The organism is Cupriavidus sp., from assembly GCF_057315035.1.
Genome location: NZ_DBHKYV010000008.1, coordinates 1 through 193910, shown reverse-complemented (window position 1 = coordinate 193910; position 193910 = coordinate 1). Strand labels below are relative to the sequence as shown.

Genomic DNA, 193910 nt, shown 5'->3' with positions numbered 1-193910 from the left:
CGCTGGTTATGCGCTCCCCTCTCCCGCGAAGTGGGAGAGGGGTGGGGGTGAGGGCCAGCGATTCAATCAGAGACAAGCCGCAATTTGAACCTCATTGCCCTCACCCCCGGCCCCTCTCCCGCGTGCGGGAGAGGGGAGCAAAACGAATCAGCGCAACTGAATTTCTACAACACCACCCCCGGAAACGCCTCCTCGAACGTCAGCACCGTTCCCGTCAGTTCGCCGTCATAGCCTGGTAGTGCGTTGACGCGTTCGCGGAAGGTGCTGCTTTTCAATGCGCTCACCGCACCGGCTAGCGCGGGGCTTTGCAGTGCGTGTTTTTCCAATGCGAAGAAATAGCGCTCCTTGAGTATCGGCACGAATTCCAGGCCGAAGCGCCGTGCAGCGGTTTCCACACCGAAACCCACGTCGGCCATGCCGCTGCCGATGTAGGCGGCTACTGCGGCGTGCGTGAACTCGCCATTGGTGAAGCCTTCGATGCGGTTGCTGTCGATGCCGAGCCGCGCCAGCATCAGGTCCAGCAGCAGGCGCGTGCCGGAGCCAAGCTGCCGGTTCACGAAACGCACGTCGGAGCGTGTCAGGTCGTCGAGCGACTTCACGCCCAGCGGATTGCCGGGCCGCACGAACAGGCCCTGCTGGCGCGTGGCAAGGTGGATCAGGCAGTGCTTGTGAGGATCAAGCCAGCGCGAGAAGCCGCGCAGCGTTTCTTCCTCGAAGTCACCAATCGGCACATGAAAGCCCGCCACATCGCAGGCGCCCTCGGACAGCGCGGCCGCGGCTTCGAGGCTGCCGCAGTACTTGAGGTCGTGCCGTACCTTCTGTTCATCGAGGAAATCGCGCAGCGCGGCCACGGCAAAACCGTGGCTGGCATGGATGCGTACCGCCGGGTCGGTGGCGGCCATCAGCTTCTTGAGCTCGATCTCCAGTTCCGACGCCAGGCTGTCCAGCGTGGGCGACAGGCGCGCGGCAATGCGCTTGCTGGCCCACACCAGTTGCTGCGCCAGCGGCGTCAGCGTGGAGCCGCGGCCACGCGTCTTGGCGATCAGCGCACCGCCGAACAGCGTTTCCGCATCGCGCAAGATTCCCCAGGCGTAGCGATAAGACAACGCCATCGCTTCCGCCGACTGGGCAATGTTGCCGGTGGATTCGATCAGGCCCAGCAAGGCCACCAGACGCGACACATCCAGCGCCGGCGCGGGTCCCGGGGCGGTGTCGTCGCGGATTTGGAGGTGTGGAAGGATTGAGATGCGTAGCATATGCGGAAAATAGCATATTGAACGGTGCAAAACACGGTTCTATAGTCGCATAAAGAGGCCGAAAAGCCCGTTGTGGTGTTCCCGAATATGCAGAAAAAAGCCGATATCGGGACCCAACCATAAAAAGCTCGGAGACAAGCAGATGCCAGAGATCGCCATCCCCACGGCGGCGCCAGCCGGCAGTGGCGGGACCGAACCAGCAGGTGACATCGCACGCATCGTCGCGGCAAGACGCGACATGCCCGGTGCACTGCTGCCGATCCTGCACGATATCCAGGACAGCCAGGGCTTTATACCCGCCGATGCGGTGCCGGTCATTGCCAGGGCGCTGAACCTGTCGCGTGCCGAAGTGCATGGCGTGATCACGTTTTATCACCATTTCCGCGAACAGCCTGCCGGACGCCATGTCGTGCAGGTATGCCGTGCCGAGGCGTGCCAGTCCGTGGGCGCCGATGCATTGGCCGCGCATGCATGCCGGTCGCTTGGCTGCGATTTCCATGAGACTACCGCGGACGGCCAGTTCACGCTGGAGCCGGTCTATTGCCTGGGGCAATGTGCGACCGGGCCTGCGATGATGATTGGCGAGCGACTCCATGCACGCGTCGACGCCAGGCGCTTCGACAAGCTGATCGATGCGGTACGCGAGGACGAGGAGGTGCGCGCATGACCACCACCATCTTCGTACCCCGCGATTCCACGGCACTGGCACTCGGTGCCGACGAAGTGGCGCAGGCCATTGCACGCGAGGCCGCGCAGCGCGGTGTCGACGTGCGCATCGTGCGCAATGGTTCGCGCGGCATGTTCTGGCTCGAACCACTCGTCGAAGTGCAGACCGATGCCGGACGTCTGGCCTATGGTCCGGTGACGGAAGACGATGTCGCCGCGTTGTTCGATGCCGGTTTCGCGAGCGGCGGCCAGCACGCACTCGCGCATGGCCTGACCGACGAGATCCCGTTCCTGAAGAACCAGGAGCGTTTGACGTTTGCGCGCGTGGGCATCACCGATCCGCTGTCACTGGACGACTACATCGCGCATGAAGGTTTCGCTGGCCTGACGCGCGCGCTGTCGATGGCGCCCGAGCAGATCGTGCAGGAAGTGCTGGACTCGGGCCTGCGAGGCCGGGGTGGTGCGGCATTTCCTACCGGCATCAAGTGGAAGACCGTGCTGGCCGCGCAGGCCGACGTCAAGTACATCGTCTGCAATGCCGACGAAGGCGACTCGGGCACGTTCTCGGACCGCATGGTCATGGAGGACGATCCGTTCGTGCTGATCGAGGGCATGACGATTGCGGCCCTCGCGGTCGGCGCCGAAGCGGGCTACATCTACACGCGTTCCGAATACCCGCATGCGATCGCGGCCACCGAAGCAGCCATCGCGACGGCCACCGAGGCCGGCTGGCTCGGCGACAACATCCGTGGCAGCGGCAAGCGCTTCCGGCTGGAAGTGCGCAAGGGCGCCGGGGCCTATGTGTGCGGCGAGGAAACCGCGCTGCTCGAAAGCCTGGAAGGCAAGCGCGGCGTGGTGCGTGCCAAGCCGCCGCTTCCGGCATTGCAAGGGTTGTTTGGCAAGCCGACGGTGATCAACAATGTGATTTCACTGGCCACGGTGCCAGTGATCCTGGCGCGCGGTGCGAAGTATTACCAGGACTTCGGCATGGGCCGTTCACGCGGCACGCTGCCGTTCCAGCTGGCCGGCAACATCCGGCAAGGTGGGCTGGTTGAAAAAGCGTTCGGTATCACGCTGCGCCAACTGATGTTCGATTTCGGCGGTGGCACGCGCAGTGGCCGGGCCATCCGCGCGGTTCAGGTCGGTGGGCCGCTCGGTGCCTATCTGCCAGAGTCGCGCTTCGATGCGCCGATGGACTATGAAGCCTATGCCGCGTTTGGCGCGGTGGTGGGTCATGGCGGCATCGTGGTGTTCGACGAAACGGTGGACATGGCGAAGATGGCGCGCTATGCCATGGAGTTCTGCGCCATCGAATCGTGTGGCAAGTGCACGCCATGCCGGATCGGATCGACGCGCGGTGTCGAGGTGATCGACCGCATCATCGCGGGTGACCAGCCGGTCAAGCATGTGGCGCTGGTGCGCGACCTGTGCGACACGATGCTTGCGGGTTCGCTATGCGCGATGGGTGGCATGACGCCGTACCCGGTGCTGTCCGCGCTGAACGAATTCCCGGAAGACTTCGGGCTATCGGCCAAACCGGCAAAAGCTGCCTGAAGCGGCGGCATCTTTACAAGACGACGCATCCCTAAGGGATGCGCAACCTCACTAGCAGTGCATTACGGGAGACGTCCCTTGAACGCTCGCGACGATTTCGACTACGGAACTCCGGCCATCGACACTGACACGATGGTCACGCTGGAGATCGACGGTGTATCCGTCACCGTGCCCGCCGGTACCTCGGTCATGCGCGCCTCTGCCGAAGCCGGCATCGGTGTGCCCAAGCTCTGCGCCACCGATTCGCTGGAACCGTTCGGCTCGTGCCGCCTGTGCCTGGTGGAGATCGAAGGCCGCCGTGGCTACCCGGCGTCGTGCACCACCCCCGTGGAAGCGGGCATGAAGGTGCGCACGCAGAGCGGCAAGCTGGGCGAACTGCGTCGTGGCGTGATGGAGCTCTATATCTCCGATCACCCGCTGGACTGCCTGACCTGCCCGACCAACGGCAACTGCGAACTGCAGGACATGGCCGGAGTGGTGGGTCTGCGCGAAGTGCGCTATGCCGATGGCGCGGGCGGTGCCGCCCCCATCGCCACGCACACCAAGATGAAGAAGGACGAGTCGAACCCGTACTTCACGTACGACCCGTCCAAGTGCATCGTCTGCAACCGCTGCGTGCGCGCCTGCGAGGAAACGCAGGGCACGTTCGCGCTGACGATCAGCGGCCGGGGCTTCGACTCGCGCGTGGCGGCCGGCACCAGCCAGCCGTTCATGGAATCGGACTGCGTGTCGTGCGGCGCCTGCGTGGCGGCCTGCCCGACCGCAACGCTGACCGAGACCTCGGTGATCCAGCTGGGCCAGCCATCGCACAACGTGGTGACGACGTGCGCGTACTGCGGCGTGGGCTGCTCGTTCAAGGCCGAGATGAAGGGCAACGAGGTGGTGCGCATGGTGCCGCACAAGGACGGCGCCGCCAACGAAGGCCATGCCTGTGTGAAGGGCCGCTTCGCCTGGGGCTACGCCACGCACAAGGACCGCATCCTCAAGCCGATGATCCGCGCGAAGATCACCGATCCGTGGCGCGAAGTGTCGTGGGAAGAGGCCATCGGCTACGCGGCATCGCAGTTCAAGCGTATCCAGGCCGAGCACGGCCGCGATTCGATTGGCGGCATCGTGTCGTCGCGCTGCACCAATGAAGAAGGCTACCTGGTGCAGAAGCTCGTGCGTGCCGCGTTCGGCAACAACAACGTCGACACCTGCGCACGGGTTTGCCACTCGCCAACTGGCTACGGCCTCAAGACCACGCTGGGTGAATCGGCGGGTACGCAGACGTTCCGCTCGGTGGCCAAGTCCGACGTGATCATGGTGATCGGCGCCAATCCGACCGATGGCCACCCGGTGTTCGGCTCGCGCATGAAGCGCCGCATCCGCGAAGGTGCCAAGCTGATCGTGGTGGATCCGCGCCAGATCGACCTGGTCGATTCGCCGCACGTGCGCGCCGACTATCACCTGCAGCTGCGGCCGGGTACCAACGTGGCGCTGGTGACGTCGATGGCCCATGTGATCGTGACCGAAGGCCTGCTGGCTGACGAGTTCATTGCCGAGCGTTGCGAGGACCGCGCGTTCCAGCAATGGCGCGATTTTGTGGCACTGCCGGAGAATTCACCCGAAGCGCTCGAAGTGAACACCGGCGTGCCGGCCGATCTGCTGCGCGGCGCCGCACGGCTCTACGCCACCGGTGGCAACGCTGCGATCTACTACGGCCTGGGCGTGACCGAACACGCACAGGGCTCCACGACCGTGATGGGCATCGCCAACCTGGCCATGGCCACCGGCAACGTGGGTCGCGAAGGCGTGGGCGTGAATCCGCTGCGCGGCCAGAACAACGTGCAGGGTTCGTGCGATATCGGCTCGTTCCCGCACGAACTGCCTGGCTATCGCCATGTGTCGGATTCGACCGTGCGCACGCAGTTCGAATCGGCATGGAACGTGGAGATCAACCCCGAGCCGGGCCTGCGCATCCCGAACATGTTCGAGGCGGCGCTGACCGGCACGTTCAAGGGCCTGTACTGCCAGGGCGAGGACATCGTCCAGTCCGACCCGAACACGCAACACGTGTCCGAGGCGCTGTCGTCGATGGAATGCATCGTCGTGCAGGACATCTTCCTGAACGAGACCGCCAAGTACGCGCACGTGTTCCTGCCCGGTTCGTCGTTCCTGGAAAAGGACGGCACGTTCACCAACGCGGAACGCCGCATCTCGCGCGTGCGCAAGGTGATGCCGGCGGCCGGCGGCTATGCGGATTGGGAGGCCACCATCCTGCTGTCGAACGCGCTGGGCTATCCGATGGACTACAAGCATCCGTCGGAGATCATGGACGAGATCGCGCGTCTGACGCCGACGTTCTCGGGCGTGAGCTACAAGAAGCTGGACGAGCTGGGCAGCATCCAGTGGCCTTGCAACGACGAGGCGCCGAACGGTACGCCGACCATGCACGTGGATGGCTTTGTCCGCGGCAAGGGCAAGTTCATCATCACCAAGTATGTGCCGACCGACGAGCGCGTGACGAAGAAGTATCCGCTGATCCTGACCACGGGCCGCATCCTGTCGCAGTACAACGTCGGGGCGCAGACGCGCCGCACGCCTAACGTGAACTGGCACGACGAAGACCGCCTGGAAATCCATCCGCACGACGCCGAGGAACGTGGCATCAAGGACGGCGACTGGGTGGGCGTGCAGAGCCGCGCGGGCGAGACCGTGCTGCGTGCGATCGTCAGCCAGCGCATGCAGCCGGGCGTGGTCTACACGACGTTCCACTTCCCGGAGTCGGGCGCCAACGTGATCACCACCGACAACTCGGACTGGGCCACCAACTGCCCCGAGTACAAGGTGACGGCGGTGCAGGTGATGCCGGTGGCGCAGCCGTCCACGTGGCAGCGCAACTACCAGGCGTTCAACGAAGAGCAACTCGCGCACTTGCGCGCCGCTGGCGAAACGGCGCAGGCAGGCTGAGCGGGATGAGCAGGGAGGTGCAATGAAACGGGACGTACCCAGCCCGGACAGCGCCGCCGGTACCGAAGAGGTACCGGCGCAGCGCACGTTCCCGGTCAGCCGCTGGCGTCATGGCGTGCTGACCGCGGAGGTCGACCATCTGGCCGAAGAAGTACCGGTCGCGCTGGAATACAACGGCATCTCGCACGCGGTGATGCTGGCCACGCCGGCCGACCTGGAAGACTTTGCCGTGGGTTTCAGTTTGAGCGAAGGCATCGTCGACGCGGCCAGCGACATCTACGGCATCGACGTGGAGTCGGGCGCGCAGGGCATCACAGTGAAGGTAGAGATTGCCACCGGTGCGTTCGTCGAGCTCAAGGGCCGGCGTCGTACGCTGGCGGGCCGCACCGGCTGTGGGCTCTGCGGCACCGAATCGCTCGACGAGGTCATGCGCATCGCGCCGCCGGTGCACAGCGAGGCGAGCTTCGATCCGCGCGCGTTCGAGCACGCGTTTGCCGCGTTGCACAGGCGGCAGGCGCTGCTGCGCGACACCGGTGCCACGCACGCGGCTGCCTGGATGCGGGCCGATGGCGAGATTGCGCTGGTGCGCGAGGACGTGGGCCGGCACAACGCGCTGGACAAGCTGGCCGGCGCACTGGCGCGCAGCGGGCAAGAAGATATCGCGCACGGCGCCGTGATCGTCACGAGCCGTGCCAGCTACGAGATGGTGCAGAAGACCGCGGCCATCGGCGCCGGCGTGCTGGCCGCCGTGTCCGGTCCCACCGCCATGGCCGTACGCCTGGCCGACACGGCCGGCATCACGCTGGCCGGCTTTGTGCGCGGCGGCACGATGGTGGTCTACAGCCATCCCCAACGATTCCATACCGAATAAGGTCAGGCATGCATATCGAGAACCTGGTCAAGATGGCCAACCAGATCGGCAGCTTCTTCGAGGCCATGCCCGATCACGACGAAGCGCTGGGCGATATCGCCGGGCATGTGAAGAAGTTCTGGGAGCCGCGCATGAAGCGGGCGTTCCTGGCGCACATGGACAGCACCGGCGGCGAGGGCGTGGAGCCGATCGTCAAGGAAGCCGTGGCGCGTCACCGCGAGAAGTTCGAGGTGACGCTGCGGGAAGCAGCCTGAAGCCTTCCCAAGGCTCCTGAAGCTACTTCTTGATGCGATAGAGGATCTGCAGGATCGTGAGCCCGAACAGCGTGGCGACGACCGCAGTGGATTCCCGGCCCAGCCCGCAGGCCACGCCGATGGCTGCAACGGTCCAGATGCTGGCGGCCGTGGTCAACCCGCGCACATCCTCTTCGCTATTGAGCTTGATGATCGCACCGGCGCCGAGAAAGCCGATGCCGGACGTCAGCCCTTGCAGCACGCGGCTCATGTCCGTTAGTGGCACGCCGGCCTGCAACGGCACCAGCACGAACAGCGCCGACCCCATCGCCACCAGCATGTGCGTGCGCAGGCCGGCCGGCTTGCCGGCCGCCTCGCGCTCGTAGCCGATCAGGCCACCCAGAAACACGGCCAGCGTCAGCCGCAACAGGATGCGCGTCAGTTCCTTTACATCGGGCACGTCCGCGAACTCCGCGCGCAGCGTGCCGTAGATATCGCCCCAGAGTCCTTCCATGGCTGCCTCCGCCTAGCACCGGTGTGGTCCGGTCGTGGCAGGCTAGCATGCACGGGCAGGGCGCCACAGTCGGGCGCCCGCTGACACCACAGGCCTAACGCAGCCGCAGCGGTTCAAGCAGCGCTGCGTCGTACTGTGCACGCGTGATGCGGCCCAGTTCCATCATGCGCAGCAGGATATACGTCTGTCGTTGGCGCGCGCGGCGCGGGTTGACCACGGGGTTGTTGGCCGAAGGCGCCTTGGGCAGGCCGGCCAGCATTGCGCATTCGGCCAGCGTGAGTTGATCGACCGGCTTGCCGAAGTACGTATCGGCGGCTTCCGCAAAGCCATAGGCACCCTGGCCCAGGTAGATCTTGTTCAGGTAGAGCTCGAGGATCTCGTCCTTGCCCAGCGCGTTTTCGATGCGGTAGGCGAGCAGGATTTCGTAGAGCTTGCGCGTATAGGTCTTCTGGCGCGACAGGAAGAAGTTGCGCGCCACCTGCATCGTGATGGTCGACGCGCCTTGCGACAGTTCATCCGACAGGTTGGCAATGCCGGCGCGCATCACGCCCACATAGTCGACGCCATCGTGCAGATAGAAGCGGTCATCCTCGATGGCGACCACGGCCTCGGGTAGCGTATGTGGGAAGTCTCCCAGCTTCACATAGCCGGACGAATGCCGGAACGCCATCAGCGCATCGAGCGATGGCAGTTGCCGGTTGGCCATCAGGACGGCAAAAGACAGAAGCAGGATGCCACCAACGATGGCAAGCAGCACGAACTTGACGAAAGCGGACCAGAGACGTTGCATGGCGCGTATTGTGCCATTTGTCTCGGAAAGGTCCGAGGAGTGAAGGGCCAATTGTGTTCTCCCCTCGCCCGCATGGCGGGAGAGGGGAGCGCATGTTCGCCTACCCGGCCGGTACCTCGACCTTCAGTTCCTGCGCCAGCGTTTCCAGGTTCCGCCAGATATTCGGGTTGATATCGAGATGCGTCGCCGCCAATGCGCGATTGGCGGCCTCGTATTCGCCGGGGTACTGCACCTGGTCGAACCCGGGCGCGGTGGGTGTGTCGTGCAGGTATTCGATGAACGCTTCCACCTCGCCACGTTCCCAGTTCAGCCCGAGGTCGAACTCGGGGTTCAGCAGCACCGCGAACAGGTTGTTGGTGGCCACGCCGCCGCGCGGGTTGTCGGGCTGGATGGTGCCGCCACCCGACAGCACGCCCGCCAGCAGTTCCGCAACCACGCCGAGCGCATAGCCCTTGTGCTGGCCGAACGGCAGCAGCGATCCGGGCCGCTCGCCAAACATCACCGACGCATCCGTGGTTGGATTGCCGTCGGCATCGATGATGCTGTGCTCGGGAGCCGGCTCGCCTTTCTCCGCCAGCACGCGCGCCTTGTTGATGGCAATGGCGCTGGTGGCGATATCCACGACCAGCGGTGGCCGGCCATTGGGCATCGGGCCCGCAAAGCACAGCGGGTTGGTGGTCAGGCGCGGCACGCGGCCGCCGAACGGAGCCACCACCGGCGTGCGGTTGATTACATTGGTAAAGCTCAGCAGCACGAAGCCGGCCGCCGCTACCATTTCGCCGTAATGGCCCATGCGGCCCAGATGGTGCGAGCGGCGCAGCGTGACGATGCAGTGCCCGTGTTGGCGCACACGCTCGATGGCCTGCTGCATCACGCTCTTGCCGACGTGCTGGCCAAAGCCACCATGACCGTCGAACACCATCAGCATGTCGCGGTCGAGCACGCATTCCGCGCGGCCTGCGATATCGACGCTGCCGCCATCTATGGCGCGACGGTAGTTGGGCAGGATCGACAGGCCGTGGCTGACATAGCCGCAGCGGTCTGCTTCGACCAGATGTTCGGCTACATCGTCAGCAATGTCGTGCGGCACATTCTGTGCGATCAGTATGTTGCGCGCAAAGGTGCGCGCGGTGTCCAGTGTCAGCTTCATGGCAGGGGCTTTGATAGGTTCGGGAAAAATTCAGCCGTGCGTCATACCCAGCCGAGCCAGCGCCAGTACGTGGCGGCGAACAGCAGCATCAGCAGGTAGCCGATGATCGTGACCGGTATGCCGATCTTGGCGAACTGCTTGCCGTTGAACGTGTCGGTGCCAAGGCAGACCATGTTCTGCGGCGCGTTGATCGGCAGGATGAAGCCGAAGCTCACGGTGTAGCCCAGCAGCATCGTCATGCCCACCTTGTTGATGTCGCCGGGCAAGGTTTGCAACACCGAGATCAGGATCGGCAGCAATGCCGCGGTCAGCGCGGTGGCACTGGCAAAGCCCAGGTGGATCAGGATCAGGAAGGCGGCCAGGATGGCGAAGATCAGTAGCGTGCCGTGGTCGGCCAGGCCCGAATGGGTGACCACGAACTTGCCAAGCCATTGGCCGGCTTGCGTGGTCAGCAGTGCAGTGCCCAGGCTGATACCGACACCGAACACGATCAGCGTGCCCCACGGCGTACGCTGCTGCATCGTCTTCCAGTCCATCACGCCGATGCGCGGCATCATCAGGATCACCAGGCCCACGAACGTGATGGTGGCGGTATCGAATGAATGGAGCTTGCCTTCGGTGGCCCAGAACAGCAGCAGGCCAATGGCGACGGCGGCCAGGCGCTTCTGCGGCCCGGTCATCGGCCCCAGCGCGGCCAGTTCCTTCTGCACGGCTTCCTTACCGCCGGCGATGGCTTCGGTTTCAGGCGGCAGCAACCAGCGCACCAGGAAGTACAGCACGACTGACATCACAATGGCCCAAGGTGCGCCGGCCACCAGCCATTGCAGCCAGGTTACGCGTTCGCCAAGCAGCTTGTCCATGAACCCCGCGGTCAGCAGGTTCTGCGCGGCGGCGGTCTGGATACCGACGTTCCACACGCTGGTAGCCTGCGCCACCATGATCATGATGCCGGCGGCGATATTCGACTTCTTGTCGACGCCGAACGCGGCAATCACGCCCATCATGATTGGCACGGTACAGGCGCTGCGAGCCGTAGCGCTGGGCACTACCAGGCTCAGGATGATCGTGACCGCAATCGTGCCGATCAGGATACGCCGCGTACTGGTGCCGATGGCCGAGAGCGTGACCAGTGCGATACGCCGGTCGAGCCCGGTGACGGTCATCGCCGCCGAGATAAACAGCGCCGCGGCTACCAGTGCCAGTGCGGTGTTCGAGAAACCGGCCAGCGCCATGCCCAGCGCGCGCGATGTGCCGTACATCGTGTTCGGATCGTTGACCATCGGCGCGAAGCCGACCAGTGCCGCCATCAATGACGTGATCATGATGGCGCTGGTTTCGTAGGTCACTGCTTCGGTGATCCACACGACCACCGCGAAGGCCAGGATCGCCAGCATGCGCTGGCCGGCAACCGGCAGGTCGGGCGGCATTGGAATCAGCAGTACCGCGATCAGAACGAGGACAGCGGCGTAGAGACCCCAGTGAATACGAAGCTTCGGTGCGGCCGGTGCGGCAACGGCCGCGGTGGGGGCACCGGGGGCGGCAGGAGAGGTGTGCGGATCAGGCATGGTGACATCCCTTGTGTGGAGCAGCCTGTCGGACGCGTCGCGACGCAGGATCGCCGCGTTCGACATGTGGTCATTATGTGAACTGCACGTGGGTGTGCCAAGACTGCCGGGCTCGCGAGTTTGCGTTGGATCAAATCGTTGTCAGATCAGAATTTGTCAAGAGAAACGCCTTATTGCAGGTGTAGCAATGGTTGGCGGGTTATCTTGGCAAGCAGGCTGTCTTCGAAGCTGGCGATCTGAAATAATTGACGCCGATGCTGAACATTTTCGAATGCGTGTGATGTGATACGCCAGAAAGATGTCAACTACCCCGCCCTAAAGGGCGGAGCTTGAAAGAGCTCGGGGTTGACCAGGGCAAGCGGTAACTAATCCGCTACGTTGTGTAGAAGTTCGCAGACCCACCCCGGAATGCTTCCTCAGTTCCGGGCTCTGGAAGCGATGGTTGCAGACAAGGCACGGGTAGCTACGAAACGGGCCATCGCCGGGCGCAAGCCCAAGCTGCTGCACAACATGCCCGAGGGGAGACCTCCCGAAAGGGAGGCGTTACAAGGCCCGTAAGGGCAGCTATTCAATAGGAGCCGATCATGTCGGTGTTTGTGCTGGACCGCAATGGCAAGCCGTTGATGCCGTGCTCGCTGGCGAACGCCTTGCAGGCCATGGGGCTGCCCCTTGAACTCGCATCGGGAGGCCAAACCAAGTTCAACCGAGCCATTCACACCATTCCCAAGACCCATGCACTGGATGCGGCATGTGTCGGCAATCTTGAGGCCATCACCGGTTGGGAGTGTCCCACACTTGAAGTCAAGGCGACGGGGCGCGGTAGCTATCAGCGCACGCGGCTGACGGCTACCGGGTTCCCGCGCGGCTACCTCATGCGCCAGAAGCAGGTAAAGGGATTCCAGACGGGCGACCGTGTGCGCGCCATCGTGCCAAGCGGAAAGAAGCGGGGAACCTATGCGGGCCGCGTTGCCGTTCGCGCGTCAGGCTCGTTCAACATCCAGACGCCGAATGGCGTCGTGCAGGGAATCAGCCATAGCCGTTGTTCGCTGGTGCAGCGGGCAGACGGATATGGCTACCACTTCCGTCCCAAAGATAGCCCCTACAGAGGAAAAGCGGGAGAAGGGCGTGCTGCGCACGCCGCGCTATCCATCCCCGGTCTGAAGTCCGAGGTTTCCCGCGCAGCCTGATGAAAACCGATATCGCAGGAACAAGCCAGGCCGGCATGCGACCGTGCCTGGATCTGGAGACCATTGCCAACGCGCGTGACCTGGGTGGACTGACTGGGCGGGAGGGTAGACGTATCAAGCCGGCGAAGCTGTACCGCAGTGCCAATCCCGCACTCGGTTGTGCCGCCGACCTCGACAAGCTCCACGCATTGGAACTCGACATCGTGGTCGACTTCCGCTCGCCGGGCGAGAAGTCACCGGCCGAAGCAGTCTTCGGCGAACGCTTCCAATGGCTGGCCGTACCCGTGCTGGACGGCTCGATGTCCATGGATGCACTGATGCCACGCCTGCGCACCAGCAGCGCGACCCAGATGCATGGCTTCATGCTCGATGTCTATCGCGATTTTCCGGTGCGTTATCGCGACGCGTTTGGCGCGTTCCTGCGCCATGCCGAGGCAGGCAGCACACTGCTGTACCACTGCACTGCAGGCAAGGACCGTACTGGTTTTGCGTCACTGCTGCTGCTGAGCGTACTGGGTGTCGCGCAGGACGATATCGTGGCCAACTATCTTGAGTCGAACCACTGGAATCGTGGCTTCAACGAGAGGATTCTGGCTGGTGTAAGCCAGATCGGGGTATCGCCCGATGTCATGATGCCGCTGCTCGATGTGCGGCCCGAATATCTGGAGGCATCGATGGATGCGATCGGGCAAGCGTATGGGAGTGTCGAGCGATTCGTTGAAGGACTCGATATCGATGTGGATCGATTGCGCGCGCACTATCTCGAGGACTAACACAAACCAATGGTTTGCTCCCCTCTCCCATGAAATGGGAGAAGGGCGGGGGAGAGGGCCGGCACATCAAGACGCGACGATCGAAATTTGAACCGCTGGCCCTCTCCCCCAACCCCTCTCCCGCAAGCGGGAGAGGGGAGCTTAAACTCACTTACAACCCGCCGTTTTCGCGCAGTATCCTTGCCGTCGACAGCGCGATCATGCCTTCCTCGTCGGTTGGCAACACCAGCACCGGTACGCGGCTCGTATCGCGGCTGACGCGTTGGCAGTTCTCGCCATTGGCTGCGGCATCGATGGCCACACCAAACAGGTCGGTCAGGTGCGCGCAGATCCGTGCGCGCACATCGGGGGAGTTGGCGCCGATGCCGGCCGTGAACACCAGCGCATCAAGGCCACCCAACGTGACCGCCAGCTTGCCGATCTCCTGCGCGGCGCGATATGCGTAGAAATCGACTGCCAGCTTTGCGCGCGGACTGTCGCTGTCCAGCAGCGCACGCATGTCGCTGCTGATGCCGGAGATGCCCTTGAGCCCGGACTGTCCATAGAGCATCGACTGGATCGCGTCGGCGTCCATGCCTTGCGCGGCCAGGTACAGCACCGCGCCGGGATCGATCGATCCGCAGCGGGTGCCCATCGGCATGCCATCGAGCGCGGTCAGACCCATGGTCGATTCCACGCTCCGGCCGCCGCGCATTGCGCACAGGCTGGCGCCATTGCCGAGATGGGCCACGATGACGCGGCCTTCCGCCAGGTCGGGCGCCACCTGCTTGAGCCGCCGCGCGATATATGCATACGACAGGCCATGAAAACCATAGCGACGCACGCCTTGCTCGTAGTACTCGTAGGGCAGCGCCATCAACTGCGCCAGCGGATCATGACCCGCATGAAACGCGGTGTCGAAGCAGGCCACCTGCAGCAGGTCGGGTGCGGCGCTACGTACTGCGCGGATCGCCGTCAGGTTGTGCGGCTGGTGCAGCGGTGCCAAAGGCACCAGCGCCTCGAGTTTCGCGATTACGCCGTCGTCGATGCGCACGGCATCGGAGAATTCACTGCCGCCGTGTACCACGCGGTGCCCGATCGCCACGGGCGGCGTGTCGCGCAATCCGATGCTCAGGGTCAGGCGAATCAGGCGGAATGCGGCGTCGTGATCGGCGATCTGCTCCAACGGGAAGCGCTCGTCGGCAACGGTGCGCCCGTCGGCCATGCGTGCGACGAGGCGCGGTGCCACGCCAATGCCTTCGATCTGGCCATGCGCGGCCAGCGTGGGCTGGATATCGACGTTTTCATGCGCGGACTCGGGCACCACATAGACCGATACCTTGACGCTCGATGAGCCGGCATTGACAACCAGGATGACGGGATGCGTTGTGCTCACGCTGTGGGTACTCCTTGCAGGATCAGACGTTGACCGCGGCTTCGGCGGTGCGCCGTGCATGCGCCAGCAGTACCGCGATGGCGCAACTGCCGATGCGCGCGCGCACGCTGTCGGCGCGGCTGGTCAGGATCACCGGCACGCGCGCTCCGAGCACGATGCCCGCGGCTTCCGCGCCTGCCAGGAAGGTCAACTGCTTGGCCAGCATGTTGCCGGCTTCCAGGTCTGGCACGAGCAGGATGTCGGGGTCGCCCGCCACGTCGGACTTGATGCCCTTGGTCTCCGCCGCTGCCTTGCTGATTGCGTTATCGAATGCGAGCGGGCCGTCGAGGATGCCGCCTTCGATCTGGCCGCGCAGGCTCATCATGCAGAGCGCGGCGGCTTCGATGGTCGACGGAATCTTGTCGGTAACGGTTTCCACGGCCGACAGGATGGCAACCTTGGGCCGTTCGATACCAAGTACGCGCACAAGGTCGATGGCGTTGCGCACGATATCGGCCTTTTCATTGAGCGTGGGAAAGATATTGACGGCTGCGTCCGTGATGAACAGTGGCTTGTGATAGTTCGGCACATCCATCGCAAACACATGCGAAAGGCGCCGTTCGGTGCGCAGGCCGCTGGCGCCGCGTGCCACGGCATGCAGCAATTCGTCGCTGTGCAGGCTACCCTTCATCAGCAGTTCGGCCTTGCCGGTGCGCACCACATCCACGGCGCCTTCGGCGGAAGCATGGCTGTGCGGCGCATCGATGATCTCGGTGTCGCCGAGGGCCAGGCCATGTTCGGCCGCCACGGCACGGATTCGCGCCGCGGGCCCGACCAGTATCGGCACGATCAGGCCAAGCCGCGCTGCTTCCAGCGCGCCATCCAGCGACGAGTAGTCGCAGGGATGCGCCACGGCGGTGGGAATCGGCGGCAGGCCCTCGCAGCGGGCGAGCAGCAAGGCGTACTTGTCGGTGGACGAGGGTGTCGGCATGGGCGGTTACCGGTGATTCCGTCAGGCAGCATCCAACGGCAATCACGGATGCTGCATTGCGCAAACGTCTTGCGGCAGTATAGGCGAATGTCCGGCGCCCCGGAATGACTTGCAAGTGTCATATACGGAGCGGTCAGCCAGTAGGTCTTTGGTGCCGGTTGTCATGCGGCGCAGACACTGGTAGATTTTTGCTGTTGCATCGCAGCAAGCGATTTGCTTGCTCGCCCTCTCGCTGCACCTTCCAAGTCCGCCAATCCCCAAGGAGAAACGGAAATGAATGCACGCCAACCTGTTGCGGGACAGAAGCCCGGGCAGGACGCCCCTGTCACCGAATCGCCGAAATCTTCGGCATCCCCGGTTTCCCCGTTCGCCACGTTTCCCCCGGTCCCGATGACCCCGCTGGCACACGCCGCATGGGAGTACGGTATCGATGCGTGGCAACGCTCGATCCTGTTCCTCGATATCCTGCGAACCCGCGGCAATGAAACCGCCGAGCACGAACGCGGCGGCATGCCGCCGGTGCTGGTGTTTGAGCACGAAGTGCTGATCGACGGGCGCGGCCTGCCGCGGCCCGTCAACTACGCATTGCTGCGTATCGTGCCGCCGGCCGAAACGCCTACCGACATGACCCGGCGGCCGTTCGTGGTGATGGATCCCCGTGCGGGTCATGGTCCTGGCATCGGCGGCTTCAAGGCCGACAGCGAGATCGGCAATGCGATTCGCACCGGGCATCCGTGCTACTTCATCACGTTCTTCCGCGACCCCTGTCCGGGGCAGACCATCGAGGACGTGGCGCGTACCGAAGGCAAGTTCCTGCAAGCGGTGGCCGAGCGTCATCCCGAGTCGCCGGGCAAGCCGTTCGTGGTAGGCAACTGCCAGGCGGGGTGGGCGCTGTTGATGCTGGCGGCGGCCGCGCCCGACGTTACCGGCCCAATCCTGCTGGCCGGTGCACCGGTGGCCTACTGGTCGGGCGTGCGCGGCAAGAACCCGATGCGCTATGCGGGCGGGTTGCTGGGTGGCACATGGCTGTCGTCGCTGGCGGCGGACATGGGCAACGGGCGCTTCGATGGCGCCTGGCTGGTGCAGAACTTCGAGAAGCTCAATCCTTCGAACACGCTCTGGGAAAAGCTCTACAACGTCTACGCCAAGGCCGATACCGAAGGCCCGCGTTTCCTGGAGTTCGAGCGCTGGTGGGGCGGCCATTTCCTGATGAACCGCGCCGAGATCGACTGGATCGTGCAGAACCTGTTCGTCGGCAATCACCTGACTGCCGGCGAGGTGCGCAGCAAGGACGGCCAGACCGTGATCGACCTGCGCAATGTACGCTCGCCGGTGATCGTGTTTGCCTCCTGGGGGGACAACATCACGCCGCCGCAGCAGGCGCTGAACTGGATTCCCGATCTTTACGCGAACGTGGACGAGCTCGTGGCCAACGAGCAGACCATTGTCTATTGCCTGCATCCGTCGATCGGGCATCTGGGCATCTTCGTGTCGGGCAGCGTAGCCAACAAGGAACACTCCGAACTGTTCTGCGCGCTGGACCTGATCGATGTGCTGCCGCCGGGCCTGTATGAGGCCAAGATCGAGGATGTCGCGCCTGAGGCACCGCATAGCGACCTGATCGAAGGGCGCTACCTGGTGCGTTTTGAACGGCGTACCATCGACGATATCCTCGCGCTCGACGATGGTCGCGACGACGAGCAACCGTTCGAGGTGGTGCGCCGCGTGGCCGAGATCAACCAGCATCTGTACGACACGTTTGCCTCGCCATTCGTGCGTGCGATGTCCAACGAGACCACGGCGGAGGCCATCCGCGCAGTTCACCCGTCTCGGCTCGAACGCTCGCTGGCCAGCGACACCAATCCGTGGATGCAGTGGATTGCCACCATGGCGCCGGCTGTCCGCGACGCGCGGCAGCCCGTGTCGCCGGACAACCCGTTCCTGCTCATGCAGCAAGCGATGTCCGACCAGATCGTGCGCTCGCTGGACCAGTACCGCGATGCACGCGATGCGTGGCAGGAGCGGATGTTCGAATCGATCTACGGTGGGCCGTGGCTGCCAGCGCTGCTGGGCATGACGGCCACGCCCAAACGCGCCGAGTCGCCGGCCATTACGGCGTTGCGCAAGGAGGTGGCCGACCTGCGGCGGCGCGAGGCCGAGCGCGAGATCGGCACGGGCACTTCGCTCGATGCATTCCTGCGCATCCTGTCGTACGTTACGCAAGGCCGCTCGGCAATCGAGGAGCGACCGTTCAACCTGCTGCGCAAGCTGGCGCGCGAGAATCCACCGGAGAAGCGCATCACGCTGGCCCAGTTCAAGGATGCAGTGCGCCGGCAGAGCTATATCGTCAGTCTCGATCCACAAGGCGCGATCGAGGCTTTGCCGAAGCTGGTGCCCGACATGAAGGAGCGCCGCCGCATCATGGTGCTGGCGCATCGTGTGCTGACCGTTGGCGGTCCACTGGATGAGGAGTGGCTCGCACGCTATCGCGAGGTCGCCGAGCTGTTCGGTACCGACCACGGCAAGGCGACACAGGAAGAAGAGACCTGACCTCGGGTTTTCTCCCCTCTCCCGCGCGCGGGAGAGGGGCGGGGGTGAGGGCAACGCGTTTCAATCGGGAAAGCAGATCGCGACTCCGCAGGAGACTTCACATGGTGCAAGTACCCAACCCGCCGTTGTCTGGCGCCCGCGTTCTGGTGGTGGGCGTGGCCAATGAGGATTCGATTGCGTGGGGCTGCGCGCGCGCGTTCCATGAACTTGGTGCCGAGGTGGCCCTGACCTATCTGAACGACAAGGCGTATCCGCATGTGGCGCCACTGGCCGAACAGATCGGCGCGTCGATCCTGATGCCGCTGAACGTCGAGGACGAGACGCAGATGGATGCGCTGTTCGCGCGTATTGCAGCCGACTGGGGACGGCTCGATTCGGTGGTGCATTCGGTTGCGTTCGCGCCGAAGGCCGACTTGCAGGGTGGCCTGATCAATTCGTCGGCGGAAGGTTTCGCGCGTGCGATGGATGTCTCGTGCCATTCGTTCATCCGCATGGCCCGTCGCGCGGTGCCCTTGATGGGGCAGGGCGGCACGCTGTTCGCAATGAGCTACGACGGCGCCAATCGCGTGGTACCGAACTACGACCTGATGGGCCCGGTCAAGGCGGCACTCGAAGCCTCTTGCCGCTACCTTGCCTATGAGCTCGGACCGCAAGGTATCCGCGTGCATGCGATTTCGCCGGGGCCGCTCAAGACCCGTGCCGCGTCGGGACTCAAGGATTTCGATCTGCTGCTGGCGGAAGCCGCCGGCCGCGCGCCGTTGGGCGAACTGGTCGACATCATGGACGTGGGGTTCACCACGGCCTACCTGGCCACGCCATATGCGCGACGGGTGTCGGGCAATACCGTGTACGTGGATGGTGGCGTGCACATCATGGCATGAAACGTGCGATAGCCGCATCGACCAACTGCCACAATGCGATGCGCGGCCTACAATACACGCATCACCACTTCCTACCGGGAGAGGATGCAATGCAGGTACTGATTCGCGGGCTACATCGTGATGTCACAGAAGAGATGCTGCGCGACAAGCTCAAGGTGTACGCGCCGGTCAACTCCATCGAGATCGTACGCGATGGCGATCCGAATCACCCGTGGGCCTGGGTGGATCTGGCGGTGGACGCCTTCACCGCATGGCGCCTGCTGCGGCAACTCGACAAACAGTACTTTGCCGGCAGTGTGATGCGCTGGTATATCCCTGCGCACCAGAGCTGATTGGCTGATTGCGCCAGTCCGGCGGACTGGCGTTACCATACGGCATCTTCACTTCGCATATATCCACGCATGCTTGAACTCCAGGGTGCCATCTGGTTCCGCGCCGGCAAGCAGGACTGGGGCGGCAAGGAGCGTATCGCGCTGCTGGCCGCCATCGGGGAACACGGTTCGATCACGGCCGCCGCACGCGCAGTGGGCATCAGCTACAAAGGCGCGTGGGATGCCATCGATGCGATGAACAACAGTGCTGGTGAAGCACTGGTGGTGCGCGCGGCGGGGGGCAAGGGCGGGGGCGGCACGCGACTGACCGAACGTGCCGAGCGCCTGATCGCAACCTATCGCGCGATGGAGGCCGAGCATGCGCGCTTCATCGCCCATCTGGAAAAGGCGGGCGCGATGTCCGATGCGAATCCTGATGACCTTCACCTGATCCAACGCATGATGATCCAGACCAGTGCGCGCAACAAGCTGTTCGGCCGCGTCGAAGCCGTGAAAACCGGCGCGGTCAACGATGAGGTCACGCTGGCGTTGCCCGGCGGTCAGCAGATCGTTTCCACCATTACGCACGAAAGCGTCGAGACACTGGGCCTCGCGCCTGGTGCCGAGGCATTTGCACTGGTCAAGGCATCGTCGGTAATGATCGGCCTGCCAGACCCGGCGCTCAGGCTATCGGCCCGCAACCAGTTGCCGGGCGTGGTGGCGCGTGTGGTGCCTGGCGCGGTCAATGCCGAGGTCGTGCTCGATCTCGATGGGGGCGGTACGGTCGCGGCCATCATCACCAATACGGCGCTGCACGAGCTGGCGCTGCAGGAAGGCACGCGCGCGCTGGCCATCTTCAAGGCATCGAGCGTGATCCTGGGCACCATGATCTGACGTAGCGACTACGCATTGCAGCACTGATAAAATGCCGGTTTCCGGGCGCCCTCGCAGGGCGCCCGTTTCCATTTCCGATCCTGTCATGCATGCTGCCATCGCCGGCTTCAGCCTTGGGCTGTCGCTGATTCTCGCCATCGGTTCCCAGAATGCGTTCGTGCTGCGCCAGGGCTTGCGCCGCGAACACGTGTTCTGGGTCTGCCTGGTTTGCGCCGCGTCTGACGCCGCGCTGATCTTCATGGGCGTGTCGGGCTTCTCGGTGATGATCCGCAAGCTGCCGTGGCTTGGCGATGCCATGCGCTATGGCGGCGCGGCTTTCCTGGTCTGGTATGGCGGGCGCAGCCTGTGGACGGCGTGGCGCTCGCACGATGCCCTGGTGCCCAGCGATGCCGAAGCGCGTCCGCTATCGGCCACGCTGATGGTTTGCCTGGCATTCACGTGGCTCAACCCCCATGTCTGGCTCGATACCGTGGTGCTGATCGGGTCGGTGTCGACACAGTTCGCAGGTCACGAACCCGCGTTTGCCACGGGTGCCATGACGGCATCGTTCCTGTTCTTCTTCTCGCTAGGCTATGGCGCGGCTTTGCTGCGGCCGATCTTTGCCAGGCCGCGTGCCTGGCAGGTACTCGAAGTAGTGGTGGGCCTGACCATGTGGGCGATCGCCGCGAAACTGCTGCTCGGCGATCGGTAGGCGATCTGTCGGCAAGCCGGAAAAGCTAGGCGATACGCGCGCTTTCCTGCGCATAGACCGGCGGGTGCCGGTGCGCGCGCCCGCTGGCATGGATATGGCCATCGCGGATCTCGAGCACGTGGTCGCCCAGCACTTCCACATCTTCGGGGTCGTGCGAGATCATCAGCATCGGCACGTCCAGGCTTTCCTGCAACGCGCGCAGTTCCTCGCGCATGCGTACGCGTAGCGCGGGGTCCAGCGCCGAGAACGGTTCGTCGAGCAACAGGATGTCCGGCCGGGCCACCAGTGCACGGGCCAGCGCCACGCGCTGTTTCTGGCCGCCCGAGATCTGGGCGGGATATTGATTGACGATTTCGCGCAGGCCAAATGCGTCGACCCAGCGTGCGGCTTCGGGCGGCAATGCCCGGCGTGCCGGATTGCGCCAGCCTTGCCGGAGTCCGAAGGCAATATTTTGTGCCACCGTCAGGTGCGGAAACAACGCGTAGTCCTGGAACAGGTAAGCCACGCGGCGTTCCTGCGGGCGGACGTCGATGCCGGTCGCGCTGTCGAACAGCGTGCGGCCATTGAGTACGATGCGGCCGCTGTCGGGCGCCATCAGTCCTGCAATGGCGCGCAGCGTCAGGCTCTTGCCGGCGCCGGATGGTCCGAACAAGGCAATGCGGCGGCTATCCGATTCGAAGGCGATATCGAGCGCGAACTGACGATCCTGCGACGCCATGCGTTTGCGGACGGTGATCTGCATGCTCATGGCAATTTCACCTGGTGGCGGCTTCGTGCCGGAATCTGCGTCGTTCGTAGACATCGCCGGTACCGCGTTGCGCGGGCGGTACCAGCCGTGCGGCCACCACCAGCAACACGACGCAGGTCACGGACGTGACCAGCACCAGCAGGTTGGCGGTGTCGTCATTGCCTGCCTGCACTGCCTCGTAGATCGCCACGGAGAGCGTCTGGGTGCGTCCCGGCAGATTGCCGGCCACCATCAGCGTGGCGCCGAACTCGCCCAGCGCACGGGCAAATGCCAGCAGCACGCCCGCGACAATGCCGGGCAAGGCCATCGGCAGCGTCACGCGGAAGAAGATGCCGACCTCGGAAATGCCCAGTACACGGGCGGCATTCTCAAGCTGGTGATCGACACCTTCGAATGCGGCGCGCGCGGACTTCAGCACCAGTGGGAAGGCGACTATCGTGGAGGCCAGCACGGCCCCTTGCCAGGTGAAGACCAGCTCGATGCCGAGCTTTTCGAGCCATGCGCCAAACACACCGCGACGACCCACCAGCACCAGCAGGTAGTAACCCAGTACCGTGGGCGGTAGCACCAGCGGCAAGGTCAGGATCGCATCGACCACGTCGCGCGCCGACGAGCGCCAGCGCGCGATGGCATAGGCAGCCGCCACCCCAAGGATCGTATTGAGCAGCGTGGCCCATCCCGCCACCTTCAGCGACAGCAGTAGCGGAACCCAGACAGCATCCATGGCAGTGACTTCAGACAGTTATTGCAGCGTTGCGGTGTGGCAGGGCATCACGGCTTCTGGAAGCCGTACTTGGCCAGCGTAGCCTGGCCCTCGGCCGACAACACGTACTGCACGAACGCGTTGGCCTGCTGCGCCTGTTTCGTTTGCGCGGTCACCGCGATCGGGTAGGTGACCGGCGTGGTGGTCGGCACACGCGTAGCCACCGTGACCTTGTCGGGCATCACGGTTGCGTCGGTGGCAAACACGAAGCCCGCATCGACTTCACCGCGCGCCACATAGTCCAGCGCCTGCCGTACGTTCTGGGCCGGCACACCCTTGGCGGCCACGGCGTCCCACAGACCCTGCGCTTCGAGCGCGCCCTTGGTGTAGCGGCCGACCGGCACCGACGACGGATTGCCATAGGCGATGCGCTTGACGTCGGCGCGGGTCAGGTCCTTGGGCGAGGCAATGCCGAGCTTGCTGTCATGGGGCACGATCAGCACGATGGCGTTGGCCGCGAAATCCTTGCGCGTGGCCGCCTGCACCACCTTTTCGGTCTCTGCCTTGTTCATTGCATCCTGATCGGCCGAGGCGAACACATCGGCCGGCGCGCCCTTGACGATCTGCTGCATCAGCACGTCGGACGCGCCGAAGTTCAGCACCACCTTGGTATCGGGATGCGCACGCTCGAACTGTTCGCCCAGCTGCTTGAACGCGTTGGTCAGGCTCGCGGCGGCGGATACCACCAGGTCGGCGGCGAAGGCCGACGGTGCGGCCAGGGTCAGGGCGACCAGCGCGGCGCCGGATGCGGCGCGACGCAGAAAGGGCGAAGTACGGAGGTTCATGGCGGATGCGTTGGTAAGGGTTGCTGTGCGGCGTACGGCGTGTGGAGTGCACGATTGTCACCATTCGCAATATAAGCGCCTATATAACGCAGCGTCAATTGCGCGGATGGATAAGGCACTTCACCGGATCGGAATAATGGTCCTGCCCGCACTGCATTTTCATATATGACTTTTTTGTCATATTTTGAACGATTGTCATCGGAATGACGTCGTTTCGCCACTTTCCTGCCATGCCGGATTCCGACAATTGCCGGGTTAGGCCAAAAAAATCAAAAGACAACAGGGAATCCGAGACCATGCAATTCCATCGCATCCGGGCTGCCATGCTGGCGGCCGCGGTAGCCACGGCGCTGGCCGCCTGTGGCTCCGACGACAACAACGCCGGCAACGGCAACAACGGTAATAACGGCGGCACCGTCGCGTCGATCCCGGCGGGAACCAAGACCACGCTGGCCCTGCTGGAAACCACCGACCTGCACACCAACGTGCTCAGCTATGACTACTTCAAGCTGGCCGAAGACAAGTCAATCGGTTTCGAACGGGTTGCCACGCTGATCAAGACTGCGCGCGCGGAATTCCCGAACAGCATGCTGCTGGACAATGGCGACACCATCCAGGGCACCGCGCTGTCCGACTACCAGGCGCTGGTCAAGCCGGTCTCATGCACCGAGGCGCTGGCCATGTACAAGGTCATGAACGCCGCCGGTTTCGACGGCGGCGGCATTGGCAACCACGAGTTCAACTATGGCCTGCAGTACCTGAGCCAGGTCACCGGCAACCGCTTCAATGTCGACGGACTGCCTGACCCGGCTGCGCAAACGGCATGCGCGGGTCCGAAGTTCCCGCAGGTGCTTGCCAACGTGTATAGCGTCAAGACGCGCCAACCGCTGTTCCAGCCGTACGCGATCCTGACGAAGACACTCAGCGCCACCGGCCCCGATGGCAAGACGATCCCGGTACCGGTCAAGGTTGGCATCATCGGCTTTGCACCGCCCGCGATCCTGAGCTGGGACAAGCGCTGGCTCGATGGCAAGGTCTACACCGAAGGTGTGGTTGAAACCGCGCAGAAGTACATCCCCGAAATGCGCGCGAAGGGTGCCGACCTGATCGTCGTGATCTCGCACGGTGGCCTCGACAATTCCACGTATTCGCCGACCATGGAGAACGGCAGCTACCACCTGTCGAAGGTGGCGGGCGTCGACGCGATGCTGATCGGTCACTCGCACCAGGTGTTCCCCGATGCAGCGAGCACGGTGGGCCAGTTCAACCTGCCTGGCGTCGACAAGGTCAAGGGTACCGTCAACGGCGTGCCGACCGTAATGGCCAACTACTGGGGCAAGCATCTCGGTGTGGTGAACCTGGCGCTAACGCATGACGGCAAGGCGTGGAGCGTCGATCGCACCAATACCAAGGTCGAAGCGCGTTCGACCCAGAATGCCGACAAGACCTATGTGGCCGCTGACGCGAGCGTGGCGTCGGCTATCGATACCGAACACCAGGCCACGATCCAGTACGTCAAGACGCCGATTGGCACCACCGACTACCGCATGACCAGCTACTTCGCCGACGTGGGTGATCCGGGTGCGATCGAGATCGTCAACCAGGCCCAGGCCGCATATGTGAAGGACTACATCGCCGCCAATCTGCCGGCACTTGCATCGCTGCCGGTGCTGTCCGTCTCGGCACCGTTCAAGAGCGGCTTCGGCGGAGGCAACGACTACACCGACGTCGCGGCAGGCAATCTTGCCATCAACAACGCAGCCGACCTCTACCTGTATCCGAACACGGTCTATGCCGTGAAGGTCAACGGCGACGAGGTCAAGGCGTGGCTGGAAACGGCGGCAAAGCGCTTCAATCAGATCGACCCGTCGAAGACCACCGAACAGCAGTTGATCAGCACGTTCCCGGGCTACAACTTCGACATGTTCACCGATCCGGACATGCAGTACGAGATCGACGTTACGCAGCCGGTTGGCAGCCGTATCAAGAACCTGACCTACAAGGGTGCAACGGTGACCGCCGCGATGAATTTCATCGTGGCCACCAACAACTATCGCGCCAGCGGTGGCGGAAATTTTCCGGGCCTCGATGGTACGAAGACGGTCTACGCGTCGCCCGACGCCAACCGTGACGTGCTGATCAGCCACGTCAAGACGCTTGGCGCCGTGACGCGTACCGCGAACGGCAACGCGCGCAGCTGGCATTTCACCAAGGTGGTCACCTCGGGCGACGTGGTGTTCAGCTCGGGTGTGGGCATGCTCGCGCAGGCAGCAGCCGGTGGCGTTGCGGGCGTGACGCTGGTCGCCGCCGACGATGGCTCTGGCAAGAACCTGTCGAAGTACAAGATCGATCTCAACCAGTAATCCGATGCAAGCTACCGCTACGACCGTACATGTTGCGCCACGGCGCCTGCCGCGTATTCACCCATCGTTCCTGGCTGCCGTACTGGCCGTGACGGTGGCCACTGCCGGCGTGGCCGGCGCCGCGGTCTGGCGCCATCAGTCCGATACGCGCCAGGCGGAAATTGCGCAATGGCAATTGATGGCCACATCCGCCGGAGACACGGCGGCCCTGCGCCGGCTTCAACGGGCCGCAGCTGCTGGCGAAACGCAGGCCCGCGCAGCGCTGGGTGAAGCGCTGCTGGCACGCCCCGACGCCGAAGCTCGCGCCGACGGTGAGCGCTGGCTTCGACTCGCGGCCGATAGTGGCCATGTGCGCGCCCAGTTCCTGTTAGGCAAGGCGGCAATGCTCGGAGGTCTGGCATCGGGTAACGTCGATCTGCCGTTGGCATGGCAGCAGCTCGAGGCCGCTGCGCGCGCGGGCGATATCGGGGCAGCCCTCTATCTGGGCCTGCTATTGCGCGGTGGCTATGGCCGCACCGCCGATCCGGCACAAGCAGTACGCTGGTTCAAGGTGGCGGCCGATGGTGGCGTGGCACAGGCGATGTTCATGCTGGCCAACGCGTACCGCGAAGGAGAAGGCGTGGCACGCGACGATGCACGCGCGGTGGCCTGGTATGAAGCGGCCGCCGAACGCGAGCATCCGGCGTCGATTCAGGCGCTGGCGATGGCGTACCGCGATGGCGAGCTGGGGTTGTCTCCCGACGAGCGCAACTATCGCCAACACATGGCCGAGGCCGCGCACGCGCTAAAGCACCCGGCCATCAATCCGTAATCGGCCCGCTTGCCAATGGTTTGCTCCCCTCTCCCGCACGCGGGAGAGGGGCGGGGGAGAGGGTCGGCGGTTCAAGCCGAGACTAGTCGCAATTTGAACCTCAATGCCCTCACCCCCAACCCCTCTCCCACTATCGTGGGAGAGGGGAGCTTCCTGTCGCCAACACTGAGGTATCCTTCATCCGTCCCTCTCCTTCAAGGTGACGCCATGAAGACCATCTACCTCGCCGGATTCGACGTATTTCGCAAGGATGCACTGGCCTGGGGCCAGCAGCTGAAATCGCTTTGCGCGCAATTCGGTTTCGAAGGGTTGTATCCGCTCGACAAGGCTGCGCCGCAAGGGTTGCCAGGTCCCGACACCGCGCAATGGATCTACGAGGCCAATATTGCATTGATCCGTCGAGCCGATATCGTGATGGCCAATCTCGATGATTTCCGCGGTCCCGGTGAACCCGATAGTGGTACGGCGTTCGAAGTCGGATTCGCAGTAGCGCTGCAGAAGACCGTGTGGGGCTACGCGGCCGATACCGGCCCGTTGCTCGAACGGGTGCGCGTTACCACCGATGACGATGGCGATGCGCGCGACGCACGCGGCTACGTGGTCGAGAACTTCGGTTTGCCGATCAACCTGATGCTGGCCTGCAGCGTGCGGCTGGTGAATGGCGATGCCGCGGCCTGTCTGGCCGCGATGGCCGAGGCCGAGCGCCGCCGCGCCACACGTCGCGCGCAGGCGCTGGCCGAAGGCGGCCCCGAGGACTAGCGGGCCGGCGTAGTGCCAGGCTGGACCCGCAGCGACTGCACGCCTGCGGCAATATCGGATGCGGTGGCCGCAACGATCTGGCGACACGCATTGACCACGCCATCAACCTGCCCCGGCGCCGGCAAATCGGCTTCCGTACGGCCGCTCTGCACCTTGCCATCGGGCAGGCGGCGCACGGTCCATGCAATCGTCGCGCCGGCCCGTTGGCCGACCTCGGCATCGAGCCGAACCACTTCCGTCGTCACGCGAAACACGGGCTCCACTTCCGAGAGGCCCTGCTGATAGATGTCCACGGCGCCCAGGCCGCCTTGCAACTGTTGCGACAGCGCGTCGCGCAGTTCGTCGGGCAACGGTGCCGACCAGCGCGACTGGTCGAGCACCTTCACGCCGCCGGTGGTGCCATCCGCCACCACCAGTTGCGCGCGGTTGAGGCGCTCGGGCACGCGCACCGGAGCCACTTCAATCCAGAGCGGTTTCGCGCCCTGACTGGCAGGCGTGGTTGCCGCGCCGCCGGACAATGTGTAGTAACGCGGCTCGGGCGATGCACAGCCATGCAGCAGGGCGGCCGCCAGCGCGATTCCAGCCAGCTTCGTCGTGGTTGTCATCATTTGTCCTCCGTCTTGCCGCGCAGCAGCGCCTCGGGATGGCGTTCGAGGTAATCGGTCAGTGCGCGCAGCGAGACCGCCGTGCGCGTGAGTTCCTGCATCATGCGCCGCGTGTCTTGTTGCAATGGCGCGTCCGATGCCAGCGTGCCATTGGCTGATGCCAGCGTGCGGCGTGCGTCCTGCAACGCGGACGTTACCTGCGGCGCCACGTCGCCATTGAGCTGGACCACGAGCTTGTCCGCGGTTTCGAGCATCTTGTTCATCGATACCATCGCCGTGCGTGCCTCTTGCCCGATCTGGTCGAATGGCACCTTGTCGATCTTGTTGACGATTTCGCCAAGCTTGGCCTGCAGTTCGTCGAAGGCACCCGGCGTGGTCGGGAACTCAGGCATCGGCGCGTCGAGGTTCAGGTCCTTCGGCGTGGGGGCCTTCGGGAAGAAGTCGAGTGCCACGTACAGCTGTCCTGTCAGCAGGTTGCCCGTACGCAATTGCGCGCGCATGCCGCGCTTGATCAGTCCCTGCACGATCGCGTGCTTGCGTGTCTCGTCGGCAACGTCGCGCTCGCGGAATCCCATGCGCGACGGATAGAGTTCAACCACCACCGGCATGCGGAATGCCTTCTTGTCGCGCTGGTATTCGATGCCGATCGAACGTACCTGTCCCACGATCACGCCGCGGAAGTCCACTGGCGCGCCGGGTGCCAGGCCGCGCACCGACTGGTCGAAGTTCAGCACCGCCAGCGTTGGTGCCAGTTCCTCGGGTTCCTTCATGGCCTCGGTCTGGTCGGAGGCGAGCAGGAACTGCGTGTTCTCGGTGGCTGCGGTCTGCGTGCCACTGTTGTCCGGCGCCTGGAAGGCCACCCCGCCCAGCAGCACCGTGACCAGCGACTGCGTGGACAGCTTCAGACCGCCGGCATCGAGCTTCAGGTCGACGCCGCTGGCGTGCCAGAAGCGCGTGTCGGCCGTGACGAGCTTGTCGTAGGGTTTGTTGACGAAGACGCGCAGCGTGATGTCGCGTCCGTTCGGTTCCAACTGGTAGGCCACGACCTGGCCCACCGGCACCCGACGGTAGTAGACCGGCGAGCCGATGTCGAGCGAGCCCAGGTCCTGCGCGCGCAGGACGAACTGCTTGCCCGATGCGTCGGTGGTTACCACGGGCGGCACTTCCAGGCCCGTGAAGCTGCGGGTCGATTCGCCGGACTTGCCGGCATCCACGCCGATATAGGCGCCCGAGAGCAGCGTTTCGAGTCCCGAGACACCGCTCGTGGCAAAGCGAGGCCGCACTACCCAGAAGCGCGTGTCCTTGACCGCGAAGCTCTCGGCGTCCTTGGTCAGCTCGATCGAGGCCAGCACATGCGAGCGGTCCGACGCCAGACGTACCGACTTGACCAGCCCGATATCGACGTCCTTGTAACGGACCGCGGTCTTGCCCGGCGTCAGGCCCTCCGCAGTACGGAACGTGATCGTGATCTCCGGACCGCGCGAGGCCAGCGTGTTGACCAGCAGCGAGATGCCCACGATGGCGGCCACGATCGGAATCAGCCAGACCAGTGACGGCAGCCAGCGCGCACGGCGTTTGCGTGCCGGTTGCGGCAAGCCGGATGAGGAGTTTGGAGTATCAGGATCGGTCATTGTCGGATTCCGGCAATTTCGGTGGGGCATTCGCATCGAGCGAATCCCATAGCAGGCGCGGGTCGAAGCTTAGCGACGCCAGCATGGTCAAGACGACGACCGAGGCAAAGGCCAGTGCCCCGGCCCCGGGAATGATGGTGGCCAGCGCACCGGCCCGCACCAGCGAGGCCAGCAACGCCACCACGAAGATATCGAGCATCGACCATCGGCCAATCACTTCGACCAGTCCATAGAGCCGGGTCTGCTGGCGAATGCGCCAGGTGGACCTGAACTGCACCGACACCAGCAGCAGTGTCAGGATGACCATCTTCAGCAGCGGCACCACGATACTGGCAATCAGTACCACGCCTGCCAGCAGATGCGAGCCGGACAGCCACAGGTAGATGACGCCCGACATGATCGTATCGCGCTGCGTGCCCAGGATGGACTGGGTGATCATGACCGGCAGCAGGTTGGCCGGAATATAGAGGATGAACGCCGCCAGCAGGAAGGCCCAGGTGCGGGCCAGGCTGGCGGGTTTGCGCCGGTGCAGCGTGGCGCCGCAGCGCGGACACGGCTCGCCATCGAGCGTGATCGGGCTTACCAGGTCGCACGCGTGGCACGACAGCAGTCCGCGTGAACTGGCCGTGGGCACCTGGGCCAGCGGCGTGCGTTCGTCGTCGTCGGTCAGGCCGGCCACCACGTCGGCCGCTACGCGGCGCGAGCGCGCCAACTGCTCGCGCGCCTGGGCCGTGCGTGACGCGCGCGGCGGATTGGGCGACGGATTGGGCGGTGACGGATTCGGCGGGGTCATGCTGAGGAATCCCGTGGCGGCACCTCGTCGGCACCTGCCGGTTCCAGGTAATGCCAGAGTTCGCGCGGATCGAAGGCCAGCATCGCGGCCAGTACCACCACCAGCGCGCCGAACGACCACAGTGCCACGCCTGGAATGACCTGGGCCATGGTCGACAGCTTGACCACGGTGACGAGCACGCCAATCATGAAGACCTCGATCATGCCCCATGGCCGGGTCTGGCGAATGCCACGCACGATGCGGTCGAAGCCGGGCGGCATGCGATGGCGCGCCATCGGCACCAGCAGGTAGCACATCATCAGCATCTCGGACAACGGGAACAGGATCGTGGTGCCAAACACCAGAATGGCCACCAGCGTCATGTGATCGGAATGCAGTGCCTGCACCGCGCCCCACAGCGTGGTTTCGGTGCGCACGCCCTTGAGATCCATCTCGACAATCGGGTAGGTGTTCGATACCAGGAACAGGATCAGCGCGGTAATCACCAGTGGCAACAAGCGCCGGTAAGCGCGCGTGCTCTCGCGATACAGCGCGCCGCCGCAGCGCAGGCAGGTGGCGCGCTCGCCCGGTTCCAGCGCGGTACGTTCATAGAGCGCGTCGCAGTATTCGCATGCCACGAGCCGGTGCAGGTCCTGCTCCGGGGGGTGTGGCGCCGCGGGTGTAAGTGGCGGCATGCGGCTCAGGCGTCGGGCGTCAGTTGCGACGGTGGGGCCGGCGTGACCGCCGTCACGGCAGGGCGTTCCTGCGTACCGATGGTCCAGTCTCGCAGCAGTGCATAGGCAACGGCCAGCACCGTCGGGCCCAGGAACACGCCGAGGAAGCCAAATGCCAGCGCACCGCCAAGCACGCCCATCATGATCCAGATCAGCGGCAGACCCGTGCCCTTGCTGATCAGCAAGGGCTTGATCACGTTGTCGGCCATGCCTACCACGACCGCACCCCAGACCACCATGAAGATGGCCCAGCCGGTTTCGCCGCCGTGGTAGAGCCACAGCGCCGCAGGAATCCAGACCAGCGGCGGGCCCATCGGTACCACCGACAGGAAGAACGTGATGAAGCCAAGGATGGCCGCGCCGGGCACGCCGGCGATCCAGAAACCGATGGCGGCCAGCACCGCCTGCACGAACGCCGTGCCCAGCACCCCGTAGACCACGCCCTTGATGGTGCCGCCGGCCAGTGCCATCAGGTGGTCGGCCCGTTCGCCGGCCACGCGCCGCATGCCGCCACGCAGCCAGTCCACCGCCAGTTCACCGCCGGTATAGAAGAAGAATGCCAGGATGATCGACAGGGCCAGCTGGCCCAGGCCGCCGCCGATCGACAGCCCCGCGCCCAGCAACGCATGGCCCACCGGCGCAATCAGCTTGCGCAGGTTGGCGACCATCTCGGAATCGGCGTGAATGATCTTGTCGTAGCTCGATTGCAACTGCGGGCCCACGTAGGGCAGGCTGCTGAGCCACTCGGGCAGTTGCGGGAAGCCGCGTTCGGCGTAGCTGTTGACCAGGCCGGTCAGTTCGTCGAGGTGGGCGGAAAAGCTCGCACCGGCATAGACAAACGGGCCCAGCACGATGATCGCGGCGATCAGCACGCACACCAGCGCGGCCAGGCCACGCCGGTTGCCGAGCCAGCGCGACAGTACCGAGTAGGGATACCAGGAGCTATAGGCCAGGATCGCGCCCCAGACCAGCGCCGTGGCAAACGGCGCGAGCACCAGCAGCGAGCCGCCAATCAGCACGATCAGTGCAAAGACCGCGGCAAGCTTTTCTATCAGTTGTCCGGAACTCATTGTCGCGCGCCGCCTGGCGTCCATGTTGCGAGAACGCCGTAAGCATAGCGGAAATCAATGAATGGTCCGGGTTTTCCCTTGCCGGATCAACGATTGCACCTGAGCACCGCCGCGCTCAGTGCATCACAATCAGGGCGTCACGCTGCGGCACGGCGTTCAGGCCGTCGGACTGGTGTTGCGCAGCAGCGCGGCCACGAGGTCCGATTGCGTGACCAGGCCCACCACGCGTTTGTGTGCGTCGAGCACTGGCACGTGATGCAGGCCGCCATCGGAAAACGCCTGGGCCAGGTCGACGATGGGCTGGTCGCTGCGCGCCGTGACCACCGTACGCGTCATCAGGTCGCGCACCGCACCATTGACGCGCCGCGAGTTCACGCGATACGCACGAAAGAAGTCGCTCTGCGTGACGATTCCCAGCAAACGACGCTGGCGGTCTATCACCGGTAGCGCCTTGATGTGGTGGCGCGTCATCAGCGCGGCCGCGTCTGCGGCCAACTGGCCGGGGCGCACGGCCACCACGTCGCGCGACATGATGTCTTCGCAACGCACATCCCCAAAACGCCGCGAATAGGCACGCAGTTCGGCTGCCACGAGGATGGCTTCGAGATCGTCTTCCTCGATATCGAGGAATTCATTGCGTGCTGCCAGCACCGCATCGAGGTCAGCCCGGGTAAAGCCCACGCGCTTGCTGGGCGGGACGTCCCTGGTGTGATGCTGCGAGGCCGGCTCGGGTGGACGGTGTGGGTAGCGGCGCCGAGTAAGGTTGTTGAACGCCAGCGCACTGAGCAACAGCAGCATCGAATTGATTGCCGCCGGCATCACGATAAAGCCGAAGCCCAGCGCCTGCACCGCCGGGCCGCCGAACACGGCCGTCACGGCCACCGCGCCGCTGGGCGGGTGCACGCAACGCAGCATGAACATCAGCGCGATGGCGCCGGCCACCGCCATGCCGGCAGCCAGGCCCGGGTCGGGAATCCAGCGCGCGCAGGCTACGCCGACCGTGGCCGCCACCAGATTGCCGCCAATGATCGACCATGGCTGCGCCAGCGGACTGGCCGGTACGCCGAACAGCAGCACGGCCGAAGCGCCCATGGGGGCGATAAACCACGGATTGAAGCCTTGCAGGAACTGGCGGCTGATCCATTCGGTCAGCGCCAGGCCGAGCAGGGCGCCCAGGCAACTCTTGAAGCGCTCGCGACGGTTCGCGGCGATCGGCAGGGGCACGAATGTGCGGAGCCAGGCGCGTGCTTCGGCAACAGGGTTTGAACGGTCGAATGCGGGCGGCATCGAGAACGGGGGCTGGGGGCGTTAGAGGGAGCCACGATGAGGTGGCGGGGGGCCAGCGGAATATATCATGGCGTGATATATTCCGCTGGCTGTGCCCTCCGCATTATCCAAGCCGCCCCCGGCTTCCGTCCATGAACATTGATTCCGCATTGCACCATTCCGAGAAACGGGACTACGCCGCGAACGGCCGCCTGCCCATGCTGGCCGGCATCGCGCTGCTGATCGGCGCCATCAGCACCGGCGCGGCCTTCGTGCTGGTCAACCTGATCCGTTTCTTCACCAACCTGTTCTTTTTCCAGACCCTGTCGTTTGCCGAGCGTTCGCCGGCCCATCATGCGCTGGGCGCGTGGGTGATCGTCGTGCCGGCGCTCGGCGGGCTGATCGTCGGCCTGATGGCGCGCTACGGCAGCGACAAGATCCGCGGCCATGGCATCCCCGAGGCCATCGAGGCCGTGCTGTTCGGCAAAAGCCGGATGTCGCCGAAAGTGGCGGTACTCAAACCGCTGTCGTCGGGCATCGTGATCGGCAGCGGCGGCCCGTTTGGCGCGGAAGGGCCGATCATCATGACGGGCGGTTCGATTGCTTCGTTGCTGGCCCAGTACCTGCACCTGACCGCCGCCGAACGCAAGACGCTGCTGGTGGCCGGTGCCTGCGCGGGCATGACGGCAATCTTCGGCACGCCCGTGGCGGCGGTGCTGCTGGCCGTTGAACTGCTGTTGTTCGAACTGCGCCCGCGCAGCCTGCTGCCGGTGGCACTGGCATGCGCCGTGGCCGGTTTCCTGCGGCCGTTCGTGTTCGAGGCGGGGCCGCTGTTTCCGCTGCAGACCGCACCTGCCAGTACCGTGGCCCTGGGCTCCTGCGTGTTCGCGGGGTTGCTGTGCGGCGTGCTCGGTGCCGCGCTAACGCTGGCGCTGTATCGCACCGAAGACTGGTTCGGCAAGCTACGCATGCACTGGATGTGGTGGCCGGCTATCGGCGGCCTGGTGGTGGGCATTGGTGGCTACCTCGAGCCGCGCGCGCTGGGCGTCGGCTACGACGTGATCGGCGACCTGCTCAACAACCGGCTGGCGCTCGAAGTGGCCGTGGCACTGCTGGCGGTCAAGGCCGTGATCTGGATTGCCGCGCTGGGCTCGGGTACGTCAGGCGGTGTGCTGGCCCCGCTGCTGATGCTGGGAGCCGGACTTGGGGTAGTGCTGGGACCGATGCTGCCGGGCGGATCGCCGGCGTTGTGGGCGCTGGTCTGCATGGCCGGGGTGCTGGGCAGTGTGCTCGGCGCACCGCTGACGGCCATTGTCTTTGCGTTCGGACTGACCCATGACAGCGAGGCCCTGCTGCCGTTGTTGCTGACCACGGCAGTGGCCTATGGATTCTCCGTGCTGACGATGAAGCGCGGCATCATGACCGAGAAGATCGCGCGCCGCGGCCTGCATATCTATCGGGAATATGGCGTGGACCCGCTGGAGCGCTCACACGTCGACGAGTTGATGACGCGCGAGGTAGTGTCGATCGACGCAGACCTGTCGGTGGCCGATGCGTTGGCGCGCCATTTCGGCGATCACGCCGCGCATCGCGCGTATCCGGTGGTGCGCGACGGGCGCGTGCTGGGCATGCTGCATCGCACGGCCATTGCCGCGGCGCATGCCGGTGACGATGCGGGCTTGTGCTGCGGCGATCTGGTGAGCGTGCAGGGCGATGGCAGCGGGACGCCCACGGTACTGCTGGCATCGCAGACCGGCCGGGCCGCGGCCGGACAGATGGCGGCGCTGAGCGTGGCACGCATGCCGGTGGTCGACAGCCTGGCATCGATGCAACTGATCGGCATTGTGTCGTTGCGCGACCTGCTGGCGCCGAGCGGGCATCTGCTGCACGAGGAAACCCGCCGCGAAAAGCTGCGCGGTACCCAGGCGCCACTGGCAGGCAGGGCCTCCTAGAGTTTGTAGCTCGACAGCAGGATGCTGGTTTCGGTGGCGGAGATGCCATCGACCAGCCTGATCCGGTCGAGTGTGCGGTCGAACTGCTCCAGCGTATCGGCGCGCAGTTCGGCAATGATGTCCCAACGGCCGTTGGTCGTATGCAGCGTCTGCACGTTGGGGTCTCCGCGCAGCGCCTGCAACACCTGGCGCGCCTTGTTGCCTTCCACGGCCACCGTCATCCAGGCGCGGATGCGGTGCGGCTCGGCTTCCGGCTTGAGACGCACCGTATAGCCGACGATCTGGCCTTCCTTTTCCAGCTTGGCGATCCGGTTCTGCACCGTGGCGCGCGACACGCGAAGCGCAGTGGCCAGCGCCGTCACCGGCATGCGCGCGTTGTCGCGCAGCAGGCCCAGCAGTTGTCGATCCGTGGCATCCATCGCGCTCTCCCATCATGTTCCGGTACGGATCTGGCGAATTGCCAGCAAGCTCTGGCAAATTGTCAAACGTACTTAGCAATTTGTCCAGTTTGCTAACTATTCGTTGACGCGCAGGGGCACCAGAATTCACTCATGGCAAAACATTCCGATTCAACGAGGAGAGCTCCGTGACTGACCGCCCGACCATCCTGCTAGTCGCCCCGACTTACTACGACGTGTCCTACAGTATCAATCCGTGGATGGACCCGGCGGCATGGGCGCGCGATCCCGGAGGCATGCATCGCCATGCGACGGCATCGTTCGATGCGCTGCGCACCGCGCTGGGCGAGGCTGGCTTTACGGTGGAAGTGGCCGAAGGTGCGCCGGGACAGCCCGACATGGTATTTCCGGCCAACGCGGCTGTGGTGCTCGATGGCAAGGCGGTGCTGGCGCGCTTTCGTTATCCGCAGCGCCGTGGTGAAGAGCAGCCGTTCGCGGGCATCTTCGAGAGCCTGCGTGCACGCGGGCTGATCAACGAGGTTGCCCTGCTGCCCGAAGGTTGCTACCAGGAAGGTGCCGGCGACTGTATCTGGGATGCACGGCTCGGGCACTTCTGGGCCGGTTTTGGCCCACGCTCGTCGCACGAGGCTGCCGACGCCATGGCTGCACACTTCGGCCAGGAGGTCGTGGCGCTGGAACTGGCGACGGAACAGAGCTATCACCTCGATGTTTGCTTCTGTCCGCTGGCAGGTGGCGAGGTGCTTTACTACCCGCCCGCATTCACCGAGGCTGCATTGAAGGTGCTTCGTGCGCGCGTGCCGGCGGCTCTGCGCATCGAGGCCAGCGCGGACGACCTGCGCCATTTCAGCGTCAATGCCGTCAACCTCGACGATCAGGTGGTGATGACGCGCACCACGCCGCATCTGCGCCAGGAACTCGGCCGGCGCGGTTACCAGTTGCATGAGGTGGACCTCGCACCGTACATGATGTCGGGCGGCGGCGCGTATTGCATGACGCTAAGACTCGATCGCACCAGCACGCCAGTGCGTCGTGCGGCCGCGGCATGACCGGGAGCCCGCCATGAAACAAACGCTCAAGGAAACCGCGCTGACCCGCTTTCTCGACGCTGGCGATGTGGCTGCGCTAGTGCGCGGCATCGGCGTGCGGCAAGCCATCGTACAACTGGCCGACTGCGTACGGCAGGATTTCCTGCGCTGGCACGCCTTCGAAAAATCGGCACGGCTGGCCAGCCATTCGCCGGTAGGCGTGATCGAACTGATGCCGGTCAGCGATGGCGTGCAGTACGCATACAAGTATGTGAACGGACATCCGCGCAACGCGCAACACGCGCTGCCGACCGTAATGGCGTGCGGCATGCTGTCCGAGGTGCAAACCGGCTTTCCGCTGCTGCTGTCCGACCTCACACTGGCCACCGCATTGCGTACCGCCGCCACTTCGGCCCTGGCCGCGAAAGCCATGGCACGTCCCGGGGTACGTGTCATGGCGCTGATCGGCAATGGCGCGCAGGCCGAATTCCAGTCGCTGGCATTTCACGCGATGCTCGGCATTTCGACCATCCGTGCCTACGATATCGACCCCTCGGCCACTGCGCGGCTGGCGCGCAATCTCGCAAATGTGCCGGGCCTGACCATCGTGCCCGTGAAATCGGTACGCGAGGCGTTGAAGGGTGCCGACATCGTGACCACGGTCACGGCCGACAAGACGCGCGCCACCATCCTGTTGCCCGACATGGTGCAAGCAGGCATGCATCTGAATGGGGTCGGCGGGGATTGTCCAGGCAAGACCGAGTTGCATGCCGACATCCTGCATCGGGCACGCATCGTGGTGGAGTACGCGCCGCAGTCGCGTATCGAGGGCGAGATCCAGCAATGGCCCGAGGCACCGGTCAGCGAGTTATGGGAGGTTCTGTCCGGCGCGGCACCGGGTCGCGTATCGGCCGATGAGGTGACGCTGTTCGATTCGGTGGGCTTTGCGCTCGAGGACTATTCCGCGCTGCGCTGGTTGCATGCGGCTGCGCTGGCGCGCCATGCCGGCCGGCATGTCGAGCTCGTGGCGATGCCCCCCGATCCGCGCAACCTCTATGGCTGGATGATGGATGCCGACGACAGTTCACCAACTGGTTTGGGCGATGCCGCGCGGACCGACGTCGATGCGGTCGTCATCGCGTAATGTCTGCAATGAATGAAGCATTGCATTCATTGCCTGAACATTGACGTTCGCTTAACGCGGTGCGAGGTGCCTTGCCACGGAAAAACGGCCCGGAGATGAAGTCCGGGCCGTTGCAATGATGCCGGGGCAACGCGTGAATCAGGCGCCAGCCCGTCCCATCATCAGTTGCGCGCGCAGGAAGCCCTTGATTTCCTCGAGCGAGGGGGTCTTCAGGAACACCATGATGCCCCATTGCTGCAGTGCATCGGCCACGCCGTCATAGGCCTGCCGATTGGTAATCACTGCAAAGATCACGCGCTGCCGCGAGAAAAAATTCTGCAGCTTCTCGATCGTGGCGGACTCCGCGTCGTTGAGTTCCTCGACGTAGTAGAGCACCACGCGCGGGTGTGCATCCACCGAAGTGATCACGGTGTCGACCACGTCCTCGAGTACCTGGGTCTTCAGCGGGAGCGACCATTTGCCCAACTGGGCACTGATGCGCTGTGCTTCCGTGTGGTTCGGATGGAAGACCACGAGATCAAGGTTGTGCTCGACGGTGGAATCGGGCATTGCCCGGTTTGCCAGTAGCCGATGGACGGTTTCCTTGTGGATGCGACGATGGCCACCATTGGTCTTCCACGCGCCAAGTTCCCCGCGTTCGACCATTTTCTGGACGGTGCCCAGCGATACATTAAGAAGCTTTGCCGCGGTTCGCGTGCTGTAGTACGGCTTGTCAGCCAGTTCCGGATCCAGTTTCATCCATTCACCCGTAGTGTCGATCAGCGGCACAGTGCAACCTGCGCACTGCGTGGCGCCCTCGGACACGCCACGCCGGTCATTGACCGGGCTGCTGTTTTTATACTGACCCTGATGCTTGCGACCCGCTCCCCGGCCGGTCTTTGTTGCTTTGTGCTCTGGTTGACGTAGCAACGGCTTCAGGTGGCCGTGCACGTTTGCTGCACCTGCGATCTACTGCTGCAGGGTGGACACGTCGATAGTGCCCAAAATGCCGAATGCCAATAGTATGGCTTCAAGATGATTCGTTGCCACAGGGAAAGCAATGATTGGCGTCACACTTTTGTTGTTTAACGAACATCAAGTCGACTCGGTGGACAAAGGTCATGATGATTGACATTTATGCCGCCGGCGTCGCGTACAGGATCACAGACTCTCCATCGGGCATGCGGGTTCCCGAATTGCATACATTTGACACATTGTTTGCGCGAGGCGGCACGTCGATGGCGCCTGACTCATGACAGGCCGTACTTGCGGAGCTTGTCGAACAGCGTGGTCTTGGCTACGCCGAGCGCTTCACCGGCACGCGTGAGGCTGCCGTCGTGGCGTCGCAGTGCATCGGCGATCAAGGCCCGCTCGAATTGCTCGACCGCCTGCGCCAGCGGCAACGCGGCAGGCGCGGTGCTGCCCTGCCGGGGGTCGCAGCCCAGTCCCAACACGTGGCGTTCGGCCAGATTTCTCAATTCGCGCACATTGCCTGGCCACGGGTAAGCCACCAGCGCGGCGAGCTCCGCGGGCGTAACGGGCACGGCCTCGCGTTCGAAGCGGAGCGCGGCCTGCGCCACGAAATGTTCGAACAGCAGTGGCACATCTTCACGTCGTTCGCGCAGCGGCGGCAGCTCCAGCGTGACCACGTTCAGGCGATAGTACAGATCGGCACGGAACTGGCCGGCATCGGCCATCTCGCGCAGGTCCGCTTTGGTGGCGGCCACCACGCGCGCGTTGACCGGTACAGGCTGGTTCGATCCCAGCCGCTCCACCACGCGCTCCTGCAGCACGCGCAGCAGCTTGATCTGCATCGGCATTGGCATGCTCTCGATCTCGTCGAGAAACAGCGTGCCACCTTCCGCGTGCTCGACCTTGCCGATACGGCGTTTGGCTGCACCGGTGAAAGCACCGGCCTCGTGGCCGAAGATCTCGGACTCAAACAACTGTTCGGGCAGGCCGCCGCAGTTGATCGGCACGAAATGCTTCGCGCGACGACCGCTGGCTTCGTGCAGGCAGCGTGCCACCAGTTCCTTGCCAGTGCCGGTCTCACCGTGGATCAGAACATTGGCGGCGGTGTCGCCAATGTCGGCAATCATCTGGCGTAACCGTTCGATCGGGGCCGAATGGCCGATCAGGCTTGCGGACAGGGTTGCGCGGCCAGCCAGGCGTGCGCGCAGGTCGGCCACTTCGAGTGCCAGCCGGCGCTTGTCGAGCGCACGGCGACAGGTGGCCACGAGGCGTTCCGGCGAGAACGGCTTCTCAAGGAAGTCGTAAGCGCCTTGTTTCATTGCCTGTACCGCAAGCATGACATCGCCATGGCCGGTGACCATGATGACCGGTAGCGCCGCATCGCGCGCCACGAGTTCGCGCAGCAATGCCATGCCATCGGCGCCGGGCAGGTGGATATCACTGACCACGATGCCCGCGTAGCCGGCCTCCACTTCGCGCAGCGCCGCCTCCGTGCTGCCCACGGCGCGCGTGGCAATGCCTTCGAGCCTGAGTGCCTGTTCGCAGCCCAGCCGCACATCGGCATCGTCCTCGACGATCAGCACGGTGAGCGCTGCCGGTGCGTTTGCTGCCTGTGCCATATCGATGGGTTCAGCCGACATGGCGGAGTTCCTCGCGCGCCTGCGGCAGGGCCAGCGTAAAGCAGGCGCCCCCGTCCGGGTGGTTGATGGCGGTCAGGGTGCCGCCGTTCTCGTTCAGGATGCCGGCCGACAGCGTCAGGCCCAGCCCCAGCCCCTCGCCTGCCGGCTTGGTCGTGAAGAACGGCTCGAACAGCCGTGCAAAGGCGGTTTCGGACAGGCCCGGGCCGTTGTCGCGCACCGTCAGCTTCACCATGCCGCCAGATTCGTGTGCATGCAGCGAGAGGTGTGCGTCGGAGCGGTCCTTCATGGCATCGAGCGCATTGCCAATCAGGTTGACCAGCACCTGTTCCAGCCGGTTCGGGTCGCAGGCCACGGCCAGGTGCGTGTCGATGCTGCGCTCGATGCGCGGCGCCACGGCGGCCACGCGCGTATCCAGCAGGAACAGCGCGTTGTCCACGGCCTCGCCCAGTTGCGCCGCATTGCGCTGGCCCGCGGCGGGATTGCGCGCGAACGACTTGAGCGCGCCGGTAATGCGACCCATGCGTTCGACGAGCCCGATGATCTTGTCGAGGTTGTCCTGCGCCGTGGCGTAGTCACCGCGTGCCAGGAACTTGCCGGTGTTGCCCGACAGCGTGCGCAGCGCGGCCAGCGGCTGGTTCAGTTCGTGGGCGATGCCGGTCGACATCTGTCCCACCGCGGCCAGCTTGCCGGCCTGCATCAGGCCGTCCTGCGCCTGGCGCAGGTGGGTCTCGGTGCGGATGCGCTCGGTGACTTCGGCCTGCAACTGATGATTCGTGGCGGAAAGGTCGGCGGTACGCTCGGCCACCTTGCGTTCCAGTTCGCTGTTGGCAGCTTCCAGTGCGGCCCGTGCGGCGAGCCGCTCGCTGATGATGCGCCGGCGCACGTTCCACGCCGCGGCCAGCAGCAGCACGAATGCCGATGCCACGCCGGCCAGCGCGGCGCTGTTCATTGCAGCCACGCGCGCCTGCGAGGTATTGGTCAGCAGGGTCAGGTCCCAGTCGGTACCGGGCAATGCCTGGCGCTGTGCCAGCATCGGCGGGCCCTGGCGCAGGCGCACCAGCGCGTCGCCGCCCTGGGCGGGGCCCAGCTCGCGCACGGTGGACAGTGCCAGCTGCGGCAACGGCGCGCGGTTGTACTGCAGGCTGCGATCGAGCCTGGCGCGCTGTTCATCGGAAAGCGCGCGCAGTGCGGCCAGCTTCCACGAAGGATCCGAGGCCAGGATGACCACGCCGTTCTCGTCGGCCAGCAGCATCTGGCTGTCGTTGCCCTGCCAGCGGTTTTCCAGCGGTTCCAGGCCGATCTTGACCACCGCCACGCCAACCGGCTTGTCCCGGTCGCCGAGCGGTGCGGACAGGTAGTACCCCGATTCGCTGCGCGTGGTGCCCACACCATAGAAGCGCCCAAGCTGGCCTTCGATGGCGGCGCGGAAGTAGGGCCGGAAGCTCAGGTCCTCGCCCAGGTAGCTGTCGGGGCGCTGGTAGTTGCTGGTGGCCAGTACCTTGCCGCGTGCGTCGAGCAGGTAGATCACGCGCGTGCCGGCGCGGCCGTTCAGCGCCGCCAGATAGGCGTTGGCCTGCGCCACGCGCGCCGGCGCGGCGGGATCGCGCAACAGCGCATCGATGCGGGCGTCCAGTGACAGCAGGCTCGGTACATAGTCGTAACGGGCCAGCTCGCTTTCCAGCGCCTGCGTGTAGAGCCGCATCTGCACCTGGCCGCGCTCGGCCTGGCGGGCCAGCGCGGCGTCGTAGGTATAGCGATAGCCCAGCCAGCCGGCTGCCGTGACCAGCAGGGCCAGTGCGAGCAGGGCGACGAATGGGGCAACGCGGCGCCACGGCGACATTGCGCCGTCGGAGGGGGACAAGATCATGCGGATACGGGAATGCGGAAGTTGCCAGGTGGCGTATCGGACAATTCTCGCGACAAAAAGCTCCGTCCCGGACCTTTCGCAAGGCTTTCACCGCCATCGGCAAGCCGACGTTTTACCACACCCGGCACTACGTCCGGCGTAACCGGCCCGGCGCCGGGGTGTGTAAACGCAAAAAGGCCCGGCTGCCTGATCGGCAGCCGGGCCCTGGCACACCTGGAGCAGGATTACTTGCTGGCCAGGACCTGAGCGGGTGTCAGGCCGGTGTTGCTGTCCGCCGAGGTGTCATCCTCGTCGGCGCGTTCCGGTGCGCCAATCGCGTTCTCGCTTTTGGCGACAACGGTCGTGGCAATGGCGTTGCCAAGCACATTGGTTACGGTGCGGCCCATATCGAGGATATGGTCGATGCCCAGCACCAGCAGGATGCCGGCCTCGGGCAGGCCGAACATCGGCAGCACGGCGGCCACCACCACCAGCGATGCGCGTGGCACGCCGGCAATACCCTTGCTGGTCACCAGCAGCACCAGCAGCATCGTGACCTGCTGCGTCAGCGACAGCTGGATGCCGTACACCTGCGCCACGAACAGCGCGGCAAACGACGTGTACATGATCGAACCGTCCAGGTTGAACGAATAACCCAGCGGCAGCACGAAGTTGGTGATGCGCGACTTCACGCCGAAGCGCGACAACTGGTCGATCACCTTCGGATAGGCCGATTCGCTGCTGGCCGTGGCAAAGCCGATCATCAGCGGCGCACGCAACTGGCGGATCAGCTTGAAGACGTCGCGCCCCAGGAAGAAGTAGCCGCCGCCGATCAGCGCCGCCCACAGCAGCGCCAGCGACAGGTACACGCTACCCAGCAGCTTTGCGTAGACCACCAGCACGCCCAGGCCCTGCGCCGTGATCACGGCCGAAACGGCGCCGAACACGCCGATCGGCGCGAACGCCATCACGTAGTTGGTGACCTTGAGCATGATGTGGCCCAGGCCATCGATCGCGGCCAGCACGGGCTTGCCCACGCCGTCCTTGAGCGTGCCCAGCGCAAAGCCGAAGAACAGCGAGAACACCACGATCTGCAGCACTTCGTTGGTGGCCATGGCTTCCACGAAGCTCTTCGGGAACATGTGGGCAATGAAGTCGCGCAGGTTCAGCGCGCCGGTCTTCAGGTTCGACGCGGCGTCGGCGGCGGGCAGCGGCAGGTTCATGCCGTGGCCGGGCACCAGCAGGTTGGCCATCAACAGGCCCAGCAACAGCGACGTGATCGACGCGGCCATGAACCACGCCATGGCCTTCAGGCCGATACGGCCGACGGTCTTGCCGTCGCCCATGCTGGCGATACCCGATACGAGCGTGGCGAATACCAGCGGGCCGATGATCATCTTGATCATCCGCAGGAACACGTCGGTCAGGATCGACAGGTGGTCGGCAATCGATTTCGCGGTGGCTGCGTCGGGGGACATGTTATGCGCGGCGCTTCCGACGAGTACGCCGAGCAGCATCGCAACAAAGATCAGGGTTGGCAGTCGTTTTGTCATCGTGGGTACTTCCTCCTTTGTACTGGTCCGGCCCCGCTGGTCGCTTTCTTCGGGGGCGGCGGGGCGTGGCCATGTTGCCTGCGGCGGCGCCCTAGAGTGCACGACCCATGCCAGCGCTGTTGCACTTGGATACAGTCGTAAATCGATGAATACAAAGGGATTTTTCAGGTGCTGCGTAGGCGCGGTTCGGAAATCCGGACTTGGAAACCAAAACGCCGTTCGGAAATCCGAACGGCGTTGAGAGGAATTGTGATGCGTGATGCATCACGGCGCGCGGCAGGCGCGAATGGGCTCAGGCGGCGGCGTTTTCGCAGGTGTCGAGAAAGGACTCCAGGGGCATCGGCTTGCCGATTGCGTAGCCCTGCGCGTAATCCACCCCGATCGCCCGCAGCGTGTGCAGCGTGCTTTCGTCCTCGACCCATTCGGCCACGGTCCGTACGCCAAGGCGATGGCCGATGTCGTTGATCGAGCTGACGATCTCGCGATCCACGGCGTTGCGGGCCAGGTTGCGGATGAAGCTGCCGTCGATCTTGAGGTAGTCCACCGGAAACTGCTTCAGGTATGCAAACGACGACAGCCCCGAGCCGAAGTCGTCAAGCGCCACCGTGCACCCGGCACTGCGCATGTCGGCCACCACGCGGCTGGCGGCAGTCATGTTGTTGATCAGTGCGGTTTCGGTGATCTCCAGCCGGATGCGGTTTGCCGGCAGCACCGAATCCTCGAGTGCCGCGTGCAGGAAGGGCAGCAGGAATGGCTCGCCCAGCGAGTTCGCCGACAGGTTGATCGATACCGACAGCCCTGGCACGCCGGCGAGCCGGTCGCCATATTGCTGCAGCACGTTGCGGATCACCCAGCGGTCGACATGGCCCATCAGGTCATAGCGCTCGGCGGCCGGGATAAACGCGCCCGGCATGATCAGCGTGCCCTGTTCGTCCACCATGCGCACCAGGATTTCCACATGGCGCGCATCGTCGTGATCGGGGCGCAGCGAGCGGATTTCCTGCGCATACAGGCGGAAGCGGTTGGCTTCGAGCGCCGAATGGATACCCGCCGCAACCTCGAGTTCGCGGTGATGGCGCCGCGCGTCGCTTTCATCGCGACGATAGACCGACACGCGGTTGCGCCCGGCGGCCTTGGCCGCATAGCACGCCACGTCGGCGCGGCTCATCAGTTCGCTGACGGGCGGCACATCGCTGTCGATGGCCGCGATGCCGATGCTGGCCCCGACATCGTAGACGCGGCCATTCCATGGGAAGCGGCGCTCGCGCACGGCATCGATGACCTTCTGGCAAACCTGTTCGGCATGCTCGATGGTGCAGTCCTTGAGCAGCAGCGCGAATTCGTCGCCCCCCAGGCGCGCCAGCAGGTCGTCGGGCCGTACCTGATGGCGGATCACGTAGCCAAGCTCGCGCAGCAGTACGTCGCCCGCGCCGTGGCCGGCCGTGTCGTTGACGATCTTGAAGCGGTCCAGGTCGATAAAGCAGAGCGCGGTACGGTGCCCGTGCAGGCGGGCGTGCTCGCACGCTTCGCGCAGCCGTTTCTCGAACCAGGCGCGATTGGGCAGGCCGGTCAGCGCGTCGTGCGTGGCCGAGTGGGCCAGTTCACGCTGCAGCGCGCGCGACGTGGTGATGTCCTGGAATACCAGCACGGCACCCAGCACGCTGCCATCGTTGGCCAGCACCGGCGCCGCGGAATCCTGCACGTCATGGCGTTCGCCGGTCAGGCTTTGCAGCACCGCGCCCTCCTGCAGGTAGGCCGGACGCAGCGTTTCCAGGCATTGCTCGACCGGACTTGGAATCACCAGGTCAGTGTCTTCGTCGACGATGCGGAATACCTGTTCGAGCGGCTGGCCCATGGCAGCGTCCATGCTCCAGCCGGTCAGTTGCTCGGCAATCGGGTTCATGAACGTGACGCGCATCACGCGGTCGGTGCAGATCACCGCATCGCCGATCGAGCGTAGCGTGATATGCAGCCGTTCCTTTTCCTCGAACAGCGCGCGGGTCAGGCTGCGCTGCTCGGTGATGTCCCAGTTGGTACCCACCAGCGCGCGCGTGGTGTCGTCCTCATGGCGCGACGTGGTGGCCATCGCCCGCACATGGCGGATTTCCCCGGTCGGTCGCACCACCCGATATTCGGTATCGAAGCGGCTTACGCCACGGATGGCCTGGCGCATCTCGGTGCTGACACGGCTGACATCTTCCGGGTGGACCATCGCGATCCACTGCGCCAGCGTTGGCGGTCCCAGTTCCGGTGCCGTGCCGTGCAGCGCATGCATGCGCGCGTCCCACGTGATCGAGGCCTGCGTGAAATCCCATTCCCAGATGCCCACGCCGCCGGCTTCCACGGCCAGTTGCGTGCGGCGCGTCAGTTGCTGCAACTGCTCCTGTGCCAGCTTGCGGGTGTGGATATCCTCGACCTGCGAGATGAAATGATCGGGACGTCCGTTATGGTCGTCCCGCACCAGCGACACGGCCAGCAGTGTCCACAGGTAATGGCCGTCCTTGTGGCGGTAGCGCTTTTCCAGCCGGTACGAGTCGATCTCGCCGGCCAGCAACCTTTCGAGCTGGCGCAGGTCTGCGGCGAGGTCGTCGGGGTGTGTCATCAACTGGAACGGCAGGTCGCGCAGTTCATCGGCGCTATAGCCAAGCAGGTCGATCATCGCGTGGTTGACCATCTGCCAGCGGCCGTCCAGGCCCACCAGCGCCATACCGATGGCCGAGTGTTCAAGGGCCTGCCTGAAGCGCCGCTCGCTGCTGCGCAGTTCGAGACGACCCTTGCGGTTCTGCTCGGTCATGAAGGCGATGCAGATCGGAAACACCAGGATCAGCGCGCCCGACAGCGGCACCGAGCGTGATGCCAGGAACTCCATGCCGGCCAGCAGCGCGAAGCATTCGGCTGCAACCGCCGACAACAGCGTGAGCAGCGCGGTTGCGAACGGGTTGCTGGCCAGCGCCACGATTACCAGCGGCAGCGACATCACCACGAATGGATCATGCCCGGCCCGTATCGCGCCGGCACCAATCGCCACGCAAACCACGAAAAGCCCGGTCAGGCGCAGCAGCATCGGGCGCTGACAACTGGCCCGCGCGCGCTCTCGCGACATCGACACCATCAATGGCAACAGCATCACGGTGCCGATGGCGCCGGCGTTCCACCAGTTCCACCAGACCTTCGGGAACGCGGTGCCAAACGTGGCCGAGATTACCGTGGCACCTATCAGCCCGCTCAATGCCGGGCCTACCGCTGATGCAATACCCAGCGTCAGCGCAAAGGTGGCCAACGGGCCGCTGCGGCTCAGCACCGGGTGCCCGGCCATGATCCGTACCAGCCAGGCTGACCCGAGCAGTTCGATCAGGTTGGCGCCTGACAGCAGCAGTGCCGAAGCGGGCGGGTGGCCGGCCAGCAGGTCGGCGGCGATATTGCCAACCAGCATGGCCCCGAGCAGTGGCGGAGACTCGCGCCTTGGCCGGTGTAGCAGCAGCCCCAGGCCGAACGCATTGGCCAGCCATACGGCGGCGGCATGGCCGGGGATGCGCGCCAGCCACAGGCCGACCGAGGCCAGCGCGAAATAGCCGAGGGCCGCCAGCAGCAGCGGGCGCCAGTTGCCGGTGCCAGCCAGCGGCGGTAGGTTCGAAGGGGGCGCGGCCGTCTCAGGCGTCATCTCTATCGGGATCCGTGGCGCGCGGCGCGCGCCGAAAACTATGCCGGTACGGGTGCAATAGTCGCATTGTGCCCAGCGTAGGTGGCACTTTAGTCGCGCCAGGCGGAATCTCACAGCGAAGTTAGGGGCAACTGCTACGCTTTGTTGGGGCTGGCGCATCGCGCCGAATTTTGGTATGGCGAGGCTCGTCTGTACTTTCGCGCACGGAACGCGAAGCGTGCGCCAAGGCAAGCTGCCCGGCGCAACCGATGGCTGCTCAGGGGATACCCATGGACGTCAAGCGATTCTTCCGCATTGCCAGCTCGGCCCTGGTGGCCTTCACGGTTTTCGTGGTGCTGGCGGTGGGCAGTACGTACTGGTGGGGCGGGCGCAAGCTGGTACGCAAGATCGATGTTGCGGTCCAGCCGGTGGCGTTCCCGACCGACGCCGCGGCCATCGCCCACGGCAAGTATCTGTATGAATCGCGCGGCTGCATGGATTGCCACGGTGCCAAGGGTCTTGGCAAGCAGGTCTTTGACGAGGCCAATGGCTTTCGCGTGCGCGCTCCGGACCTGACGCGAGCCAATCCAGCGATCGACAAATACCAGCCGCAGGATTGGGACCGCGCCATCCGGCATGGCGTGGCGCCGTCCGGCCGGCCGCTGATGGTGATGCCGAGCGAGGACTACAACCGGCTGTCCAACGATGACTTCGCCGCGCTGGTGGCATATGTCCGCAGCCTGCCCCCAGGCGACGGCAAACCGGGCGAGATTCATCTGCCGTGGTTTATCCAGGGCCTGTATGGCGCGGGCGTGATCAAGGATGCGGCGGAGAAAATCGACCATAGCCTGCCGCCGTCGCCGGCCATTGCCGCCGCAGTGAACGCGCAATATGGCGCCTATGTGGCCAATTCCTGCAAGGGCTGCCATGGCGCCAATCTGCGCGGCGGCAATATTCCCGGCGCGCCGCCTGACTGGCCGCCCGCCGCGAACCTGCAGCCGGGCGGTGCCATGAAGACCTATGCACAGGCTGGCCAGTTCGTGGCCATGATGCGCAGCGGCAAGCGTCCTGACGGGACCGATGTCAGTCGCGTGATGCCTTTCGGGGCTTTCGAGAAAATGAACGATACCGACCTCAATGCCTTATATCTGTTCCTCACTTCTCAATAATCCCGCTCATGGTGCGAAAAACATAATGTGAGCAGCGCTGCGCAGAGATTTCCTATTTGCACTATGCTCCTCGGGTCCGCCGGTTAGCCAGGGATCCTTGTTGCTGAAAGCCCGGCGGTCAGCGAATAACCGTCTGGGCCAAGCACCCAAGGAGTTCCCCACAAAATGACTACCCTCACCCTCAACGGCAAGACCGTGGAGGTGGACGCCGATCCGTCCACGCCACTGCTGTGGGCCCTGCGCGACAACCTCGGCATGACCGGTACCAAGTTCGGATGCGGCATGGCGTCGTGCGGTGCATGCACGGTCCATATCAACGGGCAGGCCACGCGCAGTTGCGTCATGCCGATTTCGGCCACGGCCGGCAGCAAGATCAGCACGATTGAAAGCATGGGCGACGACAAGGTCGGCCGCGCCGTGCTGGCGGCCTGGCTCAAGCACGATGTGGCGCAGTGCGGCTATTGCCAGAATGGCCAGGTGATGAGCGCCGTGGGTCTGCTGCGCAGCAAGCCGCGGCCCACCGATGCCGACATCGACCAGGCCATGGCCGGCAATGTTTGCCGCTGTGGCACCTATCAACGCATCCGCGCGGCCATCAAGGATGCCGCGCGTGCCATTGCCTGAGGGGACCGCCATGCGTATTCGAGGCATAGAAGCCCTTGCGGGTGGTAGTGGTGCACACACAACGCAGCCGGACGTGCCGGCCGCGTTGTCGCGACGCAGTTTCCTGAAGCTGTCCGGCCTGGCGGGGGGCGGTTTCGCGCTCGGCATTGCCGGCATGGCTGGCGTATCGGAAAGCGCGCTGGCGCAAGGTGCGGCCAAGGCGGTGACGCCGCCACAGGCATTCCTGATGATCGCGCCGGACAACACGGTGACCATCGCCGTGAATCGGCTCGAGTTCGGGCAGGGCGTGCATACGGCGTTGCCCATGGCCTTGGCAGAGGAACTCGACGTCGACTGGAACAATGTACGCGCGGTGCTGGCCCCGGCCGGCGATGCCTACAAGGACCCGATGTTCGGCATCCAGATGACTGGCGGTTCCACCGCGCTCAATCACTCGTTCGAGCAATATCGCGAGCTCGGTGCGCGGGCGCGGGCCATGCTGGTCAGCGCGGCCGCGCAAAAATGGAAGGTGGATCCGGCCAGTTGCACCACGTCTCTCGGGGTGGTGACATCGGGCACCAACCGTGCCACCTATGGTGAACTGGCAGAGGCTGCGATGGGCCTGCCGGTGCCGGCACAGGTCACGCTGAAGGATCCGGCCCAGTTCCGCATCGTCGGCAAGCCAACTCCGCGCCTCGACGCCGCATCGAAGCTACACGGCGACGCAGTGTTCGGCATGGATGTCCGCATCAAGGACATGATGGTCGCCGTGGTTGCGCATCCGCCGCGTTTTGGTGGCAAGGTCAAGTCGTTCAACGCCGACAAGGCGCGCAAGATCAAGGGCGTGGCCGATGTGATGCTGGTCAATGTGGATCGTGGCGGCACCGGTGTGGCGGTGGTCGCCGACGGCTACTGGCCTGCCAAAACCGCACGCGACGCGTTGGAGATCGTCTGGGAGGATACCGGTTCCACGGCCAGCACGGCAGCATTGTTCGAGCAGTTCAGCAAGCTTGCCACGCAGCCCGGCACGGTGGCCAAGGCGCTGGAAGGCGGCAATATCGATACCGCGCTGTCTGGCGCGGCCAAGGTGATCGACGCCGAATATCGCGTGCCGTACCTGGCCCATGCGCCAATGGAACCGCTCAACTGTACGATGCAGCCCGAGGTGGCAGGCAACAAGGTAACCGCGGTGAAGGTGTGGGTGGGCTCGCAGTTCCAGACCGTCGACCAGGGTGCCATTGCACGTACGCTGCAACTGGCCCCCGAAAAGGTGGCGCTGAACACGATGATGGCCGGTGGCGGTTTCGGCCGCCGTGCGGTGCCGACCTCGGACTACCTGGTGGAATCGGCCAACGTGTTGCGTGCCTGGGTGTCGAACGGACATACCGAACCGCTCAAGGTGATGTGGAGCCGCGAGGACGACATCAAGGGCGGCTACTATCGTCCGCTGCACGTGCATCGCGCCCGCATCGGTGTGGATGCGCAGGGCAAGGTCGTGGGCTGGCAACATACCATCGTCGGCCAGTCGATCATCACCGGCACGCCGTTCGAGCCGATGATGGTCAAGAACGGCGTCGATGCAACGATGACCGAAGGCATCCTCGAGAACGACTACGCGCTGCCGTTGCAACTGCATGTGCATCATCCGAAGGTGGATGTGCCGGTGCTGTGGTGGCGTTCGGTGGGCAATACGCACACCGCCTTCGTCAAGGAAACGCTGGCTGACGAAATGGCCGCGGCCGCGAAGCAGGATCCGGTGGCCTGGCGCATGGCCCGGCTCGACGAGAAAGCACATGCGCGGCATCGCGCCGCGTTGCAGCTCGCCGTCGACAAGTCAGGCTATGGCAAGAAGAAACTGCCGAAGGGCCATGCATGGGGTGTGGCGGTGCATGAATCGTTCGGCTCGGTGGTTGCGTACGTGGTCGACGTGTCGGTGGTCAAGGGTGAGCCACGCGTACATCGCGTGACCGCGGGCGTGCATGCGAACCGTGTGGTCAATCCGTTGAGCGCGGAAGCGCAGATCCAGGGCGGCTGCGTGTTCGGATTGTCGATGACCAGGCCGGGGTTTGCCATCGAGATCGAGAACGGCGTGGTCAAGAACAGCAACTTCCCCGACTATCCGCCGCCGCGCATGCCTGACGCGCCGGTGGTGGATGTGTTCTTCGTGCCGTCGAACGACAACCCGACCGGCCTCGGGGAACCGGGCACGCCGGCGATTGCCCCGGCCGTAGCCAATGCGCTATTCCGTCTCACGGGCAAGCGCCAGCGGCAGCTGCCGTTCGTCATGGCGTAATGGTGTAATGGTGTAATGGCGTAGTGGGGATGCTGCCGGGCGGTCATCGAGACTTCACCGCCCGGCAGTGTCCTCCGCATTCCTCCATGCCTGCACGAACTTGCGCAGATCGCCGGCCGATGCATCGGTAACGGCCCAGTAGCGCATGTCGCCGGCTGTCCACGTTTCAAGCTGATATCCCTGTCGCTCGCGTTCCGCGATACCGCTTTGGCCGTTGCCGGGCATTACGAACACATCGACCGGATGCTGGTTGCGCCGATAGACCAATACCGCGACGCGCTGGCCATCGATATAGTCGACCCGGCCTCCCACCAGCGGAAAACCTGCCGATGCCAGGTCGCGCACGTCCGGGGCATAGTCGATACGGCCGTTGAACCACGGCTTGACCGTGTGCTGGTCGGTGGAAACGACATCGATCGAGTGATTCGAAATCAGTCCGCGCACGTGGCTGGCCACGATGGCATTGGCCGTCAGGTCGCCGGGCGATGGCTGGTTGGTATAGGTGAACACGCTCAGGCCGACGGCGCCAGCCGTGATTCCGGCCAAGACCGCATTGGCGGCGGGTGACCACGTGAACCAGCGACGCCAGCCTGTACTGTCATCCTGTGCCGCATCATCCGGTACGGCGTCGACCGCGCCAGGCAGCGCATCCAGGATGCGTGCACGCAATGCCGCCGGGGCGCGATGATACTGGGCACCGTGCCGTGTGGCGGCGCGCAGTCCCTGCAGGTTACGCAGGGTATCGACGCATCCGTCGCAATCTTCCAGATGCCGTTCGAGCCGCACGCTGTCTGACGCGCCGACTTCGCCGTCGGCGGTGGCCTGCAGCAGGTGGCGGGCTTCATTGCAATCCATGGCGTGGATCTCCTGCAGGTTGGGCCGGTTCGGACGAAGCAGGCGATGTCTGCGTCGTCTCCGGTGGCGTGCCATTGCGCAGCGCCACCACGGTCGCGGCCAGCATGCGCCGCCCGCGTGCCAGTCGCGACATCACCGTGCCCACGGGAATGTCTGCCACGCGCGCAATATCGCGATAGTGCAGTTCCTCGAGTTCGCGTAGCACCAGTACCTCGCGAAAAGCCACCGGTAGCTGTTCCAGCGCGGCATGTACCAGCCTCACATCTTCCTCACGCAACAGCCATTGTTCCGGATCACCGGGCGCGCCATGCCAGTCCGGCAGGTCAGTGTCGAGAACGGATTCGTCGTAACCGGTTTCGGCGGCGGTCTTGCGCTTCTGCCAGGTGTTGAACCAGGTGTTACGCACGATAGCCAGCAGCCACGGCCGGGCCTGTTCGCCTCGAAAGCCGCCAAATAACCTGAAAGCGCGCAGGAACGCTTCCTGCACCACATCGTCGGCATCGCCGGCATTGCCGCAAAGCCAGCGCGCCAGGTTGTAGGCGGCATCCAGATGCGGCAGCACCAGGGTCTCAAAACGGCGGCGCGAGTTGGCGGCGTCCAAGTCAGTCCCTCGATGGCTGGTCAGGCTGGCACAGCGGCATGTGGCGTCTCCCCGTATTACCGGCGCTGGGCCGATTCTATTCCCGCACGCGTGCGCCGCCAATGGGGTTCTCCCACGTGGGAATAATTCCGCCCCCCAACCGGTATGACACGCACCAATCCCGAAATGGAGAAGATCATGAACGGAAACTGGAACCGGCGCGATATCCTGCGCCTCGCGGGCGCGGCTGGTGGTGCCGTCTTTGCGTCGGCATTGCCGGGCTGGGCCGCGCAGCGCGATGAAGACTTCTTGTTCGTGCAGCTTTCCGACGCGCATTGGGGGTTCGAGGGGCCGCCCAATCCCGATGCGCGCGGTACCTTGCCCAAGGCGGTGGCGGCGGTCAACGCGCTGGCGCAGCCGCCCGATTTCGTGATGTTCACGGGTGACCTGACCCACACCACCGATGATGCGGGCGAGCGCCGCCGTCGCATGCGCGAGTTCCGCGACATCATCGCGCCGCTGCGTGCCGGTGCCGTGCACCTGATGCCGGGCGAGCATGACGCCAGTCTGGACAATGGCGAAGCCTACCGCGAGATCTTCGGCCCGACGCACTACACGTTCGATCACAAGGGCTTGCATGCGATCGTCCTCGACAATGTCTCCGATCCGGCCGGACAGGTAGGGGAGGCCCAACTGGCGTGGCTGGCCGAAGACCTGTCGAAGCAATCGCGTGACGCACGCATCGTCATGTTCACGCACCGGCCGCTGTTCGACCTCTATCCGCAATGGGATTGGGCCACGCGCGACGGTGCGAAGGTGATCGACATCCTGATGCCGTATCGCAATGTGACCGTGTTCTACGGCCATATTCACCAGGAGCACCATCGCATGACCGGCCACATCGCGCACCATGCCGCGCGTTCGCTGATGTTTCCGTTGCCGCCGCCGGGCTCGCAACCGCGCAGGCTGCCGGTGCCGTGGGATGCCGGGCATCCGTATCAGGGACTTGGATGGCGGGAGGTAACCGCAACCGCGGCGACTGGAAACGCCGCGTTCCGGTTGGCCGAGCAACCGGTCGTCAAGAGGGCCTGATCATGACGCAGACCTTGAACCGTCGCACGATGCTGGGCCTGATGCTGGCGGCCGCCATGTTGCCCGTGGTACGGCAGGGCGATGCCGCCGCACCGCGCGTGATCGCGATGCGCGCGCGTCGCTTCGTCTTCATACCGGATCGGCTGGCGTTGAAACCCGGAGAAAGCGTGGTGCTGTCGATTACCGCCGAGGACGTGATCATGGGATTCTCGGCGCCAGATTTCAACGTGCGTGCCGACCTGCCGCCGGGCAATGCGGTACAGGTACATTTGACCGCGCCGAAGCGGCGTGGCAGCTACGGCTTCCTGTGCGACATCTTTTGCGGTTCGGGGCACGAGACCATGGGTGGAACCATTACTGTTGCCTAGCCGGCGGTTGGACTCGCGGAGGGGCAGGAAAGAAGCGGGCATGGGCATGTAATCCATCGCTTGACTCGGCAAGGATAGATCGCGCAGGGTATGTGCGATACGACCGTCTTATGTCTGTTCATTTCAGGCGTACGATGTGGCGTGTTCGGGCATCATCAGGCTTGCGGCCAATTTCGACGAGGGAGAACAAGATGGAGACCCAGGAAAGCGCCCTGACCCTTGCACTGCTGACGGTGCCGGTGCGTGCGGCCATTTGCCGCGCGCTGCTTGAAGCCGGTGACGATGGTCTACCGGCGGTGGCACTGGCCGAGCTGGCCGGCCTGACCCTGCGACGCGCCACCCACCATTTTCAGGAGATGGCCCAGGCCGAGGTACTGGCGCTGGTGATCCGCGAGCGCCAGGTCTGCTATGTACTCAAGGCCCGGCGCGCCGTACGCGAGGCGCTTGGCTATGTGGACAGCAGCGGCCTGAACTAGTTGTGCTGTTTTCGCCTTATTTGTAGCGGCGCCGGTCAACTGCCTGGCGCCGTTCCCCGTTCATTGGGGGCGGCTGGACTGTGCCGCCCTTCGTACCAGGAATCGAGACTGTGAATCTATCGAACCGGCTCGTCACGTTGCCGTTGTGGGCGATCCTGTATTTCGTCTTCGGCTTTGCGTCGCACAAGATCAACGGCCCGTTTGCCGCCACCGGCTATATCTGGCTGCCGGCCGGCGTGACCGTGGCCGCGTTCATGCTGGCGCCCGCCCGTCGCTGGGTGGGGCTCGGCCTGGCCTTCCTGGCTGCCCAGATGCTGCTCGGGGTGGTGGAGGGGCGCGATGCGTTCCGCATGCTGCTGTTCTCGCTCGACGAGATCGGTTTTGCGGCGGTAGCCGTGGCGCTGGTCCACATGATGCGCTTCTCGCTCGAAGGCCTGGCCTTCCTGCGCGGGCTGCTGCTGGCCGCCGTGGTCAGTAGCGTCGGTGGCGCGATGTTCGGCGCGGGCTGGTTCTGGCTGTTCCTGGACGTACCGTTCTGGGCCACGGCCAAGGTATGGGCCGCCGCCGATTTCGTGGGTGTGCTGATTGTCACGCCGGTATTCGCGGGATGGGCGCGCTTCAGCGCGGCACGCTCCGGCGGCCGGCGCAGCGGCGAGTTCGTGGCTGGCATTGCCGCGCTGCTGGCCGTGCTGGTGACCGCCGCGGCAGTGTTCGATGGTACGCGAGTGGTACAGCTGTCGCTGGGCGTGGCCTATGCGCTGACCTACATTCCGCTGTTCTTCGTGGCCATCGTGGCGTTGCTGCTGGGCGGGCGCGGCGGCTCGGTGGCGGTGGCGCTGCTGTCGGCGCTGGTGCTGGTCAATACCTCCCAGGGCGATGGTCCGTTTGCCGATACGGCCGTGTATCACGGCTATTCGCTGCTGGTGGCGCAGCTCTACCTGGCCGTGGCCGCGTTGCTGACGTTGCTGATCAGCACGCTGCGCACCGCGCGCGAACAGTTGCACGAGCAGGCCGCGACGCGGCAGAACGACGTGGAACTGGCGCTGGCGGCCAGCGGGCAACTGGTCTACAACCTCGATCCGCATAGTGGCCGACTGCGCTGGAGCGGCAGTGTCGAACACGCGTTTGGGGTGTCCGGGACCGCGTTCTCGACGCTGGACGATGTGCTGGCCTGCGTGCATCCGGACGACCGCGCCGAGGTGCGGCGCCGCTGGTTGCGCGAAAGCGATGGCGAAGCGCGTGGCGACCTGACGTTCCGGCTGCTGCTGCCGGTCGGCACGACCACGACCGTGGTCGACATGAGCGGTCCGCTGCTCGATGGCGACGATTCGGTGGCGCTGATCGCCGGCGCGTGGCGCATCGTGGCCAGTCACGATACCGAGGGGCGGCGCGCGGCATGACAACGGTACAGGCTCCGCACACGGGAGCCCTGCTGATTCACGGGCTGGGTGGTACCCAGTACGACCTTGGGCCAATGCACAAGGTGTTGCGGCGTGCGGGCGTGGAAACACACGCGGTCACGCTGCCGGGCCATGGTGGCACGCCGGAAGACCTGCTGCCGGTGCGGGCCGAGCAGTGGATGGACGCGGTGACCGAGGCATATGACGCACTGGTGGACCGGTACGAAACCTTCCACGTGATTGGCATGTGCATGGGTGCCTTGCTGGCGATCGCGCTTTGCGACCGTCGCCAGCATCGCAAGGGCCAGCTCGTGGCGCTGTCCGCGCCGGTCTATATCGATGGCTGGTCCACGCCACCTTACCGTTGGCTGCGCCATGCCGTCTATCACCTGCCGATGCTGCCCGCGCGAATCAAGGTCGAGGAGAACGAGCCGTTCGGCATCAAGAACGATCTGGTGCGCGCGATCGTCAAGGCCAAGTTCGACCGGGGCGACAACTTCCACTATCGCTGGGTGCCGCTGACCTGCATTCGCCAGGTGGACCGCCTGCGGCGCTGGGTGCTGGACGGCGCGCGCCGCGTGGCATGTCCTACCCTGGTGGTCCACGCGCGCGAGGACGAGCTTACCTCGCTGCGCTCGGCGGAATTCCTGCAGGCAAACGTGCCCCAGGTGCGGGCGGTGGTCCTGGAAAACAGCTATCACATGATCTGTGTCGACAACGACCGCGAACAGGTCATCGCCAACGTGCTTGATTTCCTCGGGCTCGATGCCTCGGCGGGCCGCATGCGCGCGCGGCGCGCGGTGGAAGTGCCGATGTCGGCCGAAGCCGTCGACGGGCTGGTCCGCGAATACCTGACCGCGCTGACCACCCGTCATTTCGAGGCCATCTATCCGCAACTGGATCCGGCCATCGTCTGGCGCCACGTAGGCGATCATCCGCTAGCCGGCGACTATGCCAGCCGCGATGCGGTGATCGGACTGTTCCAGCGGCTCGCGGAACTGGCGGGCGACACGATCCGCATCGAGGTGGTAGGCGCACCGAGGGTCGACGGCCAGACCGTGGAAGTCGACATAACAGTGTCCTATCTGCTCGACGGCACGCCAATGCAGGGACATGGCACGCAAACGCTGATCCTGCGCAATGGCCGCATCGGGGCGGTCGAGTATCGCTCCGCGATGGCGGTGACCAGCGCCGAAGCGCTGGCCGGCTAGTGCGTCAGAACACGCGGCCCAGCTGCAGGTAGATATTCCACACGCCGGCCGGCGCCGCCGCGAAGCCAAAGTACAGTGGCCCGATCACACTGTTGCCCCCGATAAAGACGCTGGCGCTCGACTTGTAGGGGCCGCTGCCGAAATTCCTGCGCCGCAGCCACACGTCGCCCACTTCAAGGCTGGTGCCGAAGACCGTGGTGCGCAGGCCCGGCAGCACGAATTCGCGCAGGTCATTCAGGTACGTCAGTCGCCCATAGAGCAGGTAGTTGCCCGAGAACTGGTCCGGCGCATAGGCTGACAGGCGCTGGAAACCGCCCAGCGTGAAGCCGAGGCCGCCGCTGACGCTGTTGCTGGACCGGTGATCGTTGTAGGTCATGGCGCCTTCGGCCGCAAGATTCAGCGTATGGCGTCCGTAGCTGCCGGCCCACAAGGCCTTGGCGTGCGCATCGTCGAAGCTGTTGTTGGCGCCGCCGAATGACAACTGGTTCACCGCGAACAGGTAGTAACCCTTGCGTGGAAAGAGCGGGTCGTCGAGCTGGTCGATGGTCAGCTGCGCGCGGATGGTGGGCTGGCGCACCGAGGCGCTGAACCTGCCCCCGGGCGTACCGAGCAGCAGGTAGTCCGAGCGGTAGCGCACCTGCTGGTAGTTTGCACCCACGCGGAACTCGCCCAGGCGCCCGATCGGCATACCCAGGTCCAGGCCCGCCATCGCCGTATCCACACGCACGGCAGTGAGCGGCGTGGCGTTGCGGGTGTCGCCATTGTCGGAGTAGATGTCGACGTGCTTGCGTCCATACTCGGCATACGGGGCGATGTAGAAACCCAGCCGGTCGAATACCGGCTGGCGCAATTCGGTATGCCATTTGGCCTGGTTGCTGCCCAGCACAATGTCGTTGCGCCATTCCAGTCCGCCTTGTGTCAGCCACGGGTAGCGGTGGCCGAGCTGCAGGTTGAACGCGCCCTTGCCATCGAACGTGGTCGACAGGCCAAAGCCGAACAGCAGGAATTGTGGCCCCCAGGACTTTTCCTGGGCATCGACCTTGAGCACCGAACGTCCGTTCTCGGTCACCATTTCCTGCGTCACGCTCTCGAAATCACCGGACGTCGAAAGCTGGGCCAGGTCGTGGTTGACGGCGGCGGTGTCGTAGCGATCACCCTCGCGCGCGCGCAGGTATTGCCGCACGTACGATGCGGGGATACGGCCGGACGTATGCACTTCGATCGCATCGATACGCCTCGGCTCGGCCACGGCGCCATGCGCGGCGCGTGCGGCGAGGTACTGGTCCCATGCCGGGCCCGGCAATGCCAGTGCGGCGAGCTTCGTGGCGATGGCTTCCGTGGCCGCATCGCCGTACTGCACGCTGTCATGCGCATGCGAGAAATCGGTGAAGGACAACGTGCCGAGATCGGGTTCGATCAGCACGTCGCGCGGCCCTAGCAGTGCCTTCTGCGTGGCGACATTCTGGTTGGTCAGGATGGTCACCATCTGCTGCGTGACCGCCGCGGGCGAGTCCAGCTTCGCCGGATCGTCGAGCGGCGATGCCACATTGACCGCGATCACGATGTCGGCACCCATGTCGCGCACCATCTGCACCGGCAGGTTGCTGACCAGGCCGCCATCCACGAGCGTGTGGCCGTCAATCCTGAACGGCGCGAACAGGCCCGGGACCGCGGCGCTGGCACGGATCGCGCGCGGTAGCGAGCCTTGGCGCAGCACCACCGGCGCACCCGTGCCCAGGTCGGTCGCAATCGTGCGGAACGGCACCGGTAGCGTGCCGAAATCGATATCGCCGGGCCATGCCGCCGTCCAGTCCTGCAACAGCGTCAGCAGCTTGTTGCCCTGGACCAGGCCCACGGGCAGCTTGACTCCATCCTTGCCGAGGCCGGCGGAAATCCCGATCGGATACTGGAAGCTGTCCTCGCGTAGCGTTTGCGGCAGTTGAGCGCGTTCGTTGCGGTCGAACACGATATCACCGAGATTGACCCGGGACAGCCGCGCATCGAGCTCGTCTGCGCCGATGCCGCTGGCGTACAGCCCGCCGACCACCGCGCCCATGCTGGTGGCCGCGATGCAGTCCACCGGCACATGCATTCGTTCCAGCGCCTTGAGCACGCCGATGTGGGCGTAACCACGCGCCCCCCCACCGGAAAGCACCAGCCCGATACGTGGCCGGTTGCCGGCGTTGGCGCCGTTGGCACCCTGGCTCGCGCATTGGGCGTGCGCGGGTGACCAGCACGACAGGCCGAGCCACATCAGGCTGAAAAGGATCAGCCCGCGCAATGGGCCGCTGCGCAACCGGGCGGCCCGGCATGACATGGAGTTGACGTCAGACATCGGAACAAGGTGAGAACGCAGGGTGGTGCCGTGGGTACGGATCTCTGCCAACGCGGCAATGTAGCACTTTGCCGACACCGGGTGGCGTCACGCGCGGCGCGCGGACAGACAGGGGGCACGCTCCCCCTCCGTCCATTCAATGCAATCCGGAATGAGATGCCTCGGAAAAGGAAGGGTGCCTTTTCTGGAATCCCGATTACAGGATTGTTGCAGAACCATATAACGGATTATCGCAATTTGATTGGTGTGATGCATGAATTGCGCATTTGATTCTTGAGATAAATGCTAGAGATTTGACGCAGGATTTGCGATTTTGTGTCATCAGTACTCGGGTATCAAGCCAGCTTGTTGCCAAAATTTGAGTGTTTTCCGATTTATGGATCAGAAACGTCGGGCTCTAATTCATATGCCGACAGATTCTGATCGGTATTCAAATTCACTCCGGCAAATATTATGGACAGATCGATTATTAATTCTTTGCGAACCCGCGGAATGCCGTTTCGATGCCTCGTGCTGATGTGTGCATTGGGTGCCAGCTCACTCTCCTTCGCCGACGATGGCCAGATCACGTTTACCGGAAGCATTGCCAGCACCACCTGCGTCGTGCAGGGCGGCGGCGCCACCGTTACCGCAGGCACCGGAGGGAACTTCACCGTCGGTATGCCGCGCGTCAGCGTGACGGCACTGGCGGCTGCCGGCGAACGGGCAGGCGATACCCCTTTCCATATCCGCCTGTCTGGAAACAACTGCACCAATGGCGCGGTTGCTCGCGTGAGTTTCGAACCCGCCCAGAGCGCGAACATCAATGCCGCCACGGGCAATCTGATAAACACCACCGGTACCGGCCGCGCCGGCAACGTCGAAGTGGGTTTGCGCAACGGCGCCCGCGCTGCCATCAACCTGTTCGCCAATACGCCTGCGGCGACCGCCACCGTCGCGAACAACACGGCACGGTTTGACTACTGGGCCCAGTACGTTGCAACGGGCGGTGCTTCCACGGCAGGTACCGTCAGTACCGACGTCGTCTACTCCATTGTTTACAACTGAGTCCGCTTCCGCCGTGGTCGGCCCGGCCCGGCGGCGACTCTGTGCAGGGGCAGCGGACGGTTGCGGCCACGCGTGTCTGTTGCGTCCCGCGAGGGAACTGAAGTGAAAGCGAAATCTGTTTTTTGTGCTGCGCTGGCCGTCCTCGGCATCGCGGCGGGCCCGTCGCATGCCGCAATCCAGGTTGCCGGCACACGTATCGTGCTCGAAGGAGACCAGAAGGAGCAGTCCGTCAGGCTTGCGAATACGGCGGATACGCCGGTGCTGGCGCAGATCTGGCTCGATAAGGATGGGGGCAACGGCACAGGAACTATCGAGGCCGGCGCGCAGGATGTCCCGTTCATCCTGACGCCGCCCGTGGCGCGACTGAACGGTGGCAAGTCGCAGGTCGTACGGATCTTCAAATCGGCCGAGGTCGCGTCGCTGCCGAAGGACCGCGAATCTGTCTTCTATTTCAATGCTCTGGAGATACCGGCCAGGGTTGGAGGGAAGCAGGGTGAGAATCATCTGAATATTGCCCTTCGCACCCGCCTCAAGATGTTCTACCGGCCAGCGGGCCTGAAGGCCGACTTGAGCGAGGCCGCGGAAAGCCTGAAATGGCGCGTCCGCCGGGATGGCGCGGATCTCGTGGTCACGTGCTCCAACGGCAGCCCTCTGCATGTGTCATTTGCCAGCCTGGTACTCAAGCAGGGCAAGGACAAGGGCGAGTCGGCGTTGCCTGGTGGCATGGCAGGGCCGCTGGCGGACAAGGAATTCCGCTTCGTGGACGCGGCGGCAGGCACAGGCGCAGCCCTGAGCCTCGACCTCAACTACATCACCGACCTCGGTGCATTTGTTCCCCTGTCCATTCCGTTGACCGCGTGGGACTGAGATGGGAACCAACAAGCATCTGCGATGGCTCGACGTGCCGTTGCGCTTCTCGCTGCGCGCCATTGCCCTGGGTAGCACCCTTCTGGCCGCCGTACCTGGAATGTCGACGGAAATTCCGGAGGCCAGCGAACCAACGCAGCAGCGCAGCCCGGCGAAGTCGCAGTTGGCGGGATCCGCGCAGCCCGGCATCGTCGAATTCGAAAGCGGCTTCTTGCGCGCGTTTGGACAGGCGGTCGATCTTTCCCGGTTCGAACGCGATGAATCGGTGACCGAAGGCGATCACCCCGTGGAGTTGCGTGTCAACGACACGTTGCACGGTGTGCAGACGGTGACGTTCCGGCGCAGGCCGGAGACCGGACGCGTCGAAGCGTGCTTTGCCGCGGTGTGGGTAGTGCGCATGGGGTTGGACCCGGAAAAGCAGCGGCAACCTGTCGGGGAGCATGCCTGCGCCTTCCTGGACCAGTTGGTCGATGGCGGCAGCGTGGCACACGATGGCGGTGAACAGACACTGACGGTAACGATTCCGCAGGCGTTCCTGCTGTACAAGGTGCGAGGCCAGGTGCCAGCCGATGCACTGGATCCCGGCATCGATGGCGCCGCATTTCGCTACAACGCCAGCTATACGAACAACCTGGGCATGCGCGGCTCATCGGGGCAGTATGTCTACGGCGGACTGCAAGGTGCGCTCAATGTTGGCCAATGGCGCTTCCGTACCTACGGTGCGCTGACATCCAGTGCGGGCCGGCCGACGAAATGGAGCAACGTATCGGCCTATGCCCAGCGGCCTTTGCCCCGCATGCAGGCCGAAGCCATCCTGGGCGACTGGAATACGACCGGCACGCTGTTCGACTCGACGCCTGTCCGCGGGGTAAGCCTGGCAACCGATGACCGGATGCTTCCGGAATCGTTGCGCGGATACGCGCCAGTTGTTCGCGGCGTGGCCCGATCCAATGCCGTGGTGACCATTCGCCAGGGCGGCAATGTTCTCTTCGAGCAGAACGTTCCCCCTGGCGGGTTTGAGTTCAAGGACCTCTACGCCACAGGCTACGGCGGCGACCTCCAGGTGAGCGTCACGGAGTCCGACGGGCAGGTCCAGCGGTTTGTGGTGCCTTACGCCAGCATCGCCCAACTCTTGCGTGCCGACTACACGAGCTACAGCCTCACGCTGGGTCAGATTCGCGACAACGCGATTCACAACGCACCGCTGCTGATGGAGGGAACGGTTCAGCACGGCCTGACTGAGGACGTCACCGTCTACGGTGGTGCGCAGATGACCGCATCTACCTACTATGCCGCAGCGATGGGTGGCCTTGCCGTCAATACGCCGCTGGGCGCGCTCGGCATGGACGTGACCCAGTCGTTCGCACTTTGCGTGGATACCGCGCGCCATTGCGACAAATCGGGATACAGCGTCCGGGCAAGCCTTGGCAAGCATTACTCCAGGACCGGCACCTATTTCAGCCTGGTGGGCTATCGGTACTCGAGCCCAGGCTACTACGCGTTGATGGATGCCATGCGCCTGCGCGAAGTACGGCTTGGCCGCGCATCCGTCGAGCCGCTGCGCCTGCGGGACAGATTCGACATCAATGTCACGCAATCACTGGGGCAGCGATGGGGAAACTTCTTCCTGACCGGATCCTACGGGCGCCGCTGGGAAGACAATGGTCGTGCGCTGTCCTATCAGGCGGGCTACACGAACAGTCTTGGGCGTGCACGCTACAACATCAGCCTGGGGCGAACCCGCAATGCCGCTGGCAACAGCGAGAACAACATCTTCCTGTCGGCATCGCTGCCGCTGGGCAGGCCCGCCAGAACCCCGACACCCACGGTGGGGTTCACGGCATCGCGCAACAGGGACCGCACGGACCTGCGCGGCAATCTTGCAGGCAACGTCGACGAGCTCGGCAGAGCTTCCTACGACACCTGGTTCGATGCCGCAAGCGGCGGTGCCAGGGCGTTCGGCGCCACGCTTGGATATGCCGGCGAAGCGCTGAAGGGAAACCTGACGTACGGCCATGCGGGTGACGGCAATAGCGTTGGCGCAAACGTAAGCGGCGGTGTTGTCGTACACGGCGAGGGTGTCAACTTCACCGGCGAGCTCGGCGACACCATTGCGCTCGTGCAGGCGGATGGCGCTGCCGGAGCACGGGTACTCCCATACCAGAGAACCCATATCGGCAAGGACGGAATGGCGCTGGTGCCATACGTCACCCCCTATCAGTGGAACAACCTGGAACTCGACCTGAAGGGCTCCGACGTGGGCGTTACGGTAGCGAGCACCAGGATCGCCACTGCCCCCACGGCAGGTGCCATGGTCAAGGTCAGGTTCGATTCCAGGCGTTCGGAATCTGCGGTGCTGCGCCTTCGCCTGGATGGCGGGAGGTTCGTGCCGTTCGGCGCCAGCGTGACCGCCTCGGACGGCAGCCTGATCGGCACCGTCGGAAGCGGGGGCAACTTGCTCGCCACGAACCTGGTCAACGCGGCTGTCCTGCACGCGAGATGGGGGCCATCCGCCGCGCAGCATTGCATGGCTCGCCATGAAGCGCAGTCATCGTCCTCGTCATCGGTCGGCCGTGATGGCGTCCTGCAAGTTCGCGATGTGTCTTGCGATCGATTGGCAGAAGCGGCGGCGCTCCCCGCGCCCAAGGAAAGGTCATGAACTACAGAACTCCATTCCTGATGGTTGCCGCGACTATCGCCTGGTTGTCATCGGTACCGGTTGCATCGGCGGCCTGTTCGATTACCTCCAACAGCGGGCGGGCACATCGCGCGGAAGTCCGCGTCGATTCGATAACTGGCAGCAGCGCGGATGGGTCCGGAACCGTGCTTGCTTCCCGTCTTGTGCCAGTCGGGCAGCTTGAATACACATGCGGCAATAACGTCAATGCGGAACTCCGCATGGCAATGGCGCCCGGAACGGCAGCGACAGCGGTCAACAACGTCTACAGCACAAGCGTGCCAGGACTTGGCTATCGCATTCGGTGGCCAGCCACGACATGGTGGCCGAATGCCTTGCGATGTACCGCCACGCAAAGCGGAAACTGCACGGTGTCGGCAACCAGTGTACTCATCGAGTTCGTCCAGACAGGACGAATGTCGGCTGGAACCTTGCCCGCCGGCACGCTGGCGACCGTTTCGCTGTTGGCGCCAGCCCGCTCAGCGACGTCGGTGGTTGCACTGAACATCGTGCTGGCGAGCCCCATCACGATTGCCGTCAATACCTGCGCAGTGACATCGGACGTCCGGGTGGATCTTGGATCGCACACCGCAGCGGACGTGGCAGCCGCAACGGGCACAACCCCGGTTCCCTTTTCGCTGCAGCTCAACTGCCCGAACCGTTCGGCGGTGAGCATTACCTTCGACGGCACCGCCCCTTTCGGCTATGGCACGCGGGGGCTGGTCGAGAACGACGGAACGGCCGGCGGCGTGGCAGTGCAACTGCTCGGTGCAACGGGTTCCACAGGTGTGCGGCTTGGCACCGCGACCTCACTCGGCACGATCGACGGAGCGCGAACCCTGAACTACCGCGGGCGCATTTACCGGCTGAATCGAGGCGCGGTGTCGGCCGGCAGCGTGGAAGCGTATGTCGCATTCACGCTCGATGTTCAGTAGCAGGAAAGAATTCATGAAGAAGAATCCCAAACTTGATCGTCTATGGCTCGTGATGGCGGCTGCGCTCGGCGCGGCACTGCTCCCTTCGCAGGCGCAGGCGCGTAACGGCACGTTGCCCGCACCGGCGCGCGATCAGCGGCTGGATCTTGACCAACTGGAACGCCAGCGCGAGCAAGCGCGCATCCAGCGCGAAATCGAGCGTGAGCGTGAGCATGAAGCACAGGCGCAACGGCGGCTCGCGGCGCCCACGGACGATGCCGCAAGCGTGGCGCCGAAGGAAGCCAGGTTCACGGTAACGGAGATCGAGCTGACCGGTGACGACGATCCATCGCCGGAAGTCGAGGCAATTCTGGCCAGGTATCGCGGCAAGGCGATTGGCTCGACGGAGATCATGGCCATTGTCCGGGAGTTGACCAACCACTACATGAACCGGGGCTTCGTTACCACTATCGTTACCGTTCGTCCGGGCTCGCTCGGTAAAGGAATGCTGACCCTCGATGTCAAATGGGGAACCATCAAGGACTTGACCATCAATGGCGAAGCTCCGGATGGATTCCGGGATTCCCTGCGGTTGTTCAGCGCAATGCCTTTTGCAAGGGGCAAGGTGCTCAACATGCGGGACGTCGACCAGGCGGTGGAGAACCTGATGAAAGCCGGCGGCAACGACATTGTCAGGATCGTTCCGGATGTGGAGGCCGGGACATCGACGCTGGACGTGGTGACCAGCGATCCGAAACGGGTGGTCCTGGGTGCTGGCATCAACAACAGCGGGCGCCGGGAGGATGGCTGGAACCAATACTCCGGGACGCTTGGTGTCAACAACCTCCTCGGCCTCAATGACACGCTGACGACGTACTACGCGCAGCAGGACTTCATCAAGCCCGACAACCTCCAGCAGATCGGATCGATCAACTACAGCATACCCATTGGTAACTGGGCCATCGATGGTTCCTGGTACGGGTCGCGCTATGAACGAATGATAGGCGGCAGGTTTGGCAGCTACCTCAGCGAGGGGAGTTCGCAACGCTACAACGCCAGGCTATCGCGTCTGCTGAAGCGGGATGCGGCCGGAAAGACGAGTGCATACGTGAAGCTGGGGGTGCGCGACAACGCCAACAGTATCGAAGGCACGGCGGTGGGCATCAGCAGCAAGACTTACTCCGAGCTTGGCGTGGGGTTGTCGCACGTCGGTGCAGTGGGCGGAGGGTGGGCCTACGGAGACCTGAGTATCAGCGCAGGCGTGCCATGGTTCGGTGCGGCATGGCGCGACGATCCGGAGCTGGCCCGATTCGACACCGACTACATCAAGGTCAATGGCGCCGTGACCTGGTCGCGTCCGTTCAAGGTTGGCAAGGCCGATCTGCAATACGAGCTCGGGGCCGGATTCCAGCTTTCCGAAAACAGCATGATCAATGACGCGCAGCTATCGATTGGTGATGAATACACCGTACGCGGCTTCAAGGACGTGGCGTTCTACGGCGATAGCGGCGCATGGATTTCAAACACCGTTCGGCTGCCGCTTCGCGCAAACCTGCTTGGCGGGATCGAACTCGCGCCATTCATCGGCTACGACGTCGGCTTTGTCAACAGCAATAAGAAAGCCACTGATCCGGAATACCTCGTGGGTGCTGCCGTTGGCCTGCGGTTCAGCGGCAAGCATTTCACCAGTTCCCTGAGCTTTGGATGGCCACTGGTGGTGCCAGGCCAATCCCAAACCTTGGCGAACGCCATCAACTACCGCCTGGACCTCCGCTATTGAGGCGGCGCCCGTCGCTATCGACCTTGTTCAAACAGGAATATGCATCATGAGTACGAAGAACCTTGACGCCAGGCGTCGTACGACACACTGCAGGGCAGCCAGTTCGCGGAATGCCGGTGGCTTGCGTCCGCGCGTGAATCCGCTTTACGCCGCAGTCGTCGCATGGATGCCCGCGCTTGCCGGCGCCGAGATGGTTCCAGACCAGAACGCCGTCCAGCGTGCCACGATCAGCCGCACGGCTAACGGAACCCCGCTGGTCAATATCGTCGACCCGAACCAGCGTGGCATTTCGCATAACAGGTTCCAGAGCCTCAACGTCGGAACTGAAGGCGCCGTCTTCAATAACAGCATGAAGGACGGGGTCTCGGCAATTGGCGGATTTGCAATGAACAACGCCAACCTGACCAGCCAGGCCAGGGCGATCATCGGTGAGGTGACCGGAGGCGGCCGCTCGGCCATTCATGGTGCCATGGAGGTCTTCGGTGGCGGCGCGGATCTGATCATCGCCAATCCGAACGGCATCCAGGTCAACGGTGCTTCGACCATCAATGCCAACAGCCTGACGCTGTCTACCGGCAAGGTGCTGGGCATGCCGGATGGCAGCGTGCGTTTTGGCGTGGACCGGGGCAGTGTGGATATCGAAGGTGCGGGCATCTCCACGCAGGGCCTTTCACATTTCGACATCGTCAGCCGCACCGCGCAGATCAATGGCGAGATCAACGGCGGTGCCGGGATCAAGGTGGTCGCGGGCCAGCTTGAGTATGACGTAGATACCGGTGCTCACACAGTCGCCCATCGGGTAACGGCCGGGCAGCCCTTTGCTATTGACGGCAGCCATCTGGGTTCCATGTATGGCGGGCGCGTCGAACTGGTAGCTACCGATAGCGGTGCAGGCGTACGCCACCAGGGTGTGCTGCTGGGGCACAACAACGTCAGCGTGACAGCCAATGGCGACATCGTGATCGGGGTCGCCGAGAGCGCAAAGGGGCGCATCAGTATCGATGGCCGAAACGTGAAAGTGAATGGCGCCGCCGAGACCGGAGACCGCGGGCTGCTTAGCCAGGGTGATATCGCCATCAAGGCCAGCCAGGCGGTGGACGTGAATGCAAGGCTCGAAAGCCATGGCGACATGCACATCACCGCCGGTCAATCGGTGGCATTGAATGGTGAGACGAATGTCGACAGGGATATCGCCATCCAGGCACTCGATGCCATTGGTGTGAACGCGGACCTGACGAGCGAAACGGGCGCCATCAGTTTCGATGCAACGACGCTGATCCAGTCTGCCGCCTCGATCTACGCGTTGCGTACGCAAGTCGATGACGTGACGGTACCGTCCATCCGCATCAATGTTGGCCAATACCGCATTGAAGGTACCTTGTACGGCGTAGGTGCCGACCACAAGGAGATCCCGGGCTCCAGCGTAGTCATGAAGGGTGGGCGGTATTACGTACTCGATGCCGCGGGAAACATTGTTCCGGATGCGCGCGCGGCGTCCACCGCAGAGCTCGGTGTCAAGGCCGGCGATATCAAGTTGACCGCCGCAAGTACGGAGATCAAGGGTGGCGCCTTGATTGCCGATGATGGCGCGCTTGAAATCGATGCCGCGGAGATGTTCCGCAATGATGGCTTGCTCAAGGCATCAGGGAAAGTATCGGTGGGCACGGCGGATTTCGGCAACGATGGCGTGGTGGGTGGCGACGATGTGAACGTGCGCGCGGATGTCATCAGGAATGCAGGCGGAGTCGTTGGCAACGTGGTGGCTCTGGAATCGGCCACGCTATCGAACAAGGGCGGAATTGTCGAGGGCAACACGATTGACATCCGGAACGTCGCGAAGCTCAGGAATGCGGACAAGGGTTCCATCAGTGCGGCCGTGTCGCTGACGCTGGACAGCGTGGATGAGCTGGTCAATGACAACGCGGGGTTGTCTGCTGGGGAGACGATCACGCTGCGCAATATCAAATCGCTTGCCAATCAATCCGGCGGGACGATCGTTGCAGATGGCATCCTGGAGATCGATGCACAGTCCGTGACGAACAGCGAAAGCCGGATCGACGCCAGTACCGCCTTGGTAGTTGCCAACGGACTAAGGAACGCTGGTGGCATCCTGAATGCGAAAGAGCGCCTCGCGATCGAAGTCGATTCGCTCGACAATTGGGGCGGTGGCGTGGTGAAGGGCGTGAACGCGCTTTCCGTTTCAGCAACGCGCGTTACCAATGCCGATGCAGGATCAGAGATAAGTTCGGAAGAGCGCCTCGCGATCTCCGCGGAGAGCGTTGATAACGGCGAATTGGCCACCATCGCGAGCCTGGGCGACGCAACGGTAGTTGCCGACAGGATCAGGAACCTGGGGGGCGCAGAGCTGAGTGTCTCGCGAGGGCTGACCCTGCAGGGGCGGTCCAGTCTCGAGAATCTGGAGGGCAGCAGGATATCCGCGGGAAATGCCGACATGACAACGGCATGGCTGAAGAACAGTGGTGAGATGGAAGTCGACGGCATGCTGGCAATGACACTCGACAAGCTCGATAACAATGCCGGGACTGTGGCCGCCGAAACGTTGAAGCTGCGGCTAAGGGAGGATCTGGTCTACGGCGGGAACGCCGGTGCCCTGGACTCCGCTACAGAAACGGATATCAGTACCGACGGCAGTGTGTTCGTGAACAAACAGCTCACCAGTTTTGGCAAGCTCAAGCTGGACGCGGCGAAGGACATTTCCAACAACGGCGCGATCGTCAGTGAGAATGGCGTCGAGCTATCAGCCAGGCGCATCAGGAACAGCGAGAGCAGCCTGATCTGGTCCGGGCAGGATATGTCCCTGACAGCGCGTGAATCCATCCATAACGGCCGGAATGCCAGTATTCTTGGCCAGGGTCAGATGTCGCTGGCGGCAGGAACCATTCTCAATGAGGCAGGGATCATTCGCAGCGACGGCGATATGCATATCGATGCCAGGCATGTCGAGAACAAATCGGCCTATGGTGGCGACGAGCTTGGACTGGGAGCGGAAGCCAGCGCGGAGTTTGGTGCGCGATTCAAAACAGGCCTTTTGCAGCGAACGTGGACCTGGATGAAGATCACGTTACCGACGCTGACTTCCAATTTTGTTGTCGATCAGGCTGCGGAGATCGGATCTGGCGGTCACCTCCGGATTAACCAGAAGGGGTTGTACAACGCGAACAGCAATGGTGATTTCTCGTCGGTGCTGAATGAGGGCGGCGTTATTTCGGCATCCGGGGACATCCGGATCAAGGGTAACGTTGTCAACCAGCCAAAGTATCTGGCGGTCGATCTCTATTCGTTCCTGACTGAGAAGCGAACCGGGAAGATCTTTATCGATGACACCAATGCGCCCCCCCACTACTTCAACAGCATGTACGATCTGCTCGATTTTCTTTGGGGCGGAAACGATCTGGGCACGAGAGTGTTCCTTGGCTCGCCGATCGACTTGTACAACATATATCGGGACAACGGCAACCCGCAAACTCTGATCAGGAACATGGAGGGTGCCACGCTCAGCCAGATCATGGCGTCACTGTTCGGACCGACCTGGAAAGCCATGTCAGACGCCGATCTCTCGGCAAGATGGAAGATGCTGAAGGCGAATGGCAACGCGGAGTTGAGGGGCGCACGGCACTACATTCTGCCGCAAGAGAAGGGCGCGATCAGCGCGGGCGGCAATATCAGGCATGATGGCGGGTCATTGACGAATGGCATTGGTGGTGTCAAGGCAGAGAACCAGGAGATCCATGTCAAGGTTGGCTCGCAAGATGTGAAGATTGTTGCGCCGGCCTATGACGTCTCCATCATCCTGAAGAAGTTCGAGGATATCTCGGCTGGTATCAGCACGTTGCCGACCCTCAAGGACCTGACCTCGCTTACCGGTCTGTTCCAGCGCGTCAAAGCCAAGGCTGCGAAGGGAGGGAAGGGCGCCGTTGGCGAACTCTCCCGTGGTGCCACAACTGCGCTGGTTGCTGGCAAGGTCAAGGTCCAGCCCATGTACGAAACCGCGATCGAGTTCATTGACCAGGGCAGGTTCTACGGTTCCGAGTATTTTTTCGAGCAGGTTGGCTATGCCAGCGAGCAACCCGCGACCGTTATTGGTGACAACTATTTCATAAACGAGCTGATTCGTCGGCAGCTCAACAATGCCGTGGGGGCCTTCTTCAAGGTGCGCGACGGCGCAGAGAATGCGGGTCTGGTGAAGACGCTGATGACCAATGCCGGCAGCGTCGACATTACGGGTCTGGAAGTCGGCGTTGCACTAACGGCTGAACAGATTGCCGGACTGGACAAGGACATTGTGTGGTTCGTCACAGAGACGCATGACAATACGCAGGTACTTGTTCCTCGCGTGTACCTTGCGCAGTCGACGCTGGCTGCAATGCGCAGCGGAGAAGGACAGGGCGCGGCGCTGACCCATGCCGCAGGGAGCATCAGTATCGATGCCGAAAGCGTGCACAATGCGAGCGGCTCGATGCAGGCAGGAAAGGATGTCTCGATCGTCTCGAAGGGTAACGTGGAAAACGTAAGTGCCGGAATGAGCGGTGGGGTTGCGGCTGGTGGCAACGTCTCCATGGTCTCAACGGCGGGCGATGTCATCAACAGCGGCGCATCGATCCATGCCGGCGGCGATGTCTCGATGGTCGCCACGAAGGGTGATGTCGCCATCACCGCCAGCGCGGGCTACGATGGCGCCGGCAAGCTGAAACTTCGCGAGTTCGATGACAGCATCACGGCCGGCAAGGACGTCAACGTCGAAGGCAGGAACGTTGCGCTCAACAGCGCCACCATTTCCGCAAGGAACAATGTCAAGCTGGCCGCGACGGACGGCGACCTGAAGTCCAACGAGATGCACGAGGCGGATTCCTCGTACTTCTATGATCGGACTCAAGGCGTTCTCAATTACACGGCCGTCGAGAGCAGATCGGCAGGCGCCAAGGGTGTAGGCAGTGCGATCCGCGCTGGTAACGAACTGACGCTGGCCGCGACGGACGATATGACGCTCGAGGGCGGCCATTACTCGGGTAACGCCGGGAAGATCGAGGCCGGTGGCAAGCTCGATGTCAAGACCACGACCAATTACGATCATTCGTCGTCGAAGGTGGTCGTAAGCCAGTTCGGGTACGCGGCAGGTGTGAAGGGGTTCGGCTTTGAAGCCAGCGCCAGCGGTGGTGCGGAGGACGGTCACCAGACCTACATGGGTGTTTCCATGCGTCAGAATCCTGCCACGGATGGCAATTCGAACAGCACCAGCGGCAAGAAGCCGGGTCGTGCCGCGCTGGACGAAACCGCTTCGGCAAGATTTGGATATAACAAGACCGAAGTATCGACGGCCACCGATTCCACGGCTCACAAGAATGCCGAGTTGTCGTTCGGTGAGAAGGGCTTGTCGATAGACGCGAAAACCGCCGATATCGGTGGCGCCAATATCAGGACCACCGGTGGCCTTGATGTTCTGGCGGACGATATCAAGTCGACGAAGTACCTCGACGAGAAAATCACGACGCAAAAGACGAAGTCGATCTCGATTGGCGCTTCGGTGGAGGGGCACAGCGCCATTGCCGATGCCGTCAACAAGTACGGCGAGCTTGGCAACAAAGCCAGCAAGGAAGGCAAGGATACCGATGCTGGAATGACGACGCTCCAGGTGCTTGGTGACATCTCCAACCTGGTTTTCAATGACCTTGCGGGCGCGTCCGCGACCGTCGGCATCAACAGCTCGAAAACATCATCGACAGCGACTGGCTGGTCCGAGAATATCAACCGCGTCGAAGCCGGCAAGATTCGCATGACGGCCCGCAACGACATCGAACTCAACGGCATGAAGCTCGGGGCCGATGAAGCAGAGTTGTCGGCCGGTGGCGATCTTTCCATGAATGCCGCGAAGCGTGGTGCGACGGAGGAGACTTCCTCCAGTTCATTCAAGCTCGGGGTTTCGGCAGGAGCATCGGTATCTGCCTTTGGCTCAGGCGTTGGCGCGTCGCTCGATATTGGCGGGTCCAGGGAAAACTCCAGCATGAAGCAGACGCAGCACACCAACACGACGCTCCATGCAAGGTCGGTCAGCCTGTCCTCCGGTGCCGACACGACGCTGTCCGGCGCCCATGTGACGGGCGCCAGTGTCGCGGTGAAGACCGGAGGAAACCTGAATGTCGAGTCCGTGCAAGACGTGTTGGACTCTGATCGCTCCCGGAATAACTGGGGCGTGTCCGTGGGTGTTGCCGCGGGCACCAATGGTGTGATCCCGACATTCTCCGCGCAGGCGGGCGGTGGCAGTGAGTATCGTGACGAGCGGACGACGGCAGCCCAGACCGGGATCACGGCGAAGGATGGACTGCAGGTCAATACCACTGGCGACCTGAATCTCAAGGGTGGTTATCTGGTTTCCGAATCGGGCGATGGCAGTGTCGATGTTGGTGGCTCGTTGAACGCAACCGGTGTACTGGATACGGTCAGCCAGGATGGCGGTTATGGCGGTGGCGGTGGTGGTTTAAGCCGCGCGGGTGTTGGCACGATCAACGCCTGGGGCGAAACGGTGGATGAAATCGACACAAGGACCATGCAGAACGCCACGATCGCCGGTGTGTCAATCCATTCGGCGGGCGTCAGCGGCACAGTGAATACCGACGCCGAGGGCATGTCCGAATCCCTGGTAGACAAACACACCTCGGGCAATTCGATCTCGTTCACGGTCGGAGTCAGCGATATCGCCTCAAAAGTAAAGGGCAGCAAGACCCCCAGGCCGGAGATCGATGGCGGCACGGATGGCTCGTTCCGGCAAATCCGGGATGACATGCCGACGCCGACCGCGCGGGCAGTACCTGCCGAAAGTCCGGCCACGCCGCGTTCTGGGCCGCGTTCTGGGCCGCATTTTGGGCCGGATACGCCTGACGCAAATGCGGGCACAGGGCCGGCAAGGGCGGACGCCGGCTCGCAAACGCCATGGGCCGATGCCAGCCCGGCCACGCCGTTGGATGGAAGGGCCGTTTCCGACAGGCCGCCTTTACACGCGCCGGTTACCGAGATTCCGAGGGCAACGCGCGGGGTGGCAACCCCGATTGCAGCCGGCGGCACGCGCGCCGAGGGGACGCTGACACCGACGGGTGTCCAGGCGCCGGTTCGCGACACGGTGGACGTTGCCAGGCCGGTCGTCCAGCCTCCGGCAATGGAAGTCAGTACCCCTGCGCCGGAACCGGCATCGGGAACTGCTGGCGGGGTGTCGGTGAATCCTTCCGTTGTGACTACGCGGGATCCCTGGCCAACAGTGACACCCGCTACGCCGTTCATTGGCGCGGTTGGATCGTCCAGCGGCTTACCCGGCTTCAACGGCAAGAGGCAGCACAACACAAACAATGGCCTGTCATTCCAGGGGGTGGGGCCGAATCCTTGACGCCAGCCGGTGCCGATGACGTCGCGGGTAAACCCCCATTAAGTCCGCGTCTTGAAATCGAAATACCCCGTCCCTATAATTAGCACTCGCTGGGGGAGAGTGCTAACAGCCCCTGCGGTTGACCAAAAACCTGATGGCCGTCGCAAAAGACGGCCATTTTGTGACCCAAAACTCATTTTTTGTATTTAGGAGTCCGTATGAACCTGCGTCCTCTGCACGACCGTGTGATCGTGAAGCGTCTGGACAATGAAACCAAGACCGCGTCCGGCATCGTGATTCCCGACAATGCAGCCGAGAAGCCAGATCAGGGCGAAGTGCTCGCCATTGGCCCGGGCAAGAAGGATGACAAGGGCAACAACATCGCCCTCGACGTCAAGGTGGGTGACCGCGTGCTGTTCGGCAAGTATGCCGGCCAGGGCGTGAAGGTGGATGGCCAGGAACTGCTGGTCATGCGCGAAGAAGACATCATGGCTGTCGTCAACAAGTAAATCGACGCCTGTCTCACCAGACATACCAAATTATTGATCGTCCCGCCGTTCGCGCGGGGCGCTCCATCCCGATCCGGAGATTCAGAACATGGCAGCAAAAGACGTAGTGTTCGGCGACGCCGCACGTGCCAAGATGGTTGAAGGCGTGAACATTCTCGCCAATGCAGTGAAGGTGACCCTGGGCCCGAAGGGCCGCAACGTGGTGCTGGAGCGCAGCTTCGGCGGCCCGACCGTGACCAAGGACGGCGTGTCCGTGGCCAAGGAAATCGAACTGAAGGACAAGCTCCAGAACATGGGCGCGCAGATGGTCAAGGAAGTGGCTTCCAAGACCAGCGACAACGCCGGTGACGGTACCACCACCGCAACCGTGCTGGCCCAGTCGATCGTGCGCGAGGGCATGAAGTTCGTCGCCGCCGGCATGAACCCGATGGACCTGAAGCGCGGTATCGACAAGGCCGTGGCCTCGGCAGTGGAAGAGCTGAAGAAGCTGAGCAAGCCGACCACCACGAGCAAGGAAATCGCCCAGGTTGGCGCCATCTCGGCCAACAGCGACGCCTCGATCGGCGAGCGCATTGCCGAAGCCATGGACAAGGTTGGCAAGGAAGGCGTGATTACCGTGGAAGATGGCAAGTCGCTGGCCGACGAGCTGGAAGTCGTGGAAGGCATGCAGTTCGACCGCGGCTACCTGTCGCCGTACTTCATCAACAACCCGGAAAAGCAGGTTGTTGCCCTGGACCAGCCGTTCGTGCTGCTGTTCGACAAGAAGGTGTCGAACATTCGCGACCTGCTGCCGGTGCTGGAGCAAGTTGCCAAGGCTGGCCGCCCGCTGCTGATCATCGCTGAAGACGTGGAAGGCGAAGCCCTGGCCACGCTGGTGGTGAACAACATCCGTGGCATCCTGAAGACCGCCGCCGTCAAGGCACCGGGCTTCGGCGACCGCCGCAAGGCCATGCTGGAAGATATCGCCATCCTGACCGGCGGTACCGTGATTGCCGAAGAAATCGGCCTGACGCTGGAAAAGGCTACGCTGCAAGACCTGGGCCAAGCCAAGCGCATCGAGATCGGCAAGGAAAACACCATCATCATCGACGGCGCCGGCGACGCATCGGCGATCGAAGGCCGCGTGAAGCAGATCCGCGCCCAGATCGAAGAAGCGACCTCGGATTACGACCGTGAGAAGCTGCAAGAGCGCGTGGCCAAGCTGGCTGGCGGTGTTGCCGTGATCAAGGTTGGCGCTGCCACCGAAGTCGAAATGAAGGAAAAGAAGGCCCGCGTGGAAGATGCACTGCACGCTACCCGCGCTGCCGTGGAAGAAGGTATCGTCCCCGGCGGTGGCGTAGCCCTGCTGCGTGCCCGCGCTGCCATCTCGAACCTGACCGGTGAGAACCCCGACCAGAACGCCGGTATCAAGATCGTGCTGCGCGCGATGGAAGAGCCGCTGCGCCAGATCGTGCTGAACGCCGGTGAAGAAGCCTCGGTCGTGGTGGCCAAGGTTATCGAAGGCAAGGGTAACTACGGTTACAACGCTGCTTCGGGCGAGTACGGCGACCTGGTGGAAATGGGCGTGCTGGATCCGACCAAGGTGACCCGCACCGCGCTGCAGAACGCTGCTTCGGTGGCTTCGCTGATGCTGACGACCGACTGCGCCGTGGCCGAAACGCCGAAGGAAGACTCGGCTCCGGCAATGCCGGGCGGCATGGGTGGCATGGGCGGCATGGAAGGCATGATGTAATTGATGCCTGACTGCTGAGCCAATCAGGCTCGGCCTGTCTGAAAACAAAACCCCCGAGGGCGCAAGCCCTTGGGGGTTTTGTTTTGGGCATTCTCTACGTAGAAGTGGGTAGATGCACAAGGCTCGCACGAATCGCGCATTTATCACGCCGCTCGATTTCAGGGCAACTGATTGCGCAGAGTTGTACGCTGCGCGCTTGCTCAGTCCCAAGGCGACCAATCTTGCGGACCCATGATTTGCGAGCCAGACGAAGCAGGTCGAGCGGGTTCAAACGATAGAAATCATTCAGACATATCCATGAACTCTTGGGAAGGCAACTGGTGCCAATGGGCAGGTGAAAAGCCGGGTGACGATTGCCTGATTGGCATCCTGCATCCATTCGATACCATTTGCCATTGGATGTGATTGTCGCAGCGATGAGGTACGTCGCTTCGGAACCAATAATCATCAGGTATTTATCTTTCGCAGTACCGTTTCCGAACACAAAGTTCCGGTGATGGAGGATTGCGCCGCAGCGGAACATTTCACCATCCTCTCAATACCCGAACTGTTTCCAGATGCTCCTTCCGGAGTTCGCTCATCAGGTCAAATTCCTCTGAGCGAAAAGCATACTCATAGGGGATTGAAGCACCGCATCCGCTCTCGCGATGGAATACGCGCTCCCAAGGCGGGTTCTCGAACTCCACATCTTCCGAGATCTGATCAGCGCGCTTGTCATGGTAGTCCTGGCAAAGCCGCTTCATGAGTTCCCGTTGGCGACGGGACGTGTGCCAAGGCTTGAAAGGTCTGACGGACGAAACAACGATCGAAAGGCCATCTTGCTGGTCACTGCTGTGCTCAAACCTGACGCTCCCGGCCCAGTCCAGGAACGGGTCAACGATTTCCACGGCAAGCTCTCGGGGTATCGGACCGGTAGCTTCGGCGAAATACTCCAGTTCGGTAACCGACCGGCCCGTCTCCCTGCAATGGATGAAGTCGAGCAGATACAGCAGCCTGAACAGCTTTGCCGTATCCATGCCGTCCATGCGGGAAGCGAAATAGTGAACGCACTCGATAAGCCTTTGCCGTTCATTGGTGATCAGCATAGATCGTTCCTCACGCCTTTCGGTTGACGCGGACTCCCGCCGAAAATCGGGTTCGCGCCTGCGCATCGTGGGTTCGGGCTCCCTTCCTGCGAACTGGGGACACGCGAGCCGAATCGCATCTCCCGTATATTCCAACGACATATTGACCCCTCTCTTGTTGGTGAACAACGCGTTCTGATTCTCGCGCAATTCACGCTGCAAGATTCCTGTGAATTTGTGTCAAATTGGAAGATTACGGGTGCACTCGCAACGCCACTATCGCACTCTCAGACTTCGACGACTTTGCCCCAATCGAATGCCGGATTTTCGGGTTCTCCACTACGTCGCGAGATATAGCCGCGCGGGTTGCAGACGACACGCGATGCATCGATCCAGTAGTCGAAGCTGGTATGAGTGTGGCCGTGGATCCACAGATCCGCCTGCGCGACCAGATCGGGTCGTCGCGAAAGGAATCCGGCGGAGACGATGTCGTGCGCATAGCGTGCATCGAGGCTGCCAAGGTCCGGACCATGGTGGGTCACGACGACAGTCTTGCCGTCGAATGGTTGGGCCAGCGCTGCAGACAGCCACGCGGTGGCCTGGCGATGACGAACCAGTGCATCGACGGGCAAGAACGTGCGATGCTGGCCATCGTCACCCGTGGTCGCGATCAGGCGATGGTCGACCATCACGCGCGAACAGGCTTCCATGGCCTCGTCGATCCGGTTCTCGCCATACAGCGCATAGTCGGTCCACCACGTGGTGCCGATCACGCGCACGCGCTGCCCTGCGGCGTCCTCGAACGTGGCGACCGAGCCGTTGAGCAGCGTCACGTTGTCGGCCTCGGCGGCACCGTTGGCCATCAGGTCGTCCACCTTATCGAAGGTGCTTTCGTAGTATTCGTGATTGCCGGGCACGTAGAGTACCGGCACATCGAACGCACGTGCGGCCCAGTCGATGCCGTCTCGGCCATTGGCGATATCGCCGGCCAGGATGACGACATCGGCCTCACAGTCGGGCACGGCGTCGGGGGTGTTGTGTTCCAGGTGGATGTCGCTCAGGATGCGTAGCTTCATAAGGGAACTCCGGCTGGCGGCAGCGCTGGCCGCGATCGGAGCCATTGTCCCATGATCGGCGCCCCATGCGGGCCCCCCACCGGGAACATCCCGGTGAGGGCCGCACGGTCCCCGGTCGGCAAGCGTTACTGCGAGATGCGCAGGATTTCGGAGGCCAGCTTCGAAAAGCATGGCCGCAGGTCATTGATGGTCTTGGCGTAGCAATAGATGCCGCTAGGCTGGTTCTTGTTGTAGCTGGTGGCATCGGACGTATTGGCCATGTTCTTGAGCAGGTCGGCGTCGAACCCACCATTGCCATCGAGTCCGAGCGTGAAGATATAGACGCCCTGGTCGCGCAGTGATGACGCCATGGCCAGCGGCACATTGGTGGCGGCATTGCTGACGTTCGTGCCGAGGCTATTGCCGTTGGTCGAAGACGTCACCGTGTTGGGGCTGCTGCCTACGATCTTGAATTCGGTGTCCGTGGGGTTGTGCGCGTTGTAGTACGCGGGCATTTGCGTAGGTGCCTTGTTGCCGCTGATGCTATTGCAGCCGCCGTTGAGCATGGTGTCCTGCTTGTCGATCGCGAAGTAGCCGTCCACATAGCTGCCCTGTGATGTGATGCCGCCGATGCAGTCACCGTTCTTGGTGGGATAGTCTGCGGCCAGCGTATTGGGCTGACCGTCGGAGAAGAATACGATCACGCGCAGGCTGGAGCGGCTGGTCGTTGGAATGCTGTTCAACTGGGAGCGCGCTTGCCAGATCCCTTCGGCGTAGTTTGTGTTGCCGCCATTCGACATACTGGTGATCGTAGTTTGCATCGTAGGCCGGTCAAAGCCGCGCGAGGACGTGCGAATCGCGATGTCGGACACGCCTCCCGACGAGAAGTGCACGAGTCCAACGCGGTCCGTGGAGGGGCTGAACTGGTTCAGGAAGCTGTTGGCGTTGCTACGCACCGTGCTCCAGACCGGGCTCATCGATCCGGACGAGTCGATCACGAAGATCATGTCGAGGTCCTTGCGAATCGCGGTCGACGCAGCTGCCACGGCCACATTGTTGAAGCCGAGTACCTTCATCAAACTAAGCGGCATCGTGGCGTTGGCCGAAACCGAGATCGTGACCTTGCCCTGGTCGAAGGACACATTGGTGGTATTCAGCGTTGGCGTGCCGCGCAGATAGCCGTCCGGGAAATTCGCGGCGAAGAAGTCGGTGGCCGCCTGGCGCGCGGCCGCAGTCTGCTCCGCTTGCGTGGTGCCGTTGGTCACCGCGCGGGCTGCCGCGACGGCCGCGGAGTCCACCGCCGCATTCAGACGTGCCTTGGTGACATAGGCCATGCCCCCATCGATGCCCAGGCCTACCACCCCCAGCAGCCCGATCATCAGCACCCCGGCGATCATGGTGATCTGGCCGCGCTGCGGCTGCAAGCGCGCGAGCGGACGCCGGAAGGGTCGTGTGCTTGTCATGGCGCCTCCTTGCTGTGTCTCAGAACGTCGTGGACGAATAGAGATTCGGCCCGAGCGTGGGCATCTTCAGCGTGCCCATGGTCAGGTTCTGGAAGAACATGTTGAAGCTGTACCAGCTTTCCACCACGTAGATCACCTGTCCGTCGGACAACTTGCCGGTCATCGCATTGGCGGTAGGCGAGCTGGTGCCGGCCGATGGCAGATTGCGGCACGAACCGTCGCTGCTGCTGTAGCTACCGCAGCCATAGACCTTGCTCGATGGTGTGCTGCCACCGATGCCCCAGCCATCGGTCCAGCGATACTGCTCGATCACGATATTGCGCACCGTGCAGTTGGTGCCGCTCTTGTTGCAGTTCTCGGCGTTGCCCATGACCTTGGTGATGTAGATCATGCCGCGCTGCCCCATATTGAGCGGCGGCGTGGTCTGCGCCAGCGAATCCATGATCGTCTGTGGCAACTGCGAGCTGCGCGACGCCAGGCTGGCGCCCTCGCGTGTCAGGTTCACCAGGATCAGGTTAGCCTGGATCGCACGGGCAAAGTCGATGACTGGCAGCGTCAGGAAGATGAAGATCGGCAGCAGGATGCCAAACTCGATCGTGGCGATGCCGTGCATCGTGGCGCGTCGCCGCGGGCGTTGTCGACGGAGGTTTGCAGTCATGGCAGTCCTCGCTGGTAGTGGCGTGCGCGGCGGGCTAGAACGCTTCATTGCGCATGGTGGCGGCCACGCTGAAGCGGTACTTGCCACCGGTGGCCTTGTAGAACGCCGCAACCACCGGCGTCAGCAGCGGCCAGTTGCAGGTGACCTGGATCACCACGATGTCGCCGGCATTGCCGAACATGCCGGCGCCGTTGGGTTGCGATGAGCCATTGACCCAGGTGGTGACCTGCGCGTTGGTCATGTCGTAGACGCCGAGCGAGCTGTCGTGAATCTTCTCCAGCACGGCGCGATACCGTTGCGGGGCGCTGGTGTTCGGATCCAGGGCGGTCTGGCCAGTAACCGCATAGCGGGCACCTTCACGCACCGCATGCTGCATCGTCAGGTTGGCCCACATCATGGCGCCGAAGTCGACGATCGAGAACAGCAACAGGAAGAACAGCGGGGCGACCAGCGCGAACTCCACGGCGCTGGCGCCGCGCTGCCGTTGTGCAGATGCCGAAAGCCTTGATCGTTGGCGCATGGTGGTCTCCTGGGGCGTGCGGGTCACGGGTATGTCTCAGCCAGCTTCACCCATCATGAATGGCATCAGCGAGCGGTAGAACTGCAGCGCGGGCGACCCGAGCAGCACCACCATCAGCGACGGGAAGATGAAGAAGATCAGCGGGAACAGCAACTTCACGGCGATCTTTGCCGCCCGCTCCTCGGCACGTTGGCGGCGGCGCGTGCGTAGCGTATCGGCCTGCACGCGCAGCGATTCGGCGATACTGGTGCCGAAGCGGTCTGCCTGGATCAGCATGCTGGCCAACATGTCGACGTCTTCCACGGCGGTGCGCAGTGCCAGGTTGCGGAGTGCCTTCTCGCGTGAGAGTCCGGCGCGCAGTTCCAGTACCAGCAGTTCAAGTTCGTCGCACAGCGCCGTGCCGCTTACGCGCAGTTCCTCTACCACTTTCAGCAGTGCCGCGTCCAGTGCCAGTCCGGCTTCCACGCAAACGGTGATGAGGTCGAGCGCATCAGGAAACGATTCGAAGATCTCCTGCTTGCGCTGCGCGATGCGGCGGCGCAGCACCACGTCCGGAAGATAGAAGCCGGCAATCGCCATGGCCAGCAGCGCTACCGGCAGCAGGCGTGGGTTGTCTTCGCTGATCACACCACCGGTGGCAACGAACAGCAGCATTGGCAGCGTGATCGCCAGCACGGTCTTGGCGGCAAAGTAGACCGGGATGGCCGCCGGGTTGCGCCAGCCGGCATTCATGAAGCGCGTGCGCAGCAGCGAGTTGTCCCAGCCTTCCTTGGGAACCGACAGCCGGGCCAGCGGCTTCGATACGCTCGCCATCCGTTGCAGCCACTCGTCCTGCAATGCCGGCGCCGTGGTTTCCTCGCTCGGTGCCTGGGTGGCCTGCGAGATGCGGCGGCGGATGGCATTGGGCTGGATCAGCAGCATTGCGATCAGCGCGGCGCCGAAGGTCAGCACGAAGGTCAGCAGCAGTATCAGGATCTGTCCGGTTTTCATGATGTGCTCCCTGGTCTCAGACGTGGATCCGTACGATCCGGCGCATCCAGATCAGTCCCAACGCCATCAGCAGCAAGGCGTAACCGACGATCCATGGCCCGACCGGATCATTGGCTAGCGGATCCAGGAATTCGGGATTGAGCAGATACATGGCCCCAGCCACGACGAACGGCAGCAGGGCCAGGATGATCCCGGACAGGCGGCCCTCGGCAGACAGCACGCGCACCTGTCCCATCAGCTTCATGCGCTCGCGGATGATGTGGCTCACGTTGCCGAGGATCTCGGCAAGGTTGCCCCCCGACTCGCGCTGGATCAGCACGGCGATGACGAGGTAGCGCAGGTCGGGCAGCGGCACGCGTTCCGCCAGTGCGCTCAGCGCGTCGTGCATCGAGGTGCCGAAGTTGATCTCGTCGAATGTGATGCGGAATTCGGCGGCAATCGGCTCGGGCAACTCGTCTCCGGCCATGTCGAGTGCACTGGAGAACGAGTGGCCGGCACGCAATGCACGGCTGATCAGGTCCGCGGCCTCGGGCAGTTGGGTTTCGATGCGCTGCAGGCGACGTGCGCGGGTGCGGCGCACGTGCAGCGCCGGCACCGCGAGCCAGCACAACGCCGCTGCGGCAACCGGTATTGCCGGCAGGTCCAGCAGCTTGCCAACCACCCACAGCGCCACGGGCGGCAGCAACGTCATGGTAATGAGCGTCGACACGGTCCAGTGCAGGCCCGACTGCCTGAGCATGCGATCCAGCGCACCGCTATGCGGCAGCCTGCGCAACAGCGCGGTCATGAATGGCGAGTGGGCAAGCGCTCGCGCCTTCATGATCGATGCCGCGGCTTCGTCCTGCCACGGCGTCGATGCCACGGCGCGCAGGCGCCGGCCAAAGCGCCGTGCCGCTGCGCTGTGGCGACGATGCCACCATTGGTAGCCGATCGTCACCGCGGTCACGATGGCCACGAACAGGCAGGCGCCGAAGCCGATCAGGGTGTTGTCCATGGCGAGTCTCCGCGTTGGTCGTAACGTGCGGCCTCAGACGTCGAAGCGTACCGACGGCTCGTATAGGCGTTCGGGCACCGAAAGGCCGAAGGCCTGCAGGCGGTCCGAGAAATGCGGCCGGACCCCGGTGGCGCAGAAGTAGCCCTTGACGCGGCCTTCACCGTCGACGCCGGTACGGCGGAACGTGAAGATCTCCTGCATGTTGACCACATCGCTTTCCATGCCCGTGACTTCCTGGATGCTCATCAGCTTGCGCCGGCCGTCGGTGAGCCGCGACACCTGGAGGATGACCGTGATGGCCGAGGTGATCTGCTGGCGCATCGTGCGCGGCGGCAGCGACAGCCCAGCCATGCTGACCATGTTCTCGAGCCGTGTCAGTGCGTCGCGAGGCGTGTTGGCGTGGATCGTGGCCAGGGATCCTTCGTGGCCCGTATTCATCGCATGCAGCATGTCCAGTGCCTCGGCCCCGCGCACTTCACCGAGGATGATGCGGTCGGGGCGCATCCGCAGCGCGTTGCGCACCAGCGAGCGCTGCGTGATCTCGCCGCGATTCTCGATATTGGGCGGACGCGTTTCCAGTCGCAGTACGTGGTCCTGGCGCAGTTGCAGTTCGGCGGCATCCTCGATGGTCACGATCCGTTCGCTTTCCGGAATGAAGCCGGACAGGATGTTCAGCATCGTGGTCTTGCCGCTGCCGGTGCCGCCCGAGATCAGGATGTTGAGCTTGGCCTTGACCATGGCCTCGATCAGCTGCGCCATCGGCGGCGTCAGCGTCTGCAGTTCCACGAGGTCCTTGACCATCAGCGGATTCACCGCAAAGCGGCGGATCGAGAGCAGCGGACCGTCCACGGCCGACGGTGGAATGATCGCGTTGATCCGTGATCCATCGGGCAGCCGCGCATCGACCATCGGACTCGATTCGTCAACGCGCCGGCCCACGCGCGACACCATCTTGTCGATCACCTTCATCAGGTGGGCGTCGTCGTGGAACGTGACATCGGTCAGTTCCAGCTTGCCGCGCCGTTCCACATAGACCTTGCTGGCCGTGTTGACGAGAATGTCCGAGATCGTCGGATCGGCCAGCAAGGGCTCCAGCGGACCAAAGCCCAGCATTTCGTCGCGCACGTCGGAGACCAGGCGACGGCGTTCGGCCTCGTTGATCGGGATATTGCGCTCGTCGATGATCCGCTCCACCAACACCGCCAGTTCGCGCTTGACCTGCTCGGGAGTCAGGCGTTGCAGCTTCTCCAGTTCCACGCGTTCGATGATGGCTGCGTGGATCTCGACTTTCAGCTGCTGATAGGCTGCACTGGTGGCGCCGCCGCCAGGGGCACGCTCGGTGCCGCGTTCCGCTGGCCGCTCAGGTACGCGATCGGTGATCGTCTCGCCGGCCTTTTCGAAAAGTTGTGCGCGCAGTGACATGTCGGTTCTCCGCTGGGGTTACGCGTGCTTGCCCACGGGCATGGGCTGGGCGGTGTCGTTGCGACGGCGCAGTAGCCGGGCAAGCAGGCTTTCCTGCTTGTGGTCCGTTACCGGGAAGGTCGAGTTCACCATCTGCAGCAGCGCATGGGACATGGTGCTGCGCGGTGCCAGTTGCAGTACCGGTACCCCCTGGTTGGCGGCCTCGCGCGCGGTCTTGGCATCGATCGGAAGCGTATGCGCGGTGCGCGCGCCAAGCGCGTCTTCCATCGTGCGGATGGTGATTGGCGCATGCTTGTCGGTCTGGTTCAGCAGCACCTGCATCCGTTCCGTGGAGTAGCCGAGCGAATGGAAGATCTCCATCATGTGCCGGCCCGCACGCAGGTAGGGCAGCGTAAGCTGGACCACGGGCAGGATCGTGTCACTGCGATCCAGTACCATGATCGAGGCCGGATTGATGGCCTGCCCGAGATCGAACACCAGCACGTCGTACGCGGGCTTTGCCAGATCCAGGATGCGTTCGACGTGGGCGGCCTTGACGTCCGCGCCCTTGACCGGGTCGCCGGCCCCCGCGATGACGTCGAGTTGCGGATGCGCATGCGTGACGCAGGCGTCCAGCAATGCCGCGTCGAGCCGGTCGATCTGCTGGCAGATGTCGCCAAGCGTGGCGGGCGGCGTCTTGTCGGTGACCACGAACGCGGCGTCGCCAAACTGCTGGTCCAGGTCGATCAGTAACACGCGCTTGCCGCGCAGCGCTGCCACCGCATACGCGAAGTTCGCCGCGGCGAACGTGGTGCCGCTGCCGCCCTTGCACGAGGTAAAGGCGAAAGTACGCGCCTGGGTATCGGGGTCCGCCTGGCTACGCGTGTCCAGCCGCGCCAGCTCCGCGTTGAACTCGCGTGGATCGAGCGGCCAGCGCAGGACGCTGCGCACCCCCATGCGCATCGCGCGCATCAGCAGGTCGGCGGAAGGCTGGGGCGTGACCAGGATGCAGGGCACCTCGCCCGGTTCCGGGAACCGCTGGCGCAGATGCTCGAACACTTCCATGCCGAAATCGTCGGCGTGCAGGATCACGAAGTCCGAGGCATGGATCAGCCCCGCCATGCCAAGCGCCTTGGCCGGGTCCACGCACACCAGCTGGGGCTGGCGCGGGGTGTCGGCCTGCTGGGCCAGCGCCAGCATCTGGCGTGCACAGGTATCGTCTGCCGAGACCAGTATCAGCTTTGCCATGTCGCGTCTCCCTGATGTTGCTGCTGTGCGAGTCGATGTAGTGGGTTGGAGGTGGCGGGCCGGATCACTGCGACGGCGATGCCATCGAGCCGCCGCCCACGCCGATCACGAACGTGTTGCCGTCGGTGGCCGGGTTGCGGAACGACTGGCCATAGCGGTCCATGGCAAATGTCGCGGCACGCCCATCGACACCGGTGACGGGATCGGTGTTGGTGTAGGACGCATTCGGATTGAGCGTCTGCATCATCCGCACGGTGCGTACCGATTCACCGAAGTTCGCATCCCATACCGGCGATGTATTCATGCAGCCGGCCAGGCCGGAGCAGAGCAGGGCGCCGGTGGCGATGCAGAGCAGGCGGGTAGTGGAAGTCATGGTTGTCCCCTGTCTATGTCGGTCATTGCGTGCTGTTGCCGTTGCCCGTCGCCGCCGAGGATGTCGACAAAGGCGGCGAAGGCGGCAAGGCGGCGGTGGGCATGAAGGTGCCGCTGCCTTGCGGGCTGTCGGCGGGCGGTGTGCCGGCTGCCGGTGCGGGCCCGATGTTCGTGGTCGGCGTGGCGGGGTTGGCCGGTGACATCGGTGCTGCTGGCACGGCGGGCGGCATCAGGTTGTCCGGCGCGCGCCGCGGATGGCCTTCCATGTTGCCGTTGATGTAGACCTCGCCGTTGTTCGGAGGACCGAACGAATCGGTCGGCATCGGATAGTTGGGCGGCAGCGGCTTGACCAGGCGCGGAGTCACCACGAACACCAGTTCGCTACGGTCCTGCTGGAAGCTCGTGCTGCGGAACAGGTTGCCGAGTACCGGCAGTTCGCCGGCGCCGGGGAGTGCCTTGAGGCTGCCCGTGACGTTGTTCTTGATCAGGCCGCCGATGGCGAAGCTCTGGCCATCCATGACCTGCAGCGTGGTGGATGCCCGGCGCGTGGTGATCAGCGGCAGGATTGACGAACCCGCCGTGTTGGGCGCCGTTATCGCTACGCCGGTGGGCGACAGCTCCGACACTTCTGGCGCCACCTTGAGGTTGATGCGGCCGTTGGCGAGCACCGTGGGCGTGAACTTCAGGCCGACGCCGAACGTTTCTTCCTGCAGCACGATCGTTGTCACACCGCCGAACGAGGACTGCGGCACCGGAATGTAGACCTTGCCGCCGGCCAGGAAGCTGGCTTCCTGGCCGCTGATCGCCATCAGGTTTGGTTCGGCCAGGATCTTGACCAGGCTGTCGCCCTTCTGGGCGTCAAGCTGGAACGAGAACGGCAGCTTGTTGTTCTTGATGCCGGTCAGCGTTGCCGCGCTGTCGGACAGGAAGTTCGCCAGCAGCCCGAACTGCCAGCTGCCGAATGCACCCTGCAGATTGGCGGCCGCGCCCAGCTGGTCGATCAGCGTCTTCGACACTTCGGCCACCTTGACTTCGAGCATCACCTGCTGGGGCGCGTCCACGGTCATCATGTTGATCAGCTTGCTGCTGCGCTGGGGCATGCCGCTGTTCTGCATGGTGTTGGCCGCGACCGGCATCATCACTCCGCCCATGGCCATCGCCATGCCAGGGCTGGCCGCATTGGCCGGCGCACCCAGCGCTTGCGGCGGGGCCTGCAGCGGGCTGCGCGACTGGCGCAGGACGAACGCGTTGGCAATGTCCATGACCTGCTGCGCGGTGGACGAATCTGGCACGTTGCCGCTCAACACCAGGCTGTCCGCCGCCGCGGCCACCTGCACATTGCGTGCGCCTGGCAGCAGCGAGCGCAGTGTCGACTGCAGTCCACCCGGATCCGCACCCACGATGACATCGATGACCAGGCAGCGGCCACTACGGCCTTGCACGATCATGTTGGTGGTCCCCACATCGAGCCCCAGCAGGTACATGGTCTGCGGTGCCACGAGCATGGCCTGCACCACGCTCGGATTACCCAGCGTGCGCGTACGCACCGGCTCGGGCAGCGGCAACATGCGCGATTTGCCGACCGGCACGGTCACCTGCTCGGGTTCGGCGGCAGCCGCTGAGCAGTTGGGCCCGCGGCTGCTGGCGGTATCGGCGGGCGCGGCGGGTGTGGCGGCTGCGCCAATCGTCAGCTGGATCGGGCCGTTGGCGGCGATGCGCGTGGCCTGCGCTGCGGCGGTGGCTTCGTCGGCGGCCTGCACCTGCGTGCTGGCCAGCCAGACGCTGGCGATGGCCAGCGTGGCAATTGCGCTTAGCCGGGCGGTGCCGTGCATATGCGAGACACGCGGGCGGCCTGACGATGTGTGGCTGGTCTTCATGATGATTCCCCCGGTTGGTGGCTTCTGGCGCCAGGCTCGCGCGCTCAGAAGCACTCCTTGTCTTGTTGCATGCCGCTGATCACGCCCACGCAGTTGGTATTGGTCTTGCGCTCGATGATGCGATGGACGACCTGGATGGCGCGGGCCACGGGTGTGGCCGGTGCCGCGGCCTGGACCACGGGCTCGTTGAGCAGGCTGCGCTTGGTGGCCCCCGCGGTACCCACCGGGCGCGCCTCCACCTGGTTGCGCAACACCAGCGAGAGCGATCCGACGCTGCGGGCCAGGTCGAGTTTCTCGGCCTCCTCGGGCGAGACTTCGAGCGTCACGGCGTTGACCACCTTGGGCTTGGTCTCGTCACGGTTCACTTCCTGCGCCACGGCCAGCACCAGGATCTTCTCGAGCACGATCTTCGAGATCGACTGCTCGGCTTCGGGCCCGGTGTTGCCCCTGGCGCCGTCTTTCTGGGTATTGACGATGATGTCGACGAAGCTGCCCGGCAGGGCGAAGCCGGCCACGCCCACTACATCGTTCACGCGGACCGTGATGGCGCGTTTGCCTTCGGCGATCACGGCGGACAATCCGCCCTTGGTCCCGGCGGGCGTGAGCTTGGCCTCCAGGATGGGCTCGCCGCGCATGACGCTGGCCTTGGTCACGCGGCCGTCGACCGCCTTGAGATCGCCCAGCGCGCCCGGTGGCAGGCTTTCGCGCGGCCAGTCCACCAGCTTGACGAACTCGGGCGCCAGGCGCTGGCCGAGATTGATGTCGGTGTTGGCCACCGCGACCTTCACGGTGCTGCCGGCGCTCTGTTCCACCATCCAGCGCGAGGCCAGTACAACCGCCGCCAGGCCGGCGAGGGCCGCCACCAGCAGCATCAGCAAGGTGCGTACGTTTCTCATTTGATGGTCCTCCCCCTTCATGCGAAGCCTGGCCCGGCGCGGGCATGCAGGCGCCCCTGGCGATCACCGCCGGAGCGGTGCGCCATTCGAAATCCGTGAATCGGAAACGCGGTAGTGCCGGTGGCTGGCGGCTAGTGGTGGAACACCCAGCCGATATGCTGGCGCACCGTTCGCGCGGCCTGCGCGGGTATCTCGGTCAGCGGTGCGCGGTTGTACTGGCGTGACGGGCAGCGGCGCGTGTTCGCGGGGCTGACGTTATTGCGGAGCTTCCTGGCCATGATCGTTCTCCCGTTCCTGCCCGGTGTTCCGGGCTTTGCTTCTGTTGCTGGCCGACAGGGGCGTCAGATCGCGCCTGTCATCACCAGTGCCACGCCTGTCGCTATCGCCACCGCGTAGGGCAGGCGCGTGATGGTTCGTATCCGGTTGGTGGCGCTGTCTGTCGGCTGCGGCGCGTGGCCGGCGAACGGCATCCACAACAGCGCTCCCACCACTGCGTGGAGCGTGCGGCGCGCCTCGCGGCGCCACAGCATTACAATGCAGGCCAGCACGCCGCCTGCCAGCAGCGTGGCCAGCAGGATCCTGGGCACGGCGGCAGCGCCAACGCAGGCGCCCACACATCCCATCAGCTTGGCATCGCCGGCACCCACGGCACGCACGATGTACAACAGCACGAATGGTGCGAGACCGGCGAGGAAGCCGGTTGCCCAGCGCCATGCTCCGTCAGCGGCGCCGTGCAGCCACATCTGTAGCGCAAGTGCCGCGACGATGCCGGCCACGATCAGCCGGTTTGGAATCCGCTGGCTGCGCAGGTCAGTCACCACGGCGACGCCGAGCAGGGCCATCAGGCAGGCCGAGGTCAGCGGGTCGAAGGCAGTGACGATGTGCGTGGATTGCATGGCAGCCTCTCATGCGTGGAAAACGTGAAACCTGATGCGCCAGTGCAGGCTGGTGCAGCCCGGTGCGTGGCGCAGCGCATCGGGCTGCGCACTGCTCAGCCCGCAGCGGTGGTGAGTGCGGTCTGGATGGTGGTCCAGATCTTGGTCACCGCGGTCTTGACGGCCGGGCCTGCCGCTACCATGCAGAGGGCCACGAACGCCAGCAGCAAGGCGTATTCAATGCCGGCTGCGCCGTCTTCTTCCTGGGCAAAACGCTTGATGCCATCGAACATGGTGTTCATGTCCTTCTCCTTCACGTCATGGTTAGTGGAAAAAAGCGCCCGCTGGAGATCGGGCACAAGGTTCCGGCCGGAAACCGGCCGAGGCCAAACCAGCCAGCAGCCACAGCGCGTGCGGCGTCTGTTCCGGTTCCACCTGGCTCAGGAGGCAAGGCCCGCCAAAAGGCAACCCTTACCGATGTCCGATGCATGCGCCACTCCCTGCGGCGGCATGCAACCTGGTGGACACTGCGGCCTCGACCCGACTTCTCTCCAGGGGTCGATCCACACCTGAATTTGCTGCAAACCTGCTGACCTGGCGACCTGGGTTCGCCAGCTCCGGGCCGGCACTGCAGCGTACCGACCGCTTCTTGCTCCCCTCGGGCTTCCGGCTGGTTGCGCCTTGGCCCGTCCCTCCCCGTCTTTCCGGTGTTGTGTTCTTTGTTCAGGTCTTTGCGGTGGCTCCATCTGTTGCGGAGTCTGCCGGCTTGCCTTGGTGCAGGTCATACAGCGACGAACGTGCCACTACGGCCAAGTCATTGATTTTTAAAGAGGTGGGATTTTGGCTGTGCGTCGTTTTCGAGACTGTGTAACCAGATGTATCTGGATCTTTACGGGTCCGATAAGGCACTTTAGATATGTGATTTGTATTCGTTACACCGCTTTGTGACGCATCGATTGCATAAAATAGACGTCACACATCACTTTTTATGCTGCACATGCGGGTGGATGCCTAGTGCCGTCGGGTAAGCAAAAGCGTTGCATTTATGAAGCGCCGTATCAGGCATTTATGATGTGTTGCCGGGAGGGTGGCATATCGGACGGATGAGGCCGTCCATCAACAGGATGTCTGCGCGCAGGCGCCGGGACACGTTCCGCTCGCTGTCACGCGGCGTGTTTGAACGAGATCGGGGTCATCCATCTGGACGATGAGAAATCCGGATGTTGTGCATGACCCATCCGAACTCAGCCAGAGGAAGGAGGCGGGGGCGAAACTCAGGTGGCCGGTACGCGTTGGCAAAAACGTTGCATTTCTGAAACCTTGCCCCGGATGTGATGCATCCTGTTTCTGATTTGAAGCGCTTGTTAATGCGCTTGAATTACAGATGGAATGATTCCTGTTTCATTGCTGAGACTGGCTTGTCGATTCTTCAACCTGCTCGCGCAGCCAGGCGTGAAATCGCAGGATGGCTTTCTCCCGAGGATTGCCTTCGCGCCAGGTCACCCAATAGTGCAGGCGCGACGGAATGCGTGTGGTGCCGATCTGGACCAGTTGTCCGCTGGCCAGGTAGGCACGCGCGAGCTGCGCGCGTGCCGTAGCCACCCCCAACCCGGCCACGGCGGACTGCAGCATCAGGCCCGCATCCTGGAAGATCGGTCCGCGTTCGGGCTCGTCGGGCGGCAGCCCGGCCTGCAGCAGCCAGTCGCGCCATGGCCGCAACGCAAACCGCAACATGGGCAGCCTGGGCAGGTCGGCCACCGTGAAACCGGGGAATTTCGCCAGCAGTGCCGGGCTGGCCACGGCGATCACATAGTCTTCGATCAGGCTGTGACACTCAAAGCCGGGCAGGTCCACACGCTGGTGCCAGATGCCGACATCGACCGAATACGGATCGGGCGTCGAGATCTCGGCATGCAGGCGCAGATGCAGGTCCAGTTCGGGAGCCTGTGCATGCAGGCTTGGCAGCCGGTGGATCAACCAGGCATTGGCCAGGTCGGCCATCACGCTGACCTGCAATCGCACCACGGGCGGCCCGGCGACATCACTGGCTTCGCGCAGTGCCGACTCCAGCTGGTCCAGCGCACCCCGCACCTGATCGGCCAGGCGCGCGCCGGCGCTGGTCGGGGTCATGGTCAGTCCGGTGCGCTGGAACAGCTTGGTGCCAAGGTTGTCCTCCAGCGCGCGAATATGATGGCTGATCGCACTGTGGGTGAGCGCAAGCTCTTCGGCTGCCCGAGAGAAGCTGCGGTGCCGTGTGGCGGCTTCCAGTGCGCGCAGCGCCTGGAGCGGGGGCAGGTGAGGAGGTCGACTGGTGGCCATGGCGATGGGATAGTCGTCAAATTCTACTCACAATTGTGGCAGGTATCTTTCGCTGGCCTTGCACCACGTTGGTGATCACAATGCGGGCATGACTGCTTCCACCGCCAATTCCGTACATGCGGCCAAGATGGCCGCGCCACCGAACCATGCGTCACCCGCGCGCTGGCGTGTCCTGGCGTTCTTCTCGCTCGGTTTCCTGGTGTCGTACATATTTCGGGGTGTCAACCTTGGTTTCGCGCCGTACCTGACGCGCGAACTGGGTCTCACGGCCGGCGACCTGGGCCTGCTTACGAGTTTCTACTTCCTCGGCTTTGCCTGCGCACAGTTGCCGGCCGGGATCCTGCTGGACCGTTTCGGGCCACGCCGTACCGAGGCGGTATTGCTGATGCTGGCCGTGGCCGGCTCGCTGATGTTCGCCTGGGCGCCCGGCATGGTCGGGCTGGCCGTGGGGCGCGCGATGATCGGCGTGGGTGTGTCGGTTTGCCTCGGCGCTGCCATCCAGGCGCTGTCGATGTGGTTCCCGCTGTCGCGCATGCCATTGCTGAACGGACTGGTGATGGCGATCGGCGGTCTTGGTGCGGTGGTGGTCGGCGCGCCGCTGTCGTGGCTGCTGTCGTGGACCGACTGGCGCACGCTCAGCGCAGGCATGGCAGCCATTTCGTTCGCCATGGCCGTGTTGCTATGGTTTGGCGTGCCCGATGTAAAGCGTGTGGGCAAGGAGAGCTTTGCCGAGCAGATGCGCGGTACGCGCCTGATCCTGGCTAGCGAACGCTTCTGGCGCGTCGTACCGCTGACATTGCTGAACCAGGGCATTTTCCTGGCCGTGCAGACGCTGTGGGTCAGTGCCTTCATGCGCGATGTGCAAGGCCTCGGCGCTGGCGAGAGCGCGCGACTGGTCTCGGTGATCGGCTTCGCGATGATGGCTGGCTGCGTAGGCGCCGGTTGGGCCGCGCGCCATCTGGAGCGCCGCGGCATCAGCCTCTACGCGTTTGCCGGGTTCGGCATGATGGCCTTTATCGTGATCCAGTTGTTGCTGATGGCACGGCTGCCATTCGTGCCGCTGGGATTGCTGTGGGGCGCCTATGGCGTGTTCGGCTCAAGCGGCATCCTGACCTATGCGCTGCTGGCACGGCGCTTCCCCGATGCGCTGATCGGTCGCGCCACCACGGCCATGACCTTGACGGTGTTCCTGGCTACATTCGTATTCCAGGTGGGCATCGGCTTCGTACTCGATTTCTTTCCGGCTAGCGGCGGCCACTATCCGGTATCGGCCCATCTGATGGTATGGGCCGGGCTCGTGGTGATCCAGGTGCTGGCCGCGGTCTGGTACCTGATGGAGAAGCGGACGGCCTGATTGCTACCGCCGGCTTGCTCCCCTAAAGGATGATCGGCCGATCGTCGAGTTCGTTGGGGTTGTAGCCACCGTTTGAGGGAAAGAATTCGGTCAGCAACGCGTGGATCTTCGTAATGGCTTCCAGCACTGGTTTGGCGGACAGGTCCCGTGCCAGTCCCTGCGTCAGTTGCTCGCAGATGCCGCGCCAGGCCTGCGGACTCACGCAGGCATCGATGCCGCGGTCGGCCAGCAGTTCTACCGCGTGATCGGCCAGGTTGATATACAGCAGTACGCCCGAGTGATCTTCCGTGTTCCAGACTTCGAGCGCGCCGAATAGTGCGCGGGCGCGATCGCGCGGTGTGGTACCGCGCCATGCCAGCGATAGCGGCAGGCTGGCCTCGATGACCACGCGCAATTCGCCGCGATGATGCTGTTCGCCCTTGTGCACCGCCACCTGCAACTGGTGGCGGGCTTCGTCGGGAAACGCTTTGCGCGCGGTGCCGGGGCCCGTGCCGAAATGGCGTAGCGCACGTTGCAGTGACTGGCTGAATGGGGGATGCGGAGCCTTGGGTTTGTGCATGGGCCTCTGCCTTACCAGTTGCCGGACGCGCCGCCGCCGTCGAAGCCACCGCCGCCGCCGCCGCCGAATCCTCCGCCACCGCCGGAACTGCCGCCACCGAAGCCGCCGAAATCGCCGCCACCACCACCACCGCCCCAGCGGCGTCCGACCTCATAACCGGTCATGCCACCAAGACCGCCAGCGGCGCCAGTTGGCCAGCCTCGCCGGCTCGTTACTACGTGCGGTTGTCCGCCGCGGCGCAGCATGGCCGACAAAAAGAAGAACACGATGATGGCTAGCGGGAATAGCACCGGCAACCAGTCGGCCAGGTCGACATTGCCCTGTTGCTTGCGGCGATCCGGCGCCGCCAGCCCTTCCTTGTCGATGGTGGCCTGGATCGCGGAGATGCCGGCGGCCAGTCCACCGTAGAAATCGTTCTGCCGGAAGTGCGGTGCCATCACGTCCTGCAGGATGCGGTTCGACATCGCGTCAGTCAGCGATCCCTGCACGCCGCGTCCCACCTCGATACGCATCCTGCGCAGTCCGGAAGGGTTGTTTTTCGCAACCAGCACGATCACGCCGTCGTCGATGCCTTTGCGGCCGGCGCGCCAGGCGTCCGCCACACGGATGCTGTACGCGTCGAGCGTCTCTGGCTCGGTGGTCGGCAGCATCAGCACGAAGATCTGGCTGCCACGCTGCTGCTCGTACTCGGCCAGCACGTTTTCCAGCGCATTGCGCTGGTCCGCGCTCAGCGTGCCGGTCAGGTCGGTGACGCGTGCGTTCAACGGCGGGACCGCCACGAAACCGTCGGCCGCCCAGGCCGGCACGGCCAGCATGAGCGTAAGGAACCAGAGCGTGATCAGTCTGCGCACGATGGTCATCCGTACATGGCTACGGTCAGAACTTCACGGCCGGTGGTGCCGAGATGGCCTTCTCGTTCTCGACGGTGAACGACGGCTTGACCGGGTACTTGAAGACCATCGCGGTCAGGTTGGTCGGGAAACTGCGCGCGAGCACGTTGTAGTCCTGCACCGCCACGATATAGCGCTGGCGGGCCACGGTGATGCGGTTCTCGGTACCTTCGAGCTGCGATTGCAGGTCGCGGAACGAGGCGTCGGCCTTGAGCTGCGGATAGTTCTCGGAAACCGCCAGCAGACGCGACAGCGCGCTGGTCAACTGGCCCTGGGCCTGCTGGAAGCGTGCGAACGCTTCGGGGTCGTTCAGCGTCTCGGGCGAGACCTGGATGCTGGTGGCCTGCGCGCGGGCCTTGGTCACGGCTTCGAGCGTCTCGCGCTCGTGGGTCGCGTACCCCTTCACGGTGGCCACCAGATTGGGAATCAGGTCGGCGCGTCGCTGGTACTGGTTGATCACCTCGCCCCAGGCAGCCTTGACGGTTTCGTCCTTCTTCTGGAAGTCGTTGTAGCCGCAGGCGGACAGCAGGCTGGCCAGCACGGCGAGCACGAACCAGCGGAACAGGGCAGGGGTGGGAGCAGTGCGCATCAAGGGACTCCTCAATGTCCGGGATAGGCAATTGTGGAGTGTAGCGCAGCGCCGTGAAGCTGCCGGGTAAAGTGCGCCGCGCTTGACCGGGATCGACCCGGGCCGGTAGATTGTGGTCATGCCGCGCCACGCCTGCGATTATCTTTCCATGCATCCGATCCACACCGTTGCCACTCTGGGTACGGTGGATCTGGCCGCGCGCGCCAAAGCCAAAAAACAGCCGCTCGTCTGACCGGAGCGTGCTGTTCCGTCAGATGGGCGACGGAACAGCACCAGTTGGAAAGGCGGCCTTGCCTCCCGATTTCCTCTACGTGTCCTGCATCGTTGCGCATCGACGGTTCCCTTTGCCGGTCGATCTGGAGCATTTCAATGCAAGCGATGCAAACTTCCATGGGTGGGATCTGGCTGCCGCTGGTCACTCCGTTTCTTGATGACGGTCTTGTCGACCACGCCGCGTTGCGGCGCATGGTGACCCACTATCGCGCCAGCGGACTAGCCGGCTTCGTGGTCTGCGGCAGTACGGGCGAGGCCGCGGCCATGGACGAAGCCGAACAGCTTGCCGTGGTCGATACCGTGCTGGAAGCGGCCGGGACGTTACCTGTCATGATGGGGCTGGCCGGCAACCACATGGGCCATGTCATGGCCCGTCTGGCGCGGCTCAACGATCGCCCGCTGGCGGGCATACTGGCGCCAGCGCCATATTACATCCGCCCCTCTCAGGCGGGTTTGCGTGACTATTTCTTGCGCCTGGCCGATGGCTCGCGTGCGCCGCTCGTACTCTATGACATCCCGTACCGCACTGGCGCCACGCTGACGCTCGACACGCTGCAGGCATTGTCCCGTCACGAGCAAATTATTGCGGTCAAGGATTGCGGCGGCAATGCGCAGGCCACGCAGGCGCTGATTGCCGATGGCCGGCTGGCCGTGCTGGCCGGCGAGGATCATCAGTTGCTGGGCACACTGGCGCTGGGTGGGCACGGCGCGATCATTGCGTCGGCGCATTTCCGGCCAGAGCTGTTCGTGGCGATCTGGCGCGCCGTGGGCGCTGGGCAACTGGAACAGGCCCGGCGGTTGTTCCACGCGTTGATGCCGTTGGTGCAGGCGTTGTTCGTTGAGCCCAATCCGGGGCCTGCCAAGGCATTGCTGGCGCGCCAGGGTTGGCTACGCGATATCCTGCGCGCGCCGATGACATCGGCATCGCCGCAACTGTCCGACCAGCTTGCGGCAATGCACGATGGACTGGATTTCGTCTTCAACCAGCCTTGAACGCGCGGGCGGCGGCGGCCAGCGTGGCGTCGATGATCGCGTCGTCGTGCCGTGCCGACACGAAGCCAGCCTCGAAGGCCGACGGCGCCAGGTACACGCCTTCGGCCAGCATGGCGTGGAAGAAGCGGTTAAAGCGCCCGACGTCGGCCTTGGTTACTTCGGCGAAGCTGGCCGGCACGTCGTTGGTGAAGTAGATCCCGAACATGCCGCCGATGGCGTCAGCCGCGAACGGCACGCCGGCGGCGCGCGCGGCGGCGGTCAGGCCGTCTGCCAGCTTGCGGGTCTGGGTGGCCAGACGGTCGTAGAAGCCCGGCGCCTGGATCAGCTTCAGCGTGGTCAGGCCCGCGGCCACGGCCAGCGGGTTGCCCGACAGCGTGCCGGCCTGGTAGACCCCGCCCAGCGGCGCCAGCTTTGCCATGATGTCGCGCCGGCCGCCAAACGCCGCGGCCGGCATGCCGCCGCCGATCACCTTGCCCAGGCAGGTCATGTCGGGCTTGATGCCATAGTGTGCCTGCGCGCCGCCCAGTGCCACGCGGAAGCCCGTCATCACTTCGTCAAAGATCAGCACGCTGCCGTGCTCGCTGCACAGGTTGCGCATCGCCTGCAGGAATGCCTCGCTGGCGCGCACCAGGTTCATGTTGCCGGCCACCGGTTCCACGATGACGGCGGCAATCTCGCCCTTGTGGCGCGCAAACGCCTCTTCCAGTTGGGTCACGTTGTTATATTCGAGCACCATCGTATGACGCGTCACGTCATTGGGCACGCCAGCCGACGACGGTGCGTTCTGCGTGGTGTCTGCAAACGTCAGCAGGCCCGAGCCGGCCTTGACCAGCAGGCTGTCGGCGTGGCCGTGATAGCAGCCCTCGAACTTGATGATCAGGTCACGGCCGGTGAAGCCGCGTGCCAGGCGCAGCGCGCTCATGGTGGCTTCGGTACCCGACGACACCAGGCGTACCTGCTCGATCGACGGCACGAGCTTGCAGATTTCCTCGGCCATGACGATCTCGCCCTCGGTCGGCGCGCCGAACGAAAAGCTCTGCGCGGCGGTTTCCTGGACCGCGCGTACCACGTCCGGGTGGGCGTGGCCGACGATCATCGGACCCCAGGAGCCGATGTAGTCGATGTACTGCTGGCCATCGGCATCCCACATATACGCACCCTCGGCCCGGGTGATGAAGCGCGGCGTGCCGCCGACTGAACGGAAGGCGCGCACAGGCGAATTGACGCCACCGGGAATGGTCTGCTGGGCGCGATCGAAGAGCTGCTGGTTACGGGACATGGGAATCTGGCTAAAAAAACGCGGAGGAAAGACAGGCGTCCGGCCGGGGGCTGCTGCGCGCGCTGGATATCCGGATTGCCCAAAAAACAGGCAAACCAAATCCAAATGGCGCCGTTTGAACAGCATCTGCACGCTAAATTGCACGAACGCGGCGATATTGGCCCGATCATGCCGCGCCATGGGTGGCGTCATCGGCGCTGATTGGGTACCATCATGCGCTGGATTTTAATGGAGAGTGGCAAGAGCCTGCATATGGAATACAAGACTTGGATGTGCCTGATCTGTGGCTGGATTTACGACGAGGCCACTGGCGCGCCGGAAGACGGCATCGCCCCAGGTACCAAATGGGAAGACGTGCCCATCAACTGGACCTGTCCGGAGTGCGGGGCACGCAAGGAAGATTTCGAGATGGTGGCCATCTGAGGCCAGTCTCGGATTGGTCGGGCCGTCGCGGGAAAGCGACAGCGCGACAGGTGTGGCCGGAGGTTCCGGATTGACGGCCCCACCACGAGTTGTCACACTTTGCGGCAAAACTGAACATCCGTCCGGCCGCATTGCCGCCAGCCAAGGCTGGAAGGCGGGCTGAAGGCGGGGTGCCGCGGCACAAGAACAAGCAACACAGAGGCAGGTGCGAGCTGAAAAACGCGCCGCCACCGGCAGGGTAGCCGGGCTTTTTTTGACTGGGAATTGGAAAATCGGGGGCCGCCGGCACGCCACGCGTGGTGCTGTGCGGAAGTTCTCAAGTGAATGCCGACGCCTGCGTGTCATGCAGGCAGCCGGTCGCGGGAACATGATGCGGGTCACTCAAACAGAACAAGACACGTCTGTCGATGGGGTCAACGCCGGTGGTATTGCCGGTGCCAGCGATGCATCCACGGGGACCCGAAAGGCCGCCGCGAAGGTGCTCGTGATCGACGACTCCAGCACCATCCGCCGCACGGCGGAGATCTTCCTGACGCAGGCAGGCTTCCAGGTCATGTTGGCCGAGGATGGGTTCGAGGCGCTCGCCAAGGTGGGCGACCTGCATCCGGACGTGATCTTCTGCGACATCCTGATGCCGCGCCTCGACGGCTACCAGACCTGCTCCCTGATCAAGAAAAGCCCACGCTTCCACGCGATCCCCGTGATCATGCTGTCGTCGCGCGACGGTGTATTCGACCGTTCGCGCGGCAAGCTCGTCGGCGCCCATAACCATCTGGCCAAGCCGTTTTCGCGCGAAGCCCTGCTGCAGGCCGTCGAGACCTGCCTGGGGGGTTGCGTGCCGGAGGCGGGTGCGGCCGTGGCGGCATGACCTGTGCCGCCCGAAGTATCCAGGAATGAAACAATGACCATCAGCAAAATCCTTATCGTCGACGATTCGCCCACCGAAGCCCTGTTCATGTCCGACCTGCTCGGCAAGAAGGGTTTCAAGGTCTCCGTGGCCGGCAACAGCGAGCAGGCCATGACACGCCTGGAGGCGGAAACCTTCGACCTGATCCTGATGGACGTGGTGATGCCGGGCCAGAACGGTTACCAGGCCACCCGCGCAATCAAGCGCGACGACCGCTTCAAGGACATCCCCGTGATCATGTGCACCAGCAAGGGCCTGGAGACGGACCGCATCTGGGGCATTCGCCAGGGCGCTTCCGACTACATCGTCAAGCCGGTGGACAGTGAAGAATTGCTGACGAAGATCGCCGCGCTGGCGCACTGAGCGCCGCGCCAGCCCTGTGGGGGCCGAGGCGAACGCAGATGTCCGGCAACGATGCCCGATGCCTGCGGCGTTCGCACACGGCCCTTTCACTGGCTTTATGAGTGGTGTTACCGGTATTCCGACCATGAACGCGCCCCGCCAAGATATCCGAGCCCGCCAGACCCGCCTGCATGACTACCAGGCCATGCTGGCCCGCCGCCTGCGCGACGCGCGCAACCTGCCTGCCGTCGACAGCTACCTGGGCGTGCTGGTGGGGCAGCGCAACTGGCTGCTGCCGCTGATGGATACCGGCGAGGTGCTCGAAATGCGTGCGCCGGCTGCCGTGCCGCTGACCCATCCGTGGTATCGCGGCCTGGTCAATGCACGCGGCAACCTGGTCGGCGTGATCGACTTCGGCATGTTTTGCGGCGAAGGCCCGACCCCGGTGCAGCCCGGCAGCAAGATCGTGGTGCTGTCGCGCCATGTGGAGCGGGCCTGCGGCATCATCGCCACGCGCGTGGTCGGCCTGCGCCACGCGGTGGACCTGACGCCGGCCCAGGGAGAGGAGCCCACGGGCTGGCATGGCGCGCATTTCGCCGACCGGGACGGACGTGGCTGGCAAGTGCTCGACATCCGCCAGTTGCTCGATGCGCCGGCATTCCTGCAGGCTGGCCGCAGCGCGGCGTGAGCCAATCAACCATACAGAAAACGAACGAACAGAGGGTTGCCATGGGTATCAAGAAGATCGGCCTGGGTCGCCGCACCGCAACTGCCGGTGCTGCTGCGGAAGCGGTGTCGCCACGCGCGTCGGTGTTTGGCAAGGGCGGAGCGAAGCAGGCCGGCCTGGGCCGGTCCCCGGTTGAACTGATGTCGGGCTGGTTGTCGCGCATGCCGTTCTCGTCCCAGCAGCGCGCGCTGACCGCGGGTGTGGTGGTGTCGCTGCTTGCGCTGCTGGCTTCGGTCTACCTCGACAACCGGCAGGCCACCAACGGCGCGGCGCAGATCGAGATTGCCGGTGACATGCTGATGCACTCGCAGCGTCTCGGCAAGGCGGTACCGGTGGCGCTGCTCGGCAATGCGCAGGCGTTCACGCAGTTGCGCCAGTCCAAGGAACAAATGACCGCCGACTTGCTGGCGCTGCAGAACGGCAGCGACGAAAAGCATGTGCGTGCGACGACCGGACCCGCTGCGCCGCTGCTTGAAAAGGCCTTCGGCTCGTGGAAGCGCTCCGAGAAGAGCGCGGCCGACGTGCTGGCCCAGCAGCCCATCCTGACCACGATCGGTCAGACGCTGCAGATCTTCAATGCCTCGAACCCCGAACTGCTCGAAGCCGCCGAACAGGTGGCCGCGATCAAGCTGCAGGCCGGCTCGAACACGCGCGAGGTGGCTGCATCCGCGCAGCTGGTGATGCTGACCCAGCGTCTGGGCAAGAACCTGAACGAGTTCCTGTCGGGCGAAGGCGTCAACCCCGAAACCGCGTTCCTGCTCGGCAAGGACACCAACACGTTCCGCGAGACGCTGGACGGCCTGACCAACGGTTCCGAAGCGCTGCGTCTGTCGCCCGCCAACGATCCCGAGACGCGCAACTACCTGCTGCAGCTGTCGCAACGTTTTGAAGCCGTGCAGAAGACCACGCAGACGATCCTGCAGAACCTGCCCGGCCTGATTGCCGCCAAGCGCGCGCAGCAGCAGATCTTCAATGACAACGAGGCGCTGCGCGGCGAACTGGCGCAACTGCAGACGTCGTACGTAGAGGGTGCACGCTTCCGGCCGTGGACGCTCGGCGCGATGGTGATCTCGGCCGTGGCCACGCTGCTGTGCCTGGCGGGCCTTGCGGCGCTGTACCTGCGCGATTCGCGTGTACGTACGCTGGAAGCGGAAGCGCGCGAGCGTGAAGCGGAATCGCGCCGTCTCGATGAAAAACGCAACAACGATGCCACGCAGAAGGCCATTCTGCAGCTGATGAACGAGTTGCAGGACATCGCCGACGGTGACCTGACGCGCCAGGCCACCGTGACCGAGGACATCACCGGCGCCATTGCCGACTCGGTGAACTACACGGTGGAAGAACTGAAGGAACTGGTGGGCCGCGTACAGCAGACCGCCGGGGAAGTGCAGCACGCCTCGTCGCAGGTGCAGGAAACCTCGGTGCAACTGGCCGCGACAACCGAAGAGCAGTCGCGCCAGATTCGCCAGACCGGCGAGTCGGTCGTGGAAATGGCGGACCGCATCACGCAGGTGTCGCGCGGCGCGGCGGAATCGGCCAACGTGGCACGCGCCTCGCTGGCGGCAGCCGAGCAGGGCCAGCACGCGGTGCAGAACGCGATTGCCGGCATGAACGGCATTCGCGAGCAGATCCAGGAAACCTCGAAGCGGATCAAGCGTCTCGGTGAATCGTCGCAGGAGATCGGTGAAATCGTCGAGCTGATCTCGGACATTACCGAGCAGACCAACGTGCTGGCACTGAACGCAGCCATCCAGGCGGCATCGGCCGGTGAAGCGGGTCGCGGCTTCTCGGTGGTGGCCGAGGAAGTGCAGCGCCTGGCCGAACGCTCGGGCGAGGCAACCAAGCAGATTGGTGCGCTGATCCGCACGATTCAGACCGATACCCAGGACGCCGTGCACGCGATGGAGCAGAGCACGCAGGGCGTGGTCGAAGGGGCGCGCCTGTCGGACAACGCCGGTGCCGCACTGGTGGAGATCGGCCGCGTGTCGCGCCAACTGGCCGAACTGATCGAACAGATTTCGCAGACCACATCGCATGAGGCCGGCCTCGCCACCAACGTGGCGCATCACATCGAAGGCATCCTGAACGTGACGGCGCAGACAACCGCCGGCACGCGCCAGACCGCCACGTCGGTGCGCCAGCTGACGGCGCTGACCGAAGAACTCCGTAACTCGGTATCGCGCTTCAAGATCGCCTGACGCCTGCCGGCAGACGGGCGCACCGGAACTGGTCATGTCCTTGAATTCCACTGTTATCAGCGACGCGGCCGACCTGGCTGCGCCGCAACTGCATGCCACGCCGGACCCGGCGCCGACAGCCGTAGCCGGGGCGCCCGCCGCGCCGCAGCGCGATCTTTCGGTGCTGGCCTGGCTGGCACCGAGCCTGCGCACCGCGCTGGACGACGCGGCGACCGAGCTCGGCCACTATGTCGACGAGATCCGGCAGACGCCCGAGGCACTGGGCGCGCGCGATACCACGTCACTGCGGCTGGCCGGCCAGCAGCTGCACCAGGCGGCCGGTGCGGTGCATATCGTCGGCCTGCGCGGCGTGGATGCCTATTGCCAGGCGTTGCGTCGGCTGCTGGAGGCGATCGACGCCGGCACCGTGGCTGCCAATGCCGAGACGCTGGCGGTGTTCCGCATCGGCGTGCAGGCACTGGCCGAATACGTCGACGACCTGATGGCGGGCGACCCGGAAGACCCGCTGCGCCTGTTCCAGACCTATGCACCGGCGCTGGCGCTGATGAAGGAAGAACGCGTGCATCCGGCCGACCTGTGGCTGGAAGACCTGCAGATGCTGCCGGGCATCGTATTGCCCACGCGCTCGGCCTCGTCGGTCACGCGTGCACGTCAGCGTTTCGAGGCCGCGCTGCTGAAGGCATTGCGGCTGCCCACGCCGTGCACCGAAACGTCGTTGTTGCGCGAAGCGTGGCTGCCGCTGCAGGCGGCACTCGACGATGTGCGCAATCATGAGCAGGATGCACGTCGCACAACCGATACCCCCGATCGTGGCATCTGGCATGCGCTGGCCATGGTGTTCCGGGGGCTGGCCCATGGGCTGCTGCCATCGGACCTGCTGGCCAAGCGATTTGCGGCGCGTACCCATCTTCTGGTGCGCCAGTACCTGCAAGGGCAAGTGCGCGTGCCGCAGGCCCTGCTGAACGACGCGATCTTCTTCCTGGTGAGTACCGGCCTGACGCCGGACGGCCCTGAGGACACCACGCCGCCAGTAGTGCAGGCCGCGGTCCAGGTGCTGCGCGCCGATATCGCGCGCAGCCTGCAGGCGTTCCGCGTGGATCCTGCCCACGTGGTGGCGCGGGCCGACTACCGCCAGCGTTACCACGGCTGGCTCGATCCGATCGATACGCGCAACCTGCAGCATGCCGCCTCCGCGATCGAACGTGCCGCCGGCGACGATCAATCTGGCTGGGAACTGGCGCTGGCCTCGCTGGCCGAGGCAGCGATGCCACTGTCGCAGCCGGCGCTGCAGCAATGCCTGACCGCGGCGGCTGCCTATGCGGGCCAGCGACCGACTGGCGAGGCGCTGGGCCGTGGCGGCGTGGCGCTGTTCCTGTCGCACGCACTGGCCATGCCGTGGCGCGTGCACGGCAAGTCGGGCCACCCATCTGCTACCGAATTCGCCATGCGTTGCGATACGCTGGCGGCTTGCCTGGCCGATCCGGATGCGGCAGCGCCCGCCTGGCTGGCCGATATGGTGCTGGCCGCTGGTGCCCAGACCCAGCGTGCCGAGGCGGTGACGCAGATCCGCGCGCAACTTGATAGCGGCGAATCGTGGCTCGATACCTACGATCGCAATGCGGTGCGGCCCGACGCCGTGCATGCACTGGACGACGCGGCGCAGGCCTTTGACACGCTGCTGGCCATCATTGAACGCGTGCATGGCAGCGCCGCGATGCCCGCGGGCATCGAGGATGCCACCGATGCCGCGCTGGCGGCGGTGCGCTCGGTGCTGGGTCGGCTCGATGTACTGCGCGAAACCGTGGATTCGTCGGCGCGTATTGCCCAGTTGTCCGATATTGCCGCCGAGTTGGGCGCCGTGCACGCGTTTGCCGATCTGCTCGAATTTGGTCGCAAACAGATCGACGTCACCGAAGACGACCCGTTCGCGCCGCGTGCGCAACGCGCCGATGCATTGCCGCAGGGTACGCTGGGCGCCGCACGCAGCGCCGCGATGGATGCGATCCGCGTTGCCGCTGCCGCTGATTCGCCCGAGATCCAGCGCCTGCGCGCCGCGCTGCAAGCCGTGGCCGACCAGGCCGCGATCGATGACGATGCCGCGCTGCGCCGCCAGGCCAGCGAAGCCACCACGCAACTGCATGCATGGCTGGCCGGCAGTGATTCCGCTGCCGAGCGCATGGTTGTGGCGCTGGCCGACCCGCTGCCGGTTGCCGCTCCGGCGCACACACCGACGCCCGTGGCGCCAATGCCGGCCGACACGGCGGCGATCGATGCCGAGCTGCTCGATATCTTCCTGTCGGAAGCCGAAGAGGTACTTGGCAATATCGCCACCGACCTGGCCGGTGGATTCGATGCGCTGCGCGATGCGGACGTGCTGAGCCGCATGCGTCGCGCGTTCCATACGCTCAAGGGCTCGAGCCGCATGGTCGGCCTGAACCGCTACGGCGAAGCGGCCTGGGCCGTGGAACAGGTGATGAACCTGTGGATCGCCGAAGCCCGCGAGCCCGTGCCTGAGCTGCTGGCGTTGCTGCTGCAGGCCCATGACATGCTGCGCGAATGGGCGCTGGCGCTGCGCGACGATCCCATCACGCTGCGCGAGATCGCTCCGCTCGTGGACGCGGCGCAGGCCGTGCGCGATCCCGGCGCGGCTGTACCCGCCCCGTTGGATGCGCCAGCGGCGGCAGTCGATCCGCTCGATGCTTTGCTGGCCCAAGCCGCCACCCAGGCACCTGTGGAAACCCCGCCGGCAGACGACAGCAATGTGCTGCCGTTCCGCTTGTCCGGTGATCTGGTTGACGATGACGATGGCTACAAGGTCATCGGCCCGGTCCGTATCGGACTGGCGCTCTACAACGTCTATCTGCAGGAAGCCGACGACCTGCTGCGGCAGTTTGCCACCGACCTGTCCGAGTGGAAGCACGAGAATCACCCGTGCCCGAGCGAACTCGCGCTGCGCGTGGCACACACGCTGCAGGGCAGTGCATCGACAGTCGGCCTCGAACCGGTGCGCGAGATCGCTGAAGCGCTGGAGCAATTGCTGCTCCTGCTGGGCCGCCATCCCGTGGTCATGCATCCGGCCGACTTCCGCTTGCTGGACATGGCGGTCGACCGCCTGCGCGCGATGCTGCACCAGTTCGCCGCCGGCATCTGGCCCGACGCCGATGCTTCGCTGTGCCGCGACCTGAACGATTTCGGCGAACGCGCGCTGGTGCGCCCGCGTGCGGCCATGCCGGCCGAACAGTCCGCCGGCCTCGAGGGTTCGGTGTCGCAACTGTTTGGCAGCCAGCCGCCGCCGCAGCAGCCGTTGCCGGAGATCGACGAGCGCGTGCAGGCACCGCCGCCTGAACTGCCGGCGGTCAAGCTGACGCCGATCATGTCGCTGCCGCCGGTAGCGGCGCCGGTCCTGACTTCCTTGATGCATGGGGAGCCGGTACACGACGCGGTAGTGATCACGCTGCCGACACCGGTGCGCCACGATTCGATCGCCGTGGCACATGTCTCGCTCGACTCGCCAGAGGAGTTGCCGCAGCAGGACACCTCGACCGATGCCGCGTTGCTCGATCCGGCACTGGTCGAAATCTTCCTGGAAGAAGCGCATGGCACCTTGCCGGAACTCGGCAAGATGGTGCGCACATGGGAAGCCGCGCCTGACGATGCACAGCACGGTGGCCTGATCCTGCGTGGCCTGCACACGCTCAAGGGTAGTGCGCGCATGGCCGGTGCCATGGCGCTGGGCCAGGCGGCGCACGAGATGGAAACGCTGCTCGAGACCAGCGTGCGTGGCCAGCGCGTGACGCCGAACCTGTTTGGCATGTTGTACGCGTGGTACGACCGCATCCTGGCGCATGTGGATGCATTGCAGAACGGCCGCCTGTTGCCGGTGGACGATGCCGATGTGGTCAATGGCCTGGTGGCCGCAACGCCGCAATCGGCAGCGCCGCTCGAGGTGCCTGTACAAACCGGAACGGCTGCGCAGGACCATGCATTGGTGCCAGCGTCCGCCCCACTGGTGCCGGCTGCACCGGTAGTCGTGCCGGCCGATGCCGACCGTCAGCGCGCGCTGGTGCGCGTGCAGGCCCGCACGCTCGACACACTGATCAACGATGCCGGCGAAGTGGGCGCCACGCGTGCGCGGCTGGACAGCGAACTGCTGGCGCTGCGCAGCTACCTTGGCGAACTGAACGACAACGTCGCGCGTCTGCGCATGCAGTTGCGCGAGATCGAGATCCAGGCCGAAACGCAGATGGCATCGCGGATCGCCGATGCCCAGCACAACCAGGAATTCGACCCGCTCGAATTCGACCGTTTCACGCGTTTCCAGGAACTGACGCGGATGATGGCCGAGTCGGTGAACGACGTGGCAACCGTGGAGCAAAACCTGCAGCGCGGTTTCGACCGCGCGTCGGGAGACCTGGCGGCCCAGGCACGGCTTACCCGCGGGCTGCAGCGCGGCCTGATGCAGGCGCGCATGGTGCAGTTCGATGCCTTGGCTGAACGGCTGTATCGCGTGGCACGGCAGTCGGCGACCGAGACCGGCAAGGAAGTGCGGTTGCTGATCAAGGGCGGTACCGTGGAAATCGATCGCTCGGTACTGGACCGCATGGCTGGGCCGATCGAACATCTGATCCGCAACGCCGTGGTGCACGGCATCGAATCCGCCGAGGCACGCCGCGCGGTCGGCAAGTCAGCTACCGGTGCACTGACGCTGGAAGTGCAGCAGGAAGGCAACGAAGTGGTGCTGACCTTCTTCGACGATGGTGGCGGGCTGGATCTCCGGCGCATTCGCGAGCGCGCGGTGGCGCGCCAGTTGCTGGCGGTCGATGAAGACGCCAACGATGCGCGCCTGACCGAAATGATTTTCGCGCCGGGCTTCTCGACGGCCGATGCGGTATCGGAGCTCGCCGGCCGTGGCGTGGGCATGGACGTGGTGCGTTCGGAGACCGTGGCGCTGGGTGGCCGCATCACGCTGTCGACCGAAGCGGGCCGGGGTACCAGTTTCACGGTGCACCTGCCGCTGACCACGGCGATCACGCAGGTGTTGCTGGTATCGCTGGGCGGCCGCCTGTTCGCGATGCCGAGCGGCATGATCGACCAGGTGCACCAGTTGCGCGAGAAGCCGTTGCTCGATGCCTACAACGCCGGACGCTTCACTGCGGCGGGCGTCGAGGCACCGTTCTTCTACTTTGGCGCGCTGCTCGAGGAAAGCGCCGCGATGGCGTCGGGCCGCAAGTATTCGCCGGTAGTGGTGGTGCGCTCCGGTGCCGAACGCGTGGCGGTACACGTCGACGACGTGATCGGCAACCGTGAAGTGGTGGTCAAGCATATCGGGCCGCACCTGGCGCGCCTTGAAGGCATTGCCGGCGCGACCACGCTCGGCGATGGCGAGATCGTGCTGATCTACAACCCGGTGGTGCTTGCACAGCGCTGGACGCGCGAACGCGGCGCAGCACCTGCCATGCCGATGTTGCCGGCTCCGGACCAGATGGGTGCCGTGGCCGAGCTTGTCGATGGCGGTGTGCCGGTGCCCGTGCCGGGCCTGATGACGCAGCCGACCGTGATGGTGGTCGACGATTCGCTGACCGTGCGCAAGGCCAGCCAGCGCTTGCTGACCCGTGCCGGCTATCAGGTTGTGTTGGCACGCGATGGCGTGGATGCGTTGCGTCAGTTGCAGGAAGTCATGCCGGACGCGATGCTGGTCGACATCGAGATGCCGAACATGGATGGCTTCGACCTGACCCGCAACGTGCGCGCCGACAACCGCACCAGCCATATGCCGCTGGTCATGATCACGTCGCGTACGGCAGAGAAGCACCGCCGCTATGCGGCCGAGATCGGCGTCAACGTGTACCTGGGCAAGCCATTCAATGAGGACGAACTGCTGCGCACGCTGCAGCAGTTGATTGGCGAGAAGGCGGCAAGCACCGCCGGATCAGTGGCGCAGATGCTGGGCGAGGCGTAATCGATCTGCGACGGTTCGCGCCCCTCCCATGCAATGGGAGAGGGGCGTCACACACCTCCAGCAGTTCAATCCACCCGCTTGTTCACCATCCGTGCCGGTACCGACAGCACCAGTGCCGCGCCCACCACCATGCACACGGCCAGCAGGTACATGCCTGAGTCCGTGCTCTTTGTCAGGTCCTTGAGCCAGCCCACTGCATAGGGGCTGATAAAGCCGGCCAGGTTCCCCAGCGAGTTGATCAGTGCAATGCCGGCGGCGGCGCCCGTGCCGGCCAGGAAGGCCGTCGGCAGGCTCCAGAACAACGGCAGCGTGGTCAGGATGCCGATCGTGGCCAGCGTCAGTGCCACCATCGCCATCGTGGTGTCACCGTGCCACTGCACCGACAGCACCAGTCCCACCGCGCCGAGCAGCGCCGGCAGCGCGATATGCCAGCGCCGTTCGCCACGACGGTCGGCGCTGTAGGCCACCAGGATCATGCCGATCACGGCGCAGCCATATGGGATGGCGGTCAGCATGCCGATATCGAGCGCGCCTTTCACGCCGGTTTGCTTGATGATCGTCGGCAGCCAGAAGCTCACGCCATAGAGGCCCATCACAAAGCTGAAGTAGATCGCGCTCATCAACCAGACACGCGGGCTCGACAACACCTGGCGAATCGGCGGATCTTCCTTGTGCTGGTTTTCATTGGCGATATTGCGTTCGAGCAGTGCCTTCTCATCGGCGGTCAGCCACTTCGCATGTGCGATGCGGTCGTCCAGGAACAGCAGCACCCAGATGCCGACCAGGATCGACGGAATGCCCTCGACCAGGAACATCCATTGCCAGCCAGACCAGCCGTTATGTCCGTCGAACGACTGCATGATCCAGCCCGACAGCGGCCCGCCGATCACGCCCGACAGCGCAATGGCCGTCATGAAGAACGTGGTGGTGCGCCCACGCCGGTTGGCCGGATACCAGTAGGTCAGGTACAGGATGATGCCGGGAAAGAAGCCGGCTTCGGCAATACCCAGCAGGAAGCGCAGCACATAGAACATGGTCGGCGTGGTGACAAACATCATGGCCGCCGAGATCAGGCCCCATGTGATCATGATCCGCGCAATCCAGATGCGCGCGCCGACCTTGTGCAGGATCACATTGCTCGGCACCTCGAACAGGAAGTAGCCGATGAAGAAGATCCCGGCACCCAGGCCGTAGATCGTCTCGCTGAACTGCAGGTCGTTGAGCATCTGCAGCTTGGCAAAGCCCACGTTGACGCGGTCCAGGTAGGCCACCACGTAGCACAACAACAGAAATGGCACGATACGCCAGCTCACCTTGCGGTAGGTGGCATCCTCGAAGCCGGCGTCGCGCGCGCCGGTGTTGACTGCGGTCGTTGTCATCCTTGTCTCCTCATTGGGTTCTGGATTTGTATTTTTAATGGCGGTAATGATTGCGACATGTCAGGCCGTCAGACGCAGCGTCCTCCATCGACCTCGATGCAGGTGCCGGTGATGAAGCTGGCTTCATCGGATGCCAGGTACAGGCAGGCGTTGGCCACGTCCTGCGGCGTCGACATGCGCCCCATGGGAATCGTGGCCAGGAATTTCGCGCGGTTTTCCGGGGTGTCGGGCATGCCCATGAACTGTTCCAGCAGGCCCGTGGCGCCGATCACCGGATTCACGCAGTTCACGCGGATCTTGTCGGGCCCGAGCTCGGCGGCCATGGCCTTGCTGGCCACGATGACTGCACCCTTGCTGCCGTTGTACCAGACCAGTCCGGGACGCGGCCGGATGCCGGCCGTCGATGCGACGTTGACGAAGTTGCCGCCGCCGCGTTTGCGGAAGTGCGGAATGAAGTGGTGGGCAGACCAGTAGATGCTCTTCACGTTGACCGCATAGACACGGTCGAACTCTTCCTCGGTGACTTCAAGGATCGGCTTGTTGCGATGGGTGGTGCCCGCGTTGTTGACCACGCAGTGCACATCGCCAAAGGCGGCAAGCGTGGCATCGCGCATGGCGGCCACATCGTCACCGTGCGATACATCGGCGCGCGCGGCCTGCGCCTGGCCACCTGCATCGCGTATCGCAGCGGCCACGCGTTCGGCAGCATCGAGATTCAGGTCGGCCACCATCACGCTGGCGCCTTCGCGCGCGAACGTATGCGCAATGCCTTCGCCGAACCCCGAACCACCGCCCGTTACAACCGCTACCTTGCCAGCCAGTCTGGTCATTGCCTGTCTCCTGTTATCGGTGAGACCCGGCGCGGTCTTGTGCCGCGCTACGGGCGGAACAACGTGAAACGTGAATCAGTGCGAGAACGGTCCGCGGCCGCGCAAAGCGTTGGCAACCATCATGATCGCCAGCAGGAACGGCAGCGCCACGTAGAGGCACCAGTGGACGCGGTCGCCCACGGTTTCGCCCCATTTGCGCTTGAAGACCTGCAGGCGGGGCATGCCGGACGGATTTGTGGCGCGCTTCTGCCTGACGTGCCAGGCCATCCAGAAAAAGAAAATGGCGAATGCGACCGACAGGAAATTGATATTACCCATGTTGAATGGCGATGGTTTTCAGAGTGGTGAATCCGTACAGGGCCTCGAAGCCCTTCTCGCGGCCATGGCCCGACTGGCCGGTGCCGCCAAACGGCAGCTCGACGCCGCCGCCGGCGCCATAGTTGTTGATAAAGACCTGCCCGGCGCGCAGCTTGCGTGCCAGGCGCATCTGGCGCGCGCCGTCGCGAGTCCAGACGCCCGCCACCAGACCGTACGGCGTACCGTTGGCCAGGCGGATCGCCTCATCTTCGGTGTCGAACGGCATCGCGGCCAGTAGCGGGCCGAATACTTCTTCCTGTGCCAGGCGGTGCGTGGGTGGCACGTCGCGGAACAACATCGGCACCTGATAGTAGCCGGACTCCGGCGCTTCGCCGACGATCTGGCCCTGTGCCATTACGGCGATGCCGGCATGCTGGGCATCGGAAACGAAATCCCACACGCGCTGCTGCTGCCTGCGGCTGATGAGCGGGCCGCATTCGAGATCGAGTTCGGACGGGCCCACGCGCAGCGACTCGAACACGCCCGACAGGCGGTCGAGCAGCGTCTCGTAGACCGGACGTTCCACCAGCAGGCGGCTGCCGGCCGAACAGGTCTGGCCGGCATTCTGCACGATGCCGTTGACTACCACGGGCAGCAACGCATCGAGATCGGCATCGGCAAACACCACCTGCGGCGACTTGCCGCCAAGCTCCAGCGTCACGGGCACATGGTTCTCGGCTGCGAGCTGCGCCACGAGCTTGCCGGTCTGGGGTGAGCCCGTGAACGAGATGTGCTGGATGCCGGGGTGTCGCGCCAGCGCCGCGCCGGCCTCATGGCCATAGCCGGTGACGATGTTCAGCGCGCCTTCGGGCAACCCCGCCTCGGCGGCCAGTTCGGCCACGCGCAGGATCGACAGGCAGGCGTCCTCGGCCGGCTTGACCACGCAGGCATTGCCGGTGGCCAGTGCCGCGCCCACGCTGCGCCCAAAGATCTGCAGCGGGTAGTTCCACGGGATGATGTGGCCGGTAATGCCGTGCGGCTCGCGCACGGTCAGCACGGTATAGCCGGCGTTGTAAGGAATGGTCTCGCCATGCAGCTTGTCGGCCGCACCGGCATAGAACTCGAAATAGCGTGCCACGGCACGCGCGTCGGCGCGGGCCTGGCGCATCGGCTTGCCGGTGTCGCGCGCTTCCAGCGCGGCCAGTTCGTCCTCGTGCTCGATCAGCTTGAGCGCCACGCGGTTCAGCAGGCGCACGCGGTCGGCCGGGTTCATCGTGCCCCAGACGCCCTCGGCAGCCTGGCGCGCGGCGTGCACGGCCACGCTGATATCGGTGGCATTGCCGCGCGCGATCTCGGCAAACGGCTCGCCGCTGGACGGGTCGAACACCTTGATGCGCAGCCCGGAATCGGGGGCGATCAGGCGGTTGGCGACGAAATGCTGGGCATGCATGCAGGTCTCCACGGCTCCGGTTATGGAGCAAATGCTGAAAATCGGGAATGCCGCATTATCGCGCACCGCGCCGGGCGCGCAAGGCATTGTGGGGCACATTGCCCGGTCAGGCTGTCAGCCTGCGGTCAGGCACGACCCGCTATAATGCCGCCCATCCCATTCCACAGGTATTCGGAGAACTCGCATGAGCTTCAACCTCGTCTCCCCGGGCAAGGACCTTCCCAACGACTTCAACGTCATCATCGAGATCTCGGCGCAAAGCGATCCGGTGAAGTATGAGGCCGACAAGGAAACCGGCCTGCTGTTCGTGGACCGTTTCATCGGCACGGGCATGCGCTATCCGGCCAACTACGGTTTCATTCCGCAAACGCTGTCGGGCGACGGCGACCCGGTCGACGTGCTGGTGCTGACCCCGTTCCCGATCCTGGCTGGTGCCGTCGTGCGTTGCCGTGCACTGGGCATGCTGAAGATGACCGACGAGTCGGGCGTCGACGCCAAGCTGGTGGCCGTGCCGGTGGACAAGCTGTCGCCGGCTACCGCCAGCATCAAGGGCCTGTCGGATGTGCCGCAAAACCTGCTGGACCAGATCAAGCACTTCTTTGAGAACTATAAGGCACTCGAAGCAGGCAAGTGGGTCAAGGTCGAAGGCTGGGCTGGTATCGAGGAAGCCCACAAGGAAATCACCGACGGCGTGGCGAACTTCAAGAAGTAAGCAGCGCGTACGGTTGTGCAGGAAACAGGAAACCCCGCCAGGCTGCGGGGTTTTTTGTTGGCGCAGGCTGGTACGGCCCCACACAAGAATGAAGAAGAACGAGTGCGCATGAATTTCCCGAAGATGTCAGGTACGGCCGAGATGGCTGCGGCGGCTTCGCCGCGTTATGGCGGCGTGGCGATCTTTCTGCACTGGGCGGTGTTCCTGCTGGTGGCCGTCGCGTACGCGGCAATCGAGCTCAAGGGACTGACTGGGCGGGGCACGCCGGCCCGTGCGCTGGCAATGTCGGCCCACGAGTGGGCCGGTGTCATGGTGCTGGCGCTGGCCGTTGCGCGTGTGCTGTGGCGCCTGGTGCGCGGTGCGCCGCCAGCCGAGCCCGGGCCGCGCTGGATGCAATGGGCCGGGCATGCCATGCACGGTGCGCTGTACCTGTTTATCGTGGCGCAGCCAGTCCTTGGCATCGTCACGCTCAATGCCGGCGGCCATTTGTTGCAACTGCCGGGGCTGGAGCTACCTTCAGTAGTTGGGCCAGACAAGGCGCTGCGCGACACGGTGAAGGCGATCCACGAAACCATTGGCACCGCGTTCTACCTGGTGATCGGCCTGCATGCCATGGGCGCGCTGTTTCACCACCATATGCTCGGCGACAACACGCTGCGGCGCATGTGGCCGCGCCGGTAATCAGTCTGCCTGTCGTGCGAACGGATTGCGCTCGTTGAGTTCGTCGAGATAGGCGTCCATGCCCTGGCGTTCGCGCGACAGGAAGCGCTCGACCGCATCCGCGAACGATGGATGGGCAAGCCAGTGCGCTGAGCGCGTGGCCACGGGCAGGAAGCCGCGCGCCATCTTGTGCTCGCCCTGGGCGCCGCCTTCGAAGCTGGCGATGCCTTCGGCAATGCAGAACTCCAGTGGCTGGTAGTAGGCGGTCTCGAAGTGCAGGCAGGGATGATGCTCGAGCGCGCCCCAGTAACGGCCGTACAACGTGCTGATCGCGGGATCGGCGTCAAACACCACCAGCGAACTGGCGATGTCGCGGCCGGCGCGTTCGGCAATCACCAGCAACAGGTTTTCAGGCATCGCCGCACCTATGCGGCGGAAGAAATCAAGGTTCAGGTAGGGCGAAGAGTGGTGTTCGCGATAGGTCTGCCGATAGCAGCGATTGAAGAACTTCCATGCTTCGTCGTCGATCTGCGTACCGCGCAGTTGACGGAACGTGATGCCGGCCTCGGCCACGCGGCGCCGCTCGGCGCGGATGTTCTTGCGCTTCTTCTGCGAAAGCGTGGCCAGGAAGGCGTCGAAACTTTCATAGCCGGGATTGGCCCAGTGAAACTGCACGCCGTGCCGCATCATCATGCCGGCTTCCTGCATCAGGTCCGCTTCATGGTCTGACGGAAACAGCACATGCAACGATGACAGCTCGCTTTCCTTGGCCAGGGCCAGCGCGAAGCGCAGCAGCACATGCCGGGCAAGATCGTCCTCGGCCAGCAGCCGCGCGCCGCGTACCGGCGTAAACGGGATTGCCGCGAGCCACTTCGGGTAGTAGTCGAGGCCATGCTGGCGGTAGGCATCGGCCCAGGCCCAGTCGAACACGTATTCGCCATACGAGTGCGTCTTGGCATAGAGCGGCATCGCCGCGGCCAGGCGATCGCGGCCGGGTCCATGGCCGTCGGGCACCCAAAGGGTCAGGAAGCGCGGCGACCAGCCGGTGTCGTCGGTGGCGCTGCCACTGGCATGCAGCGCGTGCAGGAACGCATGGCGCAGGAACGGCGTGGGCTCGGCCTGTACGGCAAGCAGCGCATCCCAGTCGGCCGCATCGATCTCGGCAAGGTCCTGCACGATATCCGTGCGGTAGTCGGGGCGCGATTCACTCATGAAGACGGACGAGGGCGGGTAGGGACGGATGCTTCCATGGCCTGGTGCTGGGCGAGTCTACCGGAAACAATGTGGCAGCGCAGACTGCCTGCCACGCGGGTGGCGCATGCGTCGTAGAATGCAGGCATCCGCAGCCCCTGCCGGGCAGATCCAGGGCCAGACATGACGCACCCGTTTTTCAATCTCTATTCCCACGGCTTCGCGCGCGTGGCCGTTGGCGTGCCCGAGTGCCGCGTGGCCGATCCCGCGTACAACGCGGAACAGACCATTGCGCTGGCCCGCCAGGCCGCCGATGGCGGCGCCGTGCTGGTGGCTTTTCCCGAGTTGGGCCTGCCGGCCTATACCTGCGACGACCTGTTCCATCAGCGTGCGTTGTTGCGCGAGTGCGAACTGGCGTTGCAGTCCATCGTCGAGGCTTCGGCCGGCATTCGTGCCGCTATGATCGTCGGCATGCCGGTGCTGGTGGAGCACCAGTTGTTCAACTGCGCGGTGGTGGTGGCCAATGGCATGGTGCAGGGCGTGGTGCCAAAGAGCTACCTGCCAAATTACTGGGAATTCTACGAGGCCCGCCAGTTCAGCCCCGCCGATTGCGCGGCCATCGACACGATCTCGTTGCTTGGTGCCACCGTGCCGTTCGGTGCCAACTTGCTGTTCGACATCGAGAACATCCCGTTCTTCCGTTTCCATGCCGAGATCTGCGAAGACGTATGGGTACCGATCCCGCCGTCGTCGTTTGCGGCGCTGGCCGGGGCCACGGTACTGGTGAACCTGTCGGCATCGAATATCGTGATCGGCAAGTCGGGCTACCGGCATCAACTGGTATCGCAGCAATCGGCGCGCTGCCTGGCCGCATACCTGTACACGTCGGCGGGCAAGGGGGAGTCGACGACCGACCTGGCCTGGGATGGTCAGGCACTGATCTATGAAAACGGCGAACTGCTCGGTGAATCGGAGCGCTTTGCCGATTCCTCGCACCTGCTGTTTGCCGATATCGACCTGGAACGCCTGTCGCGCGAGCGCATGCACCAGACCACGTTTGGTCATTCGGTACGTCGCCATCGCGACGAGGTGGAGCAGTTCGACGTGGTTGCCTTCCATGTCGAGGTGCCGACCGCGCAGGCCATGCCATTGCAGCGCAAGGTAGAGCGCTTCCCGTACGTGCCGGCCGACGCGCGACGCCGCGACGAGCGCTGCATGGAGGTCTACAACATCCAGGTGCAGGCGCTGGTGCAGCGGCTGTCATCGAGCCGGATCTCGAATGTAGTGATTGGTGTCTCGGGAGGGCTCGATTCCACCCATGCGCTGCTGGTCTGCGCCAAGGCCATGGACCGCCTGGGTCTGCCGCGCGCAAATATCCTGGCCTATACGATGCCGGGCTTTGCCACCAGCGACCGCACGCTGAAGCAGGCCCGCGAGCTGATGCAACTGGTGGGCTGCACCGCGCGCGAGATCGACATTCGCCCGAGCTGCCTGGCCATGCTCAAGGATCTCGATCATCCGTACTCACGCGGTGAGCCGATCTATGACGTGACCTTCGAGAACGTGCAGGCCGGCGAACGTACGAACCACCTGTTCCGACTGGCCAACCACAACCAGGCCATCGTGATCGGCACAGGCGACCTCAGTGAACTGGCGCTGGGCTGGTGTACCTACGGCGTGGGCGATCATATGTCGCACTACAACGTCAATGCGAGCGTGCCCAAGACGCTGATCAGCCATCTGGTGCGATGGGTGGCGGAAACGGGGCAGGTGGCCAAGGGTGGCCAGGATGTGCTGCTGGCGGTGCTCGATACCGATATCAGTCCCGAACTGGTGCCAAGCGGCGTCGCTGCCAACGGCCAGGACAAGGCGCCCGAACAGAAGACCGAACAGATCATCGGGCCGTACGAACTGCAGGATTTCAACCTCTACTACACGCTGCGCTATGGCTATGCGCCATCCAAGGTTGCCTTCCTGGCACTGCATGCCTGGGGCGACGTGGCGCGCGGTGAATGGCCGAACGGCCCGCATGTCACCCGTAACAGCTATCAACTGCCCGAAATCAAGCGCATCCTCGGGATTTTTGTCGACCGGTTCTTCCGTACCAGCCAGTTCAAGCGGTCGTGCATCCCGAATGCACCGAAAGTGGGGTCGGGCGGTTCGCTGTCGCCGCGTGGTGACTGGCGCGCACCGAGCGATGGGGAATCGGCGGTCTGGGTGCGCGATCTGGCGCGGATTCCGGACTGATTGGCACGCAGATTGCGGACAATATGGGTATGCCCGCAATCGCCGTGTGGTGTTTCGGGCTAGAATCTGTCATCTACCGACATCTTAGAGACAGGGGCCAGCCATGAAGCAGATTACCGCCATCATCAAACCGTTCAAGCTTGACGAAGTGCGCGAGGCATTGGCCGACGTGGGCGTGACCGGTCTGACGGTGACCGAGGTGAAAGGCTTCGGCCGTCAGAAGGGGCACACCGAGTTGTACCGTGGCGCCGAATACGTGGTCGACTTCCTGCCGAAGATCAAGATCGAGGTGGTTGTGGCCGAGAACCAGCTCGACACGGTGCTGGACTCGATCGTCAAGGCTGCCCACACCGGCAAGATCGGTGACGGCAAGATCTTCGTGACCGAGATCGAGCGCGTGATCCGCATTCGTACCGGCGAGCAGGACGAAGCCGCGGTGTAAGTGGCATCAGATATGCAGAAGGCCGGCACATGCCGGCCTTTTTTGTTTTGCGCGATACCGGTGGTTATGCATTCCCCTCGCCCACGATAGCGGCGAGGGGAGCGAACCCATTCAACTCGGCAGTTTCCAGCCGAACTGCACCGACAGCAGCCGCATTCCCATTGTCACCAGTGCGCCGGCCAGCAGCGCCACCTCCTGGTCCGCGCGCAGCCAGGTCAGGCCGACATAGACCCAGCATCCCACAAACGAACAGGTGGCATAGGGTGAGCGGTCGCGCAGGATCATCGGTACTTCATTGCACAGGATGTCGCGCAGCACGCCGCCGAACACCGCGGAGATGATGCCCATCATCACGGCCACGGTTGGCGTCATCTGGGCCACCAGCGCCAGCGAGGTGCCCGTGACCGAAAACAGGCCAAGCCCGATGGCATCGGCAATCAGCATGGTGCGGTCCGAGGCCACGCTGCTGACCACGCGGAAGACGATCGACGCGCCGATCGACATCGCAAAGATCAGCAGCACATAGTATTCGTGATCGACCCAGTAGAACGGCCGTCGATCCAGCAGCACGTCGCGCACCGTGCCGCCGCCGAAGGCGGTGGCGAACGCGACGATGAAAGTACCCACGGCATCGAGCCGTTGCTTGCGCGCATCGACCACGCCCGACACCGCGAACGCGAGCACCCCGGTGATCTCCATGATGTGGAGGATCAAGGGCAGCCGCCCCATCAGCAGATCGAACGGCAAGTGGAAGTGCATGGAGGTCAGGGTTTGGGCTGACGCAGCAATACCATCAGCGCGCCCGCTCCGCCCTGCGACTCACGGGCCTGGACGAAGGCAATCACTTCTTCCTTTTGCACGAGCCAACTGCGCACCTTGCCCTTGAGCACCGGCAGCTTGTCGGGCGAGCCGATGCCCTTGCCATGAATCACGCGCACGCAGCGCACGCCGTTGCGCACCGATCGGCGCAGGAAATTTGCCAGCGCCTCGCGCGCCTCGTCGCTACGCAGGCCGTGCAGGTCCACCTTGTCCTGTGGTACCCATTCGCCGCGGCGCAGTTTCTTGATCACATCCTCGCCAATCCCGGGGCGCCGAAACGACATCGTTTCATCGATATCGAGCAGGTTCTCGACGTCGAATTCATCGGACAACGAGGCTTCCAGCACGGCCTTGTCGTTCAGCTGGCTCTGCACGGGGATGGGTGAGGGGGCTTTCTGGGGGTGCTGGACGCGATTGCGCTCGCGTAGCGCGCTGACCGAGCCCACGCTCGATCGAAAGACATTGGCCTCTTCCTCGGCACGCTTTGCGGCGGCCTCGGCGGCCTTGCGCTCTGCCTCGCGGCGCTCGGTATCGGCCTTGAGGTTGTCACGCAGCGCGGCCAGGTCATTGAGGCCGAATCGCTTGGGGGGAGTTTTGGCGCCTTGCGACATAGGAGGACTCTCAAAATGCTCGGCGTCGATTATAAAGAAAACGGGGACGGCCGCGGCAAGGCGGGCGTCCCCGTTAGTCCTGATCGTCCGGATTGTCCCGGCGGCCAGGTAGCTTACTTCAGCGCTTCCACGAAGCGCTGTGCGTCCAGTGCGGCCATGCAGCCGGTGCCGGCGCTGGTGATGGCCTGGCGGTAGACATGGTCCTGCACGTCGCCGGCGGCGAACACGCCGGGGATGCTCGTTGCCGTGGCATCGCCCGACAGGCCGCTCTTGGTCACGATATAGCCGTTCTTCATCTCGAGCTGGCCTTCGAACAGGTCGGTGTTCGGCTTGTGGCCAATTGCCACGAACACGCCGGCCAGTTTCAGGTCCTCGGTCTGGTTGGCGTCCTTGGTGCTGCGGATACGCAAGCCCGTCACGCCCGACTGGTCGCCCAGCACTTCGTCCAGCGTATGGTCGTAGCGCAGTTCGATGCGGCCTTCCTGCACGCGTTGCAGCAGGCGGTCCACCAGGATCGGCTCGGCGCGGAACTTGTCGCGACGGTGGATCACGGTCACCTTGCTGGCGATGTGCGACAGGTAGAGGGCTTCCTCGACAGCGGTATTGCCTCCGCCGATCACCGCAACTTCCTGGTTCTTGTAGAAGAACCCGTCGCATGTGGCGCAGGCCGACACGCCGCGACCCATGAAGCTTTCCTCCGACGGCAGGCCCAGGTATTGGGCCGAAGCGCCGGTGGCAATGATCAGGGCGTCACAGGTGTACTCGCCCGAATCGCCAATCAGGCGGATCGGCTTTTCGGTCAGTTTGGCCGTATGGATGTGATCGAAGATGATTTCGGTGTTGAAACGCTCGGCGTGTGCCTGGAAACGCTGCATCAAGTCCGGGCCCTGCACGCCGTTAGCGTCAGCGGGCCAGTTTTCCACGTCGGTCGTGGTCATCAGCTGGCCGCCCTGGGCCAGGCCGGTGATCAGGACCGGGTTCAGGTTGGCGCGGGCCGCGTAGACGGCGGCAGTGTAGCCGGCCGGTCCGGACCCGAGAATTAGCACTTTTGCGTGTTTTGCAGACATGATGCGTTCCTGTAGGCAACAAGTGAGTCGACGCGGCGGTTACGCCGGTGTCACTCGAAACCGCCATTATATGTGGCACGGCGTTTGCCGACTGTTGCAAATTCCAATGGGTGCGATAGCTCCGGCAAAGGTTAAAATGGCCGCCATCGTCCACTTCGCACGATTGAACAGACCCTGACGCATGGCTCGCGCAACCACGACTACCCGGACCGACCCGTCGGCACTTCCATCGCGTATCGGCAAGCTGCTTGGCGAGGTGCGCTGGTTCCTGCTGCTCGCCGTGACGCTCGGCTTCCTGTGTGTGCTGGCCAGTTACAGCAAGGCCGACCCCGGCTGGTCGCACGCCAGCCAGGTGGCCGATATCCACAACCTTGGCGGCCGCGTGGGCGCCTGGGTGGCTGACGTACTGTTCTTCATCTTCGGCTTCTCCGCCTATTGGTGGAGCGTGCTGCTGATGCGCCGCTGCTGGCGTGGCTGGCGTGTGCTGACCGCCGAACTGCCCGAGCGCGTACCCGAACCGCACCACCACAGCACGGCCGTAAGCTGGATCGGCTTTGTGCTCACGCTGGTGTCGAGCATGGGCCTCGAGGCGATCCGCATGTATCCGCTACGGGCGGCGCTGCCGCGCGCACCGGGCGGCGTGCTGGGCGACCTGCTGGGTGGCTGGCTGCAACTGGCGCTTGGGTTCTCTGGCGCCACGCTGTTGCTGTTGCTGTTGCTCGCGATCGGCCTGTCGCTGTTCTTCCATTTCTCGTGGCTGTCGGTGGCCGAGCATGTGGGCGGCTTTGTCGAGACGCTGTTCATGGGATTCAAGGCGCGTCGCGAGAAAAAGCAGGACCGCATCATCGGCGCCGCGGCCAAGGTGGAACGAACGGAAACCGTAGAGGTGCAACGCGTCAGGCAGGAAGAGGCCGCGCCGGTGCAGATCGTACGTCCGCAGGCCGTGCCCAAGCACGAACGGGTGGAGCGCGAGAAGCAGCAGCCACTGTTCGCCGATATCCAGGACTCCGACCTGCCGCCGCTGTCGCTGCTCGATCCGATTCCCACGCAGCAGGAAACCGTCAGCGCCGAAACGCTCGAATATACCTCGCGCCTGATCGAAAAGAAGCTCAAGGACTTTGGCGTCGAGGTCAAGGTGGTGGCCGCGTATCCGGGCCCGGTGATCACGCGCTACGAAATCGAGCCGGCCACCGGCGTCAAGGGCAGCCAGGTGGTGAATCTTGCGCGCGATCTGGCACGCAGCCTGTCGCTGGTGTCGATCCGTGTGGTCGAGACGATTCCGGGCAAGAACTACATGGGCCTGGAACTGCCGAATCCGAAGCGCCAGACCGTGCGCCTGTCCGAGATCCTGGGCTCGCAGGTCTACAACGAGAGCGCGTCGAACCTGACCATGGCGCTCGGCAAGGACATCGCGGGCAAGCCGATGGTGGCCGACCTGGCCAAGATGCCTCACTGCATGGTGGCCGGTACCACGGGCTCCGGTAAATCGGTGGGCATCAACGCGATGATCCTGTCGCTGCTCTACAAGGCCAAGGCCGACCAGGTGCGCCTGATCCTGATCGATCCGAAGATGCTTGAAATGAGCGTCTACGAAGGCATTCCGCACTTGCTTTGCCCGGTCGTGACAGACATGCGCCAGGCCGGCAATGCGCTGAACTGGGCGGTCGGCGAGATGGAGCGCCGCTACAAGCTCATGAGCAAGCTTGGCGTGCGCAACCTTGCCGGTTACAACAAGAAAATCGACGAGGCCGCGGCGAAGGAAGAAAAGATTCCGAATCCGTTCAGCCTGACACCCGATGCGCCGGAGCCGCTGGACAAGCTGCCGGTCATCGTGATCGTGATCGACGAACTGGCCGACCTGATGATGGTGGTCGGCAAGAAGGTCGAGGAGCTGATTGCCCGGATCGCGCAGAAGGCGCGCGCGGCGGGCCTGCACCTGGTGCTGGCCACGCAGCGGCCGTCCGTCGACGTGATCACGGGCCTGATCAAGGCCAACGTGCCGACCCGGATCGCGTTCCAGGTCAGCAGCAAGATCGACTCGCGCACCATCCTGGACCAGCAGGGCGCGGAAGCACTGCTGGGCATGGGTGACATGCTTTACCTGGCGCCGGGAACCGGAATGCCGATACGCGTGCATGGAGCCTTCGTGTCCGATGAGGAAGTGCACCGCGTGGTCGAGAAGCTCAAGGAAGGCGGCGAAGCCAACTACATCGAGGGCATTCTTGAAGGTGGCGTGATCGATGGCGATGGCGGGGCCGATGCCTTTGGCGGCGGTGCCGGCATTGGCGGCGGCGGTGCCGAGGCCGACCCGCTCTACGACCAGGCCGTGGAAGTGGTGATCAAGAACCGCCGGGCCTCGATCTCACTGGTGCAACGCCATCTGCGCATCGGTTACAACCGCGCGGCGCGCCTGCTCGAAGACATGGAGAAGGCCGGGTTGGTCTCGGCCATGTCCGGCAATGGCAACCGCGACATCCTGGTCCCAGCCGGTGCCGGCGCGGGCCCGGGTGACGACTGACCCGCATCGGTTTTCCCACAGCACAGGTCGATGTGACGGGTAATATACCGTTACGCCCGTCACAGCCTGTCGCGGAATTGCCGATGCGCGGCCCGCTCTAACCAGACATTAGCGACTCAGAAAGGACCCGATTCCATGCGATCTCGCATTCTCGCGCCACTGTGCGCGACGCTGGCGCTGCTGGCCGCCGTGCCCGCCGCCCAGGCCGCCGCGACCGACCAGTTGCAGACCTTCGTGACCAGCGTGAAGTCCGCGCGGGGTGAATTCACGCAGAAGCAGGTCAAGGGGCAGGGCGCCAGCGCCAAGGTTTCCGGCACGTCGAGCGGCACGTTTGCATTCGCGCGCCCGGGCAAGTTCACGTGGCGCTATACCAAGCCGTACGATCAACTGCTGCAGGCCGACGGCCAGACGCTGTATATCTACGACAAGGACCTGAACCAGGTGACCGAGCGCAAGCTCGATGGCGCGTTGGGTTCCAGTCCGGCCGCGATCCTGTTCGGCAGCAACGACCTGAGCAAGAACTTCGATGTGAAGAACGGTGCCACGCGCGACGGCGTGGAATGGCTGGAACTGACGCCCAAGGCGAAGGATACCCAGTTCGAGCGCATCGGCATTGGCTTCAAGGCCGGTAATCTCGAAGCCATGGAATTGCGCGATGCGTTTGGCAACACCACGCTGCTGTCGTTCACAGGTATCCAGAAGAATCCGCCGCTGCCCGCGGACGCATTCCGCTTCACGGTGCCCAAGGGCGCGGATGTGATGAAGCAGTAATTCGCCCAAGGACCGCCATGAAAAACGCTCACCCATCCCTGTTCCGTCTGCATCGCGGAAAATTTGCCGCCCCGGGCAGCGCGTTGGCCGCCGCATTGGTGTTGTCGGCGTGCGCGCACAGCCAGGCCAGCCGGTTCGATGTCGATGCCTTCCTGCGTGGCTCGGACACGGCATTGCCTGAAGTGCTGGGCAATCCCGACTTTCTCAAGGCGACGCAGATCACCGCGAACGATTGCGCCGCACTGCTGCAGTCGCCACATAGCGGCGCCCTGGAAGACCTGCCGGCCAGCAATACGGCGCGCGGGCCGGCATGGGTACTCCATCCGGCCAGTACACCCGACAAGGTGTGGCTGATCGTGGGTCAGTCCGGCGGCGAGCGCACCTGCCATGGTCCGCTGCCGGCAGACGCCATGAAGGTGTTGACCGACCGGGCCAAGGGCTGAGGTCCAAGGCCCTGCCGTCAGCGTGAGGCGCTAGGCCAGCGCCTCGCGCGCATAGCGTTGGCGCGGCTTGGGCAACGCCTGAAGCTTCTCGCGCCGGATGCGGATCGCTTCCTCGTCATTGCGCTTGATTGCGGCGCGCAGTTTCAGCACGGCTTTCTTGTACTGCTTTTTCTTGCGCATGCGGGTGGTGATGGCCATGGCGGTGACGTCCTCCTGGTTTGTCAGTCCCCCATGGTACGGCCCGCATGCCGCCGCCAAGCCCGATGTCGAAAGAATTCAGATCTGGCGGCAAGGATGCTCAATGAGGCGGTGCAGCATGATCAGAGCAGGAACCGCCGGTTGTCGTTTTCCTCGTAACGCGGCTCTATCTTGCGGAAGGTGAGCTTGGTGCTGCTCTTGAGCTTGCGCCCGGCCGTCTTGCGCTGTAACTGGCGATGCACCGCGCGGATATGGCCTACCGAGTCCTGCGCATAAGGTTTGCCGTCGGTTGCACCGGCCAGGCCGCCGCCGGCTGCCAGTGCATCGTTGTGAGCGGCCGCTGACTTCGCGATCAGCACATCAAGATACTGGCGCGCACGCACCGCGGCATGCAGTTGGCCATCGGCCGGATTCTGCTTGGCGCGGACCGCATCCTGCGGCAGGCGCACATTGCCCGCCACACGGCGCAATGCTGCGCGCAGTTCGGCCCCGTCGAGCGTCGCGTCCTGCACGATCCAGACCGCATCGTGGCGGATCCAGCCTTCGGCGTCGGCCATGCGGCGCAACAGCGCCGGCAGCAACACTCGGCCGCCATAGCGGTGCGTGCGGCGGATCGCGGCCAGGCCGATACGACGCACGTGCGCGTTTTCATGGTCGAACAGGTCGGTGATGACACGGTCGGCGTCTTCCTGTGATTCGATCAGTTCGGCGAACTGGCCGGCCAGCGAGATCTCTTCCACGCCATTGAGCTTGTTCTTGCTCGCCAGGCGGTTCAGCTTGAACATCAGCATGCGGTAACGCAGCATACAAATCCCCGAAATTCGAAAACAGTCGTTCTGCGGTGAGCTGCCGGTCGTGACGCCGGCGTCGGATTTCCCGCGTGGCTTGAAGCGCGGGCCATTGGGTGCTATCGGCGCAGTTGAAGTCGGACTTGAGCCCGCCGGTCAAAAAATCCGCGCACGCGGGATCGTCTACACTGTGGCGTTCCGTGCCGCGTTGGCGGCCGCACCCGATTGAAAGGCTTGTACACCGTGGCGGATTCGCTGTTCTCCGACCCCCCTGACCGTTCCCGGCAACCGCTCGCGGAGCGCCTGCGCCCGCGCAATATCGACGAAGTCATTGGCCAGCAGCACCTGCTGGGCGCCGGCAAGCCGCTGCGCGTGGCCTTTGCATCGGGCGAACCGCACTCGATGATCCTGTGGGGCCCGCCCGGTGTGGGCAAGACCACGCTGGCCAGATTGATGGCCGACGCCTTCGATGCCGAGTTCATCGCGTTGTCGGCCGTGCTGTCGGGTGTCAAGGACATTCGCGAGGCCGTCGAGCGCGCCGAGCAGTTCCGCGCCCATGGCCGTCGCACGCTGGTGTTCGTCGATGAGGTGCATCGCTTCAACAAGAGCCAGCAGGACGCGTTCCTGCCGCACGTGGAAAGCGGGCTGTTCGTGTTCATTGGCGCGACCACCGAGAACCCGTCGTTCGAGGTCAACGGCGCGCTGCTGTCGCGCGCGGCGGTCTACGTGCTCAAGAGTCTCGACGAGAGTGAACTCAAGCAATTGGTGCTGCGCGCCAGCGAGGAGCTGGGCGGCGTGACATGGGACGACGAGGCCATGGGCCTGATCGTCGGTTCGGCCGATGGCGATGGCCGCAAGCTGCTCAACAATATCGAAATCGTGGTGCGCGCCGCGCGCAATGCCGGCGTGCAGGCCATCGACACCGCATTGCTGGGCAGCGCAATCTCGGAAAACCTGCGCCGTTTCGACAAGGGCGGGGATGCGTTCTACGACCAGATCAGCGCGCTGCACAAGTCGGTGCGTGGCTCCGACCCGGACGGCGCGCTGTACTGGTTCTGCCGCATGCTCGATGGCGGTGCCGATCCGCGCTACCTGGCGCGGCGCATCGTGCGGATGGCGTGGGAAGACATCGGCCTGGCCGATCCGCGCGCAGCGCGCATCACGCTCGATGCGTCGGAAACGTACGAACGCCTTGGGTCGCCCGAAGGTGAACTGGCGCTGGCCCAGGCGCTGATCTACCTGGCCGTGGCGCCCAAGTCGAACGCCGGTTACAACGCCTACAACGCGGTACGCGCGTTCGTTGCCAAGGACAAGTCGCGTCCCGTGCCCGTGCATTTGCGCAATGCACCGACCCGGCTGATGAAGGAACTCGGCTACGGTCACGCCTACCGCTATGCGCACGATGAACCGGAAGCCTATGCGGCCGGCGAGCACTACCTGCCGGACGACCTGCGGCGCCAGGACTGGTACCAGCCTGTACCGCGCGGGCTGGAGGGCAAGATTGCCGACAAGCTGCGGCATTTGCGCGACCTCGATGCGGCGTGGCATCGCGAGCACAAGGACCGCGAAAAGGGCGGCAACGGCTGAGCGCGCGCGCCGATCCGGCGAACAGCCGGTGAAAACGGCACAGATTCGGCGCCGTCCGGCCATGGCGGTGCAGTAAAATGTCGCGTTCGCCGGCATGTTGCCGGCACCGCACACCGATTTGCACACCGACTGCAATATGCTCGACATCCAGCTGTTCCGCAAAGACATCGACGCCGTGGCCCAGCGCCTCGCCACGCGCGGATTCCAACTCGACGTGGCTACGTTCCAGGGCCTGGAGGCCGAACGCAAGCAGTTGCAGACCCAGACCGAGGAGCTGCAGGCCCGTCGTAACACGCTGTCCAAGCAGATCGGCATGCTCAAGGGCAAGGGCGAGGACGCATCGGCCCCGATGGCCGAAGTTGCCGGTATCGGCGATACCCTGAAGGCCTCGGCCGAGCGCCTGGCACAGATCCAGGGCCAGCTCAACGACGCCATGATGTCGATCCCGAACCTGCCGCATGAAAGCGTGCCGGTGGGCAAGGACGAGACGCAGAACGTCGAAGTGCGCCGCATTGGCACGCCGCGCACGTTCGACTTCGAGGTCAAGGATCACGTCGACGTTGGCGGGAAGCTCGGTCTCGATTTCGAAACCGCATCGAAGGTCACCGGCTCGCGCTTCGCATTCCTGCGTGGTGGCGTGGCGCGCATGCATCGCGCGCTGGTGCAACTGATGGTGGATACGCACACGCTGGAGCACGGCTACACCGAGATGTACGTGCCGTACATCGTCAATGCCGCATCGATGCGTGGCACCGGCCAGTTGCCGAAGTTCGAGGACGACCTGTTCAAGGTGCCGCGCAAGGTGGGTGGCGAAGATGGCCAGGACACCATCGAGAACTTCTACCTGATCCCGACCGCCGAAGTGCCGCTGACCAATATGGTTCGCGATGCGATCGTGGCTGCCGAAAAGCTGCCGCTGCGTTACGTGGCCCATACGCCGTGCTTCCGTTCCGAAGCCGGTTCGTACGGCAAGGACACGCGCGGCATGATCCGCCAGCACCAGTTCGACAAGGTCGAGATGGTGCAGGTGGTGCCGGCCGACCAGTCGATGGATGCGCTCGAGCAAATGACCGGCCATGCCGAAACGATCCTGAAGAAGCTCGAACTGCCGTTCCGTACCGTGGTGCTGTGCACGGGCGACATGGGCTTTGGCAGCACCAAGACCTACGACATCGAGGTGTGGATCCCGGCGCAGAACACCTACCGGGAAATCAGTTCGTGCTCGAATATGGGCGATTTCCAGGCGCGCCGCATGCAGGCACGCTCGCGCGCCGGGCAGGGCAAGCCAGAACTCGTGCATACGCTGAACGGTTCGGGCCTGGCCGTGGGCCGCACGCTGGTGGCGATCCTGGAAAACTACCAGAATGCCGATGGCTCGCTGACGGTGCCCAAGGCACTCCAGCCGTACATGGGCGGCATCACGCGACTGGAACCGGAAGCGTAAAAAAATGTTGTAGAGGGGGCTTGCGTTGCAGGTAGCAATGTCCCTATAATCTTGGTTTCGCCGCTCACCAAGCGGTCGACCAAGTTACCGGAGAGGTGGCAGAGTGGTCGAATGTACCTGACTCGAAATCAGGCGTACCGGCGACGGTACCGTGGGTTCGAATCCCACCCTCTCCGCCACTTCGGAACAACGATGGGCACTCCGCCCGCCGCCGTGGCTACGCCATTGGCGGCCAGCACGCGGAGCAGGTTGCTCTTCGATCCCATGATGCGGACCTCGCCGCGATCGACCTCGACCCGCTGCGCCAAGGCGCGAAGATGGTCGCGGCGATAGCCGCCGCCTTCCGTGCGGATGCGCCGCCGCGCCGTTGACGCGAACTTTCGCAACGTGGCCGGCGTGATGGCCTGCTGCGTCGAGTTGAGCAGGAGGGCCGAGGCCCGCTCGGCATCCGCCCGCGCCTGATCGCGAGTCGCCTTCAAGGCGACGATGCGATCCCTGAGCGCCGGATCGTCCAAATCGGCGACGCCGCTTTCGATCGCGTCGTAGAGCCGTTTCAGGCGCAGCTCGGTCTCGGCGGATCGCCGGTTCAATTCCGCGATATGCTCGCGGCGCCGGTCGCTGCGCTCCTGTCGACGATCCAGAACCTCGGCTAGTACATCCTCCAGCCGGTCGGGATCGAGCAGCCGGTCGGCCAGATAGTTTGCGACCAGATCGTCCAGCCGCTCCATCGAAACCGTCATGCCCTCGCAGGCGGTCGCGCCCTGCCGCGCCTTCATCGAACAGGTGTAATAGCGATAGCGCCCACCCTTCCCGGTGCGAATCGTCATCGCGCCGCCGCACTTCCCGCAATGGATCAGGCCCGTCAGCAGCGTCGGGCCACCGACGACCTGCGGATGGGCGACCTTCGGGTTGCGCGCCTTGAAATGTGCCTGCACCGCATCGAACGTGGCCTGGTCGATGATCGCCGGAACCTCGACCGCGATCACTTCCTCGGAGGGCTTCAATTCCTTGCTCTTGCCGCGCTTGTTGAACTCGTGGCGGCCGATATAGGTCGGCCGGGTCAGCATCCGATGAACCGTGCCGATGCCCCAGCGGCCGCCGTCGCGCGTGAAGATACGGCGCTCGTTGAGATGCTTGGTGATCGACTTCACGCCCATCGGGCCGGATGTGCCGTCGCCTTCCAGCGCCAGCTTGAACGCCAGCCGCACCGTGTCGGCGTGGATCGGGTCGATCTCCAGCTTCTTCTTCATCTTCGCGCCGCGTTGCTCGGCATCGACCACGCGATATCCGATCGGCGGCAGCGAGCCGTTCCAGAAGCCTTGCCGGGCATTTTCCTTGAGCGCGCGAAGGACGTGCTTCGCATTCTCCTTCGACTGATATTCGTCGAACAGCGCCATGATCTGACGCATCATGACGTGCATCGGATCGTCGCCCATTTCCTGCGTGATCGACAACAGCTTGACGCCGTTCTTGGCGAGCTTGCGAACGTAGAACTCCAGTTCGAAGTGATCGCGGAAGAAGCGCGAGAAGCTGTGGACCACCACTACGTCGAACGACGCGGGCTTGCTGGTCCCGGCCTCGATCATGCGCTGGAACTCGGGCCGCCGGTCGTTCGTCGCCGATGCGCCGGCCTCGACGAAGGTATCGACCAGCTCCAGTCCCCGCGACAGGCAATAGGCTTCGCCCTGCTTGCGCTGATCGGGGATCGACACGTCATGCTCGGCCTGCCGCGCCGTTGAAACGCGCAGGTAAAGGGCGGCGCGCAGCGGCACGGTCATGGTAGCGAACTCCTCACATCATTGGCACGGCCCGAACAGCTCGTCGAAAACGTCGCCGAACCATGCCTCGAACACATCCACTTCCGCACTCGTGACCGGCACGCGCTCGGGCCAGTCGTCGGTGACGGTCCAGGTCGAAAGATCGTCCTTCGGGCTTTTCCCCGCGCAAGGACGGAGGCTGCCGACCGGCAGCGTGGCATAGTCGAACAGGTCGTCCGGGCATTCGGCCCGGCGACGATGGGGGCGACGATGGACTTTGCGGGCAAGGGCCATCCCGACAGGCTGCTTCGCGCTCGCGCCTCATGCAAAGCCTCTGTCGCGGCGAAGCGCAGATAGGGGCGAAGGGCGGCGCGCTGCATCGTAGCGTTCGATGCGGCCGGCCTCATCGTCAGTCGTCCGACTCGAAGCTGCGCTCCTCGCGGCAATGCCACAGGCGCAGGATGAAGATCGTCGCATCCGCAATCTCGTAGCGCAGCTCGTAATTGCCGACGATGATGCGCCGAACCTCGCGCGGCTCGTAGGCGTCCAGCTTCTCGCCGATCCGGGGATAGTCGAGCAGCCGATCCGGCGCGCGCGAGAGCTGCTGCACGACCCGCGCCGCCGCCTCCGGGGCAACCGGACGCAGATGCTCGTGCAGCCGCACCAAATCCGAGGACGCCTTGCCGGTCCACTTGATCCTCATGCCGAAGGCGGCGGCAGCGGGGTGTCAGTGCCGAGGCTGTCCGCCCAAGCGCGCACGGCCTGATGGTCGATCACGCGCCCGGCATCGACATCTTCCATTGCTTCGAGCGTCATGCGGTGACGCTCCTCCTCCTGATCAACCCAGGCGGCGAGCGCCTGTTTCATCACCCAGCCACGCGAGCGTTCGAGCCGCGAGGCCATTGCTTCAACCTTCTCCGCGAGGTGCAGCGGGACGTGTGCGGTCAACACTTTTGTCTCAGTCGCCATGTTCATCACCTGCTATCAACCCGATTAAAATATAATCGAAATAGGCTGGAAAAGCAAGGTCAGCAGAATGGCTTGGCGCCTCCCTACGGGACCGCCGCTCTATCTCCGCTGCGCTCCGACCGAGCCCCTGACGGGTCTCGTCCCTGCCGGGTGACGATCAGCATGGCGGGGTGGCGCTGCTGCGCCGTTCGGCAATCCGCTGCGCGGATTGTTGTCTTTCCGATCTGCGGAGATCGAGCCAGGGCTGCGCCAGCCCGATCGCATCTGGTCGTTTCTCTCCCCGTCGATGGGGTGGGCGACGCTTCCCTTTAGGCCCGCCGCGCCGGGCCGCAACGCGCTGTTGGCGCGTCCTCCACTGCGTTCCGGTCCTGCGGATGCTGCCCGGCTCCGCCAGCGGGCCAACGGCAAGCTTCTTCGCCGCCCACCCCATTCCGGGGTGAGTGTGGTTTTTAGGAGAAGTGTGATGAACGCTGTTACCGAAATCCTAGCCGCCGAGCCTGTGTCGGGCGTCGAGATTTTCGTGCCGCTCGCCAAGCTCAAGAAGTCCCCGCGCAATGCCCGCAAGGTGCCGCATGGGGAAGCCGCTATCGAGGCGCTGGCCGCTTCGATCCAGCACAAGGGGCTGATCCAGAACCTTGTCGTAGAGCCGGAAACCAAGGAGGACGGGACGCCGACCGGCAACTATCTCGTTACCGCTGGTGAAGGCCGCAGGCTGGCGATGTTGCTGCGCGCCAAGCGCAAGCAGATCAAGAAGTCGGAAGTCGTGCGCTGCTGGCTCGATACCGCCAACGATCCGTCCGAAATCAGTCTGGACGAGAACGTGACCCGGACCCCTATGCACCCCGCCGACCAGTTCGAGCGGTTCCGCGAACTGTCCGAAAGCAAGGGCTATGGCGTGGAAGAAATCGGCGCGCGGTTTGGCGTGTCGGCTGGCGTGGTGAAGCAGCGGCTTCGCCTTGGCGCTGTCTCGCCCAAGCTGTTGCAGGTCTATCGGGAGGACGGTCTTACGCTGGATCAGCTTATGGCCTTCGCTATCACCGAGGACCATGACCGGCAGGAGCAGGTTTTCGCCAACCTGCATCACAACCGCGAACCGTGGATCATCCGGCGCGACATGACCGCAAGCAATGTCGTGGCAGAGGACCGGCGCGCGATATTCGTCGGAGCCGAAGCTTACGCGGAAGCGGGCGGCAACATCATCCGCGACCTGTTCAGCGAGGATCGTGGCGGGTTCTTCGAGGATGCGGGTTTGCTCGATACGCTCGCCGTCGAGAAATTGCGCGAAGTTGCCGAGCGCGTTCAGGCCGAGGGCTGGAAATGGGCCGAGGCGCATATCGACTATCCCCACGCCCACGGGATGCGGCGCTTCTATCCGCAGACCGTCGCCCTGTCCGACGAGGAGGAGGCGCGGGTCGATGAGGCATGGGCCGAGTACGACCAGATCGTCGACGGCTATGACTCGCTGGATGAAATGCCCGAGGATTTGGCGGCGAAAGCCCGTGCGCTGGACGCCGAAATGGACGCCCTGTCCGCCAAGCGTTCCGCCTACGACCCCAATGTGATCGCCAATGGCGGTGCGTTCGTCGTACTTCAACATGACGGCACGGTCAGGGTCGAGCGCGGTTTCGTGCGGGCCGAGGACGAGGCGTTGGCGGACCCCCAGCCGGAGCCGGAAGAAGGCGATGCGACCGAGCCGCAGATGGGCGACGACGAGCAGCCGGAGGACGGCGACGAGGACGTGCAGGATGCCGACGAGGACGAAGACCCGGGCAAGCCGATTTCCGACAGCCTCACCCGTGACCTGTCCGCCTATCGGACGCTGGCGCTTCGCGTGGCGCTGGCCGAGCAGCCCGATATGGCCCTGATCGCGCTGACCCACACGCTGACCGCGCAACTTTTCTACAGCTATGCGGAGGCCGGTTGCCTTGAGGTTCGTCCGACCGTGACCCCCTTGGGGAGCCATGCGGACGGGATCGAGGACACGCCATTGGCGGCACGGGCGAGCGAGCAGCACGAGGCATGGGCCGAGCGGATGCCGCGCGACGTGGCGGACCTGTGGGGCTTCATCGTCGGGCTGGACGAGGCGAAGCGGATTGCGTTGCTGGCGCATTGCGCGGCTCGCACCGTCAACGCTCTGCGGTTGCCGTGGGACCGCAAGCCCCGGTCGCTGCAAACGGCGGACAGGCTGGCGGACGCGCTGGCGCTGGACGTGGCGAAGGACTGGACGCCGACCGTGGACAGCTACCTTGGCCGCGTCACCAAGGCGCATATCGTGGACGCTGTGACCGAAGGCGTGTCCGAGGACGCCGCTCGCCGCATCGCGGACATGAAGAAGCCGGACATGGCGCAAGCCGCCGAGCAGCTTCTTTCCGGGACCGGCTGGCTTCCTGCCGTGCTGCGGACGCCCGAACCGGAGGGAGCGGACCCCGCGCCTGCGGAGCCGGAGGACGCGGATAGCGTGGAGCAGCCGCCCGAAGTGGAGGACAGCGAAGCATCCTTTGCTGTCGCCGCCGAATAGCGGCACGGGGCCGGGACCGCGCGAGCGGTCCCGGCTTCTTTTTGTGACCGGCGAAAAATCGCGGCCGCGCCCGTTGGGGCGCGGCCGCTTTCCCATTGCACAGGCGCCCCGCTCCGAGGACGCGGGGCGGCGTGCTGATAGCGGATCGACCGTTGCATTTCTGGAGGTGGGTTCGTCGAGTAAAGTTGCAGACCCACGCGGCGGGACCGCTCGGCGACTATGATGCGGGCGATGAGCGACGGTCTATGCCAGCCTCGCGCGGGATCTCGGCGAACACATAGGGAGCGTCAGCGGCGTTCGCTCTCCTGTAGTCTTTGCGAAGGATTACTTGCGAGGTGAGCCTGGCGCGGTCCAGCAAAGAAGCGAATGCCCTCCGACTGACGATGCCCATCATAGCCACGGCGTAGAATTTCCGGCTCGGCGACAACCGCGCGGCCTCTCGATTGGCTTGATCTAACCGGGGCCGGCTTCGCCTTGATCGGCCTGGCGCAACGGCGCCGCGCGGCTTTTTTCCGCCGCCTTCGGCTTTGCATCGCGAAACAAAAAAGCCGCGCGTCGCCATCCTCCGCTGTGCTTCGGCCGCAAGCGGTGCGCGTCCGATCATCCCCGCTTCACCGATCGCCATCGAGGCCGCGGCGGTCGTGGCCCGAAGCAAAAGGAACTTCGACATGGCCACCATCGGCACCTTCACCCAGGCGGGCAACGGCTCCTTCAGCGGAACCATCAAGACGCTCACCCTCAACGCAAAGGCCACCCTCCGTCCGATCGAGAAGGAGAGCGATAAGGCCCCCGATTTTCGTCTCGTGGTCGGCACGGTCGAGTGCGGCGCGGGATGGAAGAAGACCAGCCGCGAGAACCGCGACTACATCTCGGTCAAGCTGGACGATCCGACCTTCGCGGCTCCGATCTACGCCACTCTGGTCGAAACCGAGACCCCCGGCGAATACGCTCTCATCTGGTCGCGCTGACCTCGACACGGCGCCCCGCTCCCTCTGAGCGGGGCGCCTTCGTGTGTTGGTTCGCCAGTTCATAATATGGACGGGCCATCGGCCCGGCATGTTGTGAGGTGCTTGGGGCGCCGCCCCCAGCGCCCTTCGGAGCGGCTTCCGCCCAGCTTCCTTCACGCGCGAGCGCGTTCCGTGCAGCCGGTTCCCCGCGAAGCCGCCCACTCCGGTTGCACCCCCGGTCTCGCCGACGGGCAGGGTTTCAGCGCGGCGTTCCGCTGCGCGGAAACCCAAGCCCAAGGAGTTCAGCCATGTGTCATCAGCTTGCCACCCGGTTCGGCCGCAACGCCCATCAGATCAGCGGCCGTGAGGCGCTCGACAACGAGGCGCTGTATCGGCACGTGCCGTCCATCTTCGCCCGCGAGGCGCACGACAGCCGTTCGGAGCGCTATGTCTATGTTCCGACCATCGACATCGTGGAGGGGCTGCGCCGGGAAGGATGGTTCCCTTTCTTCGCGGTTCAGTCGGTTCCGCGCGACGGCAGCCGCCACGGCCACGCCAAGCACATGCTGCGCCTGCGCCGGGACGACGGTATCGGCAAGCCCGAGGCGGCCGAAGTCATCATCGTCAACAGCCATGACGGGACCAGCGCCTATCAGATGTTCGCCGGGATGCTGCGGTTCGTCTGCACCAATAGCATGATCGCGGGCGAGCGGTTCGAGGAGGTCCGCGTGCCGCACAAGGGCAACATCCAGCACGATATAATCGAGGGTGTTTACACCGTGGCGGAGGACTTCCCCCGGCTGATCGACGCCAGCGAGACCATGAAGGAGGTTCGGCTTTCCGAGGAAGAGCGCCGCTTACTCGGCGAGGTCAGCCTGGTCGCGCGCTACGGAGAGGACGAAAGCCCGTTGCGGCCCGAGCAGATCATCGAGCCGCGCCGCCGCGAGGACATGGGTGACAGCCTGTGGACCACGTTCAACGTCATTCAGGAGAATGTCGTTCGGGGCGGATTACAGGGCCGCAAGCGCAATGCCGAGGGCCGTATCCGCCGCAGCCAGACCCGCGCCATCAACGGCATCGACCAGAACGTGACGCTCAATCGCGCGCTTTGGACACTGGCCGAAGGGATGCAGCGCCTCAAAGCCTAACTATCGCCGCCGCAGGGCCGAGCTCGGCCCTGCGGCTTCGCCATTTCCGCGCCGATCCGCTGCGGCGGATCGGCGGCGGCCGCGCGTCCCCAAGGTCCGCGCGGCCGCAAAGGTTCGCTCGCCGGGCTGCCGCCCGGCTCGCTTTGGGTAGTCATTTCGGCAGTGCTGTTCTATGAAGTCCTCGGGCCGCTACGCGGCGGCCTGGGGTGTGGAAACCCCGGATTAACCGGTTCGGCGCCGGCCGTGACGGCGTCGCGATCCTTGACCATGCGGTCGGGGAGCCTGCGACGTATGTCCAGGTGCCTCGGTGCTAAAGGTCGTAGGAACCGAGTTAATCCGGTTTTCCAACTCCCCGATCACGGGTTCAGGAGCTGTTTGCGGGGGCGCACCGCAAATCAGCAGCCCTGTGAATTGTCGAGGCATTGCAGATTCCGCGCGCAGTCATGCAGAACGAGCGCATCGAAAATGCTCCGACATTGGCTTATTGGTTAACGCGGGCGGGAAGTCGGGGGCATCATGGTCAAGATGGGATTCGATGAATGCGCGCCTGATTCGCAGCAGCTCACCAGCTATGACGAGGGTCATTTGGCGGACTATCTGCGCTTGTTAGATGCTAACGCAGATGGAACCGATTGGCGCGAGGCAGCGGGACTGATTTTCGGCATCGACGCCGCCGTGGAGCCGGATCGTGCGAAGACGATGCATGACACTCATCTAGCTCGCGCGCGGTGGATAACAGAGGTGGGATATGCTCATCTGCTCGGCTGTCAGCCCCCGCTAAACCGTTAAAATTGAACTCCAATTTGGATCGAGTTCGGTTGTTATGGTCCCGCCCGCGCGACATGGTTGTGCGCGATCTTCGCTCTATCCTGTAGGTAAGGCGGCGACGATGTTGCGTTCTCCGAAATCCGCGCAGAGCGCGGCGGGGAGGATGCAATGCCGACGCCACCTGGGCGTCGCCAGCGGCGCGCCGGCGGACTGTCCGACGCCCTCGGGCGCGCCGATTTAGCAGCTGAGTTCCTACGCCGAAACCGCACCTATCGCGCCGAACACACGCAGATGCAGCAGCGCATCGCGAGCGGCGCCGTCGCGAAGAACGCCGCCGAGACGGCGTTCGCGCGGCGCTGGGGGTTGTCCTTTCGCCACGGCGCCGGATGAGCTTTTAGAGTCGGTCATCTGGCGCCCGGAGCTGACCGCCGTCACGGTCATTCTCGACGCCGCGCCGGAGGGATTTGAGACCGCCGCCCCGGTCCCTCCGCGCGCGCTGGGCGCGCTGCTCGCCGACCTGGCCGGGATCGACGGCCGCCATGTCGTCGTCGCCGACGCGGCCGGCGAGCATCGGCTGTGGCTGCGCGATCCTGCACCGGGCAAGCCGCTCGCCGCGATCATTCCGCTCGACAAGGACTTCATCACCCGGATCGCGAGCCTGCTGCGCTTTCACCGGCGTCTGCTCGGCCGGACAGCCGGGCCGCTGCCGCGCGGCTGGCCGCTGACGGCCTATCGGCTCGCACGGCTCGACCTGATGCTCCGCGCGATAGACCTCCGTCAGAACGGCGCAACCTACCGCGAAATCGCGACAGCGCTGGGACGCGATGACGCTGCCCGTCTTTCCGCGAGCGACTGGAAAATGTCGGCCTCGCGGTCATTCGTCGTGCGCCTGGTCCGCGACGGCATCGCCATGATGAATGGCGACTATCGCAAGCTGCTCCGCATTCGTTGATCGTCCTAAACGGCCCCTCGAAATTGGATTATAGGACTTTCACGCAATATAAGGTCGCGCAGTTTCCGGCGCGGCGGCGTTGCGGCAGCAAAGTAACGACCTAACATCAAGAACGAGCATTGAGAGCGGTGGCTATTAGGGGCAGGTAGCGACTAACTTGATCGCGGTCGCTTTGCTTCTCTTTGGCGCTGAGATCATGGTAGTCCGTCGCCGCTTGCCGATCCCATCGTTCCACCAGTTCGGCAGGCAAGACGAGCGAGCCGTCTGCTTGCCTGACGCCCTTTGAATGCATGTATCGCTGCCAATGTGACCAGCGCTCATGCTCGATCGCAGCCAGTTCGTCCATGAGACCGTACAAGACGGCATCGACGTCGATCGGATCGCCCATCGGTTAGATGAGCCCGTCAGCGACAAGCTGCCGATAATGCTGTCCGAGAACCGTCAACTCGCAGGACTTGCTGTTCATCGCTGCGTGCCACATGTGGGCTTCCCCGACCGGACGAACCAAATTTACCTTCACATAGCGCTGTAACACCGCAAAGACCGCGTTCTTTTGGGGGTCTGGTGGCGGTAGATTTGGGTCAGCCTTCTGTTCCTCCGTGCGTTCCGGCTCGTAGCTGGGATCTAGGGGAAAATCATAGTCCGGGCGGGGGAAATATGTCGCCAGCACTTGCAAATCCGCAAGCGGGATCGGTGCTGCAGCCTTACGCAATGACACGAAGGTCTTCACATTGGTCTTGAACATAGGGCGTTGTGCCCAAGGGCCAAGAGATTGATCGATATGCGCATAGACGCTGCCGGGCGTTACGTCGCCAAGTAGATTTGCAGCCGCACCGCCGAGTGCATCGACGAATAGGCTCGTGAAGACACCGGCCCCACCTCCGGGAACTTCCATCGCATATTGCTCTGCGGTTGAAGCCGTCAGAATGGTCATGCCTTCCTTCACTTCGGCAATCATCTGCTCCGGCCGCGTGCCTGCAACGCCACTGTGGCAACTATCGAGAATGACGATCTTGTTCTTTGCGGGAGACTTCCCTGCGAGAGTCATCAACTCGGAGAGCGAGAGACCATCGTCGCCAGACTTGCATTCCGTGCCACACAGAAAACCGCCAGTATCTTCAATGTAGCCATGACCGGCAAAATAGAAGAGCGCGATTTCCGAATCGTCAGCAAATAGTTCTCTAACCGCGTCCTTGAGCCGCCCCTTTTCGACTCGATCCGTCGCGCTGGTTCCAGTCAGCAACATCGGCGTGGCGAAATTGACAGTGCCGTCGGCATGCCGTTCGAGCACGCTTTTCACCGAGTGAGCGTCATTTACGCAACCACTCAGGCCGCCAATGTGGTCGTAGTGGTCGATACCGACAATGAGAGCCTTACGCACAAATGCACCTCATCAAAGCGAGTCGATGAAGCCGCTGATATTCGTGTCGCTCCAGACGTACGTGGTCACGCCCGCCAGACTGGTCCGGTCATTGGAGTAGGCGTAGATGCCTCGAATAGGCTTACCCTCTTCCTGAGCGCACTGAATCTCCCATTTTTGGCCGCTCGAAGTCAGCGAGTTTTTGCTTACGAGGACGATCACACCGTCTGAACGACGGATGCGAGTGCGCACCTTCGTCTTCCAATCATTGTCGTAAGCCTGCTTCACCGACATGTCGATGAACTCATACGGAGCGCGGGGATGAAGCGACTGCCCCTTCAAGAAATCCCGCTGGCGTTCGTCTTCGATTGCGAACGCGATGAACACCACTTTCTTGTCAGCCATCTCTGCCCCCAAGTGATTCTGGATAAGCCAGTAAACCTGTGATTGCATATAGCGGCTGGGACGCAAGGAAGACATAGTTCATTCCGCTTCCGGCTGAGGCCGATCGCCCTCGCGGGGTGGTCGCGTCCGTGCAGCCGCACATCTTCATACCCCACCCGGCCGCCTCAGTTCTGACAATTACGCCTCCTGCCGCCACCGCCCGCAGGAGCAGTCACTTGTCCGATACGCCTCCCAATCTGCCGCCCCGCTTCCTGCGCACGCCGGAAGCCGCGCGGTTTCTCGGCCTCTCCGGCCGGACCCTCGAAAAGCACCGCTATTTCGGGACCGGCCCTGCCTACCGCCGGATCGGCGGGCGGGTGGTCTATTCGGTCGATGACCTGCGCGCCTGGGCCGACATCGGCATCAAGCACTCGACCTCCGATCCGGGGCAGGACGACCTCATGCCGCGTGCGGATTCGGCCATCGCTCGGAGCCGGCGATGACCGTCCCACCGTCGCCCATGCGCCACCGCCAGCCGTCCGATGACGGCATGACCCGCGTTGAACTGACCTGGATCGAGAAGCGGATCGAGCACTGGATCAGGTTCGGCCGCGTCGCGGTGGACGAAATCGTTGATCGCCGCCGCCGCATCGTCCAGTTCCGTCCCGGCGCGATCTTCGCGTTCGTCCGATGGGCGGCGAACGACTACGGCACGGTCAGCTCGCGCATTGACATCGTGCGCGCGGTCGGCGCGAACGAGCCGTTCACGACGCTCCCGTTCGTGCGGCCGGGCGGCGACATCCTGCTCAAGATCGAAGGCTGGCCCAAGGTCAGCCAAGTGCTCGCCGCGATCGACGCTACCGAGGCGGCCGGCGTCGATCCATGCGACGCCGCGCCCGATCACTGGCGGCATGTCGCCAACCGGATCGCGGCCGGACAGCAGCCGCGCCCCTACACGATTGAGCGTCATCGCGCCTGGCTTAAGCGCCGGGAGATCGAAGGATGACGCGCCGTGGATGGGCCATTGCGACAGCATCCGCCGCGTCGCTGTTCGCCGCGTCGTTCCTCGCCGTGGCGGTGTTCGACCCGTTCCCGCGCGTCGTCTGGAACGCCAGCGCCAGCGCGCCGATCGGACTATACCGGATCGAGCCGCTGCCCGATCCGCCGCACGGTGCATTGGTCGCCGTGAAGCCGCCACCAGCGCTGGCGCGATGGCTGGCGGAGCGCGGCTATCTCGGCGAGCGTGTGCCGCTGTTGAAGCATGTCGCGGCGCGGCCGGGACAGATCGTGTGCCGCATCGACGCGGTGGTAAGCGTCGATGGGCGGCCCGTCGTCGTCGCCCAGCAGCGTGACGGCCGGGGCCGCACGCTGCCGGTCTGGCAAGGCTGCCGCACGCTGCGCGCCGGTGAGCTGCTGATGCTCAACCCCGACCACGCCGACAGCATGGACGGCCGCTATTTCGGGCCGCTGCCGGCCTCGACGGTGCTCGGCCGCGCCACGCCGATCCTCACCCGCAACACGCCCGACGCGCCGCTCACCTGGCGCTGACCCGCTTTCCCGCCCGCCAACCCAAAGGAGATTCCCATGCAGATCGGCAGCTTCTTCCGCACCGCCAAAGGCTACGAAGGCATCATCGAGACGGCGACGCTCGACATCCGTATCTCGATCGTTCCGGCCGAGCAGAGCGACGCCGACAAGGCGCCGGACTGGCGCGTCCATCGCGGCGATGACGGCGAAGGCCCGGAGATCGGCGCCGGCTGGAATGAGACCGGCGAACGCGCCGGGGATTACGTCTCGCTGCGCATCGACGACCCCGCCTTCGCGCAGCCGCTTCGCGCCGCGCTGTTCCAGAGCACCGCCGACAAGTCGGCTTGGTCGCTGCGCTGGAACCGTCAGCCGAAGTCGCGCGAGCAGGATTGATCCGGTGCGCTTCCCCATAATCCCTTTGTTCGCGGGAAAACCGTCTCATCCCTCCGTCCCGCTCGGTCGCAGGCCGGCCGGCGCGCGCAGCGAAGGTCAAGGGCGGCCAAAGGCCGGCGCTCCGCGCGCACCCTTGAGCGTAGCGAGCACGCTGGCAGGCTGGCGGCGGAGTGGAGTGGGATCGGCAGTGGCGCCTGCCGTCATGCTGCTGTCCGGCGGCGTCGCGTCTGTCCCGGCGGTGGCGCAGGAAGTGCCGGCGGCGCGATCGGCGGCCGTCCATCCCTATGCCGGTCATGTCGCCGGGGCCGCGCGGCGGTTCGGCATCCCGGAAGCGTGGATATGGGCGGTGATGCGCGTCGAGAGCGGCGGCAATGCCCGCGCCGTATCGCGCGCCGGGGCGATGGGCTTGATGCAGATCATGCCCGCGACCTGGGCGGGGCTTCGCACCCGCTACGGCCTCGGCTCCGATCCGTTCGACGTGCGCGATAACATCATGGCGGGCGCGGCCTATCTGCGCGAGATGCACGACCGCTACGGCAACGCCAGCGCTATGCTGGCGGCCTATAATGCGGGACCGGGCCGCTACGACGACTTCGTGTCGCGCGGCCGTCCGCTGCCGCCCGAGACGGTCGGCTATCTGGCCCAGCTCGCGCCGATCACGGGCGCATCGAGCGCGGTGGAGGCGGCGACCACTGCTACGCCTGATCCGTTCGCATGGCGTCGTGCAGCGCTGTTCGTCCGCACCGCTAGCGCCGCTTCGGAAGCTGTCGTCGGGCAGTCGGACGGAGAAGAAGCCGCGTCCGAGCTGCCAACCGACCGGCCGACATCTGGCGGCGTTCGCGCTGCCGATCCGTCCGCCAATGAGCCGCGCGAAACGCTGTTCGTGTCCCGCGCCCGCGCGGGCCGACCGCAATGATCGGCCTGTCGCCCCCCTCATCCGTCCGAAGCAGTAAGGGGGCTGGGGAGGAGGAAAACGGCAGGGACAGACGAGGGCAAGATATAAGCCGCACCCCGTGTCGTCGAAAAGCCAAGGCTTTTCCGTGGCTTCACGCGGGGGCGTCGGTCGGCACGCGTGCCGCGCGGAAGGAAAAAGGCAGCAATATCAATGCGCCGAACGGCACCAAGGGCCGTTTTCGGCGGAAAGCGCCCCGGCCGTGAGCGAGGACAGCGAGTTCTGCGTCCGGCCGGGCAAGGCCAAGCGTAGCAAGGCGCAGGGGCGCAATGCGCGCGGTCTGGTGGCTGAGGTGCTGCGCGTCGCGGCGATCCACAGCAGCGGCAGGCGCACCGGGGGCGGGCCGCGCCGTGGCGGCCAGTCGAGTTTCGGCCGGGGCCGCACGGCGTTCGCGCGCAGTCGCCTGTTCGGCTCGGGCCGGCGAGTGATGGTCAAGATGCTGCCCGTCACCACGCGCAGTCGAGGCGGGCGGCGCATGGCGCCGCTGTCCGCGCACGTCGCCTATCTAAAGCGCGAGGGCGTGACCCGCGATGGCTCGCCGACCCGGATGTTCGACGCGGCCGGCGACAACGCAGACGATCGCGCCTTCACTGACCGTTGCAAGGACGATCGTCATCACTTCCGCATCATTGTATCGCCAGAGGATGCGGCCGAGCTGACGGACCTGCGCGAATACACGCGCGACCTCATGCGCCAAATGGAGACGGACCTGGGCACGCGGCTCGATTGGGTCGCGGTCGATCATTGGAACACCGACAATCCGCACGTCCATCTGCTTGTGCGCGGGCAGACCGACCAGGGTGCCGATCTCGTCATCTCCCGCGACTACATCAGCCACAATCTCCGGTCGCGCGCGCAAGACTTGGCTTTCGCCGAGCTGGGGCCGAAACCCGAACATGAGGTGCAGCGCGCGCTCGACCGCGAGGTGACGGCAGAACGCTGGACCCGGCTCGATGCCGAGATCCAGCGTTCTGCCGACGAGCTGGGCGTGATCGACCTGCGCGCCGAGCGGCCCGGCCCGGACGATCCGCGCCTCCGCCGGTTGATGGTCGGCAGGTTGCAGCATCTGGAAACGATGGGCCTCACTGCCGAGGGCGAGCCCGGCCAATGGGCCGTCGCCGAGGGCGCGCAGGCGAAGCTCCGCGAGTTGGGCGCGCGCGGCGACATCATCCGCACGATCGGCGCGGCGCTCAAGGACCGCGGGCAGGACCGGTCGCTCGACAGCTACGCGGTCCTCAGCGGCGCGCCCGACAAGCCGATCGCCGGCCGGTTGATCGACAAGGGGTTGCACGACGAGCTGACCGGCACGGCCTATGCGGTGATCGACGGCACAGACGGCCGCACGCATCATGTTCGGCTCCCCGGCATCGAGGCGCTAGAGCATAGCCCGGCGATCGGCGGTATCGTCGAGCTGCGCGCAATCGGCAAGCCCGGTGAGCCGAAACCGACCCTGATCCTTGCCACGCGGTCGGACCTCGACCTCACCGCGCAGATCAAGGCGCCCGGCGCGACGTGGCTCGACCATCGGCTGATCGAGCGCGGCGCGAGCGTCGCGGACAGAGGGTTCGGCGCCGAGGCGCGCCGCGCGATGGACGCGCGCACCGATCATCTTGTCCGCGAAGGACTGGCGCGCCGCTACGGCGAGCGGACCGTGTTCGAGCGCGGACTGATCGACACGCTGCGCCGCCGCGAGCTGGACGCCGTTGGCGCGAAGATCGCCAGCGAAACCGGGCTGGCCTATCGGCCGACGCAGGCCGGCGAGAAGATCGCCGGTGTCGTGCGGCAGCGTCTCGTGCTCGCCTCCGGCCGCTTCGCCATGATCGACGACGGTCTCGGCTTCCGCCTCGTGCCCTGGGCCAGCGCCCTCGAACAGCAGCTTGGCCGACAAGTCGCGGGCGTGATCCGCGATGGCGGCGGCCTCGACCTCGCGCTGGGCCGCAAACGCGGCCTCGGTCTGTAACCCCGAAAAGGAGTCCTCAATGTCCGCCACCAAGATTCTTTGGGGCCAGGTCTTCGCCGTCTTCCTGATCGTGCTCGCCGGGGTGTGGGGTGCGACGCAGTGGACGGCCGCCGCGCTCGCCTATCAGCCCGAGCTGGGGCCGCCCTGGTTCGCTGCGTTCGGCTGGCGCGTCTATCCGCCCCCGGCCTTCTTCTGGTGGTGGTTCTCGTTCGACGCCTATGCGCCCGCGATCTTCCAGACCGGCGCCTTCATCGCCGCGTCGGGCGGCTTCGTGTCGATCGCGGTCGCGATCGGCATGTCGGTGTGGCGGGCGCGCGAATTAAAGAACGCCGAGACCTATGGCTCGGCTCGCTGGGCGACCGAGCGGGAGGTGCGCGCAGCCGGGTTGCTAGGGCCGAACGGCGTGGTGCTTGGCAAGCTCGCCGCCGATTATCTGCGCCACGACGGTCCCGAGCATGTGCTGTGCTTCGCGCCCACGCGCAGCGGCAAGGGCGTCGGCCTTGTCGTGCCGTCACTGCTGACCTGGCCGGCCTCGGCGATCGTGCATGACATTAAGGGGGAGAACTGGACGCTGACCGCCGGCTTTCGATCGCGCCACGGCCGGGTGCTGCTGTTCGATCCGACCAACGCGGCGTCCGCTGCCTACAACCCGCTGCTGGAGGTGCGGCGCGGCCAGTGGGAGGTGCGCGACGTGCAGAATGTCGCCGACGTGCTGGTCGATCCCGAAGGCAGCCTCGAGCGTCGGAACCACTGGGAGAAGACCTCGCACTCGCTGCTGGTCGGCGCGATCCTCCATGTCCTCTATGCCGAGCCGGACAAGACCTTGGCGGGCGTCGCCGGGTTCCTGTCCGATCCCGGTCGCACGATCGAGCAGACTCTGGCCGCGATGATGGCGACGCCGCACCTGGGCAAAGCCGGCGTGCATCCTGTCGTTGCTTCCGCCGCGCGCGAGCTGCTGAACAAGTCCGACAACGAGCGATCGGGCGTGCTCAGCACGGCGATGTCGTTCCTTGGCCTGTATCGCGATCCCGTCGTCGCGCAGGTCACGCGCGCTTGCCAATGGCGCATATCGGATCTGGTCGAGGGCGATCGGCCGGCAACGCTCTATCTGGTCGTGCCGCCCAGCGACATATCCCGCACCAAGCCGCTGATCCGCCTCATCCTCAACCAGATCGGGCGCCGGCTGACCGAGGAGCTGACCCCGAAGGGCAACCGGCATCGGGTGTTGCTGATGCTCGACGAGTTTCCCGCGCTCGGCCGGCTCGACTTCTTCGAATCCGCCCTGGCGTTCATGGCCGGCTATGGACTCAAGGCGTTCCTCATCGCGCAGTCTCTCAACCAGATCGAAAAGGCTTACGGCCCGAACAACGCGATCCTCGACAACTGCCATGTCCGCGTGAGCTTCGCCACGAACGACGAGCGGACCGCCAAGCGTGTGTCGGACGCCCTCGGCACCGCGACCGAGATGCGGGCGATGAAGAACTATGCCGGGCACCGGCTGTCGCCGTGGCTGGGGCACTTGATGGTGTCGCGGTCGGAGACCGCCCGCCAGCTCCTCACGCCGGGTGAGGTGATGCAGCTCCCGCCCGACGACGAGATCGTGATGGTGGCGGGCGTCCACCCGATCCGCGCGAAGAAGGCGCGCTACTATCAGGACCGGCGGCTGTCCGAGCGGATCATGGCGGCGCCGGCGTCCGTGGCTGCCACGATCCGTCCCGACGATTGGACCGGGCGGCAGGCGGCCGCCGATCCAAAGCAGGTCGCGCGGATTGTCCGCGATGCGGAAGACGCGGCCAATGCCGGTCTGCGCCGGGAGCCCGAACTGCCCGAGCATGTCGCCATCGCGCCCGAAACGGCAGCACCGCCAGCCCAGGAGTTCGCCATCGTCGATGACGAACGGGACGACGCGGCGCGGCAGGCGGCCGTGCGGCGCCGGATGCAGGGACTTGCGCGGCAAGCGTCGCTCGACCCCGGCGACGGCATCGAGCTGTAGGAGGCGATCATGCGGACCCGGCTCAACGTCTATTTCCCGCCCGCGCTCGCCAAACAGGTTGACGAGCTGGCGATCCGGCGACGCATATCACGCTCGGCGATCGTGGAGGCGGCGGTGGCGTCCTACCTGTCGCCGGACGGCACCGACCGGATGGAGGCGGCGTTCGCGCGCCGGCTCGATCGCCTGTCGCGGCAGGTGCAGCGGCTGGAGCGCAATACCGGACTGAGCACCGAGGCACTGAGCCTGTTCGTCCGTTTCTGGCTGTCCGTGACCCCGCCGCTGCCCGACGAAGATCAGGCAGCGGCGCAGGTCAAAGGTCGTAAACGCTACGAGGGTTTTATCGAGACGCTTGGTCGGCGCTTCGCCAGCGGCAAGACCCTCATGGACGAAATACCGGAGGATGTCTGGCCGCGGTCAACATCGCCCGAGTCGGAGTAGCAGAAGCGCGCCGACCTTGATGTAGTCTGCAAGAGACTTCGCCTCCGGCACCGTATCTACCGCCCCCTCTACTACGCCGATAACTAGCTGTTGCGACGCGAGCATTGCTGCGTCTCTTGATGTGCCCCTGACGCCGGGCGGCGGTTCGCCCGGCCCAATCGAGGGGCCAGTCGTTGACCGTCCAGCCAATCCGATCCGAGGCGAAATCACGCGGCGCGCGGATGCTGCGCACGGCGCTGGGACCGTCGATCACAGCCTGGCTCGACGACCCCGCCGTCATCGAGGTGATGCTGAACCCGGACGGCCGACTTTGGCTCGATCGGCTCGGCGAGGGGATTAGCGATACCGGCGAGATGCTGTCCGCCGCAGACGGCGAACGCATCGTCCGGCTGGTCGCGCACCATGTCGGTGTCGAGGGTCATGCTCGCAGCCCCCGCGTCTCGGCCGAACTGCCCGAGGGGGGCGAACGGTTCGAGGGATTGCTGCCACCCGTCGTCGCGGCGCCGGCCTTCGCTATACGCAAGCCCGCCGTCGCCGTATTCACGCTCGACGATTACGCACGCGCCGGGATCATGTCGGCAGTTGAGGCCGAGGCGTTGCGCCACGGCGTCGAGACCCGCGCCAATATTCTCGTCGCTGGTGGGACCGGCGCGGGCAAGACAACGCTGGTCAACGCGCTGCTCGCCGAGGTGGCAAAGACCGCCGATCGCATCGTCCTGATCGAAGACACGCGCGAACTGCAATGCGCCGCGCCCAACCTCGTCGCCATGCGCACCAAGGATGGCGTGGTGTCTCTCGCCGAGCTGGTCCGCTCATCACTGCGCCTGCGTCCCGACCGCATCCCGATCGGCGAGGTGCGCGGTGCCGAGGCGCTCGACCTCATCAAGGCGTGGGGCACCGGCCATCCCGGCGGGGTCGGCACGATCCACGCCGGCACCGGGCTAGGCGCGCTGCGCCGCATGGAGCAGCTCATCCAGGAGGCCGTCGTCACGGTCCCGCGCGCGCTGATCGCCGAGACGATCGACCTGATCGCCGTGCTGGTGCGCGACGCGCACGGGCGTCGGCTGACCGAGCTGGCCCGCGTTGAAGGGCTCGATCCCACGACCGGCGATTACCGCCTCGCATCCCTTTCCACCACCCAATCGGGAGACCTGCCATGATCCATGCCATTCGGCATGGCGCACGCCGCGCCATGCTTACCACCACCGCCGGCGTGGTCGCGCTGACCTTCGCCGTTCCGGCCCGTGCCGGTGGATCGTCGATGCCCTGGGAAGCGCCGCTCCAGTCGATCCTCGAAAGCATCGAGGGGCCGGTGGCGAAGATCGTGGCGGTCATCATCATCATCGTGACCGGCCTGACTTTGGCGTTCGGCGACACCAGCGGCGGGTTCCGCCGGCTGATCCAGATCGTGTTCGGCCTGTCGATCGCGTTCGCAGCCAGCTCCTTCTTCCTGAGCTTCTTCAGCTTCGGCGGCGGGGCGCTGGTCTGATGCTCGACGTGGCCGAACCGATCGCGGGTTTCCATGCTCCCGTTCACCGGGCGCTGACCGAGCCGATACTGCTCGGCGGTGCCCCGCGGGCGCTCGCCATCGTCAACGGAACGCTGGCGGGCGCGATCGGCCTCGGCCTGCGGCTGTGGATCGCAGGCCTGGTCATCTGGGCCATCGGCCACGGGCTGTCCGTCTGGGCCGCCCGCCGCGACCCGCAATTCGTGGACGTGGCCCGCCGCCACCTCCGCTTGCCTGTTTGGATGCGGCCATGATGAGCTTGCGCGAATATCGTAGCAAAGCTGCAAACCTGCCAGACTTCCTGCCCTGGGCCGCGCTGGTCGGCGAAGGGGTCGTGTTGAACAAGGACGGCTCGTTCCAGCGCACTGCGAGGTTTCGCGGCCCCGATCTCGACAGCGCGACGCCGGCCGAGCTGGTCGCCACGACTGCGCGATTGAACAATTCGCTGCGTCGGCTTGGCTCAGGCTGGGCGATCTTCGTTGAGGCGCAGCGCACGCCTGCGCTCGACTATCCGGAAGGCCACTTTCCCGATCCTGTGTCGTCGCTGGTCGAGTTCGAGCGCCGCGAACAATTCCGCGAGGAAGGCGCACACTTCGAGAGCCGCTATTTCCTGACGCTGCTGTGGATGCCGCCCGCAGAGGAAGCGGCGCGCGCCGAAGGCTGGCTTTACGAGGGCCGGGCCACGACCGGCGTCGATCCGTGGGAACTGCTCAAGGGCTTTACCGATCGCAGCGACCGCGTCCTCAATCTGGTCGAGGGATTCGTGCCCGAGGTCCGCTGGCTCAATGACGCCGAGACGCTGACCTACCTGCACAGCACGGTCTCGACCCGCCGCCAGCGCGTGCGCGTGCCGGAAACGCCGATGCACCTCGACGCCCTCTTGGCGGACGAGCCGCTGACCGGCGGGCTGGAACCGCGCCTGGGCGACCATCACCTCCGCACGCTCACCATCGTCGGCTTTCCGAGCGTGACGTTCCCCGGCTTGCTCGACGAGCTGAACCGGCTCGCCTTCGAGTATCGCTGGGCGACGCGGGCGATCATGCTCGACAAGACCGACGCGACCAAGCTGCTGAGCCGCATCCGCCGCCAGTGGTTCGCCAAGCGCAAGAACGTCATCGCGATCTTGAAGTACGTTATGACCAACTAGGCGTCGGTAATGAGGGAGCGCGACGCCTCGAACAAGGCCGCCGACGCCGACACCGCCCTGCAGGAACTGGGTGCCGATTATGCCGGCATGGCCTACGTCACCGCCACGGTGACGGTGTGGGACCGCGATCCCGCCATCGCCGCCGAGAAGCTGCGGCTGGTCGAGAAGGTCATCCAGGGCCGCGACTTCACCGTCATTCCCGAGGGCATGAACGCGATCGAGGCGTGGCTGGGAAGCCTGCCCGGCCACATCTACGCCAATGTCCGCCAGCCCCCGATCTCCACCATCAATCTCGCCCACCTGATCCCCCTGTCAGCAGTATGGGCGGGGCCGGAACGGGACGAGCATTTCGGTGCGCCCCCCTTGCTCTATGGCAAGACCGAAGGCTCGACTCCGTTCCGGTTTTCCCTTCACGTCGGCGACGTCGGCCACACGCTGATCGTCGGCCCGACCGGCGCCGGCAAGTCGGTGCTGCTCGCGCTGATGGCGATGCAGTTCCGCCGCTACGAGAACGGCCAGGTCTTCGCCTTCGACTTCGGCGGCAGCATCCGCGCCGCCGCGATCGGCATGGGCGGCGATTGGCAGGACTTGGGCGGGATGCTCGCCGACGAGGCGGGTGACGGCGTGCAGCTCCAGCCTCTCGCCCGGATCGACGATCCGTCCGAGCGTGCGTGGGCGGCGGAATGGCTCGCGGCGATCCTCGTCTCCGAAGGCGTCGCGGTCGATCCGCAGGCGAAAGAGCATTTGTGGTCGGCGCTCGGGTCGCTTGCCAGTGCGCCCGCGCCGGAACGCACGCTGACCGGGCTGGCCGTGCTGCTCCAGAGCCAGCAGCTCAAGCAGGCGCTCGCTTCCTATTGCCTCGGCGGGCCGTGGGGTCGGCTGCTCGACGCAGAGGTCGAGCGTCTCGGCGAGGCGTCTGTCCAGGTGTTCGAGACCGAGGGCTTGGTTGGCGCCGGATCGGCCGCCGCTGTCCTGTCCTATCTGTTCCACCGGATCGAAGGCCGGCTGAACGGCTCGCCGACGCTCATCATCATCGACGAGGGTTGGCTAGTTCTCGACAGCCCGCAGTTCGCCGCGCAACTCCGCGAATGGCTGAAAACGCTGCGCAAGAAGAACGCCAGCGTTGTGTTCGCCACGCAGAGCCTCGCCGATATTGAAACCTCGAACATCGCGCCGGCCATCATCGAAAGCTGCCCGACGCGCATCTTCCTGCCGAACGAGCGCGCGGCCGAGCCGCAGATCGCTGCCATCTACGAGCGGTTCGGGCTCAACGCCCGACAGATCGAAATCCTCAGCCGGGCGACGCCCAAGCGCGACTATTACTGCCAGTCGCGGCGCGGCAACCGGCTGTTTGAGCTGGGGCTTGGCGAGGTCGCGCTGGCCTTCGCCGCCGCTTCTTCCAAGACCGATCAGCTCCGCATCACCGAACTCGTCGAGACACACGGTCGCGAGCACTTCGCCGCCGAGTGGTTGCGCCATCGCGGCTTGGCCTGGGCGGTCGATCTCCTTCCCGACCCCCAACCTGATCCGCTGGCCGGTCGCCGGGAAGATGCCGGCCAGCTTCCCCTTGCCTTGAAGGACATGACCCCATGAAGCCCAATATCCTGCGCCGCGCCATGCTGGCCGGCGCCATCGCCACGTCGAGCATGATCGGCATCACCGCCGCCACGCCGGCGCACGCTCAGTTCGGCGGGATCGTCTATGACCCGACCAATTACGCGCAGAACGTGCTGACGGCCGCGCGGTCGCTCCAGCAGATCAACAACCAGATCCAGCAAATCCAGCAGCAGGCGACCAGCCTCATCAACGAGGCGCGCAATCTGGCGTCGCTGCCGTTCAACTCGCTCCAGCAGTTGCAGCAGCAGGTGCAGCGCACCCAGCAGCTTCTCGGCGAAGCCCAGCGCATCGCCTACGACGTGCAGAACGTCCAACAGGTCTTCAACGGCCGCTACAAGGGCGCGGCGCTCACCGGCACCCACGCGCAGATGGTCGCTAACGCCAATGCGCGCTGGGAGGATAGCGTCGGCGCGTTCGAGGATGCGCTGCGTGTGCAGGCTGGCGTCGTCGGCAATATCGACGGCGCGCGGACGACGATGGACGGCGTGGTCACGTCTAGTCAGTCGGCGACCGGCGCGCTCCAAGCCGCGCAGGCGGGCAACCAGCTTCTCGCGCTGCAATCGCAGCAGCTCGCGGACCTGACGGCGCTGCTCGCCGCGCAGGGCCGGGCGCAGGCGCTGGATTCGGCGCGCAACGCGGCCGTTGAAGCCGAGAGCCGCGAACGTCTGCGCCGCTTCCTGACGCGGTCCACCGGCTATCAGCCGGGCAACGCCCGCATGTTCCACGACTAACGCCCGTGGACAGCAAGCTCCTCGCGCGCATCGGCGCGGTCATCTTCGTCGCCATCGCCATCACCATGACGGCGATCGAGATGAGCCGTGCGCCAGAGCCACCGCGCGCGGGGCCGGCGGCCGTCGCCGAGACATCGGCGACGGACCCGCTGCTGATCGAGCTGCGCCGCTGCCAGTCGATCGGCGCGGCCGGGGCGAGTGACCCGGATTGCCTGCGTGCCTGGGCCGAGAACCGTCGCCGGTTCCTCGCGCCCGGTGCGCTTCCCGCTGCCCGCATCGCCGATGGCGCGACCCCACAGGAGAACTGACATGGGCGGCACCGGCGTCGTCGATCGCTTTCTGGATGTCTTCACCCGCTACATCGACAGTGGGTTCGGCCTGCTCGGCGGCGAAGTGGCGTTCATCGCCACCACCCTGATCGTCATCGACGTGACCCTGGCCGCCCTGTTCTGGACGTGGGGAGAGGGCGACGACATCATTGCGCGCCTTGTCAAGAAGACGCTGTTCGTCGGCGTCTTCGCCTACATCATCGGCAACTGGAACAGCCTGGCACGCATCGTCTTCGAGAGTTTCGCCGGGCTCGGCCTCAAAGCGTCGGGCACCGGCTTTACGGCGGCCGAACTGCTCCAGCCGGGCCGCGTCGCGCAGGTTGGCTTGGAAGCGGGCCAGCCTATTCTCGAATCCATCTCCGACCTTATGGGCTGGGTCGCGTTCTTCGAGAACTTCATCCAGATCGCGGTGCTGCTGATCGCCTGGCTGCTGGTCATCCTCGCCTTCTTCATTCTGGCGATCCAGCTTTTCGTGACGCTGATCGAGTTCAAGCTGGCGACGCTCGCCGGATTCGTGCTCATCCCGTTCGGCCTGTTTGGCAAGACCGCGTTCATGGCCGAGCGCGTGCTGGGGCTGGTGATCTCGTCAGGCATTAAGGTGCTGGTGCTCGCCGTCATCGTCGGCATCGGTTCGACCCTGTTCGACGAGTTCCGCGCCGGCTTCGGCGGCGCGCAGCCCAGCATCGAGGACGCGCTGGCCGTCGCGCTCGCCTCGCTGTGCCTTCTCGGCCTTGGCATCTTCGGCCCGTCGATCGCCAATGGCATTGTCTCCGGCGGCCCGGCGCTTGGCGCAGGGGCCGCAGCGGGGACCGTGCTCGCGGCCGGCGGTGCGCTGGCCGGTGGCGCCGCTGCGGCCCGGCTCGGCGTCGGCGCTGCGGTGGGCGCGGCCGGTGGCGCCGCGCGAGGCGCCGCCTTCACGTCCGGGGCCGCAAACAGCGCCTATGCGCTTGGTTCGGCTGGCAAGTCCGGCGCGGCCGCAGTCGCTGGCGGCGCAGGCGGCGTCGGACAAGCCGCCGTCGGCGCAGCCATGTCGCCGCTGCGCAAGGCGGCAGCCTCGCTCAAGGATAGCTACCGTTCCGGCGGACGTGCCGCCGTCACCGCGACCGGCGGGACCATTTCGGGCGGCAGCTCCACGCCGTCGCCGGACGCACCGGCCGGCGCGCCCGCCTGGGCGTCCGCGATGAAGAACCGCCAGACCATGACCCACGGCGCGACCATCGCTGCCCACACGCTGCGCTCCGGCGATGGCGGCGGCAGCGGCGCGTCCGTCGACACCAGCCAGAAGGATTGACCCATGTTCAAGCGACCGAGCATCCGCTACGGCCAGACGCCCGCGCCGACCACCCCTTATCAGCGCGCGGCGCAGGCATGGGACGACCGCATGGGCTCGGCGCGCGTGCAGGCGAAGAACTGGCGGCTCGCCTTCTTCGGGACGCTGTCCCTCTCAGGCGTTCTGGCCGGCGGTCTGGTCTGGCAATCGACGCGCGGCCATATCGTCCCCTGGGTCGTGCAGGTCGATCGGCTCGGCGAGGCCCAAGCGGTCGCGCCGGCCGAGGCCGGCTACCGTCCCACCGACCCGCAGGTCGCGTTCCATCTCGCCCGCTTCATCGAGCAGGTCCGCGCGATACCGGCCGATCCGGTCATCGTCCGTCAGAACTGGCTTCGAGCATACGATTTCACCACCGATCGCGGCGCGCTCGCGCTCAACGATTACGCGAGGGCCAACGACCCGTTCGCCAATGTCGGTCGGGGGCAGGTCGCGGTGGAAGTGTCGAGCGTCATCCGCGCCTCACCCGACAGCTTCCGCGTCGCCTGGATCGAGCGCCATTATCAGGACGGCAGCCTTGCCGCCACCGAACGCTGGTCGGCGATCCTCACCATCGTCGTGCAGCCGCCGCGCACCCCCGACGCCCTGCGCAAGAATCCGCTCGGCGTCTTCGTCAACGCCCTCAATTGGTCGAAGGAGCTGTCGCAATGACCGGCATACTCATCCGCCGCGTGGCCACGGCCGCGCTCTTCGTCTCCGCATCCGCGCTCGCCGGCTGCGCCACCACGTCGGCCAGGCCGCCCGTGATCGCGTTGGACGATCCGCCCCCGGCGATCGCCGCGACGCCCGCGGCCGAGCCGCCCCGCGCGGTCGAGATCGTCACGATCCCCGAGCCGTTGCCGCTCCCCGGTCAATTGAAGCCGGTGACGGAGCGCGCGCGACCGCCGGAGCCCGCCGATCCGCGCCGCCGTGTCGGCGACGCCAACGATGCCGCGCGCGTCCAGCCGGTGCGCGACGGCTTCCTCAACGCCATCCAGCAATACCCGTGGACCGAAGGCGCGCTCTATCAGGTCTATACCGCGCCCGGTCAGGTGACAGACATCGCCTTGCAGCAAGGCGAGCAGCTTGTCGGGCCGGGGCCGGTCGCGGCGGGCGACACGGTGCGGTGGATCATCGGCGATACGGTGAGCGGCAGCGGAGCAGCTGCCCGCGTGCATATCTTGGTAAAGCCCACCCGACCCGACCTCGCCACCAACCTCATTATCAATACGGATCGGCGCACCTACCATCTGGAGCTGCGCGCCACCCCCGTGACCTACATGGCGTCAGTGTCCTGGACCTATCCGCACGACCAGCTCATCGCCTTGCAAGGCCGCAACGCGGCTGCTGCTGCGGCTGCACCGGTAGCGACCGGCGTGGACGTGGCGGCGCTCAACTTCCGCTATCGCATCGACGGCGATAGAGCGCCGTGGCGTCCGGCCCGCGCGTTCGACGACGGAAGGCAGGTCTTCATCGAGTTTCCCGCCGGGATCTCGCAGGGCGAGATGCCACCGCTTTTCGTGACCGGCGTGGCCGGCGACGCCGAGCTGGTCAATTACCGCGTGCAAAGCCGCTACATGGTGGTCGATCGCCTGTTCGCTGCCGCCGAGCTGCGCCTGGGCGACCGGCGCACCGAGCAGCGTGTCCGCATCGTGCGGGACGATGGACGGAGGGGGCGGCCGTGACCGACAGCCACGATCCGTCCGTCGAGGATCGGCCCGCCGCACAGTCGGCCCGCCCTGATCCGGCGGCGTTCCAGCTTCGCGGCGATCCGCCCCGCGTCATGCGGCTTTCCCGTAAAGCGCTCGCCGTCGTCGGCGTCGCCGCCGGCCTCGGCATAGGTGGTTCGCTGATCTATGCGCTACGACCGCCGAGCGATCGGGCCGCGCAGGAACTCTACAACACCGATAGCCGCGCCACGGCCGAGACTATCACGTCGGGGCCCCGCGACTATGCCCAAGCGCCCCGGCTCGGCCCGCCGCTGCCCGGCGACCTCGGCCGACCGATCGTATCGGCACAGCAGCGCGGCGAGGATGTCACCGTGCCGCCGGTCGGCGCGCAGCCAGGTCCGCCCGATCCGCGCGCTCAGGCGGCGGAGGCGGCTCGGCAGCGTGCCGCTCAGGAGCGCGACGCGGCCCGCACCAGCTCGGTCTTCCTCGGCGGCAGCGGAAGCGCCGCATCACCGGACACCCCGGTTACGCCGGTTCTCGCAGCGCCGACTCCAGCGCCTGCGGCGACGGGCGATGCGTCGGCGCAAAGCGATCAAGCGGGAAGGCGCACCTTCATGGCGCAGGCGCCGAACCAGCGCACGGTCAGTGTCGAGAGGCTGACCACGCCGTCATCACCCAACATCGTGCAGGCCGGCAGCTTGATACCGGCTGCCCTCATCACCGGCATCCGCTCCGACCTTCCCGGCCAGATCACCGCGCAGGTAACGGCCAACGTCTATGACAGCCCTACGGGGCGCATCCTCCTCATCCCGCAGGGCGCGCGGCTGATTGGCGAGTATGACAGTGAGGTCGCCGCGGGTCAGACACGCGTGCTGCTGGCCTGGGACCGGCTCATCCTGCCGGACGGACGTTCGATCGTTCTCGAGCGCCAGCCCGGCACCGATGGCGCAGGGTTTGCGGGCCTACAGGACCGCGTCAACCAGCATTGGGGCAATCTCCTGAAGGCGGCGGCCGTTTCGACGCTTTTGGGGGTCGGTGCTGAGCTGGGCGCAGACAGCGAGGACGACCTGACCCGCGCACTGCGACGCGGCTCGCAGGACACCATCAACCAGACCGGCCAGCAGATCGTGCGTCGGCAGCTCAATGTGCCGCCCACGCTCACCATCCGGCCGGGGCATCCGCTGCGCGTGGTGCTGACCCGCGACTTGGTGCTCGAACCCATCGGAGTAACGCGATGACGAAGTTGAAGCTCGGGCCGCTGGCCGACGATCGCCCCGTCAAGCTCACGGTGGAGTTGCCTGCCGCTGTTCACCGCGATCTCACGGCCTACGCCGCCGCGCTTGCGGCCGAGACCGGCGGGGATGCTATCGTTCCTGAGAAGCTCGTCTCGCCAATGCTGGCGAAGTTCATGGCGAGCGACCGAGGATTCTCGCGGCGACGGGATACCTCGAAGAGCTGACCGCCTCGCTGCCATCAGTTACCCAGGAAGCGTCGGCGGCGATCCTGAGCATCCACCTTGATGATCGCTTCTTCGGCCGTGGCGCATTCGCCGCCACGGACCGAGCCGTCACGACATCCGGCCACCAACTGTCGAGCCTCGTCGATATGAGCGACGAAATACTGTGTGCCGCGTGCGTCGTCCGATGCCTTGGCCACCGCTGCCCCGGTGGCGGTAATCCTCGCTTGAGGGATCGGCGCAATCAGCGGTCGTAAGGCAAAGCCTCCCGCAAAACCGATGGCCAAGTTGACTAACACGATAATGATTGTCTTGCTGTGAGACATAGTAGATATCTCCAGAAAATTCTGTGTAAATTACTGTATTTTTGTCGAGAAATCAAAGGTTAGCGCGTAGCGACTCTTGATGAATCCGAGGAAACGGTGAATAGTCGGATTGATATTGTCTTCGCACCAATAGGCGGAAAAGCCAGTTAGTGCCGGCCCTTGTTCCCCGTGTATTGGCCGATACACAACATCAGGGTACAGTGCGCCGGTCGAACCTTCGCAAACGATGCTCACGCCAGAGCTAACGCCTAGCATGCTCAACACAGTCTCTCGGCTCGACCGCAATACTCGAATATCGGGCTTACTGCCGGACAACGCCAGACGGCCAAGCAGCATATCGCGAATAGCTGGGCCAGGGTCGGTGATTGGTAATAGGAAGCGCTCTTCCCGAAGATCAGTCCAGTGCACGACATCTTGGTTCGCGAGTGGATGCGACTCGGGTAATGCAACGAGCATTCGCTCGCTCCACACCGGTTCGCAGCGAAATCCGTTCTGCCCCGCAACGCCCATCAAGATTGCGATGTCAATTTCTCCAGTATTCAGTCCGGCCAGAAGTAGACTTCTGTCGGATTCAACGCACTCCACATCAACATCCGGGTGAGTTTCGATCCAATTCAATATCGTTGCACGCAAATTGCCGGCAGAAACGGAACTGTTGTGTCCGATCATCAGGCCACCAGCACGGCCCTGACCTGCTGCACGCATCATTTTTACCAACTTATCGGCTGTGTCTACCATCGGCTTAGCGCTGCGGATGAAGGTGCTTCCAGCCAGCGTTGTTGTGACACCTGAACGCGAGCGCTCAAAAATAGACATGCCGATAGAGTGTTCCAGCTTCAGGATAGCCCGGCTCAGAGTCGATTGCTCGACATCTAGGGCACGTGCCGCACGATAGAAGGAACCGTGATCTGCTGCCGCGATAGCGTAGCGAAGTTGCCGGATATTGAACGGCAAATTAATGCCCGGACGAGGTTGAGAAGACCTGCATAACGACCACGCCTGAAACGATCAGGCCGATGCCAATGATCGCGGCCACATCCAAAGCCTGGCGGAGCACAACAACCCCCACGATGGCAGTGAGAACGATGCCGCATCCAGCCCAAATTGCATATGTTATGCCAAGAGGGATAACGCGGAGCGCTTGCGTCAAACAGTAAAATGACATCCCAAAGAATAATGCCATCAAAAGTGTCGGAATTGGCCGAGTAAACTGCTCAGATTTTGCCATGAAAGTCGAGCCGGTCACTTCGCATATAATAGCAGCCGTCAACGCAGCATAGGGAAAGAAAGGATGCATTTTTAGTTCCCTTATTAAATGACGTCGTTGAATGATGGTTCATTGCACCACGGGATTTTGATTATTGAACTTAAGGGCGGATGTCGCGCCAGCCTGCTCCCAACGCGAGCTGCGCGGCTATCCAGCCTTGCGTTTTCTGAACTCGCCGGGCCAAGGCGGTCGACTTTGCATCCAGTGCTTCGACTTGCGCGCCCAACCGTGCACGAGCAGAAATCTGACCCGCATTTTCCCGAACTGTCGCCAATTCAGCGCTTTGCTCGGCAGAGCGCGCGGCAATTTCTGCCTCATTGGCGGCCCACCGACTTGAGTTCCAAGCCTCCAAGGCGCTATCGGACTCTTCGAGTGCGGCCAGAACCACGGCCTGCCACTGTGCAAGCGCGGCTTCCGATCTAGCATCAGCAGATTTCACCCGGCGTAGTAGCCGGGGCATATCAAACAAACCCCAGATCAGGCTCGGCCCAACCGCAAATCCTACGGCGCCATCATCGCCGAGCCGGTCAGGCCGAGCTGAAAGCGCGATATTTCCGGCTAGCGAAATACGTGGATAGAGATCTGTGACCGCAATACGCGCTTGTGCCACAGTGCCAGCAAGCCGCTGCTCGGCTGCGCCGACATCGGGTCGTCGGCGCAGCATGGCTGCCGGATCGCCGGCATCAAGCACGCTGGGAGCGATGGGTAGACTGCCTGGCGCCAGATTGGGGTCAGGCACGCGCCCGCCAAGGATCGACAGACGTCGTGCGCTATTGCGGCGTGAAGCGACAAGGTCAGGTAACTGACCTCGCGCCAGGGCAAGCGCACTAGTTGCCGCCTCGCGATCTATGCGTGAAGCGGCACCGAGCGCTTCCGCTTTATCGACACTCAGTGAAATTGCCTCCAGCGCGGCGATGCGCTTCTGCACCAGCAGCTCTTGCTCGGCAGCGTAGCGATTCTCCACATAAGCGCGGACAACCGACGCCGCTACCGCAGCCTCTGTCTGCCGGCGCAGCCATAGAGCTTCACCTTCCTGAGCGCGTGCTGCTGCGAGGTTCGCGGAGATGCGTCCAAACAGATCGACTTCCCACCCGAGCGTGACTCCGACATTTGCCAGATTCTGGTCCGGATAGCGATCAGGCGCCCCCGGAAATGGGGGCTGGGCTAATCCCGCAACGCGCCTGCTGGAGACGCCAGCTTCAACCGATCCACCTGGCAGAGCGCTGGCCTTCGCTTCGCCAACCAGTGCCTGAGCCGCTTTGAGGTTTGCGGCAGCGGCGGCGAGATCGGCATTGCGCGCCAACGCATCGCTGACCAATGTATCGAGCACCGGGTCATTAAATGCCCGCCACCAGTCCAGAACGACCGGCTGGGCACTCTGTCCTTCTGCAATCACCGTCCAGGTCGGCATCACCGGGGGAACTGGTGTTCGCTCAGAGAGACTGACACAACCGCTTAGCGCGAGCGCAGCCGAAGCGAGTAAGACAACTTGCGATCTCATGACAAAGCCTCCTGAGGCGGGGCAGAACGGGTTCGCAAAGCCGGCAGGCGGTGGAACAACAGCGAATAGAGCGCCGGGATCAGGACCAAAGTGATAAGCGTGCCGAGCGCCAGGCCTCCGATCATCGCGGCTGCCATCGGTCGCCAAAGATCGCCGCCGAAGGCGAACAGCGGCAGAAGACCGACAATGCAGGTAAGCTTGGTCATGATGATCGGGCGCAAACGGACCTCCGCTGCACGGACGATGGCATCGACATGACCGGCACCGTTGGCCCGCTCCTCGACTACTCGTTCGAGCAGTAGAACCGCATTGTTGACGATGATTCCAGCCAGCGCCAGCAGACCGAGCGTGGCGGTGTAGTTCATCTCCTGACGGGCGAGGAACAGACCCAAGGTCGCCCCAATGATGACGAATGGGATCGAGGCCATGACGATCATCGTCTTCCTGACGCTACCAAACTGCCACAGGAACAGTCCGGCCATGCCGAAGAGTGCTATCGGCAAATACTGGATCAGGCCGCCATTGGCTTCGGCAGATTCTTCGATCTCACCCCCCGGGATCACCGAATGCCCGGCTGGCAGGTCGAGGCTGGCGACCGCGTCGGCGACCTTGCTGGTCAGTGCCTGGGCCGTCAGAGTGGGGTGGCGCGCACTAACCATAATCGTGGGGTATTGATTGCGGCGATTTAAAACGCTGTCCTGATCGGCCAGGCGCACTGTCGCGATATCGCCAAGCGTAACGCCCGGCTTGACCAGCGTCGCCGAGATTGCGTCGGGCGAAAGGCGCAGCGTCGCATCGGCGCGCAATACGACCGGGGTCGTGAGTTCGCCACGGGTCAATGTGGTGACCGTTACCCCCGAGTAAGCCGCTTGCAGGGCACGCGCCGTGTCGGCCGGCGTGACGCTGGCGGCTTCCGCGCGTGCGCGATCGATATCTACGACAAGGCGCGGGATCACCGTTTCAGCATCATCTCGGACGTCGAGCGTCCCCGGCACTGTACGCAGTGCCGATTTGAGCTTCTCGGCAGCCTTGCTCAATGTGTCGCGATCGGGCCCTGTAAGAATGAACACCGCCTTGCCGGCTTCCGACATCCCCAGGGAAAAGCGCTTGGGCTCGATACGCGCCTGCGGAAAACGGGTGGTGAGATCGTCGCGCAGTTCGCGCACGACAGCATCGCTATCAGCGCCCTTGGCAAGATTGACGACGGCGTAGGCGCGGTTGCCAGCCGGCAGAGGCGGGTTGAGGCCAAGAATGAACCGCGGTCCACCGTCGCCGACATAAACCACGTTGCTGACGACTTCCGGATGCGCCTTCCGATCGCTTATCCTTGCCGAGATTTCCTGAGCCACCCTCAGGCTTTCCCGAGTGGCGCCTCCGGGGGCGATCTCAATCGGAATCTGTACCTGGGCACGGTCAGACGGACCCAGCAGCCCTTGAGGCAGGAGGCCATTGAGGACGGTCGCCCCTGCGAGGAGCGCAACCATTGCGACAGCTACAGTTGCTGGACGGCCGACAATGATTAGTACTTTGCGCCCGTACCAGCGCCTGAGCCGCCCGATCCAGTCGTCCTTCTCATGCTCCTCGTGAGGGGCTTTGATGTACATCTTGCAGAGTAGTGCCACGACCGTCAGGGCGAGAAACAACGACAGGAGTAATGTGACGCCGAGAACAATAGCGAGGCTGCGCATGTATTCGGCAGTTTCACTCGACCCGGCCACCAGCGGGGTAAAGGCCAGGATGATAGCCAGAGACGAAACCAGCAGCGGCGCGGCCATAGTCTTGCCCGCATGGATAGCAGCGGATTCGGCGGCTTCGCCATCTCCAATACGTCGCTGATAATCCTCGACTACCACGATGGCATTGTCGACGAAGATACCAAGCGCGATGATGATGGCGGCGATTGAGATCTGGTGCAGTTCGATCCCAAGCACGCTCATCACCAGAAGAGTGCCGAGGACCGTTAGCGGCACAATCACACTGGTGACCAATCCAGCACGCCAACCGAGAAACACGACGACGACACCCATGACGATGACGACCGTCTCCGCGAAAATCTTGCCGACCTTCTGCAGATTGTGGCCCACGACCTCCGCCTGATCGGTGATCGGGGAAAGGGTCATCCCGATCGGGAGGTCTGCTTGTGCGGAGGCGACTCCCGCGCGGAGCGCGTCAGCGAAATCGACGACGTTCAGGCCCGTGCGCATCGAGACGCCGAGTACGATCGCCGGTTTGCCGTCGAAAACGGCAGCAGCCGTCGGAGGGTCCTGGGGGCGTTGTTCGATCTTGGCGATCGTGGAAAGCGGGACGGAACCTCCGCCTGGAAGGGCGACGGGTACAGCCCCGACCGCAGAGGCTGTCTTGAGCTGACCGGAGGCATCAAGCATCAGAGTGCGTCCGGACACATCGAGCTCGCCGGCCGACACCACCATGTTCCGATCACCGATCGCCTTGGCGACGGCTTCCAGGCTGATGCCAGCCGCAGCGAGGCGCGCTGGCAATATTTCAATGTAAATTTGTTCTTCACGCACACCGTGAAGCGAGACCTGCTCAACGCCGGTCACGCCTTGCAACCGCAATCGTGCCGCGCGCGCAGCTTCCTGTAGCTGACCCTGGCTGTAACTTTCGCCAGTAAGCGCAAGGGTCATAACTGATACCCGGCCCCAGGAATCGTTGAGGACTGGGCCGATCGTGCCTGCCGGGAAGAGCGCTGCGGCCTCCTGGCTTCGAGCGCGCAAGGTCTGCCAGACCTGGTTTACGCGCTGAGGACTGACATTGCTGTGAAGCGCAATGGTCATGATCACCACGCCAGGGCGCAGAGTCGTTTCCATTTTTTTGACTTCGGCAACGGTTCGCACACGCTCTTCGAGCGGCTTGGCCACTAGGCTCTCCAGACGCTCAGGTGTTGCGCCCGGAAGATAGGCTTCAATTGTGGCAGCCCGAAACGGGACGGTCGGCTCCTCGGTGGCGGGGAATCCGATCAGGATCACCAAGCCTGCGATGAGCAAGGCGACGGCGCCGGTCAGAGTGAAGCGTGACCGCTTCATGGCGATTTCAGTGAGGGACATGATGCCTACCGCGTTCAAGGCGTGAAGGTGAGCGGGCGAACACGTTCGCCAGCCTTGATGAGTTCAGCGCCAGTGGCAATGACGCGCTGGCCAGGAGATAACCGTCCCCGCACCAGCGCGCCCGCAGAGGAGACGCTGATGATCTGAACCGGTTCTGCCGTCGTTCGACCGTCCTGACCGACAACGACAACCCGGCGGGCACCGGAGCGGTCAGCGATGACGGCCGACAAAGGCAGCATCAAATCGCCGTTGGTGGCTCCTCCGGCTGGCAAGCGAACTTCGACGGCCGCTCCGGGTGCTGCGGTGCCTGAAACGATGGTGAACCGCGCTGTCTGTGCATCCACACCGGCAGATCGCGGAGAAAGGCCGGACAATCGAGCTTGCCCGCCCGAACCACCGATATTGAAACGCACGATCGTTCCGATGCGTAGCTGTTCGGCCGTCGCGCTGGAGACCGAAGCAACGATCTCGCGTTCACCCGCACCTTCCAGCGAGAACACGGGGGCCCCAGCCGGAAGTATGGCGCCAAGCTCGCCTTGACGAGCCGTAATCACCCCGGCCACGGGCGCGCGTAATTGGGTTTTTGCCAAGGCACGGGCATTCAGCGCAGCTTGGTCGGAGGTAGCCCGCTGCTGTGCTTCCGCACGGCTGACGTTTGTCCTTGCGGCATCAAGATCCTGCCGCGCCGCCGCGCCAGCCTCAACAAGCCCTTCAAGACGTTTTGCCTCACGGCGGGCAGCATCCAGATCAACATTCGCGGCCTGCATCTGCGCTCGGGACTGGGACGCCTGAAGTCGGAATGGCTCCGCGTCGAATTCTGCAAGAATTTGACCCTGCGCGACCCTATCGCCGATGTTTGCTCTTAGCCGAACAAGCCGCCCAGGATTCTCGGGGGCAATATCATAAGACCCCAATGATCGGACGATGCCAGTGATCTGGGTGTCGCTTGAACTAGCTTGCTGCACCGTCGCCGTGAGAGCCGTCCTGAGCGGCGCAGGTTCTGGCTGGGATGATCCACACCCGGCGAGTTGCCCTGATGCCAGCACAACTGACCCTATCATCAGCCAGCGGCGAACTGATATAACTGAGGCCTTACTAATATATGGCACGCAATCTATGGCCGTGTTTGACATGTGTTAGTCCTTAGAAATCAGATTGGTACGGCGGCGCGGCGCATCATATCGACGCAAGCAGTCACTAACTGAGCGCGAGCGTAACCGGGTAAACAAATGCGCCCGAACAGCCCATCCATTATACAGTTAAATGCGATCGTTAGCTCATACGGATCGACTGAACTTGCGATCTGGCCTTTTGCTTGTGCCAAAGTGACGGCTCGAACCATCGCCGTGGTAAAACGCTGGTCGCAGGAGATCGCAATCTCAGCAATTTCCGGTTTGCGGCTCGCTTCAGCTATAATTTCTAGCCGAAGGCGCGACATGGCTTGCTGCCGTTCGTCCTGCATAGCCAAGAGGAGTATGCTTTCAGCACCATCAAAAAAGTTCTCACTGGCCATCAGAACTTCGATGAGGCCAACGCTTTCGGCGAGATCTAACTCGATCAGAGCTAGAATGAGATCGTCTTTGCTCGGAAAATACTGATAGAGGCCGGCAACACTTATCTCGGCTTCAGCACTGATCTCCGCGGCGGTCGTAAGGTGAAACCCTTTCCGCGCAAAGCATCGATGCGCAGCCTCCAGAATCTGTGAGCGACGCTTAGCACGTGCCTGAGGATCGGCCGGTCGGCCACGGCGTGCAGCGATATTCGATTTGGACATTCGATTTATGTGAGCTATCACTAACCTAATGTCAATCTGGAGATCGTTTATGAATGTCGACAGGCGGCGCAGAAGGATCGTTGTGGTGGGTGGTGGAGTAGCAGGGGTCGAAATTGCCACCTCGCTCGGACGCCGGTCGAAGAACGATCAGAGTATGCCGGCTGTCATATTGGTCGATCGTGATTCCGCCCATATCTGGAAGCCGATGCTTCACACGATCGCGGCAGGTACACGTGATATATCTCAACAGCAGACGCCTTATCTCGCACAAGCCCGAGATGCTGGCTTCGAATATCAGCCTGGCGAGATGTGCAGTCTCAATCGGGCCAATCGCACGATAGGCCTCGCTCCGCTCCATGCTCCAGATGGTCGGTTGCTCGTTCCTGCAAGGGAAATCGCCTACGACACTCTCGTCATATCGGTTGGAAGCGAGGCCAATGACTTCGGAACACCTGGTGTACAGGAATATTGCTTCAAAATTGATTCCCGCTTGCAGGCTGACGCATTCAACCGTGAAGTCCGTATTCGGATGCTGCAATCCGTCGCGCAGGAACAGGACTTATCCATCGCAATAGTAGGCGGTGGCGCGACCGGCGTCGAACTCGCGGCCGAACTAATGCAACTCACGCAGATCGCGGAGGCCTACGGCGCCCCAGCACTATCATCCCGGATCAGGATCACCCTGATCGAGAGTGGGCCACGCTTGTTGCCGGCCTTTCCAGACGACATCTCGCAGGCAACGGAGGAGAGGCTTGAGAGTATCGGCATCAGGGTGATGACTAACTCTAAGGTCAGTGCGGCAACGACGGAAGGCTTCGAGCTTGACGATGGCCCAACGGTCACCGCGTCTCTCAAAGTATGGGCTGCCGGCGTGAAAGCGCCCGCTTTTCTGACCAATCTCGATGGACTCGAGAGCACCCGAGGCAACCAACTTGTCGTGCTGCCGTCACTGCAGACGACACAGGACCCAAACATTTTTTCACTCGGAGATTGCTCAAGCCTTACCTTGTCCCAAGGGGAACGTCCCCTGCCGCCAACGGCGCAGGTCGCCCACCAGCAGGCGCAGCATTTGATTCGTCATCTTCCCGCCGTCATCTCGCGTGGAAAGCGGCCGCCTGATTTTAACTATCGGGATTTCGGTTCTCTCGTATCGCTTGCCGAATATGATGCTTTTGGCTCACTCGGAAAATACGGATTATTCAAGGGAACGACGATAAGAGGAAGACTGGCCCAGTTGAGCCATGCAATGCTGTACCGCAGCCATCAGGCACGGTTGTACGGTTTTTGGCGCGGAAGTCTTGTCTGGATGGTGGATCGTCTCAACATGCGGCTGCGCTCGGCGATCCGCCTCGATTGATCTTCTGGCGGCTTAGTTCGGTAAATGCATGACCGTCTCAAATACTCCGTGCCGAGTAGCGCAATGAGTTTGTCGGCATCCGCCGATGTCACTTGAACTGGATTGCAGCCAGGAGACGCGCCCTGCGGTAAATCACCGAGATCTATGCCAGCGCGTGTCGGTCGCGACGATGTACCCAGCGACACCACGGCCGCGTTGTAAGCAACCCGCTTTCCATATTTCGCCGGAGGCATGGCGACATGACGATAGAATCTCACGATCTAACGGCCAGGCAAGAATTCACGCTCGACCTTGCAGCAGCGGGCAAATGTTATCGCCGAAAGAACCGGCCCGCTAATCGCCGCCGGCAGAAGATTGTCCGCTTCGTTGGACGTGAGGGCGACGTCGAGACCTTTACGGTCCAGCAGACGTTCCCGGTCGTTGGTAGTCTGAACTCCGATCTTCCATCAGATCGCCAAATCGAAGCTGTGGAGCAGTTTTTCAGACACCGCCCAGAGACACGTTGGCAAGCTCACACCATGCTGAGCGCGCGCGATTACGGATTGGAGCTTTCAAGCCGCTATCCGTTTACCGCCATTCGACGGATGGTGATCGGTGTCAGCGTCGCAGCGTTCATACTTAGCGACCGGGCGCTCCGCGACAATGTGCGCCGATGGTGTGAAGATCGCTATCAAGAATCGTGCCCCGGCATCAGCTCGGGAATAGCAAATCATGCTCCTCATCGAATAGCGAGCCGGTTCGCCGAAAAGCTCGTGATGGATATGCGTGGTGCAGGCTCGGAGGTATTCGGCTAAGGCCAGTCACGATCGCGGGGACTGACTGGGGGAATATTATGACGACCGTGCCGCCGGCACCTATCGAATATCAGCTCATTGGCCTCGCTGAAGACGGCGGCATCGGGAACCTACTGGCGGGTCTCGATCAGAAGCAGGGGCGTGTCCGCCTTCAAGCGCTCATATCCGAATGGCTACGAATGGAGAATCTCGTCGTTCTGACGGGATCGGGCACGTCGGTTTCCGTCGGCGGTAAGACGATGGCCAATCTCGAAACGGCTGTATTCGCCACGATCCAGGCGCTGCCCGACATCCCCGCCTCGGTCGCTGCTATCATCGAAGCCCGCAAGAACGCTGTCCTTCTCGCCGCCTTCGACGATGATGACCCGATCGGTTTCGAGGCATGGCTTTCGTTCGTCGCCAATGCTCTGGTCGTCGCGGAGTCTACGGGCGGACCATTTTCCGCCGTGACGTGGCCCAGTACGCCGGCGCCCAGCGTCGCCGATCTGCGTTGGCTCGTCGATCGCCTTCGCATGGCGATTTTCGCCGAGTGCGCGCTTTCGCTCCCTGATACGGGGCTGGCCGCGTCCGCTGATGGCATCGTGCCGCATCTTGCATTTCTATCCAAACTCGTGGCTCGCGATAGCAACCTCGGACGCACCCATCTCTTCACGCTCAATTACGACACGCTTTTCGAGCAGGCATTGGAGCTGCTCGGCGTCCAGTATTTTGACGGTTTCACCGGCCGCGCAGCCGGCCGGTTCGACCCTTCCGTTTATGGTTTGGACATCTACTATCCGGGCGAGGTGGCGGAGGGCCGTGTACGGCGCTTCGACAAGTTCCTGCATTTCTACAAGCTCCACGGCTCGATCCACTGGTTCGAGCAGGGCACCGAGATGCGCGCGCGTCATCCTGATCTGACCCCTTTTCAGACCTACGCCGCCATGACGGCCGAGCAGAAAGCCGCGTCGCTTCTGTCTCTGGTCGGAGGGACGCCTTCGGTCGGGATTCTACCGACCGCGAACAAATTCGCTCAGACGCTTGCGATGCCCTACGCTCACCTCTTCCGGTCCTTTCAGGTGCGGCTCGGCATCCCCCAGACCTTCCTCCTCGTGCTGGGCTATGGCTTCGGCGACGATCATGTCAGCCGGATCATCGAGAATGCGCTCATGAATCCGTCGCTTGTGATGCTGGTAGTCGAACCAAATCCGAACAGTCCGGTGATCGCACGCATCCGGCGATACAAGGATCTCGGTAAGCGCGCCTTCGTCCTATGTCCGACGACGGATGCCTTCTCAGCAACACCATTCAAGCTCGCGACCTTCGACGACTTTGCGCGAACGGTGATGCCCGACGTGCAGTGGCTCGACGACTTCCTTCGCTTGCGCCGCTTCGAAAAGCAGATCGCTTCGTCCGCAACATCAGCCGGAGCGGACACGGAGGGCGCGGATGGATAATCCGCGCCTCGTCGGGCACATCGTGTCGGTTCAAGGCTTCCGAGTGAAGGTCGAATTGCTGCCCGAAACTCGGTCGGCGTTACGCGCCACGCTAGACGGCGTGCAGGCGGCCATCGCAATCAACGCCTATCTGACCTTCTCGCTCGGTGCGGGGGAAACGGTCATCGGCATCATCACCGATCTGGAAGCTCGCGAGACCTTCGATCCCGGTAGCGGGGACGATCTAAACCTCGAACTGATGAAACCACGCCGCGTTGCCAGCGTACAGCTGCTGGGCACGATCGAGCACAAGGACGAGGAGCCTACCTTCAGTCCAGGCATCTCGGTGCTGCCAACACTCGACACTCCCGCGGAGATCGGATCGCCGGACATCCTTCGCGCGGTGTTCGAGATACCACCGCGGCGCAACAAGCCAGAGGACTATGACGCGAAGGATTTCGATTGCGATCTGAAGATCGGATTCCCGACCGGCCAAGACCGCAACGTCGTGCGGGCCTCCTATAACGACCTGTTCTCGCGGCCGCTCGCGATCGTGGGCAATACCGGCTCGGGCAAATCCTTCTCGGTGTCGAGCCTGATCCAGAAGGCGATGGCTGCGCTCGATGGCGCGGCCGAGGAGCCGCACGTCTTCATCCTCGACATCAATGGCGAGTATGCCAAGGCCTTCCCGACGGCTGAAGCGGCGCAACGCTTGCCGGATCGCATCTACCTCAATGGCAAGGAGTTCAGCCTTCCGCTCTGGTTTCTGAACGCCGAAGAAATCTGTGCGTGGCTGAGCGCGTCGGAGCAAACGCAGGAGCCCGTGCTGAAAGACTGGTGGGCGATTGCCAAGGGCGGCAGTGCCACCGCCGCCGCCAGCATGGGAGCGTTTCAGAATGGCATGAGCGCGCTCGACCAGCTCTTGAGCGAACTGACGAAGATCAAGAAGAAGGCAGCCGGCTCCTATTGCGATGCCGTGGTCGGCCACCTCGCCGATACAGACATTGATACAGACCCGTTCGCTGGCCTGTTTACCGCTCATAGGTCAGCTAACGATTTCAACACCGAGGTCATGAACAATCAGGCCGCCATAGCTGCGGAGGCGGAGAAGCTGAAAGACGCGATTCGCGCCAAGATCGTCGGTGGTAGCGGCACGGCGGAGGCCGGTGCACGCACTGCGGACTCTCCGTTGCCGATCGCCCGCGCAACCCTGACCGATCCATCGCTTATCAATCGGGCCGTATCCAAGGAGGATACGTTTCGCGTCGATGCCCACCTGACGACGTTGAAGCTGCGGCTGAAAACCCGCCTCGACGACAAGCGATGGCGCGCCTTCCTCAACTATGAGGAGACCGATACGAAGATCGAGAAGCTGTCCTCATGGTTCGCACGCTTCGGGCTTGGTGCTGCAACGGGACCGAAAGTCTCGGTGCTCGACCTGTCAATGTTGAGCAACGAGGTTCTTCCCTATGCTTGCGCGGTGATCGGGCGGGTGTTGCTGGAGGCGCGTGAGCGCCTGCCCGCAGCCTCGCGCTATAAGCATCCGTGGGTGCTTGTTCTCGAAGAGGCGCACAACTATGCCCGCCCGGCCCGCTCAGACGAGGATCGCGGTCATCGCCTAGCGCGGTTGACATACGAGCGCATCGCCAAAGAGGGGCGCAAATTCGGCCTTTCACTCATCATCGCCAGCCAGCGGCCGAGCGAGATCAGCCAGACGATCATCAGCCAGTGCGCCAACTTTATCAGCCATCGCCTACAAAATCCTGACGATATCGACCATTTCCGGCGCATCATTCCAATGCAGGCGAGACGGCTGCTCGATCAGGTGACTATCCTGTCGTCAGGCGAGGCAATCGTATTCGGTAGCGCCTTTCATATTCCGACGCGGGTTCAATTCGACCGGCCTCAACCCGGCCCTTATAGTCAGACGGCCGCGCCCTATCATGAGTGGCGCAAGGAACAGAATCCGTTCCCGCTGTCGCAGGTCATCGATGCGTGGGGTGCCTGACGCGCAGGTTTCGCCAGCCCTGCTCATGGCATTGTGCAGCGGCTCATTTCAAAACACTAGAAATGGGGACCACCTAGGCGAACAGGCCGCTGCCCTCTACGGCGACAATCGGCGGAGAAAGACGCTACACGGTGGCCCAATCATAGTGCGATAGCGTAGGTATAGTGCCCATCCTCATCGGGCGTGGCCCGCCAAACAAGAAGCTGCTGACGGATTCGACCACCAGCAGACAAAAACAGCGTAGTAAAACTCAAGCCGACGTACTGTGAAAGCAGACGTCGGTTTTGTTTTTTGGCGGGTCAAGTCAATTGCTGATTGTTGCTCCCCTCTCCCATGCAATGGGAGAGGGGCCGGGGGAGAGGGTCGGCGTATCAAGATGCGACTATCGCAATTTGAACCACTGGCCCTCACCCCCAACCCCTCTCCCGCTGTGCGGGAGAGGGGAGCAAAAACACACACTATCCATCGGCCTGCGCGGTCGATTCCACTGCCGTCGGCAGTCGCGACACCAGCAACTGGTCGATCTTGTGATGGTCGATGTCGAGCACCTCGAAGCGGAAGCCGGCCACGGTGATCGACTCGGATTTCTTCGGGATCCGTTTCAGCGAATAGATCACGAGTCCCGCAGCGGTGTCGACATAGTCTTCTCCCGGTAGCGTGTCGAGTTCCAGTGCCTTCTTCAGGTCCACCAGCGGAGTCAGGCCGTCCACCAGCCATGACGAGTCGTCGCGGCGTACGATCTGCTCGTCTTCGGTCGTGTAGAGAATGTCGCCCATCAGCGCGCCAACAATGTCGTCAAGCGTGACGATGCCCACCACCAGCCCATACTCGTTCATCACCACGGCAAAGTTCTCGTGCATTTCGCGAAAGCGCGTCAGCGATTCCGACAGCGTGAGCGTGTCCGGTATCACGAGTACGTTCTTGTCGTAGTGCTTGCCAAGATCGTCGAGCACGGCCGCGCTCTCGTTGGCGAGCAGCAATTGCAGGATGGCCTTGGAATCCATGTAGCCGAGCACGTCGTCGATGCTCTTGCCACAGACCGGGTATTGCGCGTGCGGTTGCTTGACGAGCTTGCGGCGGATGCTGTCGGCGGTCTCGTCGAGCGTCAGGAACACCACGTCATCGCGCGGCGTCATGATCGCGGTAATGGGTTTGGAGTCGAGTTCGAATACGTTCTCGATCAGGTGGAGTTCGTGCTTGTGCAGCACGCCAGCTTCGGCGCCGGCATCGACCATCGCGGCGATATCTTCCGTGGTGATCTGGTCCACCGGTTTGGTCGGGATACCCATTAGCCTGAGCATGGCATCGGCAGCCGCATTGAACACCCACACCAGCGGCTTGAAGACCTTCAGTAGTGTCAGCATCGGGCCGATGACCTGCACGGCGCAGGCCTCCGGAAACGTCATCGCAATGCGCTTCGGAATCAGGTCGGCAAACTGGATGAACAGCAGCGTGACCACCAGGAATGAACCGATATTGGCCACGCGCTGCGCCATGCCGGCGTCCATATAGCCAAGCAAGAGTTCATAGACCAGGTCGGATACGTGTTTCTCGCCGAGGATACCGGCCAGGATCGCCACGCTGTTCACGCCGATCTGTACCACCGTAAAGAAATTGCCAGGCTCTTCCTTGAGCAGCAATACCTTGGTCGCACGGCGGTCGCCGCGTTCGGAGAGAACCTGGAGTTTGGTACGCCGGGCGGCTGTGAGTGCAATCTCCGAGATCGAGAAGAACGCGCTCACCAGCACGAGAAGGATCAGGGTCAGGACGAACATGGATGTTTCATGCGCCTATCGGTGCGTGTTGATAATGGTGCACAGCGTGGTGCGCTGTCAATTGTCTGCTCAATTACCGACTGGCGGCATCGAACATTGCCGCCGGCGCTTCTAGCCGTTCGCCGAGTGTGGCCGCCAATGTGGCTGCGGCGGCGGCAAACTGCGCGTGCATGTCATCGACCAGGCTCGACGCACCACGATGGCTGGCGCGCAGCATCTGGATCTCGAAGGCCAGTTCGGGTTGCACATCGTGCAGGGCCACGTTAGCCGGATTGGCGCTCAAGGCGGTGTACTGGTCGAGCAGCGTCAGGCCAAGCCCCGCATCGACCAGCGCCAGCGCCAGCGAGTATGTCTGCACTTCAAGTGTGGAATGCGGTTCCAGCGCGTGGCGCGCCAGCGTCTGGCGCACCAGCAATCCCAGCGAGCTGTCATCGTCGTAGCCAATAAATGGTCGCTCCATGACCTTGCGAATCGGCACCACGCCGCGCCGGCCCCCGGCGGGCAGCGGTTGCGCACGCGGCACGGCCAGCAACATGCGCCCGGCCGCCACGGGCTCGCTGGTGATCGCTTCATGCCGCGGCGGCGAGAACGCAAAGCCGACGTCGATCTGGTTGGCCAGCAACGCGGCCACGATCTCATTCGTATGGTGGGTCAGCACCTGGACCTGGGTCTCCGGATGCCGTGCGCAGAAGCGGCGCACCGCGGGTACCAGCAACGGGTTGGCCAGGCTCGGGGTCGCGGCTACGCGCAGGCGCCCGGCGCCCTTGTGGCGCAGGCTTTCCGATACGCGCCGCACGCGTTCGATCTCGCCATATAGCCTTTCGACATCGCCGTAGAGCGCCACGGCTTCGGGCGTGGGTTGCAGGCGGCCACGCTGGCGATCGAACAGACGAAACCCGAGAGAGGCCTCGGCGTGCTGCAGCACGCGTGTCACCACGGGTTGGGAGACATGCAGCAGGCGCGCGGCTTCGCTGACGGTGCCGGTCAGCATCACGGCACGGAACACTTCGATCTGGCGCAGGCGCATCGTTATGGTGCTGGGAAAAGCCGCTTCTGGTGCGGCGGAATGGCGGTGAAATGGTGCTATGCACTACGGGTAGACCCGGGTGGCGCGACCCATAGCCTGAGGACATATTCTGGCACGTATTGGCATTGGGCAAGCGGCGCCCGGTGTTCTACGCTCTGGCCCATCGTTGGTAATGGGAAGGCAAGGCAAGTCAGATGCGCGTAGCAATAGTGGGTGCCGGCGTGGTGGGGATGACTACCGCGTGGCGGTTGGCCAATGACGGACATGAAGTCACGGTGGTCGAGCGCCACGATGGTCCGGGCGAGGAAACCAGCTTTGCCAATGGCGGGCAGCTTAGCTACAGCTATGTGGCGCCGCTGGCCGGGCCGGGCGTGTTGTCGAAGGTGCCGGGCTGGCTGCTCGACCGTGATTCGCCGATGCGCTTCCGGCCGTCGATGGATCCGGAGCAATGGCGCTGGCTGATGGCATTCGTACAGGCCTGCAACGCATCGACCAGCGAAGCCACCACGCGCAAGCTGCTGCGGCTGGCCTTTTATTCACGCGACCTGATGCAGGCGTTCACCAACCGGCGCGAGGCGCGCGAGGAGGGTGGGGGATTCGATTTTGCGCGGCGCGGCAAGCTGGTGGTGCATCGCGACGCCGCGGCGTATGCGTCGGCATGCCGCTTGCTGGACTACCAGGCGAGCCTCGGCTGCGAGCAGCAGGCACTGGACCGCACCGCGACCGTGGCGCTGGAGCCCGCGTTGGCAGGCATTCGCGACGATATTGCCGGTGCGATCTACACGCCAAGCGAGGAAGTGGGCGATTGCCATCGGTTCTGCGTGTCCCTGGCCCATCTGTTGCAAGGCAACCCTGCCGTGACGCTATGCTTCGGCACGCGGGTCTCCGAGCTGATCCGCAGCGGGGATCGCGTGACGGGCCTGCGCACGGATCGGGGCGACATCGCGGCCGATGTGGTGATCGTCTCGGGCGGTATCGGTAGCGTGCCGCTGCTACGGCCCACCGGTATCAGGCCGATGCTGTGGCCGCTCAAGGGCTACAGCATCACCGTTCCGATCGCGGATGGTGCGGCGGCGCCGCACATCAGCGTGACGGACTTCGCAAACAAGATCGTCTATGCGCGGATTGGCAACACGCTGCGCGTGGCAGGCATGGCGGACATCGTGCGTGGCGGCGCGGTGGTCGATCGGGAGCGCGCCCAGACGCTGGTCACGCAAACGCGCCTGGTGTTTGGCAACGTGATGAATGGCGCCGACCTCGATGCGCTGCAGCCGTGGGCGGGTCTGCGCCCGGCGACGCCGACGGGCCTGCCGATGATCGGGGAATCACGCCTGCGTGGACTGTGGCTGAACCTAGGCCACGGCGCGCTTGGTTTTACATTGGCCATGGGTAGCGCGGGCCTGCTGGCGGACCAGCTGGCGGGGCGCAAGCCGGTGCTCGACGCCGGAGATTTCAGTGCAGCAGCGGCCTAGCCTGACCGGGCCGATGCAACACGGGTTGTGCTGGAAGTGAAGTCACAAGTTTGGTAGTGAGATTTGCCTCAAGTCTGTCTATTAATCCAAGCCCCTTGAAGGAGCGAAGCATGAAGTCACTGTCTGTCCGTCAATTCCCCATCCATCGCCTGTTGGCTGCTGCCGTGCTGGTGAGCGCCGCGGCCGGCGCCCATGCCGCCGATGGCGACACGCTCAAGAAGATCAAGGACAGCGGGGTGATTTCGCTGGGCTATCGCGAATCGTCGATTCCGTTCTCGTATTCGGACGGCAAGGAGGTAATGGGCTATTCGCACGACTACCTGCTGGCGATCGTCGACAAGGTGAAGTCGACGCTGAACATGCCGAACCTGCAGGTCAAGTTGACGCCGATCACGTCGCAGAACCGCATTCCGCTGATGCAGAACGGCACGATCGATATCGAGTGCGGCAGCACCACCAACAACACCGAACGCCAGAAGCAGGTGTCCTTCTCGAACAGCCTGTTCATCTACGGTATCCGCATGCTGACGAAGAAGGATTCGGGCGTGACGGACTTCCCGCAGCTCAAGGGCAAGAACGTGGTGACCACGGCCGGCACCACCGGTGAGCGCCAACTGGTCAAGATGAATGGCGATGGCATGGAAATGAACCTGACCAGCGCCAAGGATCACGGCCAGGCATTCCTGATCCTGGAGTCGGGCCGTGCCGTGGCATTCGTGATGGACGAGCCGTTGCTGTACGGCGAGCGCACCAAGGCCAAGAACGCCGCGGACTGGGTGGTGGTCGGCACGCCGCTGCAGACCGAGAACTACGCCTGCATGTTCCGCAAGGACGATGCATCGTTCAAGAAGCTCGTCGATGACGTGGTGGCCGACATCCAGAAGAGCGGTCGTGCAGAGAAGATGTACACCAAGTGGTTCCTGCAACCGATCCCGCCGCGCAATATCAATATGAACTACGCGCTGTCGCCGGAAATGAAGCAACTGTTCGCCGCGCCGAACGACAAGGCGTTCCAGTAATCCGCCGGCGCGGGCGGTAGTGGTTGTCTCCCCTCTCCCGCAAAGCGGGAGAGGGGTCGGGGGAGAGGGCCAGCGGTGCAAGCTGACAAGTCGCAATTTGAACCGCATTGCCCTCACCCCCAACCCCTCTCCCACCTGCGGCGGGAGAGGGGAGCGAAAACAAGCAAGTGTGAACGGCCTTGCGAGTTATATAGCCATATCGAATCGTTATTTCGTCGTCGATAGTGTTTGCGGTACTGTGATGCCCGTTATAGGCTCATAGAGTTGCCGGAATTCCCTCAAAAGGGGAAACCGGCGATCAAACCGCATCCCACTGGAGAACATATGCGAACGATTCGATCGGGTTGGTTCAAATCCCTGCTGGCTACCGCACTGGTGGCAGGCGCCACCGGTATTGCCGCAACTGCCGCAACTGCCGCACATGCTGCCGACCTGCTTGATACCGTGAAGCAGGCGGGCGTGCTCAAGGTTGGCCTGGAAGGAACCTATCCTCCGTTCGGATATCGCGGCGCGAACAATGAGCTCGATGGTTTCGACGTCGACGTGGCGCGCGCGGTGGCGGGCAAGCTTGGCGTCAAGCCCGAGTTCGTGACCACCGAATGGAGCGCGATCATCGCGGGCCTGCAGGCCGGCAAGTTCGACATCATCGTCAATCAGGTTTCGGTGACCCCGCAACGCAAGCAGGTGCTCGATTTCTCGACGCCGTACGTCTACTCGGCCGCCCAACTGATCCAGCGCAAGGACGACAAGCGCGAGTTTGCTTCGCTCGACGCATTGAAAGGTCACAAGCTTGGCGTGAGCCTGGGCAGCAACTACAACGAACTGGCCAAGTCGGTGCCGGGCATCGACGTAAAGACCTATCCCGGCGCGCCCGAATACTTGCGAGACCTCGCCGCACAACGCGTGGACGCCGCGCTCAATGACCGCCTGATGGTCAACTACCTGATCAAGCAGGCCAATCTGCCGCTGCGCCCAGGTGCCGTGCTGCCGGGCGCCAATAGCGAAGTCGCGATTCCGTTCCGCAAGGACAACCCCAAGTTCGCCGCCGCGATCGACAAGGCGCTCGACGACCTGCGCCGCGACGGCACGCTCACCAAGCTGTCCAACAAATGGTTCGGTTCGGACGTGACGAAGGCGGCTAAGTAAACAGCAGTCGCCGAAGCAGGCGCGGGTCATAGATCCACTTGCGAATCTTCCTGAAAGTGATTTTCTTCGCGTCCGCATGACTGGGATTGATCAGCACGTTCGGCTCTTCCGGAATGATCGATGACGGGACGATCAGGATTGCCGAGCGGAGCTCAGCAATCCATTGATCTCCAAGGTCAAGACTTGTCTTCCCGTGAGGCACTGCATCCCATCCTACGGGAGCAGTCGCTTCGGAGAAATGGATTGCCTGGCACCACAATTCGTCTGGGATATCGACCCGTGACAGGTACCGATTCATCAAAAGATCATTCGGCCGAAGGCGGATCAGCGTCTCAAGGCAGGCCAGGGAAATCGACTCGGCGCAATACGTGACGGGAACGCCTTTGCGGTTCCAGCGTCCCCCATCCCGGGACGCCCCCGTTCCGCTCGAGTCGTCGGCAGCGTATTCTTCAGCTTCCTTTGAGATCCTCCAGGCGGTCTTCATACGTAGAGTCCGAATATCGGGGCGACGAGGGCATCCTCGACGTGCTCCTGGCGCTCGACTGTGTTCATGTAGTCGGCGCCGTAGCTGCCACCAAGACAGTGGTGCCGGCGAAGCAGAAATTGCCCCATCCACCGCTCCGGGTTGAAGGTCGCATCGTATGCCTTTTCAGGGTAGTAGCGATGGACGAACCGGATCATTCGTTTCAGTCCGTGAAACAACTCACTCTGCTTCTCGTTCAGGTAGGCTCCATCCTTTGCCTTACGAACCAGTTCACCACGTGAGTATCCCAGGGCATGGATCAATTTTTTCTTGGCAATGCCCATTCTGCGCGCCATCTCGACAACCTCGATAGCGCGTACTTCGGGAAGTGGTTCGGCCGGCGTTTCAGGTTGCCTGCCCCAGATTTCCTTAGGCCCCCAGGTCATCAGGAAATATTCTTCCAGCGTACCGCTCCAGAGCACGTTTTCATCCGACATCGTCACCACCTCCGTCCAGAAACAGATTCCATTCATATGCCGGTGCCCTGATCACGTATGATCGCGTCATCGCGGGTTTCCGCCGGCTTCCGACTGACCTCAGCCCCTCCCATGTCCGCCCTCCAGCTCGTCATTGATTCGCTGCCCGTATTGCTGCAGGGCACGCTGCTCACGCTGAAGTTCGCCGTGTTGTCCATGGTGTTCGGACTGCTGATTGGCATTGTGGTGGCGCTGATGGGCATAAGCCATCAGCCGATTCTCAAAGTGCTGGCGCGCGTGTACGTCAGCATCATGCGCGGTACGCCGTTGCTGGTGCAGATCTTCGTGGTGTATTACGGTTTGCCGGGCATCGGCATTACGCTGGAGCCCACGCCGGCCGGCGTGCTTACGCTGAGCCTCAACGTCGGGGCATATCTGTCGGAGAGCATGCGCGGTGCCATCCAGGGCGTTGCGCGCGGGCAGTGGCTGGCGGCATACAGCCTCGGCATGACGCCGGTACAGACGCTGCGTTACGTGGTGGGACCGCAGGCGTTGCGGCTGTCGGTGCCAAGCCTGTCGAACAGCCTGATCAGCCTGATCAAGGACACCTCGCTGGTTTCGGTGATTACCGTCACGGAGTTGTTGCGCACGTCGCAGGAAATCATCGCGGCCACCTATCAGCCGTTGCCGCTGTATCTGGCCGCCGCGGCGATCTACTGGGTGCTCAGCACCGCGCTATCGGTGCTGCAGCATATGCTGGAGCGCCGGCTGTCACTGCCGGGACGTCATTGAATGTATGGGGACAGGGTAGGGTAGAGCGGGAAAGAGGGAGAGTGGAGAGGACCAGCGGCTCAAGCCACTACAAGTTGCGGTTTGATGCGCCTTGCCCTCTCCCCCAACCCCTCTCCCGCGCCGCGGGAGAGGGGGGCGAACAGCAGGAGCCTTACTTCCCTGCGATTCGCTTGGCGATGTGGTCCAGTGCTTCTTCCACCTGGTCGATCAGGATCAGGCACAAGTCACCGGGCTGCAGGCGTGCCAGCGCGGTGTCGATGGCCACGAACTCGCCGCGGATTTCCTCGGTGTAGGTCGTGCGTTGCGCACCGACCAGGCCTTCGCGCAGCAGTGCCAGCACTTCACCATCTTCACGGCCGCGCTGGCATTGGTCCTGGTACAGCAGTACTTCGTCGAATGCGCCGCCAAGGATCTGCGTCTGCTTGCGGATGTCCTCGTCGCGGCGATCGCCGGCGCCGCTGATCAGCACCACGCGCTTGTTCGACGGCATGCCCTGAACGGCGTTGCACAGTGCCTGGATCGCATCGGGATTGTGGCCGTAGTCCGCAATCAGCGTGGCGCCGTTGTAGTCGAACACGTTGAAGCGACCCGGCGCGGTGGCGGCGTCATTGACGAACGTAGCCAGCGCGCGGCGGATCACGGGCCAGTCGATGCCGAGCGCCCAGGCGGCGGCGATCGACGACATCGCGTTCTCGACCTGGAACCCGATCGAGCCATTGCGCGTGAGCGGAATGTCGGCCAGCGCAAAACGCACGCTGGTTTCGCCTTCGGTGGCAACGATCTCGTCACCCTCGACGAACACCACGCGCTTGCCCTGGGCGCGATGCAGCGCCATGGTCGGCAGACCGGCATCGTGCGCGAAGAACGTGACCGAGCCGGGGCACGCGTCGGCCATGCGCGCGACCATCGGGTCGGCGGCGTTCAGCACGGCCATGCCATGCGGCGCGACGTTCTGCACGATCACGCTCTTGAGCACGGCCAGGTCCTCGACGGTGCTGATGTACGACAGCCCGAGGTGGTCGCCTTCGCCGACATTGGTCACCACGGCCACGTCGCAGCGGTCGAACGCCAGGCCTTCGCGCAGCAGCCCGCCACGCGCCGTTTCGAACACGGCGGCATCCACGTCCGGGTGCAGCAGGACATTGCGTGCGCTACGCGGACCGCTGCAGTCGCCGGTGTCGATGCGCTGACCCTGGATGTACACGCCATCGGTGCCGGTCATGCCCATGCGCAGGCCGTTCGACGCCAGGATATGCGTGATCAGGCGAACCGTAGTGGTCTTGCCATTGGTGCCCGACACGGCCACCACGGGAATGCGGCCGTCGTCGCCATCGGTGAACATCGTCGAGATAATGGCTTCACCAACCGCGCGACCCTTGCCGTATGACGGCTGCAGGTGCATGCGCAGGCCCGGTGCGGCGTTCACTTCGACAATGCCGCCGGCCTGTTCCTCGAACGGCTTGAGCATGGTCTCGCAAACGGCATCGACGCCGCAGATGTCGAGGCCAACCATCTGTGCGGCGGCCACGGCGCGCGCGGCGATGTCGGGGTGGACATCGTCGGTGACGTCGGTAGCACTGCCGCCGGTGGACAGGTTCGCGTTATTGCGCAGTACCACGCGCGTGCCCTTGGCCGGCACCGCGTCGGCGCTCAGGCCCTGCTTGGCCAGCGTGGCCAGCGCGATGTCGTCGAAGCGGATCTTCGTCAGCGATGTGGCATGGCCTTCGCCACGGCGCGGATCGCGGTTCACTTCCTCCACGAGTTGGCGCACCGTGTGCGAACCGTCGCCAATCACCTGCGGCGGATCGCGGCGTGCCGCGGCCACCAGATGCTTGCCCACCACCAGCAGGCGGAAGTCGTGACCCGGGATATAACGCTCGACGATCACGTCGGAAGAAATGTCGGACGCTACCTCGTAGGCCGTCATCACTTCCTCGCGCGTACGGATGCGCACGGCCACGCCCTTGCCCTGGTTGCCGTCGCGCGGCTTCACCACGACCGGGCCGTTGATTTCCTGCGCGGCGGCCCAGGCTTCCTCGGCGCTGTCCACGGAGCGGCCCATCGGCACCGGCACGCCTGCTGCGTGCAGCAAGGCCTTGGTCAGTTCCTTGTCCTGTGCGATCGATTCGGATACCGCACTGGTCATGTCGGTTTCCGCGGCCTGGATGCGTCGCTGCTTGCTGCCCCAGCCGAACTGGACCATCGAGCCCTGCGTCAGGCGACGATACGGAATGCCACGCGCCACGGCGGCGTAGACGATCGAACCGGTACTCGGTCCCAGGCGCACGTCTTCATCGAGATCGCGCAAGCGGTGCAGCGCATCGTCGAGGTCGAACGGCTGGTCGTCGCGTGCGGCCAGGCACAGGCGCTCGGCCAGTTCGAAGGCCAGGCGGCCTACTTCCTCTTCACTGTATTGCACCACCACCTGGTAGGTGCCCGGTTCCAGTGTGGGCGCGGTGTAGCCAAACGTGACCGGACAACCGGCCGCGGCCTGCAGGCCCAGTGCGGTAGCTTCGAGCGCGTGGGCCATCGATAGCGAACCGGTTTCATCGTCGGGACGCATCGGGCCGATGCCCGGGAAGCGCGCGCGCAGCCGATCCTCGAAACCGGGCAACTCGGCCAGCAGGTGGGATTGGTCCGAACACGCGATGATGGCTTCGATCGCAGTGTGCCGGCACCAGAGATTCGGGCCACGCAGGGCCCGGATGCGAGAAACTTCCATAGAATCTTTTTTCCGTTGTTCTTCCGGAACTACGCGCGGCGTCCGCTGCGGCCCATCCACTGGTGTACCTGTTCGACGGTGCTTTCAGTCGAGCCTTCATCGCACTGCAGTACCAGCAGGTCGCCGGCCACCAGTTGCGACAATGCGGCTTCCACCGCGGCACGGCGTGAGCCTTCGTCGATGATCTTGGTCACGCGGCGGCCTTCATAGAGGCCCTTCTTGATCTGCGCGCGCGCTTCGGTATCGGGCAGGTCTCGACGCACGCTATGGTCCTCGCACAGGAACACGCGGTCGAAGGCCTTGCCAATGACCTTGCCCTGCTGCACCAGGTCTTCATCGCGGCGCTGTACGCCGGCGCCGAAGACGAGCATGCGGCGCTCGGCCGGGAAGCGGTCCAGTGCGGCGGCCAGCGCCTCGATTGCCGGGGCGTTGTGCGCGTCGTCGACGACTACCGTGGCACCCTGGCGCTCGAACATCGTGAAGCGGCCCGGCACATCCACCTGGCCGACGTCGAACGTCACGATGCCGGCGCGAATCAGGTCATTCGAGATGCCGAGTGCCCAGCCCGTGGCCACGGCGGCCAGCACGTTCTCGATCTGGAACGCAACGCGGCCAGCGTAGGTCAACGGGATCGCCGAGACGTCGGTCAGGGCGGTCTCGCTATGGCCGGTGGCCATCACGACCTTGCCGTCGCGCACGAACACGGCGCGCTTGCCGGCCGCACGATGTTCGGTAATCGCCGGCAAGTCGGCGGACAGGCCGAAGAAGATCACGTCGCCATCGCACAGTTCGGCCATTTCGACCAGCCGGGCGTCGGCGGCGTTGAGCACCGCGGCGCCATTCTTGAGCACTACGTCGACCTGGGTGCGCAGCACGTTGTACATGCGGTCCTCATCCTCGACGTAGTAGTCGCCGAGGTGGTCGGGCTGGCCGAAGTTGGTGACCACGCCAACCTGGCAACGATCGTAGGGCAGGCCTTGCGACAGGATCATGCCGCTGTCGTTCTCGAACACGGCGGCTTCCACCGCGCGGTTCATCAGGATGCGATGACCGGCATCCCAGCTGGCCTTTTCGCCACGGTCGCCCTTTTCCACCTGACGGCGGTCCAGGAACAGGCCGTCGCTGCAGGCCAGGCCGGTATGCTTGCCCGACAGTTGCAGCAGGCGGGCCACGAGCTTGGCCACCACGGTCTTGCCGTTGGTGCCGGTGATGCCCACCACGGGAATGCGGCCGTCGTCTTCCACGCCATTGCGGGTCGGGAACAGGTGGTCGACGATGGCACGACCCACCGGGCGCGGCTCGCCGTCGGCAGGCTTGATATGCATCAGCAGTCCCGGACCGGCATTGACCTCGACCACGGCGCCACGCTGGTCAGCCAGCGGACGCGAGATGTCTTCGGCAACCAGGTCCACGCCGGCGATATCAAGACCCACCACGCGTGCGGCCAGCGCGGCGTGTGCTGCCACGCTCGGGTGCACGCGGTCGGTGACGTCGAACGCCACGTTACCGTTGCGCTGGATCAGTACCGTACGGCCCTCGGGCGGCACGGCAGTGCCGTCGGCATAGCCCTGGCGCTTCAGCTCGAGGCGCGCGGCGGAATCGAGCCGGACGCGGTTCAGCGGATGATCCTCGGTGCTGCCGCGGCGCGGATCGGAGTTGATCTGCGATTCGATCAGTTCATCGATGGTCTGCTTGCCATCGCCGACGACCGAGGCGGTCTCGCCCATCGCGGCGGCCACCAGGCGGCCGCCCACCACCAGCAGGCGGTGTTCGTTGCCAGGGATGAAGCGTTCGACGATCACGCCGTTGCCCTCGTCGATGGCCACCGCATAAGCGGTTTCCACTTCCTCGCGCGTCATCAGGTTGGTGAAGACGCCGCGGCCATGGTTGCCATCGTAGGGCTTGACCACCACGGGCACGCCGATGCTCTCGGCTGCATCCCAGGCGTCTTCGGCGCTCTCGACCATACGGCCTTCCGGCACCGGCACGCCGCACGATTCGAGCAGGCTCTTGGTCAGGTCCTTGTCGCGCGAAATCGATTCGGCGATGGCGCTGGTGCGGTCGGTCTCGGCGGTCCAGATCCGGCGTTGGCGCGCGCCATGGCCGAGCTGCACAAGGTTGCCGTCGGACAGGCGGATCGACGGGATGTCGCGATCATCGGCGGCATCGACAATACATGCCGTGCTCGGGCCCAGGCAGTGTTCGTCGACCAGGTCGCGCAGGGCCTCGACGGCAGCGGGCACGTCGAACGGACGGTCCTCGATCGCGGCCATGACCAGGTCGCGGGCGGTGAACAGCGCCGCGCGCGTCACCTGCTCGTGCCAGGCACGGACGATTACCTTGTAGACGCCGCGTACCGGGGTCTCGCGCGCCTTGCCGAATCCGCCCGGCATGCCGGCCAGGTTCTGCAGCTCAAGCGTGACGTGTTCCAGGATATGGCCCGGCCAGGTGCCTTCCTTCAGGCGCATCAGGAAGCCCCCGCGCACGCCGGGGCTGCAGCGGTGCTCGATCAGCGTCGGCAGCCATGCCGACAGGCGCTCGTAGAAGCCCGGAATCTTGTTGGAGGGGAAATCCTCCAGTTCGCCGATATCGACCCATGCCTCCAGCACTGGCCGATATGTCCACATATTCGGGCCGCGCAGCGACATGACATCGAAAATCTCAATGTCCTTCTTTTTCATCGATTTAGCTTGAGGCAGTGGGCGAGTGCCCGAGAAATGGAAGCCTAACCTTTCAGTAACGTTACAGTAGCCTCAGGGTTGACCCTTGGTACCCATTTTGAGACTACCACTCGTTGTGCAGCGCACCAGGCGCCCCGCTTGTTTTGCGTTATGTATACTTGCGGGCAAAATTGCGGGCCGCCAGACGGCGAACCGCTTAAATTGTTTCAAGTTATGTCCGTTTTCGATCCGTTTTGGGGCCTGCGGACGCGCTTTTGCGGCTTGTCTTACCAATTGTCTTACCGCTCGTTTTACCGATTATCGCGCCAACAATGACCCAGTCCTCCCCGTCTGCTTCCATCCACCCCGGCTCGCAAGGTCCCTGGGTTGCCGAACTCGGCACCAGCCTCCTGCCAGGTGAAACCGTCCTGGCCGGGCTGCAGCTGGACCTGGACGCAAGGCTGCATTTTACCCAAGGGTGGCTGGTTGTGACGGATCGTCGTCTGATCTCTCGCTTTCCCGGTGAAAAAGACCTGCGCCATTGGGAGATTGCCCCGGGCCTGACGCTGTCCCATGGCGACCACGCCGGCGTGGGTACGCTGGAACTGGCCGATGGCCAGAGCCGCCTGGCCAACTGGCGTTATACGCTTGGTTACAATCCAGACGCATTGCGGCTGGCCGACCAGTTCGAAAGCCAGCGCGACGTGCTGGCGACGGGGCATGCCGCCCAGACCGAGGCCGACATCTGCCCGACCTGCAAGGCACCGATCCCGCCCGGCGAGGAGCAATGCCCGCAATGCAGCCGCGAGCTCGAAACGCCGCCGTCCACATGGGCGTTGCTGCGGCTGTGGCGCTTCGCCCGGCCGTACCGCTGGGAGCTGCTGGCGGGGTTTGTCCTGCTGCTGCTTGGTACCGCCGCCACGCTGGTGCCGCCGTACCTGACCATGCCGCTGATGGACAAGGTGCTGATTCCGTACCAGAACGGCGTGCCCATCGACCATGACCTGGTCAAGCTCTACCTGGCCGGTCTGCTGGGTGCCGCGCTGGTGGCCTGGGGGCTGGGCTGGGCGCGCACCTACCTGCTGGCGCGCGTCTCGGAGCGCATCAGTGCCGACCTGCGTACCACCACATACGAGCACCTGCTCAAACTGTCGCTCGAATACTTCGGCGGCAAGCGCACCGGTGACCTGATGGCTCGGATCGGCTCGGAAAGCGACCGGATCAGCGTGTTCCTGTCCCTGCATCTGCTCGACTTCGCCACCGATGTGCTGATGATCGCCATGACCGCGATCATCCTGATCTCTATCAACCCGTGGCTGGCACTGGTCACGCTGGTGCCGCTTCCGTTCATCGCCTGGATGATCCATCTGGTGCGCGACCGTTTGCGCCACGGCTTCGAGAAGATCGACCGGATCTGGTCGGAGATCACCAACGTGCTGGCCGATACCATTCCCGGCATCCGCGTGGTCAAGGCTTTTGCGCAGGAAAAGCGTGAAGTGGCCCGTTTCCGCGATGCCAACCGGCATAACCTGCTGATCAACGACCGCGTGAACGCCGTGTGGTCGCTGTTCACGCCAACCGTGACGCTGCTGACCGAAGTGGGCCTGCTGGTGGTGTGGATCTTCGGCATCTGGCAGGTCAGCCACAACGCGATCACGGTGGGCGTGCTGGTGGCGTTCCTGACCTATATCAGCCGCTTCTACACGCGGCTCGATTCGATGAGCCGCATCGTGTCGGTCACGCAGAAGGCCGCCGCCGGCGCCAAGCGGATCTTCGACATTCTCGATCACGTATCGAGCGTGCCCGAACCGCGGAAGCCGGTGCATATCGACAACGTTCAAGGCGCCATCGAGTTGCGCGACCTCGGGTTCCGCTACGGCAATCGCGCCGTGATCCGCGGCCTGAACCTGACCATCAAGCCGGGCGAGATGATTGGACTGGTGGGGCACAGCGGCTCGGGCAAGAGCACGCTGGTGAACCTGATCTGCCGTTTCTACGATGTGTCCGAAGGTGCGATTCGTGTGGACGGCGTGGATATCCGTTCGCTGCCGGTATCGGAGTTCCGCCGCAATATCGGCCTGGTGCTGCAGGAGCCGTTCCTGTTCTTCGGCACGATCGCCGACAACATTGCCTACGGCAAGCCCGATGCAACGCGCGAGGAAATCGTCGCCGCGGCACGCGCGGCGCACGCGCACGAGTTCATCCTGCGCCTGCCGCATGGCTATGATTCGCTGGTGGGCGAACGTGGCCAGGCGCTGTCGGGCGGTGAGCGGCAGCGGATTTCGATTGCGCGTGCGCTGCTGATCGATCCGCGCATCCTGATCATGGATGAGGCGACCTCGTCGGTGGATACCACCACGGAGAAGGAAATCCAGAAGGCGCTCGACAACCTGGTGCAGGGCCGTACCACGATTGCCATCGCGCACCGTTTGTCGACGCTGCGCAAGGCCGATCGCCTGGTGGTGATGGATCGCGGCCAGATTGTGGAAGTGGGCAACCACGACGAACTGCTCGCGCGTGAAGGTGCCTACTACAAGCTGTACCAGGCACAGGCGCGCAATGTCGATGCCGAAGCCGAAGAAGCCAGCGATGGCGATCGGGTGCAAACCGCGGAGCCGGTCAGTGCGCAGTAATCATTCTCTTGAACAAACCACCATGCAGACGCCTGATTTCACCCTGAGCCGCAACAGCCTCGGCAAACTCGTGCTGACGACGGCGGATGGCACGCGGCATGAAGGCGTGGTGCCCGTGCGTGCATTCCCGATTTCCGCCGCCGACGATGGCGTGGGCATGATGAGCACGGACGGGCGCGAGCTTGCCTGGATTCCGCGTCTAGACGGCCTGCCTGCGCCAACGCGAGCGCTGATCGACGCAGAACTGGCCGGCCGCGAGTTCATGCCGGAGATCCGCGCAATCGATAGCGTATCCACATATGCCACGCCGAGTGTCTGGACCGTGCAGACCGACCGTGGCCGGACCGAACTGGTGCTGCGCGGCGAGGAGGATATTCGCCGGCTCACCGGTAACACGCTGCTGATCTCGGACAGCCACGGCATTCATTACCTGATCCGCGACCAGCTTGCGCTGGACAAACCAAGTCGGAAGATTCTGGACCGGTTCCTTTGAAGAACGTGAACCACGGAGCAGCATGAAAAAACGGCACGCCAAGGCGTGCCGTTTTCTTTGCCGGATGCGTACTTAGTGAAGAAGAGTAGGGGACTCTTCATCGTCGTCGCCCTCGTCCCAATCCTCGTGTTCGATGGGAGCCTCCGGGGCCATGTCCCAGACCATCGAATGGAGGCGGGGTGTGAACCATTCGCGAAACATCGCCAAGGTCAGCTTCTCGGGCCATAGGGAAATGTCGAACCACTCACCGAGCAGAAATTCGAAGAAGTAGCGCCAGCGCTTTTCCACCCAGCGCAATGCATCTTCGTCACTCTCGGCCACTTCACCCGGGAGCAGGAATACGCTGGCGTCATCGCGTACGCGATCGAGCGAGAGCGAGGGAACCGGCTCCGGATCCACGGCCTTGATCCAGTCCAGAAATGGTTGCTCGGGCATCAGGATGACCACGGAGCGGTTGATGGTGAAACGAGGATGGTCGGACATGGGGACAGGGCAGTGAGCAGCGACACCCTATTGTAGCCCCGACCAGCCCGGCTACCTGCATGGATTGGGTCGCATAGTCCTGATAGCGGTCCGTGCATTGCAATCTTTCGGATGGATCCGATTGCCTGATGGTGTCAGAACGGTTGAACTCGTGCCGCCATTGCAACAAATGGAATGGCGCGAAGAGAGCTACTACAACACGTCAAGGAAATCGATATGTCATTGAAAGCAATCTCGCTCGCCGGGCTGGCAGTTGTGACTGCGGCAGCTTTGCCACTACGCGCATCGGCACACGGTACGCTGGAACTGCCGGCCAGCCGTGCACTGACCTGCCATGCCGAGAGTGCCGACTTGCCACGGTCGGCGGCATGTCAGGCTGCCAGGGCAGCCGGCGGTATCCAGCAGGTCCATGACTGGAATGGTGTGCGGATCGGCAATGCAGCCGGTAACCACCGCAACCTCGTGCCGGACGGAAAGCTCTGCTCCGCAGGCTCCGCGAATTTCCGCGGCCTCGATCTGGCGCGAGCGGACTGGCCGCGGACCTTTATTGCACCGACGCCGGATCGCGCCTACACGTTTGTGTGGCGCGCCTCGACCCGCCATGCCACGCAATACTTCAAGTACTACATCACGCGCGATGGATGGCGTCCCGACACGCCGTTACGCTGGAGCGACCTCGAATTGTTCGCCACGGTACCAGGTTCGGCCGCGAATGAAGCCGGGGGCCGCTATCGCATGACCGTGCAGCTACCGCAGCGAAGAGCAGGCAATCATCTGATTTTCAGTGTGTGGCAGCGCGGTGATAGCCCGGAGGCGTTCTATGCATGCGCCGACGTTGCGTTTCCCGAAGATGGCCTGCCGGTGTCGCCAGCCAGTTGGGAAGACCAGGGTTCGGTCGGCGCCGTTGGCAAGCTGGCGGTCGGCACGCGGCTCACATTCCGTGTCATGGATACAGACGCGCGCGACGTGGCGAAGCATGTGCTGGAGATCGCCGCAGCCAATGCCGAGGCCGATGCATGGTCATACGAACTGGCGCAGAAGGTCAATGCCGAGTCGCACTTCTTCCGGATTGGCAAGCTACAGGCGAACGGTGCAGTGGCCAGCGTCGTGCCGCAGGCAGCGGCGAACAGGAACCGTGTCTACGTCAGCAAGAACAATGTCGGCTACCAATTCGAGATCGACAAGGAAACCGAATTGCCGGATGCCGCCAACGTGTGGCTTGAGGGAAAGACCTATGAAATAGATCATGTTGTGATGTACAGGGGGCAGCAGTACCGCTGTCTGCAGCGTCATACCGCATGGCGTGGCGCCGGCTGGAATCCTGTCGCCGCGCCGGCGCTCTGGCACGCCGTTCGCTGACCACAATGAAATGAAGGGGCCGCCAGGTCACGTCTTGGCGTCCTCTTTTCCTTACCGGTATGAGCGCCGGCAAGGCAACTGATCTTTTGAGAGATCTCTGATTTCCTGATCGTGTCGCAGCGGTTCAAATCGCGCCGCCATTTCAATGAATGGCGATGAGACCTATCTCAACACATGAAGGAAACACTATGTCTTTAAAAGCGATCCCAGGCGCATGGCTGGCACTCGCTGCCGCTGCGACGCCATTGGCGGCACAGGCGCATGGCACGATGGAACTGCCGGTCAGTCGCGTGCTGAACTGCTATAACGAGGGCGCACAACAACCGAAGTCGGGCGCGTGCCAAGCTGCCAGGGCTGTTGGTGGCGCACAGCAATTCTATGACTGGAACGGCGTACGCCAGGGCAATGCCGCAGGCAATCATCGTGCGGTCGTGGCCGATGGAGAGTTGTGCTCGGGTGGATCGGCCAGCTTCCGTGGCCTTGACCTGGCCCGCCTCGACTGGCCGCAAACCTCGATCGTGCCGACCGCGGGCGGTGACTATGCATTTGCGTGGCGCGCCTCGGCTGCGCATGCCACCCAGTATTTCAAGTACTACATCACTCGCGATGACTGGGATCCCGGCGTGCCATTGCGCTGGAGCGATCTTGAGGAATTTGCCACGGTCACCGGAGCGCAGGCGGTGCGTGACAATGGTCGCTACCAGATGAACGTGCGCTTGCCGCAAGGCAAGAAGGGCAGCCACATCATCTATAGCATCTGGCAACGTGCCGATAGCCCGGAAGCGTTCTACGCTTGTGCCGACGTCAAGTTCCCAGGCGACGGCCAGCCGGTTCGCGACATTGGCTGGGAAGACCAGGGTGCGGTGTCGGCAATGGGCGATCTTGTGACAGGTACCAAACTCACGTTCCGCGCGATGGATGCCTCCGGTCGCGATGCCGGCAAGCAGGTGCTGGCGATTACCGCAGCCAATGCCAAGGCGAGCGTGTGGGCCTATCAGCTGGCGCAGAAGGTCAACGCCGAATCGCAGATCTTCCGCATTGGCGAACTGCAGGCACGCAATGGCGCGGCGAACATCGTCCCCCTGAGCTCGGCCACGGCCAATCGGGTCTATCTCAGCAAGGCCTATCCAGGCTATCGGTTCGAAATCGACAAGGAGGCGCCCAGCGCCAGCGGACGATCGGGCGGAAGCGGCAGCAGTGGTGCTACCGGCCAGCCCGATGGCAAGGCCCTCGACACATGGCGTGAAGGCCCGAGCTATGAAACCGGCCAGGCCGTCACCTATCAGGGCAAGCGCTACGTTTGCCTGCAGCGCCATACCGCATGGCGCGGTGCAGGATGGACCCCTGCGGTGACGCCGGCTTTGTGGCGTGTGATTCGCTAAGTGTTGTTTTTTCGCCGGAAGCCGTCAAGATCGATGCCATTTGCTTCCGATTGCTACAGTTTTCGGCGAAAAATGCCGTCATTGTTCGGATACGGGGATAGGAGCCGTCAGATGAGTCTTACCTTTCTCCCGCCCGGGGACGCTTTCATGCCGACCATGACGGAGCGGTTCGCCGAGGCGGAAAAAATTGAAGATCGCGCTGCGCGCTGGACTGCCCAGGCAGAAATCGCGCTCGATACCGGCGACATGTACCTGGTAGGCCTGGTGCTGTTCAAAGCCATCCAGGAGTTCGGGGTCGATACGTTCGCGGAATACTCGGGCGAGCCACAGGTGCGCCTGCAGAGGTTGTGGATGCCGGGGATGGTCGGATCGGTGGATCACGCGAAGCGCCTGTTCGGACATCTTGGCGTCAGTTTGCCGGTCGACCGATTCTATGCCGCGCGCCTGGAGGGCATGTCGGCGGATGGCGCCGTGGTGCACTGACTGCAAGGCAGATGACGCCGCAACGGCGTCATCGTTCCCACGTCAGTCGGCTTTACGCTGCGCTGCCTGGTACGCCGGGTCGAACGGTGCTTTCCAGCCGTGCGCAACCCGGTTGATCGCGGTTTGCTGGCAGGTGCCGGCAGCGATCTGGCGATGGACTTCGGCGTTCGCTGCATCGCTCTCGAAGATTCGCGCATCGGCTGCGATCGGCTCTTCAGGGGGGCACGGCTCCGGCACTGCAGGCTCGGGTTCCTTGTCTGCCACGATGGCGCAGAACCACGCCTTGTCACCGCAATGACCCCGGTCAGGGTTGGTCGAGTACGCCAGGAGCCCGAAGGCCAGGAATGCCATCAGGATGAGTGCTGCACGGCGGCTTACAAACTTCCAGAAGGCCAGTACAGCTGCCAGCATGACTGCGATGCCCATTCCTCGCACCTCCCCTCGCTCAACATCCATGATGTCTCACATCATGCATCAGTTCGTGGCCAGGGACGATGACGGTCACGTAAAGCAACAAAAAACCCGCGAAGCTTGCGCTATCGCGGGTTTCCAGATGCTGCCAGTGTCGTCGGACTGAATATTGGTGGAGCCGGCGGGAATCGAACCCGCGTCCGCAAGCCCTCCACAGAGAGTTCTACATACTTAGTTCTGTCATTTGATTTAACCGGCGCATCGCGGACGAACACGCTCTACGACGGCGAGTCACTAGGTTTTCGTCCACGGGCCCGTGACACTCCCGCAGCTTATCTGACGTAAATGACCTCGCTGGTTCTTGCGAACCCTAGCCCGTCAGCGAGCCAGTGCGAGGACGGCTAGCCCTTAGGCAGCCAGTGCGTAACGTTCGTCGTTAGCAGTTATTGCATTCCCATTGATTAACGAGGTGACGGGTCCTCGGTATGCCCTCCACTGCTTTGCAACCCACGTCGAAACCAGGTCGGCCCCAATGTGCGTAGTCAAACGCGAAAGAAACCGGATTGTACTCCGTTTCGACGCCGATGGCGCGAATCGGTTCCGTGTCTTGCAGATGGTGGCTCAGTCGAGCAATGCAAGCAGTTCGGACGGGTGGCGGATCAGATAGTCGGCGCCCCAGGTTTCAGGAGGCTCGTCCTCGCCGCAATAGCCATAGGCGGCCGATACGGTGGCCATGCCCGCGGCCTTGCCGGCCTGTATGTCGCGCAGGTCATCGCCCACATAAAGGCAGCGGGCTGGCGCCACGCCGCTTACCTGGGCCGCATGCAGCAGCGGGGCAGGGTGGGGTTTGGCATGCGGCGTGGTATCTCCGCTGACCACGGCGGATGCGCGCGGTGCCAGGCCAATTGCCTTGACCAGCGGCACCGTGAAGCGGGCGATCTTGTTGGTGACGATACCCCAGCGGATACCATTGGCTTCGAGCTTGGCCAGCACGGTGTCCATACCCTCGAACAGCCGCGTATGCACGGCAATATCGGCTTCGTAGTATTCGAGGAAGGTGTCGCGCAGCGCCGGAAACTCGGGATCTTCGGGGCGCTTGCCGAAGGCGGCGCCAATCAGCCCGCGCGCGCCGTGCGAGGCCACCGGGCGAAGCTTCTCGTAGGCAACCGGGGCCAGGCCATGTTCCACGACAAGCCGGTTGGCCGCCGCCGCGAGGTCGGGAGCGGTGTCCGCCAGCGTGCCGTCGAGGTCAAAGAAAACTGCGTCGAATGTTGCCATGGTTCAAGCCACCTTGCGAAACGCCATCATATAGTTGACGTCGGTATCGCGGCCGAGCGCGTAGATCTGCGTCAGCGGGTTGTAGGTCATGCCGCGCATCTCGATCAGCTCCAGGCCGACATTGCGGGCGAAGCGCGCCATTTCGGAAGGCGTGATGAATTTGTCGTAGTCATGCGTGCCGCGCGGCAGCATGTTCAGTACGTACTCGGCGCCGACGATGGCCAGCAGGTAGGCCTTCAGGTTGCGGTTGATCGTCGAGAAGAAGACGTGTCCGCCCGGTTTGACCAGGGTCGTGCAAGCGCGCACGATCGACTGCGGATCGGGTACGTGCTCGAGCATTTCCATGCAGGTCACCACATCGACGCTGGCCGGCGCACGCGCGGCCAGGTCTTCGACGGCGATCTCCTCGTAGGTGACCGCTACACCGGACTCCAGGCTATGCAGGTCCGCTACTTTCAGTGCCTTGGTGGACAGGTCGATGCCGCGCACCGTGGCACCGGTGCGCGCCATGCTTTCGGACAGGATGCCACCACCGCAGCCCACGTCGATGACCTGCTTGCCCGACAGGCGTGCAATGCCGTCGATCCAGCCAAGGCGAAGCGGGTTCAGATCGTGCAGCGGCTTGAATTCACTGTTCGGGTCCCACCAGCGGTGCGCCAGCTCGCTGAACTTGTCGATCTCTTTCGGATCGGCATTGCGGCCGGACAGGGGTGGGGAGTTCAGGGTGGTCGATTGCGGCATGCATTGCGGCCGCGTGATGCGGCGGGTCTCATGAGAAGGCTGCGGCAACTTTACCAAAAAATCCGCGCCGCGCCGAATCGGGGTGCAGGCCAGAATACTTCGGTATCAGGCCGGTCCATCAAGGCGAAAAAAAAGCCCAGCTTGCGCTGGGCTTTTCTTCATCGGAGAGGATCCGATTAACGTGCGCTGCGGGTGCCGACCACTTCGACTTCCACGCGACGGTTCGGCTGCTGGCAGGCGATCTGAGCAGTGCGGTTGCCCTTGCACGACTTCGGATCAACCTTCAGCTGACGCTTGCCCTTGCCTTCGGTGTACACGCGGTTGGCTTCAACGCCCTTGCTCACCAGGTAAGCCTTGACCGATTCAGCGCGACGGATCGACAGGCGATCGTTGTACTTGTCCGAACCGAACGAGTCGGTGTGGCCAACGGCGATGATGACTTCCAGCGTGATGCCTTGCAGCTTCGAGACCAGGTCGTCCAGCTTGGCCTTGCCTTCGGGCTTCAGAACAGCCTTGTCGAAATCGAACAGCGTGTCAGCAGCGAAAGTGACCTTCTCGCTCGACACAACCGGCGGTGCCACCGGGGTCGGGGCCGGAGCCGGTGCAGCAGCCGGAGCCAGTGCGCCATCGCACAGGGCATTGGCCGTTGCCGGGGTCCAGGAGCTGTCGCGCCAGCAGAGCTCGTTCGTGCCATTCTTCCACACGTACTCGCTCGTACCGTTGCCCCAGTTATCGTTCACTGCCTTCTTTTCGTAGGGGACGGACTGGGCTTGAGCGGATGCAGCCATTACTGCGGTAGCTGCAACGAGCGCGAGCTTGGCAAATTTTTTCATATTTCTCCTCTCAGGATGAGATCACCGCAGGGTTACTGCGAGCAAATGGACGAAAACAAGTCATACATTCTTCGGAGTATAACATTCTCGAGGTGGTGGATGCTCCACTTCGAACAATGTCTGGCTCTTCGCTGGGGAATTGTGCCACAAGGCTCGTTTCCTAAGAAGTAAATATATTCGATTCAACCAAGGGGGTTTTGGGCCTGTGGTGTTTGTGCAACATCGCACTTGCGTCGCCTGCAAACCCTTGTCCTGTATGGCTTGCAGGGGATCGGGGTCGGGCGAGGGAGGCGCGCGGGAGGGCTTC

At 63.9% G+C, this 193910-nt stretch carries 169 protein-coding genes, 1 tRNA gene, 1 other RNA gene and 2 pseudogenes; 90 read left to right on the top strand and 83 right to left on the bottom strand.

What is annotated here, in order from left to right; genetic code table 11:
- Positions 1–164: 164 nt before the first annotated feature.
- Entirely contained in the window at positions 165–1256 is a 1092-nt protein-coding gene (locus ACO550_RS13995; protein WP_315597881.1) for a substrate-binding domain-containing protein, read from the bottom strand.
- Positions 1257–1398: 142 nt separating this feature from the next.
- Between ACO550_RS13995 and ACO550_RS13990 the strand changes: the two genes are divergently transcribed.
- The 5 genes from ACO550_RS13990 (at position 1399) to ACO550_RS13970 (ending at position 7553) form a co-directional block, all read left to right on the top strand.
- A complete protein-coding gene (locus ACO550_RS13990) occupies positions 1399–1923 on the top strand; it encodes a formate dehydrogenase subunit gamma (RefSeq protein WP_315597882.1) in 525 nt (174 codons plus the stop codon).
- Positions 1920–3476: a formate dehydrogenase beta subunit gene (locus tag ACO550_RS13985; protein ID WP_315597883.1), complete on the top strand. Its 1557-nt coding sequence runs from the start codon at positions 1920–1922 to the stop codon at positions 3474–3476. The genes ACO550_RS13990 and ACO550_RS13985 overlap by 4 nt, the downstream gene beginning before the upstream one ends.
- A gap of 78 nt (positions 3477–3554) precedes the next feature.
- Positions 3555–6428: a formate dehydrogenase subunit alpha gene (fdhF, locus tag ACO550_RS13980; protein WP_315597884.1), complete on the top strand. Its 2874-nt coding sequence runs from the start codon at positions 3555–3557 to the stop codon at positions 6426–6428.
- A 22-nt stretch (positions 6429–6450) separates the two neighbouring features.
- Positions 6451–7299, top strand: a complete 849-nt coding sequence (gene fdhD / locus ACO550_RS13975; protein WP_315597885.1) for a formate dehydrogenase accessory sulfurtransferase FdhD — start codon at positions 6451–6453, stop codon at positions 7297–7299.
- A gap of 8 nt (positions 7300–7307) precedes the next feature.
- Complete coding sequence (locus ACO550_RS13970; RefSeq protein ID WP_315597886.1) at positions 7308–7553, top strand: formate dehydrogenase subunit delta; 246 nt, start codon at positions 7308–7310, stop codon at positions 7551–7553.
- A gap of 22 nt (positions 7554–7575) precedes the next feature.
- On the opposite strand, the gene ACO550_RS13965 is transcribed toward ACO550_RS13970, so the two are convergent.
- The 4 genes from ACO550_RS13965 to ACO550_RS13950 all read right to left on the bottom strand — a co-directional run bounded on the left by ACO550_RS13965 (position 7576) and on the right by ACO550_RS13950 (position 11551).
- The gene (locus ACO550_RS13965) at positions 7576–8046 is read right to left on the bottom strand and encodes an MgtC/SapB family protein (protein WP_315597887.1); all 471 of its coding nucleotides are present in this window, start codon (positions 8044–8046) and stop codon (positions 7576–7578) included.
- A 94-nt stretch (positions 8047–8140) separates the two neighbouring features.
- Complete coding sequence (locus ACO550_RS13960) at positions 8141–8836, bottom strand: transglycosylase domain-containing protein (protein WP_315597888.1); 696 nt, start codon at positions 8834–8836, stop codon at positions 8141–8143.
- Between the two features lie 100 nt (positions 8837–8936).
- Positions 8937–9986 carry an Ldh family oxidoreductase gene (locus ACO550_RS13955; RefSeq protein ID WP_315597889.1) on the bottom strand — a complete coding sequence of 350 codons (1050 nt, stop codon included), beginning with the start codon at positions 9984–9986 and terminating at the stop codon, positions 8937–8939.
- A gap of 41 nt (positions 9987–10027) precedes the next feature.
- Entirely contained in the window at positions 10028–11551 is a 1524-nt protein-coding gene (locus ACO550_RS13950; protein WP_315597890.1) for a DASS family sodium-coupled anion symporter, read from the bottom strand.
- Between the two features lie 584 nt (positions 11552–12135).
- Here ACO550_RS13950 and ACO550_RS13945 point away from each other — a divergent pair.
- Positions 12136–12738 carry a hypothetical protein gene (locus tag ACO550_RS13945; protein ID WP_485994876.1) on the top strand — a complete coding sequence of 201 codons (603 nt, stop codon included), beginning with the start codon at positions 12136–12138 and terminating at the stop codon, positions 12736–12738.
- Positions 12738–13511 (top strand): tyrosine-protein phosphatase, encoded by a 774-nt coding sequence (locus ACO550_RS13940; RefSeq protein ID WP_315592472.1) that lies wholly within the window; start codon positions 12738–12740, stop codon positions 13509–13511. The genes ACO550_RS13945 and ACO550_RS13940 overlap by 1 nt, the downstream gene beginning before the upstream one ends.
- 151 nt (positions 13512–13662) lie before the next feature.
- Here the strand turns inward: ACO550_RS13940 and ACO550_RS13935 are convergent, their stop codons facing one another.
- Both ACO550_RS13935 and ACO550_RS13930 read right to left on the bottom strand, forming a co-directional pair.
- On the bottom strand, positions 13663–14886 hold the full coding sequence (locus ACO550_RS13935; RefSeq protein WP_315592473.1) for an acetate/propionate family kinase: 1224 nt from the start codon (positions 14884–14886) through the stop codon (positions 13663–13665).
- A 22-nt stretch (positions 14887–14908) separates the two neighbouring features.
- The gene (locus tag ACO550_RS13930) at positions 14909–15856 is read right to left on the bottom strand and encodes a phosphate acetyltransferase (protein WP_315592474.1); all 948 of its coding nucleotides are present in this window, start codon (positions 15854–15856) and stop codon (positions 14909–14911) included.
- A 273-nt stretch (positions 15857–16129) separates the two neighbouring features.
- Here ACO550_RS13930 and ACO550_RS13925 point away from each other — a divergent pair, with 273 nt between their 5' ends.
- The 5 genes from ACO550_RS13925 to ACO550_RS13905 all read left to right on the top strand — a co-directional run bounded on the left by ACO550_RS13925 (position 16130) and on the right by ACO550_RS13905 (position 21183).
- Entirely contained in the window at positions 16130–18406 is a 2277-nt protein-coding gene (locus tag ACO550_RS13925) for a DUF3141 domain-containing protein (RefSeq protein ID WP_485994875.1), read from the top strand.
- Positions 18407–18507: 101 nt separating this feature from the next.
- The gene (gene fabI / locus ACO550_RS13920; RefSeq protein ID WP_315592475.1) at positions 18508–19287 is read left to right on the top strand and encodes an enoyl-ACP reductase FabI; all 780 of its coding nucleotides are present in this window, start codon (positions 18508–18510) and stop codon (positions 19285–19287) included.
- A gap of 89 nt (positions 19288–19376) precedes the next feature.
- Complete coding sequence (locus ACO550_RS13915) at positions 19377–19619, top strand: RNA-binding protein (protein WP_315592476.1); 243 nt, start codon at positions 19377–19379, stop codon at positions 19617–19619.
- Between the two features lie 69 nt (positions 19620–19688).
- A complete protein-coding gene (locus ACO550_RS13910; protein WP_315592477.1) occupies positions 19689–20492 on the top strand; it encodes a TOBE domain-containing protein in 804 nt (267 codons plus the stop codon).
- Between the two features lie 85 nt (positions 20493–20577).
- Positions 20578–21183: a LysE family transporter gene (locus ACO550_RS13905; RefSeq protein ID WP_315592478.1), complete on the top strand. Its 606-nt coding sequence runs from the start codon at positions 20578–20580 to the stop codon at positions 21181–21183.
- A gap of 25 nt (positions 21184–21208) precedes the next feature.
- Here the strand turns inward: ACO550_RS13905 and ACO550_RS13900 are convergent, their stop codons facing one another.
- From ACO550_RS13900 to modA, 3 genes are read right to left on the bottom strand one after another with little or no spacing between them, the layout of a single operon-like run.
- Entirely contained in the window at positions 21209–21931 is a 723-nt protein-coding gene (locus ACO550_RS13900; RefSeq protein WP_315592479.1) for a sulfate/molybdate ABC transporter ATP-binding protein, read from the bottom strand.
- A gap of 7 nt (positions 21932–21938) precedes the next feature.
- Positions 21939–22655, bottom strand: coding sequence for a molybdate ABC transporter permease subunit (gene modB, locus ACO550_RS13895; RefSeq protein WP_315592480.1), 717 nt, complete (start codon positions 22653–22655; stop codon positions 21939–21941).
- Positions 22656–22702: 47 nt separating this feature from the next.
- Complete coding sequence (gene modA / locus ACO550_RS13890) at positions 22703–23479, bottom strand: molybdate ABC transporter substrate-binding protein (protein WP_315592481.1); 777 nt, start codon at positions 23477–23479, stop codon at positions 22703–22705.
- A 296-nt stretch (positions 23480–23775) separates the two neighbouring features.
- Between modA and ACO550_RS13885 the strand changes: the two genes are divergently transcribed.
- The 3 genes from ACO550_RS13885 to ACO550_RS13875 all read left to right on the top strand — a co-directional run bounded on the left by ACO550_RS13885 (position 23776) and on the right by ACO550_RS13875 (position 27412).
- Positions 23776–25842, top strand: coding sequence for a bifunctional 2',3'-cyclic-nucleotide 2'-phosphodiesterase/3'-nucleotidase (locus ACO550_RS13885; protein WP_315592482.1), 2067 nt, complete (start codon positions 23776–23778; stop codon positions 25840–25842).
- A 4-nt stretch (positions 25843–25846) separates the two neighbouring features.
- Positions 25847–26653, top strand: coding sequence for a tetratricopeptide repeat protein (locus ACO550_RS13880; protein ID WP_315592483.1), 807 nt, complete (start codon positions 25847–25849; stop codon positions 26651–26653).
- Positions 26654–26860: 207 nt separating this feature from the next.
- Positions 26861–27412 carry a nucleoside 2-deoxyribosyltransferase gene (locus ACO550_RS13875; protein WP_315592484.1) on the top strand — a complete coding sequence of 184 codons (552 nt, stop codon included), beginning with the start codon at positions 26861–26863 and terminating at the stop codon, positions 27410–27412.
- Here ACO550_RS13875 and ACO550_RS13870 read toward each other — a convergent pair.
- The 6 genes from ACO550_RS13870 to ACO550_RS13845 all read right to left on the bottom strand — a co-directional run bounded on the left by ACO550_RS13870 (position 27409) and on the right by ACO550_RS13845 (position 33511).
- Positions 27409–28020, bottom strand: coding sequence for a PqiC family protein (locus tag ACO550_RS13870; protein WP_315592485.1), 612 nt, complete (start codon positions 28018–28020; stop codon positions 27409–27411). The two genes, ACO550_RS13875 and ACO550_RS13870, sit on opposite strands and share 4 nt — an antisense overlap.
- On the bottom strand, positions 28017–29684 hold the full coding sequence (locus tag ACO550_RS13865; RefSeq protein ID WP_485994874.1) for a PqiB family protein: 1668 nt from the start codon (positions 29682–29684) through the stop codon (positions 28017–28019). The genes ACO550_RS13870 and ACO550_RS13865 overlap by 4 nt, the downstream gene beginning before the upstream one ends.
- Positions 29635–30441: a paraquat-inducible protein A gene (locus ACO550_RS13860; protein WP_315592487.1), complete on the bottom strand. Its 807-nt coding sequence runs from the start codon at positions 30439–30441 to the stop codon at positions 29635–29637. The genes ACO550_RS13865 and ACO550_RS13860 overlap by 50 nt, the downstream gene beginning before the upstream one ends.
- Positions 30438–31115, bottom strand: a complete 678-nt coding sequence (locus tag ACO550_RS13855) for a paraquat-inducible protein A (RefSeq protein WP_315592488.1) — start codon at positions 31113–31115, stop codon at positions 30438–30440. Before ACO550_RS13855 ends, ACO550_RS13860 begins: the two co-directional genes overlap by 4 nt.
- Before the next feature lie 5 nt (positions 31116–31120).
- Complete coding sequence (locus ACO550_RS13850) at positions 31121–32224, bottom strand: AI-2E family transporter (protein WP_315592489.1); 1104 nt, start codon at positions 32222–32224, stop codon at positions 31121–31123.
- A gap of 156 nt (positions 32225–32380) precedes the next feature.
- The gene (locus tag ACO550_RS13845) at positions 32381–33511 is read right to left on the bottom strand and encodes an HPP family protein (RefSeq protein ID WP_315592490.1); all 1131 of its coding nucleotides are present in this window, start codon (positions 33509–33511) and stop codon (positions 32381–32383) included.
- A 131-nt stretch (positions 33512–33642) separates the two neighbouring features.
- Here ACO550_RS13845 and ACO550_RS13840 point away from each other — a divergent pair, with 131 nt between their 5' ends.
- On the top strand, positions 33643–35442 hold the full coding sequence (locus ACO550_RS13840; protein ID WP_315592491.1) for a chloride channel protein: 1800 nt from the start codon (positions 33643–33645) through the stop codon (positions 35440–35442).
- On the opposite strand, the gene ACO550_RS13835 is transcribed toward ACO550_RS13840, so the two are convergent.
- Complete coding sequence (locus ACO550_RS13835; protein WP_315592492.1) at positions 35439–35861, bottom strand: Lrp/AsnC ligand binding domain-containing protein; 423 nt, start codon at positions 35859–35861, stop codon at positions 35439–35441. The genes ACO550_RS13840 and ACO550_RS13835 overlap by 4 nt on opposite strands.
- Positions 35862–36028: 167 nt before the next feature.
- Between ACO550_RS13835 and ACO550_RS13830 the strand changes: the two genes are divergently transcribed.
- Complete coding sequence (locus ACO550_RS13830) at positions 36029–36907, top strand: dimethylarginine dimethylaminohydrolase family protein (RefSeq protein WP_315592493.1); 879 nt, start codon at positions 36029–36031, stop codon at positions 36905–36907.
- A 13-nt stretch (positions 36908–36920) separates the two neighbouring features.
- Positions 36921–38030, top strand: coding sequence for an ornithine cyclodeaminase (locus tag ACO550_RS13825; protein WP_315592494.1), 1110 nt, complete (start codon positions 36921–36923; stop codon positions 38028–38030).
- A 138-nt stretch (positions 38031–38168) separates the two neighbouring features.
- Here ACO550_RS13825 and ACO550_RS13820 read toward each other — a convergent pair whose 3' ends face one another.
- From ACO550_RS13820 to ACO550_RS13800, 5 genes are all read right to left on the bottom strand, one after another.
- Positions 38169–38768, bottom strand: a complete 600-nt coding sequence (locus ACO550_RS13820) for an excisionase family DNA-binding protein (protein WP_315592495.1) — start codon at positions 38766–38768, stop codon at positions 38169–38171.
- Positions 38769–39259: 491 nt separating this feature from the next.
- Positions 39260–40621 carry a sigma 54-interacting transcriptional regulator gene (locus tag ACO550_RS13815; RefSeq protein WP_315592496.1) on the bottom strand — a complete coding sequence of 454 codons (1362 nt, stop codon included), beginning with the start codon at positions 40619–40621 and terminating at the stop codon, positions 39260–39262.
- On the bottom strand, positions 40611–42488 hold the full coding sequence (locus ACO550_RS13810) for a sensor histidine kinase (protein ID WP_315592497.1): 1878 nt from the start codon (positions 42486–42488) through the stop codon (positions 40611–40613). Before ACO550_RS13810 ends, ACO550_RS13815 begins: the two co-directional genes overlap by 11 nt.
- A gap of 224 nt (positions 42489–42712) precedes the next feature.
- Positions 42713–44020: a cation:dicarboxylate symporter family transporter gene (locus tag ACO550_RS13805; RefSeq protein WP_315592498.1), complete on the bottom strand. Its 1308-nt coding sequence runs from the start codon at positions 44018–44020 to the stop codon at positions 42713–42715.
- A gap of 292 nt (positions 44021–44312) precedes the next feature.
- Entirely contained in the window at positions 44313–47681 is a 3369-nt protein-coding gene (locus ACO550_RS13800) for a diguanylate cyclase (RefSeq protein WP_315592499.1), read from the bottom strand.
- A 269-nt stretch (positions 47682–47950) separates the two neighbouring features.
- On the opposite strand from ACO550_RS13800, the gene ACO550_RS13795 reads away from it, so the two are divergent.
- The 3 genes from ACO550_RS13795 to ACO550_RS13785 all read left to right on the top strand — a co-directional run bounded on the left by ACO550_RS13795 (position 47951) and on the right by ACO550_RS13785 (position 51725).
- On the top strand, positions 47951–48829 hold the full coding sequence (locus ACO550_RS13795; RefSeq protein ID WP_315592500.1) for a c-type cytochrome: 879 nt from the start codon (positions 47951–47953) through the stop codon (positions 48827–48829).
- Between the two features lie 165 nt (positions 48830–48994).
- Positions 48995–49453 (top strand): (2Fe-2S)-binding protein, encoded by a 459-nt coding sequence (locus ACO550_RS13790; RefSeq protein ID WP_315592501.1) that lies wholly within the window; start codon positions 48995–48997, stop codon positions 49451–49453.
- 10 nt (positions 49454–49463) lie between these two features.
- Complete coding sequence (locus ACO550_RS13785; RefSeq protein ID WP_315592502.1) at positions 49464–51725, top strand: molybdopterin cofactor-binding domain-containing protein; 2262 nt, start codon at positions 49464–49466, stop codon at positions 51723–51725.
- A 54-nt stretch (positions 51726–51779) separates the two neighbouring features.
- Here ACO550_RS13785 and ACO550_RS13780 read toward each other — a convergent pair whose 3' ends face one another.
- Together ACO550_RS13780 and ACO550_RS13775 are read right to left on the bottom strand one after the other, a co-directional pair.
- The gene (locus tag ACO550_RS13780) at positions 51780–52580 is read right to left on the bottom strand and encodes a zf-HC2 domain-containing protein (protein WP_315592503.1); all 801 of its coding nucleotides are present in this window, start codon (positions 52578–52580) and stop codon (positions 51780–51782) included.
- The gene (locus ACO550_RS13775) at positions 52567–53181 is read right to left on the bottom strand and encodes an RNA polymerase sigma factor (protein WP_315592504.1); all 615 of its coding nucleotides are present in this window, start codon (positions 53179–53181) and stop codon (positions 52567–52569) included. The genes ACO550_RS13780 and ACO550_RS13775 overlap by 14 nt, the downstream gene beginning before the upstream one ends.
- Positions 53182–53358: 177 nt before the next feature.
- Here ACO550_RS13775 and ACO550_RS13770 point away from each other — a divergent pair, with 177 nt between their 5' ends.
- From ACO550_RS13770 to ACO550_RS13750, 5 genes are all read left to right on the top strand, one after another.
- Positions 53359–54252 (top strand): metallophosphoesterase family protein, encoded by an 894-nt coding sequence (locus tag ACO550_RS13770; RefSeq protein WP_315592505.1) that lies wholly within the window; start codon positions 53359–53361, stop codon positions 54250–54252.
- Between the two features lie 29 nt (positions 54253–54281).
- Positions 54282–54620 (top strand): cupredoxin domain-containing protein, encoded by a 339-nt coding sequence (locus ACO550_RS13765; protein WP_315592580.1) that lies wholly within the window; start codon positions 54282–54284, stop codon positions 54618–54620.
- A 191-nt stretch (positions 54621–54811) separates the two neighbouring features.
- A complete protein-coding gene (locus tag ACO550_RS13760) occupies positions 54812–55096 on the top strand; it encodes a helix-turn-helix domain-containing protein (protein ID WP_315592506.1) in 285 nt (94 codons plus the stop codon).
- A gap of 110 nt (positions 55097–55206) precedes the next feature.
- Positions 55207–56496 carry an MASE1 domain-containing protein gene (locus tag ACO550_RS13755; protein ID WP_315592507.1) on the top strand — a complete coding sequence of 430 codons (1290 nt, stop codon included), beginning with the start codon at positions 55207–55209 and terminating at the stop codon, positions 56494–56496.
- Positions 56493–57707 (top strand): alpha/beta fold hydrolase, encoded by a 1215-nt coding sequence (locus ACO550_RS13750; RefSeq protein WP_315592508.1) that lies wholly within the window; start codon positions 56493–56495, stop codon positions 57705–57707. Before ACO550_RS13755 ends, ACO550_RS13750 begins: the two co-directional genes overlap by 4 nt.
- 4 nt (positions 57708–57711) lie before the next feature.
- On the opposite strand, the gene ACO550_RS13745 is transcribed toward ACO550_RS13750, so the two are convergent.
- On the bottom strand, positions 57712–60024 hold the full coding sequence (locus ACO550_RS13745) for a patatin-like phospholipase family protein (RefSeq protein WP_315592509.1): 2313 nt from the start codon (positions 60022–60024) through the stop codon (positions 57712–57714).
- Positions 60025–60495: 471 nt separating this feature from the next.
- Between ACO550_RS13745 and ACO550_RS13740 the strand changes: the two genes are divergently transcribed.
- The 8 genes from ACO550_RS13740 to groL all read left to right on the top strand — a co-directional run bounded on the left by ACO550_RS13740 (position 60496) and on the right by groL (position 76940).
- Entirely contained in the window at positions 60496–61089 is a 594-nt protein-coding gene (locus ACO550_RS13740; RefSeq protein WP_315592510.1) for a fimbrial protein, read from the top strand.
- A gap of 102 nt (positions 61090–61191) precedes the next feature.
- The gene (locus ACO550_RS13735) at positions 61192–61956 is read left to right on the top strand and encodes a fimbria/pilus periplasmic chaperone (protein WP_315592511.1); all 765 of its coding nucleotides are present in this window, start codon (positions 61192–61194) and stop codon (positions 61954–61956) included.
- A gap of 1 nt (position 61957) precedes the next feature.
- On the top strand, positions 61958–64615 hold the full coding sequence (locus ACO550_RS13730) for a fimbria/pilus outer membrane usher protein (RefSeq protein WP_315592512.1): 2658 nt from the start codon (positions 61958–61960) through the stop codon (positions 64613–64615).
- Positions 64612–65568, top strand: a complete 957-nt coding sequence (locus ACO550_RS13725) for a spore coat protein U domain-containing protein (RefSeq protein WP_315592513.1) — start codon at positions 64612–64614, stop codon at positions 65566–65568. The genes ACO550_RS13730 and ACO550_RS13725 overlap by 4 nt, the downstream gene beginning before the upstream one ends.
- 13 nt (positions 65569–65581) lie before the next feature.
- Positions 65582–67327 carry a ShlB/FhaC/HecB family hemolysin secretion/activation protein gene (locus ACO550_RS13720; protein ID WP_315592514.1) on the top strand — a complete coding sequence of 582 codons (1746 nt, stop codon included), beginning with the start codon at positions 65582–65584 and terminating at the stop codon, positions 67325–67327.
- Positions 67328–67373: 46 nt separating this feature from the next.
- A complete protein-coding gene (locus ACO550_RS13715) occupies positions 67374–74720 on the top strand; it encodes a two-partner secretion domain-containing protein (RefSeq protein WP_315592515.1) in 7347 nt (2448 codons plus the stop codon).
- A 197-nt stretch (positions 74721–74917) separates the two neighbouring features.
- The gene (gene groES / locus ACO550_RS13710; protein WP_008644494.1) at positions 74918–75208 is read left to right on the top strand and encodes a co-chaperone GroES; all 291 of its coding nucleotides are present in this window, start codon (positions 74918–74920) and stop codon (positions 75206–75208) included.
- Between the two features lie 88 nt (positions 75209–75296).
- A complete protein-coding gene (gene groL / locus ACO550_RS13705) occupies positions 75297–76940 on the top strand; it encodes a chaperonin GroEL (RefSeq protein ID WP_315592516.1) in 1644 nt (547 codons plus the stop codon).
- Positions 76941–77034: 94 nt separating this feature from the next.
- On the opposite strand, the gene ACO550_RS13700 is transcribed toward groL, so the two are convergent.
- From ACO550_RS13700 to ACO550_RS13620, 17 genes are all read right to left on the bottom strand, one after another.
- Positions 77035–77463 (bottom strand): hypothetical protein, encoded by a 429-nt coding sequence (locus ACO550_RS13700; protein ID WP_315592517.1) that lies wholly within the window; start codon positions 77461–77463, stop codon positions 77035–77037.
- Position 77464: 1 nt separating this feature from the next.
- A complete protein-coding gene (locus ACO550_RS13695; protein ID WP_315592518.1) occupies positions 77465–78025 on the bottom strand; it encodes a type II toxin-antitoxin system antitoxin SocA domain-containing protein in 561 nt (186 codons plus the stop codon).
- Between the two features lie 266 nt (positions 78026–78291).
- On the bottom strand, positions 78292–79080 hold the full coding sequence (locus ACO550_RS13690) for a metallophosphoesterase (protein WP_315592519.1): 789 nt from the start codon (positions 79078–79080) through the stop codon (positions 78292–78294).
- A 125-nt stretch (positions 79081–79205) separates the two neighbouring features.
- Complete coding sequence (locus ACO550_RS13685) at positions 79206–80522, bottom strand: VWA domain-containing protein (RefSeq protein WP_315592520.1); 1317 nt, start codon at positions 80520–80522, stop codon at positions 79206–79208.
- A gap of 19 nt (positions 80523–80541) precedes the next feature.
- Positions 80542–81180, bottom strand: a complete 639-nt coding sequence (locus ACO550_RS13680; protein ID WP_315592521.1) for a TadE family protein — start codon at positions 81178–81180, stop codon at positions 80542–80544.
- A gap of 34 nt (positions 81181–81214) precedes the next feature.
- The gene (locus ACO550_RS13675) at positions 81215–81700 is read right to left on the bottom strand and encodes a TadE/TadG family type IV pilus assembly protein (protein WP_315592522.1); all 486 of its coding nucleotides are present in this window, start codon (positions 81698–81700) and stop codon (positions 81215–81217) included.
- A gap of 36 nt (positions 81701–81736) precedes the next feature.
- Positions 81737–82690 (bottom strand): type II secretion system F family protein, encoded by a 954-nt coding sequence (locus ACO550_RS13670; protein WP_315592523.1) that lies wholly within the window; start codon positions 82688–82690, stop codon positions 81737–81739.
- Positions 82691–82706: 16 nt separating this feature from the next.
- Positions 82707–83684 carry a type II secretion system F family protein gene (locus ACO550_RS13665; RefSeq protein WP_315592524.1) on the bottom strand — a complete coding sequence of 326 codons (978 nt, stop codon included), beginning with the start codon at positions 83682–83684 and terminating at the stop codon, positions 82707–82709.
- Between the two features lie 33 nt (positions 83685–83717).
- Positions 83718–85106 (bottom strand): CpaF family protein, encoded by a 1389-nt coding sequence (locus tag ACO550_RS13660; protein WP_315592525.1) that lies wholly within the window; start codon positions 85104–85106, stop codon positions 83718–83720.
- Between the two features lie 18 nt (positions 85107–85124).
- Positions 85125–86333, bottom strand: a complete 1209-nt coding sequence (locus tag ACO550_RS13655; protein WP_315592526.1) for a CpaE/TadZ family protein — start codon at positions 86331–86333, stop codon at positions 85125–85127.
- Between the two features lie 64 nt (positions 86334–86397).
- Positions 86398–86706: a hypothetical protein gene (locus ACO550_RS13650; RefSeq protein ID WP_315592527.1), complete on the bottom strand. Its 309-nt coding sequence runs from the start codon at positions 86704–86706 to the stop codon at positions 86398–86400.
- A gap of 22 nt (positions 86707–86728) precedes the next feature.
- A complete protein-coding gene (locus ACO550_RS13645; protein ID WP_315592528.1) occupies positions 86729–88582 on the bottom strand; it encodes a pilus assembly protein N-terminal domain-containing protein in 1854 nt (617 codons plus the stop codon).
- Between the two features lie 44 nt (positions 88583–88626).
- Entirely contained in the window at positions 88627–89478 is an 852-nt protein-coding gene (gene cpaB, locus ACO550_RS13640) for a Flp pilus assembly protein CpaB (protein ID WP_315592529.1), read from the bottom strand.
- 131 nt (positions 89479–89609) lie between these two features.
- Positions 89610–89756, bottom strand: coding sequence for a hypothetical protein (locus ACO550_RS13635; RefSeq protein ID WP_315592530.1), 147 nt, complete (start codon positions 89754–89756; stop codon positions 89610–89612).
- A 63-nt stretch (positions 89757–89819) separates the two neighbouring features.
- Positions 89820–90374 carry an A24 family peptidase gene (locus ACO550_RS13630; protein WP_315592531.1) on the bottom strand — a complete coding sequence of 185 codons (555 nt, stop codon included), beginning with the start codon at positions 90372–90374 and terminating at the stop codon, positions 89820–89822.
- 95 nt (positions 90375–90469) lie between these two features.
- Positions 90470–90655: a Flp family type IVb pilin gene (locus ACO550_RS13625; protein WP_485994873.1), complete on the bottom strand. Its 186-nt coding sequence runs from the start codon at positions 90653–90655 to the stop codon at positions 90470–90472.
- A gap of 1099 nt (positions 90656–91754) precedes the next feature.
- A complete protein-coding gene (locus ACO550_RS13620) occupies positions 91755–92672 on the bottom strand; it encodes a LysR substrate-binding domain-containing protein (protein ID WP_315592532.1) in 918 nt (305 codons plus the stop codon).
- 88 nt (positions 92673–92760) lie between these two features.
- Between ACO550_RS13620 and ACO550_RS13615 the strand changes: the two genes are divergently transcribed.
- On the top strand, positions 92761–94026 hold the full coding sequence (locus ACO550_RS13615) for an MFS transporter (RefSeq protein ID WP_315592533.1): 1266 nt from the start codon (positions 92761–92763) through the stop codon (positions 94024–94026).
- A 22-nt stretch (positions 94027–94048) separates the two neighbouring features.
- On the opposite strand, the gene ACO550_RS13610 is transcribed toward ACO550_RS13615, so the two are convergent.
- The 3 genes from ACO550_RS13610 to ACO550_RS13600 all read right to left on the bottom strand — a co-directional run bounded on the left by ACO550_RS13610 (position 94049) and on the right by ACO550_RS13600 (position 96064).
- Positions 94049–94585 (bottom strand): TPM domain-containing protein, encoded by a 537-nt coding sequence (locus ACO550_RS13610; RefSeq protein ID WP_315592534.1) that lies wholly within the window; start codon positions 94583–94585, stop codon positions 94049–94051.
- A gap of 11 nt (positions 94586–94596) precedes the next feature.
- The gene (locus ACO550_RS13605) at positions 94597–95400 is read right to left on the bottom strand and encodes a TPM domain-containing protein (protein ID WP_485994877.1); all 804 of its coding nucleotides are present in this window, start codon (positions 95398–95400) and stop codon (positions 94597–94599) included.
- 61 nt (positions 95401–95461) lie between these two features.
- A complete protein-coding gene (locus tag ACO550_RS13600) occupies positions 95462–96064 on the bottom strand; it encodes a LemA family protein (RefSeq protein WP_315592536.1) in 603 nt (200 codons plus the stop codon).
- Between the two features lie 369 nt (positions 96065–96433).
- Here ACO550_RS13600 and dapA point away from each other — a divergent pair, with 369 nt between their 5' ends.
- Positions 96434–97330 carry a 4-hydroxy-tetrahydrodipicolinate synthase gene (gene dapA / locus ACO550_RS13595; RefSeq protein ID WP_315592537.1) on the top strand — a complete coding sequence of 299 codons (897 nt, stop codon included), beginning with the start codon at positions 96434–96436 and terminating at the stop codon, positions 97328–97330.
- Here the strand turns inward: dapA and hemL are convergent.
- The gene (hemL, locus tag ACO550_RS13590) at positions 97317–98609 is read right to left on the bottom strand and encodes a glutamate-1-semialdehyde 2,1-aminomutase (RefSeq protein ID WP_315592538.1); all 1293 of its coding nucleotides are present in this window, start codon (positions 98607–98609) and stop codon (positions 97317–97319) included. The two genes, dapA and hemL, sit on opposite strands and share 14 nt — an antisense overlap.
- Positions 98610–98861: 252 nt before the next feature.
- Between hemL and ACO550_RS13585 the strand changes: the two genes are divergently transcribed.
- The 6 genes from ACO550_RS13585 to ACO550_RS13560 all read left to right on the top strand — a co-directional run bounded on the left by ACO550_RS13585 (position 98862) and on the right by ACO550_RS13560 (position 109165).
- The gene (locus ACO550_RS13585; RefSeq protein WP_011298773.1) at positions 98862–99032 is read left to right on the top strand and encodes a rubredoxin; all 171 of its coding nucleotides are present in this window, start codon (positions 98862–98864) and stop codon (positions 99030–99032) included.
- Between the two features lie 370 nt (positions 99033–99402).
- Complete coding sequence (locus ACO550_RS13580) at positions 99403–99900, top strand: response regulator (RefSeq protein WP_315592582.1); 498 nt, start codon at positions 99403–99405, stop codon at positions 99898–99900.
- A gap of 33 nt (positions 99901–99933) precedes the next feature.
- Complete coding sequence (locus ACO550_RS13575; protein WP_315592539.1) at positions 99934–100302, top strand: response regulator; 369 nt, start codon at positions 99934–99936, stop codon at positions 100300–100302.
- 124 nt (positions 100303–100426) lie between these two features.
- Positions 100427–100969, top strand: a complete 543-nt coding sequence (locus ACO550_RS13570) for a chemotaxis protein CheW (protein WP_315592540.1) — start codon at positions 100427–100429, stop codon at positions 100967–100969.
- 41 nt (positions 100970–101010) lie between these two features.
- Positions 101011–103206 (top strand): methyl-accepting chemotaxis protein, encoded by a 2196-nt coding sequence (locus ACO550_RS13565; RefSeq protein WP_315592541.1) that lies wholly within the window; start codon positions 101011–101013, stop codon positions 103204–103206.
- Positions 103207–103240: 34 nt separating this feature from the next.
- Positions 103241–109165, top strand: coding sequence for a hybrid sensor histidine kinase/response regulator (locus tag ACO550_RS13560; RefSeq protein ID WP_315592542.1), 5925 nt, complete (start codon positions 103241–103243; stop codon positions 109163–109165).
- A gap of 65 nt (positions 109166–109230) precedes the next feature.
- Here the strand turns inward: ACO550_RS13560 and ACO550_RS13555 are convergent, their stop codons facing one another.
- From ACO550_RS13555 to ACO550_RS13540, 4 genes are all read right to left on the bottom strand, one after another.
- Positions 109231–110544, bottom strand: coding sequence for an MFS transporter (locus tag ACO550_RS13555; RefSeq protein WP_315592543.1), 1314 nt, complete (start codon positions 110542–110544; stop codon positions 109231–109233).
- A 68-nt stretch (positions 110545–110612) separates the two neighbouring features.
- Positions 110613–111374 carry a glucose 1-dehydrogenase gene (locus ACO550_RS13550; RefSeq protein WP_315592544.1) on the bottom strand — a complete coding sequence of 254 codons (762 nt, stop codon included), beginning with the start codon at positions 111372–111374 and terminating at the stop codon, positions 110613–110615.
- A gap of 75 nt (positions 111375–111449) precedes the next feature.
- Positions 111450–111692, bottom strand: coding sequence for a hypothetical protein (locus ACO550_RS13545; RefSeq protein WP_315592545.1), 243 nt, complete (start codon positions 111690–111692; stop codon positions 111450–111452).
- Positions 111685–113121, bottom strand: a complete 1437-nt coding sequence (locus ACO550_RS13540) for an aldehyde dehydrogenase family protein (RefSeq protein ID WP_315592546.1) — start codon at positions 113119–113121, stop codon at positions 111685–111687. The genes ACO550_RS13545 and ACO550_RS13540 overlap by 8 nt, the downstream gene beginning before the upstream one ends.
- Positions 113122–113305: 184 nt before the next feature.
- Between ACO550_RS13540 and ppa the strand changes: the two genes are divergently transcribed.
- Entirely contained in the window at positions 113306–113833 is a 528-nt protein-coding gene (gene ppa / locus ACO550_RS13535) for an inorganic diphosphatase (protein ID WP_315592547.1), read from the top strand.
- Between the two features lie 108 nt (positions 113834–113941).
- Positions 113942–114514: a cytochrome b gene (locus tag ACO550_RS13530; protein WP_485994872.1), complete on the top strand. Its 573-nt coding sequence runs from the start codon at positions 113942–113944 to the stop codon at positions 114512–114514.
- Here the strand turns inward: ACO550_RS13530 and ACO550_RS13525 are convergent, their stop codons facing one another.
- A complete protein-coding gene (locus ACO550_RS13525; protein ID WP_315592548.1) occupies positions 114515–115705 on the bottom strand; it encodes a GNAT family N-acetyltransferase in 1191 nt (396 codons plus the stop codon). It lies immediately after the preceding gene.
- A 162-nt stretch (positions 115706–115867) separates the two neighbouring features.
- Here ACO550_RS13525 and ACO550_RS13520 point away from each other — a divergent pair, with 162 nt between their 5' ends.
- Both ACO550_RS13520 and glnK read left to right on the top strand, forming a co-directional pair.
- A complete protein-coding gene (locus tag ACO550_RS13520; RefSeq protein ID WP_315592549.1) occupies positions 115868–117931 on the top strand; it encodes an NAD(+) synthase in 2064 nt (687 codons plus the stop codon).
- A 103-nt stretch (positions 117932–118034) separates the two neighbouring features.
- Entirely contained in the window at positions 118035–118373 is a 339-nt protein-coding gene (gene glnK / locus ACO550_RS13515) for a P-II family nitrogen regulator (RefSeq protein WP_061957551.1), read from the top strand.
- 111 nt (positions 118374–118484) lie between these two features.
- Here the strand turns inward: glnK and ACO550_RS13510 are convergent, their stop codons facing one another.
- The 3 genes from ACO550_RS13510 to trxB all read right to left on the bottom strand — a co-directional run bounded on the left by ACO550_RS13510 (position 118485) and on the right by trxB (position 120870).
- A complete protein-coding gene (locus ACO550_RS13510) occupies positions 118485–119132 on the bottom strand; it encodes a TRIC cation channel family protein (protein WP_315592550.1) in 648 nt (215 codons plus the stop codon).
- Positions 119133–119137: 5 nt separating this feature from the next.
- Positions 119138–119803 carry a Smr/MutS family protein gene (locus ACO550_RS13505; RefSeq protein WP_315592551.1) on the bottom strand — a complete coding sequence of 222 codons (666 nt, stop codon included), beginning with the start codon at positions 119801–119803 and terminating at the stop codon, positions 119138–119140.
- 113 nt (positions 119804–119916) lie between these two features.
- Complete coding sequence (gene trxB / locus ACO550_RS13500) at positions 119917–120870, bottom strand: thioredoxin-disulfide reductase (protein WP_315592552.1); 954 nt, start codon at positions 120868–120870, stop codon at positions 119917–119919.
- Between the two features lie 181 nt (positions 120871–121051).
- On the opposite strand from trxB, the gene ACO550_RS13495 reads away from it, so the two are divergent.
- The 3 genes from ACO550_RS13495 to ACO550_RS13485 all read left to right on the top strand — a co-directional run bounded on the left by ACO550_RS13495 (position 121052) and on the right by ACO550_RS13485 (position 124602).
- Positions 121052–123388, top strand: coding sequence for a DNA translocase FtsK (locus tag ACO550_RS13495; protein ID WP_315592553.1), 2337 nt, complete (start codon positions 121052–121054; stop codon positions 123386–123388).
- A 135-nt stretch (positions 123389–123523) separates the two neighbouring features.
- Entirely contained in the window at positions 123524–124159 is a 636-nt protein-coding gene (gene lolA / locus ACO550_RS13490; RefSeq protein ID WP_315592554.1) for an outer membrane lipoprotein chaperone LolA, read from the top strand.
- Positions 124160–124176: 17 nt separating this feature from the next.
- Positions 124177–124602 carry a hypothetical protein gene (locus ACO550_RS13485; RefSeq protein WP_315592555.1) on the top strand — a complete coding sequence of 142 codons (426 nt, stop codon included), beginning with the start codon at positions 124177–124179 and terminating at the stop codon, positions 124600–124602.
- 30 nt (positions 124603–124632) lie between these two features.
- Here the strand turns inward: ACO550_RS13485 and ACO550_RS13480 are convergent, their stop codons facing one another.
- Together ACO550_RS13480 and ACO550_RS13475 are read right to left on the bottom strand one after the other, a co-directional pair.
- Complete coding sequence (locus ACO550_RS13480; RefSeq protein ID WP_315592556.1) at positions 124633–124800, bottom strand: hypothetical protein; 168 nt, start codon at positions 124798–124800, stop codon at positions 124633–124635.
- Between the two features lie 122 nt (positions 124801–124922).
- Positions 124923–125606, bottom strand: a complete 684-nt coding sequence (locus ACO550_RS13475) for a hypothetical protein (RefSeq protein ID WP_315592557.1) — start codon at positions 125604–125606, stop codon at positions 124923–124925.
- A 225-nt stretch (positions 125607–125831) separates the two neighbouring features.
- On the opposite strand from ACO550_RS13475, the gene ACO550_RS13470 reads away from it, so the two are divergent.
- The 3 genes from ACO550_RS13470 (at position 125832) to ACO550_RS13460 (ending at position 128798) form a co-directional block, all read left to right on the top strand.
- A complete protein-coding gene (locus tag ACO550_RS13470) occupies positions 125832–127175 on the top strand; it encodes a replication-associated recombination protein A (protein WP_315592584.1) in 1344 nt (447 codons plus the stop codon).
- A gap of 136 nt (positions 127176–127311) precedes the next feature.
- On the top strand, positions 127312–128619 hold the full coding sequence (gene serS, locus ACO550_RS13465; RefSeq protein ID WP_315592558.1) for a serine--tRNA ligase: 1308 nt from the start codon (positions 127312–127314) through the stop codon (positions 128617–128619).
- 89 nt (positions 128620–128708) lie between these two features.
- Positions 128709–128798 (top strand) — tRNA-Ser (locus tag ACO550_RS13460).
- A gap of 573 nt (positions 128799–129371) precedes the next feature.
- Here ACO550_RS13460 and ACO550_RS13455 read toward each other — a convergent pair.
- The 4 genes and pseudogenes from ACO550_RS13455 to ACO550_RS13440 form a co-directional block, all read right to left on the bottom strand.
- Positions 129372–130397, bottom strand: a pseudogene (locus ACO550_RS13455) (recombinase family protein); the annotation flags it as partial.
- An 18-nt stretch (positions 130398–130415) separates the two neighbouring features.
- A complete protein-coding gene (locus ACO550_RS13450) occupies positions 130416–130670 on the bottom strand; it encodes a hypothetical protein (protein WP_021691168.1) in 255 nt (84 codons plus the stop codon).
- Between the two features lie 115 nt (positions 130671–130785).
- The gene (locus tag ACO550_RS13445) at positions 130786–131079 is read right to left on the bottom strand and encodes a type II toxin-antitoxin system RelE/ParE family toxin (protein WP_021691169.1); all 294 of its coding nucleotides are present in this window, start codon (positions 131077–131079) and stop codon (positions 130786–130788) included.
- Positions 131076–131345, bottom strand: coding sequence for a CopG family ribbon-helix-helix protein (locus tag ACO550_RS13440; RefSeq protein ID WP_021691170.1), 270 nt, complete (start codon positions 131343–131345; stop codon positions 131076–131078). The genes ACO550_RS13445 and ACO550_RS13440 overlap by 4 nt, the downstream gene beginning before the upstream one ends.
- 463 nt (positions 131346–131808) lie before the next feature.
- Between ACO550_RS13440 and ACO550_RS13435 the strand changes: the two genes are divergently transcribed.
- A complete protein-coding gene (locus ACO550_RS13435; protein ID WP_021691171.1) occupies positions 131809–133863 on the top strand; it encodes a ParB/RepB/Spo0J family partition protein in 2055 nt (684 codons plus the stop codon).
- Between the two features lie 217 nt (positions 133864–134080).
- Here ACO550_RS13435 and ACO550_RS13430 read toward each other — a convergent pair whose 3' ends face one another.
- Positions 134081–134533, bottom strand: a complete 453-nt coding sequence (locus tag ACO550_RS13430) for a hypothetical protein (RefSeq protein ID WP_315592559.1) — start codon at positions 134531–134533, stop codon at positions 134081–134083.
- Here ACO550_RS13430 and ACO550_RS13425 point away from each other — a divergent pair.
- The 5 genes from ACO550_RS13425 (at position 134532) to ACO550_RS13405 (ending at position 137678) form a co-directional block, all read left to right on the top strand.
- Complete coding sequence (locus ACO550_RS13425) at positions 134532–134831, top strand: DUF736 domain-containing protein (RefSeq protein WP_021691172.1); 300 nt, start codon at positions 134532–134534, stop codon at positions 134829–134831. The two genes, ACO550_RS13430 and ACO550_RS13425, sit on opposite strands and share 2 nt — an antisense overlap.
- Positions 134832–135118: 287 nt before the next feature.
- Positions 135119–135958 (top strand): DUF932 domain-containing protein, encoded by an 840-nt coding sequence (locus ACO550_RS13420; protein ID WP_021691173.1) that lies wholly within the window; start codon positions 135119–135121, stop codon positions 135956–135958.
- Between the two features lie 516 nt (positions 135959–136474).
- Positions 136475–136747: a DNA -binding domain-containing protein gene (locus ACO550_RS13415; protein WP_021691174.1), complete on the top strand. Its 273-nt coding sequence runs from the start codon at positions 136475–136477 to the stop codon at positions 136745–136747.
- Positions 136748–136894: 147 nt separating this feature from the next.
- Positions 136895–137116: a transcriptional regulator domain-containing protein gene (locus ACO550_RS13410; RefSeq protein ID WP_021691175.1), complete on the top strand. Its 222-nt coding sequence runs from the start codon at positions 136895–136897 to the stop codon at positions 137114–137116.
- A gap of 16 nt (positions 137117–137132) precedes the next feature.
- Complete coding sequence (locus tag ACO550_RS13405) at positions 137133–137678, top strand: DUF2285 domain-containing protein (protein ID WP_419723065.1); 546 nt, start codon at positions 137133–137135, stop codon at positions 137676–137678.
- Positions 137679–137784: 106 nt separating this feature from the next.
- Here ACO550_RS13405 and ACO550_RS13400 read toward each other — a convergent pair whose 3' ends face one another.
- From ACO550_RS13400 to ACO550_RS13390, 3 genes are read right to left on the bottom strand one after another with little or no spacing between them, the layout of a single operon-like run.
- On the bottom strand, positions 137785–138066 hold the full coding sequence (locus tag ACO550_RS13400) for a hypothetical protein (protein WP_021691178.1): 282 nt from the start codon (positions 138064–138066) through the stop codon (positions 137785–137787).
- Positions 138067–138069: 3 nt separating this feature from the next.
- The gene (locus tag ACO550_RS13395; RefSeq protein WP_021691179.1) at positions 138070–139059 is read right to left on the bottom strand and encodes a caspase family protein; all 990 of its coding nucleotides are present in this window, start codon (positions 139057–139059) and stop codon (positions 138070–138072) included.
- Between the two features lie 12 nt (positions 139060–139071).
- Positions 139072–139443, bottom strand: coding sequence for a TIR domain-containing protein (locus tag ACO550_RS13390; RefSeq protein WP_021691180.1), 372 nt, complete (start codon positions 139441–139443; stop codon positions 139072–139074).
- A 215-nt stretch (positions 139444–139658) separates the two neighbouring features.
- Between ACO550_RS13390 and ACO550_RS13385 the strand changes: the two genes are divergently transcribed.
- The 19 genes and pseudogenes from ACO550_RS13385 (at position 139659) to ACO550_RS13295 (ending at position 156451) form a co-directional block, all read left to right on the top strand.
- On the top strand, positions 139659–139925 hold the full coding sequence (locus ACO550_RS13385) for a helix-turn-helix transcriptional regulator (protein WP_021691181.1): 267 nt from the start codon (positions 139659–139661) through the stop codon (positions 139923–139925).
- A complete protein-coding gene (locus tag ACO550_RS13380; protein WP_021691182.1) occupies positions 139922–140428 on the top strand; it encodes a DUF2840 domain-containing protein in 507 nt (168 codons plus the stop codon). The genes ACO550_RS13385 and ACO550_RS13380 overlap by 4 nt, the downstream gene beginning before the upstream one ends.
- Positions 140425–140970, top strand: a complete 546-nt coding sequence (locus ACO550_RS13375; protein ID WP_021691183.1) for a S26 family signal peptidase — start codon at positions 140425–140427, stop codon at positions 140968–140970. The genes ACO550_RS13380 and ACO550_RS13375 overlap by 4 nt, the downstream gene beginning before the upstream one ends.
- 36 nt (positions 140971–141006) lie before the next feature.
- Positions 141007–141342 (top strand): DUF736 domain-containing protein, encoded by a 336-nt coding sequence (locus tag ACO550_RS13370; protein WP_021691184.1) that lies wholly within the window; start codon positions 141007–141009, stop codon positions 141340–141342.
- Positions 141343–141544: 202 nt separating this feature from the next.
- Positions 141545–142258: a lytic transglycosylase domain-containing protein gene (locus ACO550_RS13365; protein WP_197411927.1), complete on the top strand. Its 714-nt coding sequence runs from the start codon at positions 141545–141547 to the stop codon at positions 142256–142258.
- 238 nt (positions 142259–142496) lie between these two features.
- Positions 142497–144254, top strand: coding sequence for a relaxase/mobilization nuclease domain-containing protein (locus ACO550_RS13360; RefSeq protein WP_021691186.1), 1758 nt, complete (start codon positions 142497–142499; stop codon positions 144252–144254).
- 19 nt (positions 144255–144273) lie between these two features.
- A complete protein-coding gene (locus ACO550_RS13355) occupies positions 144274–146247 on the top strand; it encodes a conjugal transfer protein TraG (RefSeq protein WP_021691187.1) in 1974 nt (657 codons plus the stop codon).
- 9 nt (positions 146248–146256) lie between these two features.
- Positions 146257–146685 (top strand): ribbon-helix-helix domain-containing protein, encoded by a 429-nt coding sequence (locus ACO550_RS13350; protein WP_021691188.1) that lies wholly within the window; start codon positions 146257–146259, stop codon positions 146683–146685.
- Positions 146686–146858: 173 nt separating this feature from the next.
- Complete coding sequence (gene trbB / locus ACO550_RS13345; RefSeq protein WP_040716716.1) at positions 146859–147845, top strand: P-type conjugative transfer ATPase TrbB; 987 nt, start codon at positions 146859–146861, stop codon at positions 147843–147845.
- 32 nt (positions 147846–147877) lie between these two features.
- Positions 147878–148174, top strand: coding sequence for a TrbC/VirB2 family type IV secretion system protein (locus ACO550_RS13340; RefSeq protein WP_231728120.1), 297 nt, complete (start codon positions 147878–147880; stop codon positions 148172–148174).
- A complete protein-coding gene (locus ACO550_RS13335) occupies positions 148174–148446 on the top strand; it encodes a VirB3 family type IV secretion system protein (RefSeq protein WP_021691191.1) in 273 nt (90 codons plus the stop codon). Before ACO550_RS13340 ends, ACO550_RS13335 begins: the two co-directional genes overlap by 1 nt.
- Positions 148443–150932, top strand: a pseudogene (trbE, locus tag ACO550_RS13330) (conjugal transfer protein TrbE). Before ACO550_RS13335 ends, trbE begins: the two are co-directional and overlap by 4 nt.
- Entirely contained in the window at positions 150929–151687 is a 759-nt protein-coding gene (trbJ, locus tag ACO550_RS13325; protein WP_021691193.1) for a P-type conjugative transfer protein TrbJ, read from the top strand. Before trbE ends, trbJ begins: the two are co-directional and overlap by 4 nt.
- 5 nt (positions 151688–151692) lie before the next feature.
- Entirely contained in the window at positions 151693–151995 is a 303-nt protein-coding gene (gene trbK-alt, locus ACO550_RS13320; RefSeq protein ID WP_021691194.1) for a putative entry exclusion protein TrbK-alt, read from the top strand.
- A 1-nt stretch (position 151996) separates the two neighbouring features.
- A complete protein-coding gene (gene trbL / locus ACO550_RS13315) occupies positions 151997–153307 on the top strand; it encodes a P-type conjugative transfer protein TrbL (protein WP_021691195.1) in 1311 nt (436 codons plus the stop codon).
- 3 nt (positions 153308–153310) lie between these two features.
- Positions 153311–153994 (top strand): conjugal transfer protein TrbF, encoded by a 684-nt coding sequence (gene trbF, locus ACO550_RS13310; RefSeq protein WP_021691196.1) that lies wholly within the window; start codon positions 153311–153313, stop codon positions 153992–153994.
- Entirely contained in the window at positions 153991–155007 is a 1017-nt protein-coding gene (trbG, locus tag ACO550_RS13305) for a P-type conjugative transfer protein TrbG (protein ID WP_021691197.1), read from the top strand. The genes trbF and trbG overlap by 4 nt, the downstream gene beginning before the upstream one ends.
- Entirely contained in the window at positions 155004–156230 is a 1227-nt protein-coding gene (locus ACO550_RS13300) for a TraB/TrbI/VirB10 family type IV secretion system protein (protein ID WP_021691198.1), read from the top strand. The genes trbG and ACO550_RS13300 overlap by 4 nt, the downstream gene beginning before the upstream one ends.
- Positions 156227–156451: a DUF2274 domain-containing protein gene (locus ACO550_RS13295; RefSeq protein ID WP_021691199.1), complete on the top strand. Its 225-nt coding sequence runs from the start codon at positions 156227–156229 to the stop codon at positions 156449–156451. The genes ACO550_RS13300 and ACO550_RS13295 overlap by 4 nt, the downstream gene beginning before the upstream one ends.
- A 14-nt stretch (positions 156452–156465) precedes the next feature.
- On the opposite strand, the gene ACO550_RS13290 is transcribed toward ACO550_RS13295, so the two are convergent.
- The 7 genes from ACO550_RS13290 to ACO550_RS13260 form a co-directional block, all read right to left on the bottom strand.
- A complete protein-coding gene (locus ACO550_RS13290; RefSeq protein WP_021691200.1) occupies positions 156466–156774 on the bottom strand; it encodes an EexN family lipoprotein in 309 nt (102 codons plus the stop codon).
- A 30-nt stretch (positions 156775–156804) separates the two neighbouring features.
- The gene (locus ACO550_RS13285) at positions 156805–157728 is read right to left on the bottom strand and encodes a LysR family transcriptional regulator (RefSeq protein ID WP_021691201.1); all 924 of its coding nucleotides are present in this window, start codon (positions 157726–157728) and stop codon (positions 156805–156807) included.
- Between the two features lies 1 nt (position 157729).
- Entirely contained in the window at positions 157730–158071 is a 342-nt protein-coding gene (locus tag ACO550_RS13280) for a DMT family transporter (protein ID WP_021691202.1), read from the bottom strand.
- A 70-nt stretch (positions 158072–158141) separates the two neighbouring features.
- Entirely contained in the window at positions 158142–159542 is a 1401-nt protein-coding gene (locus tag ACO550_RS13275; protein WP_021691203.1) for an efflux transporter outer membrane subunit, read from the bottom strand.
- The gene (locus tag ACO550_RS13270; protein WP_021691204.1) at positions 159539–162607 is read right to left on the bottom strand and encodes an efflux RND transporter permease subunit; all 3069 of its coding nucleotides are present in this window, start codon (positions 162605–162607) and stop codon (positions 159539–159541) included. The genes ACO550_RS13275 and ACO550_RS13270 overlap by 4 nt, the downstream gene beginning before the upstream one ends.
- Before the next feature lie 14 nt (positions 162608–162621).
- Positions 162622–163668: an efflux RND transporter periplasmic adaptor subunit gene (locus ACO550_RS13265; protein ID WP_231728098.1), complete on the bottom strand. Its 1047-nt coding sequence runs from the start codon at positions 163666–163668 to the stop codon at positions 162622–162624.
- A gap of 89 nt (positions 163669–163757) precedes the next feature.
- A complete protein-coding gene (locus ACO550_RS13260) occupies positions 163758–164381 on the bottom strand; it encodes a TetR/AcrR family transcriptional regulator (RefSeq protein WP_021691207.1) in 624 nt (207 codons plus the stop codon).
- Between the two features lie 49 nt (positions 164382–164430).
- Between ACO550_RS13260 and ACO550_RS13255 the strand changes: the two genes are divergently transcribed.
- The 4 genes from ACO550_RS13255 (at position 164431) to ACO550_RS13240 (ending at position 169955) form a co-directional block, all read left to right on the top strand.
- On the top strand, positions 164431–165738 hold the full coding sequence (locus ACO550_RS13255; RefSeq protein WP_040716730.1) for an NAD(P)/FAD-dependent oxidoreductase: 1308 nt from the start codon (positions 164431–164433) through the stop codon (positions 165736–165738).
- Positions 165739–165977: 239 nt separating this feature from the next.
- A complete protein-coding gene (locus tag ACO550_RS13250) occupies positions 165978–166532 on the top strand; it encodes a hypothetical protein (RefSeq protein ID WP_040716731.1) in 555 nt (184 codons plus the stop codon).
- A gap of 38 nt (positions 166533–166570) precedes the next feature.
- On the top strand, positions 166571–167968 hold the full coding sequence (locus tag ACO550_RS13245; RefSeq protein WP_021691209.1) for an SIR2 family protein: 1398 nt from the start codon (positions 166571–166573) through the stop codon (positions 167966–167968).
- Entirely contained in the window at positions 167961–169955 is a 1995-nt protein-coding gene (locus tag ACO550_RS13240) for an ATP-binding protein (protein WP_021691210.1), read from the top strand. The genes ACO550_RS13245 and ACO550_RS13240 overlap by 8 nt, the downstream gene beginning before the upstream one ends.
- A gap of 458 nt (positions 169956–170413) precedes the next feature.
- On the opposite strand, the gene paeA is transcribed toward ACO550_RS13240, so the two are convergent.
- A complete protein-coding gene (paeA, locus tag ACO550_RS13235) occupies positions 170414–171730 on the bottom strand; it encodes a polyamine export protein PaeA (RefSeq protein WP_315592560.1) in 1317 nt (438 codons plus the stop codon).
- Positions 171731–171803: 73 nt separating this feature from the next.
- Positions 171804–172757 carry a LysR substrate-binding domain-containing protein gene (locus tag ACO550_RS13230; RefSeq protein ID WP_315592561.1) on the bottom strand — a complete coding sequence of 318 codons (954 nt, stop codon included), beginning with the start codon at positions 172755–172757 and terminating at the stop codon, positions 171804–171806.
- A gap of 194 nt (positions 172758–172951) precedes the next feature.
- Here ACO550_RS13230 and ACO550_RS13225 point away from each other — a divergent pair, with 194 nt between their 5' ends.
- From ACO550_RS13225 to ACO550_RS13215, 3 genes are all read left to right on the top strand, one after another.
- Entirely contained in the window at positions 172952–174229 is a 1278-nt protein-coding gene (locus ACO550_RS13225; protein WP_315592562.1) for a D-amino acid dehydrogenase, read from the top strand.
- 110 nt (positions 174230–174339) lie between these two features.
- Positions 174340–175248, top strand: coding sequence for a glutamate/aspartate ABC transporter substrate-binding protein (locus tag ACO550_RS13220; RefSeq protein ID WP_315592563.1), 909 nt, complete (start codon positions 174340–174342; stop codon positions 175246–175248).
- A gap of 324 nt (positions 175249–175572) precedes the next feature.
- On the top strand, positions 175573–176394 hold the full coding sequence (locus tag ACO550_RS13215) for a transporter substrate-binding domain-containing protein (RefSeq protein ID WP_315592564.1): 822 nt from the start codon (positions 175573–175575) through the stop codon (positions 176392–176394).
- On the opposite strand, the gene ACO550_RS13210 is transcribed toward ACO550_RS13215, so the two are convergent.
- Both ACO550_RS13210 and ACO550_RS13205 read right to left on the bottom strand, forming a co-directional pair.
- Positions 176387–176878 carry an RES family NAD+ phosphorylase gene (locus ACO550_RS13210; RefSeq protein ID WP_315592565.1) on the bottom strand — a complete coding sequence of 164 codons (492 nt, stop codon included), beginning with the start codon at positions 176876–176878 and terminating at the stop codon, positions 176387–176389. The genes ACO550_RS13215 and ACO550_RS13210 overlap by 8 nt on opposite strands.
- Positions 176875–177354, bottom strand: coding sequence for a hypothetical protein (locus ACO550_RS13205; RefSeq protein WP_315592566.1), 480 nt, complete (start codon positions 177352–177354; stop codon positions 176875–176877). The genes ACO550_RS13210 and ACO550_RS13205 overlap by 4 nt, the downstream gene beginning before the upstream one ends.
- A 111-nt stretch (positions 177355–177465) precedes the next feature.
- On the opposite strand from ACO550_RS13205, the gene ACO550_RS13200 reads away from it, so the two are divergent.
- Entirely contained in the window at positions 177466–178125 is a 660-nt protein-coding gene (locus tag ACO550_RS13200) for an ABC transporter permease subunit (RefSeq protein WP_315592567.1), read from the top strand.
- A gap of 151 nt (positions 178126–178276) precedes the next feature.
- On the opposite strand, the gene cphA (ACO550_RS13195) is transcribed toward ACO550_RS13200, so the two are convergent.
- Positions 178277–180847: a cyanophycin synthetase gene (cphA, locus tag ACO550_RS13195; protein WP_315592568.1), complete on the bottom strand. Its 2571-nt coding sequence runs from the start codon at positions 180845–180847 to the stop codon at positions 178277–178279.
- Between the two features lie 29 nt (positions 180848–180876).
- A complete protein-coding gene (gene cphA, locus ACO550_RS13190; protein ID WP_315592569.1) occupies positions 180877–183528 on the bottom strand; it encodes a cyanophycin synthetase in 2652 nt (883 codons plus the stop codon).
- Positions 183529–183839: 311 nt separating this feature from the next.
- Here cphA (ACO550_RS13190) and ACO550_RS13185 point away from each other — a divergent pair, with 311 nt between their 5' ends.
- Positions 183840–186140, top strand: a complete 2301-nt coding sequence (locus ACO550_RS13185) for a cyanophycin metabolism-associated ABC transporter (RefSeq protein WP_315592570.1) — start codon at positions 183840–183842, stop codon at positions 186138–186140.
- 22 nt (positions 186141–186162) lie between these two features.
- Positions 186163–186633 (top strand): cyanophycin metabolism-associated DUF1854 family protein, encoded by a 471-nt coding sequence (locus ACO550_RS13180; protein WP_315592571.1) that lies wholly within the window; start codon positions 186163–186165, stop codon positions 186631–186633.
- Positions 186634–186705: 72 nt separating this feature from the next.
- On the opposite strand, the gene ACO550_RS13175 is transcribed toward ACO550_RS13180, so the two are convergent.
- The gene (locus ACO550_RS13175; RefSeq protein WP_315592572.1) at positions 186706–187116 is read right to left on the bottom strand and encodes a hypothetical protein; all 411 of its coding nucleotides are present in this window, start codon (positions 187114–187116) and stop codon (positions 186706–186708) included.
- A gap of 216 nt (positions 187117–187332) precedes the next feature.
- Between ACO550_RS13175 and ACO550_RS13170 the strand changes: the two genes are divergently transcribed.
- The 3 genes from ACO550_RS13170 to ACO550_RS13160 all read left to right on the top strand — a co-directional run bounded on the left by ACO550_RS13170 (position 187333) and on the right by ACO550_RS13160 (position 190340).
- Complete coding sequence (locus ACO550_RS13170) at positions 187333–188475, top strand: lytic polysaccharide monooxygenase (protein WP_315592573.1); 1143 nt, start codon at positions 187333–187335, stop codon at positions 188473–188475.
- 188 nt (positions 188476–188663) lie between these two features.
- On the top strand, positions 188664–189857 hold the full coding sequence (locus ACO550_RS13165) for a lytic polysaccharide monooxygenase (protein WP_315592574.1): 1194 nt from the start codon (positions 188664–188666) through the stop codon (positions 189855–189857).
- 111 nt (positions 189858–189968) lie between these two features.
- On the top strand, positions 189969–190340 hold the full coding sequence (locus ACO550_RS13160; protein ID WP_315592575.1) for a hypothetical protein: 372 nt from the start codon (positions 189969–189971) through the stop codon (positions 190338–190340).
- A gap of 42 nt (positions 190341–190382) precedes the next feature.
- Here ACO550_RS13160 and ACO550_RS13155 read toward each other — a convergent pair whose 3' ends face one another.
- From ACO550_RS13155 to ompA, 5 genes are all read right to left on the bottom strand, one after another.
- Positions 190383–190766, bottom strand: a complete 384-nt coding sequence (locus ACO550_RS13155; protein WP_315592576.1) for a hypothetical protein — start codon at positions 190764–190766, stop codon at positions 190383–190385.
- Between the two features lie 155 nt (positions 190767–190921).
- Positions 190922–191282: a transfer-messenger RNA gene (gene ssrA, locus ACO550_RS13150) on the bottom strand.
- A gap of 90 nt (positions 191283–191372) precedes the next feature.
- Positions 191373–192029, bottom strand: coding sequence for a phosphoglycolate phosphatase (gene gph, locus ACO550_RS13145; protein WP_315592577.1), 657 nt, complete (start codon positions 192027–192029; stop codon positions 191373–191375).
- 3 nt (positions 192030–192032) lie between these two features.
- On the bottom strand, positions 192033–192770 hold the full coding sequence (gene ubiG / locus ACO550_RS13140) for a bifunctional 2-polyprenyl-6-hydroxyphenol methylase/3-demethylubiquinol 3-O-methyltransferase UbiG (RefSeq protein WP_315592578.1): 738 nt from the start codon (positions 192768–192770) through the stop codon (positions 192033–192035).
- A gap of 176 nt (positions 192771–192946) precedes the next feature.
- Positions 192947–193603, bottom strand: coding sequence for an outer membrane protein OmpA (gene ompA, locus ACO550_RS13135; protein WP_066739225.1), 657 nt, complete (start codon positions 193601–193603; stop codon positions 192947–192949).
- Between the last annotated feature and the right edge of the window lie 307 nt (positions 193604–193910).

What these genes read in the sequence shown, in the direction of transcription:
- ACO550_RS13365 (WP_197411927.1), top strand. Translation starts at nt 141,545, where the DNA reads ATGCTGCTGTCCGGCGGCGTCGCGTCTGTCCCGGCGGTGGCGCAGGAA.
- ACO550_RS13860 (WP_315592487.1), bottom strand. Translation starts at nt 30,441, where the DNA reads ATGACCCCGCCGAATCCGTCACCGCCCAATCCGTCGCCCAATCCGCCG.
- fabI (WP_315592475.1), top strand. Translation starts at nt 18,508, where the DNA reads ATGGTGCAAGTACCCAACCCGCCGTTGTCTGGCGCCCGCGTTCTGGTG.
- ACO550_RS13760 (WP_315592506.1), top strand. Translation starts at nt 54,812, where the DNA reads ATGGAGACCCAGGAAAGCGCCCTGACCCTTGCACTGCTGACGGTGCCG.
- ACO550_RS13905 (WP_315592478.1), top strand. Translation starts at nt 20,578, where the DNA reads ATGCATGCTGCCATCGCCGGCTTCAGCCTTGGGCTGTCGCTGATTCTC.
- trbJ (WP_021691193.1), top strand. Translation starts at nt 150,929, where the DNA reads ATGAAGCCCAATATCCTGCGCCGCGCCATGCTGGCCGGCGCCATCGCC.
- ppa (WP_315592547.1), top strand. Translation starts at nt 113,306, where the DNA reads ATGAGCTTCAACCTCGTCTCCCCGGGCAAGGACCTTCCCAACGACTTC.
- paeA (WP_315592560.1), bottom strand. Translation starts at nt 171,730, where the DNA reads ATGTTCGTCCTGACCCTGATCCTTCTCGTGCTGGTGAGCGCGTTCTTC.
- ACO550_RS13555 (WP_315592543.1), bottom strand. Translation starts at nt 110,544, where the DNA reads ATGACAACGACCGCAGTCAACACCGGCGCGCGCGACGCCGGCTTCGAG.
- ACO550_RS13970 (WP_315597886.1), top strand. Translation starts at nt 7,308, where the DNA reads ATGCATATCGAGAACCTGGTCAAGATGGCCAACCAGATCGGCAGCTTC.
- ACO550_RS13560 (WP_315592542.1), top strand. Translation starts at nt 103,241, where the DNA reads ATGTCCTTGAATTCCACTGTTATCAGCGACGCGGCCGACCTGGCTGCG.
- ACO550_RS13185 (WP_315592570.1), top strand. Translation starts at nt 183,840, where the DNA reads ATGACCCAGTCCTCCCCGTCTGCTTCCATCCACCCCGGCTCGCAAGGT.
- ACO550_RS13620 (WP_315592532.1), bottom strand. Translation starts at nt 92,672, where the DNA reads ATGGCCACCAGTCGACCTCCTCACCTGCCCCCGCTCCAGGCGCTGCGC.
- ACO550_RS13800 (WP_315592499.1), bottom strand. Translation starts at nt 47,681, where the DNA reads ATGACGCCTGAGACGGCCGCGCCCCCTTCGAACCTACCGCCGCTGGCT.
- ACO550_RS13690 (WP_315592519.1), bottom strand. Translation starts at nt 79,080, where the DNA reads ATGAAGCTACGCATCCTGAGCGACATCCACCTGGAACACAACACCCCC.
- ACO550_RS13480 (WP_315592556.1), bottom strand. Translation starts at nt 124,800, where the DNA reads ATGGCCATCACCACCCGCATGCGCAAGAAAAAGCAGTACAAGAAAGCC.
- ACO550_RS13565 (WP_315592541.1), top strand. Translation starts at nt 101,011, where the DNA reads ATGGGTATCAAGAAGATCGGCCTGGGTCGCCGCACCGCAACTGCCGGT.
- cphA (WP_315592569.1), bottom strand. Translation starts at nt 183,528, where the DNA reads ATGAAAAAGAAGGACATTGAGATTTTCGATGTCATGTCGCTGCGCGGC.
- ACO550_RS13695 (WP_315592518.1), bottom strand. Translation starts at nt 78,025, where the DNA reads ATGCTGATCACCAATGAACGGCAAAGGCTTATCGAGTGCGTTCACTAT.
- ACO550_RS13210 (WP_315592565.1), bottom strand. Translation starts at nt 176,878, where the DNA reads ATGAAGACCGCCTGGAGGATCTCAAAGGAAGCTGAAGAATACGCTGCC.
- ACO550_RS13410 (WP_021691175.1), top strand. Translation starts at nt 136,895, where the DNA reads ATGCCGACGCCACCTGGGCGTCGCCAGCGGCGCGCCGGCGGACTGTCC.
- ACO550_RS13655 (WP_315592526.1), bottom strand. Translation starts at nt 86,333, where the DNA reads ATGGCAAAGCTGATACTGGTCTCGGCAGACGATACCTGTGCACGCCAG.
- ACO550_RS13725 (WP_315592513.1), top strand. Translation starts at nt 64,612, where the DNA reads ATGAACTACAGAACTCCATTCCTGATGGTTGCCGCGACTATCGCCTGG.
- ACO550_RS13805 (WP_315592498.1), bottom strand. Translation starts at nt 44,020, where the DNA reads ATGACAAAACGACTGCCAACCCTGATCTTTGTTGCGATGCTGCTCGGC.
- ubiG (WP_315592578.1), bottom strand. Translation starts at nt 192,770, where the DNA reads ATGCCGCAATCGACCACCCTGAACTCCCCACCCCTGTCCGGCCGCAAT.
- ACO550_RS13525 (WP_315592548.1), bottom strand. Translation starts at nt 115,705, where the DNA reads ATGAGTGAATCGCGCCCCGACTACCGCACGGATATCGTGCAGGACCTT.
- ACO550_RS13965 (WP_315597887.1), bottom strand. Translation starts at nt 8,046, where the DNA reads ATGGAAGGACTCTGGGGCGATATCTACGGCACGCTGCGCGCGGAGTTC.
- ACO550_RS13175 (WP_315592572.1), bottom strand. Translation starts at nt 187,116, where the DNA reads ATGTCCGACCATCCTCGTTTCACCATCAACCGCTCCGTGGTCATCCTG.
- ACO550_RS13850 (WP_315592489.1), bottom strand. Translation starts at nt 32,224, where the DNA reads ATGAGTTCCGGACAACTGATAGAAAAGCTTGCCGCGGTCTTTGCACTG.
- ACO550_RS13430 (WP_315592559.1), bottom strand. Translation starts at nt 134,533, where the DNA reads ATGTCGAAGTTCCTTTTGCTTCGGGCCACGACCGCCGCGGCCTCGATG.
- hemL (WP_315592538.1), bottom strand. Translation starts at nt 98,609, where the DNA reads ATGTCCCGTAACCAGCAGCTCTTCGATCGCGCCCAGCAGACCATTCCC.
- ACO550_RS13855 (WP_315592488.1), bottom strand. Translation starts at nt 31,115, where the DNA reads ATGCCGCCACTTACACCCGCGGCGCCACACCCCCCGGAGCAGGACCTG.
- ACO550_RS13475 (WP_315592557.1), bottom strand. Translation starts at nt 125,606, where the DNA reads ATGCTGCGTTACCGCATGCTGATGTTCAAGCTGAACCGCCTGGCGAGC.
- ACO550_RS13670 (WP_315592523.1), bottom strand. Translation starts at nt 82,690, where the DNA reads ATGAAAACCGGACAGATCCTGATACTGCTGCTGACCTTCGTGCTGACC.
- ACO550_RS13245 (WP_021691209.1), top strand. Translation starts at nt 166,571, where the DNA reads ATGACGACCGTGCCGCCGGCACCTATCGAATATCAGCTCATTGGCCTC.
- ACO550_RS13950 (WP_315597890.1), bottom strand. Translation starts at nt 11,551, where the DNA reads ATGCCTGATCCGCACACCTCTCCTGCCGCCCCCGGTGCCCCCACCGCG.
- ACO550_RS13930 (WP_315592474.1), bottom strand. Translation starts at nt 15,856, where the DNA reads ATGCCGACACCCTCGTCCACCGACAAGTACGCCTTGCTGCTCGCCCGC.
- ompA (WP_066739225.1), bottom strand. Translation starts at nt 193,603, where the DNA reads ATGAAAAAATTTGCCAAGCTCGCGCTCGTTGCAGCTACCGCAGTAATG.
- ACO550_RS13645 (WP_315592528.1), bottom strand. Translation starts at nt 88,582, where the DNA reads ATGAAGACCAGCCACACATCGTCAGGCCGCCCGCGTGTCTCGCATATG.
- ACO550_RS13840 (WP_315592491.1), top strand. Translation starts at nt 33,643, where the DNA reads ATGAACATTGATTCCGCATTGCACCATTCCGAGAAACGGGACTACGCC.
- gph (WP_315592577.1), bottom strand. Translation starts at nt 192,029, where the DNA reads ATGGCAACATTCGACGCAGTTTTCTTTGACCTCGACGGCACGCTGGCG.
- ACO550_RS13940 (WP_315592472.1), top strand. Translation starts at nt 12,738, where the DNA reads ATGAAAACCGATATCGCAGGAACAAGCCAGGCCGGCATGCGACCGTGC.
- ACO550_RS13880 (WP_315592483.1), top strand. Translation starts at nt 25,847, where the DNA reads ATGCAAGCTACCGCTACGACCGTACATGTTGCGCCACGGCGCCTGCCG.
- ACO550_RS13815 (WP_315592496.1), bottom strand. Translation starts at nt 40,621, where the DNA reads ATGTCGGCTGAACCCATCGATATGGCACAGGCAGCAAACGCACCGGCA.
- trbL (WP_021691195.1), top strand. Translation starts at nt 151,997, where the DNA reads ATGGGCGGCACCGGCGTCGTCGATCGCTTTCTGGATGTCTTCACCCGC.
- ACO550_RS13450 (WP_021691168.1), bottom strand. Translation starts at nt 130,670, where the DNA reads ATGGCCCTTGCCCGCAAAGTCCATCGTCGCCCCCATCGTCGCCGGGCC.
- ACO550_RS13615 (WP_315592533.1), top strand. Translation starts at nt 92,761, where the DNA reads ATGACTGCTTCCACCGCCAATTCCGTACATGCGGCCAAGATGGCCGCG.
- cphA (WP_315592568.1), bottom strand. Translation starts at nt 180,847, where the DNA reads ATGGAAGTTTCTCGCATCCGGGCCCTGCGTGGCCCGAATCTCTGGTGC.
- ACO550_RS13160 (WP_315592575.1), top strand. Translation starts at nt 189,969, where the DNA reads ATGAGTCTTACCTTTCTCCCGCCCGGGGACGCTTTCATGCCGACCATG.
- ACO550_RS13200 (WP_315592567.1), top strand. Translation starts at nt 177,466, where the DNA reads ATGTCCGCCCTCCAGCTCGTCATTGATTCGCTGCCCGTATTGCTGCAG.
- ACO550_RS13925 (WP_485994875.1), top strand. Translation starts at nt 16,130, where the DNA reads ATGAATGCACGCCAACCTGTTGCGGGACAGAAGCCCGGGCAGGACGCC.
- ACO550_RS13230 (WP_315592561.1), bottom strand. Translation starts at nt 172,757, where the DNA reads ATGCGCCTGCGCCAGATCGAAGTGTTCCGTGCCGTGATGCTGACCGGC.
- ACO550_RS13570 (WP_315592540.1), top strand. Translation starts at nt 100,427, where the DNA reads ATGAACGCGCCCCGCCAAGATATCCGAGCCCGCCAGACCCGCCTGCAT.
- ACO550_RS13435 (WP_021691171.1), top strand. Translation starts at nt 131,809, where the DNA reads ATGAACGCTGTTACCGAAATCCTAGCCGCCGAGCCTGTGTCGGGCGTC.
- ACO550_RS13380 (WP_021691182.1), top strand. Translation starts at nt 139,922, where the DNA reads ATGACCGTCCCACCGTCGCCCATGCGCCACCGCCAGCCGTCCGATGAC.
- ACO550_RS13700 (WP_315592517.1), bottom strand. Translation starts at nt 77,463, where the DNA reads ATGTTCCGCTGCGGCGCAATCCTCCATCACCGGAACTTTGTGTTCGGA.
- ACO550_RS13225 (WP_315592562.1), top strand. Translation starts at nt 172,952, where the DNA reads ATGCGCGTAGCAATAGTGGGTGCCGGCGTGGTGGGGATGACTACCGCG.
- ACO550_RS13400 (WP_021691178.1), bottom strand. Translation starts at nt 138,066, where the DNA reads ATGGGCGATCCGATCGACGTCGATGCCGTCTTGTACGGTCTCATGGAC.
- ACO550_RS13610 (WP_315592534.1), bottom strand. Translation starts at nt 94,585, where the DNA reads ATGCACAAACCCAAGGCTCCGCATCCCCCATTCAGCCAGTCACTGCAA.
- trbF (WP_021691196.1), top strand. Translation starts at nt 153,311, where the DNA reads ATGTTCAAGCGACCGAGCATCCGCTACGGCCAGACGCCCGCGCCGACC.
- lolA (WP_315592554.1), top strand. Translation starts at nt 123,524, where the DNA reads ATGCGATCTCGCATTCTCGCGCCACTGTGCGCGACGCTGGCGCTGCTG.
- ACO550_RS13295 (WP_021691199.1), top strand. Translation starts at nt 156,227, where the DNA reads ATGACGAAGTTGAAGCTCGGGCCGCTGGCCGACGATCGCCCCGTCAAG.
- ACO550_RS13885 (WP_315592482.1), top strand. Translation starts at nt 23,776, where the DNA reads ATGCAATTCCATCGCATCCGGGCTGCCATGCTGGCGGCCGCGGTAGCC.
- ACO550_RS13745 (WP_315592509.1), bottom strand. Translation starts at nt 60,024, where the DNA reads ATGTCATGCCGGGCCGCCCGGTTGCGCAGCGGCCCATTGCGCGGGCTG.
- ACO550_RS13715 (WP_315592515.1), top strand. Translation starts at nt 67,374, where the DNA reads ATGAGTACGAAGAACCTTGACGCCAGGCGTCGTACGACACACTGCAGG.
- ACO550_RS13240 (WP_021691210.1), top strand. Translation starts at nt 167,961, where the DNA reads ATGGATAATCCGCGCCTCGTCGGGCACATCGTGTCGGTTCAAGGCTTC.
- ACO550_RS13415 (WP_021691174.1), top strand. Translation starts at nt 136,475, where the DNA reads ATGGTCAAGATGGGATTCGATGAATGCGCGCCTGATTCGCAGCAGCTC.
- ACO550_RS13780 (WP_315592503.1), bottom strand. Translation starts at nt 52,580, where the DNA reads ATGGATTGCAATGAAGCCCGCCACCTGCTGCAGGCCACCGCCGACGGC.
- ACO550_RS13750 (WP_315592508.1), top strand. Translation starts at nt 56,493, where the DNA reads ATGACAACGGTACAGGCTCCGCACACGGGAGCCCTGCTGATTCACGGG.
- groES (WP_008644494.1), top strand. Translation starts at nt 74,918, where the DNA reads ATGAACCTGCGTCCTCTGCACGACCGTGTGATCGTGAAGCGTCTGGAC.
- ACO550_RS13280 (WP_021691202.1), bottom strand. Translation starts at nt 158,071, where the DNA reads ATGCATCCTTTCTTTCCCTATGCTGCGTTGACGGCTGCTATTATATGC.
- ACO550_RS13260 (WP_021691207.1), bottom strand. Translation starts at nt 164,381, where the DNA reads ATGTCCAAATCGAATATCGCTGCACGCCGTGGCCGACCGGCCGATCCT.
- ACO550_RS13955 (WP_315597889.1), bottom strand. Translation starts at nt 9,986, where the DNA reads ATGAAGCTGACACTGGACACCGCGCGCACCTTTGCGCGCAACATACTG.
- ACO550_RS13985 (WP_315597883.1), top strand. Translation starts at nt 1,920, where the DNA reads ATGACCACCACCATCTTCGTACCCCGCGATTCCACGGCACTGGCACTC.
- ACO550_RS13520 (WP_315592549.1), top strand. Translation starts at nt 115,868, where the DNA reads ATGACGCACCCGTTTTTCAATCTCTATTCCCACGGCTTCGCGCGCGTG.
- ACO550_RS13765 (WP_315592580.1), top strand. Translation starts at nt 54,282, where the DNA reads ATGCTGGGCCTGATGCTGGCGGCCGCCATGTTGCCCGTGGTACGGCAG.
- cpaB (WP_315592529.1), bottom strand. Translation starts at nt 89,478, where the DNA reads ATGAGAAACGTACGCACCTTGCTGATGCTGCTGGTGGCGGCCCTCGCC.
- ACO550_RS13675 (WP_315592522.1), bottom strand. Translation starts at nt 81,700, where the DNA reads ATGCGCCAACGATCAAGGCTTTCGGCATCTGCACAACGGCAGCGCGGC.
- ACO550_RS13425 (WP_021691172.1), top strand. Translation starts at nt 134,532, where the DNA reads ATGGCCACCATCGGCACCTTCACCCAGGCGGGCAACGGCTCCTTCAGC.
- ACO550_RS13545 (WP_315592545.1), bottom strand. Translation starts at nt 111,692, where the DNA reads ATGGGTAATATCAATTTCCTGTCGGTCGCATTCGCCATTTTCTTTTTC.
- ACO550_RS13180 (WP_315592571.1), top strand. Translation starts at nt 186,163, where the DNA reads ATGCAGACGCCTGATTTCACCCTGAGCCGCAACAGCCTCGGCAAACTC.
- ACO550_RS13600 (WP_315592536.1), bottom strand. Translation starts at nt 96,064, where the DNA reads ATGCGCACTGCTCCCACCCCTGCCCTGTTCCGCTGGTTCGTGCTCGCC.
- ACO550_RS13790 (WP_315592501.1), top strand. Translation starts at nt 48,995, where the DNA reads ATGACTACCCTCACCCTCAACGGCAAGACCGTGGAGGTGGACGCCGAT.
- ACO550_RS13605 (WP_485994877.1), bottom strand. Translation starts at nt 95,400, where the DNA reads ATGCTGGCCGTGCCGGCCTGGGCGGCCGACGGTTTCGTGGCGGTCCCG.
- ACO550_RS13170 (WP_315592573.1), top strand. Translation starts at nt 187,333, where the DNA reads ATGTCATTGAAAGCAATCTCGCTCGCCGGGCTGGCAGTTGTGACTGCG.
- ACO550_RS13445 (WP_021691169.1), bottom strand. Translation starts at nt 131,079, where the DNA reads ATGAGGATCAAGTGGACCGGCAAGGCGTCCTCGGATTTGGTGCGGCTG.
- ACO550_RS13820 (WP_315592495.1), bottom strand. Translation starts at nt 38,768, where the DNA reads ATGAAACTGGATCCGGAACTGGCTGACAAGCCGTACTACAGCACGCGA.
- groL (WP_315592516.1), top strand. Translation starts at nt 75,297, where the DNA reads ATGGCAGCAAAAGACGTAGTGTTCGGCGACGCCGCACGTGCCAAGATG.
- ACO550_RS13165 (WP_315592574.1), top strand. Translation starts at nt 188,664, where the DNA reads ATGTCTTTAAAAGCGATCCCAGGCGCATGGCTGGCACTCGCTGCCGCT.
- ACO550_RS13680 (WP_315592521.1), bottom strand. Translation starts at nt 81,180, where the DNA reads ATGACTGCAAACCTCCGTCGACAACGCCCGCGGCGACGCGCCACGATG.
- modB (WP_315592480.1), bottom strand. Translation starts at nt 22,655, where the DNA reads ATGGATGCTGTCTGGGTTCCGCTACTGCTGTCGCTGAAGGTGGCGGGA.
- ACO550_RS13370 (WP_021691184.1), top strand. Translation starts at nt 141,007, where the DNA reads ATGCAGATCGGCAGCTTCTTCCGCACCGCCAAAGGCTACGAAGGCATC.
- ACO550_RS13375 (WP_021691183.1), top strand. Translation starts at nt 140,425, where the DNA reads ATGACGCGCCGTGGATGGGCCATTGCGACAGCATCCGCCGCGTCGCTG.
- ACO550_RS13510 (WP_315592550.1), bottom strand. Translation starts at nt 119,132, where the DNA reads ATGCACTTCCACTTGCCGTTCGATCTGCTGATGGGGCGGCTGCCCTTG.
- ACO550_RS13420 (WP_021691173.1), top strand. Translation starts at nt 135,119, where the DNA reads ATGTGTCATCAGCTTGCCACCCGGTTCGGCCGCAACGCCCATCAGATC.
- ACO550_RS13910 (WP_315592477.1), top strand. Translation starts at nt 19,689, where the DNA reads ATGCTTGAACTCCAGGGTGCCATCTGGTTCCGCGCCGGCAAGCAGGAC.
- ACO550_RS13845 (WP_315592490.1), bottom strand. Translation starts at nt 33,511, where the DNA reads ATGCCGCCCGCATTCGACCGTTCAAACCCTGTTGCCGAAGCACGCGCC.
- ACO550_RS13275 (WP_021691203.1), bottom strand. Translation starts at nt 159,542, where the DNA reads ATGAGATCGCAAGTTGTCTTACTCGCTTCGGCTGCGCTCGCGCTAAGC.
- ACO550_RS13995 (WP_315597881.1), bottom strand. Translation starts at nt 1,256, where the DNA reads ATGCTACGCATCTCAATCCTTCCACACCTCCAAATCCGCGACGACACC.
- trbG (WP_021691197.1), top strand. Translation starts at nt 153,991, where the DNA reads ATGACCGGCATACTCATCCGCCGCGTGGCCACGGCCGCGCTCTTCGTC.
- ACO550_RS13585 (WP_011298773.1), top strand. Translation starts at nt 98,862, where the DNA reads ATGGAATACAAGACTTGGATGTGCCTGATCTGTGGCTGGATTTACGAC.
- ACO550_RS13255 (WP_040716730.1), top strand. Translation starts at nt 164,431, where the DNA reads ATGAATGTCGACAGGCGGCGCAGAAGGATCGTTGTGGTGGGTGGTGGA.
- ACO550_RS13685 (WP_315592520.1), bottom strand. Translation starts at nt 80,522, where the DNA reads ATGACAAGCACACGACCCTTCCGGCGTCCGCTCGCGCGCTTGCAGCCG.
- ACO550_RS13540 (WP_315592546.1), bottom strand. Translation starts at nt 113,121, where the DNA reads ATGCATGCCCAGCATTTCGTCGCCAACCGCCTGATCGCCCCCGATTCC.
- ACO550_RS13350 (WP_021691188.1), top strand. Translation starts at nt 146,257, where the DNA reads ATGCGGACCCGGCTCAACGTCTATTTCCCGCCCGCGCTCGCCAAACAG.
- ACO550_RS13270 (WP_021691204.1), bottom strand. Translation starts at nt 162,607, where the DNA reads ATGTCCCTCACTGAAATCGCCATGAAGCGGTCACGCTTCACTCTGACC.
- ACO550_RS13810 (WP_315592497.1), bottom strand. Translation starts at nt 42,488, where the DNA reads ATGATCTTGTCCCCCTCCGACGGCGCAATGTCGCCGTGGCGCCGCGTT.
- modA (WP_315592481.1), bottom strand. Translation starts at nt 23,479, where the DNA reads ATGAACCTCCGTACTTCGCCCTTTCTGCGTCGCGCCGCATCCGGCGCC.
- ACO550_RS13575 (WP_315592539.1), top strand. Translation starts at nt 99,934, where the DNA reads ATGACCATCAGCAAAATCCTTATCGTCGACGATTCGCCCACCGAAGCC.
- ACO550_RS13495 (WP_315592553.1), top strand. Translation starts at nt 121,052, where the DNA reads ATGGCTCGCGCAACCACGACTACCCGGACCGACCCGTCGGCACTTCCA.
- ACO550_RS13635 (WP_315592530.1), bottom strand. Translation starts at nt 89,756, where the DNA reads ATGGCCAGGAAGCTCCGCAATAACGTCAGCCCCGCGAACACGCGCCGC.
- ACO550_RS13915 (WP_315592476.1), top strand. Translation starts at nt 19,377, where the DNA reads ATGCAGGTACTGATTCGCGGGCTACATCGTGATGTCACAGAAGAGATG.
- ACO550_RS13875 (WP_315592484.1), top strand. Translation starts at nt 26,861, where the DNA reads ATGAAGACCATCTACCTCGCCGGATTCGACGTATTTCGCAAGGATGCA.
- ACO550_RS13335 (WP_021691191.1), top strand. Translation starts at nt 148,174, where the DNA reads ATGCTCGACGTGGCCGAACCGATCGCGGGTTTCCATGCTCCCGTTCAC.
- fdhD (WP_315597885.1), top strand. Translation starts at nt 6,451, where the DNA reads ATGAAACGGGACGTACCCAGCCCGGACAGCGCCGCCGGTACCGAAGAG.
- ACO550_RS13835 (WP_315592492.1), bottom strand. Translation starts at nt 35,861, where the DNA reads ATGGATGCCACGGATCGACAACTGCTGGGCCTGCTGCGCGACAACGCG.
- ACO550_RS13530 (WP_485994872.1), top strand. Translation starts at nt 113,942, where the DNA reads ATGAATTTCCCGAAGATGTCAGGTACGGCCGAGATGGCTGCGGCGGCT.
- ACO550_RS13580 (WP_315592582.1), top strand. Translation starts at nt 99,403, where the DNA reads ATGCGGGTCACTCAAACAGAACAAGACACGTCTGTCGATGGGGTCAAC.
- ACO550_RS13795 (WP_315592500.1), top strand. Translation starts at nt 47,951, where the DNA reads ATGGACGTCAAGCGATTCTTCCGCATTGCCAGCTCGGCCCTGGTGGCC.
- ACO550_RS13630 (WP_315592531.1), bottom strand. Translation starts at nt 90,374, where the DNA reads ATGCAATCCACGCACATCGTCACTGCCTTCGACCCGCTGACCTCGGCC.
- ACO550_RS13720 (WP_315592514.1), top strand. Translation starts at nt 65,582, where the DNA reads ATGAAGAAGAATCCCAAACTTGATCGTCTATGGCTCGTGATGGCGGCT.
- dapA (WP_315592537.1), top strand. Translation starts at nt 96,434, where the DNA reads ATGCAAGCGATGCAAACTTCCATGGGTGGGATCTGGCTGCCGCTGGTC.
- ACO550_RS13770 (WP_315592505.1), top strand. Translation starts at nt 53,359, where the DNA reads ATGAACGGAAACTGGAACCGGCGCGATATCCTGCGCCTCGCGGGCGCG.
- ACO550_RS13740 (WP_315592510.1), top strand. Translation starts at nt 60,496, where the DNA reads ATGGACAGATCGATTATTAATTCTTTGCGAACCCGCGGAATGCCGTTT.
- ACO550_RS13155 (WP_315592576.1), bottom strand. Translation starts at nt 190,766, where the DNA reads ATGGGCATCGCAGTCATGCTGGCAGCTGTACTGGCCTTCTGGAAGTTT.
- ACO550_RS13650 (WP_315592527.1), bottom strand. Translation starts at nt 86,706, where the DNA reads ATGACTTCCACTACCCGCCTGCTCTGCATCGCCACCGGCGCCCTGCTC.
- ACO550_RS13205 (WP_315592566.1), bottom strand. Translation starts at nt 177,354, where the DNA reads ATGTCGGATGAAAACGTGCTCTGGAGCGGTACGCTGGAAGAATATTTC.
- ACO550_RS13865 (WP_485994874.1), bottom strand. Translation starts at nt 29,684, where the DNA reads ATGCGAATGCCCCACCGAAATTGCCGGAATCCGACAATGACCGATCCT.
- ACO550_RS13550 (WP_315592544.1), bottom strand. Translation starts at nt 111,374, where the DNA reads ATGACCAGACTGGCTGGCAAGGTAGCGGTTGTAACGGGCGGTGGTTCG.
- ACO550_RS13625 (WP_485994873.1), bottom strand. Translation starts at nt 90,655, where the DNA reads ATGAACACCATGTTCGATGGCATCAAGCGTTTTGCCCAGGAAGAAGAC.
- ACO550_RS13785 (WP_315592502.1), top strand. Translation starts at nt 49,464, where the DNA reads ATGCGTATTCGAGGCATAGAAGCCCTTGCGGGTGGTAGTGGTGCACAC.
- ACO550_RS13250 (WP_040716731.1), top strand. Translation starts at nt 165,978, where the DNA reads ATGACGATAGAATCTCACGATCTAACGGCCAGGCAAGAATTCACGCTC.
- ACO550_RS13825 (WP_315592494.1), top strand. Translation starts at nt 36,921, where the DNA reads ATGAAACAAACGCTCAAGGAAACCGCGCTGACCCGCTTTCTCGACGCT.
- ACO550_RS13960 (WP_315597888.1), bottom strand. Translation starts at nt 8,836, where the DNA reads ATGCAACGTCTCTGGTCCGCTTTCGTCAAGTTCGTGCTGCTTGCCATC.
- ACO550_RS13665 (WP_315592524.1), bottom strand. Translation starts at nt 83,684, where the DNA reads ATGGACAACACCCTGATCGGCTTCGGCGCCTGCCTGTTCGTGGCCATC.
- ACO550_RS13870 (WP_315592485.1), bottom strand. Translation starts at nt 28,020, where the DNA reads ATGATGACAACCACGACGAAGCTGGCTGGAATCGCGCTGGCGGCCGCC.
- glnK (WP_061957551.1), top strand. Translation starts at nt 118,035, where the DNA reads ATGAAGCAGATTACCGCCATCATCAAACCGTTCAAGCTTGACGAAGTG.
- ACO550_RS13265 (WP_231728098.1), bottom strand. Translation starts at nt 163,668, where the DNA reads ATGATAGGGTCAGTTGTGCTGGCATCAGGGCAACTCGCCGGGTGTGGA.
- ACO550_RS13220 (WP_315592563.1), top strand. Translation starts at nt 174,340, where the DNA reads ATGAAGTCACTGTCTGTCCGTCAATTCCCCATCCATCGCCTGTTGGCT.
- ACO550_RS13660 (WP_315592525.1), bottom strand. Translation starts at nt 85,106, where the DNA reads ATGTCACTGCGCGCACAACTTTTCGAAAAGGCCGGCGAGACGATCACC.
- ACO550_RS13355 (WP_021691187.1), top strand. Translation starts at nt 144,274, where the DNA reads ATGTCCGCCACCAAGATTCTTTGGGGCCAGGTCTTCGCCGTCTTCCTG.
- serS (WP_315592558.1), top strand. Translation starts at nt 127,312, where the DNA reads ATGCTCGACATCCAGCTGTTCCGCAAAGACATCGACGCCGTGGCCCAG.
- trxB (WP_315592552.1), bottom strand. Translation starts at nt 120,870, where the DNA reads ATGTCTGCAAAACACGCAAAAGTGCTAATTCTCGGGTCCGGACCGGCC.
- ACO550_RS13390 (WP_021691180.1), bottom strand. Translation starts at nt 139,443, where the DNA reads ATGGCTGACAAGAAAGTGGTGTTCATCGCGTTCGCAATCGAAGACGAA.
- ACO550_RS13730 (WP_315592512.1), top strand. Translation starts at nt 61,958, where the DNA reads ATGGGAACCAACAAGCATCTGCGATGGCTCGACGTGCCGTTGCGCTTC.
- ACO550_RS13945 (WP_485994876.1), top strand. Translation starts at nt 12,136, where the DNA reads ATGTCGGTGTTTGTGCTGGACCGCAATGGCAAGCCGTTGATGCCGTGC.
- ACO550_RS13900 (WP_315592479.1), bottom strand. Translation starts at nt 21,931, where the DNA reads ATGAGCATGCAGATCACCGTCCGCAAACGCATGGCGTCGCAGGATCGT.
- ACO550_RS13215 (WP_315592564.1), top strand. Translation starts at nt 175,573, where the DNA reads ATGCGAACGATTCGATCGGGTTGGTTCAAATCCCTGCTGGCTACCGCA.
- ACO550_RS13290 (WP_021691200.1), bottom strand. Translation starts at nt 156,774, where the DNA reads ATGTCTCACAGCAAGACAATCATTATCGTGTTAGTCAACTTGGCCATC.
- ACO550_RS13340 (WP_231728120.1), top strand. Translation starts at nt 147,878, where the DNA reads ATGCTTACCACCACCGCCGGCGTGGTCGCGCTGACCTTCGCCGTTCCG.
- ACO550_RS13440 (WP_021691170.1), bottom strand. Translation starts at nt 131,345, where the DNA reads ATGGCGACTGAGACAAAAGTGTTGACCGCACACGTCCCGCTGCACCTC.
- ACO550_RS13990 (WP_315597882.1), top strand. Translation starts at nt 1,399, where the DNA reads ATGCCAGAGATCGCCATCCCCACGGCGGCGCCAGCCGGCAGTGGCGGG.
- ACO550_RS13505 (WP_315592551.1), bottom strand. Translation starts at nt 119,803, where the DNA reads ATGTCGCAAGGCGCCAAAACTCCCCCCAAGCGATTCGGCCTCAATGAC.
- ACO550_RS13485 (WP_315592555.1), top strand. Translation starts at nt 124,177, where the DNA reads ATGAAAAACGCTCACCCATCCCTGTTCCGTCTGCATCGCGGAAAATTT.